Annotated in this window: 188 protein-coding genes, 5 tRNA genes, 5 pseudogenes and 1 riboswitch (2 of these 199 running past the window's edge); of the genes and pseudogenes, 86 read left to right on the top strand and 112 right to left on the bottom strand. The window is 72.3% G+C overall.

Annotated features, from left to right (window positions below; genetic code table 11):
• The 5 genes from ACN9M0_RS31270 to ACN9M0_RS31250 form a co-directional block, all read left to right on the top strand.
• Positions 1-1,327, top strand: partial view of an MFS transporter gene (locus ACN9M0_RS31270; RefSeq protein WP_426404588.1) — the 3' portion only. 17 nt of this gene lie to the left of the window's left edge; 1,327 of the gene's 1,344 nt are visible here — the last part of the coding sequence; its start codon lies off the left edge, out of view; it ends in the stop codon at positions 1,325-1,327.
• Between the two features lie 26 nt (positions 1,328-1,353).
• On the top strand, positions 1,354-3,060 hold the full coding sequence (locus ACN9M0_RS31265; RefSeq protein ID WP_426404587.1) for an aldehyde dehydrogenase family protein: 1,707 nt from the start codon (positions 1,354-1,356) through the stop codon (positions 3,058-3,060).
• 55 nt (positions 3,061-3,115) lie between these two features.
• Positions 3,116-4,729 carry a long-chain-fatty-acid--CoA ligase gene (locus ACN9M0_RS31260; RefSeq protein WP_426404586.1) on the top strand — a complete coding sequence of 538 codons (1,614 nt, stop codon included), beginning with the start codon at positions 3,116-3,118 and terminating at the stop codon, positions 4,727-4,729.
• Positions 4,730-4,794: 65 nt separating this feature from the next.
• Positions 4,795-5,574 carry a site-specific integrase gene (locus tag ACN9M0_RS31255; protein ID WP_426404585.1) on the top strand — a complete coding sequence of 260 codons (780 nt, stop codon included), beginning with the start codon at positions 4,795-4,797 and terminating at the stop codon, positions 5,572-5,574.
• 1,201 nt (positions 5,575-6,775) lie between these two features.
• Positions 6,776-6,849, top strand: a tRNA-Met gene (locus ACN9M0_RS31250).
• A gap of 447 nt (positions 6,850-7,296) precedes the next feature.
• Here the strand turns inward: ACN9M0_RS31250 and ACN9M0_RS31245 are convergent.
• Both ACN9M0_RS31245 and ACN9M0_RS31240 read right to left on the bottom strand, forming a co-directional pair.
• Positions 7,297-8,214, bottom strand: coding sequence for an SCO0930 family lipoprotein (locus tag ACN9M0_RS31245; RefSeq protein WP_426404584.1), 918 nt, complete (start codon positions 8,212-8,214; stop codon positions 7,297-7,299).
• 247 nt (positions 8,215-8,461) lie between these two features.
• On the bottom strand, positions 8,462-10,048 hold the full coding sequence (locus tag ACN9M0_RS31240) for a hypothetical protein (protein ID WP_426404583.1): 1,587 nt from the start codon (positions 10,046-10,048) through the stop codon (positions 8,462-8,464).
• Between the two features lie 160 nt (positions 10,049-10,208).
• Here ACN9M0_RS31240 and ACN9M0_RS31235 point away from each other — a divergent pair, with 160 nt between their 5' ends.
• From ACN9M0_RS31235 to ACN9M0_RS31225, 3 genes are all read left to right on the top strand, one after another.
• Positions 10,209-16,295 (top strand): beta strand repeat-containing protein, encoded by a 6,087-nt coding sequence (locus tag ACN9M0_RS31235; RefSeq protein ID WP_426404582.1) that lies wholly within the window; start codon positions 10,209-10,211, stop codon positions 16,293-16,295.
• An 85-nt stretch (positions 16,296-16,380) separates the two neighbouring features.
• Entirely contained in the window at positions 16,381-16,677 is a 297-nt protein-coding gene (locus ACN9M0_RS31230) for a WXG100 family type VII secretion target (RefSeq protein WP_266898938.1), read from the top strand.
• A gap of 107 nt (positions 16,678-16,784) precedes the next feature.
• A complete protein-coding gene (locus ACN9M0_RS31225; protein WP_426404581.1) occupies positions 16,785-21,161 on the top strand; it encodes an FtsK/SpoIIIE domain-containing protein in 4,377 nt (1,458 codons plus the stop codon).
• A 77-nt stretch (positions 21,162-21,238) separates the two neighbouring features.
• Here the strand turns inward: ACN9M0_RS31225 and ACN9M0_RS31220 are convergent, their stop codons facing one another.
• The 3 genes from ACN9M0_RS31220 to ACN9M0_RS31210 all read right to left on the bottom strand — a co-directional run bounded on the left by ACN9M0_RS31220 (position 21,239) and on the right by ACN9M0_RS31210 (position 22,771).
• Positions 21,239-21,862 carry a hypothetical protein gene (locus ACN9M0_RS31220; protein WP_266898934.1) on the bottom strand — a complete coding sequence of 208 codons (624 nt, stop codon included), beginning with the start codon at positions 21,860-21,862 and terminating at the stop codon, positions 21,239-21,241.
• 45 nt (positions 21,863-21,907) lie between these two features.
• Entirely contained in the window at positions 21,908-22,216 is a 309-nt protein-coding gene (locus tag ACN9M0_RS31215) for a hypothetical protein (protein WP_366037647.1), read from the bottom strand.
• 75 nt (positions 22,217-22,291) lie between these two features.
• Positions 22,292-22,771 carry a COG4315 family predicted lipoprotein gene (locus tag ACN9M0_RS31210; RefSeq protein WP_190104878.1) on the bottom strand — a complete coding sequence of 160 codons (480 nt, stop codon included), beginning with the start codon at positions 22,769-22,771 and terminating at the stop codon, positions 22,292-22,294.
• 194 nt (positions 22,772-22,965) lie between these two features.
• Between ACN9M0_RS31210 and ACN9M0_RS31205 the strand changes: the two genes are divergently transcribed.
• From ACN9M0_RS31205 to ACN9M0_RS31175, 7 genes and pseudogenes are all read left to right on the top strand, one after another.
• Positions 22,966-23,871: a CHRD domain-containing protein gene (locus tag ACN9M0_RS31205; protein WP_361835703.1), complete on the top strand. Its 906-nt coding sequence runs from the start codon at positions 22,966-22,968 to the stop codon at positions 23,869-23,871.
• Between the two features lie 85 nt (positions 23,872-23,956).
• A complete protein-coding gene (locus tag ACN9M0_RS31200) occupies positions 23,957-24,958 on the top strand; it encodes a DUF1996 domain-containing protein (protein ID WP_426404580.1) in 1,002 nt (333 codons plus the stop codon).
• Between the two features lie 91 nt (positions 24,959-25,049).
• Positions 25,050-25,622: a sigma-70 family RNA polymerase sigma factor gene (locus ACN9M0_RS31195; RefSeq protein ID WP_190104880.1), complete on the top strand. Its 573-nt coding sequence runs from the start codon at positions 25,050-25,052 to the stop codon at positions 25,620-25,622.
• Positions 25,619-26,335, top strand: coding sequence for an anti-sigma factor family protein (locus tag ACN9M0_RS31190; protein ID WP_366037644.1), 717 nt, complete (start codon positions 25,619-25,621; stop codon positions 26,333-26,335). The genes ACN9M0_RS31195 and ACN9M0_RS31190 overlap by 4 nt, the downstream gene beginning before the upstream one ends.
• Positions 26,336-26,899: 564 nt before the next feature.
• Positions 26,900-27,037 (top strand): annotated as a pseudogene (locus ACN9M0_RS31185) (hypothetical protein); the annotation flags it as partial.
• Entirely contained in the window at positions 27,035-28,081 is a 1,047-nt protein-coding gene (locus tag ACN9M0_RS31180) for a tyrosine-type recombinase/integrase (protein WP_426405354.1), read from the top strand. The pseudogene ACN9M0_RS31185 and the gene ACN9M0_RS31180, both read left to right, overlap by 3 nt.
• 193 nt (positions 28,082-28,274) lie before the next feature.
• Entirely contained in the window at positions 28,275-29,519 is a 1,245-nt protein-coding gene (locus ACN9M0_RS31175; protein ID WP_366037642.1) for a serine/threonine-protein kinase, read from the top strand.
• Between the two features lie 107 nt (positions 29,520-29,626).
• Here ACN9M0_RS31175 and ACN9M0_RS31170 read toward each other — a convergent pair whose 3' ends face one another.
• The 5 genes from ACN9M0_RS31170 to ACN9M0_RS31150 form a co-directional block, all read right to left on the bottom strand.
• A complete protein-coding gene (locus tag ACN9M0_RS31170) occupies positions 29,627-31,447 on the bottom strand; it encodes a DUF1998 domain-containing protein (RefSeq protein WP_366037641.1) in 1,821 nt (606 codons plus the stop codon).
• A complete protein-coding gene (locus tag ACN9M0_RS31165) occupies positions 31,428-34,388 on the bottom strand; it encodes a helicase-related protein (RefSeq protein WP_366037640.1) in 2,961 nt (986 codons plus the stop codon). The genes ACN9M0_RS31170 and ACN9M0_RS31165 overlap by 20 nt, the downstream gene beginning before the upstream one ends.
• Before the next feature lie 224 nt (positions 34,389-34,612).
• Positions 34,613-36,136, bottom strand: coding sequence for an NERD domain-containing protein (locus tag ACN9M0_RS31160; RefSeq protein WP_366037639.1), 1,524 nt, complete (start codon positions 36,134-36,136; stop codon positions 34,613-34,615).
• The gene (locus tag ACN9M0_RS31155; protein WP_426405353.1) at positions 36,133-40,845 is read right to left on the bottom strand and encodes a sacsin N-terminal ATP-binding-like domain-containing protein; all 4,713 of its coding nucleotides are present in this window, start codon (positions 40,843-40,845) and stop codon (positions 36,133-36,135) included. Before ACN9M0_RS31155 ends, ACN9M0_RS31160 begins: the two co-directional genes overlap by 4 nt.
• Before the next feature lie 989 nt (positions 40,846-41,834).
• A complete protein-coding gene (locus ACN9M0_RS31150; protein WP_426404579.1) occupies positions 41,835-42,005 on the bottom strand; it encodes a hypothetical protein in 171 nt (56 codons plus the stop codon).
• 738 nt (positions 42,006-42,743) lie between these two features.
• Between ACN9M0_RS31150 and ACN9M0_RS31145 the strand changes: the two genes are divergently transcribed.
• Entirely contained in the window at positions 42,744-42,893 is a 150-nt protein-coding gene (locus ACN9M0_RS31145; RefSeq protein ID WP_366037638.1) for a hypothetical protein, read from the top strand.
• A 118-nt stretch (positions 42,894-43,011) separates the two neighbouring features.
• On the opposite strand, the gene ACN9M0_RS31140 is transcribed toward ACN9M0_RS31145, so the two are convergent.
• Positions 43,012-43,085: transfer RNA gene (locus ACN9M0_RS31140), tRNA-Pro, on the bottom strand.
• Positions 43,086-43,138: 53 nt separating this feature from the next.
• A complete protein-coding gene (locus tag ACN9M0_RS31135; RefSeq protein ID WP_399697104.1) occupies positions 43,139-45,826 on the bottom strand; it encodes an ATP-binding protein in 2,688 nt (895 codons plus the stop codon).
• Positions 45,827-46,023: 197 nt separating this feature from the next.
• On the opposite strand from ACN9M0_RS31135, the gene ACN9M0_RS31130 reads away from it, so the two are divergent.
• A complete protein-coding gene (locus tag ACN9M0_RS31130) occupies positions 46,024-46,593 on the top strand; it encodes a DUF309 domain-containing protein (RefSeq protein ID WP_426404578.1) in 570 nt (189 codons plus the stop codon).
• On the opposite strand, the gene ACN9M0_RS31125 is transcribed toward ACN9M0_RS31130, so the two are convergent.
• Positions 46,573-46,947: a DUF488 domain-containing protein gene (locus tag ACN9M0_RS31125; RefSeq protein ID WP_366037636.1), complete on the bottom strand. Its 375-nt coding sequence runs from the start codon at positions 46,945-46,947 to the stop codon at positions 46,573-46,575. The genes ACN9M0_RS31130 and ACN9M0_RS31125 overlap by 21 nt on opposite strands.
• 29 nt (positions 46,948-46,976) lie before the next feature.
• The gene (locus ACN9M0_RS31120; RefSeq protein WP_399696849.1) at positions 46,977-47,579 is read right to left on the bottom strand and encodes a TetR/AcrR family transcriptional regulator; all 603 of its coding nucleotides are present in this window, start codon (positions 47,577-47,579) and stop codon (positions 46,977-46,979) included.
• 465 nt (positions 47,580-48,044) lie between these two features.
• On the opposite strand from ACN9M0_RS31120, the pseudogene ACN9M0_RS31115 reads away from it, so the two are divergent.
• The 7 genes and pseudogenes from ACN9M0_RS31115 to ACN9M0_RS31085 form a co-directional block, all read left to right on the top strand.
• Positions 48,045-48,803: pseudogene (locus tag ACN9M0_RS31115) on the top strand (phosphatase PAP2 family protein); the annotation flags it as partial.
• A pseudogene (locus ACN9M0_RS31110) lies at positions 48,800-49,834 on the top strand (DMT family transporter); the annotation flags it as partial. The pseudogenes ACN9M0_RS31115 and ACN9M0_RS31110, both read left to right, overlap by 4 nt.
• Positions 49,835-50,247: 413 nt before the next feature.
• A complete protein-coding gene (locus ACN9M0_RS31105; RefSeq protein WP_366037633.1) occupies positions 50,248-51,261 on the top strand; it encodes an SPFH domain-containing protein in 1,014 nt (337 codons plus the stop codon).
• On the top strand, positions 51,258-52,157 hold the full coding sequence (locus ACN9M0_RS31100; RefSeq protein ID WP_426404577.1) for a hypothetical protein: 900 nt from the start codon (positions 51,258-51,260) through the stop codon (positions 52,155-52,157). Before ACN9M0_RS31105 ends, ACN9M0_RS31100 begins: the two co-directional genes overlap by 4 nt.
• Before the next feature lie 587 nt (positions 52,158-52,744).
• On the top strand, positions 52,745-53,611 hold the full coding sequence (locus ACN9M0_RS31095; protein WP_366037631.1) for a GNAT family N-acetyltransferase: 867 nt from the start codon (positions 52,745-52,747) through the stop codon (positions 53,609-53,611).
• A 676-nt stretch (positions 53,612-54,287) separates the two neighbouring features.
• A complete protein-coding gene (locus tag ACN9M0_RS31090) occupies positions 54,288-55,985 on the top strand; it encodes a S8 family peptidase (protein WP_366037686.1) in 1,698 nt (565 codons plus the stop codon).
• A gap of 226 nt (positions 55,986-56,211) precedes the next feature.
• Positions 56,212-59,145, top strand: coding sequence for a helix-turn-helix transcriptional regulator (locus ACN9M0_RS31085; RefSeq protein ID WP_366037630.1), 2,934 nt, complete (start codon positions 56,212-56,214; stop codon positions 59,143-59,145).
• 232 nt (positions 59,146-59,377) lie between these two features.
• Here the strand turns inward: ACN9M0_RS31085 and rox are convergent, their stop codons facing one another.
• Positions 59,378-60,805, bottom strand: coding sequence for a rifampin monooxygenase (gene rox, locus ACN9M0_RS31080; RefSeq protein WP_399696840.1), 1,428 nt, complete (start codon positions 60,803-60,805; stop codon positions 59,378-59,380).
• A 168-nt stretch (positions 60,806-60,973) separates the two neighbouring features.
• Positions 60,974-61,783 carry a caspase family protein gene (locus ACN9M0_RS31075; protein ID WP_366037628.1) on the bottom strand — a complete coding sequence of 270 codons (810 nt, stop codon included), beginning with the start codon at positions 61,781-61,783 and terminating at the stop codon, positions 60,974-60,976.
• A gap of 151 nt (positions 61,784-61,934) precedes the next feature.
• On the opposite strand from ACN9M0_RS31075, the gene ACN9M0_RS31070 reads away from it, so the two are divergent.
• From ACN9M0_RS31070 to ACN9M0_RS31060, 3 genes are all read left to right on the top strand, one after another.
• Entirely contained in the window at positions 61,935-62,903 is a 969-nt protein-coding gene (locus ACN9M0_RS31070; RefSeq protein ID WP_366037627.1) for a DNA/RNA non-specific endonuclease, read from the top strand.
• A gap of 170 nt (positions 62,904-63,073) precedes the next feature.
• Positions 63,074-68,566 (top strand): trypsin-like peptidase domain-containing protein, encoded by a 5,493-nt coding sequence (locus ACN9M0_RS31065; RefSeq protein WP_426404576.1) that lies wholly within the window; start codon positions 63,074-63,076, stop codon positions 68,564-68,566.
• 6 nt (positions 68,567-68,572) lie between these two features.
• Positions 68,573-69,646 (top strand): trypsin-like serine peptidase, encoded by a 1,074-nt coding sequence (locus ACN9M0_RS31060; RefSeq protein WP_366037625.1) that lies wholly within the window; start codon positions 68,573-68,575, stop codon positions 69,644-69,646.
• Between the two features lie 7 nt (positions 69,647-69,653).
• Here the strand turns inward: ACN9M0_RS31060 and ACN9M0_RS31055 are convergent, their stop codons facing one another.
• A complete protein-coding gene (locus ACN9M0_RS31055) occupies positions 69,654-70,304 on the bottom strand; it encodes a maltokinase N-terminal cap-like domain-containing protein (protein ID WP_399696835.1) in 651 nt (216 codons plus the stop codon).
• 179 nt (positions 70,305-70,483) lie between these two features.
• On the opposite strand from ACN9M0_RS31055, the gene ACN9M0_RS31050 reads away from it, so the two are divergent.
• The 3 genes from ACN9M0_RS31050 to ACN9M0_RS31040 all read left to right on the top strand — a co-directional run bounded on the left by ACN9M0_RS31050 (position 70,484) and on the right by ACN9M0_RS31040 (position 73,154).
• Positions 70,484-71,728, top strand: coding sequence for a serine hydrolase domain-containing protein (locus tag ACN9M0_RS31050; protein ID WP_426404575.1), 1,245 nt, complete (start codon positions 70,484-70,486; stop codon positions 71,726-71,728).
• Positions 71,729-71,836: 108 nt separating this feature from the next.
• The gene (locus tag ACN9M0_RS31045) at positions 71,837-72,301 is read left to right on the top strand and encodes a GreA/GreB family elongation factor (RefSeq protein ID WP_366037622.1); all 465 of its coding nucleotides are present in this window, start codon (positions 71,837-71,839) and stop codon (positions 72,299-72,301) included.
• A 7-nt stretch (positions 72,302-72,308) separates the two neighbouring features.
• The gene (locus ACN9M0_RS31040) at positions 72,309-73,154 is read left to right on the top strand and encodes a hypothetical protein (protein ID WP_426404574.1); all 846 of its coding nucleotides are present in this window, start codon (positions 72,309-72,311) and stop codon (positions 73,152-73,154) included.
• 12 nt (positions 73,155-73,166) lie between these two features.
• Here the strand turns inward: ACN9M0_RS31040 and ACN9M0_RS31035 are convergent, their stop codons facing one another.
• From ACN9M0_RS31035 to ACN9M0_RS31025, 3 genes are read right to left on the bottom strand one after another with little or no spacing between them, the layout of a single operon-like run.
• Entirely contained in the window at positions 73,167-73,802 is a 636-nt protein-coding gene (locus tag ACN9M0_RS31035) for a DUF1345 domain-containing protein (protein ID WP_426404573.1), read from the bottom strand.
• A 3-nt stretch (positions 73,803-73,805) separates the two neighbouring features.
• Complete coding sequence (locus tag ACN9M0_RS31030; RefSeq protein ID WP_399696827.1) at positions 73,806-74,621, bottom strand: family 1 encapsulin nanocompartment shell protein; 816 nt, start codon at positions 74,619-74,621, stop codon at positions 73,806-73,808.
• A 5-nt stretch (positions 74,622-74,626) separates the two neighbouring features.
• Positions 74,627-75,607: a Dyp-type peroxidase gene (locus ACN9M0_RS31025; RefSeq protein ID WP_366037618.1), complete on the bottom strand. Its 981-nt coding sequence runs from the start codon at positions 75,605-75,607 to the stop codon at positions 74,627-74,629.
• A 236-nt stretch (positions 75,608-75,843) separates the two neighbouring features.
• Here ACN9M0_RS31025 and ACN9M0_RS31020 point away from each other — a divergent pair, with 236 nt between their 5' ends.
• Entirely contained in the window at positions 75,844-78,174 is a 2,331-nt protein-coding gene (locus ACN9M0_RS31020; RefSeq protein WP_366037617.1) for an FdhF/YdeP family oxidoreductase, read from the top strand.
• 5 nt (positions 78,175-78,179) lie between these two features.
• On the opposite strand, the gene ACN9M0_RS31015 is transcribed toward ACN9M0_RS31020, so the two are convergent.
• A complete protein-coding gene (locus ACN9M0_RS31015; RefSeq protein WP_426404572.1) occupies positions 78,180-79,949 on the bottom strand; it encodes an FUSC family protein in 1,770 nt (589 codons plus the stop codon).
• Positions 79,950-80,036: 87 nt separating this feature from the next.
• Positions 80,037-82,547 carry an ATP-dependent Clp protease ATP-binding subunit gene (locus ACN9M0_RS31010; RefSeq protein ID WP_366037615.1) on the bottom strand — a complete coding sequence of 837 codons (2,511 nt, stop codon included), beginning with the start codon at positions 82,545-82,547 and terminating at the stop codon, positions 80,037-80,039.
• A gap of 209 nt (positions 82,548-82,756) precedes the next feature.
• On the opposite strand from ACN9M0_RS31010, the gene ACN9M0_RS31005 reads away from it, so the two are divergent.
• Positions 82,757-84,040: a YhgE/Pip domain-containing protein gene (locus ACN9M0_RS31005; protein WP_366037614.1), complete on the top strand. Its 1,284-nt coding sequence runs from the start codon at positions 82,757-82,759 to the stop codon at positions 84,038-84,040.
• 4 nt (positions 84,041-84,044) lie between these two features.
• Here ACN9M0_RS31005 and ACN9M0_RS31000 read toward each other — a convergent pair whose 3' ends face one another.
• The 8 genes from ACN9M0_RS31000 to ACN9M0_RS30965 all read right to left on the bottom strand — a co-directional run bounded on the left by ACN9M0_RS31000 (position 84,045) and on the right by ACN9M0_RS30965 (position 92,934).
• Entirely contained in the window at positions 84,045-84,554 is a 510-nt protein-coding gene (locus ACN9M0_RS31000) for a hypothetical protein (RefSeq protein ID WP_366037613.1), read from the bottom strand.
• 59 nt (positions 84,555-84,613) lie between these two features.
• Positions 84,614-85,576 (bottom strand): hypothetical protein, encoded by a 963-nt coding sequence (locus ACN9M0_RS30995; protein ID WP_399696820.1) that lies wholly within the window; start codon positions 85,574-85,576, stop codon positions 84,614-84,616.
• A 363-nt stretch (positions 85,577-85,939) separates the two neighbouring features.
• Positions 85,940-88,003 (bottom strand): DNA helicase RecQ, encoded by a 2,064-nt coding sequence (recQ, locus tag ACN9M0_RS30990; protein WP_426404571.1) that lies wholly within the window; start codon positions 88,001-88,003, stop codon positions 85,940-85,942.
• Between the two features lie 160 nt (positions 88,004-88,163).
• The gene (locus tag ACN9M0_RS30985; RefSeq protein ID WP_399696816.1) at positions 88,164-90,029 is read right to left on the bottom strand and encodes an ABC transporter ATP-binding protein; all 1,866 of its coding nucleotides are present in this window, start codon (positions 90,027-90,029) and stop codon (positions 88,164-88,166) included.
• Between the two features lie 199 nt (positions 90,030-90,228).
• Positions 90,229-90,313, bottom strand: a tRNA-Leu gene (locus ACN9M0_RS30980).
• Positions 90,314-90,425: 112 nt separating this feature from the next.
• Positions 90,426-91,589, bottom strand: a complete 1,164-nt coding sequence (locus ACN9M0_RS30975) for an oxygenase MpaB family protein (protein WP_366037609.1) — start codon at positions 91,587-91,589, stop codon at positions 90,426-90,428.
• Between the two features lie 21 nt (positions 91,590-91,610).
• Positions 91,611-92,666 (bottom strand): polyprenyl synthetase family protein, encoded by a 1,056-nt coding sequence (locus tag ACN9M0_RS30970; RefSeq protein WP_366037608.1) that lies wholly within the window; start codon positions 92,664-92,666, stop codon positions 91,611-91,613.
• The gene (locus tag ACN9M0_RS30965; RefSeq protein WP_366037607.1) at positions 92,656-92,934 is read right to left on the bottom strand and encodes a polyprenyl synthetase; all 279 of its coding nucleotides are present in this window, start codon (positions 92,932-92,934) and stop codon (positions 92,656-92,658) included. Before ACN9M0_RS30965 ends, ACN9M0_RS30970 begins: the two co-directional genes overlap by 11 nt.
• 244 nt (positions 92,935-93,178) lie before the next feature.
• Between ACN9M0_RS30965 and ACN9M0_RS30960 the strand changes: the two genes are divergently transcribed.
• Both ACN9M0_RS30960 and ACN9M0_RS30955 read left to right on the top strand, forming a co-directional pair.
• Positions 93,179-94,039 (top strand): serine protease, encoded by an 861-nt coding sequence (locus tag ACN9M0_RS30960; RefSeq protein WP_399696811.1) that lies wholly within the window; start codon positions 93,179-93,181, stop codon positions 94,037-94,039.
• 138 nt (positions 94,040-94,177) lie between these two features.
• Positions 94,178-94,522: an SCO0607 family lipoprotein gene (locus ACN9M0_RS30955; protein ID WP_366037605.1), complete on the top strand. Its 345-nt coding sequence runs from the start codon at positions 94,178-94,180 to the stop codon at positions 94,520-94,522.
• A gap of 16 nt (positions 94,523-94,538) precedes the next feature.
• Here the strand turns inward: ACN9M0_RS30955 and ACN9M0_RS30950 are convergent, their stop codons facing one another.
• Positions 94,539-96,263: an acyl-CoA dehydrogenase family protein gene (locus ACN9M0_RS30950; protein ID WP_399696807.1), complete on the bottom strand. Its 1,725-nt coding sequence runs from the start codon at positions 96,261-96,263 to the stop codon at positions 94,539-94,541.
• A 75-nt stretch (positions 96,264-96,338) separates the two neighbouring features.
• Positions 96,339-96,896: a PadR family transcriptional regulator gene (locus ACN9M0_RS30945; RefSeq protein ID WP_366037603.1), complete on the bottom strand. Its 558-nt coding sequence runs from the start codon at positions 96,894-96,896 to the stop codon at positions 96,339-96,341.
• 113 nt (positions 96,897-97,009) lie between these two features.
• Between ACN9M0_RS30945 and ACN9M0_RS30940 the strand changes: the two genes are divergently transcribed.
• The gene (locus ACN9M0_RS30940) at positions 97,010-99,334 is read left to right on the top strand and encodes a macro domain-containing protein (protein WP_426405352.1); all 2,325 of its coding nucleotides are present in this window, start codon (positions 97,010-97,012) and stop codon (positions 99,332-99,334) included.
• Between the two features lie 110 nt (positions 99,335-99,444).
• Here the strand turns inward: ACN9M0_RS30940 and ACN9M0_RS30935 are convergent, their stop codons facing one another.
• A complete protein-coding gene (locus ACN9M0_RS30935; RefSeq protein WP_426404570.1) occupies positions 99,445-100,179 on the bottom strand; it encodes an agmatine deiminase family protein in 735 nt (244 codons plus the stop codon).
• Positions 100,180-100,460: 281 nt separating this feature from the next.
• On the opposite strand from ACN9M0_RS30935, the gene ACN9M0_RS30930 reads away from it, so the two are divergent.
• A complete protein-coding gene (locus ACN9M0_RS30930) occupies positions 100,461-101,618 on the top strand; it encodes an agmatine deiminase family protein (RefSeq protein WP_426404569.1) in 1,158 nt (385 codons plus the stop codon).
• Between the two features lie 200 nt (positions 101,619-101,818).
• Here ACN9M0_RS30930 and ACN9M0_RS30925 read toward each other — a convergent pair whose 3' ends face one another.
• Together ACN9M0_RS30925 and ACN9M0_RS30920 are read right to left on the bottom strand one after the other, a co-directional pair.
• Positions 101,819-103,114, bottom strand: coding sequence for an MFS transporter (locus tag ACN9M0_RS30925; RefSeq protein ID WP_426404568.1), 1,296 nt, complete (start codon positions 103,112-103,114; stop codon positions 101,819-101,821).
• Positions 103,111-103,650 (bottom strand): ArsR/SmtB family transcription factor, encoded by a 540-nt coding sequence (locus ACN9M0_RS30920; protein ID WP_366037598.1) that lies wholly within the window; start codon positions 103,648-103,650, stop codon positions 103,111-103,113. The genes ACN9M0_RS30925 and ACN9M0_RS30920 overlap by 4 nt, the downstream gene beginning before the upstream one ends.
• A 153-nt stretch (positions 103,651-103,803) precedes the next feature.
• On the opposite strand from ACN9M0_RS30920, the pseudogene ACN9M0_RS30915 reads away from it, so the two are divergent.
• Positions 103,804-104,453: pseudogene (locus tag ACN9M0_RS30915) on the top strand (TetR/AcrR family transcriptional regulator).
• 72 nt (positions 104,454-104,525) lie between these two features.
• On the opposite strand, the gene ACN9M0_RS30910 reads toward ACN9M0_RS30915, so the two are convergent.
• The gene (locus ACN9M0_RS30910; RefSeq protein WP_426404567.1) at positions 104,526-107,078 is read right to left on the bottom strand and encodes a discoidin domain-containing protein; all 2,553 of its coding nucleotides are present in this window, start codon (positions 107,076-107,078) and stop codon (positions 104,526-104,528) included.
• 741 nt (positions 107,079-107,819) lie between these two features.
• Between ACN9M0_RS30910 and ACN9M0_RS30905 the strand changes: the two genes are divergently transcribed.
• Positions 107,820-110,408, top strand: coding sequence for a SpoIIE family protein phosphatase (locus ACN9M0_RS30905; RefSeq protein WP_426404566.1), 2,589 nt, complete (start codon positions 107,820-107,822; stop codon positions 110,406-110,408).
• A 203-nt stretch (positions 110,409-110,611) separates the two neighbouring features.
• On the opposite strand, the gene ACN9M0_RS30900 is transcribed toward ACN9M0_RS30905, so the two are convergent.
• Positions 110,612-110,688: transfer RNA gene (locus ACN9M0_RS30900), tRNA-Pro, on the bottom strand.
• A gap of 582 nt (positions 110,689-111,270) precedes the next feature.
• Between ACN9M0_RS30900 and ACN9M0_RS30895 the strand changes: the two genes are divergently transcribed.
• Positions 111,271-112,479 (top strand): acyl-CoA dehydrogenase family protein, encoded by a 1,209-nt coding sequence (locus ACN9M0_RS30895; protein ID WP_366037595.1) that lies wholly within the window; start codon positions 111,271-111,273, stop codon positions 112,477-112,479.
• Positions 112,480-112,579: 100 nt separating this feature from the next.
• Here the strand turns inward: ACN9M0_RS30895 and ACN9M0_RS30890 are convergent, their stop codons facing one another.
• The 7 genes from ACN9M0_RS30890 to ACN9M0_RS30860 all read right to left on the bottom strand — a co-directional run bounded on the left by ACN9M0_RS30890 (position 112,580) and on the right by ACN9M0_RS30860 (position 119,848).
• A complete protein-coding gene (locus ACN9M0_RS30890; protein WP_366037594.1) occupies positions 112,580-113,152 on the bottom strand; it encodes a GAF domain-containing protein in 573 nt (190 codons plus the stop codon).
• Entirely contained in the window at positions 113,149-113,772 is a 624-nt protein-coding gene (locus ACN9M0_RS30885) for a GTP-binding protein (RefSeq protein ID WP_366037593.1), read from the bottom strand. Before ACN9M0_RS30885 ends, ACN9M0_RS30890 begins: the two co-directional genes overlap by 4 nt.
• Positions 113,750-114,121, bottom strand: coding sequence for a DUF742 domain-containing protein (locus ACN9M0_RS30880; RefSeq protein WP_366037592.1), 372 nt, complete (start codon positions 114,119-114,121; stop codon positions 113,750-113,752). Before ACN9M0_RS30880 ends, ACN9M0_RS30885 begins: the two co-directional genes overlap by 23 nt.
• A gap of 2 nt (positions 114,122-114,123) precedes the next feature.
• Entirely contained in the window at positions 114,124-114,558 is a 435-nt protein-coding gene (locus tag ACN9M0_RS30875) for a roadblock/LC7 domain-containing protein (protein WP_041132185.1), read from the bottom strand.
• 6 nt (positions 114,559-114,564) lie between these two features.
• A complete protein-coding gene (locus ACN9M0_RS30870; RefSeq protein WP_426404565.1) occupies positions 114,565-116,502 on the bottom strand; it encodes an ATP-binding protein in 1,938 nt (645 codons plus the stop codon).
• Positions 116,503-117,265: 763 nt separating this feature from the next.
• The gene (locus ACN9M0_RS30865) at positions 117,266-118,375 is read right to left on the bottom strand and encodes a calcium-binding protein (protein WP_366037590.1); all 1,110 of its coding nucleotides are present in this window, start codon (positions 118,373-118,375) and stop codon (positions 117,266-117,268) included.
• 270 nt (positions 118,376-118,645) lie between these two features.
• Entirely contained in the window at positions 118,646-119,848 is a 1,203-nt protein-coding gene (locus ACN9M0_RS30860) for an MBL fold metallo-hydrolase (protein WP_366037589.1), read from the bottom strand.
• 120 nt (positions 119,849-119,968) lie between these two features.
• On the opposite strand from ACN9M0_RS30860, the gene ACN9M0_RS30855 reads away from it, so the two are divergent.
• The 3 genes from ACN9M0_RS30855 to ACN9M0_RS30845 all read left to right on the top strand — a co-directional run bounded on the left by ACN9M0_RS30855 (position 119,969) and on the right by ACN9M0_RS30845 (position 122,339).
• On the top strand, positions 119,969-121,147 hold the full coding sequence (locus ACN9M0_RS30855) for a Glu/Leu/Phe/Val dehydrogenase dimerization domain-containing protein (protein WP_426404564.1): 1,179 nt from the start codon (positions 119,969-119,971) through the stop codon (positions 121,145-121,147).
• A gap of 64 nt (positions 121,148-121,211) precedes the next feature.
• Complete coding sequence (locus ACN9M0_RS30850; RefSeq protein ID WP_426404563.1) at positions 121,212-121,946, top strand: TetR/AcrR family transcriptional regulator; 735 nt, start codon at positions 121,212-121,214, stop codon at positions 121,944-121,946.
• Between the two features lie 69 nt (positions 121,947-122,015).
• On the top strand, positions 122,016-122,339 hold the full coding sequence (locus ACN9M0_RS30845) for a hypothetical protein (protein WP_426404562.1): 324 nt from the start codon (positions 122,016-122,018) through the stop codon (positions 122,337-122,339).
• On the opposite strand, the gene ACN9M0_RS30840 is transcribed toward ACN9M0_RS30845, so the two are convergent.
• The 3 genes from ACN9M0_RS30840 to ACN9M0_RS30830 form a co-directional block, all read right to left on the bottom strand.
• Positions 122,324-123,100 (bottom strand): SIMPL domain-containing protein, encoded by a 777-nt coding sequence (locus ACN9M0_RS30840; RefSeq protein WP_399696786.1) that lies wholly within the window; start codon positions 123,098-123,100, stop codon positions 122,324-122,326. The genes ACN9M0_RS30845 and ACN9M0_RS30840 overlap by 16 nt on opposite strands.
• A 141-nt stretch (positions 123,101-123,241) precedes the next feature.
• Positions 123,242-124,258 carry a DUF6745 domain-containing protein gene (locus tag ACN9M0_RS30835; protein ID WP_399696784.1) on the bottom strand — a complete coding sequence of 339 codons (1,017 nt, stop codon included), beginning with the start codon at positions 124,256-124,258 and terminating at the stop codon, positions 123,242-123,244.
• A gap of 26 nt (positions 124,259-124,284) precedes the next feature.
• Positions 124,285-124,611 (bottom strand): hypothetical protein, encoded by a 327-nt coding sequence (locus ACN9M0_RS30830; RefSeq protein ID WP_366042513.1) that lies wholly within the window; start codon positions 124,609-124,611, stop codon positions 124,285-124,287.
• 165 nt (positions 124,612-124,776) lie between these two features.
• On the opposite strand from ACN9M0_RS30830, the gene ACN9M0_RS30825 reads away from it, so the two are divergent.
• Genes ACN9M0_RS30825 through ACN9M0_RS30805 form a run of 5 tightly spaced genes read left to right on the top strand, consistent with a single transcriptional unit; the run spans position 124,777 to position 129,927 of the window.
• Positions 124,777-125,736 carry an STM4015 family protein gene (locus ACN9M0_RS30825; protein ID WP_366042514.1) on the top strand — a complete coding sequence of 320 codons (960 nt, stop codon included), beginning with the start codon at positions 124,777-124,779 and terminating at the stop codon, positions 125,734-125,736.
• A complete protein-coding gene (locus ACN9M0_RS30820; protein ID WP_426404561.1) occupies positions 125,733-126,893 on the top strand; it encodes an STM4014 family protein in 1,161 nt (386 codons plus the stop codon). Before ACN9M0_RS30825 ends, ACN9M0_RS30820 begins: the two co-directional genes overlap by 4 nt.
• Before the next feature lie 11 nt (positions 126,894-126,904).
• Positions 126,905-127,726, top strand: coding sequence for an STM4013/SEN3800 family hydrolase (locus ACN9M0_RS30815; protein WP_426405351.1), 822 nt, complete (start codon positions 126,905-126,907; stop codon positions 127,724-127,726).
• The gene (locus tag ACN9M0_RS30810; protein ID WP_426405350.1) at positions 127,726-129,057 is read left to right on the top strand and encodes an STM4012 family radical SAM protein; all 1,332 of its coding nucleotides are present in this window, start codon (positions 127,726-127,728) and stop codon (positions 129,055-129,057) included. The genes ACN9M0_RS30815 and ACN9M0_RS30810 overlap by 1 nt, the downstream gene beginning before the upstream one ends.
• A gap of 9 nt (positions 129,058-129,066) precedes the next feature.
• Positions 129,067-129,927, top strand: a complete 861-nt coding sequence (locus ACN9M0_RS30805) for an STM4011 family radical SAM protein (protein WP_366042516.1) — start codon at positions 129,067-129,069, stop codon at positions 129,925-129,927.
• Here the strand turns inward: ACN9M0_RS30805 and ACN9M0_RS30800 are convergent.
• Together ACN9M0_RS30800 and ACN9M0_RS30795 are read right to left on the bottom strand one after the other, a co-directional pair.
• Positions 129,914-130,708 carry an SGNH/GDSL hydrolase family protein gene (locus tag ACN9M0_RS30800; RefSeq protein WP_366042517.1) on the bottom strand — a complete coding sequence of 265 codons (795 nt, stop codon included), beginning with the start codon at positions 130,706-130,708 and terminating at the stop codon, positions 129,914-129,916. The two genes, ACN9M0_RS30805 and ACN9M0_RS30800, sit on opposite strands and share 14 nt — an antisense overlap.
• A 162-nt stretch (positions 130,709-130,870) precedes the next feature.
• Positions 130,871-131,827, bottom strand: coding sequence for a M23 family metallopeptidase (locus ACN9M0_RS30795; protein ID WP_366042518.1), 957 nt, complete (start codon positions 131,825-131,827; stop codon positions 130,871-130,873).
• A gap of 2 nt (positions 131,828-131,829) precedes the next feature.
• Positions 131,830-131,986: riboswitch (cyclic di-AMP (ydaO/yuaA leader) on the bottom strand.
• Between the two features lie 373 nt (positions 131,987-132,359).
• Here ACN9M0_RS30795 and ACN9M0_RS30790 point away from each other — a divergent pair.
• Positions 132,360-133,181, top strand: coding sequence for a tyrosine-protein phosphatase (locus ACN9M0_RS30790; protein WP_426404560.1), 822 nt, complete (start codon positions 132,360-132,362; stop codon positions 133,179-133,181).
• A gap of 18 nt (positions 133,182-133,199) precedes the next feature.
• Here the strand turns inward: ACN9M0_RS30790 and ACN9M0_RS30785 are convergent, their stop codons facing one another.
• The 18 genes from ACN9M0_RS30785 to ACN9M0_RS30700 all read right to left on the bottom strand — a co-directional run bounded on the left by ACN9M0_RS30785 (position 133,200) and on the right by ACN9M0_RS30700 (position 152,023).
• The gene (locus tag ACN9M0_RS30785) at positions 133,200-133,355 is read right to left on the bottom strand and encodes a DUF6126 family protein (protein WP_366042521.1); all 156 of its coding nucleotides are present in this window, start codon (positions 133,353-133,355) and stop codon (positions 133,200-133,202) included.
• Between the two features lie 72 nt (positions 133,356-133,427).
• A complete protein-coding gene (locus ACN9M0_RS30780; RefSeq protein ID WP_426404559.1) occupies positions 133,428-134,057 on the bottom strand; it encodes a helix-turn-helix domain-containing protein in 630 nt (209 codons plus the stop codon).
• A 74-nt stretch (positions 134,058-134,131) separates the two neighbouring features.
• Positions 134,132-135,517, bottom strand: coding sequence for an aspartate aminotransferase family protein (locus ACN9M0_RS30775; RefSeq protein ID WP_366042523.1), 1,386 nt, complete (start codon positions 135,515-135,517; stop codon positions 134,132-134,134).
• Positions 135,514-136,539 (bottom strand): adenosyl-hopene transferase HpnH, encoded by a 1,026-nt coding sequence (gene hpnH, locus ACN9M0_RS30770; protein ID WP_366042524.1) that lies wholly within the window; start codon positions 136,537-136,539, stop codon positions 135,514-135,516. The genes ACN9M0_RS30775 and hpnH overlap by 4 nt, the downstream gene beginning before the upstream one ends.
• A gap of 7 nt (positions 136,540-136,546) precedes the next feature.
• Positions 136,547-137,218: a 1-hydroxy-2-methyl-2-butenyl 4-diphosphate reductase gene (locus ACN9M0_RS30765; protein ID WP_366042525.1), complete on the bottom strand. Its 672-nt coding sequence runs from the start codon at positions 137,216-137,218 to the stop codon at positions 136,547-136,549.
• Positions 137,218-139,203, bottom strand: coding sequence for a squalene--hopene cyclase (gene shc, locus ACN9M0_RS30760; protein ID WP_426404558.1), 1,986 nt, complete (start codon positions 139,201-139,203; stop codon positions 137,218-137,220). The genes ACN9M0_RS30765 and shc overlap by 1 nt, the downstream gene beginning before the upstream one ends.
• Before the next feature lie 107 nt (positions 139,204-139,310).
• The gene (locus ACN9M0_RS30755) at positions 139,311-140,411 is read right to left on the bottom strand and encodes a polyprenyl synthetase family protein (RefSeq protein WP_426404557.1); all 1,101 of its coding nucleotides are present in this window, start codon (positions 140,409-140,411) and stop codon (positions 139,311-139,313) included.
• Positions 140,408-141,952 carry a hydroxysqualene dehydroxylase HpnE gene (hpnE, locus tag ACN9M0_RS30750; protein WP_426404556.1) on the bottom strand — a complete coding sequence of 515 codons (1,545 nt, stop codon included), beginning with the start codon at positions 141,950-141,952 and terminating at the stop codon, positions 140,408-140,410. Before hpnE ends, ACN9M0_RS30755 begins: the two co-directional genes overlap by 4 nt.
• Before the next feature lie 103 nt (positions 141,953-142,055).
• Complete coding sequence (gene hpnD / locus ACN9M0_RS30745; RefSeq protein WP_366042328.1) at positions 142,056-143,006, bottom strand: presqualene diphosphate synthase HpnD; 951 nt, start codon at positions 143,004-143,006, stop codon at positions 142,056-142,058.
• Positions 143,003-143,914 carry a squalene synthase HpnC gene (gene hpnC, locus ACN9M0_RS30740; RefSeq protein ID WP_399696772.1) on the bottom strand — a complete coding sequence of 304 codons (912 nt, stop codon included), beginning with the start codon at positions 143,912-143,914 and terminating at the stop codon, positions 143,003-143,005. Before hpnC ends, hpnD begins: the two co-directional genes overlap by 4 nt.
• Before the next feature lie 301 nt (positions 143,915-144,215).
• Positions 144,216-144,863 carry a TetR/AcrR family transcriptional regulator gene (locus ACN9M0_RS30735; protein WP_366042326.1) on the bottom strand — a complete coding sequence of 216 codons (648 nt, stop codon included), beginning with the start codon at positions 144,861-144,863 and terminating at the stop codon, positions 144,216-144,218.
• Between the two features lie 123 nt (positions 144,864-144,986).
• Positions 144,987-145,772, bottom strand: coding sequence for an ABC transporter ATP-binding protein (locus ACN9M0_RS30730; protein ID WP_366042325.1), 786 nt, complete (start codon positions 145,770-145,772; stop codon positions 144,987-144,989).
• On the bottom strand, positions 145,765-146,694 hold the full coding sequence (locus ACN9M0_RS30725) for an ABC transporter permease (protein ID WP_366042324.1): 930 nt from the start codon (positions 146,692-146,694) through the stop codon (positions 145,765-145,767). The genes ACN9M0_RS30730 and ACN9M0_RS30725 overlap by 8 nt, the downstream gene beginning before the upstream one ends.
• Before the next feature lie 48 nt (positions 146,695-146,742).
• Positions 146,743-147,588: a glycosyltransferase family 2 protein gene (locus tag ACN9M0_RS30720; protein WP_399697096.1), complete on the bottom strand. Its 846-nt coding sequence runs from the start codon at positions 147,586-147,588 to the stop codon at positions 146,743-146,745.
• Positions 147,589-147,635: 47 nt separating this feature from the next.
• Entirely contained in the window at positions 147,636-148,415 is a 780-nt protein-coding gene (locus ACN9M0_RS30715; protein WP_366042323.1) for a CDP-alcohol phosphatidyltransferase family protein, read from the bottom strand.
• A gap of 10 nt (positions 148,416-148,425) precedes the next feature.
• A complete protein-coding gene (locus tag ACN9M0_RS30710) occupies positions 148,426-149,487 on the bottom strand; it encodes an iron-containing alcohol dehydrogenase family protein (protein ID WP_366042322.1) in 1,062 nt (353 codons plus the stop codon).
• Positions 149,475-150,212, bottom strand: coding sequence for a phosphocholine cytidylyltransferase family protein (locus ACN9M0_RS30705; protein ID WP_366042321.1), 738 nt, complete (start codon positions 150,210-150,212; stop codon positions 149,475-149,477). Before ACN9M0_RS30705 ends, ACN9M0_RS30710 begins: the two co-directional genes overlap by 13 nt.
• Positions 150,209-152,023 carry a DUF5941 domain-containing protein gene (locus ACN9M0_RS30700; RefSeq protein WP_426405349.1) on the bottom strand — a complete coding sequence of 605 codons (1,815 nt, stop codon included), beginning with the start codon at positions 152,021-152,023 and terminating at the stop codon, positions 150,209-150,211. The genes ACN9M0_RS30705 and ACN9M0_RS30700 overlap by 4 nt, the downstream gene beginning before the upstream one ends.
• Before the next feature lie 389 nt (positions 152,024-152,412).
• Between ACN9M0_RS30700 and ACN9M0_RS30695 the strand changes: the two genes are divergently transcribed.
• From ACN9M0_RS30695 to idi, 3 genes are all read left to right on the top strand, one after another.
• Entirely contained in the window at positions 152,413-153,354 is a 942-nt protein-coding gene (locus tag ACN9M0_RS30695; protein WP_366042320.1) for a cation diffusion facilitator family transporter, read from the top strand.
• Positions 153,355-153,553: 199 nt separating this feature from the next.
• Positions 153,554-154,801 (top strand): GNAT family N-acetyltransferase, encoded by a 1,248-nt coding sequence (locus tag ACN9M0_RS30690; protein WP_426404555.1) that lies wholly within the window; start codon positions 153,554-153,556, stop codon positions 154,799-154,801.
• Between the two features lie 152 nt (positions 154,802-154,953).
• On the top strand, positions 154,954-155,574 hold the full coding sequence (gene idi, locus ACN9M0_RS30685) for an isopentenyl-diphosphate Delta-isomerase (RefSeq protein WP_366042318.1): 621 nt from the start codon (positions 154,954-154,956) through the stop codon (positions 155,572-155,574).
• An 87-nt stretch (positions 155,575-155,661) separates the two neighbouring features.
• Here idi and ACN9M0_RS30680 read toward each other — a convergent pair whose 3' ends face one another.
• The gene (locus ACN9M0_RS30680) at positions 155,662-156,114 is read right to left on the bottom strand and encodes an ATP-binding protein (protein WP_366042330.1); all 453 of its coding nucleotides are present in this window, start codon (positions 156,112-156,114) and stop codon (positions 155,662-155,664) included.
• A gap of 130 nt (positions 156,115-156,244) precedes the next feature.
• A pseudogene (locus tag ACN9M0_RS30675) lies at positions 156,245-156,553 on the bottom strand (HdeD family acid-resistance protein); the annotation flags it as partial.
• Between the two features lie 69 nt (positions 156,554-156,622).
• Between ACN9M0_RS30675 and ACN9M0_RS30670 the strand changes: the two are divergent.
• Positions 156,623-157,366, top strand: a complete 744-nt coding sequence (locus tag ACN9M0_RS30670) for an enoyl-CoA hydratase/isomerase family protein (RefSeq protein WP_426404554.1) — start codon at positions 156,623-156,625, stop codon at positions 157,364-157,366.
• Positions 157,367-157,369: 3 nt separating this feature from the next.
• Here ACN9M0_RS30670 and ACN9M0_RS30665 read toward each other — a convergent pair whose 3' ends face one another.
• Both ACN9M0_RS30665 and ACN9M0_RS30660 read right to left on the bottom strand, forming a co-directional pair.
• On the bottom strand, positions 157,370-158,008 hold the full coding sequence (locus ACN9M0_RS30665; RefSeq protein WP_366042316.1) for a DJ-1/PfpI family protein: 639 nt from the start codon (positions 158,006-158,008) through the stop codon (positions 157,370-157,372).
• Between the two features lie 146 nt (positions 158,009-158,154).
• Complete coding sequence (locus tag ACN9M0_RS30660; RefSeq protein WP_426404553.1) at positions 158,155-159,126, bottom strand: GlxA family transcriptional regulator; 972 nt, start codon at positions 159,124-159,126, stop codon at positions 158,155-158,157.
• Positions 159,127-159,253: 127 nt separating this feature from the next.
• On the opposite strand from ACN9M0_RS30660, the gene ACN9M0_RS30655 reads away from it, so the two are divergent.
• The 4 genes from ACN9M0_RS30655 (at position 159,254) to ACN9M0_RS30640 (ending at position 164,031) form a co-directional block, all read left to right on the top strand.
• Positions 159,254-160,120, top strand: coding sequence for an SCO6745 family protein (locus ACN9M0_RS30655; RefSeq protein ID WP_366042314.1), 867 nt, complete (start codon positions 159,254-159,256; stop codon positions 160,118-160,120).
• A gap of 110 nt (positions 160,121-160,230) precedes the next feature.
• Complete coding sequence (locus ACN9M0_RS30650) at positions 160,231-162,729, top strand: Tex family protein (RefSeq protein WP_426404552.1); 2,499 nt, start codon at positions 160,231-160,233, stop codon at positions 162,727-162,729.
• A gap of 210 nt (positions 162,730-162,939) precedes the next feature.
• The gene (locus ACN9M0_RS30645; RefSeq protein WP_366042637.1) at positions 162,940-163,389 is read left to right on the top strand and encodes a DUF2690 domain-containing protein; all 450 of its coding nucleotides are present in this window, start codon (positions 162,940-162,942) and stop codon (positions 163,387-163,389) included.
• Positions 163,390-163,593: 204 nt separating this feature from the next.
• A complete protein-coding gene (locus ACN9M0_RS30640; RefSeq protein ID WP_366042636.1) occupies positions 163,594-164,031 on the top strand; it encodes a DUF2690 domain-containing protein in 438 nt (145 codons plus the stop codon).
• Between the two features lie 72 nt (positions 164,032-164,103).
• Here ACN9M0_RS30640 and ACN9M0_RS30635 read toward each other — a convergent pair whose 3' ends face one another.
• From ACN9M0_RS30635 to ACN9M0_RS30620, 4 genes are all read right to left on the bottom strand, one after another.
• Entirely contained in the window at positions 164,104-164,505 is a 402-nt protein-coding gene (locus ACN9M0_RS30635) for a hypothetical protein (RefSeq protein WP_366042635.1), read from the bottom strand.
• Positions 164,502-165,230, bottom strand: a complete 729-nt coding sequence (locus ACN9M0_RS30630) for a 2-phosphosulfolactate phosphatase (RefSeq protein ID WP_366042634.1) — start codon at positions 165,228-165,230, stop codon at positions 164,502-164,504. Before ACN9M0_RS30630 ends, ACN9M0_RS30635 begins: the two co-directional genes overlap by 4 nt.
• A gap of 142 nt (positions 165,231-165,372) precedes the next feature.
• Positions 165,373-167,010 carry an ABC-F family ATP-binding cassette domain-containing protein gene (locus ACN9M0_RS30625; protein ID WP_366042633.1) on the bottom strand — a complete coding sequence of 546 codons (1,638 nt, stop codon included), beginning with the start codon at positions 167,008-167,010 and terminating at the stop codon, positions 165,373-165,375.
• A gap of 13 nt (positions 167,011-167,023) precedes the next feature.
• On the bottom strand, positions 167,024-167,476 hold the full coding sequence (locus ACN9M0_RS30620; RefSeq protein WP_366042632.1) for a hypothetical protein: 453 nt from the start codon (positions 167,474-167,476) through the stop codon (positions 167,024-167,026).
• Positions 167,477-167,566: 90 nt separating this feature from the next.
• Between ACN9M0_RS30620 and ACN9M0_RS30615 the strand changes: the two genes are divergently transcribed.
• Positions 167,567-168,523 (top strand): FAD-dependent oxidoreductase, encoded by a 957-nt coding sequence (locus tag ACN9M0_RS30615; RefSeq protein WP_426404551.1) that lies wholly within the window; start codon positions 167,567-167,569, stop codon positions 168,521-168,523.
• 90 nt (positions 168,524-168,613) lie between these two features.
• On the opposite strand, the gene ACN9M0_RS30610 is transcribed toward ACN9M0_RS30615, so the two are convergent.
• From ACN9M0_RS30610 to ACN9M0_RS30600, 3 genes are all read right to left on the bottom strand, one after another.
• Positions 168,614-168,916, bottom strand: a complete 303-nt coding sequence (locus tag ACN9M0_RS30610; protein ID WP_366042630.1) for a hypothetical protein — start codon at positions 168,914-168,916, stop codon at positions 168,614-168,616.
• Positions 168,917-169,034: 118 nt separating this feature from the next.
• Complete coding sequence (locus ACN9M0_RS30605) at positions 169,035-170,348, bottom strand: M14 family metallopeptidase (protein ID WP_426404550.1); 1,314 nt, start codon at positions 170,346-170,348, stop codon at positions 169,035-169,037.
• Positions 170,349-170,385: 37 nt separating this feature from the next.
• Positions 170,386-172,419 (bottom strand): Xaa-Pro dipeptidyl-peptidase, encoded by a 2,034-nt coding sequence (locus ACN9M0_RS30600; protein WP_426404549.1) that lies wholly within the window; start codon positions 172,417-172,419, stop codon positions 170,386-170,388.
• Between the two features lie 225 nt (positions 172,420-172,644).
• Between ACN9M0_RS30600 and ACN9M0_RS30595 the strand changes: the two genes are divergently transcribed.
• The gene (locus ACN9M0_RS30595; RefSeq protein WP_399696752.1) at positions 172,645-174,189 is read left to right on the top strand and encodes a M1 family metallopeptidase; all 1,545 of its coding nucleotides are present in this window, start codon (positions 172,645-172,647) and stop codon (positions 174,187-174,189) included.
• 24 nt (positions 174,190-174,213) lie between these two features.
• Here the strand turns inward: ACN9M0_RS30595 and ACN9M0_RS30590 are convergent, their stop codons facing one another.
• Both ACN9M0_RS30590 and ACN9M0_RS30585 read right to left on the bottom strand, forming a co-directional pair.
• A complete protein-coding gene (locus ACN9M0_RS30590) occupies positions 174,214-175,098 on the bottom strand; it encodes an oxygenase MpaB family protein (protein ID WP_426404548.1) in 885 nt (294 codons plus the stop codon).
• 96 nt (positions 175,099-175,194) lie between these two features.
• Positions 175,195-175,680 carry a hypothetical protein gene (locus ACN9M0_RS30585; RefSeq protein WP_366042624.1) on the bottom strand — a complete coding sequence of 162 codons (486 nt, stop codon included), beginning with the start codon at positions 175,678-175,680 and terminating at the stop codon, positions 175,195-175,197.
• 125 nt (positions 175,681-175,805) lie between these two features.
• Between ACN9M0_RS30585 and sph the strand changes: the two genes are divergently transcribed.
• The gene (gene sph / locus ACN9M0_RS30580) at positions 175,806-176,840 is read left to right on the top strand and encodes a sphingomyelin phosphodiesterase (protein ID WP_426404547.1); all 1,035 of its coding nucleotides are present in this window, start codon (positions 175,806-175,808) and stop codon (positions 176,838-176,840) included.
• Between the two features lie 13 nt (positions 176,841-176,853).
• Here sph and ACN9M0_RS30575 read toward each other — a convergent pair whose 3' ends face one another.
• Together ACN9M0_RS30575 and ACN9M0_RS30570 are read right to left on the bottom strand one after the other, a co-directional pair.
• A complete protein-coding gene (locus ACN9M0_RS30575; RefSeq protein ID WP_426404546.1) occupies positions 176,854-177,354 on the bottom strand; it encodes a hypothetical protein in 501 nt (166 codons plus the stop codon).
• 94 nt (positions 177,355-177,448) lie between these two features.
• A complete protein-coding gene (locus ACN9M0_RS30570) occupies positions 177,449-177,931 on the bottom strand; it encodes a macro domain-containing protein (RefSeq protein ID WP_366040848.1) in 483 nt (160 codons plus the stop codon).
• A gap of 104 nt (positions 177,932-178,035) precedes the next feature.
• Here ACN9M0_RS30570 and ACN9M0_RS30565 point away from each other — a divergent pair, with 104 nt between their 5' ends.
• From ACN9M0_RS30565 to ACN9M0_RS30555, 3 genes are all read left to right on the top strand, one after another.
• Entirely contained in the window at positions 178,036-178,245 is a 210-nt protein-coding gene (locus ACN9M0_RS30565; RefSeq protein ID WP_366040847.1) for a helix-turn-helix domain-containing protein, read from the top strand.
• Positions 178,245-178,799, top strand: coding sequence for a Clp protease N-terminal domain-containing protein (locus ACN9M0_RS30560; RefSeq protein WP_399696741.1), 555 nt, complete (start codon positions 178,245-178,247; stop codon positions 178,797-178,799). Before ACN9M0_RS30565 ends, ACN9M0_RS30560 begins: the two co-directional genes overlap by 1 nt.
• Before the next feature lie 73 nt (positions 178,800-178,872).
• Positions 178,873-179,607 carry a MerR family transcriptional regulator gene (locus tag ACN9M0_RS30555; protein WP_366040845.1) on the top strand — a complete coding sequence of 245 codons (735 nt, stop codon included), beginning with the start codon at positions 178,873-178,875 and terminating at the stop codon, positions 179,605-179,607.
• Between the two features lie 45 nt (positions 179,608-179,652).
• Here ACN9M0_RS30555 and ACN9M0_RS30550 read toward each other — a convergent pair whose 3' ends face one another.
• Genes ACN9M0_RS30550 through ACN9M0_RS30535 form a run of 4 tightly spaced genes read right to left on the bottom strand, consistent with a single transcriptional unit; the run spans position 179,653 to position 185,442 of the window.
• Complete coding sequence (locus tag ACN9M0_RS30550; RefSeq protein ID WP_426404545.1) at positions 179,653-181,824, bottom strand: 3-hydroxyacyl-CoA dehydrogenase NAD-binding domain-containing protein; 2,172 nt, start codon at positions 181,822-181,824, stop codon at positions 179,653-179,655.
• 41 nt (positions 181,825-181,865) lie between these two features.
• Positions 181,866-183,080 (bottom strand): acetyl-CoA C-acetyltransferase, encoded by a 1,215-nt coding sequence (locus ACN9M0_RS30545; protein ID WP_366040843.1) that lies wholly within the window; start codon positions 183,078-183,080, stop codon positions 181,866-181,868.
• A gap of 47 nt (positions 183,081-183,127) precedes the next feature.
• The gene (locus ACN9M0_RS30540) at positions 183,128-184,288 is read right to left on the bottom strand and encodes an acyl-CoA dehydrogenase family protein (protein WP_366040842.1); all 1,161 of its coding nucleotides are present in this window, start codon (positions 184,286-184,288) and stop codon (positions 183,128-183,130) included.
• Positions 184,285-185,442, bottom strand: coding sequence for a CaiB/BaiF CoA transferase family protein (locus tag ACN9M0_RS30535; protein WP_426404544.1), 1,158 nt, complete (start codon positions 185,440-185,442; stop codon positions 184,285-184,287). Before ACN9M0_RS30535 ends, ACN9M0_RS30540 begins: the two co-directional genes overlap by 4 nt.
• Positions 185,443-185,645: 203 nt before the next feature.
• Here ACN9M0_RS30535 and ACN9M0_RS30530 point away from each other — a divergent pair, with 203 nt between their 5' ends.
• On the top strand, positions 185,646-186,851 hold the full coding sequence (locus ACN9M0_RS30530; protein ID WP_426404543.1) for a saccharopine dehydrogenase family protein: 1,206 nt from the start codon (positions 185,646-185,648) through the stop codon (positions 186,849-186,851).
• Here ACN9M0_RS30530 and ACN9M0_RS30525 read toward each other — a convergent pair.
• Genes ACN9M0_RS30525 through ACN9M0_RS30510 form a run of 4 tightly spaced genes read right to left on the bottom strand, consistent with a single transcriptional unit; the run spans position 186,839 to position 188,493 of the window.
• A complete protein-coding gene (locus ACN9M0_RS30525) occupies positions 186,839-187,180 on the bottom strand; it encodes a DUF6191 domain-containing protein (protein WP_426404542.1) in 342 nt (113 codons plus the stop codon). The genes ACN9M0_RS30530 and ACN9M0_RS30525 overlap by 13 nt on opposite strands.
• A gap of 54 nt (positions 187,181-187,234) precedes the next feature.
• Entirely contained in the window at positions 187,235-187,606 is a 372-nt protein-coding gene (locus ACN9M0_RS30520; RefSeq protein WP_366040838.1) for a VOC family protein, read from the bottom strand.
• Positions 187,603-187,737, bottom strand: coding sequence for a morphogenic membrane protein MmpA (gene mmpA / locus ACN9M0_RS30515; protein WP_366040837.1), 135 nt, complete (start codon positions 187,735-187,737; stop codon positions 187,603-187,605). Before mmpA ends, ACN9M0_RS30520 begins: the two co-directional genes overlap by 4 nt.
• Before the next feature lie 60 nt (positions 187,738-187,797).
• Positions 187,798-188,493 carry an endonuclease V gene (locus ACN9M0_RS30510; protein WP_366040836.1) on the bottom strand — a complete coding sequence of 232 codons (696 nt, stop codon included), beginning with the start codon at positions 188,491-188,493 and terminating at the stop codon, positions 187,798-187,800.
• Between the two features lie 293 nt (positions 188,494-188,786).
• Between ACN9M0_RS30510 and ACN9M0_RS30505 the strand changes: the two genes are divergently transcribed.
• Positions 188,787-189,086 carry a YciI family protein gene (locus tag ACN9M0_RS30505; RefSeq protein WP_366040834.1) on the top strand — a complete coding sequence of 100 codons (300 nt, stop codon included), beginning with the start codon at positions 188,787-188,789 and terminating at the stop codon, positions 189,084-189,086.
• A 103-nt stretch (positions 189,087-189,189) separates the two neighbouring features.
• On the opposite strand, the gene ACN9M0_RS30500 is transcribed toward ACN9M0_RS30505, so the two are convergent.
• Positions 189,190-190,266, bottom strand: a complete 1,077-nt coding sequence (locus ACN9M0_RS30500; protein WP_426405348.1) for a WD40/YVTN/BNR-like repeat-containing protein — start codon at positions 190,264-190,266, stop codon at positions 189,190-189,192.
• An 84-nt stretch (positions 190,267-190,350) separates the two neighbouring features.
• On the opposite strand from ACN9M0_RS30500, the gene ACN9M0_RS30495 reads away from it, so the two are divergent.
• The 3 genes from ACN9M0_RS30495 to ACN9M0_RS30485 all read left to right on the top strand — a co-directional run bounded on the left by ACN9M0_RS30495 (position 190,351) and on the right by ACN9M0_RS30485 (position 193,313).
• On the top strand, positions 190,351-190,833 hold the full coding sequence (locus ACN9M0_RS30495; protein WP_399696730.1) for a (4Fe-4S)-binding protein: 483 nt from the start codon (positions 190,351-190,353) through the stop codon (positions 190,831-190,833).
• 130 nt (positions 190,834-190,963) lie between these two features.
• Positions 190,964-191,380 carry an SsgA family sporulation/cell division regulator gene (locus ACN9M0_RS30490; protein WP_366040832.1) on the top strand — a complete coding sequence of 139 codons (417 nt, stop codon included), beginning with the start codon at positions 190,964-190,966 and terminating at the stop codon, positions 191,378-191,380.
• Between the two features lie 259 nt (positions 191,381-191,639).
• On the top strand, positions 191,640-193,313 hold the full coding sequence (locus ACN9M0_RS30485) for an ABC-F family ATP-binding cassette domain-containing protein (RefSeq protein WP_426404541.1): 1,674 nt from the start codon (positions 191,640-191,642) through the stop codon (positions 193,311-193,313).
• Between the two features lie 63 nt (positions 193,314-193,376).
• On the opposite strand, the gene ACN9M0_RS30480 is transcribed toward ACN9M0_RS30485, so the two are convergent.
• Positions 193,377-193,850: an ATP-binding protein gene (locus ACN9M0_RS30480; protein ID WP_366040830.1), complete on the bottom strand. Its 474-nt coding sequence runs from the start codon at positions 193,848-193,850 to the stop codon at positions 193,377-193,379.
• Between the two features lie 181 nt (positions 193,851-194,031).
• On the opposite strand from ACN9M0_RS30480, the gene ACN9M0_RS30475 reads away from it, so the two are divergent.
• The 3 genes from ACN9M0_RS30475 to ACN9M0_RS30465 all read left to right on the top strand — a co-directional run bounded on the left by ACN9M0_RS30475 (position 194,032) and on the right by ACN9M0_RS30465 (position 196,337).
• The gene (locus tag ACN9M0_RS30475; protein ID WP_426404540.1) at positions 194,032-194,883 is read left to right on the top strand and encodes a helix-turn-helix domain-containing protein; all 852 of its coding nucleotides are present in this window, start codon (positions 194,032-194,034) and stop codon (positions 194,881-194,883) included.
• A gap of 13 nt (positions 194,884-194,896) precedes the next feature.
• The gene (locus tag ACN9M0_RS30470; protein WP_366040827.1) at positions 194,897-195,133 is read left to right on the top strand and encodes a hypothetical protein; all 237 of its coding nucleotides are present in this window, start codon (positions 194,897-194,899) and stop codon (positions 195,131-195,133) included.
• 229 nt (positions 195,134-195,362) lie between these two features.
• Entirely contained in the window at positions 195,363-196,337 is a 975-nt protein-coding gene (locus ACN9M0_RS30465; protein ID WP_366040826.1) for an acyl-ACP desaturase, read from the top strand.
• A gap of 119 nt (positions 196,338-196,456) precedes the next feature.
• Here the strand turns inward: ACN9M0_RS30465 and ACN9M0_RS30460 are convergent, their stop codons facing one another.
• Positions 196,457-196,708 (bottom strand): WhiB family transcriptional regulator, encoded by a 252-nt coding sequence (locus tag ACN9M0_RS30460; RefSeq protein ID WP_189803449.1) that lies wholly within the window; start codon positions 196,706-196,708, stop codon positions 196,457-196,459.
• A gap of 215 nt (positions 196,709-196,923) precedes the next feature.
• Here ACN9M0_RS30460 and ACN9M0_RS30455 point away from each other — a divergent pair, with 215 nt between their 5' ends.
• The 3 genes from ACN9M0_RS30455 (at position 196,924) to ACN9M0_RS30445 (ending at position 198,962) form a co-directional block, all read left to right on the top strand.
• Positions 196,924-197,718, top strand: a complete 795-nt coding sequence (locus ACN9M0_RS30455; RefSeq protein ID WP_426404539.1) for an IclR family transcriptional regulator — start codon at positions 196,924-196,926, stop codon at positions 197,716-197,718.
• 55 nt (positions 197,719-197,773) lie between these two features.
• Positions 197,774-198,445, top strand: a complete 672-nt coding sequence (locus ACN9M0_RS30450) for a TetR/AcrR family transcriptional regulator (RefSeq protein WP_366040824.1) — start codon at positions 197,774-197,776, stop codon at positions 198,443-198,445.
• A gap of 226 nt (positions 198,446-198,671) precedes the next feature.
• Positions 198,672-198,962, top strand: a complete 291-nt coding sequence (locus tag ACN9M0_RS30445; RefSeq protein WP_426404538.1) for a hypothetical protein — start codon at positions 198,672-198,674, stop codon at positions 198,960-198,962.
• Here the strand turns inward: ACN9M0_RS30445 and ACN9M0_RS30440 are convergent.
• Both ACN9M0_RS30440 and ligD read right to left on the bottom strand, forming a co-directional pair.
• Positions 198,925-199,827 (bottom strand): alpha/beta fold hydrolase, encoded by a 903-nt coding sequence (locus ACN9M0_RS30440; protein ID WP_426404537.1) that lies wholly within the window; start codon positions 199,825-199,827, stop codon positions 198,925-198,927. The two genes, ACN9M0_RS30445 and ACN9M0_RS30440, sit on opposite strands and share 38 nt — an antisense overlap.
• Positions 199,828-199,945: 118 nt before the next feature.
• On the bottom strand, positions 199,946-200,965 hold the full coding sequence (gene ligD / locus ACN9M0_RS30435; protein ID WP_366040822.1) for a non-homologous end-joining DNA ligase: 1,020 nt from the start codon (positions 200,963-200,965) through the stop codon (positions 199,946-199,948).
• A 52-nt stretch (positions 200,966-201,017) separates the two neighbouring features.
• Here ligD and ACN9M0_RS30430 point away from each other — a divergent pair, with 52 nt between their 5' ends.
• The 3 genes from ACN9M0_RS30430 (at position 201,018) to ACN9M0_RS30420 (ending at position 204,845) form a co-directional block, all read left to right on the top strand.
• Entirely contained in the window at positions 201,018-202,076 is a 1,059-nt protein-coding gene (locus tag ACN9M0_RS30430; RefSeq protein ID WP_426404536.1) for an ATP-dependent DNA ligase, read from the top strand.
• 359 nt (positions 202,077-202,435) lie between these two features.
• The gene (locus ACN9M0_RS30425; RefSeq protein ID WP_376509471.1) at positions 202,436-202,687 is read left to right on the top strand and encodes a hypothetical protein; all 252 of its coding nucleotides are present in this window, start codon (positions 202,436-202,438) and stop codon (positions 202,685-202,687) included.
• Positions 202,688-202,751: 64 nt separating this feature from the next.
• Positions 202,752-204,845: an MDR family MFS transporter gene (locus tag ACN9M0_RS30420; protein WP_366040820.1), complete on the top strand. Its 2,094-nt coding sequence runs from the start codon at positions 202,752-202,754 to the stop codon at positions 204,843-204,845.
• A gap of 24 nt (positions 204,846-204,869) precedes the next feature.
• Here the strand turns inward: ACN9M0_RS30420 and ACN9M0_RS30415 are convergent, their stop codons facing one another.
• On the bottom strand, positions 204,870-205,316 hold the full coding sequence (locus ACN9M0_RS30415; RefSeq protein ID WP_399696712.1) for a YchJ family protein: 447 nt from the start codon (positions 205,314-205,316) through the stop codon (positions 204,870-204,872).
• A gap of 147 nt (positions 205,317-205,463) precedes the next feature.
• On the opposite strand from ACN9M0_RS30415, the gene ACN9M0_RS30410 reads away from it, so the two are divergent.
• Together ACN9M0_RS30410 and ACN9M0_RS30405 are read left to right on the top strand one after the other, a co-directional pair.
• Positions 205,464-206,807, top strand: a complete 1,344-nt coding sequence (locus ACN9M0_RS30410; protein ID WP_399696710.1) for a 6-phospho-beta-glucosidase — start codon at positions 205,464-205,466, stop codon at positions 206,805-206,807.
• 73 nt (positions 206,808-206,880) lie between these two features.
• On the top strand, positions 206,881-208,770 hold the full coding sequence (locus ACN9M0_RS30405; RefSeq protein ID WP_426404535.1) for a M64 family metallopeptidase: 1,890 nt from the start codon (positions 206,881-206,883) through the stop codon (positions 208,768-208,770).
• A 58-nt stretch (positions 208,771-208,828) separates the two neighbouring features.
• On the opposite strand, the gene ACN9M0_RS30400 is transcribed toward ACN9M0_RS30405, so the two are convergent.
• From ACN9M0_RS30400 to ACN9M0_RS30390, 3 genes are all read right to left on the bottom strand, one after another.
• The gene (locus ACN9M0_RS30400; RefSeq protein WP_366040816.1) at positions 208,829-209,647 is read right to left on the bottom strand and encodes an SAM-dependent methyltransferase; all 819 of its coding nucleotides are present in this window, start codon (positions 209,645-209,647) and stop codon (positions 208,829-208,831) included.
• Positions 209,648-209,720: 73 nt separating this feature from the next.
• Entirely contained in the window at positions 209,721-209,957 is a 237-nt protein-coding gene (locus ACN9M0_RS30395) for a DUF397 domain-containing protein (RefSeq protein ID WP_015037566.1), read from the bottom strand.
• Positions 209,958-210,833, bottom strand: a complete 876-nt coding sequence (locus ACN9M0_RS30390) for a helix-turn-helix domain-containing protein (RefSeq protein ID WP_366040815.1) — start codon at positions 210,831-210,833, stop codon at positions 209,958-209,960. It lies immediately after the preceding gene.
• A gap of 271 nt (positions 210,834-211,104) precedes the next feature.
• On the opposite strand from ACN9M0_RS30390, the gene ACN9M0_RS30385 reads away from it, so the two are divergent.
• Complete coding sequence (locus tag ACN9M0_RS30385) at positions 211,105-211,536, top strand: ATP-binding protein (RefSeq protein WP_366040814.1); 432 nt, start codon at positions 211,105-211,107, stop codon at positions 211,534-211,536.
• Between the two features lie 5 nt (positions 211,537-211,541).
• The gene (locus tag ACN9M0_RS30380) at positions 211,542-212,024 is read left to right on the top strand and encodes a hypothetical protein (protein ID WP_366040813.1); all 483 of its coding nucleotides are present in this window, start codon (positions 211,542-211,544) and stop codon (positions 212,022-212,024) included.
• 470 nt (positions 212,025-212,494) lie between these two features.
• Here the strand turns inward: ACN9M0_RS30380 and ACN9M0_RS30375 are convergent, their stop codons facing one another.
• On the bottom strand, positions 212,495-213,295 hold the full coding sequence (locus ACN9M0_RS30375) for an SDR family oxidoreductase (RefSeq protein WP_399697090.1): 801 nt from the start codon (positions 213,293-213,295) through the stop codon (positions 212,495-212,497).
• A gap of 125 nt (positions 213,296-213,420) precedes the next feature.
• On the opposite strand from ACN9M0_RS30375, the gene ACN9M0_RS30370 reads away from it, so the two are divergent.
• Positions 213,421-214,131: a class I SAM-dependent methyltransferase gene (locus ACN9M0_RS30370; RefSeq protein WP_426404534.1), complete on the top strand. Its 711-nt coding sequence runs from the start codon at positions 213,421-213,423 to the stop codon at positions 214,129-214,131.
• Positions 214,132-214,135: 4 nt separating this feature from the next.
• Here ACN9M0_RS30370 and ACN9M0_RS30365 read toward each other — a convergent pair whose 3' ends face one another.
• The 7 genes from ACN9M0_RS30365 to ACN9M0_RS30335 all read right to left on the bottom strand — a co-directional run bounded on the left by ACN9M0_RS30365 (position 214,136) and on the right by ACN9M0_RS30335 (position 219,694).
• The gene (locus ACN9M0_RS30365) at positions 214,136-214,843 is read right to left on the bottom strand and encodes a hypothetical protein (protein ID WP_426404533.1); all 708 of its coding nucleotides are present in this window, start codon (positions 214,841-214,843) and stop codon (positions 214,136-214,138) included.
• 82 nt (positions 214,844-214,925) lie between these two features.
• A complete protein-coding gene (locus ACN9M0_RS30360; RefSeq protein ID WP_366040809.1) occupies positions 214,926-215,288 on the bottom strand; it encodes a zinc ribbon domain-containing protein YjdM in 363 nt (120 codons plus the stop codon).
• A gap of 101 nt (positions 215,289-215,389) precedes the next feature.
• A tRNA-Leu gene (locus ACN9M0_RS30355) sits at positions 215,390-215,477 on the bottom strand.
• Positions 215,478-215,757: 280 nt separating this feature from the next.
• Complete coding sequence (locus tag ACN9M0_RS30350; protein ID WP_426404532.1) at positions 215,758-216,891, bottom strand: pentapeptide repeat-containing protein; 1,134 nt, start codon at positions 216,889-216,891, stop codon at positions 215,758-215,760.
• Positions 216,892-216,943: 52 nt separating this feature from the next.
• A complete protein-coding gene (locus tag ACN9M0_RS30345) occupies positions 216,944-217,558 on the bottom strand; it encodes a class F sortase (protein WP_426405347.1) in 615 nt (204 codons plus the stop codon).
• 425 nt (positions 217,559-217,983) lie between these two features.
• Complete coding sequence (locus ACN9M0_RS30340; protein ID WP_366040807.1) at positions 217,984-218,529, bottom strand: hypothetical protein; 546 nt, start codon at positions 218,527-218,529, stop codon at positions 217,984-217,986.
• A 214-nt stretch (positions 218,530-218,743) separates the two neighbouring features.
• Positions 218,744-219,694 (bottom strand): beta-ketoacyl-ACP synthase III, encoded by a 951-nt coding sequence (locus ACN9M0_RS30335; protein WP_399696698.1) that lies wholly within the window; start codon positions 219,692-219,694, stop codon positions 218,744-218,746.
• Between the two features lie 248 nt (positions 219,695-219,942).
• Between ACN9M0_RS30335 and fdhD the strand changes: the two genes are divergently transcribed.
• On the top strand, positions 219,943-220,770 hold the full coding sequence (gene fdhD, locus ACN9M0_RS30330; protein ID WP_366040805.1) for a formate dehydrogenase accessory sulfurtransferase FdhD: 828 nt from the start codon (positions 219,943-219,945) through the stop codon (positions 220,768-220,770).
• An 8-nt stretch (positions 220,771-220,778) separates the two neighbouring features.
• Here fdhD and ACN9M0_RS30325 read toward each other — a convergent pair whose 3' ends face one another.
• The 3 genes from ACN9M0_RS30325 to ACN9M0_RS30315 are packed head-to-tail and all read right to left on the bottom strand — an operon-like array spanning position 220,779 to position 222,767.
• Complete coding sequence (locus ACN9M0_RS30325) at positions 220,779-221,162, bottom strand: (2Fe-2S) ferredoxin domain-containing protein (protein WP_399696696.1); 384 nt, start codon at positions 221,160-221,162, stop codon at positions 220,779-220,781.
• Entirely contained in the window at positions 221,159-221,680 is a 522-nt protein-coding gene (locus ACN9M0_RS30320) for an isochorismatase family protein (RefSeq protein WP_426404531.1), read from the bottom strand. The genes ACN9M0_RS30325 and ACN9M0_RS30320 overlap by 4 nt, the downstream gene beginning before the upstream one ends.
• 25 nt (positions 221,681-221,705) lie before the next feature.
• A complete protein-coding gene (locus ACN9M0_RS30315; RefSeq protein ID WP_426404530.1) occupies positions 221,706-222,767 on the bottom strand; it encodes a bile acid:sodium symporter family protein in 1,062 nt (353 codons plus the stop codon).
• A gap of 123 nt (positions 222,768-222,890) precedes the next feature.
• Between ACN9M0_RS30315 and ACN9M0_RS30310 the strand changes: the two genes are divergently transcribed.
• From ACN9M0_RS30310 to ACN9M0_RS30300, 3 genes are all read left to right on the top strand, one after another.
• The gene (locus tag ACN9M0_RS30310; RefSeq protein WP_366040801.1) at positions 222,891-223,757 is read left to right on the top strand and encodes a LysR substrate-binding domain-containing protein; all 867 of its coding nucleotides are present in this window, start codon (positions 222,891-222,893) and stop codon (positions 223,755-223,757) included.
• A 422-nt stretch (positions 223,758-224,179) separates the two neighbouring features.
• Positions 224,180-226,003 carry an AMP-dependent synthetase/ligase gene (locus ACN9M0_RS30305; protein ID WP_366040800.1) on the top strand — a complete coding sequence of 608 codons (1,824 nt, stop codon included), beginning with the start codon at positions 224,180-224,182 and terminating at the stop codon, positions 226,001-226,003.
• 138 nt (positions 226,004-226,141) lie between these two features.
• Complete coding sequence (locus ACN9M0_RS30300) at positions 226,142-226,936, top strand: aldo/keto reductase (RefSeq protein WP_366040850.1); 795 nt, start codon at positions 226,142-226,144, stop codon at positions 226,934-226,936.
• A gap of 222 nt (positions 226,937-227,158) precedes the next feature.
• On the opposite strand, the gene ACN9M0_RS30295 is transcribed toward ACN9M0_RS30300, so the two are convergent.
• Positions 227,159-228,433, bottom strand: a complete 1,275-nt coding sequence (locus tag ACN9M0_RS30295; protein ID WP_426404529.1) for an SUKH-4 family immunity protein — start codon at positions 228,431-228,433, stop codon at positions 227,159-227,161.
• A 125-nt stretch (positions 228,434-228,558) separates the two neighbouring features.
• Between ACN9M0_RS30295 and ACN9M0_RS30290 the strand changes: the two genes are divergently transcribed.
• On the top strand, positions 228,559-229,023 hold the full coding sequence (locus tag ACN9M0_RS30290) for an RICIN domain-containing protein (RefSeq protein WP_366040798.1): 465 nt from the start codon (positions 228,559-228,561) through the stop codon (positions 229,021-229,023).
• 21 nt (positions 229,024-229,044) lie between these two features.
• Here ACN9M0_RS30290 and ACN9M0_RS30285 read toward each other — a convergent pair whose 3' ends face one another.
• Positions 229,045-229,153 carry the final stretch of a class I SAM-dependent methyltransferase gene (locus ACN9M0_RS30285; protein WP_426404528.1) on the bottom strand. The gene runs 818 nt beyond the window's last position, so 109 of the gene's 927 nt are visible here — the last part of the coding sequence; its start codon lies beyond the right edge, outside the window; its stop codon occupies positions 229,045-229,047.

The following is a 229,153-nucleotide window of genomic DNA, read 5'->3' as shown; positions in this document are numbered from 1 at the left end:
CGCACCCGCCGTGCCCGCCGGCACCTCGAAGACACCGAGCAGCACCCGACGCGCCTGGACCGTCACCGCGCTCCTCATCGTCTTCATGATGATCAATTTCGCCGACAAGTCGGTGCTCGGTCTGGCCGCGGAGGAGATCCGCGAGGACCTCGGCCTCACAGCGTCGGCCTTCGGACTCGCCAGCAGCGCCTTCTTCCTGCTCTTCTCCGTCTCCGGTGCCGCGGTGGGGCTGCTCGCGGACCGCATACGGCCCAAGTGGCTGATTCTGGCCATGGCCGTCCTGTGGTCCGCCTCCCAGGCACCGCTGGCGGTGGGCGGAGGGCTCGCGGTGCTCATCACCTCACGCGTCCTCCTCGGCGCCGCCGAGGGGCCTGCCTTCCCCGTCGCCCAGCAGGCCACCCTGTCCTGGTTCCCCGATCACCGACGCAACCTGCCCGGGGCCCTGATCGTTCTCGGCATCACCCTCGGCATCCTCGTCGCCGCTCCCGTCCTGACGTGGGTGATCCAGAACCACGGCTGGCGCTCGGCGGTCGCTGCGGTGGCACTCGTCGGGGTGGTCTGGGCGCTGCTGTGGGTCCGCCTCGGCGGCGAGGGACCATACGCCACCGCGTCGGCCCCCACCGGGCCGGCCGCCTCCGGAGGCGCACGGAGCGAAGGCGCGCCGGCCGGCGCCCCGACCGCGCCGCCCCCGTCGAGCGCCCCCTACCGGCGGATCGTCGCGACCCGCACCTGGATCGGCGCCACGACCGCCTACTTCGGCACCTACTGGGTCATCGCCTTCGCCCTGGTCTGGCTCCCCTCGTACCTCCACAAGGCGCTGGGCTACTCCTCGGCCGGCTCCACCCGGATGGTGATGCTGGTCTGGGGGCTGGGCGGCGTCGCGGTGCTCGGCCAGGCGGGCCTGACCGGACGGCTCCTGCGCCGCGGGGCCGCGAGCCGATGGGCACGCGGCGGGATCGGTGGCGTACTGCTGCTCGTCGGCGCCGCGGCGTGCCTCGCCCTGCCCTTCGCTCCGGCCGGTGTCCTGACCGCCGTGCTCCTGGTCGTGGGATTCGGGCTGCCGGGAGCGATGAGCAGCGTCGCCGTCACCACGGTCACGGAACTGGCGCCGGCCGACCGCCGCGGCGGCGCCCTGGGCATCATGAACGCCGTGGTGACCACCGCCGGTCTGCTCGCCCCGACGCTGATCGGGCGCCTCGTGGACACCCACGGCGCGGACGGCTACCGGTACGCGGTCCTCATCACCGGTGCCGTGCTGCTGCTGAGCGGAGCCGCCGCCCTCACGCTGATCGACCCCGACCGCGACGCCCGCCGGCTGTCCCTGTGACGCCCCATTTCCCGCAAGGACCGACGTTGAACACCAGCTCCCTTGACACCTCCCTCCTCGACCGGACCGTGGCCGACGTACGGGCCGGAGCCGCGTCCTGGACCGCCACCCCGCTCTGCGAACGCATCGCCCTCCTTGAGCGGCTGCGGTCCCGCGTCGTCGCGCGAGCGGCCCTCATGGCCGACGCGGGCAGCCGGGCCAAGGGGTACGGACCGCAGTCCCCGTGGGCGGCGGAGGACTGGATGGGCGGCCCCTGGGCCCTGGTCCAGAACGCCGCGGCGCTGCTGTACGTCCTTCGACGGATCGCCGCGGGCAAGGACCCGCTGGACCGGAGGACGGTCCGCGAGGAGAACGGCCGCACCCTGGTGGACGTCTTCCCCGCCACCGGCTGGGACACCCTGCTGCTCAACGGGTTCTCGGCCCGGGTGTGGATGCGCCCCGGCGTCACCGCGGAGCAGGCGCTGGCGTGCGCCGCGGGCGAGTACCGGGGCAGGCAGGCGGAGCCCGCCGTGACCCTGGTGCTCGGCGCCGGCAACGTCGCCGCCATCACCGCGCTCGACATCCTGCACAAGCTCTACGCCGAGGGCCAGGTCGTCATCGCGAAGATGAACCCGGTCAACGCCTATCTGCGCCCCCACTTCGAGGACGTCTTCGCCGAGTTCGTCGAACGGGGCTGGCTGCGCTTCGTCGACGGCGGCGCGGCCGAAGGCGGCTATCTCTCCCGCCACCGGGGCGTCGACACCCTGCACATCACCGGAAGCGACCGCACCCACGACGCCATCGTCTGGGGCACCGACGAGGACGCCGAGCGCCGCCGCCAGGCCGACCTGCCACTGATCTCCAAGCCCTTCAGCAGCGAACTGGGCGGCGTCAGCCCCTGCATCGTGACGCCGGGGCCGTGGAGTGCCGCCGACTTCCGCTTCCAGGCCGAGCACATCGTCACCAGCAAGATGAACAACTCGGGCCACAACTGCATCGCCAGCCAGATCCTCGTCCTGCCACGGGACTGGCACGGGACCGAGCGGCTGCTCGACGAGATCCGCACGGTGCTGCGCGAGCTGCCCCCGCGTACCGACTACTACCCCGGCGCCGCCGACCGCCTCGCCTCCGTACGAGCGGCCCACCCGACGGCGGAGGAACTCGGAGACGGCTGCCGGCTGCTCGTACCCGACATCGCCGACCATGACGACCCGCTCATCAGCGACGAGGTCTTCGGCAGCGCCCTGGGCGTCGTCCGCCTGCCCGGCGCGACTCCGGACGCGTTCCTGCGCCGTGCCGTCGGCTTCGCCAACGACACCCTTCCCGGCACCCTCGGCGCGACCCTGATCGTCCATCCGCGGACCGAGAAGGCGCACCAGGACGCCGTCCGCTCCGCGATCACCGATCTGCGGTACGGCACGCTGGGCGTCAACTGCTGGTCGGGCGTGGGCTTCCTGCTCGGATACACCCCTTGGGGGGCCTTCCCCGGCCACACCCGCCAGGACATCGGCAGCGGCATCGGCTTCGTGCACAACGCGTTCATGCTCGAAGGCATCGAGAAGACCGTACTGCGCGCTCCGTTCGCCCCGGCCCCGCGCGGCCTGCTCATCGGTGATCCTTCCCTGTCCCCGCGCCCTCCTTACTTCGTCACCCACCGCAGGGCCGGGACCACGGTGGAGCGCCTCACCCGCTTCACCGCGGCGCCGAGCCCCGCGAAGCTGCCCGCCCTGTTCGCCGCCGCGCTGCGGGGCTGACAGCCGCTCCGACCACCGGAACCCACGCATCCGCCGCACCCTCAACGGAGACCCCATGCTCAACCTCGCCGCCCTGCTGGAGAACAGTGCCCGTGCCGTGCCCGACCGTACGGCGGTCGTGCTGGGCGTCCAGCGCCTGACGTACGCGGAGTTGGACACGGCTGCCCGCCGCGTCGCGAACCTGCTGCGCTCACGGGGCATCAACCCGGGCGACAAGGTCGCGCTGTCGTGCCCGAACGTCCCGTGGTTCCCGATCGTCTACTACGGCATCCTCAAGGCGGGCGCGGTGGCCGTACCGCTCAACATCCTGCTCAAGAGCCATGAGATCGCCTACCACCTGGCCGACTCCCAGGCCAGGGCGTACTTCTGCTTCGAGGGAGGCGCCGAGCTCCCGCTCGGGCAGGAGGGCTGGCAAGGATTCGGCGGGACGCCGGGGTGCGAGCAGTTCTTCCTGCTGCCGTCCACCCCGTCCGGGGGCTCTCCCATCGAGGGTGCGGAGACGCTTACGGAGGCGCTGGCCGGTCGGAGCGCGGACTTCGAGACCGTGGCCACGGAGCCGGGCGACACTGCGGTCATCCTGTACACGTCCGGCACCACGGGTCGGCCGAAGGGGGCTGAGCTCACCCATTCCAACGTGATGATGAACGTGCTGAGCTGCCACAAGCTGTTCGGTGAGGTCGAGCACGACGTCCACCTGATCGCGCTGCCGCTGTTCCACTCCTTCGGCCAGGTCGTGCAGATGAACACGGGTATCGCGTCGGGGGCCACGCTGGTGCTGCTCCCGCGCTTCGACGCCGGCGCGGCCCTCGCCCTCATGCAACGCCATGCCGTCACGTTCTTCGCGGGCGTGCCCACCATGTTCTGGTCCCTGCTAGAGGCGGACTGCGCCGACGTGGACCTGCCCCGGATCGCCGAGAACCTGCGCATGGCGGGGTCGGGAGGTTCCGCCCTCCCGGTGGAGATCCACCGCCGCTTCACCGAGCGGTTCGGTGTCACGATCCTGGAGGGGTACGGCCTCTCCGAGACCAGTCCGGCCGCCACCTTCTCGCCGCGGGGAGAGCCGGTGCGGCCCGGGTCCATCGGCCGCCCGGTCTGGGGAGTGGAGGTGGACCTGGTCGACGAGGACTGGACGCCGGTCCGGGGCGCCGACGCGATGGGTGAGATCGTCGTCCGCGGACACAACGTCATGAAGGGCTATTTCAACCGGCCCGACGCGACGGCCGAGGTGATGCGCGACGGCTGGTTCCGCACCGGTGACCTGGCACGTCGTGATGCCGACGGCTGGTTCTACATCGTCGACCGCGCCAAGGACATGATCATCCGCGGCGGCTTCAACGTGTACCCGCGCGAGATCGAGGAGGTCCTGCTCACGCATCCCGCCGTGAGCATGGCGGACGTGATCGGCGTTCCGCACGAGCGCCACGGTGAGGAGATCAAGGCCTGCGTGGTGCTCGCCCCGGGAGCGACGCTCTCCGAGGACGAGCTGACCGGCTGGTGCAAGGAGCGGATGGCGGGCTACAAGTACCCCCGTCTGGCGCAATTCCTCGATGTCCTGCCCACCAACGCCACGGGCAAGATCCTCAAGCGCGAACTCCAGGACGCGGCCTCCGCGACCGCCGCCGCGGGCGTCGCAGAGACACGGCCCGCGGACCTGCGGGAGGCCCGCTGAGGTAGGCGGTGCGGTTCGTCCGGCCGGCCGTACGCGGAGGACCGTCTTCGGGCGCAAGTCCTTAGGTGGAACGACGACGCATCGGCCACCGGACGAGGACTTGCGGCCTCATTGGTACCGGCATGCGTAAGGGCGAAGCCCTGGGCCTGCACCGGAACGACGTCCACCTCACCGAAAGCGCCCTCTCCGTGCGCTTCACCCTTTCCGCGATCGACGACAACCACCTCGTCATCACGACGCCGAAGACCCGCTCCAGCCGCGCCTGGGTCGCCATCTCACCCCGCGTCGCCACCGCGCTCCGGCACCGAGCAACGCCAACAGCCCGCATGAAGGGAGATCCTGACGATCCCTCCACCGGACTCGTCTTCTGTAGACCCGACGGCCGACCGCTCGGCCCCCACCACGTCCTCGACCGGCTCCACCAGCTGTCCGAGGAGGCCGGCGTCCCGCGGATCACGGTCCATGACCTGCGGCACCTTGCGGCCACCATCACGATCACGGCCGGCGTGCCCCTGACCGTGGTCTCCAAGACGCTGCGGCACTCCGCCCCGTCCACGACCGCGAACATCTACAGCCACCCCACCCGGCAAGCCGCCCGCGAAGCCGTCGACACCATCGACCGCACCCTCACCGAAGCCGAGAAAGCCAGCCACGAGACCGGCCCCCCGGCATGGCTGCGACCACCACGCGACCACATCCAGCGGCTCGGCGCAGTCGTCCGACGGCTCCGCTCCCCCGCGCCGCCGGCCTTCAGCGCCACGGCCGCCCGGCCGCAGACTGGACGTGCGACCACATTGCGACCACCACGTCCCTGGACGCGCGAAAGGCCGTCCTCCCATGGATGAGAGAACGGCCTCCGACCTGCGTTTCCGCATGGTCGGGACGACAGGATTTGAACCTGCGACCCCTTGACCCCCAGATGTGCGGGTCGGGGGTATTTTCTGAACATAGCGGACTTAATCCGGGCGCATATCGTGCACGTGACGGCCAGTCGTGCACCATCGCGCATGCTGTGTGGTCCCCAACTGGTCCCCAACTCCCGTCCGGGCTCAGCCTCATACGACTCCGCGATCCTTCCAACCGACAACGAAGCAGCGAACCGCCCCGCCTGCCAAGGCGGTCTGCCGATACCATCCCGATTCTGGGCTGGAGACACCCTTCATGGGTGTATGTCAGCCTCATGGCGTGGCCCAAGCCCGGCAATCTTCTCAGAAGGTCGTCCACGCCCTTCTGTGCAGCAGCGTATGCAGCCAAGCTCCGCAGCACTTCCAAACCATGCGAGGGGCCGGATGCGGTCACACCTAGCCGGTGCCGGTCCGCATCTATCTCCCTGCCAAACGACTCCAGACTCTGCACGCACTGCCGGATCGTCCTGCGCCACGGATCGCTACTGGGAGCGATCTCCAACGTTCGTTTGACTTGCCGTTCCACGACCAACTCATAAGGACCCTCGCGGTGGAGAGCAACCACGTCGTCCAGAGGAAACTCCCTCTAAGGGGAGCTTGTTGTGACCACGCCCCCGCGCCATGTCTACGGTCTGACTCGGGCCGACGTCGCCGGACAGCCCGCTTGGGCATGGGTCGGTGAAGGCTCGCTCGCGACTCTGGCATCCGACCGGATCACCGCGCGAGTGGGAGACGCTGCCCTTGGACCGGCAGGAGCACGAAGCGCTCGTCGAGCACGTCATGGACGCACTCCAGCGGTACGGGACCTGTCTCAGGACGACGCCGGACGGGGCCGGATGGCTGTACGTACAGCACGTACCGGTCCGCCGTTCGGTGGCTGACGTCGTACGGAAGCTGGTGGTCCTCAGCGCCTGGGAGCCGTTCAGAGAGGCGCCCGGCCCACGGAAAATCGCTCCGCACGAGGGACTCGTCGGGCTGCGTGAGAGCAGTTCTCGGGAGTACCGCGCCTACACCGTCACATGGTCCGGCATCGCGTGTCTGCTCGGGGCACCCGCGTTGTACAACCCCTTCCGTACGGCGCAGCTGAGCAACCCGATTGGTCTTGGTGGTGCCGTGGCTAGCGTAGTGTTGCACCTACCGACGCGGGGTGGAGCAGCTCGGTAGCTCGCTGGGCTCATAACCCAGAGGTCGCAGGTTCAAATCCTGTCCCCGCTACTGAAGTCAGATGAGGCTCGGATCCTGTGGATCCGGGCCTCATCTGTGCTGCTCTGGCGAGCACCTTCACCCGTGCTGCGACTGACGTCGCTGTCGGTTTTGGTGCACGGCGCGGGAAGCGACCGGCACGAAGGCCGCGGTCGGCAGGACAACTTCGTGCCTTCAGAGCACCGTTGGCCCGAAGCCCACGTCCGCAACGTCCTCATGCCCGAGGCCCCGTCGAAGCCGAGTCCCTGGCGAATCGCAGCATTCGCCCCCCCGCTGCGACGGATCGGACGCCTGCTGCCGCGTTGCAGGAGCCGACTCCCGAGTCGGTACATGGACGACAACAGAGTCCCACCCACGAGCCCATCCATCGCGCCCACAGGAATGACGAAAACCTCAGGAGGGGACGTTTCGGATGTTCTCCGAAACGCCCCCTGACCGGTCTTCCGGGAGCCGGCGCGGCTACTTGGCCAGCTTGCCGTCGGGGCGGACCGTGAACCACGTGCCGTTCACCCCGTGGCCGCTGGTGTCGCCCGGCTCCTTGTCGCCCGTGTACCAGTACAGCGGCCAGCAGTCGAGAGTGAGCTGCTGGGTGCCGTCCGGGCGCTTGTACGGGATGACGAGCTTCGGGTCGATGCCCTTGAGGTCCTTCTTGTCGACGAGCTTGGCCGGCTTCCAGAGCTTGAGGCAGTCGCCCTGGCAGTTGGACTTCATCGGCCAGGCGGTGTCCTTGGTGAAGCGGTAGAGCGTACGTCCCTTGCCGTCGCGGACGATCGTGCCGAGCTTCTCGTCCTTCACCGTGGACAGGGCCGGGAGGTTCTTCTGCGCCGGGGGCCCGCTCGGCGGCGTCGTCTCCTCGGTCCCGCCCCCCGCCCCTGCCTTGGCCTTCGTGCCGTCGGGCGCGGCCGCGAACCAGGTGCCGCCGACGCCCTGTCCACGGGTCTGCCGGGGCGCGGTGTCCTGCGCGTAGCGGTAGAGCGGCCAACCGGCGAGCGTGACTTGCAGGGAGCCGTCGGCGCGCTTCACCGAACCGAGCAGCGCCGCGTCCAGGCCGCGGCCCGCCGTGACGTCGTCGACGAGCACCGGAGGCCAGGTCGCGGCGCAGCCCTCTGCACAGTTCGAGGTGGGCGGGTTCGCCGTGTCCTGGTCGAAGCGGTAGAGGGTGAACCCCGCGCCGTCCGTGACGACCGGGCCCAGCTCCTTGCTCTGCCAGACGCTCAGGCGCCCCGCCTTCGAGGGCTGCCCCCCGGTGTCCGAGGCGGCCGGGCGCTCGGGGGAGCCGGCGCCGGTCACAGCCGTGTCCGGGGAGGCCCCGCAAGCCGCCGTCAGCATGACCGCCGCGACCGTCAGTACCGCCGGAACCACAGTGAATTTACGCATGAGGATCCCTCTTTCCGAATTTCTGAGTTTCCGTATTTCCGCGTTCTTGGAGGACGGTGTCGCCGCCGTGTTTCGAAGGGGCCCGCCCCGGCAGCGGGGAGGAGGCCGGCCGACTGCCGGGGCGGAGTCTTTGATGCGGATACCGTTTCGGTCCGCCGCCCAGAAGCGCGTCACTTCGCAAACGGCCCGTGCGGGCCGGGGGTTCAGACTCCGGGAGTATTTCTTTTCCGAATGCGTGCCGGGGAGGTCACACCCGTCCGGTGCCCGCGCCCGCCAGCGTCTGTGTGGGGACGGTCACGCGGAGGCCGAGCACGCCCAGGTCCACGGTGCCGTCGGAATCCGCGTACCACCGCCAGTGCGCGCCGGGCACGTCACCGACGGCCAGTACGATCCAGCCGCCGCCCGCGGGCGCGGACAGGTCCGCGAGAGCCCGTGCCTCCTCCGCGGTCGGCGCGTCCTGGAGCACGATGAATCCGGTGACCTCGCCGCTTCGGGCGACCCCGCGCACCAGACCGACGCCCAGCTCCTCGGCGGCGTTGAGGACCTCCTCGGGCGCCTTGTCCCGCACCTCCGCCACCCCGCGGACCCGCACCACACCGTTGAGGCCGGGCAGTGCGCTCGCGCTCGGGTCCACCGACACGACCACCGTGCTCTGCCGGGGGAGTTCGAGGAGCCCGCGCACCAGCGCCGCCACGGTGTCCTGGGCTACGGTGAGGTCGCCGCGGATGCTGAGCGCGCCGTTGATCTGCCCGAGGTCCACCATGGCCTGCGCCCCCCGGTCGCTCACTCCGAGCCTGGCGAGGTGGGGCAGCGCCAGAGTCGGGTCGGCCGTCGGATCGCTCTCGACGACGACAGGCAGCCCGGTGCGCTCCCAGCGGTTCATGTCCAGCGCGGTCCACGGCGCGGGGGCCGTGTGGCCGCCCGACACCGAGGCGAGCAGCTTCGTGGGTTCGGCGAGCACGCTGTAGACGCGTACCGGCCGCTCCGTCTTCGGCTCCGCGCCGGCAGCGGGGATCAGCTCGCGCAGTGCCTGCCGCACCACCACCGGCGTGCGGGTGTCCGCCGCGAGCCGCCGAGCCAGCACGGTGCGCCGGCGACGGCGGAGCGCGAGCGCCAGGCCGCGTGGGAGTCGAGGCCGCAGCACACGGGCGCCCCGGGCGATCGTGGAGCCCGACGCGCGGGCGGCTCGGGCGATGCGACGGCGCGCGACGATCGCCACGGTCAGGGCGGCGACGCCGCCGACGCCACCGATCAGCCAGGGCAGCTGGATCCGGTTGCCGAACACGCCGAAGGATCCCGCCGTCCGGCTGGTGGTGGTGGTACGGACAGCGGGGGCCGCGCTCTGCCCGGTGCTCGCCGACGCGTCGACGGCCGCCTCGGGCAGCACGCCGAACTCCACGCCCGGCCCCTTCGCGTCCTCCGGCAGGATCAGCGCGAAGTCCGGGACGAGCTGCTCGGGACTCACGAACACCGAGCCGTCCGGAAGCGGGCGCCCGCTGTTGAGGACCAGCACCTCCTCGAACCGGTTGCCGTCGCCGAGCGTGCGCCGCGCGATCTCGAACAGGGTCTCCTGCTGACCGCCTCTGTTCTGCGGGGCCTTGATCACGTAGTACTTCGTCAATTCCTCGGCACGCACGGCCTGAGGGAGCCGGTTCTGTACGGAGGCGAAGGCCGCGGCGGACGCCTGAGCCCGTACGGAGTCCCGTGCGTGGGCCGGTCCGGGCAACGCCAGCGCGGCCACGGCCACGAAGCCGCACACCGCCGTCACTCGTGCCGCGGTGCGCCGCGGCGCCGTCCACCGCGCGTCGTTCGTCTTCCTCGGGGCGTCACGCATCTTTCTCGTCCTCCTCCGGCAGGGGCCTGGTGACGCGCACCGCTGGTCGCGTCGGCCGTCAAACGCACCTGACCGCGGGTCGGTTCAAACGAGCTGAACCGGATCGCGGCACGTCTCGTGAGGAGGTGCCGAATGGCTCGTATCCGGGAGGAGCTGGAAGATGGCGCGTCGGCACACCACGGGCTGGGAGGTTCTGGGGTTCGGGGAGGATCCCACCCCGGGAGACCCCGAGGCGATCAGGACCCTGGCCGGGACGTATCGGGAACTGGGCGACGGAGCGGGCGAGGCCGTCGACCTGCTGCGCGACGACGGGGCGATCCGCCGGGGCAAGGGCCAGGCGATGGACGCCCTGAAGACGCGTGTGGGCAAGGACCTGCCGGGGCTCCTGGAGAAGACCAGGGACTCCTTCCGTACGGCCGCGAGCGCGTACGACGAGTACGCCACCACCCTGACCGACGCCCAGTCGATGCTGGACCGGGCGATCGACCAGGGGCAGGAGGTGGCCGGGACCGCCGGTACGGAGGTGCCGGCGGTCGCTCCCGACGCGACACCGGAGCAGGCCGAGGCTCAGCGGGAGCGGCAGGGCGAGGTGGACGCGGCGAAGGAGCAGCTGTCGGCGGCCGTGGCGCTCGGCCGCGACGCCCAGCGCCTGCGGGAGGACGGGTCCCGGAAGGCCTCCGTCATCCTCGATGAGGCTGCCGAGCAGGCCATTCCGGCACGGGACTTCGTGAAGGCGTTCGGCGACTTCCTCGCGGACAACCCGCTGGTGGAGATCATCGCGGGCATCCTCGTCGCGATCGTCGCGGTGTTCCTGCCGGTCGTGGGGCTCATCCTGGGCGCGGTGCTGTTCGCGGTGTCGGTGATCCGCATGGTGTCACAAGGGAAGATCGACGCCGGCGACATCATCATCGGCCTGCTCACGCTCGTGCCCGGCGGGGTGCTGCTCGGCGGGCTCGGCAAGGTCGTCGCGGCGGCCGGGAAGCTGGCCAAGTTCGCGCCGTTCCTGGCCAAGGTGGGCAAGGGGATCGGGACGACTTCCGCGGCGGTCACGGGCGCCCTGAAGAGCTCGACGTTCGTCCGTAAGATCATCGATCCGCTGGGCAAGGGGCTTATCGGACTCAAGGCATCGCCCGCGCTGGCCCTCGGTGCCAAGTTCACGATCGACGCGGGCACCGAGTTCGCCCTGGGCTTCGTCGCGAGCGGCCTGACGGCTGTGTTCGACGGCAAGAAGTTCGACGCCGCGTCGGCGGCCAAGGGCGCTGCGCTCGGCGCGGCCACGGCCGGGGCGCTCACCGTCTTCGGCGGCACGAAGTTCGCCAACAGCATCAAGGACGCCTTCGTCACCAAAGGAAAATTCAAGAGCAACATCGGCAAGGCGTTCTCCCTGGAGAGCCTGGGTGTCGCCAACGGACAGTTCAAGCCGTCCAACGTCCTGTTCGTCGACGCCAAGGGGATGGGACAGAAGACCGGCTTCCACGGCATCAACGGCACCACCAAGTCCGACCCGTCCACGGGCGAGATCAAGACGAAGGTCACGACACCGGACGGCGCCAAGACCGAGACGAAGACCACCCCGCCCGCCCCGAAGGCCGCCGAGGCCCCTCCCGCCGACGACCTCCCCTTCGCGCCCACGGCCCCCGACGCGACGTCGACCAAGACGACGACGCCGGACGGCTTCACCTCGACGACCGTGGACGGCACGAACACCATCGAGAGCCCGGCCGGGGACACCATCACCTCGAACGGCACCACGACCACGGTGTCCACCCCGGTCGAGGGCCCGACCTTCAAGGAGAAGGCCGCAGGCGTCTTCGGCGGCGAGTTCGCGCCGTCCCCGTCGACGAAGCCCGCGCTCTCCACGGAGCTGGGTCCCGGCGGCACCTTCTCGACCTCGGGCCCCTTCGGCGGCGTCTCGAAGGACGCCGCGGGCACGACGACGTTCACCTCGCCCGGCGACGGCGCCCCCACGCCGGAGTTCACCGTGAACAACAACACGATCACCACGCCGACCGGCGTCACCGTGACGGAGAACGGCGGCTCCACGTCGGTCGGGGGCGGCGGCGTGAACGTCGACAACCAGAACGGCGTCACCTCGGTCTTCAACAACCCGGCGGGCGGCGGCCAGCCGGTGGCGGTCCACCACCCGGCCGACGGGTCCGTCGACGTGAACTTCGGCAACACCACGATCCACGCGCCCACGGGCCCACCCGGCGGTGGCGTCACCCTCCCGGACGGGACGCAGATCTCCGTGGCCGCCGACGGCGGAGTGAACGTCGCCAACGGCGACGGTGGCGGCCAGACCGTCACCCTGCCCCCGCAGGGCGCGGGCGGGCCGCTCACCGTCACGGACGGCAACGTCACCACCAGCATCCCCCCGGCGGGCGGCGCGACCATCACCACCCCCGGAGGCCCCGTCACCACCCTCGACCACACCGGCTTCACCGTGGACACCGGAGGTCCCCGCCCCGACATCGTCCAGTTCAACGGCCCCGGCGGCACCCTGGACGTGACCCCGCCGGGCGGTCAGCCGCAGGTGACGGTCGGTCCCGGCGGCGGTCTCGCCACGGGCGGCATCACGACCGACGGCGCCGGTGGCGGCACGGCCGCCGGCGGGGGCGGGACGATCGCCTTCTCCCCGGCCGACATCACGCTCGGGACACCGGACGGGACGTCGTTGTCGGTCACCCCGCAGGGCACCTTCGACCTGAACCCGTCCGGCGGCCAGCCGCCGCTCACGGTCGGCCCGAACGGCGACATCGCGGTGGGCGCCCCGGGTCCCGCCGGAGTCGCCTTCACCACTCCGGACGGCGGTTCGGTCGTCACCGAGCCGGGCGGCGGTCTCGACGTGACCCCGCCGGGCGGTCAGCCGCAGGTGACGGTCGGTCCCGGCGGCGGTCTCGCCACGGGCGGCATCACGACCGACGGCGCCGGTGGCGGCACGGCCGCGGGCGGCGGCGGGACGATCGCGTTCTCGCCGCTGGAGATCACGTTCAGCACACCGGACGGGACGTCGCTCTCCCTCAACCCGAACGGGAAGTTCAGCCTCGACGGCATCAGCCACGGCGCCGACGGCGTCACCATCGCCGGCTCCACCACGGTCGACCCGGACGGATCGGCGAGCATCGCGCACGGAGGCCAGGAGATCCACGTCGCCCCCGACGGCACCTTCACCGCCACCGACGCCCAGGGCAACCCGGTGGCACCGGCGGTCCCGCAGCCGGCCCCCGGCAGCGCCGTGGACGTCGGCAACACCACGATCTCCGTCGACGGGACGGGCGGCCACAGCGTCACCGTCCACGGAAGCAACGGCACCACCGTCACCATCGCCAACGGCACCACGACCGTCAGCTCCGGCCCCGTCCAGGCCAGTCACGGCCCGGCCGGCGTCACCGGCACGATCGGCGGCGGTCCGAACCCGGTGCAGCTGCACCAGGGCCCGGGCGGCGTCACGACCGTCAGCCAGGGCGGCACCACCGTCACCACGAGCGCCGGCGGACCCACCACGGCAGGCCCCCAGGGACAGCCCGCGGCGGTCACCGTCGACGGACCCACCGGCACCACCCCCGCGCAGGTCACCACCGCCGACGGCAGCACCACCAGCGTCCACGCCGACGGCACCGTCACCAAGTCGGCGCCCGCCGGGCCCGGCAGCCAGACCGTCACGGTCGGCGGCGCGGGCAGCGGCACCACGGTCACGGTCGGCACCGACGGCACGGCCGTCTCCTCAGGTCCCCTCCAGGCGGGACACGGCCCGAACGGCACCACCGGATCCGTGGGCACCCTCAACCCCGTCCACGTCGACCAGACTCCGGGCGGCGCCACCACGATCAGCCAGGGCGGCACCTCCGTCACCACGAGCGCCGACGGGCCCACCACGGTCGGGCAGCAGGGACAGCCCCCGTCCGTCACCGTCGCCCCGGCCACCGCGAACGGTCCGACCCAGGTCACCACCTCCGGCGGCAGCACCTCCACCCTCACCGGAGACGGCGCCCAGACGTCCGTCGGCGGCACCGGCACCGCGGGCGCCACCGTCCACCAGGACGGCAGCGTCACCACCCAGGCTCCGGCGGGCCCCCACACCACCGTCACCCACGGGCCGAACGGCACGACCGCGACCGACAACGGCGGCGCGTTCGGAGTGGACCACACCGGCACCGCCACCAGCGGCCCCGTCACCGTCACCGCCGGCACCGGAGCGGGCAACACCCCCGTGGCCACGCTCACCGACACCACCGCGGGCGGGGCTCAGGCCGACGTCGGGGCGAACGGCATCGACAGCCAGGGCGTCACCACCACCACGGGCCCGAACGGTGAGGCCACCTTCACCCACCAGCCGGCGGGCGGTGGCATCACCACCGTCTCCTCCGGCCCCGACGGGACGATCACCACACAGAACCCCGACGGCTCCGGCGTCCAGGTCCCGCCGCGCCCCGCACCCGCGCCCGGCGGCACGGGCCCGGTGGCGGCACCGGCACCCACCACGGTCACCAACGGCAACGGCGCCACGCTGAGTACGGACGGCCAGACCGTCACGTACGAGTCGAACGGCGTCACGACCACCCTCGGCAACGACGGGAACGGCCCGACCACCACCACGATCCACCACGAGTCCGGCGTCGGCCACACCATCGACGGCACCGGGCAGTTGACCGTCCACAACTCGCCGAGCGACGCCGCCATCACCGCGACCCACACCCAGGTGACGGTGAACACCCCGCAGCAGGAGGGCTGGGGCCTGTTCGGCTCCCCGGAGATGACGGGCGGCCAGAACACCCTGTCCAACGGCCCGAACGGTCCCACCATCACCACGCTTGGCGCCGATCCGGTGTCCGAGCCCGGCAGCACCGTCGTCCACGGACCGAACCAGGGCGGCCCCGAGGGCGAGTTCTCCGTCACGTACGGACCCGCCTCCGGCACCTTCGCCCCCGGCGGCGTCACCGGCCTCGGCCCCTCCGGCACCCACCTCGACCCCACCACCCACACGCCGATCGACACCGCGGGCAACCCCCTCGGCACCGGCCCCGGGCAGACCTCCATCAGCACCGTGGGCGGCGACGGCAACAGCGGCATCACCGTGCCCACACCGGGCGGCGGACCCACCCTGCACCACGACGGCTTCTACGGCGGCGGCACCACCGTCGGCACCGGCACCACCGCCGTCTCCAAGAGCCCGGGAGACGTGGAGAACGCCGGCACCGCGGGCCAGAAGGCGGGCGTCATCGACGGCCCCCACAACCCGCTCGACCCGGCCCCCGCACCAGGCCCCGAGACCTTCACGGTCGCAGGCAACGGAAACGGCGGCCCGAGCCTGGACGTCCCGGTCGGCGGCACGGGCGGCAGCACCGTCCACGGCGGCCCCTTCGACGTGAAGGCCACCGGCGGCGGCGCCTTCGAGGTCTCCGTCGCGGGCGGCGGCAACGGCCCGAACGACAAGGTCGCCATCGGCCCGGACGGCACCCTCGGAGGGCCGGGCGTGGCCGCACCGGCCCAGCCCGGCGGACCCCAGCAGGTCACCCTCAGCGACGGCACCACCGTCACCGGCGGGCCGGGAACCCAGCCCGTCGTCACCCCGCCCGGCGGCGCCGGCCCGACCACCACCGTCAACAACGGCACCGCCACCACGACCGACCCGGCCGGGGGAGCGACCATCACCCAGAACCCCGACGGAACCGCGACCTTCACCGGCACCGCCGCGGGCGAGACCACCACGTTCACCGTCACCCCGGACGGCGTGACGGGCACCGTCACCACCACCGGCCAGAACGGCCAGCCGGCCACGTTCCACGTCGACCTCAAGAACAACGGTGCCGTCGAGGTCACCGACGCCGGCGGCGCGACCCTCACCAAGCTGGACGCGGCGGGCTCGTACAACGAACAGCACACACCGATCCACGACTACCACGCCAACACCGGTGGCCCCACCTCGGTCACCAGCCTCCACGAGTACGGCTACGAGGCCCTCACCAGCATCATCAAGGGCGCCGTGGGCCAGGCGGTGAGCGTCGGGTACGAGGTCGGCGCCAAGGGTACCGACCCCCAGACCGCGCTGGAGAACGCGGGCATCAAACTCGGTTACGGCGTCGGCAATTCCCTGGCCGGAAAGAAGATCGAGAACGACTACGGATTCAAGACCAAGGGCCCCGAGGTCCCTCTCGCCTCCCTTCCCCAGAAAACCCTGGGAGGTCTCAACGCCACGCAGGACACCGAGCTGGCCAATCCGCCCGAAGAAGCCCCCATCAAGGTCTGAACCGAATTCCCGAACCCTCCGTTTAGAGGGCGCGGGACCACGCGACCCAGCTCCACACCATCCGACGGGAAACGGGAGAACACCCATGGCCGACTACATCGTCAACGACGAGAAGACCGCGTCCGCCGCACAGCAGACCATGAACGAGTACGACATCGCGGTCGCCCAGCTCAACAAGATCAAGACGGACCTGGACGCCCTCACGGCCGACGGCTACAACACGCCCTCCGCCCAGCGCGACTTCAGGCCGTTCGTCGAGGAGTACACGAGCAACTACGGCAAGGTCACCGAGGGCCTCACGGGCATCTCCGAGTACATCAAGAAGTACGGCGAGGGCATGACCCAGTTCGACAGCGACATGGGTGCCAGCCTCCGGGGCTGACCCCGCACCGGCACCGGCCGGGCCGGACCGGGCCCCCTCCCGGACCGGCCCGGCCGGCTCACCCCACCCCCACCCCTGGTGACCACCGCGCCCAAGGAGCACCGACGATGCGCCTGACCGTCACCGCCGTCGACCCGGAACAGGGCCAGACCGCGGACATCATGATCGAGGCCGACCCCGAGTCCCCGGCGGGCGAACTCGCCGAACACCTCCACCGGCGCCTGCGCGGTGGCACGTCGGGGGAGCGGCCCGTCCTCTACCGGGGAGCCACCCGGCTCCCCGCCGACCAGCCCATGGCCGCGACCGACCTGCGCGCCGGCACCCTGCTGTCCCTCGGAGCACCCGCACCCGAGCCGGGTCCCGAACCCGACGGGGTGGTGGAACTGCGGGGCGTCGGAGGGGCCGACGCGGGAACGGTGTTCCGGCTCCCGCCCGGCGACTACGAGATCGGCTCGGCCACGACCTGCCGCATCCGGCTGAGGGCCGAAGGGCTCGCCGGGACCGCGGCCCGCCTGAAGGTCCTCGCCGACGGCACCGCGACCGTGCGGGCCGCGGAACAGGACCGCGTCACCCGCGACGGGACCGAAGTGCGCGACTGGACCGCGTGGCCCACCGGAGACGTCCTCACCGTCGGCCCCGTCCTGCTCGAACTCACCGAACCCTCCCGTCCCGACGCCGCGCTCCAACCCTCCGACGACGGCGTCGGCCTCGACTACAACCGGCCGCCCCGGCTCCTTCCCCCGCCGGTCGCCAACCGCTTCCAGCTCCCCGTCCCACCCGGGAAGCCCGCCCGCAACAAGCTCCAACTCACCCTGATCTTCGCCCCCCTGCTGATGGCCGCCGTCTCGGTCGCCATCTTCAACAACCCCAGGTTCCTGGTCTTCGGCCTGCTCTCCCCGGTGATCGCCATCATCTCCCAGCTCTCCAACAAGCGCCGCGGCAAGGAGAGCCACGAGGAACAGCTCAAGGAGTACGAGGAGCGGAAGGCCGCCCTGGAGGACGACGTCACCGCGGCGGTCCTCGCCGAACAGCGGGCCCGCCGACTCGCCGCCCCCGACCCGGCCGCCGCCCTGCTGATCGCCACCGGACCGCGCCAGCGCCTGTGGGAGCGCCGCTGGCGCGACGACGACTTCCTGCTGATGCGCCTGGGCGCCGCGGACCGGCCCGCCCTCGTGGAGCTCCAGGATCCCTCCGAGCCGGAACACCGCCGCAGGATCGACCGCACCACCTACGCCGTGCCCGTCACCGTCCCGCTGCGCGAGTACGGCGTCCTGGGCATCGCCGGCGGCACCGCCGCGGAGCCGCTCGCACGCTGGCTGATCGCCCAGGTCGCCGTCCTGCACAGCCCCTCCGACCTGCGGATCTGCGTACTGTCCGGCAGCACGGGCGCCGACCGCTGGTCCTGGGTGCACTGGCTGCCGCACTGCGCGCCCCTCGGCGAGGACACCGTCGCCCTCGTCGGGGCGAACGCCGAGTCCGTGGGCCGGCGCATCGCCGAACTCACCGCCGTGGTCGCCGCCCGCCGGCAGGCCGGGGAACGGGCACCCCGCGGGGGCGCCGCGGGCGAACCCGACATCCTTGTCGTCCTCGACGGCGCCCGCAGACTGCGCTCTCTGCCCGGCGTCGTCCAGCTCCTGCGCGAAGGACCGGCCGTCGGCGTGTACGCGCTCTGCGTCGACGACGAGGCCCGGCTGCTGCCCGAGGAGTGCCGCGCCGTGGCCGTGGCCGGACCCGAGTGGCTGAGGGTCGAGCAGGACACCGCCGACCCCGTCGACGAGGTCCGCATGGACGCGCCGAGCCGTGCCTGGTGCGTGGGCGTGGCCCGGGCGCTCGCGCCGATCCGGGACGTCGGCGACGAGACCCAGGAGAACCTGCTGCCCGCCTCCGCCCGCCTCCTCGACGTACTCGGCCTGGAACCGCCCACCCCCGACGCCCTCGCCGCACGCTGGGTGATCTCGGGACGGGGCACGCGCGCCGTCCTCGGGGAGGGCGTCGACGGCCCCTTCGCCGTCGACCTGTCCGCCGACGGCCCGCACGCGCTCATCGCCGGCACCACCGGTTCGGGCAAGTCCGAACTGCTCCAGTCCCTCGTGGCGAGCCTCGCCGTCGCCAACCGGCCGGACGAACTGAACTTCGTCCTCATCGACTACAAGGGCGGCAGCGCCTTCGCCGAATGCGAGGACCTGCCGCACACCGTCGGCATGGTCACCGACCTCGACACCCACCTCGTCGAGCGCGCCCTCGTCTCCCTCGGCGCCGAACTGAAGCGACGCGAACACATCCTCGCCGAGGCCGGCGCCAAGGACATCGAGGACTACACGGACAAGCGCACCCGCCGCCCCGAACTCGCCCCCATGGCCCGGCTCGTCCTCGTCATCGACGAATTCGCGTCGATGGTCCGGGAGCTCCCGGACTTCGTCTCCGGCCTCGTCAACATCGCCCAGCGGGGCCGCTCGCTCGGCATCCACCTGGTCCTCGCCACCCAGCGCCCGTCCGGGGCGGTCACCGCCGACATCCGCGCCAACACCAACCTGCGGATCGCGCTGCGCACCACCGACACCAGCGAGAGCCGCGACATCATCGACGCCCCCGACTCCGGACAGCTCTCGCCCCGCACCCCCGGCCGCGCCCACGCCCGGCTCGGCCACGCGGCGCTGCTGCCCTTCCAGACCGGCAGGATCGGCGGTCGCCGCCTCGACGAGGCGACGACGGGCGAGGACCGCCCCGCCCCGGTGCTCACCGAACTCCACTGGGAGGGCCTCGGCGACCCGATGCCCCGCCCGCCGGCCCGGGAAGACGCCTTCCAGCCGGTCACCGACCTCTCGGTCCTCGTCGAGGCGGTACGGGGGGCGGCCGAGCAGCTCGCCGTCCCGCCCGCCCGCCGCCCCTGGCTCCCCCCGCTCCCCGCCGCTCTCACCCTCGCCGACCTGCCCCCGCTTCCCGAGGCGGAGCACGGGCGGCTCGCCCCCGTGGCGTACGGGATCGTGGACGTGCCCACCGAGCAGGCGCGCCGCCCCCTCACCCTCGACCTCGACCGGGCGGGACACCTGTACGTCATCGGCTCACCCCGCAGCGGCCGCTCCCAGACCCTGCGCACCCTGGCCGCCGCCCTCGCCGAGACGCACGGCAGCGCCGACGTCCACCTGTACGGCCTCGACTGCGGCAACGGCGCCCTCCAGGCCCTCACCCCGCTGCCGCACTGCGGCGCCGTGGTGGACCGGACCCAGGTCGAGCGGGTGGTGCGCCTTCTGAACCGCCTGGGCGCGGAGATCGGCCGGCGCCGTGACCTCCTCGGCCGGCAGGGCGTCGCCGACCTCACCGAACTGCGCCGCATCCTGCCCGAGGAGGAACGGCCCCCGCACATCGTGCTGTTCGTGGACCGCTTCGAGGCGTTCGAGCGCGATTTCTCCGGCTACGACCAGGGTTCCGTGATGGACGCGATGACGCTCCTGCTGCGCGAGGGAGCCGGCGCGGGCATCCACGTGGTGGCGACCGGAGACCGGATCCTCGGCCAGAACCGCTTCTCCTCCCATACCGAGGACAAGCTCGTCCTGCGGCTGAACGAGCGCTCCGACTACTCCATGGTCGGCCTCAACTCCCGCAGCGTGCCCGAGGACCTGCCCGCCGGACGCGGCGTCCTGGCCAAGGACGGCAACAGCGTCCAGACCGCGCTGATCCCCGGCTCCGACAACGGCGGCGCGGGACAGGCCCGGGCGCTCGGCACGCTCGCGGACCGGCTCCGGGAGCGGGACGGCGACGTGACCGCGGCGCGCAGGCCGTTCCGCGTGGACGTGCTCCCCGACGAGCTGGACTTCGTGGAAGCCCTCGCGCGCCGGCCGAGGGACGTCTCCCCGCTGTGGGCGATGGTCGGCGTCGGCGGCGACGAACTGAGCGCGCTCGGCACGGACCTGTCTCAGGTGCCGTCCTTCGTCGTCGCCGGTCCGCCCCGGTCCGGCCGGAGCACGCTCCTGCTCACCATGGCGAAGTCGCTGACCTCGCTCGGTACGAAGATCGTGGTGATCGCTCCGCGCACCTCCCCGCTGCGCCGGCTGGCCGGACGGCCCGGCGTCGTCGAGGTCTTCACGGACGTGGACCTCGCGGTCGCCGACTTCCGCACCGCGCTCGGCAAGGTGGACACCCCCGCAGGGGCCATCCTCGTCGACGACGCCGAGATGATGATCAACTCCGAGCTGGACCACGACTTCGTCGCGCTCGCCCGCGGCAGCGCGGGGGACGGCTGGGGCCTGATCGTGGCCGGCAACAACGAGGCGCTGCTCGGCGGCATCGGCGGCTGGCAGGCCGTCGTGCGCCGCAACCGGTGTGGCGCACTCCTCGCGCCGCGCGCGATCGGCGACGGCGAGCTGGTGGGCGCCCGTCTGCCGCGCGGTCTGCTCGGCCAGGACAGCGAGCCGGGGCGGGCCCATCTCCAGCTCGGTGACGGCCGGTTCACCACCGTCCGCGTTCCCGCGACGACGGTCGACTGACCGACTGGCGCCGCACACCGAAGGGCCCGGCCGTTCCGATCAGGAACGGCCGGGCCCTTCCGCGACGGCGGCGTCGGTCAGGTCGCCGTGCCCACGGTCTCCGGCTCCCCGTCGCCGAAGCAGAACGTCGACGTGATGGCGTCGAAGAGGTCGTACAGCGGCTCGGCGAGCGGGATGTTCGGACTGAAGCAGGTGATGACCAGCACGCGTCCTCCCCCGGGAACCGGCACGAAGGTGTGCGTCACCACCAGCTTGGACGAGACGCCCTCGGCGATCTCGGTCTCCTCGATGCCGCTCATCCGGCCGACCGGCCCCACCCAGGGAAGCGCATGCGTGGTGAGGGTCCGTGAGGTGCCCTCGCGGCGGCGGCCCCCGGCGGCCGAGAACTCCCTGGCGAGGCCCTTCGCGGAGAAGTCCGCGCCGGCCGGCGGGGTCAGGCTGAAGACCATCAGCCCGGCCATCAGCAGGCCGTCCTCGTACATGGTCGTGGTGCCCGCCGCGTAGACGGCCCCGCGCCTGCGGGCGCCGTCCATGATCCGCCGCGCGCTCCGGAACGCCCCGTTGATGGCGTCCCTGGTCTCCTTCTGCGGGGCGTGCCGCAGCATTTCGGCGCGGCGCTCGGCGAGCGTGTCGCCGTGGAGGTCGTACTCCGTCCAGTTCTCCGGGATGCCGATCCCGAAGCTGTGCGAACCAGTGGTCATGGGACCGTGCTCCTCAAGCTCGTCGTGTCTGGTTACGCCGGCGGGTCACCGGCGGGGGCGGCCGCCGCCGTCGCCGTCGCCGTCGCCCTTCAGGGAGTCGCCCATCTGGCGGTCGAAGTCGTCGAAGGCCTTCACGATGGCCTCGCAGGCGTTCGTCAGGTCCTTGGTGTTCCGCTTGACCTGCGTGCGCCCGTCGTTCCACTCGTCGTCGAAGTTGCCGCCGGAGCGCGCCAGCGGCGGTCCGACGTCCTCGGCGGTGAACCCGGACGGCTTGGTGTCGATGAGTTCCACCACCCGCCGCAGGAGGGCGCCGAGGCGTTCGACCTCGTCTCCCGGCATGTCGATCTCGGCCAAGGCTCCCCCTGGAGGTGTGTCGTGGTGGGCGTCGTCCGGGTCGAAGGCCCGGGGCCGACGCGGGGCAGTGCCCGCTCACGGGGCGGTGCGGACGAGCCTGCCGTCGGGCGAGACGGCGAACCACTCTCCGTCCAGGCCCTGGCCGTTGACGTCCCCGGCGGCTGCGTCGCCGACGTAGTAGTAGAGCGGCCAGTCCCCGTACGCGACGTGCACGGCGCCGCCCGGCTGCCTCTCCCCGCGCAGCAGGTCCGCCTCGACGCCCCGTCCCGCAGTGGCGGGGGAGGAGCCGGTCAGCGCGGGCCACACGGCGATGCACTCCGTGCCGCAGCTGCCGGAGGTGTCCTTGTCCTTGGTGAAGGCGTACAGGGTGCGGCCCTGGCCGTCGACCAGGATGGAGCCGAGGCCGGAGTCCGCCACCGTGACGGTCGCCCCGCGGACGGGCTTCCCCGCTGCCTTCCGTCCCCCGTCGCCGTTCGGGCCGCCGTCGCTCCCGCCGCCGCAGGCGGCGAGCGCCAGCGCCAGCGGTACGGCGAGCAGAGCCTTGGATGCGCGCATGGTGATGTCCTCTCTCGTACGTGCGGAAAGCGAGGAGTGGTGTTCCCCGCGGCCCACACGTCCCGGGAGCCGTCGGGGTTCAGTGCGCTCGCGAGCCGTGCCCGTGCCGGGCGGAGGGGGGACGGGATTGAACCCGCGGGGCGGCGCGTGCGTGCTCGACGCGAAGGGATCCCACTTCTGGAAGGACGACAGACATGCGCAGGCTCACCGCGGTGGTCGTGGCCGTGATCGTATGTGCCGGCCTCGCCGGTACGACCCCGGCGACGGCCGACGACGGTCCTGGGGGCTCCCCGGGCGGCGGGACGGCCGTGTCGCTGGTGGCCCGTCTCACCGGCGACCAGCAGGTGCCGGGGAAGGACGGGAGGGCCGCGGGCGACCGGGACGGCAAGGCCATCGCGCTCGTCAAGGTCAAGGGCGACCGTGTCACCTTCGCCCTCTCCTGGAACGGCGTCGACAGGCCGGCCCGGGCCCACCTCCACCAGGGCGCCGTCGGGTCGGACGGCGCCGTCGTGGCCGACCTGTTCGCCACCCCGATGCCGACTTCGGTGTATTCCGCCGCCGGACAGACCTCGCTGTCCTCCGCGGCACTCGCCGAACGCCTCCGCCGCGACCCGGACGGCTTCTACGTCGACCTGCACACCGACGCCTTCCCCGGCGGAGCCGTACGCGGCCAGCTCCGGCCGTTCGCGAAGCCGGTGAACCCGCTCGGCATCATTCACGGCGGCAGGATGCGCGCCCTCGCGGACGGCGGACAGGAGATCCCGGCCGGTGACCCGAAGAAGGCCGGCGACCCCGACGGGCACGGAACCACGTTTCTGCACCCGCGGACGGACCGCGTCGACTACTCCCTGGCCTGGGTGAACACCGGACCGCCGCTGTCCGGGCGGATCCACGAAGGAGGCCTGGGCGAGAACGGGGACGTTCGGCTGCCGCTGTTCCTCTCTCCCGTGCCGAAGAACGTCTTCGCGATCTCCGGCGCTGTCAGCACCCCGGACGCCCCGATGATCACCCGCCTCAAGGAGGATCCGACCGGCTTCTACGTCAACCTGACCACCCGGGAGTTCCCGGACGGAGCCGTCCGGGGGCAGTTGTTCCGCTGATGCTCGCCGGAGGGTCTGAAGATGGTTCCGGCCAGCTGAGACGGGCGATCTTGCCCACCCACGCCACTGGTGGAACTCTGCTTCCGTGCCGATCATTCTTCCCTCCCCCGGTTCCCGCTTGTTCTGGATCGCTCTGCCCGTGACGCTCGGGCTGACCCTGCTCCTTGGCATCGCGACGTTCGGCGCCGACGGCGCCGCCCGGGCGGCCGGTGTACCCGCCGACGACCAGTACGTGGACATCGCGACGGTGGCGACGACGCGCGCGCCCGCCCGGGGACCCGACGCCAGCACCGGCACCTTCACCGTCGACTGCGGCCGCAACGAACAGGGCCACCGCAACGCGGACAACTTCGTCATCTCCCCGGGCATCGTGAACGGCGCGCACCACACGCACGACTACGTCGGCAACCTCTCCACCGAGGCCCTCTCCACCGACCGGAGCCTGGACGCCGCCGGCACCACCTGCGCGGGCGGCGACCGGTCCACGTACTACTGGCCCGTGCTGCGCCGCCTCGACCGCACGGGCGCCGACGCCCACACGGCCGGTGGCGGCGCGCACGGCAACAGCGGCGAGATCCTCATGGCGTCCTCGGTGCGGGTGGAGTTCCGGGGCAACGCGACCGGCGCGGTCGTCGGCATGCCCCGCTTCCTGCGGCTGGTGACGGGCGACCCGGTCGCGGCCACCACCCCGAGCGCCGACATCCGCGCCCAATGGGGCTGCTCCGGCTACCCGGACCGCTTCACCACCAAGTACGCGCGCTGCCCTCGAGGCAGCCGACCCACCCGCACCCTGGACTTCCCCAGCTGCTGGAACGGCCTCGCCACCGACAGCCCCGGCCACCGCACCCACGTGCAGTTCCCCTCAGCCGACGGCACCTGCCCCCGGGCCACGTTCCCCGTACCGCAACTGCGGATCACCCTCGCGTACGACCTCCCCGACGGCACGCCGTTCGCCGTGGACTCCTTCCCGGAGCAGCTCCGGAACCCCGTCACCGATCACGCCATGTTCGTGAACCTGATGACCCGGGACCGTATGGCGGAGCTCGTGCGCTGCGTCAACGAGGGCCGCGAGTGCCGGGCCCGGTGACGGGATCCGGCCGACTTCGCCCACCGGTTGAACCGACGCGCCCTCCCGTTCGTGTCCATCGCGTTGGCCCAGGAGAGGACGGAGAGAAGGGATGGCGGCATTGCGGCTGCGCAGTCGGCAGAAACAGGACACCGGTGACGAGGCACTGATCCGGTCCCTCTATGAGGAACACGGCAGGGCCCTCCTCGCGTACGCGCAGCGCCTGACCGGCGACCGCAGCGCCGCGGAGGACGTGGTCCAGGAGACCCTGATCCGGGCCTGGAAGCATCCGGAAGCCCTCGTCAACGGCAAGGGTTCGGTGCGCGGCTGGCTGCTCACCGTGACCCGCAACATCGTCACGGACCGGTACCGGGCCAAGGCCGCCCGTCCCACGGAGGTCGCCGAATCGGTGACCACCCAGCCCGTCGAGCAGGACCACGCCGAGGCCGTGGTGAACTCGATGGTCGTCGTGGAGGCGCTCGACCGGCTCTCCCCGGATCACCGGGACGTGCTGCTGGAGATCTACTTCCGGGGCAGGAGCGTCGCGGAGGCGGCGCAGGCACTCGGGATCCCGCCCGGGACGGTCAAGTCCCGGTCGCACTACGCGCTGAGAGCACTGAGAGACATGTACGTGGACCGACCGAAGGCAGTGAGGGCCGTGGAACTGAAGGGAGTGGCGGTATGAGCATCAAGGAACACGACAGCGCGCTGCTCGGCGCCTACGTCCTCGGCGCTCTCGACGAGCAGGAGGTGCGGACCGTCGACGAACACATCGCGTCGTGCCGGAAGTGCCGCGAAGAACTGGACGAACTGCGGGACATGGAGTCCGCGCTCGGCGAGGTCCCCCCGGAGGCGTTCCTCGACGGTCCCCCGGAGGGCGGTGACCTGCTGCTGCAGCGCACGCTGCGCCAGGTGCGCGGCGAACGCGCCGCCCAGGCGCTGAGGCGGCGGGCGTTCCTGGCCGTGGCCGCGACCGTCACCTCCGCGGCCCTCCTCGGCGGCGGAGTCCTGATCGGCCAGCACACCGGCGACCGGACCGCTCAGGCCGTCCCTCCGGCACCCTCCGTCACGGCGACCTCGCCGACGGCCCCTCCGGTGAGCGTCAAGTTCTTCGAGGGCCGCAGCGCGGAGACCGGCGGCGAGATGCGCCTCCGGGTGACGCCCGCCGCCGACTGGATCCGCCTCAACGCCTCGGTCACGGGCGTCCCGGCGGGCGAACGCTGCCGCCTGGTGGTGGTCGCGAAGAACGGCGACCGCGAGATCGCCGGCAGCTGGCTCGTCGCCGACGAGGAGAAGGGCTCGAACCTCGACGGTTCGGCGGCGGTCCCGATGGACGACGTCGCCGAGGTCGTCATCGAGAACGACCGGGGCAAGAAGTACGTGACCGTCAAGGTCTGACCCGCTTCGCCCCCGGACGGCGGCGGACAGGGCATGGAGGCGTGGCACGGAGCGATGCCACGCCTCCTTCTGCCGGCCGGTCCACCGGGTGGTCCCGCATCCGGGCGGCCGACCGCGAGGCTTTCGCCGAGCTCTACGAGACGTACGCGCGTGCCGTCTACAACCATGCTCTGCGCATGACGGGCAACTGGTCCACAGTGGTCACGACCTCGACGACAGGCGTGGTGGTCGCGTGTGGTCGCAGGCTGAGGATGTCAGGCCCATCTCCGCCTCGTGGAGGCGATCGCCATGCGAACCAGCGTCGGCCGCGGCCGCATCTACCGTCGCTGTGGTTGCAGGGGCCCCCAGCGTCACCGGGTCGGTGCCCGCTGTCCTCATCTGCTCACCGACAGTACCCACGGGACTTGGGGTTTCGCCGTCGACGTCTCTGCCCCGGGTCACCGCAGGTCGACGGTGCGCCGGGGCGGCTTCGCCAGCCAGGATGCGGCCGAAGAGGCACTGCAACGGTTCCTCTAGGGTGAGGCCGGCGGGTTCGATGCGGACCCGAACCAGACTGTCGCCGCCTACCTGGACGCGTGGCTGGCGGCGAAGGCGCTGGTACTGAAGCCGACGACGATGGCCCGGTACCGCGACTACGTGCGCAACGACCTCGTCCCCGCCTTCGGCACCCTCAAGCTCGACCAGCTCGCCCACCGCCACATCTCGGCCTTCGTCACCGGCCAGCTCGCCGCCGGCCGCGGCCGCACCACCCTCTACCGGTGTCTGGCCACCCTCTCCAGCGCACTCGGCGACGCCGTCCGCCAGCACCGCCTCCCGCACAACCCCGCCTGTCCCCCGGTCCTGCGTCGGCCGCCGTCGCCGGAGCGGCGGATCTGGACGGCGCAGGAGACGGCGCGCTTCCTCGCCTACTGCCACCAGGCCGACCCGGAGATGGCCGACCTGTTCGAGGTCCTCATCGGCACCGGCATGCGCAAGGGCGAAGCCCTCGGCCTGCACTGGGACGACGTCCACCTCAACGAGGGCGTGCTCTACATCCGCTGCACGCTCTCCGCCGTCGACAACAACCGCCTCGTCATCACACCGCCGAAGACCCGGTCGAGCAGAGGATGGGTCGCCATCTCACCCCGCGTCGCCACCGCCCTCCGACGTCGGGCACGCTCGGCACCCCGAACCCGCGGCGACCACAGCGACCCGTTCGCAGGGCTGGCCTTCCGCCGACCCGACGGCCGCCCGCTCGGGCCGCATCTGGTGCTCGACCAACTCCACCGGCTGTCCTTGGAAGCGGGCGTCCCCCGGGTCACGGTCCACGACCTGCGCCATCTCGCCGCCACCATCACCATCTCCGCCGGCGTCCCGCTCACCGTGGTCTCCAAGACGCTGCGGCACTCCACCCTGTCGACGACCGCGAACATCTACAGCCACCTCACCCAACAGGCCGCGCACCAGGCCGTCGACACCAACCACCACGTCCTCAGCGGAGCCCAGCAGACGGCTGTCCGTACGGACCGGCCCGCGTGGCTGCGACCACCGCGCGACCACCTCCACCGTCTCCGCGAAGCCCTCGGCCGGCTCCGCTCCCCCGCACCGCCCGCCACCAGCAGCAGCAGCACGGCGAACCAGCCCCGGACGGGGCATGCGACCACACTGCGACCACCAAGGCCCGGAACGCACGAAAGGCCGCCCTCTCGATCACGAGAGAACGGCCTCCGACCTGCGTTTCCGCATGGTCGGGACGACAGGATTTGAACCTGCGACCCCTTGACCCCCAGGAGTGAGGGGCAAGGGTATTTTCTGGATATAGCAGACTTAATCCGGGTGCATTTCGTGCGGGCGAGGGTCCGCCGTGCACCGTCGCGCACACCGTTGGGTCCCCAAGTGGTCCCCAGCTCACTTCCGGGCTCGTCCTCATGCCCCTCCGTGATCCTCCCGAGCAACAACGATGCAGCAAACTGCCCCGCCCATCGAGGCAGTCTGCCGATACCATCCCGTTCCTGGGCTGGGGACTCCGTTCATGGGTGCGTGTCAGCCTCACGGCACTCTCACCGGCGCCACCCCGTATGCCTTCGTCACCGGCACTGCCCAGGCCCTCGCCGTGATCCACGCCGCCGGCGTTGTACACCGGGATGTGAAGCCGCAGAACGTCATCCTCACCACTGCTGGCCCCCAGGTCCTGAACTTCGGTATCACACACGCCGCCGACGGCACCCCTGTAACCCGGACCGGCGCCATGACCGGTACCCCCGGTTGGATCAGCCCCGAGCGCTACCGCACCGGCACCACCGGCCCCGAGGGCGACATGTTCGCCTGGGGCACGCTCGTCGCCTACGCCGCCACAGCACGCCTGCCCTTCGGGACCGGAGCACCCGACGTGGTCGCCTACCGCGTCATGTCCGAAGAACCCGATCTCGACAGCCTCCCCGACGAACTACGCGAGCCGCCGACGCAGGCCCTCGCGAAGAACCCCACCGAGCGAATCAGCGCGCCGAAGCGGCAGCAGAAGAATGCACGCGGCTCCTGGCCCGCCAGGCAACCTAGGTCTTCGGCGCAGCCGCCGAACCCGAGCCAACGCGGATCAGCCACTGCCTCACCATCGCGTGGAACCTCCCCGGCATGGAGGACCCCGCCTGGAGCCTTCCCACGCCCCGAGGCGCAAGCGCACGCTCATCACCGCCGCCGTCACCGCAATCGCCGTCGCCGCCGTCTAACGCTTTTCGGCTGGAACCCCGCCCGGCGCCGCGTGGGAACTGCCCACAGGCCAAGGTGGAGGCATTCGACGCCACTGCGGTACGCGAGCTCGCGGAGGAGGCGCGCTGCGCGCCCGACCGGAGTGCATACTCCTGCTGGGCGCGCCGCGCGACTCCACACACGGAATCACGCGGATCACCGAGATCGCCCGCATCACCGACTACACCGGCGAGCCAACCGTCCAGGAGCCGGAGTTGATCACTCGATGGGAGTGGCACATCCCATTCGTCGTACGGAACCTGCCCCAGCCGCTGTTCACGGCTTCCGCCCAAGCCCTGAACGCGGTCTGACCGGGCCTCCTGATTACCTCCACCCGGCCGCGGGAGGAATCCGGGGCCGGCAGAACTTGCGGAGCAAGCGCGAGCCCGGCCTGCGAGTCATTACGGCGGCGCGATCCCGCCCTCCGTGCTGCGACACCTCACCCACAAGGGGCATGTGAGGACGATCGGCACCGCCTATACCCGGTGCCAATCCACCCCCGCCCCGAGGGGACGCCGTCCTGTCGTTCCTGCCGTGCAGAAAAGACGGCAGACCACAACCAGCTGTTCAGGTAGTCGAGCCCGTCCACGACCGGATCTGTCCCAGCACGTTGTCCAGGAAGCCAGGTACGTTCCTCCCTCCGAGGACGAGCTGCCGGTCCAGCAGACGGTTTCCCGTCTCGCAGGAGGTCTCGCTGACGAGCGCGCATCCGTGACATGCGGACAGGTTGAGCTGCGATGAGCCCTGACGATCGCTCTCGATGCAGACCGGGTCGTTGGAGCAGACATCGCCATCACTCAACGCGGCCAGCATCAGCGGCAAGACCTTGTCCGGCGCGCCCAACCGGACGAGTCCACCGAGCGTCCCCTGAGCGTCCCCTGCCGCCGTGTAGATGAGGATGCCGGCCGTGCGGTCCGGTCTCCCCGAATGGGCGTAGATGCGCTCCTGGAGGGCTGCCGACGAGTAGCCGCTCGCGAAGGCGAGCCTGCGGATCAGCAGGTGGGAGAGCGTGTGGAGCGCGACGAAACGCGGCTCGGGGACGTCCAGGCGCTGGGCCCACGGCATGGCGTCACGACGCCCTGCCAGGATCGCGGCCCGCTCGCGGACCTCGGGCAGCGCCTCCCACTCGGAGATGCGTTCCTCGTCGAACCGGAAGAAGATCCCCTCGCCGAACAGCTCGACAGCCGGATAGACGGGCTTGCGTTTCCTGTCACGACCGAGGTCGGCGCTCACCAGGTCGGCGTCGGCGTCGTGACGCCGGAAACCGCGAAGTGCCCTGACCTCGCGGACGCGACGCACCTGACCCACGGCGACGAGGCGGCTCGTGAGGGCCGAAGGTCGATCCGACGCTTCGGACACCCGCCAGCCGTCGACGACGAAGTCACCGCCGCCGTGGTCCCTGCCGTTGTCGAGCTTCGTGAGGAAGGCCGCCCATTCTCCGTCCTTGAGGTCGAGGAGCACAGCCTCCTCCTCGGGCTCGTCGCCGCGGGCCGCAAGAGCCAGGACGTCGTCCGCCGAGACACCCTCGATCTCGTCCGCGATCCATCCGGCGACCATCTCCGCCTGCGGACCACCATTGTCGGCCACGACCTTCTCGAAGTAGACGTGGCCACGGATTAGGCCCGTCGCCCGATCGGACCTCGGGCTCTCCTCCGGGATGTCGAGGGCCGACTTGTGATCGGCCATGTAGTTGCCCGTCGCGCCCCGCTGAACGGCGACCAGGCGATGCTCGCAGACCTGCCCGGGCTTCGGCTCCTCCCACGGCTGCGTGCTCGCGCACCGGATGCCGTCCCGGTGCAGCGACTCCTTCCCGACCAGCTCGGAGAGCGGGCGGGAGCGGTTGCACCCGGTGCAGTGAACGCTGAGGGCCCCCAACCCCTCTCCACGACGGGACGAACGCTCGAAGTGCAGCTCCTTGTACGCACGACACAACCGCACGGCCTCGGTGACGCCCGCATCGTTGCCGCGGTGCGCCCATTTGAACCAGGGGACGTCCTGGATGTGGCTGCCCTTCTGGCACACGGCTACGTAACGCATCGGCACGAGGGCCCCACCGCAACCGCAACTGTTCTTCCAGCGCCCCTTGTCCCTGCCGGTCAGCTGCGAGAGCTTCGTGCACCGCTCGCAGAACCGCCAGGCTGGGAACCGCCAGTACAGCAGGTGCGGGGTCTCCTTGGCGGCGTGCCCCGAGTGGGCCGGTGCCTGCCGCAGGACGCCTCCGCCGATTCGCGACAGGAGTCGCTCGCAACTGATCTCGGGCGAGTACTTGCGGTCCCACCACGAGGTGTCAGGCGCGATCAGGGACTCCCCGAGCACATCGACGATCGCCCCCACCCCGAAGGGTGACAGGGTCTCCGACAGCCGCAGATCATGCAGAATCCGCTCCACGGTTGCCTCCTTCCATCGGCTCACGCACCTGTACGGCGACATTCGGCTCGACGGACCGCATAGAGTCGCCGACGAGCCATCCCTCCCCCGGCTGACCGAACCGCTTCAGCAGCGCCGCATCGTCGGACTTCCTGCGGTCGTAGGAGAGGGCGGTCCCGGCCTCGCGTGCGAGACGGGCACGACGGTCCCAGTCGTGCAGGAGCCGCCACACCTCCCTCTCGGTCTCCTCGACCTCCATCTCCTCGGAGCGACCCACCAGGCCGACGAAGCCGGCGACGAGGTCGCCGACGGCCCCGCGCATCAGATCGTCGGAGAGGTCCAGACGCGACGCGCTTTCGTTGTCCGCGAGGGAGGAGAACGAGTGTCTCACCAGCGCCACCAGGGCGCCGGCCAACGATCGCTCTCGGGAAGCCACCGACCAGGGAGTGACGCTCGTCGGCTCGACGTTGCGGTAGAGCGTCTGGTGGTAGCCGCGGAAGGTCTCGAAGTGCGACCGGTCGCGAGCCCGGTTCGAACGGAACAACGTCGTGACGATGCCCTTGATCTGCCCGCGACCGACGCGGCTGGTGGCCTGGATGTACTCGGAGGTCGTCTTCGGCTGCCCGACCATGAGCATCACCGCCAGTCGCGGGACGTCGATGCCGACGGACAGCATGTTGGAGGACAGGACGACATCGACGGCCCTGTCGCCGTCGTCCACGCTGCGACCCAGTTCACGCAGGTCGTTGGGCAGTTCCCCAGGACCCCGGCGACTGGTCAGCTCCAGCACGCGATCGGCCCTCACTCGACGCAGCGGCAGGCCCAGGCGCTCCGACCGCGGCTCCAGACGCCCGTTGACGTCGTCGACCACGAGGGTTCCGGAGCGGCCGAGCTCCCGCAGGCTGTTGTGGTACATCACGATCGTCCAATACGGGTCGCGCTTCGCCTCCGTCTCGGGCTCGGGTTCGGGTTCGGCGACGAGCACCTCGGGAACCTCGACGAGAGGGGCGACCGCGGCGATCACTGCGGAGACCTGCGAAACGGACTGCGGCATCAGACCGACGTACAGGCGACCCTCACCGCTGTCCACGGGACGGGAGAAGAACGTCCGGTCGCCCTCGAGCCCGGTCGGCGGGTACAGGGCGACCTTGCGCCCGTACAACCCCCTTACCTGCTCATCCGACGCACGGATGGTGGCCGTCGAGGCGACGATCTTGGGTTGCGAGCCGTGCTTGCCGAGCAGCATCTTGATCACAGCGTCGAACACGGCGACAGTGGTCCCTAGCGGTCCCGACAACAGGTGCAGCTCGTCCTGGATGATCAACGAGGGCTGCCGGAACATGGTGTCCAGACCGAGCAGACTTCCCGCCTCCGGCTTGAACTGCAGACGGGCGAACTTGTCCACCGTGGCCAGCAGGATGGTCGGTGGTTCCTCGTAGAGCACGTCGTCGACCACGCCCACGGGGAGTTCATCGGCGAACGGGCAGTCTCCGTTCGTGCAGTGGATGACGACGTCACGGCCGACCAGTCGGAAGCCGTACCGGGCCCGATCGTGGTCCTTGGTCTCGGGCAGGAGCGCAGTGCCGCACCACGGACAGCTCTCGACCTGGAACTCGTTCGCCTCCTTCGGGCGGGAGGCTTTGTGCAGGCGGTCGAGTGCGTGCTTGGCATCGCTCCTCGTCGCAGGAGTGACCTCGTTACCGACCCACAGGCCGATAGAGAACCTGGCCATCCTCACGGCCCTGGGATCAGTGCGCCGCAAGACCTCCATCGCACACACGAGCGAGGCGGCGCGCTGGAACTGCTGGGACGTCAGGAGCCGGAGCGTGTACCGGGTGATCACGGCGGTGCCGGCACCTGCGGTGCCATGCACGATCCGCCGATGGAAGATCTCGATCGCCGCCAACCCCAGGTACGCCTCCGTCTTCCCGCCTCCGGTCGGGAACCAGATCAGATCGACGAGCTCCCGGTCGTCGTGCGCGTCCTCGACGGTCGATGCGAGTGCCACCAGCAGGAAGCCGAGTTGGAAGGGGCGCCAGCTGGGCTCCGTCACACCGGCCGGGTCCTGACCGTGCTTCATCTCGGTCCGACGCATCTGCAGTCGCATCGCGGCCATGGCAAGCGCGAAGGCCTTCCGCAAGGAGTCCTGCTCCGGATCGTTCAGAAGGGCGACGCCCGCTTCCATTCGCCGCACGGCAGAACGCGCCCGGCCGGTGATCGCCCTGGCGACCACAGCATCGTCGCCGTGGCCCTCGGCACAGGCCTCCTGCTCGGCGACCCAGTCCGCGAAGGCCCCGACGAACACGTCCAAGGTGGCCACGACCTCGTCCGGTTCTCTGTCGATCCGCTCGAGAAGGTCGAGGCGAAGCGCCTTGGTCGCCCTGGATTCGGGTGGGAAGCCGGTCGTCTCGACCGCCGGTACGACGAACGCCGGCACGGGGTCGAGGAAGACACGCGTGCATACGCCGTCCGACAGGTCCCACTCCGCCGCCATGCCGTGACCGACCGCGTACACCTTCTTGTCGCGATAGCGCAGCCGTAGCTCGGCGGACTCGGCGTCCGAATCGAACGACCGCGTCACGTCGTACTCGCGGATCCTCCCCCCGGGCGCGGGCCTCACTCCGAGCGCCGTCTGGAAGAGCATCAAGGCAATGTCGGAGCGGTCGTCGCCGGTGGAGGGGGACAGGACGCGTACGTGCACCGTCACGAGGTGGGCGTCACCGTACCGCCGCCACCTCGATCCGAGCTCCAGCGACACCTCACCCGCGCGGAACTCGTGCGGAGGCCGATCCGCCGACAGCTCGACCCCGGCACGCGCGAAGGGCATGCGTTGCCAACGCGGGGGGCCGTCCTCGGTGACCGGCTGATAGACGCCGGCCGAGAAGTCGCACAGGACGGTGTCCCGGTCCGTGACGAACGAGATCGCCACCGAGGAGGGTCGCCAGTCCTCCGCGAGCGGCACCCCCGCGCCGGCCTCCTCGGCCTCTCCCTCGGCGACGTCCGCCGACACCTCCTCGTCAGCGGCTGCGTCCTTGGTGGAAGGCAGCGAGGACCCGGCGGGGAACAGCATCCCGACGCAGTACTGGCGGTCCGGCAGGTTGGTGACGATCTCGTCCTCGCCTCCCTCCGGCCCGACGTAGGCCGCACGGAGGTGCTTCAGCGCTAGATCCTGTGCCCTGGTCCTGTTCACGCGGTCACCGACCTCTGGGGCAGGAGTTGCTGGAGGCGTCGCCGGTCCTCCTTGGAGGCAACGATCTGCAGGGAGACGCGGGCACGCGTCACCGCCACGTAGAACGCCGCAGTGCCGGCGTCGTCGAAGGAACGGGGAAGGTCGCATACGACGACATGTTCCGCCTCGAGTCCCTTGGCGTACCTGGGACTCGTCACCACGTACCCGCCCGGCAACTCGCGGGGTGCCTCGTCCGACGCCGTACTGATGATCCATATGTCCTGGCCACGGACCCCGTCGGCCACCAACCGTCGCGCCACCGCATCGGCTGCGGCGAGGTCGGCGGTCCTGGCGGGCGTGTGCCACTGGACCCGTTCCCCGTGGACGATGCCCGGATCTCCGACGTCCGCCCCAAGGTACTCCTGCACCATGTGCACGATCGCCCGCGTGTTGCGGACGTTGAGGTCCAGATCGACCGTCAGGGCCTCGGGAGTAATCAGTTCCAGGACTTCCTCGTCGAAGCCGCCGTCCACGTGTGCCTGGTTGTTCGTGTCGAGGAACATCCGCCAGCGGCCGCCGGCCCGCCCACCCACGACAACCTCGTCGAGGGTGTCCATTGCCTGTGCCGTCATCAGGTCCTGGGCCTCGTCGAGGAACACCACGTCGTAGACCCGGGTCGGCTGCAGCTTCCCGAAGGGAACCACGTCGATGTTCTCGCGACCGGCCAGGTGAGGGGTGAAGAACCGGACGAGTTCCGGTGAGCCGAAGGTGACCAGGACCGACCTGCCCTGAGCGGCCTCCTGCTTAGCCGCCTCGACGAGGACGAGCGACTTGCCCGTGCCCGCTCCTCCGAACACCATCACCCGCGGGTTGCGTGCCAGCGAGGCGAGGACCCTGGCCTGCCCGGCCGTCGCACGGTTCTGCTCCTCGATAACCGCACCACGCTGGGCGTCGATCACGGGCATCCGGGTGAACTCGCCGAACAGGCGAGCCCGCAGGTCCTCCATTCTGGCCAGCCTCCGGTCGTGGGGGGCGGTCCGTGAGGCGGAAGCGACGGCGTCGAGCGCACCGGTCAGGCCTTCGACGCTCATGGAATCCTTGGCCAGCCAGTGGGTCGGCTGCCACTCGACCGAGTGCGGGAGCGGGTCGATGTCGGGCGTGACGACGACGGCCTCGTGGGCGAACCAGCCGATGCCCTCCTCCTGGAGGATGTCCCGCAGGGCGTGCATGGCGGTCCGGGCCTGCTCCATGGGCGAGCCCGTCAGCTTGTGCCAGTCGTTGCGACGGTCGACGCTGTACCAGGCCCCGTCGTACTTCCTGACACCGCCGCCCTTCACCTCGACGACGATGACGACCTTCTTCCACAGGATTACGAAGTCCGCCTCCGCCTGCTGCTTGTAGGCGTGGGAGCGCAGCTTCACCGAATGGAAGGCGACCGCGTCGGGGTCGCCCTCGATTCCTCGGAGCAGACGGGCGACCCGGCGCTCGGCGTCACTGCTCGCGGACTTCTCGATGTCCGCAAGATCGGGAACCAGGATCACGCGTGCTGTTCCTTCCAGAGGTTTTCGTACTCGCGGTAGCCGAGCAACTCGTTGACATCGCCGAAGTTGTCCGCCATGTCCACGATGAGGCACTCCGGCTTACCGCCGTTGGCCGGGCCACGCAGCCCACGCCCAGCCATCTGGATGTAGGCGTTGGGGCTGAAGGTCGGTCGGGCGATGTAGAGGGCACGGACGCCCGGGGCGTCAAACCCTTGGATCAGCAGGTCGCAGTTGGCGAGCACACGGATCTCGTTGTTCTTGAACTTCTTGATGATGTCGCGGCGTTCCTGCCTGCCGGTCTGTCCGCTCACCGATGCCGCCTCAACCCCGCGGTAGCGCAGCGTGGCGGCGAGCACCTGCGCCGAGAGGACGTTCGGGGTGAACACGAGCACGGGCCAGTCCTCGTCCAGACCCATGATGTGATCGACGAGGGTCGCCATTCGCGCCTGGTCCCGACCGATGCGCTCCAGAACGGTGGGGCTGATCCTGCGCTGCCTGGTGGCTTCAGCGATCTCCTGCGGCCCCAGCTTGACGTCGATGCCGTGCAGCACCTGGTGCTCGACCCGTGCGAGCACACCGAGTTCCGCAAGTTTCCTGTACGCGTCGACGTCGGCGTCGAAGGCGTCCAACTTGCGGTTGCCGAACCGGTTGGCCAAGGCCTTGGTCGCTTCTTCGGAGGTGCCCTTGAAAGGCGTCGCGGACAGCCCGACCAGGGGGCGGTCCCACCCGCGCCCGGCCACACCGAGCCATTCCAGAATGCGTGTGTACCGCTCGGAACCGCCGGCACGGTGCCCCTCGTCGACAATGACCACTGATGCCTCGGCTAGCCACTCGTACTCCGCACTGCCGAGGACGGCGTCGAGCTTGGCGTCCGTGGCGACGACGAGACTGAACTCCGTGTCCGGTTCGTGGACGGTGTTGCCTTCCCAGAGCCGCCCCACGGTCATGGGGCGCTCGTCCGCGAGCCCCCTCCAGACCGTGGTCCAGGTCTGAACCGCCTGCTCGCACAGCTCGAGGGACTGTGCGATCCACAGGACCGGTCCCCGCAGCTCATCCTCGGTGAAGAGCCTAAGGACGGTCTCCGCGGCGACACGCGTCTTGCCCGCGCCCGTCGGAAGCTCCACCATCGCCTTGAGGTGCCGGCCCCTCGCATCCCGCAACACGAGGACGTCCTTGAGCTGACGGCTGACGCGCTGCTGGAACGGGTGAAGGGGGTTGAGCTTCACGGCGCCGGGGACGATGAACTCCTGCTCCTGGTGCTCCTTGCGGCGGCCCGCGTACTGGGATCCGAAGCCCATCTTCCGCAACCAGGAGATGGTGGTGGCGCTGCCGGCCCATTGGGTCGGCACGTCGTTGAAGCCCTCCTGCCGGAACTGCTCCGCGAGGGTGCTGATCGCATCCGAGCCGTACACAGTGAGGAAGAGATCCGCGACGGATGCCTGGTCGTCGACCAGTCCCTGCGCCTCCAGTGCCTGCCACAAGCCGTTGGGCAGAGCATCGCGCAGGTCGTCCGGCCCAAAGTAGACCTCGAGCCGATCGGCATCGGTGGCGGCGGCCTTGGCCTCCTGCCGGCGTTCCTGGAGATGGTGGTCGAGACCGGTCTTGAGTACGCCGTCGAGGTCGGCGTTGTTCAGACGCAGCTCGAAGGCCTCGTTGACGAAGCCGAGCAGCCGACGTTCGTCGGCATCGGTCCCCGCCACCACCAGAGCCGTCCCGTCGAGGTGCCAGGGCAGCGGCTGGTCCTCGACTCCATCCTCCGTGGTCACCCGCTTGACCACCTGGATCGCCCGGGCCAGGGTGGCGTTGGCCAACCTGCCCGCGGCGTGCGTATTGCGCAGCCCAGTGAAGAGGTCGACGATCCGCTCGCCCTGCTGCTCGCCGTCGATCACCATCGAGAAAGCGAAGCTGTCCTCGAACCGGCGGCATCCCACCGTCGCGACGATTTCAGCCGCCTGAGCCTCCGTCACGCGCAGGTACGGCCGCTCCCGCGAGGAGAGGAATTGCTGCTGCTCGTCCGAGGTGGCGAGGTACACCGAAGCAGGGGCACGCGACTCGACGGCGCGCTTCACCCGAGCTGGGATGCTCGGCGGCCGGTCGGCCGGGTAGGCGATCCGGCACGTCACGGTGATGAACTCGACCAGAAGGGCGTCATCGAGGCTCGGCGGGAACAGCTCGGCCGCGAGCGCCTCCTTGAGCACCGAGGCGGGCACCGCTTCGATGTCGTCCGGAAGCTGCAGCACCTCAGCCACCCGACGCGGTCCTTTGAACAGCGGCAGCAGCTTCTCGTACTTGACGAGCGACGGAGCGACCACCTCGGACGGTCGACGGTACCCCCGTGTCGTTTGGAGCAGACCTGCGCGGTCCACCGCCCAGCGGACCGGCGAGGGCACCGCATGCGTACGACCAGTGTCGAGGTCCTCACAGGTCCACTCGCTGTCGCCTGCCTGGAGCAGGCCGACGGTCCAGGTCTCGCGCAACTTCTGCGACGCACCCGACTCGAGCAGGATAGGCAACACGGAGAAGGGGCCCGGCCCCTCACCGGGGTAGAGATCGATGTTCCCGATCGGTCGCTCGCCCGGACCCTGCGCGGCGTTGAGCGTCGTGAGGACCCAATCCCGGTACTGCTCGATCGCCGGCTCGTCCTCTGCGGAATAGCGGCTTCGGGGCACTCGTACCACGCCGAGCGCGTGAGCCACCTCGGGCATGCAACGCCCGTGGTCCAGGACCCTCGGCGCGTACTCCTCACCCATGGGTTCGGGGAGGTCGAACACCGCGCGAGGCCAGGCCCACTCACCGTCACCGGTCGGGACCTTGACGGTGGTCGGGTGGTCGGCCAGTGCCTTGATGGCCTCACCGGTGGACAGTCCGAGAACGGCGTCCCACAACTTGGAGAGCGCGTCGTCGCCCGAGGTGGGCGAGAGGGCCGCGAGCCGCGCGTTGAGGATGGCCCGCGGGTCCAGATCCCGGAACCCGGCTTTGCGGAGGCCTTCCTCGACGCCCGGCTGGTTCAGGAAGGCTGGGGAGACGAAGATCGCGCCCTCGATCTCGACGCCCTCCTCCTGGTGCAGGAAGACGATGTTCCTGTCGGCCAGTGCCCGCATGTCGCCGAGGGTGGGAATGACCTTAGCAAGGTCACTGTCGGGCAGGGACGACCTTTTGCCGACCACGAACCTGAACGCGTTGGCGGCGGACACCGGATCCGGCCCCTCGGCCCATTCGCGCAGCCAGGAGAGGAGCCCTCGCTTGGGGATCCCTTCGAGGGCGCGCTTCATGTCCCTGTCGGTGGCATCGATACCGCCGTGCGGGCTCGAGGTGATGAACAGCTGCCGCAGACGGGTGAAGCGCTGCTGCGAGGTGTAACACCGCCAATGCGGTACGTCGGTGGCGGTGTGCGGGGAGACGCTCCACGCCTGGTGGATGTCCGGGGAGATATCGACTGCGAAGTCCAGGGGGCGCAGATCGGCGGCGCTCACGAGGGTGCCCGTGGTGTCGGGTACCAGGTCGCGACCGCCCGCGATCCCCGGAACATGGGCGCAGAGCAGCTTGTCGCCGAACGACAACGGCTCCCGTCCTCGCGCGGGCATGTAGTCGAGGTGCGCGGCCGGGTCGTCAGGCTGGGTCACCCGCGGCAGCAGGTCGACGAACATGCCCGAGAGCGTCTTGAGGATCTCCCGGTTGTAGTCGTTCTCGAGCAAAGTGGTCCGGTCGTCGTTCACGCTCCACGGAGCGTTGAACAGCGCGGACGCAGACGTCTGGTCCTGGAGCGGGAAGTAGGACCAGAACCGCCCGACGCGCTGCTGAGCCTGCCGCCTCGGGACGGCGACGGTGACCTTGACCTCGTTACGTGAAACGGCCTCCCCGACCTCCTTGCGTGCTGCCGCGGACGGCATGTGCATGCGGTCCTCGACGATCCACTCCGCCCCGGACCCGTCCGGGGCCTCGATCTTGAAGACACCCCCACCGAAGTCACGGGACGTGTGGCTCGTCTCGAATGCCCCCGCCCCGAGCACCCTCAGCCTGACCTGCCGGACGGCGCCGACGAAGAGCAGGAACTCCGACGCGAACGACTCGATCTCCTGGCGAAGATGGCTGAGGTTCGCCGCGTGCGGGAGCTTCACCACGGTGGAGGCCCAGCCAGCGAGCTCGTCGAGGATCGGATCCGCGGCGAATGCGGCGAACGGATCGATGACGGTGGGTGTGCGCAGCACCGGATGCCGCCTCGCGGAGGGCGCGATCCGACCGATCTCCTCCCGAGCCGTACGCGAGTTGAACTCGAACGACACCGACCGACTGAAGACCTGCGGAGCCGGCGAGACGGCGAGGACGGACTTGAAACCCAGTCCGAAGCGTCCGATCTCATCGCCCCGCTTGCCGCTGAGGTGCGCGTGCGTGATCGTGGTCAGCCCATCCTTGGAGAAAGGACGACCTGCATTCGCGCAGTACAGGGTCTCGTTGTCCGTGTCGAGGACGATCTCGACACGACCGGCGAAGTCCCCCGCGCTCTCACCACTTCCCGACATCGCGTCGGCGGCGTTCTGGACCAGCTCCAGGAGGGTCCGATGGGCATATCCGCCGACCCGGATGGACTCCTCGTGATTGGCGTGCTCGGAGACGAGGTAGACGTTGGCATGGTACGAGTCGAGAGCCCTGTCGAACTGCTCCCGGACTTGCCGCACCAGATCCGCGTCCGGGGTCCAGGCCTGATGCATGATGGTCACGGGCGATCACCCCCAGGGAAGCCGTCCCGGCGACCGACGGACGTGCGCCCACTCGTGGCGGCCCGGAATCCACTCAGGCCGAGCGCGGCTGGGCGAGGTGTCACCTCACGTGCAACGCGAACCACCCCACCCCCCAGGTGGAGGCATGGACGAGTGTCGATCTGCTCGGCAGCGCCACGGGCCTCGCGCGGCCCGGCCCCATCCCCATGTCGCAACCTTGACCCCTACTTTGTGATCGATCGATGGTCGGACGTGCGCAACCTGGCATATCCCGACCGCACACGAATCTAGACGATCTGATCGACAACAGACGCATGAATCCGGATGCAGAGACAGGTTGCATCCCTGGGAACGGGTGTGGGTCCCGCCATAGGGTCGGCAGCTCCTCAGCCCTGGCGGTCTTGCCCCGTCGGGACGGCTGGTCGAAGCCGGCGACCGACCGGCCTCACCGGCGTGTCCAACAATGCGGTGGCCGAGGCCGCATCCCGCTGGGGCAGCCCCTGCCGGCGGTTGTCCGGTGAACCCGCCGCTTGGGCCGGGTTCGGTAGTACAGATCCGAACAGCAACCAGGTGCCGACGTCAGCCTCTTCGACACCGGTTACTGCGCCCACCGACTCATCCTGCAGCTCCGCCCTTTCGTCGCCCGCCTCGCGCCAGCGGGCGGGCAATGGATACCAGGGCCGCGTACGCCCCCACCACGTTGGCGCGATGGGCGGAGGTGGGGCGGGTGACAACCTTCGACAGAACCCGGCCGTTCAGCGCCCCCTCCTCAACCCGGGCCAGGTGACCATGCAAGCCGTCGACTGCAGCGACCGCGGTCCGGGAGATGCCGACTGGGCGCCCTGGGCGCTCGCTCCCTTGGTGGAGGTGATGCCCAGCTGTTCGGGAGGGAAAGCGACGCGCGTCACCAGTCTGCCCAGGCGTGATGGCGCATGCCAGCGGCCGGCAGCAGCCGTCGGCCGCGAGATGGATTTTTGTCGTCAGCCCGCCGCGAGGGCGTCCGAAGGCATGGTCGGCCAGCTCGCTGGCCACAGCCCCCTTTGACGGGCCCCGGCGGCGTGCTGATGAGCCCGCACGATCGTGGAGTCGACCGCGACGATCCAGTCCAGGTCGCCCTCGGCGCCGGCCTGCGCAAGCAGAGTCGTGAACACATTCGCCCAGGTGCCGTCGGGCGCCCAGAACCGCAGCCGATTGTGGACGCCCTTCCACGACCTGCACTGCTTGGGCAGGCCATCCCCGGCGTCCCGACGCGGCACTTCAACGCGATCGCATCGATCACCTGCCGGTGATCACGCCACCGCCCACCCGCTTCGACATCCGGTCCGGCAGCAACGGCTCGATGCGAGCCCACTGGACATTAGCCAACGAAACACATCAACCAACGATCCGATGCCCCTTTGGGAACAGCCTCGACGCCTGGCCCGGATCCGCAAAAAAGAGCAGGTAACGCTCGCTCCCCAGTGGGAGAAGTACCGGCCCTTCGACAAGACGACCGTCGCGACGCACGAATCGCTCGCCATGCGGGCCGAGTTCGACCACGAAGCCAGGCGCCGCACCGACGTCGCCTGGACGATCGCCGAGTACAACGGCCCGGTCGGCGAGCATCTCTGGCACGCCACGATCACCGCCGGGACCCTGTCACCCTTATCCACTCGATCCTGCAGCACGTCGACGCCCCACCCCTGGTGGCCGCCGACGAACCGCATGAGGTGCTGCCGACGTCCAGCCAGAGGACGAAGGTGCCGTCCTTGGTCGTGCGCACCGTGAAGTTCGCTGTCGAGCCGTCGATCACGACGGGCTGACCGTCGTGGTCCCATGCGAGCAGCTCAGCCGGCCCGTCTCATCCCCGGCTGTGCAGCAGCTCAACGGCACCGCGCGTCCCGAGCACCGTGCTCACCATCGGGCTCAACGGTTTCACCAAACCCGCAGGCGACTTCGCCGAGAGGCACGACCTCATCGCCCTCGGCCGCGAGGACCTGAAGAGATGGGCCCTCGGCACCCACCTCTACGACGTCATCCGGGCAGGCGGCGCACCCTGACCGAGTCAAGGTGCGCTTCGATCAGTCAAGTGCGCTGGTCCCCAACTGGTCCCCAAAAACGATCAAGGGGCCGTTTCAGATTCCTCTGAAACGGCCCCTGACCTGCGACTCTTTCGAGTCGGGACGACAGGATTTGAACCTGCGACCCCTTGACCCCCAGTCAAGTGCGCTACCAAGCTGCGCCACGTCCCGATGCGCGTCTTCGCGGTGTTTCTCCCGCGTCGCCGTGCAGGGAAAACACTACCTCACTCCGGAGGGTGGGTTGACGCACGGGCTGTCACCGCGTCCCAGGTGAGGAGGTCCGCGCCGCAGGTGGTGGCCAGGGCATGGGCTTCGGCGAGGGCGGTGGCGGAGCCGGTGGCGTGTGCGAGGTCGAGGCGGGCTCGGGCCTCCTCGTAGCGCGACGGCGACGCGGCGAGGTGGTCGACGGCCCGGGTGAGGAGACGGCGGGACTCCGACGGGTCGGCGAAGAGGGCCAGGCAGCGGAGGGCCTCGCCGAGGGCGGTGTGCGTGCCGAGGCGTTCCGCGTGGGTGTACGCCTCGCGGGCGATCCGGGCCCCGCGGTCCGGGTCGGTGGGTGCGAGGGCGCGGGCCAGGTCGAGGGGCCAGGGGGCCCAGACGATGTGGTGGCGGCCTCGGACGGTCAGGGCCTCGGCGGCTCCCTCCAGGGTGGACACGGCCTCCTCGACGCGGCCTTCGGCGAGCAGCAGCCGGCCGAGGACGCTGGGGCCGTCGGGCAGCACGATCGCGCCGGGCCACGGCGGGCCGAAGGCGTACCGGTCGGCGACGGCGCGCGCCTCGGCGGTGCGGCCCCGGGCGACGAGGGTGTCGACGAGGAGGCAGGCGGTGTCCCAGTGCACGGGGAGGCCGTCGCCGACCCGGTCGGCCAGGCGGAGCCCCTCCTCCAGGTGGTGCTGGGCGCGGGGCAGGTTGCCGCGGCGCCGGTGGACCAGGCCCAGGAGGGTGTGGGCGAAGGCGAGGTGGGCGCCGCTCCAGCCGGAGATCTCGAAGGCGCGGACCGCCTCGCTGAAGAGGGCCTCGGCCCGGTCGGGACGGTCGGCGAAGGCGTACGCGATGCCGGTGAGGGCCGGGATCTCGAAGCCCCAGGCGAGGTCGGTCCAGCTGAGGCCGCGGGCCGGTGTGCCGTCGACGAGGGCGAGGTCGCAGAGGCGTACGACCTCGGTGGCGGGCTCGCCGCGCATCATCGCGTCGAAGCCGCGGACGGTGATGAGGGCCCGCTCGGAGTTGTCGGCTCCGGTGAAGCCGGCGGTGAGTTCGGCGAGGCGGCGGGAGCGGTCGGGGCCGTCCGCCTCGGACGCCTGAAACCCCTCGTAGATGAAGTGCGCGGCCTGGAGCCGTCGTCGGCCGGTGCCCGGCGGCGTCCGGCCGTATTCGACCGCGGCGGCGCGCGCGGCCTCCTGGAGCTGGTTGTTGTGGGCGAGGGCCTGGACGAGCCGGAAGGTGGCGTCGATGCGCAGGTCGTCGTCGAGGCCGGGCAGGTCGAGCGCGGAGCGCAGGTGCCGGACGGTGGCGGCGGGTGCGGTGAGCAGGGAGGCGCAGCCGAGTTCGTACAGGACCCTGGCGTACGAGTCGGGGCCGGGCGGTTCGGCGAGGGCGCGCTCCAGGCAGCGGCGGGCCGCGTCGGGGGCTCCGACGGCGAGGTGTTCGACGGCGGCGGCCCGCAGGCGGCTCACGACGTCCTGGTCGTCGTCGGGGTGCACTTCCAGCAGGTGGCGGGAGACGGCGGCGGGTCCGCGGCCCGCCTCGGTGAGCGCCCAGGCCGCGCGTCCGTGCAGGGCGGTCCGTACGCCCGGGGGCACCGAGCCGTACACGGCGGTCGCGATGAGCGGATGCGTGAACTCCAGCGGCGGGACGGGCACGAGGGCGAGTCCGTTGCGGCCGGTCGTGGGCGGGGAGGTCACGATTCTGGCGGCCCGGAGGCGTTCGGTGTCCTCGGCGACCTGCTTCGCGCCGAGGCCGGTGAGGGCCGCGAGGAGCTCGGGCGTGCTGTCCGTGCCGAGGACCGCCGTCGCCCAGGCGAGGCGGGTCGGGCCGCTGCCGAGCTCCTCCAGGCGGGCGACGAGTCCGCCGCCCCGGGCCCCGGCGCCGAGGTCGCGGAGGAGGCCCGCGGAGCCGGCGACGGGTTCGAGCATCCGGTCGCGTGCCTTGGCGAGCAGTTCGACCGTCTCGTACGGGTTGCCGGAGGTCACCGTCCACAGCTCGCGGCAGAACGGCTCGTCCGCGTGCCCGCCGAGCGTGTCGCGGGCGAGTGCGGCGGTGGCCCCGGAGGTGAGGGCGTGCAGGCCCAGGGTGAGGACGGCGCGGTCCGCGAGCGCGGCGAGCGTGGCGGACGGGCCCGGGCCCTGCGGCTCCCGTACGAACGGGCGGTGGGCGAGGACGACGAGGACGGGCAGCCTGCGGTCGCGCCGGATCCGGGTGAAGGCGTCGAGCCAGGCCAGGGACTCGGCGTCGGCCCAGTGGACGTCGTCCACGAGCAGCACCGGGGGCCGGTCCCGCAGTCGGTCCGCGAGCCGGTCGAGGAGCCGGGCGAGCCCGAGCAGCACGCCCTGCGGGTCGGCGGGCTCGTCCGAGGACGGCGGGGCGATCCCGAGCGCGGGGGCCAGGAGGTCGAAGTGGTCGCCGAAGAGGTGCCGCACCTCGTCGGCGTCGAAGCCGTCCAGGGCGGGCTGGAGCAGCTGCCGGGTGATGTGGAAGGGGACGGAGGTGAGGGTCTCGCCGCCCCGGGCGGTGAGGACGGTGCACCGGTCCCGGGCGGTGCGGTGTATCTCGGCGAGGAGTGCGGTCTTCCCTATGCCCGCGTCGCCCCGGTAGACGAGTATGCCGCCGCGCGCGGGACCGCCCGCCAAGGCGCCGGCGACGAGTTCGTCGACGGCGTGGGCGGCCGCGGCGAGCTCGGGGCCGCGTTCGAGCAGACCGCCCCGCCCCGCGTCACGGACGCCTGGCGCGAACGGCGTTGCGGACGGCGACTGTTCGGGATCCGTCGGCACCGGTGACTCACTCCCCACACGAACTGTTGGCATGACGCGTCCGGCACGACCCGCGCGGACCGTAACAGTGCCGGACCGACGAGCCTAGCGGTCGTGATCGTCCGAAGGGCGACAATGGACGGGTGAACCGGACAACGGGTGACTACGGCGGCGGTCTCGGCGGGGCCGACGGCGGTGTCGGCAGCGGTGGCGGTAGTGGCAGCGGCAGCGGTAGCAGGGATCGCGATGAGGAGGGGCGCGCCCGGAGCGCCCGGCCGCGCGACGGGCTCGGGCGTCCGCTGCCGTACGGGGCGGAGGGGGTGCCCCGGCAGCCCGAGGGGGTCGTCCGCGGGCCCGAGGACACCGTGCGCGAGGCGCAGCGGCTGCTCGACGCCGGGATGCCCTTCCACGCGCACGAGGTCTTCGAGGACGCCTGGAAGTCCGGCCCCGAGGTGGAGCGGGACCTGTGGCAGGGGCTCGCCCAGCTCGCCGTCGGTCTGACGCACGCGGCCCGCGGCAACGCGGCGGGCGGGGCGAGGCTGCTGCGCCGGGGCGCCGACCGCCTCGCCGGCGGGAGCGACGTCCCCGACACGTACGGGATCGATGTCGGCGGACTCGTGGCGTGGGCACGGGAGTTGGCAGGGCGTACGGAGGGCGGGGCCGGGGTGGACGCCGCCGCCGAGGCGCCTCGGCTACGTGCGGGTCGCCTCTAGCTCGCGCCGCAGCACGGACGTGTGGCTCTCGGACGGGTCCTTGGTTGCCGTCAGGAGGGTGACGGTCTGCCGGCTCGCGAGTTCCCGGAGCCGGTCGAGCGCCGCGGCGGCCTCCGGGGCGTCGAGTTCGGCCTCGTAGCGGCGGCAGAACTCCTCGTACTCGCCCTCGGGGCCGTGGTACCAGCGGCGGAGTTCGGCGGACGGGGTGAGCGCCTTGGGCCACTCGTCGATGTGGGCGTCGGTCTTCTTGAGGCCGCGCGGCCAGAGCCGGTCGACGAGGACGCGTACCCCGTCGTCGGGTGACGGGTCCTCGTAGACGCGGCGGACGCGGACGGCGGGGGTGCTTGCGGCCATGGCTCCAGGGTGCAGGACGGAGCCGGGCCTCACCCCGCGACGCGCAGCGCCGGGAGGAGGACGGCGTCGACGAAGGTGCGCATGGTCGAGGCGTCCGCGAACCGCTCCTCGAAGAGCCGCTCGATGCGCAGCATGCCCATGAAGCAGGGGGCGACGAATCCGATCGCCGGGTTGTCCGCGTCGATCTCGCCCCGCTCGACCGAGCGGGCCAGGACGGCGTCGATGGCCGCGATCTCGGGGGCGATGACGGTCTCGCGGAGGGCGGCGCGCAGGTCGGGGTGCTGGATGTAGGCCTGGGCGACGGCCTCCATGAGCTCGGCGTCCCGCTCCCGCCGCGAGCCGGCGATCCGGGCGGCCTCCCGCAGGTCACCGGCGAGGGTGCCGGTGTCGATGCCGCTGAAGACGGTGCAGCGGCGCCGGGCGAGGGCGGCGGTCACGAGCTGGGGTTTCGTGCCCCACTGCCGGTAGAGCGTGGCCTTGCCGCACTTGGTGCGGGCGGCGACGCCCTCCATGGTCACCGAGTCGTAGCCGCCCTCGCGGAGGAGGCAGAGCACGGCGTCGTAGAGCTCCGTCTCGCGCTCCGGCGTGATCTTGCTGCGACGGGCTGCTGCGGTCGCGGCCTGAGTGGACATCGATCCCTCCCGGACACCTCTGTCTCTGCACATACGAGAGTAGGGGGTGCACAATCGAGACGCAAACGTATCGAGACGCTTGCGTCTCGATGAATTCGGATCTAGGCTCACTCCGTTTGTTGGCGATTTGACGGATTAGAGGGCCGCACGATGGCTGTCGGGATACGCGGGATACGAGGACCACGTCCTGCAGGACCGGGGACGCCTCCTACCCCCGGCCCCGCCGGGCAGGCCGGGACATCCGGGCAGGCGGGGAGCGCCGCGCACACCGGGACCGCCGGGCAGGCGGGGGCCGAGGAGCCCGAACCAGAGCCGTCGTCAGGGGCCGCATACGGGTCCGCGTCCGCGTCCGCGTCCGCGTCCGATTCCGCGTCCGATTCCGCGTCCGGTTCCGGGTCCAGGTCCGGTTCCGGGTCCAGGTCCGGTTCCGGGTCCAGGTCCGGTTCCGGGTCCAGGTCCAGGTCCGGGTCCGGGTCCGCCAGGCCGCCGCTCCTCCGGGAGCTCCTGCTCGTCACCGCGCTCTTCCTCGTCTACAAGTTCGGCCGGCTCTTCGCCAACGGCCACGAGACCCGCGCCTTCCGGAACGCCGACCGCGTCTGGGACGCCGAGCGCGCACTCCACCTGCCGGGCGAGGGAACGATCCAGCAGCTGCTCCTGCACGGCGAACCGCTGATCCGGGCGGCGAACACGTACTACGCGGCCGTGCACTTCCCGGCCACCATCGCCTTCCTCGCCTGGCTCTACTGGCGGCGCCCCGCCCACTACCTGTGGTCGCGCCGGGTCCTGGCCCTCGTCACCGGCGCGGCGCTCGCGCTGCACCTGCTGCTGCCGCTCGCCCCGCCCCGGATGCTCGCCGCCTCCGGACTCGTCGACACAGCCCGGGTCTACGGACCCTCCGTCTACGGGGCGACCCCGGAGACGGACTCCATGGCCAACCAGTTCGCGGCCATGCCGTCGCTGCACTTCGGCTGGGCCCTGATGGTCGCGATCGGCCTGATCGCCGCCACCCGGTCCCGCTGGCGCGTGCTCTGGCTGCTGCACCCGCTGCTCACCCTGCTCGTCATCGTCGGCACCGCCAACCACTACTGGTTCGACGCGCTCGCCGCCGCCGTACTCCTCGGCCTCGCGCTGCTCGCCGTCCGCGCCCCCGGCCGCTCGACGGCGCCCCCACCCGTTCCCCGCCCGCTCGGTGCGGCACCCCTCCCGGTCGGAGCCCTGCGATGAACCCCGCCGCCGGCACCTTGCTCGCGGTGCTCCTCTCCCTCGTCTCCGCCGCCGGGTACGCGCTCGCCGCCGTCGCCCAGTCCCGGCTCGCCGCCGCTTCCCCCGCCGCTCCCGACGGGCGCGGGGCGCTGCGCGCGCTCCTCGCCCGCGGCCAGTGGTGGTGGGCGGTCGGCCTGAACGCCGCCGGAGCCCTCGCGCACGTGGCCGCCCTGCACTACGGGCCGCTGACGCTGGTCCAGCCGCTCGGTGCGCTCACTCTCGTCGCGGCACTGCCCCTGGGCGCGTACTGCGCGCGGCGCCGGGTGACCCGCACCGAATGGCGCGGAGCCCTGTGGACCCTGGGCGGGCTCGTCGGGCTCGTCGCCGTGACCGGACCCGCGGCCCCCGGCGAGGCGCTCAGCCTGCGCGAATCCCTGGTCGTCGCCGCGGCGACCGCGCTCCTGATCGCCGCCCTCGCCTCCGGGCGGCTGCACGGGCGCGAGCAGCGCGGGACCGGCGCACCCACCGGGCGCGGGCTCGGGCACGCGACGGCCTCCGGGATCGCCTCGGGCGTCGCCTCCGCCCTCACCCAGACGCTGACCGCCGCACTCGCCCTCGACCTGCCCGGCGCCGAGCCGAGCTGGTGGCAGACCGCGCTGCTCGCGGTGCTGATATCCGGCTTCGCCAGCGGTGGGCTGCTGCTGTCCCAGGCCGCCTACCGGGGCGGGCTCGCGGCGCCGCTGGCCGTCGTCAACCTCTCGAACCCGGCGGCCGCCGCGGTGATCGGCGTGGCCCTGCTCGGCGAGACCTTCCGGGCGGGCGCCTGGGGCTGGCTGGTCGCGGCCGGCGCCTCGCTGGTCGCGGCGCGGGGCGTGATCCTGCTGACGAAGGGCGGGGCGCCGACGGAGCCCGTACCGGCGTCGGAGGCCGTACCGACGGCGGGGGCCGTACCGACGGCGGGGGCCGTACTGGCGACGGAGCCTGTACCGACGGCGGGGGCCGTTCCGGCGGCGGGGCCTCTTCCTGCGGCTGGGCCCGCACCGGCTCCCGTAACCGTTCTCCCGGCGGCCGGGCCGCCCGTATCGACTCCCGTCACCGTTCTCCCGGCGGCCGGGCCGCCCCTATCGACTCCCGTCACCGTTCTCCCGGCGGCCGGGCCGCCCCTATCGACTCCCGTCACCGTCCTTTCGGCGGCCGGGGCAGCGGACTCTTCGACCTCGCCGATCACGGACGTGCTCCTCGCGGCCGTACCGGCGCCGTCCGCCTCCCCGGAGGCGCGGCCGGGGCGCGGGGTCCCGGAGGGCGGGCCGGTGCCGGCGCCGGTCGCGGGGTGAGGGCGGCGGCCACGCCGGTCGGGGACGCGAAGCCGGTCGCACGGCCGCCGCGCAGCACCTTCCCCTAAATTCGTCACCTTGACGACAACCACCGCACCCCCTATCGTCAACATGACGACAAGGGGGTTTCCATGGCTGACATCACCCGGCGGGCCGGCTGGCGCCATCTGCGCTCCGCGCCCACCGCCCACATCCGCCACCAGCGCCGCGGCCGGCTCGTCCACGACGGCGAAGGACTGAGCTTCTGGTTCCGGCCGCTCACCGCCGCCCTCTCCGAGGTGCCGGTCAACGACCGCGAGCTCGCGATGGCCTTCCACGCCCGCACGGCGGACTTCCAGGACGTGAGCGTGCAGTCCACCGTCACGTACCGGATCGGCGACCCGGCCGCGGCGGCCACCCGGCTCGACTTCTCCATCGACCCCGACACGGGCGCCTGGCGCGGCGCCCCGCTGGAGCAGATCGCCACCCTCCTCACCGAGACCGCCCAGCAGCACGCCCTCGACGTCCTCGCCCGCACCACGCTCGCCGCCGCGCTCGTCGACGGCGTGGCGGCGGTACGGGACCGCATCGCGGCCGGACTCGCCGCCGAGCCGCGCCTGCCGGACACCGGCATCGAGGTCGTCGCGGTCCGGGTGGTCGCGATCCGCCCCGAGCCCGAGGTCGAGCGCGCCCTGCGCACCCCCGCCCGCGAGCAGATCCAGCAGGAGGCCGACCGAGCCACCTACGAGCGGCGCGCGGTCGCCGTCGAGCGGGAGCGCGCCATCGCCGAGAACGAACTCGCCAGCAAGATCGAGCTCGCCCGGCAGGAGGAGCGGCTCGTCGAGCAGCGCGGCACCAACGCGCGCCGCGAGGCCGAGGAGAACGCGGCCGCCGACGCGGTACGCGCCGAGGCCGAGGCCGTACGGAAGGTCCGGCTGGCCCGGGCCGAGGCGGAGGCGGCACGGGAGGTCGGCGAGGCGCGCGCCGGAGCGCAGTCCGCGTGGCTGCGGGCGCACACGGAGGCCGATCCGGCGGTCCTGCACGCCCTGGCCGTGACCCGGGCGGCGGAGAACCTGCCGCGCATCGAGCACCTCACGCTCTCCCCGGACGTCCTGACCGGGCTGCTCGCCAAGCTGGGCGGCGGCGAGGGCGGGGCGCGGTCGTGAGCCTCGCGCCGCGCGCGGTGCTCGTGCACCGGACCACGGAGTACGAGGAGCTGCTCGCCCGGCACGGCACGCACGGGCAGGCCGCGTTCTTCCTCTCCGCGCGCGGGCGCTCGGTCGACGCCGTGCGCGAACGGCACGAGCGCACCCGGGCGGCGCTCGCCGAGGTGGCGGGCGCGGTTCCGCTGACGTGGCGCCAGACCCGGGTCGAGCGCGCCGACCTGGACCGGTTCCTGTTCGGGCCCGAGGACGTCGTCGTCGTGGTCGGGCAGGACGGTCTTGTCGCCAACGCGGCGAAGTACCTGACGGGGCAGCCCGTCATCGGCATCGACGCCGACCCCGGGCGCAACCCCGGCGTCCTGGTCCGACACCGACCGGACCGGGCACGGCGACTGCTGCCGTACGCGGCGGGGGCCGGGGCGGCGGTCGACGAGCTGACGATGGTCGAGGCCGTCACCGACGACGCGCAGCGGCTCCTCGCGCTGAACGAGATCTACGTCGGTCCGCCCGGCCACCAGACCGCCCGCTACACGCTCGGCCTCGACGGCACGGACGTCCCGCCCGAGCCCCAGGCCTCGTCGGGCGTCCTGGTCGGCACGGGCACGGGCGCCACGGGCTGGCTCCGCTCCCTGTGGGAACAGCGCTCCAGCACGCTCGCGCTGCCCGCGCCGGCGGACGCGCGGCTGGCCTGGTTCGTCCGCGAGGCCTGGCCGTCGCCGACGACGGGCACGACCCGCGTCGAGGGCCTCCTCGACGCGGGCCGGGGCCTGCGGCTCACCGCCGAGTCGGACCGCCTGGTCGCCTTCGGCGACGGCGTGGAGTCGGACGCCCTGGAACTGACCTGGGGCCAGACGATCCACCTGGCGGTGGCGACGTCGCGGCTGCGACTGGTGCACTGAGCGGCGGCCGCGCGCCCGTTGTTGAGCGGATGCTCCGCCGGGACGGTGCCCCCGCCGCCCCCGTTGTGGGCATACGTTCCGCAGGGGCGATCGGGGTCCCCCTGCTCGAGCGAAGCCGAGAGCTTGGGGGAGGGTGGGCACAACGGACGGCGCCCCTTGCCGGGCCTGGGCTCCCGCCCCCTGACCCGCACCACGTCGTGCGGCCCCCGGGGGTGCGGGCAGGTGCAGGGGCGGAGGCGCCGCTGAAGGCGCCGTCCCGTGTGCCCACCCGCCCCGCCCCAGCGGGACGACTGCCCACACGGCGGTGGGCGAGGCAACGGCCCTGCAGGCGCCGTTTCGCGCGGGGGCGCAGGCACCTCCCCGCAGGGCGCCGTTTCGCACGGCGCATGAGCACCGCGGCTCGGCGGGGGGCGGGCCCACACGGCGGGTGGGCACGCGCCGGCGGGGGCGGGCCCGCAGTGCGGCCGGCAGCGCGCGGCCGGAAACGATCGGCCCTGGCGTGGCGCGGCGTTATGCTCGGCGCGCTTTGCCCGGGTTCCTACCTCCGGGCGTCCGCCCGCCTCCCCCCGGCCGTCGAAGGACAGACCATGACCTCCGTCTCCTCCGGTTCGCTCTCCGTCTCGTCCGCCACCCCGCAGGAGTGGGCGCTCGTGCGGTCCTGGGCCGCCGAGGAGGGGTGGAATCCCGGGCTCTCCGACGTTCCGGCGTTCTTCGCCCAGGACCCCGCCGGCTTCTTCCTCGGCCGGGTCGACGGGGAGCCGGTCTCCGCCATCTCGGTCGTCAACTACGACGACTCCTACGCGTTCCTCGGCTTCTACCTCGTCCGCCCCGGACTCCGCGGCCTCGGGCACGGTCTGGCCACCTGGCGGGCCGCGCTCGCCCACGCGGGCGGCCGGGCCGTCGGGCTCGACGGGGTGCCCGCGCAGCAGGACAACTACCGGCGCTCCGGCTTCAGCACGGCGTACCGCACCGCGCGGTTCGTCGGCGAGGTCCCGGCCCCCGACCGCCCGGTGGCCGGCGTGGTGGCCGCCGAGCGGGTCGATCCGGCCGCCCTCGCCGCGTACGACAGCGTCTGCCATCACGCCGACCGGCCCCGGTTCCTGGACGCCTGGGTGACCACTCCCGGCCATCGGGCGCTGGCCCGCGTGGTCGACGGCCGTCTGACCGGGTACGGGCTGGTTCGTCCCGCACAGGACGAGGCACGTGTGGGGCCGCTGTTCGCGGACACCCCGGCGGACGCGGCGGCCCTGCTCGACGGGCTCGCCGCCGAGGCGCGGGAGTTCGGCGCGGCCCGGATCGCGGTCGACATGCCGGAGGCGAATCCGGCGGCGGCCCGGCTGGCCCAGGAGCGCGGTCTGGAGCCGACGTTCGAGACGGCGCGGATGTACACGGGACCGGTCCGTCCGGTGGCGCGGGAGCGCGTCTTCGGCGTCACCACGCTCGAACTGGGCTGACCTCCACACCACCGGTGGCACGGGAACGCGTCTTCGGCGTCACCACCCTGGAACTCGGCTGACCTCCACACCACCGGTGACACGGCAGCGCCTCTTCGGCGTCACCACCCTCGAACTCGGCCGACCTCCGCCCCCGGAGGCCCCCCGCAAGCGACGTCCGCTCCACCCCGGCGGGCCCGAACTCGCGCCCGCGTGCCCAGAAACGGCCCCGTACCGCACCCCTCCCGCCCCTCGCCGCCCTCCCCTCCCCGCACCCCCGCCACCCCTTGAGGGGTGACAAGGGTTTTCCCCGTATCGGGTTCACCCCCCCGTTCCCTACTGTCCTCCGCACCGGCAGATATCATCCCCCGAGCGCACCGTGTCAGGTGCATGCGGAGGGTGCTGTCCGCCGGTGGCGGCCTTGACCCGGGCCGTCGCGCCGGTGGCGGCGCACGGGCCCCCCAAGCCCAGGGACGGACGGACGGCGACCCCACTTCGCCCCCGTGTGTCCCGCGCCGTCGCCACTGCTCCGCAGTTACGTCGTACTCGAAAGGGCCACACCTTGAACGGTTCCAGGCGGAGAGTCATATCCGTGGTCGCGAGCGCCGCGATCCTCGGTGCCGCTGCCATGACTTCCGGGGCGTTCGCCGCCACCCCGGTCGCTGCCAGCCCGAAGCCGGTTCCGGCTTCGCAGACGATGCGGGCGCTTCCGAACGCCCCCGTCGAGAAGGTGATCGTCACCTACAAGAGCCGGACCGCCGAGGCCGGTTCCAACACCGCCGTGAAGAGCGACACGGCCGAGAAGGCCGCGAAGACGGGCGAGAAGCTCTCCTTCGAGCGCCGCCTCGCCGGCGGTGCCGCCCTGGTGAACCTGGGCGGCAAGGCGACCAAGCAGGACGTGACCGAGGTCATGGACGCGTTCCGCGCCGACCCGGCCGTCGCCTCGGTCGAGCCCGACATCCGCGCCTACGCGATGGCGGTCACCCCGGACGACACCGACTACGCCAAGCAGTGGGACCTCTTCGAGCCCACCGGTGGCATGAACGTTCCTGCAGCCTGGGACAAGACGACCGGCTCCGGCGTCACCGTCGCCGTCATCGACACCGGCTACGCCGCCCACTCGGACCTGGCGACCAACATCGTCTCCGGCTACGACTTCATCTCGACCTCCGCCGACGCCCGCGACGGCAACGGCCGCGACGCGGACTCGAAGGACGAGGGCGACTGGAACGCCACCGACGGCGAGTGCGGCACCGGCTCCACGGCCTCCAACTCCTCCTGGCACGGCACCCACGTGGCCGGCACCATCGCCGCGGTCACCAACAACACCAAGGGCATCGCGGGCATCGCGTACAACGCGAAGATCCAGCCCGTGCGTGTGCTCGGCAAGTGCGGCGGTTCGTCCTCCGACATCGCCGACGCCATCACCTGGGCCTCCGGCGGCACCGTGGCGGGCGTCCCGGCCAACCCGACCCCCGCCAAGGTCATCAACATGAGCCTGGGCGGCGCGAGCTCCACCTGCCCGAGCGTCTACCAGACCGCGATCAACGGTGCCATCTCGCGCGGTACCACCGTCGTCGTCGCGGCGGGCAACAGCAACGCCAACGCCTCCGGCTTCACCCCCGCGAACTGCACCGGCGTCATCACCGTGGCGTCGACCAACCGCGCCGGCAGCCGCTCGTACTACTCCAACTACGGCACCATCGTGGACGTGGCCGCGCCCGGCGGCGAGACCCGCAACGCCACCGACACGCCCGGCACCGTCACCACGCCCGAGAACGCGATCTACTCCACGCTGAACTCGGGCCTGACGACCCAGTCGACGGAGACGTACAAGCCCTACCAGGGCACCTCGATGGCGGCCCCGCACATCGCCGGCCTGGCCGCCCTCCTGAAGTCGGCCAAGAGCACGCTCACCCCGGCCGAGATCGAGTCCGCGATCAAGAACACCGCCCGCCCGCTGCCCGGCACCTGCACCGGCGGCTGCGGAACCGGCATCGCCGACTCCGCGAAGGCTGTGGACTCGGTCCTCAACACCACCCCGCCGTCGGGCACCGTCTTCACCAACGCGACGAACGTGACGATCGCCGACAACACCACCGTGTCGTCCTCGATCCCCGTCACCGGCCTCGCCGGCAACGCCCCCGCCACCCTCAAGGTCGGCGTGGACATCAAGCACACCTGGCGCGGAGACCTGGTCATCGACCTGGTCGCCCCCGACGGCACGGTGCGCAACCTGAAGACCTCGTCCTCCTCGGACAGCGCCGACAACGTCCTGACCACCTACACGGTCGACGCGTCGAGCGAGGTCGCCAACGGCACCTGGAAGCTCCAGGTCCGCGATGTGGCCTCGGGTGACACCGGCTACATCGACTCGTGGAGCCTCACCTTCTGACGCACCACCGCACCACCTCTGAACCACCCCCCACATCAGCATCCTTGCTGGTCAGCGACGCGCCCGTGGTCTACACCACTGGCGCGTCCTGGCGTTGTGGGAGCGCGCACGCCCACGGCCCCGTGTCCGTATGCCGGACACGGGGCCTGGACTGTGCCGGTGGGCTCCGTATCCTCTGCGCACGGGGTTCATGGGCCGGGCCCCGAGGGGCCGGAGGTGGTGGACAGTGACGACAGCTCCACAGAGTCCTGCCCCGGTGGGCCGGGAGGAACTCCTCACCCGGCTCGAACGCGCCCTCCACACCCGCGGCCGCGCCCTGCTCACCGGAGCCGCCGGCGTCGGCAAGACCGAGGTCGCGCTCGCCGAGGCGGCCCGCGCCGAGGCGCGCGGCGAGACCGTGCTGTGGCTCGCGACCCTGCCGTCCGACCGCGAGATACCCGGGGCGGCCGCCGCCGCGCTCGTGGCCTCCGTGGCGGCCACCGTGACCTGGCCGGGCCTCGGTACCGGCCGGCCCGTCCCCGAGCAGCCCGCGGGCGGGCTGCTCCCCTCCCCGTCGTCCGACGACGCCGGCGTGCTCGCCTCGGGGGTGCTCGCCTCCGGGGTCTTCGACCAGCTGCCGGGCCCCCAGCGCACCGCCGTCGCCATGCTCTGCCGCGAGGCCCCGATCGACGCGGGCGGCTGGGACCCGATCGCGCTGCGCCTCGGCATCGCCCGCATCCTGCGCGCCCTGACCTGCCGCGGCCCCGTCCTGCTCGTCGTCGACGGGGTGCAGCACGTCGACGCGGACAGCGCGGACCTGCTCCGCTTCGCCCTCCACCTGGCCCCGCCCGCGCTGCGGGTGGTGGCGGTGGAGACCCCCGAGCCGTACGCCGAGGCCCACGAGCCGTACCGCGAGAGCCACCGCGCCGAGGACCCGCACGCCGCGCACCTCTGGGTGCCGTCGGAGGCGGACGTGCTGCGCGTCCCGCCGCTGCACGCCGACGAGATAGCCGAACTCCTCATCCACCACCGTCTGCCCTCCCGGATGGCCGGCCGCATCCACCGCGCCAGCGGCGGCAACCCGCGGCTCGCGCTCGCCGTGGGCCGTTCGCTCGCCGACGCGCGGACCCCGGTGCACCACGCGGAGGCGCTGACGCTCTCCGGGCGCGCCCGCGACCTCGCCCGCCAACTCCTGGGCGCCGCGCCCCCCGCCGTACGCGAGACGCTGCTGCTCGCCGCCCTCGCGCTGCGCCCCTCGGCCACGCTCGTGCGCCGCGCCGGGCGGCCCACCGCGGAGGCGGACCTCGCGGCGGCCGAGCGGGCCGACCTGGTCTCGCTCGCCGAGGACGGCTCGGTGACCTTCACCGCGGGACTGCTGCCCTCCACGCTGGTGCACGACGCCTGCTGGGCCGAGCGGAGCGCCGGGCACGCGGCCCTCGCGGAGGTCGTGGACGACCCCGTGGAGGCGGTACGGCACCGGGCGCTCGCCACCGAGCGACCGGACGAGGAGCTCGCCGCCGAGGTCGCGGCCGCCGCCGACCTGGCCCGGCGGCGCGGGAACAGCGCGCTCGCCGCCGAACTGGCCCTGCTCGCCGCCGAGTCGACACCGGGCCGGCACGGGACGCGGCGGATCGCGCGGCTCGTCGACGCCGCCGAGGAGGCCGCCCGCGCCGCCCGCGCCGACCTCGCGATGCGGGCCGCCACCGATCTGCTCGCCCGGGACGCGGGGCCGTCCGACCGGGTCAGGGCGCGGCTGGCCGTGCTCGACACGGCGGGGCAGGGGCTCACCGGGCTCGACGAGATGTACGTCCACGCCATGGAGGACTCCGAGGGGGACACCGCCCTGCGGGCCGCCGTGCAGCTGCGCCTCGCCGTCAAGTACGTCCTCGCGGACGGCGATCCGGAGCGCTCGCGGACGGCGGCGGTCGAATCGGCCGCGCTCGCGGCCTCGATGGGCGATCCGCGGCTCGCGGTGCAGGCCCTGACCGTGCAGGCGCGGATGGAGCGGGCGCTCGGCGCCCCGGACGCCGAGGCGGTGCTCGCCCAGGCGCGCGCCCTGGAGCTCGCCGAGCGTCCGCTCGGGATCCGTAACGCCGCACAGATCCTGACGATCCGTCACGCCCTCTTCGACGACCGGCTCACCGACGCGCGGGACGAGCTGAACGCGCTGCTGCCGCTGGTCCAGCGGCGCGGCTCGGTCGAGGACACCATCGAGCTGTTCTCCACGCTGGCGGCGATCGAGTCCCGGAGGGGCGCCTGCGCGGCCGCCCTCGCGCACGCGGGCCAGTCCCTCGCGCTCACCCTGGAGGCGGGCCTCTCCCCCGGCCCCGCCTGGTACACGCTCGCGCTCGCCGAGACGGCCGGCGGCAGTTTCGCGCGGGCGGCCAGCTACGCGCGGCGCAGCGTGCAGGCCTCGGAGGAGGAGGGCGACCGGGTCTTCCTCTCCCGGAGCCGGTACGCGCTCGGACGCGTCCAGCTGATCAACGGCGACGTCGCCGCCGCCCTGGAGACCCTGCGGCGGGTCCAGGCCGACGAGCGCGCGCAGTCCACGGTGGACCCCTCGATGCTGCGCTGGCACGAGGAGCTGGCCGAGGCGCTGCTCGCCCAGGACGCGGGCGACGAGGCCCTGGCGCTCCTCGCGGACGTGCGGCCGGTGGCGGAGCGGCTCGGCCGGTCCACGGTCCTGCTCGGCTGCGACAGGGCGTACGCCCTGTGCCTGGCGGCGGAAGGGCGGACGGACGAGGCGGCCGAGCTGCTGACCCGTACGGCCGAGAGCTTCGGCCGGGCCGGACTGCCGCTGGAGCGGGGCCGGGCGCTGATCGCCCTCGCCCGGGTGGAGCGGCGGCGCCGGCGCCGGTCGGCGGCGCAGAGCGCCCTCCACGAGGCGGCCTCGGTGTTCGAGCGGGCCGGGGCGGCGCCGTGGCTGGCCCTGGCGAGCGAGACGCCGGCGGGCGAGGGCGCGGGTCCCGGTGCCGGCGGCGAGGAGTCGGTGTCCGCGCTGTCCTCGCTCACGGAGGCGGAACTGCGCCTGGCCCGTCTGGTGGGCCAGGGCGCGAGCAACCAGGAGGCGGCGGCGAAGCTGTACCTGAGCGTGAAGACGGTGGAGGCGCGCCTGACCCGCATCTACCAGAAGCTCGACGTCCGCTCCCGCGCACAGCTGGCGACGGCCCTGCGCCCGTGAGCGACGCGGGCGAGCGGAGCACGTCACGCCGGCCCCGCCACCCGACGAGCGACCGGATCACATACGCCGCCCCCGGCACCCGCCCGCCCCGCAGCCCGCACGACGGGCCCCGAGGGCGGGCCCGAACCACCCCGCACCCACCCCAAGTCCGGCCCACGGCAGGCCCGTCCCGAAGCACCCGACGGGCGGGTCCGGGAGACCGGATCCGCCCGTCGGGGCGCCGCCGCCCGGATCAGGTCGTCGACGCGCCGAACCACTCGCGCAGGGCGCCGAGGAGCTCCTCCTGGTCCTCGCCGGCCCACACGACGTGCCCGTCCGGCCGCAACAGCACGGCGGGCACGTCCAGTTCCTCACTGACGTCGACGACGTGGTCGACGCGGTCCGCCCAGCCCTCCGCGGAGAGCCGGCCGCTCTGGTCGAGCAGGAGTCCGCGGCCGCCGTGCGTCAGCTCGTAGAGCCGCCCCCGCTTCAGCGTCACGTCCCGCAGCCGCAGGCCGAGGAGTTCGTGGCCCTCGCCGAGGTCGTAGCGGACGTCGACGGCGGTGATCAGACCGGTCACGTACCGGTTCACCTCCTCGAAGTCCATCAGCTTCGAGAACAGTTCCCGCAGGGCGGTCGCTCCGGGGTCGGTGCCGAGGAGGGTCATCTGCGCGCGGGTGTTCTCGACCACACGGGCACCGACCGGGTGCCGTTCGGCCTCGTACGTGTCGAGCAGCCCTTCCGGCGCCCAGCCTGCGACGGCGGCGGCCAGCTTCCAGCCGAGGTTGAACGCGTCCTGGATGCCGAGGTTGAGGCCCTGGCCGCCGGTCGGCGGGTGGATGTGCGCCGCGTCGCCGGCCAGGAACACCCGGCCGACCCGGTAGCGCTCGGCCTGCCGGGTCGCGTCGCCGAAGCGGGACAGCCAACGCGGCGAGTGCACGCCGAAGTCGGTGCCGGCGACGGCCCGCAGCCGGCTCTTGAAGTCGTCGAGGGTCGGCGCGGTCGCGCGGTCCTCGGCCACGCCGTCGGCGGGCACGACGATGCGGAATGCGCCGTCTTCGAGGGGCTTGACGCCGAACCGCAGCTGGGTCTTCTGGACCTCGGCGACGACGGCGGCGACGGTCTCCGGGTCCGCGGTCGCCTCCATGTCGCCGAGGAGCGTCTCGACGGTGGGGGGCTCGCCGGGGAAGCCGACGCCGAGCAGCTTGCGCACGGTGCTGCGGCCTCCGTCGCACGCGGCGAGGTAGCGCGAGCGCAGCTCCGTGCCGTCCGCGAGCGCGACGGTCACCCCGTCCTCGTCCTGGCTCAGCCCGACCACCTCGGTGCCGCGCCGGATCTCCGTGCCGAGTTCGAGCGCGCGCTCCTGGAGCAGCCGCTCGGTGACCGGCTGCGGCGTGGCGAGGCCGTACGGGTGTGCCGTGTCGAGCCGTTCCGGCCACGGCTTCATCACACCGCCGAAGAGGCCGCCGACGGAGAACTTCTCGCTGACCTCGGTGAACCGCTCCAGGAGGCCCCGCTGGGCCATCATCTCGACGCTGCGCGCGTGCAGGCCCTGTCCCCGGGACTCCCGGGTCGGCTCGGCGAGCTTCTCCAGAACGACCACCCGCACGTCGTGCAGCCGGAGTTCGCTCGCGAGCATCAGGCCGGTCGGTCCGCCGCCGACCACGATCAGATCAAACATTCAGTACGCCCCGTTTTCCACAGTTCCTTGGTTCGAACGGAGATTCTGCTGCACGAAGGGGGCCTTGCCGCAAGGCCCCCTGTGCGCTATATCTTGAGAGTGGCAAGGAGAGGTCGACCCTCCTTGCCCTTGTTGTTTTCCGGCTCTTTTCCGTCCCGGCCGTCGCCCTCAGATCGTGAAGGGGCGCTGGTTCAGGAAGTCCGGTGACGGAGTGCCGGTCAGGTAGAGGTTCGGGCTCTGGGTCGGCGGCAGCAGGCGCTGGATGTCCCGGTGGAAGGTGCGGTAGCCGCCGCGGAAGGCGCCCTCGTCCCACACCCGGAGCAGGGCCTCGGTGAAGGCGCCGTTGACGGCGCCGTCGGCGGCGACCTGGTTGTCCTGGCAGGCCGACACGAGGAGCGCGTCGGGGCCCGCCCCGTCGGCCGGCGCGTCCTTGGCCAGGGTCCGCTGGAGCTCCTCGAACCAGGCCCGGTCGCGGTCGTAGAGCTGACGCTGCCACGGCTCCGGCATGTAGCGGCCCGGGGTCTCGTCGGCCGCGCCGCCGGGGAGTTCGATGCTGCTGCCGCTGTGGCAGCAGTCGAACAGGGCGACGATCCGTACGTCGTCGGCGAAGGCGCGGAAGGCCTGGTGCACCTCGTCGTCGAGGAACTGGCGGTCGTAGAACACGAGGGTCTCGTCGAGCGCGTCGGGCTCGTCGTCGGCGCCCGTGGCGTCGGGGACCTGGCCGCCGTGGCCCGAGTAGCTGAAGAGCAGGATGTCGCCGGGGACCAGCCGGGCCGCGGCCTCGTGGAGCACGGAGGTGACGTTGGCGACCGTGCCGTCGGCGGTGAGCAGGGTGGTGGCCTCGAATCCGGCGGTCCGGGCGAGCCGCGCCATGTCGTGGGCGTCGTTCTCGCAGGCGATCAGGGTGCCGTCCCAGCCCTCGTAGCGGGCGGGGTCGACCCGGTTGAGTCCGACGTGCAGGGAGAGTCCGGTGGCCATGGGGTGCCTCCTCGTGCGGAGCGGAGGGATGCCGGGAGGGACAGGGATGCGGGGGCGGGGGACGCCGGAGGACGGGGTGCCGGGGGCGTCTGATCGAGTGGCCTGCGGTCCTGCGCCGAGCGCGACCCTCGCCACGCGGTACTTACATCGTATGAACCCTTCCGATGCGCCGCCCCCCGCCGGCTCGTCCGCTCCCGCCTCGTCCGCTCCCGGCTCGTCCTCCGCCGCGGTCTCGTCCTCCGCCGGCGCGTCCTCCGCCGCCGGGAAGGACGCCCGCCGTGCCGCCCTCGCCGACCGCACCGGCTACGACGAGGCCTTCCTCGGCCCCGTCGTCCCGCTCGCGCTCCCGGTCCGGGAAACGATCGAGACGGTGATCCTGCCGTACACCCACTTCACCGTCGTCTTCCGGCCCGACCGGCGGCTCGCGGCCTCGACCGCGGTCTGCATCGAGGGACGGGACCTCCTGGAGGACATCCCCCGGGACGACGTCTGGGAGTTCGATCCCCGGCTGCCGGAGGAGCAGCAGGCCGGTGACGACATCTACCGGAACAACAGCCTCGACCGGGGTCACCTGGTCCGCCGGCTCGACCCGGTCTGGGGTGCCCCGGCCCTGGCGTCCCGGGCCAATACGGACACCTTCCACTTCACCAACGCCGCTCCCCAGGCGGACGTCTTCAACCAGGGCAAACAACTCTGGCAGGGCCTGGAGAACTACCTGCTCGACCACGCCGCCGAGTACGACCGGAAGCTGACGGTCCTCACGGGCCCGGTGCTCCACGACTCCGACCCGCCGTACCGGGGGGTGCAGGTGCCGCTGCGGTTCTGGAAGGTGGCGGCGTTCATGCAGGACGGGGCGCTCGCCGCCGCCGCGTACGTCCTCGACCAGAGCCCCGACCTGAGCCGGGACGCGGAGCGCGCCCTGGCGGGGGCGAAGGCCGGTGCGCCGCCGCCGCTGGGCCCGTTCCGCACGTACCAGGTGCCCGTCTCGGACGTCGCGGAGATCACCGAGCTGGAGTTCGGGCCGCTGCCGGACGTGGACGTGATGCCGCCGACCCGCGGCGCCCCTGAGGAGCGCTGGCGGCGCCTCGAGTCGTACGCGGACATCGTGCTGCACCCCTGACCCCGGCGGGTCCGCGAGCAGCGATTGCGACCGTCCCCGCCCGGTGGAACCATGAAGGGGGATCAGCCAGTTCGTCTGGCCTGGACCGGTCACGGCCGGTCACGACTGATCTCGTCAGGTCCGGCGCCGGAGCGACCGGCGCTGCGCGAAGAGCGCCGGGCAGGTGCGGTATGCCGCTCACCGAGACGGAGTGGGGGCTCGTCGCCAGCTGGGCGCGGGACCATCTCCTCGACACCCCCGAGCCACGCGGCCGGCTGCTGCGCGCGGGCCTGCCGGCCGACTTCGTCGAGGACCTGCCGCTCACCGCGGACGCCGACCGGAACGCCCTGCTCGTGGTCGCCGCGGCCCGCCGGGACATCGCCCACCAGCGCCGGCTGCTCTCCGTGCTCGCCGGTCTCGACGCGCTGGCCGCGATCCGTGATCCGCGCGGCTTCGAGCAGGGCGCCGAGGCCCGGAACCTGCTGACCCGGCTGCGGGAGGACGAACAGCTGCGCCGTTCCCCCCGGGACCCCTTCGACAGCATGCTCCTCAAGCACGGCACGGAGGTGTTCCTGGACCGGAGCGAGCTGCGCGAGAAGCTCCGGGGTTTCCTGGCCGACCCGGAGCAGACGGTGTTCGTCGTCGACGGGCCCCCGGACAGCGGCCGGTCCTACACGTACGAGCTGATCCGCCATCTCGGTCAGCACTGCGACTTCCGTCCGGTCCGGGTCACCCTCTCCCGTACGTCCACGGCGGCGCGCCTGATGGAGCGGCTCTCGGCCTTCGTGGCCGGGCCGGAGTCCGACCGGATCCCGTTGAATCCCACACGGTTGAACGATCCACTGCCCAGCTTCGAGGACGCCGCCCACCGGATCGTCTCCCGGGCGACCGCCGCCGAGGAGCGCTTCTGGCTGGTCCTCGACGACTGCGACCGGCTCGACCCGCACTCGGACGTGTGGGACTGCATCGGCGTCCTCGCCCGCGCGATCTACGAGCACACCCCCGTACGGGCGGACACCGTCCCCCGCCTGGTGCTGCTCGGCTACGCGACGACGATGCGGCAACTCCCGTACGAGATCCGGAAGAACGAGTGCCGCGACACGACCCGCCTCGCCGACGAGGGTGATCTCCGGGCCTTCTTCCGGGAGTTCTTCACCGACTCCGCGCCCGTCGATGACGAGTCGACCGTCCACGAGCTCACCGAGACGGCCGTGGCCGAGGTGCTGCGGGCCGTCGACTCCCCGGCGAACGGCGACAGTTACATGCGTCGGCTGTGTACGGCCGTGGAGGACGTCGTACGGCTCCACCGGACGCTCCCCCCGACGTCACCCCCGCCGGGCGAGGCCGGTCCCCTGCTCCGCGACGCCCTGCGCACCAGCCTCGCCTCCCCCGCCGCCGCGCTGCCCGATCTGCGCAGGTCCTACCGCGAGGCCGCCTGCCTGCTCCGGGAGTTCGACCCCGCGCTGCTGCGGCTCCCGGGCGAGGAGCAGGCCACCGGTCGGGCGGTCCTGGAGCTCGTCGACGACTGCACGGCCCTCCCGGTGCCCGGGGCCACCGTGTGGACGCTCAAGCCCGAGACCCGCGACACGGCCCTGACGGGCCTCGCGGGCCCCGGCGCCGCCCTGCGCGCCCTCCGGGCCAACATCGACCTGCGCCCCGAGGGCCCCGGTCCGGAACGCACGGCACTCTCCCTCCTGACGGGCGCGGGCCTGCCCACGGCGGTGGTGGCACCGGCGGAAGCAGGCGGTGGTCCGCTTCCGGCCGGAGGGGTACTGACAGAGCCGGGCGCGGGTTCCGCAGGGCTCCCCCCGACCGGGTCGGTCGCAGGCTCCGCAGGGCTCCCCCCGACCGGGCCGGTCGCAGGCTCCGCAGGGCTCCCCCCGGCCGGGTCGGGCGCGGGTACCCCGGGCCTTCCGGCGGCCGGCGCGGGCCCGGCCGCGGGCCCCGTCGCCCGGGACGAGGTCGAGGTGCTCTCGGACGCGCTGCAGGCCACGCTCTGGCTCAGCCGGGTCCCGGGCGTGACCGGGCTGCCCGCCGTCGACGAGGTGCAGCACCGTCTGGAGCAGGCCCGGCTGCTCCAGCCGATGCGCCGGCTCGTCCGCGGGACCTTCCACGGCCGCACCGCCGAACTCGACGCCCTGCACGCCTATCTCGCGCTGCCCGAGGAGCCCGCGGAGCCGCCCGTCCTGCTGCACGGCGTCGGCGGCATCGGCAAGAGCACCCTGCTCGCCAAGTTCCTCGTCGACGCGCTCGCCGCGGCGGGCCCCGCCGGGTTCCCCTTCGCCTACATCGACTTCGCGCGCCCGACGCTCTCCATCCACGAACCGGCCACCGTGATCGCGGAGATGGCCCGGCAGCTGGGCGTCCACCATCCGGCCCACCGCGCCGCCTTCGAGGAGCTCGCGGACGAGTGCGAGCGGACGGCGGCGCGCCAGCGCGGCGAGCGCAACGAGCTCGACGAGCTCTACCAGCTGGCCGGCACGCGGGCGACGCTCGGCCGCGACTACTCGTCCGACTTCCACGCCCGGGCCAGCGCCCGCGAGCAGGAGCTGGCCCACCGGGCCGCGTCCCTGGTCGCCGAGGCCGTCCGCCCGGCACCGGGCGAGGCGCCTCCGCCGCTGGTCGTGGTCGTCGACTCCTTCGAGGAGGCCCAGTACCGCGGTTCCCCCGTCCTCGCCCGTATGTGGGCCGTCTGGACGGCCCTGCGGGCGGCCTATTCACGGCTTCGGTTCGTCGTCTCCGGGCGCGCGCCGATCGACCATCCGGCCCGGGTCCTGACCCCGCGCACGATGGAGCTCACCGAACTGGACCACGAGGCCTCCGTGGACCTGCTGATGTCCTCCGGGGTGGACGACGAGCCGCTCGCCGAGGACCTCGCCGACCGGATCGGCGGCCATCCCCTGAGCCTGAAGCTCGCGGCCCGGACGGCGGTCGCTCTCGGCGCCGACTCCCCCTCGCTCGGCGAGCTGCTGCGCGGACTGCCCTCCCGGCGCCGGTACTTCGACCGGCAGGTCGACCAGATGCTCATCCAGGGCACGCTGTACGACAGGCTCCTCAAGCACATCGCGGAGGACGACGTCCGGGCCCTCGTGCAGGCGGGTCTCGCCCTCCGCTTCATCACCCCCGACCTGATCCGGGAGGTCCTCGCGGAGCCGGCGGGGCTGCGCGTCGAGAGCCCCGGGGAGGCCCGCCGGCTCTACGGGCTGCTCACCTCGCGGGTCGACCTGATGGAGTCGGCCGGGCCGGAGGCCATCCGGCACCGGACCGATCTGCGGGCCATCATGCTGCGCCTCTCGGACAGCGCGCGGACGGATCTGATGCGGGCGGTGGACCGGCGGGCCGTCGCCTACTACGCGGTCCGCGAGGGGCCACGGGACCGCGCCGAGGAGATCTACCACCGGCTCCGGCTCGGCGAGAACCCCCGTACGGTGGAGGCCCGTTGGGAGCCCGGCGTCGCGCCCTACCTGGGCGGGTCGACGCACCGGGAGATGGCGCACCGCTCGGCCGCGTTCCTCCTCGGCAGGATCGGCGGCCACGTGCCCGACCAGATCATGACCGAGGCGGACCAGGAGGACTGGGAGCGGATCGCCGCGCGCGAGGTCGAGGACCTGCTCACCCAGGGGTACGTGGAGGCCGCGGGCCAGCGGCTCGCCGAGCGGCGGCCGTGGACACCGTGCAGCAGGCTGCACGCGCTCCTCGCCGAGACCCTCGCCCGGTCCGGGCGGACGGAGGAGGCGCGCGCGGGCGCCGAGCGGGCCGTGGACGGGGCGGAGGAGGCCGGCTGCGCGGAGACCCAGCTCGGACTGCTGCAGCTGTCGGCCCGGCTCGCCCAGGACACGGGCGACTTCGCGGCGGCGGACCGCGATCTCCAGGAGGCGGAGGAGATCGCCTCGGGCCTCGGGCTGCGCTTCGAGTCGCTGGGCGTGCTGGTCGCCCGGTCGCGGCTCGCGGCGCTCTCGGACGCCGACGCGGCCCCGGCGGAGGAGCGCCTGGCCCGGACGCTGCGCGGGATGCCGGACGCGGATCTGGCCCGGCAGCCCTCCCTGGCCCGTACGGCGGCGGCCACGGCGTGCCGGGCGGACCCGCGCCTCCTGGAGCACACGCTGCGGCTGGTGGGGCTCCCGGCGGACGAGGAGGCGGTGGTCACCGAGCTGGCCCGCTGGATCGACACCACCCTCACCGACGAGCCCGGCCTGCGCGCGCCGCTGAGCCGCATCCTGGAGTCCGCCGCCGGGTCCGAGGCGTCCCCCGGCGGCGGCCGTCCGGACCTGGAGCGGATCGAGCGGGACCTTCGGGAGGCGCGGCGGCGCGGCACCCTGGACAGCGTCGCCCGGCAGGCGCTCACGCTCCGGGACGGCAGCGGGGACCTGCTGCTCGGGGTGGCCTCCGCCATGGACGCGGGGCCCACCCCGCGTGGCACCGCACTGCGCGGAACCGGCGCCGCCGGGCGCGGCGCGGAGCCGGGGCCCCGGCCCGGCCTGTGGACGCGTCCGCCGCCGAACGCCGCCGGGGCCGCGCTCCGGAAGGTGCCGTTCCTGCCGCAGGAGGAGCTGGTCCGGGTCCGCAACGCCGCCATGGAGGCGGGGCTCGCCGACCGGGCGCTGCGTCCGGCGCTCCTGAAGGGCATCCCCGGCTACTTCACGGCCACGCTGGAACCGCTGGACGACCCCCTGGAGCAGGCGCACGCCGACCTGAACGCGATGAACCAGGTCGAGCGGCTCCTCGACGGCCTGGTGCCGCTGGAGATCTGGCTGCACAACGCGATCGAGCAGACTCACGAGCCGGGTCCGCGTGCCGTGCTCCAGGGCGCCCTGGACGCGGTGGCCCGCGCGATCACCGGCGAGGCGGAGCTTCCGGCGGAGATGATGCCCGGGGAGATGAAGGAGGAGATCGTCCTCCAGGACGACACCGTGCCGTACGAGTTCCTGCACGGCGGCATCAGGGCCGGCGCCTCCGTCGCGCTGCTGCGGATCCCGCCGTACGAGTCGGGCGCCCCGCTCCTGCCCTCGTACCCGCACGGCGGCACCGGCTGGATGATCGCCCCCGATCTGCTGATCACCAACCACCATGTGGTGCTGGCCCGTTCGTGGGAGTCGGGCGTCCGGCCGTACGTGAGCGACGAGGACCTGCAGCTCCAGGCGCTCATGTCGCGCTCCCGCTTCGACTTCGTCGAGAACGCGGCGACCGCGCCGGAGGCGACGGCGGGCGAGCTCGCGGCCTGGGACGCCGCGCTGGACTACGCGATCGTGCGGCTCTCCGCCGACCAGCAGGAGCGGCCGACGCTCCGGATCGCCACCCGGCCGCTGCTCGTCCGGGAGCGGCAGCGCGTCCCGGTGAACATCATCCAGCACCCGGGCGGACTGCCGAAGCGGGTCGCGCTCCGCAACAACCTGGTCTACCGGGCGGACGAGCACGACATCCTGTACTTCACCGACACCCGGGGCGGTTCCTCCGGTTCCCCGGTCTGCCTCGACGACTGGACGGTCGTGGGGCTGCACCGGGGGACGCGGAAGGTGGACGAGGTCGAGTTCCAGGGCGCCCGGACGCGGTTCGTGAACGTGGGCACCCAGATGAGCGGCATCCTGGCCCATCTCCGGGAGTTCCGCCCGGATTTGTACGAGGAGATCATGGCGGCCCAGTCGGGGCGGCCGGCCCGGGGGGAAGCGAACGCGAAGCCGAGGTGAGCGACCATGCCGAACGGACCACGGAGTGTGTCGCCGGTGGCGACCGGCGCCGAACGGATCTTCGACGATCTGGGGGAGGTCGCCGCACGGGTGCGTGCGCAACTGGAGGCGGAGATCGCCGAGTCCGCGCTCGAACTCCCCGCCGATGTGGCCCCCGCGGCCGAGATCTCCCGCTTCGCCCGCGAGGAGCGGGCCCGCGTCCTGGAGGCCGGGGTCAGCGGTCTGGAGAAACTGGCCGGGCACCGCGAGGACGAGCTCGACGGGGACGAGACCTTCGGCGTGGAGGCGATCGTCCTCCTGGAAGGCCGTCCCGCGATCCTGGTCCAGCGCCAGGACTTCGCCGAGCAGCGCGACGAGTGGTCGGTCCTGGAGCCGCAGCGGCCCGCGATCCGGGAGTCGCTCGTGCGGGTCGGCCGGGTCGAGGTCACCGGGCACCCCAGCCTGGACTGGATCGGCACGGCCTTCCTGGTCGGCCCGCGGACCGTGATGACGAACCGTCATGTGGCGGCGGAGTTCAGCCGCTTGGAGGGTGAGCGGTGGACGCTGGAGTTCGGCATGTCGGCGCGGGTCGACCCTGGTGAGGAGCTCCCCGTCGAGGGGGAGCCGCCCGGGTCCTCGGTGCCGTACGAGATCACGGACGTCATCGGCATCCACCCCGACGTCGACATGGCCCTGCTCCGTGTCGAACCGGCGGCGGAGGACGGCCTGCCGACGCCGCTCGCGGTCGCGGCGGACGCGCCCGCCAGCCTGCCGGGCCGCCCGGTGTACCTGATCGGCTACCCGGCGTGGGACGGCCGGCGCAACGAGCCCGAGTCGATGCGCCGGATCTTCATGGACGTCTACAACGTGAAGCGGCTCCAGCCGGGCACGGCCACCGAGTTCACCCCCGGCGGCCTGGTGATGAAGCACGACTGCTCGACGCTCGGCGGCAACAGCGGCTCCCCGGTGTTCGACCTCACCGACCACCGGGTCCTCGGCCTGCATTTCGGCGGCCGCTACCGCACGGGGAACTTCGCCGTCCCGCTCTGGGAGCTGGTGGAGGACCCGCTGCTGGCCAAGGCGGAGGTCAACTGGGTCTGAGGGACCGCTACTCGGCGAGGGCCACGGCGTACGCGCCGCGGGCGGTCGTCCCGTCGGCGAGACGCCATTCCGCCACGACCCGGCCGCGGCCCGGTCCGCCGTCCGACCCGGGGCGCAGGACGCGTCGCAGCCGGAGCGTCAGCGGTGCGGCCGCGCCGGTCTCCCGTACCACCACGTCGGTGTGGTCCGGGCCCTCCGCGACCCGTACGAGCTCCGCGCCGGTCGCGGCGGGGGCGAGCGAGGCGGAGACGGTGGGGTCGGTCGTGGCGTCGACGGACTGGTGCTGGGCCTCGGCCCGGCCGGCGAGCAGGGCGTACAACTGGGCGACGAGCACCGGGTCGTGGGCGCCGTCGTAGATCCAGCGCGTGCCGAGCACGCCGTGCTCGGAGGTGCCGATGAGGGCGTGCTCGGCGCCTTCCAGAGGCGCGCCCCGGTAGGTCATGGGGACCAGATAGGCGACCTCGTCCGGTCCGGCGCCGTCGGTGACCGCCATGAGCTCGATGCCCACCTCTCCGGCGGGGTCGTCGAGCCGGAAGCCGCCCGCCTTCGCCGGGCGCGGCTCGTCGGCTCCGCCGGCGTACCAGGCGCGGGTGGGCAGCCACGCGGCGAGCAGCTCCAGCTTGGTGGGCTCCATCGTGGTGTGGTGGATGACGGCCATCGTGTGCTCGTTCCTCTCGAACCTGGGCCCGGGGACCGCACCCCCTGGGCCCGAAGAACCGCAACCTAGCAGGTGGAAGGGATCCCGATGCGAGGGTGTCCACGCCGACCTAGCCTGGAGGCGGAGTGTTGTCCCCGGCCGGCAGGAGGCCCGCCGTGAGGTACTCGCACACACGGGACGTGAGGTACTCGCGCACACGGAACCGGCGCGTCTGCGCGGCCTTCGCGGCCCTGGGGATTCTCGCCGCCCCCGTCGGCGCCGGTACGGCCTTCGCCGCCGAACAGCCCGGCCCCGCCGCCCTCGTGGCGACCGCCCCCTCCCCCTCGTCGGATGCGGACTTCCCGGAACTCACCCCGGCCGTCGCCTCCCGACTGGACCGGGCGGTCCAGGACGTGATGAAGGAGACGGGTGTCCCGGGTGTCACGGTCGGCCTCTCGGCGCCCGGCAAGGGCACGTACATCCGCTCCTTCGGCGTCGCCGACAAGGCCACCGGGCAGCCCATGAACCCCGGGCTCTACATGCGGATCGGCAGCGAGACCAAGACGTTCACGGTGACCGCCCTGCTCGAACTGGTCGACCGGGGCGAGGTGAGCGTGGACGACCCGATCTCGAAGTACGTCGACGGTGTGCCGAACGGCGACCACATCACCCTGCGCAACCTCGCGTCCATGCGCAGCGGTCTCTTCAACTACTCGGCGGACGAGGGCTTCTACAAGGCGTTCACGTCCGATCCCGACCGGCCCTTCACCCCGCAGGAGCTGCTCGCCTACTCCTTCAAGCATCCGGTCCAGTTCGCGCCGGGGGCCGAGTTCGACTACTGCAACACGAACCTCATCCTGCTCGGGCTGGTCGTGGAGAAGGTCAGCGGGACGCCGCTGAACCTGTTCATCCAGAAGAACGTCATCGCGCCGGCGGGCCTGCGGCACACGTACTTCCCGAACGACGCCGCGTTCCCGAGCCCGCACGCCCACGGCTACACCGTGCAGACCGCCTCGGGCCGGCTCGAGGACTCCACCGACTGGAACCCGTCCTGGGGCTGGGCGGCCGGCGCGATGATCTCCGACCTCCAGGACCTGCGCACCTGGGCCCGTGTGGTCGCGACCGGCACCCTGCTGACGCCGAGGACACAGGCCGAGCGGCTGAAGACGTACCCCACGGGCCTCGCCGGCGCCGGGTACGGGATGGGCATCTTCGACGTCCAGGGCTGGATCGGCCACAACGGCTCGCTGCCGGGATACGAGTCGCTCACGATCTATCTGCCGGAGGCGAAGGCCACCCTGGTCGTCCTCCTCAACACGGACGTCCTGCACGACGGCAACGAGCCCAGCACGCTCTTCGGGCAGGCCATCACCCGCGTCGTGACGCCGGGCCATGTCTTCGACATCCCGGTGACGCAGCCCAAGCCGAGTCCGAGCGGGAGCTGACGCGAGTCCGCCACCCCTTCGAGCGCCTGCCTGATAATCTCCGAATTGTCCTGAATCATCCTCTGATCCTCGGCACGCGTCCGTGCCGCCGCAGAATCGGGAGCAGCAATGACCGGTGGACCCGAGCCCCTCAGCGCCGTCGCCCGCGAGGCGCTCGAGCGCGAGCTCGCCGATCTGCGCACCGAACGCGAGGCCGTCGCCGTCACCCTGCGGGGCGGCGGTGGCGACGAGGTCGGCGACCGGGCCGACCAGGCCGACGAGTTGCAGCGCGCCGACGAGCTCGACCGCCTCGGCACCCGCATCACCGAGATCGAGGGGCGGCTCCAGGAGGGTGCCGTGGCGGGGGCGCCGTCCACCGACGCGGTCGGCGTGGGCAGCAGCGTGACCGTGCGGTTCGCGGACGGCACCGAGTCGACCGTCCAGATCGGCGAACTCGCGAACGCCCTCGACACGACCCTGGTCACCGCCGACAGCCCGCTCGGCCGGGCCCTGCTCGGCCACCGCGCCGGCGACACCGTCACGTACGACACACCCGAGGGCCGGACGACCGCGGTCGTGCTCTCGCTCGGCTGACGGCGCCGTGCGGGAGGCACGCGCCGAGGAGGCCGGTCCTCCGGACTCCGGTTCGGGTGAGCGGGAGATCAGGGAGGCCGACCGCAAGGGCGGCCCCGGGCACACCGTCCTGGTGGCGCTGGCGCTCGCGGTGCCCGTCACGAAGCTCGCGTACACGGTCGGCGGCGGCGACGCCGTCCGTGACGTGCTGGTCGGCATGGAGCCGGCGAACTGGCCGGACATCCTGGTCGGCATGCTGATCACGGACCCGCTCCTCGGGTCCGTCCTCGCCGTCGTCGTCTCCCGCGTGATCTTCGCCCTGTTCGCCGCGCGCGGCGCCGTCCCCCTCGGCGGCGGTACGGCAGGGGCGTTCCGGCGGGCCGCACTCACCCTCGTCAATCCGATCGCGGTGGGCGTCATCGACGCCTGCTTCTTCGGGCCGTGGTGGGGCCTCGCCACCGGTCTCGCCGCCTTCGCGCTGCGGCAGGGCGTGGTCGTGGAGTACCGCACGGGACGGCGCCGGCCGCACCACCGGCACCCGCAGGACCGGGCCGGGCACGACGACCCCGGCTACCGGCCGCCGTCCTGGCTGCGCCGCGCCGCCGGGGTGGAGCAGTGGGTGGCCCTGGCCCTGACGGTGGTGGTGCTGCCGTTCCTGGCGTTCGTCTCGGCGCTGGACGGGCAGGCGTGGACGTCGATCGTCGAGTGCCAGGTCACGGACGGTACGCGGACCGGGAGCGACCGCCTGATCGAGCTGAGCCGCAAGGGCAACGGCGTGGTCGGCTGGAACCTCGACTCCGAGCAGATCTCCAACGGCCTCGCCTGTACGAGCGACGAGAGCCGTTACGTACGCGAACCGTGGTGGCGGCGCTGACGCCCGCCCCGGTCAGCGGGTGACGATGCCGGCGACGAGGTTGATGGTGGTCGCCAGGATGCTGGCCCCGAAGACGTACGACAGCAGGCAGTGCCGGAGGACGATCGACCGGACCGTGGGGCTGGAGACGTTCGTGTCGGAGACCTGGTAGGTCATGCCGAGGTTGAAGCTGAAGTAGAGGAAGTCGCTGTACTTCGGCGGGGCCGGGGAGTTGAAGTCGATCCCGCCGCCCGGCTTCAGGGCGTAGTAGAGGTACGCGTACCGGGTGGCGTACATGAGGTGGAGCGCCGCCCAGGCCATGAAGACGCCGCAGAGTGCCGTCGCCGCCGCCGCGTGGCTCAGGTCGGTGCGGCCGACGAGGAGCAGCACGACGATGCCGACGAGCCCGCAGAGGGAGGTCGCGACGACGACGAGTTCCTCGATGACGGGCCGGAACTCCTCCCGCCGGACGTTCCGGTGGGTCGTGGCGGCGTCCATGGGCCACAGGACGCTCCAGCCGGTGACGACGAAGAGGGTCTCGGCCGTGGCGATGCCGGCGAGGATCCCCATCGGCGCGTGGGCCAGGGCCGTGACGAGCGCGCCGGCCGCCGCGCCGGCGAGCGCCGACACGGCGAGCCGGGGAACGGCGCCGAACAGCCGTCGCGCCACGGGTCAGGGCTCCAGGACGACGACGGCCTCGTCCGTGTAGGCCAGGAAGGTCAGGGTCTCCTGGAGGTACAGCTCGATGCCGGTCGCGTCGTGCGAGGTGTAGCCGATCGCCACGTCCTGGCCGATGCGCAGTTCGAAGTCGCCGCCCCGGGTGGAGAGGACGAAGCCGCCGTCGAGGGCGGGCGCCCAGATCGGGGAGCCGTCCAGCATCCGGGCGAGGTGGGCCGCGATCGGGTAGCCGTGGTCGGAGGTCTCACTGACCGCCCGGTACTGGTCGGCGCCGAGCAGCAGCGCGTACGGACCGTCGACGCCGGCCAGCCGCAGGGAGGTCAGGGCCCTGCTGACCGCGTCGGGGTAGTCGCGGGGTTCGGCGGGCAGCCGCAGCACCGGGTTGGAGCTGCGGGAGCGCAAGCCCTCGACCCCGGCGGCCTCGTACCCCTCGAAGACCATGCGGTCCTCGATGAGTGCCAGGGCACGGGCCGCGTCCTTGACGGGCTGCCAGTCGGAGTCCTTCGAGCCGCGCTCGACGTCGTCGACGGCTGCCCGGTCGACGGTGAAGGGCACGCGGAGCTCGACGAGGGGCCGTGCCTCGCGCAGCCGTGCCGTCACGCCGGGCGCGGGCGACGCCAGGTCGGAGAGGTGGCCGGTGCCGACCGCGGAGAGCTCGGATCCGGCCGCGTCGGGGACGTCGACGACGCGGCGGCCCGCGACGTTGCGGCGGAAGGTGCGGCGGGCCTCCTCCTCGATCTCGGCCCACGCGGCCGCGGTGATCGGGGCGAGTGCGCGATGGAGGTTGCCGGTGGACTCGGGGGGCGTCATGGGGCTCAGGCTCCTTTCAGGCTGCCGATGCCCAGGGACTCCCCGGGGGTCGCGGCGGCCGAGGGGGCGGGGAGGTCGTCGAGGAGGCCGGCGCTCGGCACGAAGAAGAGGCCGCCGGTCACGGCCCGGGAGAAGTCGAGGATGCGGTCGGTGGTGCCGGGCGGGTCGCCGAGGAACATGTTGCGGAGCATCCGCTCGGTCACGGCGGGCGTGCGCGCGTAGCCGATGAAGTAGGTGCCGAACTCGCCGGTGCCGATCTGGCCGAACGGCATGTTGGCGCGCACGATCTGCTGCTGGACGCCGTTCTCGTCGGTGATCGTGTTCAGCGCCACGTGCGAGTCCGCGGGCTTGACGTCGTCGGACAGTTCGATGTTGGACCCCTTGCCGCGGCCGATGACCCTCTCCTGCTGCTCGACGGTGAGCGCGTCCCAGGCCGCCATGTCGTGCACGTACTTCTGGACGACGACATAACTGCCGCCCCGGAAGCCGGGGTCCTCGTCGCCGATGTGGACCGCCTCGGCAGCCGTCGTACCGGAGGGGTTCTCGCTGCCGTCGACGAAGCCGAGCAGGTCGCGCTCGTCGAAGTACGTGAAGCCGTGCACCTCGTCGACGACGGTGACCGCGCCGCCCAGGGCGGCCACGATGTGCCTGGCCAGTTCGAAGCAGAGGTCCATGCGCCGGGCGCGCAGATGGAAGAGCAGGTCGCCGGGGGTGGCCGGGGCGCGGTGGCGGGGTCCGCGCAGGGGCGGGAAGGGGTGCAGGTCGCGCGGGCGGGGGCCGCCGACGAGCCGGTCCCATCCCTCGGAGCCGATGCCGACGACGCAGCTGAGGCCGGAGCCGGGGGCACGGAAGGCGACCGACCGGGTCAGCCCCGTCAGGTCCTGGAGCGCCTCCCGCACCGCGGTCTCGCCGCCCGGGTTGACGGTGGCCACCAGAAAGAGGGCCGCCTGCGCGGGCGGGGTGACGACGGGCTGGGGTACGACCATGGCGCTCCCACGGCAGATGACCGGAATGCGGAGGAAAGGGACAGCGTCAGCGTAGGTGCGCGTGATCCGGTACGCAGCCCGGCGGACGGCCCTCCGGCATCCGGACGGCTTGCTTCCCCCGACCGGACGGCCCCAGGGCGTGGGGTGGCAGGCGCCGGGCGGCGGGCTTAGCCTGCGCGAAGGGGTCCTTTTGTCCCGCCATGCCCTGCGTCCGCAGGTGGAGAGGGTGAAGCTCCTTGAGCACCGACCAGGACGAGACCGCCGGCCAGGACGAGCGGGAACCCCTCGAACCCCGGGTGGGCCCGGCCCCCGAGGGCGACCCGGAGTTCCGTCCGTACCACCATCCGGCAGCCGGCTGGGGCGCCGCGAAGAGCGTGACGCGCTTCCTGGTGCGCGAGGGCGCACTGGTCGACGGCCCGCGCGCCATCATGCGGATGAACCACGAGAACACCGGCTTCGACTGTCCCGGCTGCGCCTGGCCCGACGACACCAAGGGCCTCCACCTGGACATCTGCGAGAACGGCATCAAACACGTCACCTGGGAGATGACCCGCAAGCGGGTCGGACGCGAGTTCTTCGCCGCCCACTCGGTGACCGAGCTCGACGGGTGGAGCGACTACGACCTGGAGAACGAGGGCCGGCTCACCGAGCCGATGGTCTACGACCCCGCGTCGGACCACTACGTCCCGATCAGCTGGAAGGACGCCTTCGCACTCGTCGGCCGCACCCTGCGCGGCCTCGACGACCCGAACCGGGCCGCGTACTACACCTCCGGCAGGCTCGGCAACGAGGCCACCTTCCTCTACCAGCTGATGGCCCGCGAACTGGGCACCAACAACCTGCCCGACTGCTCCAACATGTGCCACGAGGCCAGCGGCCGCGCCCTCCAGGCCTCCCTCGGCACCGGCAAGGGCACCGTCGACCTCCAGGACTGGGAGACCGCCGACGCGCTGTTCATCTTCGGCGTCAACGCCGCCTCGAACGCGCCCCGGATGCTCACCGCCCTCGCCGAGGCCCACCACCGCGGCGCCCAGATCGTGCACGTCAACCCGCTCGTGGAGGCCGCCGCCACCCGCACCATCGTCCCGCACGACTTCACCGACATGGCCCTCTTCAGGACGACCAGGACCAGCACGCTCAACCTCCAGCCGCGCATCGGCGGCGACATGGCGCTCGTACGGGGCATGGCCAAGGCGATCCTGGAGCAGTCGGCCACCGACCCGAAGGCCCTGGACCGGGAGTTCATCGAGCGCCACACCTCCGGCTTCGAGGAGTACCGCGCCCGGTGCGAGGCCACGCCGTGGGAGGAGCTCGAGCGGCAGTCCGGGCTGAGTCGCGCCGACATCCTGAAGGCGGCGCGCGTGTACGGCGAGGCCGACCGCTCCATCGTCAGCTGGTGTCTCGGCGTCACCCAGCACGAGCACGGCGTCGACACCGTACGGGAGATCGTCAACCTGCTGCTGCTCCGCGGCAACCTCGGCCGCGAGGGCGCCGGCCCCTCCCCCGTGCGCGGCCACAGCAACGTCCAGGGCAACCGCACCTGCGGCATCGACCACCGCCCGAGCGAGGCGTTCCTGGACCGGCTCGCCGAGGTCTGCGAGATCGAACCGCCCCGCGCCCACGGCAAGGACACCGTCGCGGCCGTCAAGGCGATGCACGAGGGCGAGATCGAGGTCTTCGTCGGCATGGGCGGCAACTTCGCGCTCGCGGCCCCCGACACCCCGTACACCCAGGCGGCGCTGCGCAACTGCGAGCTCACCGTCCAGGTCAGCACCAAGCTGAACCGCAGTCACCTCGTGCACGGCCGGCAGGCGCTGATCCTCCCCTGCCTCGGCCGGACCGAGAAGGACCACCAGCGCAAGGGCGTCCAGAGCACCTCGGTCGAGGACTCGATGAGCATGGTGCACCTGTCCGTGGGCATGAAGAAGCCCGCCTCGCCGCACCTGCTCTCCGAGCCGGCCATCGTCGCCGGCATGGCGCGCGCCGCGCTGCCCGACAGCGCCACGCCCTGGGAGTGGTACGTCGAGGACTACGACCGCATCCGGGACACCATGGCCCGCGCGCTCGACGGCTTCGAGGACTTCAACCGGCGCGTGCGCCTGCCGCTCGGTTTCCGCATCAAGCAGCCCGCCCGCGAACTGGTCTTCCTCACGCCGTCGGGACGCGCCGAGTTCTCCAGCGCCGAGCTGCCCGACGTGGTGCCCGCCCCCGGCACCCTGGCGCTCGGCACCATGCGCTCCCACGACCAGTGGAACACCACCATCTACTCCGACAACGACCGCTACCGGGGCATCAAGAACCTCCGCACGCTCGTCTTCATGAACCGGGCGGACATGCGCGAGCGCGGGATCGCCGACATGGGCCCCGTCGACATCACGAGCACCGCGAAGGACGGCAGCCGGCGGCATCTGAACGGCTACCTCGCCGTCCCGTACGACATCCCGCGCGGCTGCGCGGCCGGCTACATGCCGGAGATGAACGTGCTGTGCGCCCTGGGCGACTACAGCACCCAGAGCGACCAGCCGATCATGAAGCACGTCAAGGTGACGATCGAGCCCGCGGCCTGACCGGTTCACCCGCTCCGGACCAGCCGGTCCAGGAGGAGGTACGCGCGCCGTTCGGCGGCGGCGAGTTCGGTGGGGTCGATCTCCGCGGGCCAGAGCTCGCCCGCCGCCGCGTCGTCGGCCTCGCGCAGCTCCACGGCGGCCGCCGCGAGGCGGGTCTGGACGAGCGGGAAGGCCCGCGCGTCCCCCTCGTCCAGGGCGCGTTCGGCCCGCTCCGAGGCCGCCGTGCAGGCCGCCAGCGCGCGCTCCGCCCGTACGGCCGCCCGGTCGTGGACCACCATCAGCGCGCAGCCGAGCGCGACGGCGACGCCGAGCGCACTGCTCAGCGCCCGGTCCAGCACGAGGGAACCGGCCGGGGCGGGCGCGGCCAGGTCGGTCATGAGCAGCGCCATCGGGGTGAGGAAGACGACGCCGAGACCGTAGTTGCGGGCGACGACGTACTCCAGGAGGAACTCGAAGAGGACGATCACCAGGACGAGCGCCACGGGCTCGGGGCCCAGGGCGAGGACGCCGAGGGCGAGCAGGAGGCCCGCGACCGTGCCGAGGGTGCGCTGGACGGCCCGCTGGGCCGCCGTCCGCACGTTGATCGAGTGGAGGACGGCGGCGGCGGAGATCGCCGCCCAGTAGCCGTGCCCGAGGCCCAGGAGCAGCGCCGCGCCGCCCGCGATGCCGGTGCCGAGGACCATCCGCAGGGCCGGCACGAGGAGGACCGCCGCCCGGCCGTGGGCCGGTCCCGTCAGCAGCGCGGCGGCCCGGAGTTCGGCGGCGCGCAGGGTGGTCGGATCGACCGGGACCGGGCCGGGGCGCGGCGTACCGGCGCCTGAGGCCCCGGCGGGTCCGGGGCGGGCGAGCATGCCGGCCTGGGCGATCAGGACGGGGAGCGCCAGCTCGGGCAGGAGACGCGGCGCCTGCCGGCGGCGGCCGGCGAGCAGGCGGGCCTGACGGCGCAGGGCACCGGCCAGGCCGGCGGGGTCGTCCGGCGGGCGGCGGGCGGATCCGACGAGCAGCGACCAGGAGAGGTCGGTGAGGCGTACGCAGGTGTCGCCCCGGCCGCGCCACTCGGCGCCCGACGGGGGCAGGACGCCGAGCGTGCGGTACGCCTGGAGCACGGCGGCGGTCGCCCGGTGCCGTACGGGCCCGGCGTCGTCCTGCGCGCCGCTCGCCTCCCACAGGTCCGCGAGCTCGCGCAGGGCCGAGGCGACGGCGAGCCGCTGCGGACGGTCCGGGTGCGCGAGCCGGCCGGCCACGGCGAGGACCCAGGCGACGGCCGCACCGCACGCCGCCAGGCCGGCCCGGGGCAGGACGTCGGCAGGGGTCGAGGCGCCGTTGGCGGCCACGGCGAAGGAGAACAGCAGCAGCACCGCGCCGAGTCCGCTCAGCCGGGCCGCGTCGCAGGCGAACTTCGCGAGACCGGCCACCAGGGCCGTGGCCGCGACCGTCCAGGCGGCGCCCGCTCCCCCGTCCAGGGGGTGTGCCCAGGCGGCGAGCGCCGCACCGCAGCCCACGCACGCGGTCATGGCGACCGCGACGACGGCGAGCACGCGGGCGCGTCGCGCGTAGGGCAGGTTGCGGCCGAAGGTGGTGGTGAAGGAACCCAGCATGGCGTAGACGGCCTGATCGGCCCGCCCGGCGAGCGCCATCGGCAGCGCGGGCAGCGCCATCGCGAGCGCGGCGCGCAGGGCGAAGGACAGGGCGCCGTCCACGCTCTGCAGGGCGAGCGCACCCCTCGGGGAGAGCGCGCGCCCCAGGCGGACGACGGCCTCCGGCAGGTGCGTCATGGTTCGGGTCCTGACTCCGTACCGCCGTGAAAGAAGGGCATGGGGCCGCTCGGGACGACCCCATGCCCTGCTCGGGTGCCGCGGCCGTCAGGCCACGGTGGTGCCGCTCGCCACGTCCTCGTGCTTGCGGACCGTGCAGTGCAGCGAGTCGTCCACGACGTCCGCGACGATCGTGTCGCCGGGGTCGACCTCACCGCCGAGCAGCAGGGAGGCGACGCGGTTGTCGAGCTCCGTCTGGATGGTGCGGCGCAGCGGCCGGGCGCCGAACGCCGGCTGGTGGCCGTGGGCGACGAGCAGCTTCTTCGCCGCCTCGGTGACCTCCAGGGTCATGCCCTGCGCGTGGACGCGGTGCTTGCTGCGGTCGAGGAGGTGGTCGAGGATCTCCGACAGGTCCTTCTCGGTGAGGCTGTGGAAGACGATGATGTCGTCGATGCGGTTGAGGAACTCGGGCAGGAAGCGTCCCCGCAGGTCCTCCATCAGCTCGCCCTTGAGCTCGGCCGCGTCGCCCTCGTGGGCGAGGATGCGGTGGGCGCCGATGTTGGACGTCATGATGACGACGCAGTGGCGGAAGTCGACCGTGCGGCCCTGCCCGTCCGTGAGGCGGCCGTCGTCGAGGATCTGCAGCAGCGTGTTGAAGACGTCGGGGTGCCCCTTCTCGATCTCGTCGAAGAGCACGACGCTGTACGGCTGGCGCCGGACCTTCTCGGTGAGCTGCCCGGCCTCCTCGTAGCCGACGTATCCGGGGGGCGCGCCGACGAGCCGGGCGACGGTGTGCTTCTCCTGGAACTCGCTCATGTCGAACCGGATCATGCGGTCCTCGGCCCCGAAGAGCAGCTCGGCGAGGGTCTTGGCGAGTTCGGTCTTGCCGACGCCCGTGGGCCCGAGGAAGAGGAACGATCCGACGGGCCGGTTCGGGTCGCCCATGCCCGCCCGGTTGCGGCGCACGGCCTCGGAGACCGCCGTGACCGCCTCGTCCTGGCCGACGATCCGGGCGTGCATCTCCTCCTCCAGCCTGAGGAGCTTCTCCTTCTCGCCGGCGGTGAGCTGCGAGACGGGGATGCCGGTACGGCGGGACACGATGTCGGCGATGTCGGCCGCCGTGACCGAGACGACGCCCTCGCGGCGCTCTTCGATGCCCGCGAGCTCGCCCTCCACCTCGGCGATCTGCCGCTTCAGCTCCGAGGCCTTCTCGAACTCCTCGCCGTCGACGGCCTGGTCCTTCTCTCGCCGCAGCTTCGCGAGCCTGTCCTCGCGGCTCACGACCTCGGTGGAGCGGCCGCCGCTGCGGAGCCGTACCCTCGCGCCGGCCTGGTCCATGAGGTCGATGGCCTTGTCGGGCAGGAACCGGTCGCTGATGTAGCGGTCGGAAAGTTCCGCCGCCGCCGCGAGGGCGCCGTCGGCGAAGCGGACCTGGTGGTGGGCCTCGTACGCGTCCCGCAGGCCTTCGAGGATCTGCACGGTCTCCTCGACGGTCGGTTCCGGGATGAGGACGGGCTGGAAGCGCCGTTCGAGGGCGGCGTCCTTCTCGATGTGCTTGCGGTACTCGTCGATGGTGGTGGCGCCCACCACGTGCAGCTCGCCGCGGGCGAGGGCGGGCTTGAGCATGTTGCCCGCGTCCATCGAGCCCTCGCCGGTGGCGCCCGCGCCGACGACCGTGTGCAGCTCGTCGATGAAGAGGATGATGTCGCCGCCGGCCTCCTGGACGTCCTCGATGACCTTCTTGACGCGTTCCTCGAACTGGCCCCGGTACTGCGCTCCGGCCACCATGCCGGACAGGTCCAGGGAGACGACCCGCTTGCCCTTCAGGGTGTCGGGCACCTCGTCCGCGACGATGCGCTGGGCGAGGCCCTCCACGATGGCGGTCTTGCCGACGCCGGGCTCGCCGATGAGCACCGGGTTGTTCTTGGAGCGCCGGGAGAGGATCTCGATGGTCTGCTCGATCTCCTCGGCCCGGCCGACGACCGGGTCGAGCCTGCCGGCCCTGGCCTCTTCCGTCAGGTCCCGGCCGTACTCGTCGAGGGTGGTGGCGGGCTGCTTCGGGGCGGCCGGGGCGCTGTCCGCGAAGCCCGACCGGTCGGGCTTCGCGGACAGCTTCTTCACGTCCAGGTCCTCGGCCCGCAGGAAGCGGGAGGCGCCGGAGTCGGCGTCGCCGAGGAGGGCGCCGAGGATGTGCTCGGGGCCGATGTAGGAGACCCCGGCCGCCTGCGAGTAGGCGTGGGCGGTGGCGAGGGTCCGCTTGGCGGCCGGGGTGAGTCCGGGCTGGGCGGACGGCTCGGCGGACTCGCGGGGAAGGACCTCGGCGAGCTGCTCGGCGAGCTTGTCGGGGTTCACCCCGCCCTCGGCGAGGAACCGACGGGTGGGCTCCACCTGGGTCGCCGCCCACAGGAGGTGTTCCGTGTCGAGGTCGGAGCTGCCGTCCGCGTCGGCCTTGCGCGCGGCCGTCTTCAGCAGTTCGTGGGAGGACTCGGTCAGCAGCCGTCCGATGGGCACGCGCTGCACCGCCGGGGGCGACGAGGCCGGCGACATGCCGAAGAACCGGTCGAACAGGTCGCTGAAGGGATCCGACGAACCGAAGGGTGAACCGAACGCCATCGACATGGCAGCTCCTGAAAGCGCGAAAGGGGGGCCTGCCCACTCAAACCCGACACCCACCGCTCCGCAATCGGAGCGGGACCGGCGGAGCGCCGACCCGCGCGCCCCCTGATCCGGCCTGATCGACAGGACACCCCCTACGGAAGCCGACACGCCGACCCCGTACGGACGACCGAAATGCCCGGATCGCGGCCCGGCCCGCCGACGATGGCCCCATGACCTCCGCGATCCCGCCGAACGCCCCGGCCCCCGGCCCCCAGGTCCCTGCCACCACGCTCGTACGGCACGCCAAGCTGTGGCTCGTACCGACCGTCCTGTGCGCCTTGGTGTCGCTGCTGCTGTCGCTCCTCTACATGGGGGGCATCCTCAGCCCGAGCGACCATCTGGACCGGCTGCCGATCGCCCTGGTCGACGAGGACGAGGGCCGCCCGCTGCCGGGGCAGCAGGAGAACCTGGGGAAGCAGATCACCGACTCGATCGTCTCGGCGGGCTTGCCGAGGACCACCATCGACTGGCGCCGCCTCGATCGCGCGGCGGCTCAGGACGCGCTGGCCTCGGGCAAGGTGTTCGGCGCGCTGGTCGTCCCGGCGGACTTCACCGCGTCCGTCGCGGCGCTCACCACGAACCGGGCGACGGTCCGCCCGACGCTCACCGTGCTCACCAACCCCGGCCTCGGCAGCCTGGGCTCGTCGCTGGCCTCCCAGATCAACCAGAGCGCGGCGCACCAGGCCTCACTGACCATCGGCAAGCAGCTCTCGGCCTCCGCCACCGTGCCGACCACGCGCCTGCTCCTGACCGATCCCGTGGCGGTCACCACCCGCGTCGGCCATCCCATCGGACGGCACAGCGGCCTGGGTCTGACCGCCTTCTACTACACGCTGCTCCTGGTCCTGGGCGGCTTCATCGGCGGGAACATCGTCAACAGCGGTGTCGACACCGCGCTCGGCTACGCCGACAGCGAGATCGGGCCCTGGCACACCCGCCGGCCGACCGTCCCCGTCAGCCGCACCCAGACCCTCGTCCTGAAGATGCTGATGACGGCGGGGATCTCGCTCCTGACCACCACGCTCGTCATGGTCGCGACGATCGCGATCCTGGGCATGGACGCCGACCACCTGCCGATGCTGTGGATCTTCTCCTACTGCGCGACGGTCGCCGTCGGCCTGGGAGTCCAGGCCATCAACGCCGCCTTCGGCGGCATCGGCCAGCTCGTGTCCATGTTCGTCTTCATCGCCCTGGCCCTCCCCTCCTCCGGGGCGACCGTCCCCCTGGAGGCCACCCCCGCGTTCTACCGCTTCCTGGGCGTCTTCGAGCCGATGCACCAGCTCAGCTCGGGCGTCCGGTCCATCCTGTACTTCGACGCCCGAGCCGAAGCGGGCCTCGCCCGGGGCTGGATCATGATCGCGGTCGGCACGGTGCTGGCCCTGGCGTTCGGCTTCGCCATGACCCACTACTACGACCGCAGGGGGCTGCGCCGCCTCACGCCGCAGCCCGAGTGAGCGACTACCAGGGGCGGCTGAACTGGATGGAACGGTTGTCGTTCCGGGTGTTCCACAGGGTGGACATGCCGGACCGGGTGCCGACCATGTCGAAGGCGCCCTTGTAGCCGGCGCTGTAGTAGACGGTGCCGATGTAGCCCTCGTACCAGTTGTAGGCGGAGGCGGCGTTGTTGGCGGCGGACTGGCCGCTGCCCGAGCCGGTGTTGGCGCAGAAGTAGAGCGGCCTGGCCGGGGAGTAGGGCATCTTGAGGTACATCATGTCGTAGATGTTGTGGCCGATGTTGACCCAGGCGCCCGAGTAGTTGGGGCTGTAGTAGAGGCGGAACCGGTACTCCTCCGACTGGGGAGCGCACGTCTCCATCGACATGATGGTCATCTCGTCGCTGCTCTGCCACGCGGTGGGGTCGCCCTCCGCGTGGGCCATGCCGGTGCCGGCCAGGGCGGAGGCGCCCATCACAGCGGCGACGAGGGCGGTACGCAGGCGGGCGCGCCGCGAGGTGGTCGAGGTCTGCATCGGAATCTCCAGAGTGCTGATCGTCGGAACGGAATCGGTCGAGAAGGAATGGTCTGGGGTCAGGGGCGGGCGAGGACGTCCGCCGCCTTGCGCAGGGAGGCGTCGAGGGCACGGCGGTCCGCCGCGAGCGCCGTGGCGTTGCTCGCGATCGACGCGCGCTGGATACGGGTCTCCGCCGCGTGCCAGATCTCCGCGACCCGGTGCGTGGCTCGGCAGCCGATGTCGGCGAGCGCCGTGTCGATCTCCGCCCGGGACGGACCCTCGGGCCGGGGCCGGAACCGCGGGTCGTCGTTGGCCGCCATGGGAGCCGGGTACGTGAAGCCCTTGGTCCTCATGCAGGCGGACCAGCGCGCGAACACCGCCTTCACCAGCGGGTCTTCCATGGACGTGGGGTACGAGTCGTTCGTGAGCCGCTGGACGAGGGGGGAGGCGCCCTGCGACGAACCCCCCAGGGTGCGGCGGGCCTCGCCGAAGCAGCCGTCCTCGGGGATCTTCCGCCCGTGGTGGTAGCCGCGCCGGGCCTCCGGGCCTGCCTTCTGCAGGAGTTCGGCGGGCACGTCCGTGCCGCCCAGGACGAGCTGCTCGTCGTCGGAGAGCTGCGGCTGCGCGTCGGCGTCGCGCAACGCCGCGTCGTAGCGGGCCTGTTGCGCCGGGTCCACCTGGTAGCCGAACTTCGCGGACATCCGGGCGTCGTGGATGCCGTACCGCCAGTCGAGCATGTTCTTCGGGCCGATCGCCGGAAGCTCCGGAGCGGGCTTCCAGGCGATCCCGAACTCCTTGAGACACCGGCCGACCAGCTTCTGCTCCGCGCGGGCGAGGGTGCGGGTCTGCTCGGTGGTGGGGTGGTAGGCCTGCATGGGCAGGGTCCAGACCGACGGGTCGGCGGCGGAACCCTCCGCGACGGTGGCGGCGGCCGGCGCCGCGAGCCCTGCCCGCTGCCCGGTGGAACACCCGGTCAGGGCGAGGGCGGTCACGGCAAGTGCCGCACCCGTCCGCAGGATTCTGTGCCGGCTGCTCGTCATCGGCGGAAGGTTCCTCACATGAGTGGTCCCGGGGGTCTGGTCGCCGCTGCGGGGCGGGTCGGTACCGTCCCGGAGCGGCGACCGGAAAACTAACAGCGCGCTCGGCCCCCGCGCGGCCGTCCTCGTCCGCGTCCCGAGGTGTCCCAGCGCCTCCCTCTCACGTCTCCGAGCGACCCCGGAGAGCCGGAGATCCGCCCGTCCTCGCAGGTCACAGCCCTACTCGGGCCACCGGTCCCACGCCGCGCCCCGGACCGCCACCGAGGTGTCCCACGGCCGTCCCGGACCGCGTCCCATCTCGCGGAAACGGGCGGAGGCCGCGTCGGATGTCTCCGACACGGCCTCCGGTGTCCGGGGTGACCCGGGCTACTCGTCCTCGCCCCACGGCGGTTCGAGCTCGTCCTCGTCCCACGGCGGTTCCTCGTCGTACGGCGCCGGGGCGTCCGGAGCCTGCGCCTGGGGCGCCATCGCTCGCGCCGAACGAGCGGGGGCGGGGACGGGAGCGGGAACGGAACCGGCGGGTGCGGCACCCACGCCCGCAGGCGCGGCACCGACGGCTTCGGCACCGGCGCCGCCGGACTCGGCCAGGGTGGCGAGGACGCCCTCGGCGTACTTGGTGAGCTTGGCCTCGCCGACGCCGCCGACGGTGCCGAGCTCCTCGACGGTCGTGGGCAGGTGGGTCGCGATCTCGCGCAGCGTCGCGTCGTGGAAGACGACGTACGCCGGCACGCCCTGCTCGCGCGCCGTCGCGGCCCGCCAGGCGCGGAGGGCCTCGAAGACCGGGACGGCGGCCGCGGGCAGATCGACGGGCACGCGCGCGCCCTTGCCGGAGCGGGCCCCGGACTCCTTGCGGGAGGGCGCGGCGGCCTTCTCCTTGCGCATCGGGACCTTGCGGCGGCCGCCGAGGACCTCGCCGCTGTCCTCGGTGAGCACGAGCGTCCCGTAGTCGCCCTCCACCGCGAGCAGCCGCTTCGCGAGGAGCTGGCGGACGACCCCGCGCCACTCGGCGGTGCCGAGGTCCGACCCGACGCCGAACACGGAGAGCGCGTCGTGGTCGAACTGGATGACCTTGGCCGTCTTCTTGCCCTGGAGGATGTCGATGATCTGGCCGGCACCGAACTTCTGGCGCCGTTCCTTGGCCAGCCGCCACACCGTGGACAGCAGCTTCTGCGCGGCCACGGTCCCGTCCCAGGACTCGCCGGGCGTCAGACAGGCGTCGCAGTTGCCGCAGGGCTCGCCCGACTGCCCGAAGTACTCGAGGAGCCGCACGCGGCGGCAGTCGACCGTCTCGCAGAGGGCGAGCATCGCGTCCAGGTGCATGGCCAGGGAGCGGCGGTGCGTCTCGTCGCCCTCGGAACCGTCGATGAGCTTGCGCTGCTGGACGACGTCCTGGAGGCCGTACGCCAGCCAGGCCGTGGCCGGCTCCCCGTCGCGGCCGGCGCGGCCGGTCTCCTGGTAGTAGCCCTCGACCGACTTGGGCAGGTCGAGGTGGGCCACGAAGCGCACGTCCGGCTTGTCGATGCCCATGCCGAAGGCGATGGTCGCCACCACGACGACCCCGTCCTCCCGCAGGAAGCGGGCCTGGTTCGCCGCGCGCGTCCGGGCGTCCATGCCCGCGTGGTACGGGACGGCGTCGATGCCGTGCTCCACGAGCGCGGCCGCCGTCTTCTCCACCGAGGCCCGCGAGAGGCAGTAGACGACGCCCGCGTCCCCGTCGTGCTCGGTCCTGATCAGTTCCAGGAGCTGCTTGACCGGGTTGTTCTTGGGGACGATGCGGTACTGGATGTTCGGCCGGTCGAAGCCGGCGACGAAGTGACGGGCCTCCTCCAGACCCAGCCTCTTCGCGATCTCGGCGTGGGTGGCCTCGGTGGCCGTCGCCGTCAGCGCGATCCGCGGCACCTTCGGCCATCGCTCGTGGAGCATGGAGAGAGCGAGGTAGTCGGGCCGGAAGTCGTGACCCCACTGGGCGACGCAGTGCGCCTCGTCGATCGCGAAGAGCGACACCGTGCCCCGGTCGAGCAGCCGCTGGGTGCCCTCGGTCCGGAGCCGCTCGGGGGCCAGGTAGAGCAGGTCCAGCTCGTCCGCGAGGAACGCCGACTCGACGGCCTGCCGCTCGTACGGGTCCTGCGTCGAGTTCAGGAAGCCGGCCCGCACCCCGAGCGCCCTGAGCGCGTCCACCTGGTCCTGCATCAGCGCGATGAGGGGCGAGATCACGACGCCCGTGCCCGCTCTGACGAGGGCCGGGATCTGGTAGCAGAGCGACTTGCCGCCGCCCGTCGGCATCAGGACGAGCGCGTCGCCGCCACCGACGACCTGCTCGATGATCTCCTGCTGCTCCCCGCGGAAGGAGCTGTAGCCGAAGACACGGTGGAGCACCCGAGCGGCGTCGGAGATCTCGGCGGAGGCGTCAGGAGCGTCGGAAAGGACCATTCATGAAGCCTAGCCGTCCGCGCCGACACCCCGGCCCGGCCCGGACCGACCTGTGGACAACCTTCGCGGCCAGGCCCGGACCAACCCGTGGACAACCCTCCTGGCCCGGCCCGGGGCGACCGGTGGACGACCCGGGCCGGACTCCCGTACAGGGCCCCGGTCAGCGCATGCCGGCCCCCGCGGGGGTGTCGTCGAGGAAGCCGCCCGACTGGTGCTGCCACAGCTTCGCGTAGGCGCCCTCGGCGACGAGCAGCTCCTGGTGCGTGCCCTGCTCCACGATCCGTCCCCGGTCGAGGACGACGAGCCGGTCCATCGTGGCCACCGTGCTCAGCCGGTGGGCCACCACGAGCGCCGTCCGCCCCTCCATGAGCCGCCACAGCGCGTCCTGCACGAGCATCTCGCTCTCGGAGTCCAGGGCGCTGGTCGCCTCGTCGAGCAGGAGGATCGGCGCGTCCCGCAGGATCGCCCGGGCGAGGGCGACCCGCTGGCGCTGGCCGCCGGACAGCTTCACGCCCCGCTCGCCGACCATGGTGTCGAAGCCCTCGGGGAGCGCGTCCGCGAACTCCGTGACGTGCGCGGCCTCGGCCGCGCGCCGGATCTCGGCGTCGGTGGCGTCCGGCCGTGCGAAGGCGATGTTCTCCCGGAGGGTGCGGTGGAACATCGCCGGATCCTGCGGCACGTACGCGATCATGCCGCGCAGGTCGGTCTGCCGGAGCCGGCTGATGTCCTGGCCGCCGATCGTGATGCGGCCGCCGTCGATGTCCGTCATCCGGAGCAGCAGCCGGGTGAGCGTGGTCTTGCCTCCACCGGACCGGCCCACGAATCCGATCTTCGCTCCGCCGGGCACGTCCAGGTCGAGGCCTTCGAAGAGGGGCTTCGCGCCCGCGTGGGCGAAGGTCACCTTCTCGAAGCGCACCTCGGCACCCGCCGCACCCCTGGAACCCTCGGAGACCTCCGAGCCCCCGTGCCGGAGGAGGGGTTCCGGGGATTCCGGGTCGAGGACGGTCGGCTGTTCGAGGAGGAGTTCGGTGAACTGCGCGGCCTCCGTCATCGAGCTCTCCAGACGCCGGTAGATCTGGTTGAACTCGAACATGATCCGGGTCGCGTTGGCGTAGTACGTGAAGGCGACGATGACGGCCTCGACGCCGTGCTCTCCCCCGCCGAGGGCGACGGCGAGGACGAGTCCGAGCACGTTGGTCAGGACGGACATCGGCGCGACGAGGGTGTCGATGCGCAGGTTGCCGTAGTCCCAGGAGCGCAGTGTGAGCCGCCGCGACTCCGCGACCCGGGACCGGTGCTCGGCGGCCTCGCGCTTCTCGGCGCCGAAGGACCGGACCGTGTCCATGTTCGTCAGGGCGTCGGCGACGTGGCCCGACACCCGGGCGATGGCCTGTTCGCGCTGGGCGACGAGCGCCTGCCGGCGCCGGATCAGCGGTGTCACGCACAAGCCGGTGAACGCGATGAGGACCAGGAGTCCGACCACGAGCAGCGGGTCGTACTGCCAGAGCACCACCGAGGCGAAGATCAGCGGCACGAAGCTTCCCATGACCGAGAAGGTCAGTGTGTCGACGCACTCCTCGAAGCGGGAGGCGAAGCTGAGCACCCGTTTGGTCAGCGAGCCGGCGAAGTTGTCGTGGAAGAACGCGGCGTCCTTGGCGAACAGTTCGTCCATGCCGATGACGTACAGGTTCTCGATGCCCCGGGCGTCGAGACGGTTCAGGCAGTGCAGGCCGACGCGCCACAGGGCCTCCCCGAGCAGCAGGACGCCGGCGAAGACGAGGACGTACGGAAGCAGCGGGCCGAGACCTCCGCCGGTGCCGTCACCGGCGATGCGGCCCACGAGCTTGGCGACGACCAGGGGGGCGATGTAGTTGATGCCGATGTTGCCGAGAGCCGGCAGCAGCAGGGCGGGAGCGGTCAGCCACCGGAGGCGGAGCAGCTCCCGAGCGTAGAAGCGGACGGCGAGGAGTACCGAGCCCTTGTTCGGTAAACCTTCGTGCGATTCAGGTGTTTCAGGTGATCCCATACCCAACCCTGTGTTCTTGGACCGAAGGTGAGCAAAAGGGAGTCTCCCGCGTGGGGAGTCTCGCGGTCCAAGGGTTTTTCCGTCCGCCCGGCCGGTCGCGAACGCCGGTCTCAGGAGCCTTCGGCGACCGTCGGGACGACGCACGAAACACCACGTGGTGGCCGGGATGAATCCCGACCACCACGTGGTGTGTTTCCTGTGTCCGAGGGGGGACTTGAACCCCCACGCCCGATAAAGGGCACTAGCACCTCAAGCTAGCGCGTCTGCCATTCCGCCACCCGGACCGGTAGCCCGCGTGCGCATTTCTGCTGCCCGCGGCGACAGAGAACAATCTACCAGGCCCCCGGGGTGCTCCTCACCCGCGTTTCCGGTGGTCAGCGCGGTGGGGAGCGGAGGTCACGGGGAGACCGTGGCGGCCGGCGGGGTCCAGCGGCGGGTGCGCGACGGCGTGGACGGGACGCCGTAGTCCTTCTTGAGGTGTTCGGGGATGGCGTAGTGCATGACGCGTCCCCGGGTGAGGGAGGACAGCTCCAGGACGGTGGCGAGGTGACCGAGGCGGTCGAGGGCCCAGGCGCCGAGCGGGGAGCGGTCCTCGATGGACTCCAGGACGCCGAGGAGGTGGGGGACGGATTTGACGACGGTGTCCCAGGGGGTGCGCGGGACGTCCAGCCAGTCGCCGCACGTGTCGCCGATGAGGTGGCGGATGAGTGCGGACACGATCGGGTCGAAGAAGGTGCCGGGCACGACCTCCTCGTAGAGGTCGATCAGCTGCCGGGTCAGATGGACGCCCTCCGGGGACGGCCCCATGTGGCGGATCATGTACAGGTCGAGGAAACGGCGCGCCTCGTCGAGGGACTTGGGGACGGCCTCCTGGTCGACGCCCAGCATGGCGCCGACCACGCGCCACGCGTAGTAGTAGGCCTCGGCGCCCTCGGAGGACATGTGGATGCCGAGGCGGTGCAGGCTGTCCAGGACGAGCATCGAGAAGAACATCTGCCCTCCGATCATGTCCTCCTGGCAGATCGGCACCCCCGATGACTCGACGTCCCAGCGGTTCTCACGCCTGAGGTGGTGCCGGATGGAGGCGTGCAGCAGCCGGACCTTCTGCGCGGCGGGGATGAAGCGGCTGCCCGCCTCGAAGGCGTCGGGCTGCATCAGGTGGACGGTGAACTGCCCGGTCTCCGCCATCCGTTTGGAGGGGTACTTCAGACCGTGCGTCGCCGACAGCAGCTTCGCCACGTGCGGGACGAGGTAACAGGCCGGCATGGAGGCGAAGGACAGCGCGGTGGAGATGTGCACGTTGTTGTCGATGAAGAACAGCCGGGCCTTCTCCATCTCGGCCCAGTCCACCCAGGCCGGCGGGGCGCTCGTGGCGTGGAGGTACTCCCGGGCGACGTCGGGCAGCCCGTCCGGCAGCGGCGACCCGGCGGTGGAGACGTACCGCATCAGGGTGTTGAACGTGCCCACCTCCCCGCGTTCGAAGAGTGTGGCGACCGTGGCGTCGGCGAGTGCGTCGCCGGTCTGCCGCAGGGCGTCCATCGACGCGTCGGTGCTGGTCATGGCAGGACTCCTGGTTCTCCGTCAGGAACGGCGGACGGCCGCCGAGTGCGCGAGGGCGGTCAGTGCGGCGGCGGGTCGTGCGGGCAGGTTCAGCTCGTCGAGCGCGCCGAGGGCCTCCTCGACCCGCGTGGTGATCATGGTCTCGATACGGTCGGGGGCCTTCAGCCGCCGCATCAGCTCGCGTACGGCTTCCAGGGCGTCCCCGTCGAGGTCGCGCCGGCCGAGCAGCTCGCGCAGCCGCCCGCGCTCCTCGTCGTCGGCGAGCCGCCAGGTCTCGGCGAGCAGAGCCGTGGGCCGATGCCCCTGGACGTCGTCGGCGGCGGCCTTCCCGGTGGTCTCCGGGTCGCCGAACAGGCCGAGGAGGTCGTCCCTCAGCTGGAACGCCTCGCCCAGCGGCAGGCCGTACGCGGAGTAGCCAGCTCGCAGCCGCTCTCCCGCCCCGGCCAGCGCCCCGCCGATCAGCAGCGGCTGCTCGACGGTGTACTTGGCGGTCTTGTAGCGGATCACCTTCAGCGAGGCCGTCGTGTCCGGGGCGGCGCCCGTGTGCAGGATCTCCAGGCACTCCCCCGCGACGAGGTCCCGGGCGAGGGCAGCCCAGAACGGACGGGCCCGGCCGAGGTAGGCGGCGGGCAGGCCGCTGGTGACGAACAGCTGCCCGGCGAGCGACATGAGCAGGTCGCCGACGAGCATCGCCAGCGACCGGGCGGCCCCGCCGGCCCGCGGGTGCTGCTCCACCGCGCCGCGCAACGCCCGGTGCGCGGTGGGCCGGCCGTGCCGCAGCGGGCTGTCGTCGATGAGGTCGTCGTGCACGATCGCGGCCGCGTGCACCAGCTCCATGGAGGCCGCCGCCCGCACCAGCGCGTCGCTGTCGGGCTGTCCCACCGCCCGCCAGCCCCAGTAGCAGAACGCCGCCCGGAGCCGTTTGCCGTCCGCGACCGCCGCCTCCAGCTGCTCGGCCACCGGGCCCAGCGCCGGGTCGAGCGCCGAGAGCTGGTCGGCCTCGTCGGCGACGTGATTCCGCAGCACCTCGTCGACGCGCGCCTTGAACGCCGCCGACTCCCACCCCTCAGCCGTCATCGCCGGCCCGCCGGGCCAGCACGTGCCGGGCGAGGACCTCCAGGTGGGCGGGGGGCGGGGACATGTAGCGGTCGAGTACGAGGCGCCCCCGCGCCTCCAGGTCCCGCTCGGCCTCGGCGGCCACCTCGGCGGCGTCCGAACGCCTCAGCAGCCCGCGTACGAGTCCGATGCCGGACCCCACCGTGCTCACCGCCAGATCCGCGAGCCCCGCCGCGAGTAACACCGCCCGCTCGTCCAGGCCCCCACGGGATCCCGTCTCTCGCGTCACACCCACTCCCCCGTCCCACCCTGTCGATCGCCCACCGTGTCGATCTCCTTCCTCCCACCGTCGCACCGGACGGGTGGCGGCGGCAGCGGAACTCACGAACGGGTGATCAAGACGTCGGCCCGAGGGGCGCGTACCTCCCTCTCAACCCCTCACGCCCTCTTGCCACTTGGGCCACTCCCTTCAAAGAATGAGCATGACAACCGAAGGATCTTCGGTCCCGTATTCCTCAGAGGGGAACCCCCACATGAAGAAGCCTCTCGCCGGCGCCCTGCTCGCCCTGCTCCTGACAGGAGCCGCAGCAGTCCCGGCCGCGGCCTCCGCACCCGCGGAGACGACCACGCGGGTCCAGGCGCCGCAGCCCCAGGCCGTGACCGCCGTCGACTTCGCGGGCACGGTCGCGCTCAGCAACTGTTCCGGCTCCGTCGTCCGCACCCCGAGCTCCCTGCCGAGCGACCCCGCGCTCGTCCTGTCCAACGGGCACTGCCTGGAGACCGGATTCCCGGCGCCCGGCCAGGTCGTCCTGAACAAGCGCTCCAGCCGCTCGTTCACGCTGCTCAACTCGGCCGGCACCGGTGTCGGCACGCTGCGCGCCAGCAAGATCGCGTACGGCACGATGACCGACACCGACATCTCGATCTACCAGCTGACCAAGACGTACGCGCAGATACAGAGCACGTACGGGATCAGCGCCCTGACCCTCAACGACACCCACCCGGTGGCGGGTTCGCCGATCACGGTGGTCTCCGGGTACTGGAAGCGGACCTACAGCTGCGACATCGACGGCTTCGTCTACCGCCTCAAGGAGGGGGACTGGACCTGGAAGGACTCGGTCCGTTACACCTCCACCTGCAACACCATCGGCGGCACCTCCGGCTCGCCGGTCATCGACCGGAACACCGGCAAGGTCGTCGCCGTCAACAACACGGGCAACGAGGACGGCCAGAGCTGCACCGTGAACAACCCGTGCGAGGTCGACGAGAACGGCGCCGTGACCGTCCGCCAGGGCATCAACTACGCCCAGGAGACGTACACGATCGTTCCCTGCATCGGCCCGGGGAACGTGATCGACCTGAACCGCGCCGGCTGCGCCCTGCCCAAGCCGTAACGCACCCGCCGTCCCCGCCGGCCGCCCGACTCATGGCGGCCGGCGGGGCGCCGCCCGACTCACGAACGAGTGAGTACGGGCACTCATCACACCGGACCTCACACTCGCCGACACTGTGTGCACCAGCGAGAGAGGCCAGTGACAGTGACCCCGCAGCAGACCCGACGGACCCGGTCGACCTTCCCCACGAGGGGCGGGGCGTTCGACCGCCGCCCCCTCCCCGCCCTCGTCGTCGCGGGCATGACCGCGGCCCTCCTCCTGACGGGCTGCGCGAGCCAGGAGCGCGTCTGCGGCTCCGGCCGCTACCCGGTCAAGGCCGTCGGCAACACCGACGGCCAGGACTGCGTGGCCGACGGCCAGGAGCCGCCGGAGGGTTACGTCCGCTACCCGGCCGGCATGGTCCCCGAGTACGTCGGCGACAAGTGGGACCGCCACTGGGGCACGGTCGTCATGGACGACGAGGGCCGGACCGTGAAGAACTGACGGTCCGTCAATATCCTCAGGGCGCCATCTCGTACGTGCCCGACAGCGCCTCGACGCGCTGCCAGACGCGCTCCGAGCGCGCCTCGTCGACGACGGGGCGCCGTACGGCGCCGAGCGCCCAGAGCTGCTGCTGCTCGGTCGCGGAGTCCTTGCCGTGCAGCTCGACCGCGTGCGCGGAGAAGTCGCGTACGAGGACGGCGAACAGCTCGTCGAGGACGTCCTCGTCGAGTCCGGTCAGGGCGGCCTGCTCCAGGACCAGCTGTCCGTGGACGACGAGCGCGAAGAGCTGGCCGACGGCGAGGAGCAGGTCGAGGTCGCGGCTCTGCTTCTCGTCGGGGGCGGCCTTGAGCACGAACTCGCAGAGCGCGTCGGCCTGTTCGCGGAAGCGGGCGACGTTGGGCACGTGGGCGTACGCCTCGTAGGCCGGGCGCCAGTCGTGGAAGCGGACCGAGCCGAGACCGCGGGCCGGGCCCTGGCGGAAGAGGAAGGTGTCGTCGGCCGCGTCGAGACGGGTCGGGACGGGCTCGTACGCCACCGGGTCGAGCAGGTGGTTGCGCATGAACTTGAGGATCAGGGCCAGGTTGACGTGGACCGTGCCCTCCAGCTTCGGCAGTCCGCGGATCTCCACGGCGGCCTCGGCGAAGTAGTTGTCCTTCTCGAACCCCTTGGCGGCGATCACGTCCCACATCAGGTCGATGACCTTCTCGCCCTCCGTGGTCACCTTCATCTTCGTCATCGGGTTGAAGAGGAGGTAGCGGCGGTCGTCGGGGCCCGCGGTGCGGAAGTAGTCGACGGCGCGGTCGCTGAACAGCTTCATGCCGACGAGCCGGACGTACGCGTCGGTCAACTCGCGCCGCACGTGCGGGAAGACGGTGACCGGACGGCCGTACAGGATGCGGTTCTGCGCGTGGGTGACGGCCTCGTACATCGCGTGCTCGCAGATGCCGATCGAGGCGGTGCACAGGTTGAACTTGCCGACGTTGACGGTGTTGAGGGCGGCGTCGAAGGCGGCGCGGCCGGTGTGCAGGACGTCCTCGGCGGCGACCGGGTAGTCCTCCAGACGGAACTCGCTGACGTACTTCGACGAGTCGACGACGTTCTTGACGAGGTGGTACGCCGGGTGGCGGCTGTCGGCGGCGAAGAAGACGTAGCCGTCGGGGCCCTCGACGTCGGTCCGGCGGCCGAAGACGGAGACGAGCCCGGCGGCGTTGCCGTTGCCGATGTAGTACTTGGAGCCGGTGGCACGGAAGCCGCCGTCGGCGTCGGGCTCCAGGAGCATGTCGGTGGAGTAGATGTCGGCGCCGTGGGACTTCTCGGAGAGACCGAAGGCGAACACCTCGCCCTGCGCGAGGAGTTCGGCGGCGCGGGCGCGGGCGGCGGCGTTGTCGCTCTGCCAGACCGGGCCGAGTCCGAGGATGGTCACCTGCCAGGCGTACCAGTAGTCGAGACCGTAGAAGCCGAGGATCTCGTTGAGGGCGGCGATGCGGGCGGTGTCCCAGCGCTTGTCGCCCTCGTCCTCACCGGCGGCGGAGGACGGCGTCAGGAAGGTCGCGAAGAGCCCTTCCTCCGCCGCGAAGGCGAGGAAGTCGCCGAGCCAGGCCCGGGTCCGGTAGTCCTCGATGATCCGGCGCTTGCCGCGCGCCTCGAACCAGTCCACGGTGGCGCGCAGCAGCCGGCGGGTCTCCGGGTCGAAGTGCGCGGGGTCGTAGGTGTGCGGGTTGAACAGCAGCGGGTCGGCCATGGCGTCGCCTTTCCGGCTCGGGATGAAGGTTCGGGATGAGGGTGGGGGTGCGGTGGTACGTGGTTCGGGAGGGCCTCAGCGTTCTGCTGCGAACCGGGCGAGCGTGGCGAGGACGTCGTCGAGCCAGGCGATCATCATCCGCTCGTACGCGATGCCGCCGCGCAGCACGGCGTGCTGGAGCTCCCGTTCGGCGTCGAGCGGACCCTGGGCCCCGGTTTCCGGGAAGTCGCGAGCCTCGCCCGCGAGGTAGTGCTCCAGGCGGTCGGTGTGCGCCCGCCGGTGCCGCTCGACCTCGCCGATCAGCGCGGCCGGATCGTCGAAGGCGGCTCCGCGGATCTTCACCGCGAGGTCGTGCCGCACGCTCTCGGGCTCGATCGGTTCGTGCAGCCACGCGGAGAGGGCGTCCCGTCCGGGCCCGGCGACGGAGTACTCCTTCTTGTCCGGGCGTCCCTGCTGCGGCACGTCCCGGACGTCCACCCAGCCGTCGCTCTCCATGCGCTTGAGCACGCGGTAGATCTGCTGGTGGGTGGCGGTCCAGAAGTATCCGATGGACCGCTCGAAGCGCCGGGCCAGCTCGTAGCCGGATCCGGGCTTCTCGAGCAGGGACACGAGGATCGCGTGGTCGAGCGCCATGCGCCCGATCCTGCTATGCAACGAGTTGCATAGCAAGGCCGACCGGGCCGGTGAGACGCGGCTCACCCCCGGCCCGGAGGTGGGGCCGTCCGGTCGGGGACCCGGCGTTGTCAGTGGGGGGCGATAGCTTCGATCACGTTCGAAAGGTTGCGCGTGAGGGGGAATTCGTGGGTGTCGAGCGTGCGTTGAAGGTCGTTCTCGTCGATGTCAACGACGAGGTGGTGGCGGCCTGGCGGTCCGCGTTCGCGGACACGCCCGGGGTCGAGATCCGGAAGGGTTCCGTCCTCGACGTGGATGTCGACGCGTGGGTGTCTCCCACCAATGCGCGGGGCCGGATGGACGGAGGGGTCGACGCCGTCGTCAAGCGGCACCTCGGTGCCGGTATCCAGGTGAAGGTGCAGCGGGCGATACGCGAGCGGTTCGGCGGGAGCCTGCCCGTGGGCAGCGCGGTCTGCGTCCCGTCCGGGGCGGCCGTGCCGCGGTATCTGATCTCGACGCCGACCATGCGGCAGTCCTCGCAGAACGTCAGTGAGACCATGAACGTGGCGCTGGCGTGCGCGGCGGCGTTCCAGGCGGTGCACCTGCAGAACCGGGCGAAGCCCGGGAGCATCCGGTCGGTGGCCCTCGTCGGTCTCGGCGCGCGGACGGGTCAGGTGCCGGCGCAGGTGTGCGCCAATCTGATGTGGACGGGCTACACCCTGTTCCACGACCACGGGTTCGAGGACTACGACGGGTTGCGGGCCGCGGTACTGGGGCAGCTCGACGACATCGAGGGCGCGGGGCCGGCGCAGCGGGTGCGGATCAAGGTGCCGGAGCAGGCTTCTCCCGTCGCCGCCGCGGACCCGCTGGGGCTGGCCGAGCTCTTCACCGGTGGCGGTGAGCCGTGGCTGCCGCTCCTCGGTCCGGTGATCGAGGCGCAACCGGGGGCGGGTGCCTTCATCGGCCCGAAGCGGAGCCCGGAGGTAGTTCCCGTGCGCGAGCTGACGTTCCAGGCGCTGAAGCCGCATCCGCCGCACAAGTGGAAGGTGGTCGCCTTCGGGCAGAACCCGTATCCGCGGGCGGAGAGCGCGACGGGCATCGCGATGTTCGACAACACCTTCCATGACTGGAAGGACAGTCAGTTCGGCCGCGTGGTCAGCATTCGCTGCCTCATCAAGGCGGCGGCGATGTGGAAGTACGGCATAGCCAAGAAGACGCCGATCGCCGACGTCCGGGCCCTGCTGAAGAAGGAGGACACGGTTCAGCCGCCGGAGTGGTTCCAGGCGATGCTGACCCAGGGCGTGCTCCTGCTGAACGCTTCCCTCACGGCGAGTGCGGACGGGGCGGTGCCGACGGATCAGCACACGTCCTTCTGGCGGCCCGTGGCCGAGCAGATCATCGAGGAGATCCTCCGGGCGAAGCAGGATGCCGAGGAGGAGGATCGCGGGGTGGTGTTCGCCTGGTGGGGCGCGCACGCGCGGAACCTGAAGCGGGTCGTCCAGCGGCTGGAGAAGAAGTACCCGGGGGTCGAGGTCCGACACCTGGACCACGCGAACCCGGCGGCGCAGGGCGACATCTTCTGCGAGGGGGACCACTTCGCCCGGGTGAACGACGCCCTGGCGGCGGTGGGGGCCGAGCCGGTCGACTGGCTGCCGCGCAAGGGCTGGGACCAGGACTCGGCGGGGGCCGGCGGGTCCGGTGGTGGTGTCGCGGAGCGCATGGGCGCGTTCATCGCGTCGACGATGGAGCTGCACCAGCTGTATCTGGAGCGGCTCACGAGCGTCAAGGACGAGGGGCTCGTCCTGCCGCCGATCACCGGGGTGTTCGACACCCCGGTGATGGACTTCCGGAAGGCCGTCGAGCCGGTGACGCGCGAGCTCGCGAATCTGGACCGGTACGTGGAGCGGTCGAGCCGGTTCGCGGAGACCAAGGTGGCGGAGGCGGAGGCCGCGGGAGGACCGTCCGGGTCCGGCCTGTCCGCCGACGCGATCTCGGCGCTGTACCTGTACACGTGCGAGTCGGCGTTCTACCGCGAGATCAACGCCGTTCTGCGGTCCCCGGACCGGGAGCGCCTCGTCCCGTACCTGCCGTACCTGCGCCTGCTGTTCTCGGCCGTCGCCGACCTGCCGGCGCAGACGCGTCCGTTGTGGCGCGGCGTGGCCCTGGACCTGCGGTCCCAGTACCCGCTGGGGCGCACGGTGACCTGGTGGGGTGTCTCCTCGTGCACGTCCGAGCCGAGCGTGGCCAGGGCGTTCCTCGGGAGCCGCGGCCGGCGGACCCTGTTCGAGGTGACGCCGGCGCGCGCGGTGGGGATCCGGCGGTTCTCCGCGTTCACGGGCGAGGAGGAGTACATCCTCACCCCGGGCACCCAGCTGAAGGTGACGGAGGTGACGACCGAGCGAGGCGGGCTGTGCACCGTACGCCTGACCGAGCTGGAGGGTCAGGGCCTGGTGTCCTAGGGGATGGGCCGCCCGCCGCCACGAGAGCGGGGTTCGACGCGACGACGGGGGACAGCGGCGGACGACGGTGGTGGTGGTGGGTGGTGGTGGTGGTGTCGGTGGCCGGCCGGTCAGGAAGCCGCGGATTCGTCCGCTCGCTGCCGCCCGGTCGGCCACCTCCTCGGCCCGCGCCGCGGCTCTCGGCCGTCGCCGCGGCTTCGGCCGCCGTGCGCCGGGCGGCTAGCTGACGGGCTGTTGCTGGGTGACGCAGTGGATGCCGCCGCCACCCGTGCCGAGGCGGTCGATGTTCGGCTGCTCGATGACGCCGTCCGGGTAGAGCCGGGCCAGGTGGCCCGGGCTGCCGCGTCGGCCTGGGTGTCACCGAACTGGCCGGAGATGACCGCCCCGTTGCACAGGTAGTAGTGGGCGTAGGAGGCGAGGAAGTCCCGGTTGGTGGAGCGGATCTTGTAGTAGTCGGGGCCCTGGAGCTTGCTCACCGCCATCGGGGCGCCGGTGGACGTCGTGGACGCGGACAGGACGCTGTACTGCTGGCGGGCGTCGCGGGCGAAGGCGTCGGTGTCGGTGGACAGCGGCATCTGTACGGGCGCCTCGCCGGGGGCGAGGAAGCGGGACGTGGCGTCGACGTGGTCGTCGGTGATGTCCTGGCCGCGGACGCCGTCGAACCAGATGACCTTCGTCGCGCCGTAGGCGGCGCACATCGCCGTCTCCAGCTGCCGCTCCGTCATGCCGGGGTTGCGGTTGCTGTTCACCAGGCTGCTGCGGGTGGCCATGAGGGTGCCGGCGCCTTCCTGTTCGATGGCGCCGCCCTCGCCGACGAGGTCGGCGTACGTGAACGGGACACCCACGTACGAGGCGATACGCCCTCGCTCCGCCCGCGCTGACGCACACCTCCCGAAGGATCCGGACGACCTGGGCTCCGAAACGACCTCCCGAGGGGATTTGACTGAAATTTCAGTCAGTGTCACAGTGCCTGACATGGAGGCCATGCCGCCAGGTGCGGTCCGCGGCGTTCGCGGCGCGGACCAGGTACCCCTTTTCGCGGGACGCGCATCGCGCACCTGTGTGTGCACCCTCCCCGACCGCGGCCCCACACCTCCGTCCTGTCAGTCCACGATCGGAGTCCCACGTGACCTTCGTTCCCTCCCGACGCTCCGCCCTGCGTTCCTTCGCCGGAATCGGCGCGATCGTCCTCGGTGCTTCCGCCTGCGGTCCCACGGATCCCGGCCCGGCCGGCGCTGCGAACAGCTCGGGTCCCGACGTCGGCAAGGACGGGGAGCGCCGGCTGGGCGCCGAGTGGGAGAGCCACACCCGCACCTTCATGTCCTGGCCCGCCCTGGATTCGGTCTGGGCCGAGGACCTGCCGTACGTACGGGAGGACATCGCGCGGATCGCGCGTGCGGTCGCGGAGTACGAGGAGGTCGTCCTGATGGCCGGGCCCTTGCAGCTCAAGGCGGCGCAGCGGGCGTGCGGCTCCCAGGTGGAGGTCATCCCGCTGGAGGTCGACGACCTCTGGGCCCGCGACACGGTGCCCCTCTTCGTCGAGGAGGACGGCGCGGTCGTCGGCGTCGACCTCAACTTCAACGGCTGGGGCAACAAGCAGACCCACGAGAACGACGCCCTGGTCGGCGAGACCCTCCTGGCGAAGTACGGGATCCCCCGTGTCGAGGCACCCCTCGTCGCGGAGGGCGGCTCGTTCGAGACCGACGGCGAGGGCACCCTCCTCATCACCGAGAGCTCGATCGTCAACGACAACCGCAACCGCGGGAAGAGCCGGGACCAGATCGAGGACGAGCTCATCGAGACCCTCGCTGTGGAGAAGGTGATCTGGCTGGCGGGCGTCCGCGGCGAGGACATCACCGACGCGCACGTCGACAGCCTCGTACGCTTCACCGCTCCGGGTGTCGTCCTGCTCGACCAGGCCTTCCCCGGCACTCCCCCGGACTCCTGGTCCCGCTCCGCCGACCAGGCCCGCTCAGTGCTCAGCAAGGCCACCGACGCCCGCGGCCGACGCTTCGAGATCATCGACCTGCCCCAGCCCGACCTGGACAGGATCACCGGCGAGGGCGACGACTTCGTCTCCACCTACGCCAACTTCTACATCGCCAACGACGCCGTCTTCATGCCCAGGTTCGGCGACACCAAGGCCGACAAGCGCGCCAAGAGCATCCTCCAGGAGCACTTCCCCAAGCGGGATGTCGTCCCGGTGCAGATCGACACCATCGCCTCCGGCGGCGGAGGCATCCACTGCTCCACCCACGACCAGCCCGGCAAGCCCGCCGCCTGACAGCACGACGCGGGACGTACCTGTCACCCTCACGGGTGCTCGATCACGGACTACCCGTTCGACGCCTGTGAAGCGGTCATCGAGTCAGCGGTTCGTCCGGACGACGAGGGATTGACGGCCGGCGCGCCCGACCGCCCGGCCCGTCGATGCGCCCCGCGGGGCCCGGTGCCCGATCTTTCGTGACGCCTTCGCGGCAGGCGTCACAGCGAGTCGGCTGCACTCTCCCGGGCGGGTTCCTCGGATGCCGGGTGATCCGGACCGCCGGCCGGGGCGGCCGCACGCAGCGCCGCTTCGACCCGGCGGTTGTTGGTCATGGATGCCGTGACGGCCGTCATCGTCAGGAGGAGGGCGCCGGCGGCGTAGAGCGGGGTGCGGACGTCGTAGGTGGTGGCCAGCCAGCCGCCGAGGAAGGCACCGAACGGGGCGGCGCACATGGCGAGCATGCGGGAGGTGGAGGCGACCCGGCCCATGAGGTGCGCCGGGACTATCGCCTGCCGGAGGGAGGGCGCGAGCACCATCGTGGCGCCCATGCCGGCCCCGCAGACGGCGAGCGCGAGCCCGGCCACGTACGGGTTCGGGGCGGCGGCCAGGCCCAGGACGGCAAGCCCTTCGACGGCGGCCGTGCAGGTCAGTGCGGTCCCGGTGCCGAGTCGTCGGCCGAGGAAGGAGGCGATGGCCGCGCCGAGCAGACCACCGGTGGCCTCCGCCGTGAGGAGCAGGCCGAAGCCGTAGGTGTCGATGCCGAGGCGGTCGTGCGCGAAGAGGGCGAGGACGGTCTCCACGGCGAGGAAGGCGATGTTCCCGACCGCCGGGCGGAGCGCGAGCCCGAGCAGCAACCGGTCCCGGAAGACGTACGAGGCCCCGGCCCGCGCCTGCCGCAGCAGCGACTCACGGGCCTGCGGTACGGGCCGGGGTGTGGCGGGCAGCGACCGTACGAGCAGTGCGGAGAGCGCGAACGACACCGCGTCGGCGAGCAGCGGAACCGCCCGCCCGAGGGCGAGCAGGGCACTGCCCGCGGGCGGCCCCGCGAAGCCGGACATGGCGGTCTGGGCTCCGCGCATGCGGGAGTTGGCGCGCTCCAGGAGCTCGGGGTCGCGGCCGAGCAGATCCGGCAGGTAGGCCGTGGCGGCCGTGTCGAAGAAGAGTCCCCCGAGGCCGAGCAGGAAGGCGACGGCCGCGAGCAGCGGAATGCTCAGCACGTCGAGCGCGGCCGCTGCCGCCGGTATCGCGAGCAACAACGCCCGCGCGGCGTCCACGACCCACATCGTGCGCCGGCGGTCCCAGCGGTCCACCAGCGCACCGCCGAGCACCCCGAAGAGCAGCCACGGCAGCGTTCCGGCGGCCGCGACGACGGCGAGCGCCATCGGATCCCGCGTCAAGGTCAACGCGAGCAGCGGCATCGCGGCATGCGACACCCCGTCACCGAGCGAGGACACCGTCTGCGCGGTCCACAGCCGCCCGAACCCGGTCGGCAACTTGCGTATGTCTGAGGTCACTTGGCGCCCCCTTCGGGCTGCTGACGCGGTGCCGGGTGGAACAGTGCGAAGACGAGTGACGCGTCCGGGAGCGATGGATCGGACAACTCCCGGTACTCGTCCGCCAGTGCCCGCAGCCGCGCCCCCAGCTCAGCGAACTGCTCGTCGGTGAGCCGCAGATGTGCCATCCCCACGTGTCGCTCGCCATCCGCCGGCGATGCCTCCAGGTCCGCCACCGCATGCCGCATCAACACATCCGGCCCTCCCTCGCCCGGATCCGGCAGCACGATCGACCGCGCGGCCATCGCGTAGTACCGCTCGGTGACCCCGCGGACCTTCCGCGTCCGCACCACCTTCACCAGGCCGGCCCGCTCCAACAGTCGTACGTGATAGCTGGAACTCCCCTTGGCGAGACCGACCCGCTCGGCGATCTGCGTGATCGTCGCCGGCTCGAAGCGGAGCACGGCCATGATCCGGTGACGGGTGAGGTTGGAGACGGCGCGCAGCTGCTCGTCCGTGGTGACGTGAAACGTCTCGGGAGGTTCATCGGTAGGCATGTGAGCAATGGTCAACGTTTCTTGACCATTACGCAAGGGGATTTCCGCGCGGAACGTAAACGTGTGGCAGCAGCGGGTGCGTCATCCTCCTGAACTGAAAATTCAGTCAAATACGAGGGACTGCCTGGGTTGCAGACGACCACGAGGGGCGGCATGACCACCGACCGCCGTACGGCAATCCTGGAAGGGGCCGCCCGCGTCATAGCCCGGCGGGGCGTCCGGGGACTGAGGGTGGAGGAGCTGGCGGCAGACGCGGGGGTCTCGACCGCCCTGATCTACTACCACTTCAAGGACCGAGCGGGCATCCTGCGCCACACGCTGGAGTTCATCAGCGACCGGGCCGATCGCTACACCGCCGACAAGGAGGAAGGGCCCACCGGGCCGCTCGATCCGCACGAGGAGCTGGAGCGGTCACTGCTGCTCGAGTTCCAGGACCGCCCGAAGTCCGCGAGAACAGCACGGCCTGGGGCGAACTGCGGCCCAGCGCGGTCTTCGAGCCGGAACTCCGCACGGACTTGGCCCGCGCCGGCCTGACCAGGGTTCACGACATCGCGACCCTCCTGGGTCAGGCGTGCCCCCGAGTCCCCGCCCCGGTCCTCACGGCATCCGCGGAACGCCTGACGGCCCTCGCGGAAGGACTCAGCACCCGCTGGCCGAGCGGCACCCTGACCGCGACCCACGCCCGCGAGCTCGCGCGAGAAGCACCCTCCGCGGAGACCGGGCATCTGGATCGCCGATGGAACGCCGACAACGACACCTCCATGGACGGGCATGCCGCCGCCGCCGCGAGCACCTGCCCATAGGACCGAGCCCGACCGCGGCGCCCGGCCCCCGGCAGGTGCTCCGGGCCGGTGGCGGACGCCGCTGTCGCGCCGTCAGGAGACGGTGATGAAGCGGGCGATGCTCGGGACCCCTTGGGCGTCCAGGGCGAAGAGCATGTAGGTGCCCGGCAGGACCACGCCCTTGTCGGCCGGGATGGACACCGTGTACGTGTCGGTCCCCACGGCCGTGGATGCCAGCGGGACCCGCCGCTGGTCGTTGTCCGTGGAGTGGGTCGCGGCCGCGGCGCGCATCAGGACGAAGGAGGCCACCGGCCCCTGGGTGCCGACGGTGAGCGAGGTGCCGGCGGCGGCCTGGGGCGGTACGCCGCCGGTGATGACGGGACGCGGCTTGGGCGAGCCGTCCGCGTTGAGCAGGTACGGCGGTGTGAACACGGCCCCGTCGGCGTGGTTGGTGGCGCAGTCACCGCACAGGCCGCCGCCGCCGGAGAAGACCCGCCCGTCGGGCAGCAGGTTCGCCACGCTGTGGTAGTTGCGCGGGATGGCCATGGTGGCGAGCGGGGTGAAGCGCCCGGTCGCGGGGTCCCACAGCTCGGGGGTCAGCACGGACGTGGCGTCGCTGAACGGCACGGGGTACGACTGCCCGCCGAACACGGCGACCTTGCCGTCGGGCAGGACGACGCTGTTGCCGAAGGCGCGGGCGTAGCTCATGTCGCCCGTGCGCGCGGACTGGACCTGACTGCCGTCGATGCCCACGGTGTACGCGCGCCGGGTGGCGGGCGTGTTCTCGTACGCGGGCGAGCCGCCCAGGGTGAGCAGCTTGCCGATGTCGTACGCGACGGCGTTGCCCGTCATGGCGTCCTGACTGTCGCCCCGGGTGCCGGCGGAGGCGATGCTCCCGTCCCCGCCGGTCGTGATCCAGTTCATCTGCTTGCTCGGGCCCAGCTGGAGCACCTTGCCGCCCGAGGTGGCGTACAGCCACATGTGGTTGTCGGCGCGGTACGGGCCGCGGGGGTCGGCCGTCATCGCCTGGGCGGCGGGGACGCCGGGGAGCTTGCGCCAGGTGCCGGTGTCCGGGGACCAGACCTCGCCGGACTTGTCGCCCGTGGCTCCGCTCCAGGATCCGCCGAGGACGAAGGCCTCGCCGGTGGAGAGCAGGGTCATGGCCTGGTAGCCGCGGGCGATGTTCATGTCGGTGGTCGCGGACCAGGCATCGGTGGCCGGGTCGTAGATGCTCGCCTTCTCCGCGTTGCTGCCCCCGGTGACCAGGACCCGGCCGTCGGCGAGCATCGCTATGCCCGGGCAGAACATGTCGTGGCCGGTGTTGTCGATGCGGCGCTGGGTGACCTTGCCCGTCTTCAGGTCCAGGATCGCGGTCTGGGTGTAGCCGTTGCTGCCGCCGAAGCGGTCGACCGCGTACGCCGACCAGGCCAGGAGTTTGTCGCCCGGCAGGACGGCGGTGGCCACCGGCACCAGGGGGAAGCCGGTGATCCGGCTCCAGGAGCCGTGGGCGGCCGGGTTGGCCGGTCCGCTCAGGCGTATCTCGCCGGCGGAGGTCCAGGGCCCGCGGTTCCCGGCCTCGCTGGTCACGGTCAGGCGTATGTAGCGGGCGTTGCCGCTGCGGATGAAGGTGGCGGTCTTGACGGTGTCGTCGTCGCGCCAGGTGCCCGAGGCGACAGGTGCGCCGAAGGTGGTGCCGTCGGTGCTGGTGGTGATGGTGTACGCGCCTACGCGTCCGTTGATGCCGTCCTTGCGGGGCTGGTAGACCAGGGCGGAGACGGCCGCCGTGCGGTGCATGTCGATGGTGATGCTGTGCGGCAGCGGGGCGGGGGTGCCGGACCACCTGCTGTGCCAGATGGTGGCGGCGTCGCCGTCGAGGACGTTGGCCGCGCGGCCGTTCTCCTTGACGGTCTCCTCGTCGCTCGCCGCGGCCGTCCATCCGGTCCGGGGCAGGTCGACGGTGGCCGCCGGGGTTCCTGGGTCGCCGAGGAGGTTGAGCTCCGCGGCGGAGCTCCACGGGCCGCGGTTGCCGGCCTCGGTGACGGCGGTGAGCCGGACGAACCGCGCGCCCTGCGGGGCGAATCCGAGGGTCTTGGCGCCGGCGTCGTCCGCGAGAGTGCCGGTGGCGACCGGACTGCCCCAGTTCAGACCGTCGGTGCTCACGCTGATGCGGTACTCACCGACGCGCCCGTTGATCCCGACGGTGCGGGGCTGGTAGATGAGCGCCGAGACCACCGCCGTGCGGTGCATGTCGATGGTGATGCTGTGCGGCAGCGGGGCGGGGGTGCCGGACCACCTGCTGTGCCAGATGGTGGCGACGTCGCCGTCGAGGACGTTGGCCGCGCGACCGTTCTCCTTGACGGTCTCCTCGTCGCTCGCCGCGGCCGTCCATCCGGTCCGATCGAGCAGGGGAGCCGTCGGCTCCATGGCGTTCGCCGGGGCCACGCCATGGTGCGGCGACACCTTCGCCGTCTGCTGGTCGAAGGCCTCCGGCGTCGGCCGGGGTGTCGGGCCGTGGGCGCCCAGCCCCGTGCTCGCCACGCCCAGCCAGGGAGTGAGCCCGACGAGCATCGAACCGAGGGCGCCGGCGATGAGCAGAGGGGAGCGGCGGAACGCTCCGGAAAGGGCGCGGATGCGTCTGGGCTGCAATCGGACCTCCTGGGCGAACCGTGAACCGCTGCGGACCCCTAGAAGATAGGTCAGAACGGTTCAACTCGACCGTAGAACAGAGGAGTTGGCACGAAGCTGTGCCGATCGCACGCGGAACCGCCTCCTCCGCCGGGCAGGAGCCACCAAAGGCGAGCGGACCCGCACAGTGCCCTTCATCGAGGAGGCGGCCGATGGCCACCCGGCCATGACCGGCCGTCGGCAACGACCCCGCTTCGCGGGCCGCCCACCGACGGACCAAGCCGGCTGCCCCCAGCAATCCCCGGAAACGAGTGAGGGGCCGTCGTCGTCGCGCAGCACGACAGGGCCTCGACCGTCGCGATCGGCCCGGAGCGACTGCCGTACAGGAAGAGGTGGTGACCGGTCCCGGGCCGGGCCGCGGTGTCCCGCGTCGCCCGTCTCTCTCGCCGGCCGCGGGAAGACGGAGGCACCGCCCTGCCCCGCCCGGAAGCCGGTCTCCGCCTTCCCGCGCTGGACCGGACGCAACGTTCCCGCCGGGGACAGGGAGCGCCCCTGCCTGGTCGCCCGTCCCCGCAGCCCCTCGGAAGCGGAGACCCTGTGAGGCGGCCCCGACGCGTACGGTGAGCACCGGAAGACCTGGCCGCGGGGAAGTGTTACAACTGGTGTTGTGAGCCCGTCTTGTCTCTCGTGTCCGGCGTACCGGTGCGGTCGAGCCTAGGCAGAAGATTCGGAAGCGTCGCCGGGCAGGTCTTCGTCCTTCAGGTGGCGATCGTGGTGCTGCTCGCCGCCGGGGCGCTGCTGGCCCTGGTGTTGCAGTCGCGGCACGACATCGACCGAGAGGCGCGCAACCGGTCGGTCTCCGTGGCGCAGACCTTCGCGAAGTCCCTGGGCCTACGGGAAGCGCTGAAGGCGCCGGACCCGTCCGCGGTTCTGCAGCCTCTCGCCGAGGAGACGCGCAAGGCCGCAGGGGTGGACTTCATCGTGGTGATGGACACCCACGGCATCCGCTACAGCCACCCTCAGCCCGATCGCATCGGCGAGCGGTTCGTCGGCACGATCGAGCCCTCGCTCGCCGGCCAGGTGCACACCGAGAGCGTGCAGGGCCCGCTCGGCAAGGAGATCCAGGCGATCGTGCCGGTCGACTCGCCCGAAGGCGATGTCGTCGCCCTCGTCTCGGCGGGTCTGACGGTGAAGAGCGTGACCGGCATCGCCAACCGACAGCTTCCGGTCTTCCTCCTGTCCATCGCCGGCGGCCTGGCGCTGGCCACCATCGGCACGGCGCTGATCAGCCGAAGACTCCGCCGTCAGACCCACGGGCTCGGCACGCAGGAGATGACCCGCATGTACGAGCACCACGACGCGGTGCTCCACGCCGTCCGCGAAGGGGTGCTGATCACCGACGGCGAAGGACGACTGCTCCTGGCGAACGACGAGGCCGGAAGGCTGCTCGACCTGCCGGACGACGCCGAAGGACGCCCCGTCGACGAGGTCGGCATGGACCGCCGGATGGCGGACCTGCTGCTGTCCGGCCGGACCGCCACCGACGAGGTGCTTGAGGCCGGGGACCGGCTGCTCGTCGTCAATCAGCGGCCCACCCGACCCGGGGGCCGCCCGCAGGGCTCGGCGGTCACCATCCGCGACTCCACCGAGATGCAGCTCCTGAGCAGCCGGGCGGAAACGGCCCGCAGACGGCTCAAGCTGCTCTACGACGCCGGGGGTGACATCGGCACCACGCTCGACGTGGTGCGGACCGCGGAGGAGCTGGCCGACGTCGCCGTCCCCCGGTTCGCGGACTTCGTGACGGTCGACCTGGCCGACCCGGTGCTGAACGGCGACGAGCCCGGCCCGGGCTCCGACATGCGGCGCACGGCGGTCAACGGCATCCGCTCCGATCACCCGCTGTACCCGCTCGGCAGTCTGATCGGCTTCCTGCCGTCCACGCCGCAAGCCCGCGGTTACGGCACGGGCGCAGTCGAACTCGTACCCGATCTGCGTGACGCGCCGGGCTGGCACGCCCAGGACCCGCGCCGGACATCGGCGATCGTCGACTACGGGATCCACTCGCTCATCGCCGCTCCGCTGAAGGCCAGGGGTGTCGTGCTCGGGGTGGTCAACTTCTGGCGGTCGCAGAAGCCGGAACCGTTCGACGAGGACGATCTGTCCCTGGCGGAGGAGCTCGTCGGCCGCGCCGCGGTCACCATGGACAACGCCCGCCGCTACACGCGCGAACACCATCTCGCCGTGACGCTCCAGCGCAGCCTGCTGCCACGGGATCTGCCCGAGCAGAGTGCCGTGGATGTCGCGCATTTCTACCAGCCCGCCCAATCCGGAGTGGGCGGGGACTGGTTCGACGTGATCCCGCTGCCGGGAAGCCGCGTCGGGCTCGTCGTAGGAGATGTCGTCGGGCACGGCCTGCACGCCGCCGCCACCATGGGGCGGCTGCGCACGGCCGTGCACAACTTCTCCTCCCTGGACCTGCCGCCCGACGAACTCCTCGCCCGTCTCGACAACCTCGTCCAGCGCATGGACCAGGAAGGCGACAGCACCGCCCCCGAGGGCGGTGTTCTGGGCGCGACCTGCCTGTACGCCGTCTACGACCCGGTCTCCCAGAACTGCACCATGGCGCGGGCCGGACACATGCCACCGCTCGTGGTCGCCCCGGACGGCACGACGACGATCTCGGAACTGCCGGCCGGCCCCCCGCTGGGGCTGGGAGGCATGCCGTTCGAGAGCATGGAACTGCGCCTGGCGGAGGGCAGTCAGCTCGTCCTGTACACCGACGGGCTGGTCGAGGAGCGGAGCCGGGACATCTCAGAGGGCCTGGAAAGGCTGCGTACGGCACTGAGCCACCCCGACCGGGACCCGAAAGCCAGCCGCCGCGCCGTACTCGACGCCCTGCTCCCCGGTCAGCCGTCCGACGACATCGCGCTGCTCATCGCCCGGACACGCACCCTGGGGCCCGGCCGGGTCGCCCAGTGGGACGTTCCGTTCGACCCGAGCGAGGTCGGCGCCATGCGCAGCCGCGCGGCTGAGCAGCTCGAAGAGTGGGGCCTGGAGGAACTCGCCTTCAGCACGGAACTGATCCTCAGCGAGCTCATCACCAACGCCATAAGGTACGGCGCAGCGCCGGTTCACGTGCGTCTTCTACGCGATCGCACCTTGACCTGCGAGGTATGGGACAGCAGCAGTACGGCCCCGCACCTGCGGTACGCGGCCGGCATGGACGAGGGAGGCCGCGGACTGTTCCTGGTGGCACAGATCAGCGAGCACTGGGGCACTCGGTACACACCGGAAGGCAAGGTGATCTGGGCCGAACAGGTCCTGCCCACTGCCGGCCGGCCCCTCTCCTAGAGTGCGTGGCCTCGGGAGGGCGACGCGGAGGGCGACCGCTCGAGCTTCAGCGTGGTCCGGGGCTGCGGTCCCTACGGAGCCCGATACCGCAGAGGAGGCCGCCCAACTCTCCGCGGCGACCTCAGCGATCCATTACCGGGCCGAACGCACGAAAGGCCGTCCTCTCATGGATGAGAGAACGGCCTCCGACCTGCGTTTCCGCATGGTCGGGACGACAGGATTTGAACCTGCGACCCCTTGACCCCCAGTCAAGTGCGCTACCAAGCTGCGCCACGTCCCGATACCCGTCTGACCTGGGGTTTCCCTCTGGCCGAACGCGCATGAGAACAATACCGCACTTTCTCCGGTGGTCACGCACGCGTTTCCCGGCGCCCCTTGAGGGGGGCGCGCCGGTTGCGCCGTGTTCACTCTCCGTGAGACTCCCTCGCGCCCCGGAGTGCGCCCGCGCGCCCGCGCCGGCGGGCGGGAAGGGCGGTCCGGCGGGCCGGAGGGTGGTGTCACCTGGGCAGGAAGGGGGACGGAAGGCTTCGGGAATGCCGCTCTTCTGGGGAGAGAGGAGCTCATGTGACGATACGGCGGGGGTCATCGCCATATGCCCGTGACGTTGTTGCCGTTGGCATGTGGCAGAAAGTTGACCATGCGGAAGAGGCTCCCGACCGGGCCGAGCAAGGCAAGACCACACGAAACACAGTCAGAACCAATCGTCAACCACTCCTGTTTCGGTCAAACTTCGTGGCGATATTGATCCGTTCCGGAAAGATCAACACCATGAAGAGGTCGGCCTGTTCGGGACGGGACCACTGCCGATGCACCACCTGCTCGGACAACTCACCAGGCAGGCGTTTCGCAGAGGAGGACTCGGATGGACAGCTACTTCAGCAGCCGACTGCATCATGAGCTCAGGGAGACGGTCCGCGACTTCGCAGAGCGTTACGTCCGGCCGCGGATAGCCGAGATGGAGGCGTCCCGGACGGTCCACCACGAGCTGTCCCGCAAGATCGCCGAGCAGGGCTGGCTGGGCGCGACAATCAGCCAGGAATACGGCGGTATGGGCGCCGGCCATCTGGCCAAGACGATCATCATCGAGGAGCTGTCCCGGGTCAGCGGCGCCATGGGCGCCATGGTCCAGGCCTCCCAGCTGGGCACCGCCAAGATCGTCCACTTCGGCAGCGACGAACAGCGCAAGACCTGGCTCCCGGAGATCGCCGCCGGCGCGTGCCTGCCGACCATCGCGGTCACCGAGCCCGAGTCCGGCGGTCACGTCCTCGGCATGAGCGCCAGCGCCGTCCGGGACGGCGACGACTACATCCTCAACGGCAGCAAGGTCTACGTCGGCAACAGCCACGTCGGCGACCTGCACGGTGTCGTGGTCAGGACCGGCCCGGGTTCGAAGGGGCTCACCGCCTTTCTCGTCGAAGCCGATCGCCCGGGGTTCAGGACCGGTCCGCAGCAGCAGGCCATGGGCCTGCACGGCTTCAGCTTCGGCGAGCTGATCTTCGAGAACTGCCGGGTGCCGGCCACCAACCGGCTCGGCGACGAGGGCGACGGTCTCGCCGTCGCGTACTCCTCCAGCGTGCTGTACGGACGGGCCAACCTCACCGCCGTCTCTCTCGGCATCCACCGGGCGATCCTGGAGGAGACCACGCGGTTCGCCTCCGAGCGCATCCGCTACGGCAAGCCGCTCCACGACCTGCCCACGGTGAAGCTGAAGCTGGGGCAGATGCAGTCCCGGCTGATGACCGCCCGGCTGGCCGCGTACCACGCCGTGCACCTGCTCGACCAGGGCCTCTCCTGCGACACCGAGCTGATGAACGCCAAGCTCGTCAACGTCGAGTCGGCGATCGACTCCGGCCGCAACGCCATGGAGATCCACGCCGCCGCCGGCCTCTTCACGGACCGGGCCATCGAGCGGTACCTCCGGGACGCCCAGCACATCTTCGCCCCGGCCGGCACCTCCGACATCCAGCTCCTGCGGCTTGCCGAGGTCGCTCTCGGCCAGGACAAGGGCAGCTGGTCGGAGCGGCTGTCCGAGCTGGTCCGCACGCGTGCGCCGGAGCCGGCGCACGTCTGAACCACGCCCACCCCACGGGCCGGGACGCCCCCCACGGGCCGGGAGCCCCGGTACGGCCGCTGCCGTACCGGGGCTCCCGGGCGTTCGTCGGAGGCGACGGTCAGAACATGCCGTCCTCACGACGGTTGATCTGCTCCATGAGCTCCGCCGCCATCGCCTTGATCGTCTCCAGGCCGGCACGCCCCCACGGCCGGACGTCGGTGTCGACCACGCAGATGGTGCCGAGCGCGACACCGGTACGGTCGATCAGCGGCGCCCCCATGTAGGAACGGATGCCGATCTCGTCCACGACCGGGTTCCCCGCGAAACGCGGGTAGTCGCAGACGTCCTCGAGGACGAGCGCCTTGCGCCGCACCACGACGTGCGGGCAGTAGCCGTGGTCACGGGCCATGAAGCGGCCGACGCCGCCCCCGCCCGCGGCGGCCGCGCCCAGGTCGCTGCCCGAGTGGGTGCCCTCGGGGGTGTGCAGTCCGGCGAAGAACTGCCGGTTCTCGTCGATGAAGTTGACCATCGAGAACGGTGCCCCGGTCACGTCGGCGAGACGGTGGGCGAACTCGTCGAACGCCGGCTCCGGCCGCTCCCCGAGACCGAGTTCGCGCAGCCGCTGCACGCGGGCGGGCGCGTCCTTGTCGATGGGGGTCAGCAGAAGGTGACCGGTCGGGTCGTACGTCATGGCGTGGCTCCGTAGCTCGGCACGGTGTCCGGGATGGTGGTGAGCAGATGCTGGACGAGGGTCAGCAGGGTGCGGATGCCGGAGCTGGAGATCCGGGCGTCGCAGAGGACGACCGGCACCTCCGGCTTGAGGTCGAGCGCGGCCCGTACCTCGTCCGGTTCGTAACGGTAGGCGCCGTCGAACTCGTTGACCGCCACGACGAATTGGATCCCCCGCCGCTCGAAGAAGTCCACGGCGGCGAAGCATTCCTCGAGCCTGCGGGTGTCGGCGAGGACGACCGCTCCGAGCGCTCCCTCGGAGAGCTCGTCCCACATGAACCAGAAGCGTTCCTGGCCCGGGGTGCCGAAGAGGTACAGGACGTGGCGGTCGTCGAGCGTGATGCGGCCGAAGTCCATGGCGACGGTGGTCGTGGTCTTGGACTCCACGCCCTCCAGGCTGTCGGTGGCCGCGCTGACCGAGGTGAGCAGCTCCTCGGTGCTCAGCGGTTCGATCTCGCTGACCGCGCCCACGAGGGTCGTCTTGCCCACGCCGAATCCGCCCGCCACCAGGATCTTGAGCGCGGTGGGGAAGGGGTCGGCCGCGAAACTGTCGTGGCGCTCAGAGCCGTTGTCGTAGGCCATCGAGCACTGCCTCCAGCAAGGAACGGTCGGTTGGGTTGGCGTGGAAGCGGGGCGCCCGGGCGGTCAGCGCCCCGCAGTCCACGAGGTCGGAGAGCAGGACCTTGGTGACCACGGCGGGGAGCCGTAAGTGCGCCGCGATCTCGGCCACCGAGGTGGGCCCGTCGCACAGCCCGAGGGCCAGGCTGTGCTCGGGACCCATGTGCGTCTGGGGTGACGATCCGGTCGCCATCACCATGGACAGCAGGTCCAGCGCGGTGGTGGGTTTGGTCCGGCCGCCGCTCACGGTGTACGGGCGGATCAGTCGCCCGGCCGCGTCGTCGAGCCAGGGCCCTTCCTGATGAGACGTCACGTCTACTGCCCGAGACCGCCCACCGCGCCGGCGGCCTGCCGGGCGGGGGTGACCAGGTACGGGCGGACGCTCTTGACGAGCATCGCCATCTCGTAGCCGAGGACGGCGGCGTCCGCCTCGCGCCCGGCGAGGACGGCCAGGCAGGTGCCGGAGCCCGCGGTGGAGACGAACAGGAGGGTGGAGTCGAGCTCCACGACCACCTGGCGGACCTCGCCGCCGTCGCCGAACCGGGCACCCGCGCTGCGGCCGAGCGAGTAGAGCCCGGAAGCGAGGGCCGCCATGTGGTCGGCGGCGTCGGGGTCGAGGCCGTGCACGGATTTCACGAGACCGTCGGAGGAGAGCAGGACGGCGTTGCGGGTGTACGGGACCCGCTGGACCAGTCCGCTGAGGAGCCAGTCGAGGTCCGAGGAATGGCCGGTCGGCACATTGCTCGCCATGGTGATCTACTCCTTGTGCGCGTCGCCGGGACGCAGCGATTCGTGGGGGGCGGACTGGGATTCGGCGAGGCCGATACCGCGCTGGAACGCGGCCATCAGACCCGGGTCGTGCAGGGCGTGCTCCTCGGTCTTGCGGGTCACGGGCTCGTCCCGCAGCTGCGGGACGATGTGCTCCTGTGCGCGCCTCTTGGGGAGCAGGGGCCGGCCGTCGGCCTCGGCACGGGGGGCCGGGGGGAGCGGCGAGAGCAGGTGGTCCGGCGGGCCCAGGGGCACGGCGCCGGCCGGCTGGGCCGGTATCGCGGGGGCGGGGCCGGGGTCTCCGTACCCGCTGGGCTGCGTGCTCGTACGGAGGTACGGGTGCGAGCCCGGCGCGGAGGTCTCCTCGTGACGGGCGGCGGCCCGCTCCGGGGAGGGCGAGGGTACGGACTGCGGTGCGGGGGCGGGGGCCGCCGTACCGCTCATGACGGCCGGCGCGGTCGTCCGCGGGTGGCCGGGGGTCTGGCCCGGTGCCTGCGCGGCGACCGGGGCCGGGACGTGGCTCGGCACGGGGGCCGCCACCGGGGCCTGGCCGGGCGCCTGGGCCGGGGTCGTCATGGGCGCCGGCTGGGCCTGCGGCTGCATCTGCACCTGGCCGGGCGGGATCGCCGAGGAGCCGGCGGTCGCGGCGGTCTGGCGCTCGTGCTGGGCGAGGCCCTCGGGGTCGGCGCCGAGGAGACCCTGCGGGAGCACGAGGACGGCCTGCACGCCGCCGTAGATGTTGGACTGGAGGCGCACGGCGATGCCGTGCCTGCGGGCGAGCGCCGAGACGACGAAGAGTCCGATGCGGCCGTCCTGGAGCAGATGCGCGACGTTGACCTGGTCGGGGTCGGCGAGCAGGGCGTTCATCTTGTTCTGCTCGGTGACGGGCATGCCGAGCCCGCGGTCCTCGACCTCGATCGCGAGGCCCGCCGTGACGTACTGGGCGCGCAGCAGCACCGTGGTGTGCGGCGCGGAGAACAGCGTCGCGTTCTCGACGAGTTCGGCGAGGAGGTGGATGACGTCGGCCACGGCATGGCCCCGGAGCGTACCGTCGATCGGGGGGACGAGCTTGACGCGCGGGTACTGCTCGACCTCGGCGATGGAGGAGCGCAGCACCTCGGTCATGGTGACCGGGTTCGACCACTGGCGGCGGGAGATGGCGCCGCCGAGCACGGCGAGGTTCTCGGCGTGGCGGCGGATGCGGGTGGCCAGGTGGTCGACGTGGAACAGGCCCTTGAGCAGCTCCGGGTCCTCGACCTCGTTCTCCAGCTCGTCCAGGAGCTGGATCTCACGGTGGACCAGGGACTGGAGGCGCCGGGCGAGGTTGACGAAGACCTCGACCTTCTGTTCGTTTCCGACGCTGCTGGAGAGCCGGGACGCCTGCACGACGGCCGCCACGGCGGCCTCGTGGGAGCGCGTCAACTCCTGGGACAGCAGGTCGAATTCGTCGCCCGAGACGGGGGCGGTGGGCTGCGCGGGGCGGGGCGGGGGGCCCTCTCCCCTGCGCAACTGTTCGACGACCGTCCGGAGTTCGCTCTGACCGCGGGCGCTGGTGCGGCGCAGGGAGTTGCAGCGGTCGAGGACGGCCTTGGCGGCCCGGTCCGCACCGAGTGCTGCGGCCGTCACGGAGGCGACGGTGAGGGCGGCGGCGCCGGTGAGCGCGGCCCAGAGGCCGGGGGTGGGACTGGCTCCCGTGGAGCGGATGGTGAAGAGGACGGCCGCCGCCCCGCCGAGTGCCACCGCGACGGCGGGGAGCACGGAGGTGCGCAGGAGTTGGGGGCGTATGCGGGCTTCCGCGGGAAGCGGTGCGGTGGTCTGCGCCGGGGGGTTGCTGTGGGTACCGGTGGCGGAGCGGGCGCCTGGCCGGCCGTGCCGCCCGCCCTCGCGTCGGTCGGGCCGCGAGGCGGGTGCGCGAAGTTGAGACATGAGTGTCCTTGGTACGTGCCCAGGAATCGGCGTACTGCGGGGGTGTTCTGCAGGGGGTGTACGGGGGAGGTGTTCTACAGACGTTCGATGAGCCTACCGATGATCATCAGCCACACACTGTAGTCGTCAACCGTTCATGTGCGGTGCGCAGTTGACAAACTTACCCGTAGAGCGGGCTGCTCTGGTATCGGCCCTCGTACGACAGGCCGAGAATGATCGGCCGAAAGTCGCCGTCACGGCTGGAAGCCGACTCTTCCAGGCGGGAACGGAAGAGGGCGGAGACGCCCTCACGCCTCCGCCCTCTGCGGAAATCGCCCCCGACCGGAATCCCCCGGAGGAGGCGCGGACCGACCGGTCAGCCGGCCCCGAGGGGGTGTGCGCGGCCTCCGGTGCACAGCGTCCGGCATCCGTGCCGGGCTCCCCTCACGCCGCTCCGGCCCGCGGATCCGCGGCGGCTCCGCTGTCCGGGTCCGCGAGCGGCCGGTGACGGTCGGTGAGAGCGGAGGCTCCCCAGCCACCTGCGGCTTCACGGGCGATCGCACGCCACCAGGGGGTGCCGGGCAGCCCCAGCGGCCGGTCCACCCGACAGCCACCGTTGACGGTCGGAAGGCCGCACGAGACCGGTGCGATCTCCCCGTTTCGGTATGCAGGGCGCGGATCCGGTGTTTCGGCCGAACGGGCATGGCCCCCGGGGTGAGTCGGCGAGCACCCCGGGGGCCACCGGGTTACGGGTCTGGGGCCCAGGGGCCCTATGGCGAGGGGACTACGGGACGTTCGGGGTGGCCTCGCAGCTCGTCGTGGCGGTGTCCGTGCCGGACTCGCCGTCGCAGATGTCGGGGCCGCCGTCGCCGCCGTCGAGGTCGTCGTCGCCGGGGCCCGCCCGGAGGGTGTCGGCGCCCGCGCCGCCGGCGAGGTCGTCGCGACCGCCGGCCGTGCCGACCGAGCCGGTGATGTCGAAGTCGGTGTTGTCGCCGAAGATCCTGTCGTCTCCGCCGCCGCCCTCGATCCGGTCGTCGCTCGCGGAGCTGAGGTTGGCGTCGACGACCGAGCTCTCGCCGACGAGGATCTCCGCGCCGGAGCCGCCGATGATGTGGTCGCGACCGGAGCCGGTGGCGTAACCGCCGGTCGCGGCACGGATGTTGTGGTCGCCGATCTGGAGGCCGCCGTCGGCGCCTCCGTTCAGCGTGTCGTCGCCGCCGTTGCCGCTCGCGTTGCCGGTGGCGTCACTGTCGCCGATCATGAAGTCGGCCAACCCGCCGCCGCCGAGCAGGGTGTCGTCGCCCGCGCCGTCGGCGTTGCCGGACCCGGCGCGCGAGTCGCCGACCATGTCGTCGTCGGCGTCGCCCCCGTCCAGGAGGTCACGGCCGCCGCCGGTGGCGTTGCTGCCGAGACTGTCGCCGACCATGACGTCGTTGTCGGCTCCCCCGTACAGCGTGTCGTTGCCGCCTCCGGTGGCGCTGCCACCGGAGGCCCAGCTGTCGCCGACGAGGACGTCGAAGCCGTCGCCGCCGGTGAGGGTGTCGTTGCCGCTGCCCTCCGCGTTGCCGGAGGTGTTGCGGGTGTCGCCGGTAAGCCCGTCGTTGCCGGTGCCGCCGTCGATCTGGTCGTTGCCGAGGCCTCCACTGACCTGATCGTCGCCGCCGAGGCTGCAGATGCGGTCGTTGCCGCCGAGGCCGTGGATGGTGTCCACGCCGGAGGTGCCGATGATCACGTCGGCGCCACCGGTGCCGTTCGTGGTCACTCCGGGGGTGGTGATCACGATGGTCGCGGGCTTGCCGAGACAGGTCGGCACCTGGGCCTGGGTCGGTCCGGCCAGGCCGACCACGCCGCCCAGGACCAGCAGGCCGGCCGCCGCCACTCTCGATCCGGCCACACGTCTGCCGTTCCGTCGGCTCTGACGAGCACTCATCGTCGGTGTTCCTTTCGGTTTGTGGACATACATCCGCACACGGATGCGTAACCGAAAGTAATGACAGGTCCCGGAATGGGCGCTCTGTGTAGTCGGATGGAGGAAGAACTCGGCCCGCACGGCGGACATGCCGTGCGGGCCGGGTTCACGGGTGCGACCTCTTGTTCTTCGACACTTCAGCCGGGAGACGCTTCAACGGCCGCATCGCCTAGGCGAGCTCGTCCCCGACCGACGTCACAGCTCGCCCGCCAGGTCGAGGTCGTCGCTGCGCGTCTCCTCGGCCGCAACCTCGACACTCCGGGGGCGGCGCCACGGACGCGCGATCGGACGGGAAACCGCCTGCCACCACGACTCCCCCGGCAGCTTCCCCGCAGGCTCGAAGGGCTCACCGGGCCGCGGGAACGCCACCGCCTGACCCGCCTCCTCGGCCGCGTCCTTCGTCCATTCGCCGGGTTCGGCCCACGGGTGCGGGGCGAGGTTGAAGGTGCCCCAGTGGATCGGCAGGAACACACCGGAAGGAGCGCCGCCCTGGAGGTCCAGGTGGGCCCGCATCCCCTCGGCGGGGGTCATGTGGATGTCGGTCCAGAACTCCGAGTACGCGCCGATCTGGATCATGGTGGCATCGAAGGGGCCGTGGGTGGCGCCGATGTCCTTGAAGCCGGAGAAGTAGCCGGTGTCGCCGCTGTGGAAGATCCGGTGGGACGGACCCCGCACGACCCAGGACGCCCACAGCGTGTGCTGCGTGTTGCGCAGTCCGCGGCCGCAGAAGTGCCGGGCCGGGGTCGCCGTGAGCCGCAGCTCGCCGACCTCGGTGGACTCGTTCCAGTCCAGTTCCCGCAGGCGCGAGGCGGCCACGCCCCAGCGCTCCAGGTGCGCGCCGACGCCGAGCGGCACCGCGAAGATCGTGTCGGTGGTGGCCAGCGCCTTGATCGTCGGCAGGTCGAGGTGGTCGTAGTGGTCGTGCGAGATCACGACCACGTCGACCGGGCCGAGCGCGGCGAGCGGCACGGGCACCGGGTGGAGCCGCTTGGGGCCGGCGAAGGGGAACGGGGAGCAGCGGTCGCCCCAGACCGGGTCGAAGAGGACCCGGTGGCCGTCGATCTCGGCGAGGACGCCGGAGTGCCCCATCCAGGTCAGCCGCAGCCCGGTGGCCGGGGGCCTGGCCAGGTCGGCGAGGGTCGTGGGGTGGACGGGGATCGCGCCGGTGGGGGCTCGGCGCGCGCGTCCCTCCTTCTCGAAGTAGATCTTGGCCAACTCGATGCTGGACCCGGAGGGACCGCGTCTCGCCGGTTCGGGGTTCTGGAAGATCCCGTCCGCGAAGTTCGGCGAGCGGCGGATCCGGGCGAGGCGCTCGCCCGTGGGATCCGCGCCGAAGGACTCGGGGCGCAGCGCGCGCAGCCGGGCCCGTGGCGAACGGTCGGAGCCGGTACCGGTCACAGGACCTCCTGATCTCTGGGGGTCGTTCCATTATGGGCGGCCCGCGCCGAAGACGGCCGGGGCGGTCGGTCATACTGAACCGTCATTCAGTATGATCCCCTTCCCTCCGGAGGCGCCCCCATGAACGCCACTCCCCTGCTGTCCGTCGGCTGGACCGACCACGTGACCGGGCGCCGGGGCCATCTCGTGGTCGACCGGCTGGTGCGCGGGGTGGCCAGCGGCGGCCTGCGGATGCGGGAGGGGTGCACGGCGGAGGAGGTCGCCGGGCTCGCCCGGGGCATGACCATGAAGGAGGCCCTGCACTACGACCCGACCGCCCGGTACGTGCCGCTGGGCGGCGCCAAGGGCGGCATCGACTGCGACCCCCGCTCCCCCGAGGCGTACGGCGTGCTCGTGCGCTACCTGAGGGCGATGCGGCCGTACGTCGAACGGTTCTGGACCACCGGGGAGGACCTGGGGCTCACCCAGGACCTGGTGGACCGCGCCGTGGCCGAGGCCGGGCTCGTCTCCTCGGTGCAGGCCGTGTACCCGCTCCTGGAGGACGAGGCGGCGGCCCGGAAGCGGCTCGCCGACGCCTTCGCGATCGAGGTGGACGGCATCGGGCTCGACGAGCTGGTCGGCGGCCTCGGGGTCGCCGAGTCCGTGCTCGTCGCCCTCGACCGGGCCGGCCGGGCGTACGCGGGGACCCGGGTGTCCGTGCAGGGTCTCGGCACGATGGGCGGGGCGACCGCCCGCTTCCTGTCCAGGGCCGGACTGCGGGTGGTGGCCGTCGCCGACGTCCGGGGAACGATCGTGAACCCCGGCGGCCTGGACGTCGAGGCGCTGCTCGCCGCCCGGGACGCCCACGGGGCCGTCGACCGCTCCGCGCTGCGGCCCGGCGACCGCGAGGAGCCCGGGGACGCCTGGCTCTCGGCCGACGCCGAGGTCCTCGTCCCGGCGGCCGTCTCGTACGCGATCGACACCGCGAACCAGGACCGGATCACCGCCCGCTGGATCGCCGAGGCGGCCAACATGCCGGTCCTTCCGGAGGCCGAGGAGGCGCTCGCCGCGCGCGGGGTGACCGTGCTGCCCGACGTGGTCGTGAACTCGTGCACCAACGCCTGGTGGTGGTGGACCCTCTTCGGTGACATCGAGGCCGACGCCGGTCAGGCCTTCGACCGGGTACGGCGAGCGATGCGGACGCTCGTCGGCGGGATGCTCGACCGGGCGGAGGCGGACGGCGTCAGCCCGCGCGCCGCGGCGCACGCGCTGGTGGACGAGCGGCTGCCGGTGATCGCCGAACGCTACGGCTGGTACTGAACCGGTCCCGAGCCGAGCCTCTTGACGATCTTGCCCTTGTCATGTGCTGTGTAGGCTGCTCGACGTGGCGAGAGTGCGGTTGAGCGTGGCCGAGCGGCGGGAGGAACTGCTGCGGGCCGCCGTCGAGCAGATCGAGGCGCGCGGTGTGGCGGCCGTCCGTATCTCCGACGTGGCCAGCGCGCTCGGAGTGAGCAACGCGCTCGTGCTCTACCACTTCTCGTCGAAGGAAAAACTGGTCGCCGCGGCCTTCGCACACGCGGCCGAAGCCGACCTCGCCCAGCTGCGCCGGCTGCTCGGCCGGCGCTCCACGGCGGTGCGGCGGCTGCGGGCGGCGGTGCGCTGGTACGCCCCGACCGGCCAGGCCAAGGGCTGGCGGCTCTGGATCGAGAGCTGGGCGGCCTCGCTGCGCGACCCGGAGCTGCGCCGGGTCGCCGCCTCCCTGGACCAGGAGTGGAAAGCGGCGCTGACCCGGGTGATCGAGGAGGGCGCCGCCACCGGGGAGTTCCGCTGCCCGGATCCGGCCTCGGCGGCCTGGCGGCTCACCGCCTTCCTCGACGGCCTCGCCGTCCAGACGACGGCCTACGCCGGCAGCCTTTCGCGCACCGCGATGCTCCGCTGGGCGGACGAGGCCCTCGACCGGGAGCTGGACCTCCCGGACGAGCACCCGGTGACCGGGGACAAGACCCCGGCAGCCGAAGGCGAAGCGGCGGCGAGCGGAGTCGGGGGCGGGGTCGGCGGCTGGGACCCGGTGGCCGAAGCGGAAGAGGCGGGGACCGAAGGCGCGGAGGCGGCGCCCTAAGACGGGGAGGCACCGGCCGGACGCGGGTTGGCGCCAGCCGAACGCGGGGTGGCACCAGCGGAACGCGGGTTGGCCCCGACCGAGCGCGGGTTCGCGGCGACCCACCACAGGGTGCCGCCGACCGAGCGCGGGTTCGCGGCGACCCACCACAGGGTGCCGCCGACCGAGCGCGGGTTCGCGGCGACCCACCACAGGGTGCCGCCGACCGAGCGCGGGTTCGCGGCGACCCACCACAGGGTGCCGCCGACCGAGCGCGGGTTCGCGGCGACCCACCACGGGGTGCCGCCGACCGAGCGCGGGTTCGCGGCGACCGAACGCGAGGGGCGCGGGTTGGCACCGACCGTGCACGGAGTGGCGGCGACCGGCGAGGGTCCTCGTCAGATCAGTTCGTAGACCGCCGATACGGTGACCTGCTCCTCGATCTCGCCCGGCGCCAGCGGAACGCTCGGTTCGTCCGCGGGGACGCCGGGGGCGGCACCGGGGCCGGGGCGCACGGACTCGCCCTCGCTGAGCGAGACGAGCCGGCCGAGCCGGTGACCGCTGAGCCGGGCGTGCTGCGAGGCCTTGTCGTACGCGTCCCGGTAGGCGGCCTCGCGGGCCTTCGCCCGCAGCCCGGACGGGTCCGCGACGTCGAAGACGACACCGTTGATCCGGCCCGCGTTCCCGGTGGCGTCGTTGACGGCGCCGATGACCTGGCCGGTCCTGTCGATGTCGCGGACCTTCACGGAGAAGGACTGCCCCGCCTGATAGCCGGTCACCTTGCTGTCCCCGTTGGTGCTCTGGGTGTAGACCGGGGCCAGCGACAGGTTGTCGGTGCGGATGTCCCGGTCCTCGATCCCCTGCTTGTGCAGCACGTCGAGCAGCGCCTCGGCCGCGGTCGTCTGCCCCGCCATCGCCTGCTTCGCCGTCGGGCGGGTGGCCTCGACCCCGATGGACAGGATCGCCAGGTCGGGCGCGGCGGACGCGCGGCCGTTGCCGGTGACGGTGACCGTGGCCGTGGCCGGGGCGTCCTTCCGGGCGGCGGCGCGGTGGGCGGTCCGCTCGGGCGCGGCGGCCAGGGCGGGGGCCGCGGTGCCGGCGAGGAGGCCGCCGAGCACGGCGGTGGCGGCGAGCAGTCGGGCGGTGCGGGCGGCGCTGGGCCGGCGGATCGTCACAGGCGGTCCCTTCGGGGGTGGGTGCCGGGGCTCCGGCGGGCACATCCCAGCACCCGCTGACGTCGCCTCCCGCGCGCCACTCCTGACCGGCGGCCGCCTTCACCTCTCCGCACCAACCGTGCCCGCTTCCGGGGCGTGCGCTCAGGTCTGGACGAGCGGCTCGTACGCCTCGGGCCGGAGTCCGAAGGTCCAGGCGACGCCCTCGCGCGCTGTCCGGGTCGTGGGTGGCACCCGGAGCCAGTACGTGCGGTGGGTGCCGTCCGGCTCGGGCGTGGAGTTGACGACCTCGACCATCACCACGTCCTCGTCGTCGTCGAGTCCGATCCGCCAGAGGACGCCCGTCTCGTCGCGGTGCTCGTGCCGGGCCCCGGAGGCTTCGAGGTAGCGGTCGTAGCCGTAGTACTCCAGCATCACGCGCCGCAGTTCGGCGTTCTCCTCCGCGCGTATCCGCTCGGGGGTCAGATCGGCGAGTCCGGCGAGGAACTCGGCGGGCACCGGCATGCCCCGCCAGGCGTGCAGGGCGAACCCGTCGGGGAAGGCGAGCGCGGGGCCGTCGCCCCGGTCGAGCCGGCCGGCCTCGTCCCGGTGGAGTTCGACGGGCCGCTCGCAGACCACGACGACGTTCTCGTACGGCCACCACCAGCCGGCGTGCCCGGCGACGGCGGCGAGTCCCGCGAGCCGCTCGCCGTGCCCGTCGAAGGCGGCGAGCCAGGCCGCGTCGTGCTGGCCGAGCACGGCGTCGAGGAGCAGCATGCGTACGTCGCTCGCGTCGGCGCCCGCCGCTTCCGTCACCCCCGCCCGTATCCGGTCCGCGAGGGCGCGCGTGAGGTCCCAGAGGGGCGCCCCGGTCGCCTGCCAGTGGTCCGCCCAGCCGGCCGGGCCGAGCGCGTCGTGGAGGCGGCGGCGCTCCTCGGCCCACGGCCGGGTGCGCACGTCGTCCCGTACCGAACGGCCGCGGTCCGCCAGGCCCCGTACGAGCGCGACGGCCGCGAGCGGCGAGTCCGACCAGAGGACGCGCTCCGGCTCGGCGAGGCCCGCCGTGCGGTAGGCGAGCCGGACGCCGGCCTCGGCGGCGGCGCGGTCGGCGGGTCCGGTGGCGGCGGCGACGGCCCGCCATTTGTCTGCCGCGGTGGTGCGGTTCATCTCGTTCTCCCCCATGTCCTTCACTCCTTCTCCGGCGGACGTCAGTCCGCGACGATCCGGTACGCGCCGGGCACGTACTCCCGCTGGCGGACCACCCGGTACCAGCCCTTGGGGAGCGGTATCGCCGCGTGCTCCTCGTGCACCACCCGCCCGCCCTCGGGCAGTTCGAGCAGAAGCGGTCCCAGTGGCCCGGGCTCCCGCACGAGCCGGCCGGGGCCGGGGATCGCGTGGGCGTGCCCGGTGACCTCGCCGAGAGCGAGGACGAGGCGGCCCCGGGCGTCCCTCGGCTCCCCCGCCGCCCCCTTCACGCGCTCCGGAACGGCCGTCTCCGCGACGGGCGCGATCAGCACGTCTCCCTGCCGGTACATGGCTCTCCCCTCCCCGTCCGGCACGTGCGGCCGGACATGAGAACGACGCTAGGACGCGGCACTGACAATCGGTCGGAAGCGACCCGGCGAGGGGCGTTGTCGGTGCGGCTTGGTAGAACTCTCTCCATCAGCCGACCCGCCTCGACCGTTGTCTGGAGCACCGTCATGACCGTTGGCACGTACCTGCAGGAATTCCACGGCCTGCCCGTGTTCGACTTCCCGGGCGCGGACGCACAGGTCGAGCTGCCCGCGACGGACACGGTCGCGTGGCGCATCTCCGCCCCGACGTACTCCGATCCCGGGGACGAGCTGTGGGGGGCGCAGTTCGAGCGGTTCCTCAAGACGGTGGACACGCGGCGGGTCCGCGCGCTGGTCGTCGGCGGCTGGGACGAGGCCTACGAGAACTCCTCCGCCGACATCGTCACCGCCCTGATCGGCGCCAACGACCGGCTGACGGGCCTGGAGGCGGTGTTCCTCGGCGACATGACGAGCGAGGACTGCGAGATCTCGTGGATCATCCAGTCGGATGTGACCCCGCTCCTCGCCGCCTACCCGGCCCTCGCGGAGTTCGGGGTGCGCGGTGGCTCGCAACTGGCCTTCCCGTCCCTCCGGCACACCGGCCTGCGGACCCTGGTCGTGGAGACCGGCGGCCTGCGCGCCGAGGTGGTGCGCGGCATCGTGGGCAGTGAGCTGCCCGCCCTGGAGGAGCTGGAACTCTGGCTCGGCACCGACGAGTACGGCGGCGACAGCTCCCCCGAGGACCTGGCGCCGCTGCTCGCCGGCACGGCCTTCCCCGCCCTGCGCCGTCTGGGCCTGTGCAACAGCGTGATCCAGGACGCCGTGGCCGCCGCCGTCGCGGGCGCGCCCGTCGTCGCCCGGATCGAGCGGCTCGACCTGTCCATGGGCGTCCTCACCGACGAGGGCGCGGCGGCCCTCCTCGACGGGCAGCCGCTGACCCATCTCACCCACCTCGACCTCTCCCACCACTACCTGTCGGCGGCGATGAGCGACCGGGTCCGTGCCGCGCTCGTCCCGCACGGGGTGACGGTCGACCTCGGCGACGCCCAGGTGGCGGAGGACGACGGCGACGGAGACGTCTGGCGCTACGTCGCGGTCGCCGAATGACCTACGGCCCGCGCCTCGTGGTCGTCGGCGATCCGGCGGGCCGTCGTGTCGCGTTCTTCCAGGACGCGCTGCGGACCGCCGGGCTGCCCGGGGCGCGGGTGGTGTCCTGGCCCGACGTGCTCGGCGGCCGGGCCCGGTTCGCCGGGGGCGAGACCGTGCGTCTCGACTCGCCCGGTGAGGATCCTGAGACCGACCGGCTGCTGCGCGGGGTCGACGACCCGGCCCGGGTCGAGGGCACCGGCCGCTGGTACCGACGGTTCACCAGCGCCGTGGCGGGCCTCGCCGGCTCCGTCGCGGCGGCGGGCGCCGTCCTCGTCGACGACCCCGCCGAGCTCGGGGTCCTGTTCGACAAGCGGCTGGGCCACGGCCGGCTGCGGGCCGCCGGAGTCCCGGTGCCCGAGTCGCCGACCTCGGGCCCGGACGCCCCGGCGGTGCGCGGCTGGGCGGACGTCAGGGCGCTGAGCGCCGAGGCAGGGCTGAGCCGGGTGTTCGTGAAGCTCGCGCACGGCTCCTCCGCCTCCGGGGTGCTGGCGGTGGAGTCGAACGGCGCGGGCCGGGTCCAGGCCACCACGTCGGTGGAGCGCGGAGCCGACGGGCGGCTCTTCAACTCCCTGCGGGTACGGCGCTACACGAGCGAGCGCGAGGTCGGCGCGATCGTGGACGCCCTCGCCCCCGACGGCCTGCACGTCGAGCGCTGGCTGCCGAAGGCCGGCCAGGGCGGTCGGGCCGCCGATCTGCGGGTGGTGGTGATCGACGGGCGGGCCACCCACGCCGTGCTCCGCACCAGCCGTTCCCCCATGACCAATCTGCACCTGGGCGGCGCCCGGGGCGATCTGGACGCCGCCCGGGCGGCGATCGCCGCGGCCGGGGGTCGCTGGGCGGACGCGCTCGGGGTGTGCGAGCGGGCCGCGACCGTCTTCCCCGGTACCCGGTGCGTGGGCGTCGACCTGCTGCCCACGAGCGGCTGGCGCCGGTTCGCCGTGGGCGAGGTGAACGCCTTCGGCGATCTGCTGCCGGGTCTGACGGGCCTGCCCGGCAGCGGCGCCGAGGGGCTCGACACGTACGGGGCGCAGGTGGCGGCGCAGTTCCGGAGCGCACCCGGCATCCCCCGTACTCCCATGAACATCCCCCGCACCACAGGAACGAGCACCACGTGAACCAGCCCGACATGAACGCGATCGTCGGCAGCCACGACCTGCTCCTGGTCACCCTCGACACCCTCCGGTACGACGTGGCGGCCGAGCTCGCGGCCGAGGGCCGCATCCCGCACATGGCCCGTCACCTCCCCGGCGGCGTCTGGGAGCGCCGGCACGCGCCCGGGAGTTTCACGTACGCCTCCCACCAGGCGATCTTCGCCGGTTTCCTGCCGACGCCAGCGGCGCAGGGACCCCATCCCCGGTTGTTCGCGGCCCGTTTCGCGGGCAGCGAGTCGACGGCCGACGGCACCTGGGTCCACGACACCCCGGACTTCGTCTCCGCGCTCGCGGGCGAGGGCTACCGGACGGTGTGCGTCGGCGGGGTGGGCTTCTTCAACAGGCAGCCTCCCCTCGGCACCGTGCTCCCCGGCCTGTTCCAGGAGAGTCACTGGGAGCCCTCCTTCGGCGTCGCGTCCCCGAGCTCCTTCGAGTCCCAGGTCGCGCGCGCCGAGGAGGTCGTCGCCGGGCTGCCCCGCGAGGAGCGCCTCTTCCTCTTCGTGAACGTGTCCGCGCTGCACCAGCCCAACTGGTTCCACCTGCCGGGAGCGACCCGCGAGGCCGGTGACTCGCGGGAGACCCACGCGGCCGCCCTGGAGTACGTCGACCGGTACATCGGGCGGCTCTTCGCCGCGATGAGCAGCCGCCGCCCCTGTTTCGCGATCGTCTGTTCCGACCACGGCACGGCGTACGGGGAGGACGGCTTCACCGGGCACCGGCTGGGCCATGAGGTCGTGTGGACCGTGCCGTACGCGCAGTTCGTCCTGCCGGGGCCCGAAGGCGAGGTGGCGGCGTGATCGACACCCCCCGCCCGTACCGGAGTTACGTCTACGCCTACCCGCACAAGACGGCGTACCGCGTGCTGCCCGAACGCCCGGAGCTGGCCGCGCTCTGGGCCGGGGAGCCGAAGGACGCGCTCTCCCTCTACGCGCACATACCGTTCTGCGAGGTCCGCTGCGGCTTCTGCAACCTCTTCACCCGGATCGGCGCCCCGGACGAGCTGACCACCCGCTATCTCGACGCCCTCGACCGCCAGGCCGCCGCCGTCCGCGAGGCCCTCGGGGACGCGTCACCGGTGCGGTTCGCCACGGCCGCGTTCGGCGGCGGCACGCCCACCTTCCTCACCGCCTCGGAGCTTGAGCGGCTGTGCGACATCGCCGAGAAGCGCACGGGCGTGGACCTGCGGGCGGTGCCGCTCTCCGTGGAGACCTCGCCGGCGACCGCGACCGCCGACCGGCTCGCGCTGCTCGCGGACCGGGGCGCGACCCGGCTCAGCATCGGCGTGCAGAGTTTCGTGGAGGCCGAGGCGCGGGCGGCCGTCCGGCCGCAGCACCGCGCGGACGTCGAGGCGGCGCTCGGCCGGATCCGGGACACGGGCGTCCCGGTCCTCAACATCGACCTGATCTACGGCATCGACGGGCAGACGGAGCGGTCCTGGCGGGAGTCGCTGGACGCCGCGCTCGCCTGGCGGCCCGAGGAGCTGTACCTGTATCCGCTGTACGTGCGCCCGCTCACCGGTCTCGGCAGGCTCCAGGACCCGGCGGCCGCCGACCGGGAGTGGGACGAGCGGCGGCTCCGTCTCTACCGGTACGGCCGGGACCATCTCCTCGCGCACGGCTACGAGCAGGTGTCGATGCGCATGTTCCGCCGTGCGGACGCCGGTCCCGCCGGCCCGGACGACTACGCCTGCCAGACGGACGGCATGATCGGCCTGGGCTGCGGGGCCCGCTCGTACACCTCGGCCCTGCACTACTCCTTCGACTACGCCGTCGACATGCGGGAGATCCGCTCGATCATCGACACGTACACGGAGACGGAGGACTTCTCCCGCGCCGAGGTGGGCCGGGCGGTGGACGCGGACGAGGCCCGTCGCCGTCACCTCCTCCAGTCGCTGCTCCAGGCCGGGGGCATGCCGGTCGCCGGATACGAGGAGCGGTTCGGTTCCTCGCCGTTCACGGACTTCGCCGGGGAGCTGGGCCGCTTCGAGGCGCTCGGTTGGCTGGACGCGGACGCCCCGGAGGGGCTGCTGCGGCTGTCGCCGGAGGGGCTCGCGTACTCCGACGGGCTCGGCCCCGAGCTCTTCTCCCCCGCCGTGCGGGCCGCGATGTCCGCGTACGAGACGAAGTAGGCGGCGCCCGTGGATCTCACCGTGCTCTACCGGGGCCCGCTCTCCTCCTGCGACTTCGACTGCCCGTACTGTCCCTTCGCCAAGCGCCGGGACAGCCGGGAGCAGCTGCGCGCGGACCGGGCGGCGCTCGAACGGTTCACCGGCTGGGCCGCGGCGCAGACCGGTGACCGGCTGCGCGTCCTCTTCACTCCGTGGGGCGAGGGCCTGGTGCGCTCCTGGTACCGGCGGGCCCTGGTCGAGCTGTCCCGGCTGCCGCACGTGGAGCGGGTGGCGATCCAGACCAATCTGAGCTGCCGGACGGAGTGGCTGGCGGAGGCGGACCCGGAGAGCGTGGCGCTCTGGTGCACGTACCACCCGGGGCAGACGCCGCCCGAGCGGTTCCTCGCGAAGTGCCACGAGCTGGCGGAGCGGGGCATCCGGTACAGCGTCGGGGTGGTCGGTCTGCCCGAGCACCGGGAGGACGCCCGCCGGCTGCGGGCCGCGCTGCCGCCGCACGTCTACCTCTGGGTGAACGCGGCCGAGGGGCACACGTACACCGACGCGGAGGCCGGGAGCTGGACGGAGCTCGACCCGCTCTTCCCGTACAGCCGGCATCCGCACCGCTCGGCGGGGCTGCCCTGCCGCACCGGCGAGTCGGTGATCTCGGTGGACGGCGAGGGGACGGTGCGGCGCTGCCACTTCGTCAGGGCCGAGCTGGGGAACCTGTACGACGGTTCGTACCGCGCCGCCCTGCGTCCCCGCGCCTGTCCCCTCGCCGTCTGCGACTGCCACATCGGCTACGTCCACCTGGAGACGCTGCCGCTGTACGACGTGTTCGCCGGCGGGGTCCTGGAGCGGATCCCCGCCGTGCCCCCGACTACAGGGGCATGAGGTCCGGGCGCTTCGCCTCGACGTGGTCGCCGGAGCTCTCGCCGCGCAGCCGGCGCCCGATCCAGGGCACCAGGTACTCCCTGGCCCAGTGGATGTCGTCGCGGCGCACCTCGAGCGTGCCGCGCGGCGGGACCGGCGGCCAGGGCTGGTCGGGGTCGGCGGGCACCGGCAGGGCGAGGACCTGGGCGGCGCGCAGGGCGACGCGGGTGTGTCCCTCGGGCGAGAGGTGCAGCCGGTCGTCGTCCCAGGCGCGCCGGTCCTGGACGGACTTCAGCGACCACAGGTCGAGGACCGGGCAGCCGTAGCGGTCCGCGATGGCCCGGACGTGACCGTTGTAGGTGGCGATCTTGCCGCGCAGGTGCTTGAGCAGGGTCACGCCGCGGGTGTCGAAGCCGGTGGTCACCATGACGGTGCCGACGGCGGAGGTGAGGTCGGCGACGGCGCGCTCGAAGCGCTCGGCCACCTCGTCGGGGTCCGTTCCGGGACGGATGATGTCGTTGCCGCCCGCGCAGAAGGTCACCAGGTCGGGGGCGAGTTCCTTCGCCCGGGGGACCTGTTCCGCCACGATCTGGTCGAGAAGGCGCCCGCGTACGGCCAGGTTGGCGTAGCGAAAGGCGTCGTGCTCCGGCAGCTGGTCGGCGAGCAGGACCGCGAAGCGGTCCGCCCAGCCGACGTACGTCCCGTCGGGCCCGGGGTCTCCGACGCCCTCGGTGAAGCTGTCACCGATCGCCGCGTACGACCCGAATGCGTTCTTGTCTGTTGATCTCGAATCGTCTGCCACGGGAGCACATCCTTCCCTTTGGGATGTGACCTACGCGACCGTAAGGAGGGGTTGACGCTGGGTGACATATGCCACCGATAAAGAATTTGCCAAGCCGGAATACGCCGGAGGCCCGGCACGTACGTGCCGGGCTTCCGGGGACAAGGCGTTGACGACGGTTCGTCAGATGCTCACGCCGTGCTGGCGCAGGGCGGCCAGCGGGTCGATGTCGGAGCCGTACTCCGGGCCGGTACGCATCTCGAAGTGCAGGTGCGGTCCGGTGACGTTGCCGGTCGCGCCCGAGAGACCGATCTGCTGGCCGCCGGTGACGGTCTGGCCGGCGGAGACGGAGATCGAGGACAGGTGGGCGTACTGCGAGAAGGTGCCGTCGGCGTGCTGGATGACGACCTGGTTGCCGTACGCGCCGCCGTCGCCGGCGGAGTAGACGGTGCCGGGGCCGACCGCGACGACGGTGGTGCCGGTGGAGGCGATGAAGTCGACACCGGTGTGGTAGCCGGAGGACCACATGGAGCCGGCCTGGTGGTACGGGGTCGACATGCCGGCGCCGGCGATCGGAGCGACCCAGCCGGAAGAGGTCGTCGCGGCCGACGAGGACGTCGCGGAGGACGACGAGGTGGTCGCGGCGGCGGCCGGGGCCGAGGTCCGCTCGCTGCTGCGCGAGGCGCGCGGGGTGTCGCCGTTCTTGCCGGAGCTCTGCGTGCTCTTGTGCGTGACCTTCGGCGCGGCCTTGGCGGTGCTCTTCCCGCCGAGGGTGAGCTTCATGCCGGGCAGGATCAGGGAGGGGTTCTCGCCGACGACCCGTCGGTTGTCCTCGTACAGCTTGTGCCAGCCACCCGCGAGGTGGTGCTCGGCGGCGATCTTCGACAGGTAGTCGCCCCGGACGACGGAGTACGTCTTCGGCGCGGCCTTCGCGGTGGTGGGCGCGGCCTGGACGGCGGCGGCCTTCACCTGGGCGACGGCCTGGGCGGGAGCGGCGGCGGGGGCGGCCTGCTCGGCGGCGTGGGCGCCGGTGGCTCCGAGGAGCGGGAGGGCGACGACGGCGCCACCGGTACCGGCGGCGGCGAGGCCACGGGTGAGGCGGCTGGACTTGGTGCGGCGGTGCTTACCCTTAGCGGGCATGGCGAATTCCTCTCCGGCGCCTGCGAGGTGAGCTGTCGGGTTCGGACTGGAGATGTCCGGCCGCGTGTCCACGCGACTTCACCCCGAGCCGTCCTTCTCGGAAGGATCGGCGACTTACCTGGGTCCCCCGCTCCTGCCTTGTTCGGGTGAGTGCGGATTCCGGTCGGTGGCAGGATTCGGCGGTCCGTCCGGATTGAGCGCGACGCTAGACGAGTGGGGTCGGCGCGAACAAGCCACGATTTTCGAGGACTCCGGAGCTCCTTGATATACGGCCGGAATTCCGGTCACCCTCCGTGGATGACGGTCCCTCGATCTCCTTTTCCCGGGGGGTATTTGGAAAAGACGATCAGGCACGGTCCGTCACGGTTATGACGCTGCTCACGCGCCGATCCCCATCTCCCCTGCAACCGGGGCGGGTTATGCCGAACACCCCAATACGGACAGATCGCCCATTCCTGTGCGAGGGCGTGCGTGCACGGGTTCGCACCCGAGATGATTGCCCCAGGAACCGATCTACAGAACAGGAGCAGCCGTGACGCAGCAGCTGCCGCAGATCCCGCCCGCCGATGCCGCCGAGCCCGAGCTGACGGAGGTCCGCAACTTCCGGGACGTGGGCGGTCTGCCGACGTCGGACGGGCGCGCCGTCCGCCCCGGCCGCCTCTTCCGCAGCGGCCATCTCGCCCACGCGACGGAGGACGACGCCGCCTTCCTCTCCTCGCTCGGCCTGCACACCGTCTTCGACTTCCGCAACGAGGCGGACCGGAAGGTCGAGGGCGCGGACGTCGACCTGCCCGGCGTGCGGAACGTGCACATACCCCTCAACGACCCGGCCGACGGCAAGGAGTTCTGGAAGCTGGTGCGCGACGGCGAGATCGCGCAGCTGCGGGAGATCCTCGGCGACGGCAAGGCGGCCGCCCGGATGTCCGAGTCGTACCGGAAGATGATCGTCGAGCGGGCCTCGGAGCACAGCCGGATCCTGCACTCCATGGCGGAGGAGAGCATCCCGGCCCTCATGCACTGCGCGGCCGGGAAGGACCGGGCCGGGCTCGCCATCGCGATCACCCTGCTCGCGGTCGGGGTCGAGCGGGAGGCCATCGAGGCCGACTACGTGAAGTCGAACGATCCGCACCGCCGCTACAAGGTGCGCCGCAGCTCCACCGCCCCGGACGCGATGTCGCCGGAGGTGATGGAGCTGCTGAGCCCGCTCTTCGACGCGCGGGTGGAGTACCTGCGGGCCGCCTTCGAGACGATCGAGGCGACCTGGGGCTCGGTGGACGTCTACCTCGCCGAGGGCCTGAAGCTGGCCCCGGAGACCCGTGAGCGACTGCGGGAGCGCCTGCTCACGGACGTGTGAGCCCCGGCCGGGCAGGGCCTACTGGTTCTGCCCGCCCAGCATGAAGAGCAGGTAGAGAAAGCCGGCGAAGAGGTGGCCTGCGACCAGGTAGGCGAAGAGGCGGAGCACGAGCCCCTTGGGGAACTTGCCTTCACCGCGCTCCTCACCGGTGACCGGTGCGGACTTCTCGGACATGTCGGTCCTTTCCTCAGGACTCGGGACGGGTGGCTCGGGACGGTCACCCGGTACGAAGCGGTTCGCTCGGGATCAGCGCCGGTGCGGGGTCCCGTCGCCGAGGCACAGCTCGGCGACAGGGCTCTGCATCAGGGTGTGGACGAAGAGCAGCTCGGCCCCGCCGGGGGTGGCGGCGCCGATCCGGTGCGGGGTCAGCGAGTCGAAGTGCGCGCTGTCCCCGGGATCGAGGACGTGCACGGCCTCGCCGAGCGCGAGCCGCACCCGCCCCTCCAGGACGTGGATCCACTCCTCCCCGGGGTGGACGCGCACGATGTCGGCCCGGGTGGCGTACGGCACGTGGACCCGCAGGCACTGGAGGGCGCGCCCGGCACCGCCGGCCTGGCGGTAGATCCAGCCGTCGGCCTCGACGGGTTCGGAGCGGCCGGCCCGGACGACGGGGTCGCGCTCGGGGGGCGTCTCGCCCAGGAGCTCGGAGACCGTCGTACCGTAGATGCGGGACAGGGCGAGCAGCATGGGCAGCGAGGGCTGCCTGTTCCCCGTCTCCAGGCGCGAGAGGTGGGCCGGCGAGAGGCCGGCCCGCTGGGCGGCGGCCTCCAGGGTGAGTCCCCGGCGGCGGCGCAGGGCCCGCAGCTGCGGGGCGACGTGGGGCAGGACGCCGGGGAGGGCGGGGTCCGGGGAAGGGTCCCCGGGGACGTGGTCCATGCGTCCATTCCGCCAGGATCGTGCCTCTGAGGCAAGTTTCTTGCCTCAGAGGCAAAACCGTGGTCGAGAATCGGTCAGCGCTGCGCCACCGCCTGCTTGACCAGCGTCTTCCCGAAGTCCCACATCAGCCCGCCGCCGCCGTGGGCGTCGTCCATGACCGCGGTGAAGGCCGTGACGAACCGGTCCACGTCCGCCTCGTCGATGACCAGCGGCGGGATCAGTTTGATCACCTCCAGGTGGTCCCCGGAGACCTGGGTGAGGATCCGGTGCCGCTGGAGCAGCGGGACGACGACCATCTGGGCGAAGAGGCCCTTGCGGGCCGCCTGGAGCATCGTCCAGCGCCCGCGCAGTCCGAGGGAGGACGGCCGGCCGAACTCGATCCCGATCATCAGGCCGCGCCCGCGGATCTCGTGCAGCAGCTCGTACCGCGGCACGAGCTCCTTCAGCCGGCCCGAGAGCAGGTCGCCGATCCGACGGGCGTGCGCGACGGTGCCCTCGTCCTCCATGACCGAGAGGACGGCGAGCCCGGCCGCCATGGCCTGCGCGTTCGATCCGAAGCTCGCCGAGTGGACCAGGACCCGGTCCATCGACGAGTAGACCTTCTTGAAGATCCAGTCCTTGCCCAGGGTGGCCCCGACCGGCACGTAGCCCCCGGAGAGCGCCTTGGCGACGCAGACCAGGTCCGGCTCGACGCCCTCCTCGTGCTGGTAGGCGTAGAAGTCGCCGGTCCTGCCGAGGCCCGTCTGCACCTCGTCGGCGATGAGCAGCGCGCCGTGCCGGTGCAGCAGCTCCTGCGCACCCCGGAGGAAGCCCGGTGGCGCCTCGTGGACGCCCTTGCCCTGGATGGGCTCGACGACGAAGGCGGCCACATCGCCCCTGCGCAGTTCCCGCTCCAGGGCGTCGAGGTCGCCGAGGGCGATCGCGGTGTCCGGCAGGAGCGGGTCGAAGCCCTCCCGGAAGCCCTGCTCGCCGTTGACGGAGAGGGAGCCGGTGGTGAGCCCGTGGAAGGCGTGGGTGCAGTAGAGGACCCTCGGCCGCCCGGTGGCGTACCGGGCGAACTTGAGGGCGGTCTCCACGGCCTCGGTGCCGCTGTTGCCGAAGAAGACCCGGTCGAGGTGCGGGCTGTGGGTGAGCAGCTTCTCGGCGAGGAGTCCCGGCAGCGGCTGGCAGTCGAAGCGGGTGAGGTCGGCGAGCTGGGCGTCCAGGACGTCGTGGAGGGCCTTGCGGACGACGGGGTGGTGTCGTCCGAGGCCCATCACGCCGAAGCCGGCGAGCATGTCGAGGTGGTCGACGCCGTCGGCGTCCCAGAAGTGGGCGCCCTCGGCCCGCTCGTACACCTTGTCGAAGCCGATGGTGTGGAGCATGCGCGGCAGCTGGTGGTTGAGGTACTTGGCGTGCAGCTCGTACCGCTCCGCGCCGCGCTCGGAGAGCAGCGCCCGCAGGTCGAACCCGCCGGTCATGACTTGTTGTTCCCGGAAACCGTCTCCCGGATCGCGCGCAGGGACTCCTTGAGGGAGCCCATGGTGGCGAGGACGGCGGTGGGCTCGTAGCCGCAGTGCGCCATGCAGTTGGCGCAGCGCGGGTCCTTGCCGCGGCCGTACTTGTCCCAGTCGGTGTCCTCGACGAGTTCGCGGTACGTGGGGACGTATCCGTCGCTCATCAGATAGCAGGGCCGCTGCCAGCCGAAGAGCGAGTAGTTGGGAATGGCCCAGGCGGTGCAGGGGAAGTCCGCCTTTCCTTCCAGGAAGTCCAGGAAGAGCGGCGAGTGGTTGAGCCGCCAGCGGCGCCGGTTGCCTCCTGCGAAGGCCTTCTTGAAGAGTTCGCGGGTCTGTTCGACGCCGAGGAAGTGCTCCTGGTCGGGGGCCTTCTCGTACGCATAGGCGGGCGAGATCATCATTTCGTCGACCTGGAGGTCGTCGTTGAGGAAATTGAGCACCTCGATGATGGTCTGCGGGGTGTCGGTGTTGAAGAAGGTCGAATTGGTGGTGACGCGGAAGCCGCGCCGCTTGGCCTCCTTGATGGCCGCCACCGCCTCGTCGAACACACCCTCCTTGGCGACGGACTCGTCGTGCCGCTCGCGCAGCCCGTCGATGTGGACGGCGAAGGCGAAGTACGGGGACGGGGTGAACTTCTCCAGCTTCTTGCGCAGCAGCATCGCGTTGGTGCAGAGGAAGACGTACTTCCGCCGGGCCACCAACTGGCGCACGATCTCGTCGATCTGAGGGTGCATCAGGGGCTCGCCGCCCGCGATGGAGACCATGGGGGCGCCGGACTCCAGGACGGCGCCGACCGCCTGGGCCACCGGCATGCGCTGCTTGAGGACACCCGCCGGGTGCTGGATCTTCCCGCAGCCCTCGCACTTGAGGTTGCAGGCGTAGAGCGGCTCCAGCTCGACGATCAGCGGGAACTTGTCCCGCTTGCGGAGCTTCTGTTCGAAGAGGTAGGTCCCGACCCGGATGGACTGACGGAGCGGCATGGCCATAACTCGTTCACCTCCTGGGGAGCAGCAAAGAACGGTGCCATTCGAAGAATGCGGGAAGGACGGCACGAAGAACACGGAAGGCTGATATTCCCCCGCGTACCGTGCCGATCCTGACCAGTTCATGTTCTGGAGCGTCCACGACCACCCGGACGGCCGCAACCGGGCGGGCGTCCGGCCCGTCCCCGAACGCTCCGGCGGCCCGGGCGGTACGGAGCGTGGCGGCGGACTCCATGTCGACGGCGATCGCGCCGCGGGCGCGCAGGGCGGCCCGCTCGGGGCCGCGCACGACATGGTCGGAGCCGATCAGCGGCCCGGTGTGGACGGCACGCCCGGGCACGGCCCTGACCAGGGCCTTCACCAGGAGGTCCGTCCCGGCGCAGAGGGTCGTGCCGTCGGGGCCACGGGTCTCGTCGGCGACGATCAGGTCCCCGGGGTGCATGCCCGGGGCGAGGCCCGCGCAGAAGCCGGAGGCGATCACGGCGGCGTCCCGCCACCGCTCCTCGCCGAGCGTCCGGGACACGGCCCGGCGGGCCCGGTCCGGCCCCATGCCGGTGCGCAGCACGGTCACCGGGCCCGGTGCGCCGCCCCGGTCCCCGCTGCGCAGGGCGAACTGCTCGATGCCGAGCGCGCAGGCGATCAGCAGCGGCGGGGTGTCGCCCGGGCCGGGCTCGCGGCCCATCAGCCCTCCTTGCGCGGTGAGGGTTCCCCGTACACGTAACGCCCGAGCGCCGTGAGCGGGAACACCTGCCGGTAGAGGTGGTAGTTGATGGAGAAGTCCCAGGGGAAGCCGGTGCCGGTGAAGTACGGCTCGTCCCAGGAGCCGTCCTCCCGCTGGGTCTCGGCCAGCCAGGCGACGCCCCGGCGGACGGGCTCGGAGTCGCGCTCGCCGGCGGCGAGGAGCGCGATCAGCGCCCAGGCGGTCTGGGAGGCGGTGGAGGGGCCGCGCCCGACCCATTCCTCCTCCTTGTACGAGCGGAGGTCCTCGCCCCAGCCGCCGTCGTCGTTCTGCGCGGATCCGAGCCAGTCGACGGCCCGGCGGATCGCCGGGTGGGAGGCGGGCAGTCCGGCGGCGGCGAGCGCGGGGAGCACCGAGCCCGTGCCGTAGACGTGGTTGACGCCCCAGCGGCCGAACCAGGCACCGTTGGGCTCCTGTGCGGCGAGCAGCCATTCGATGCCCCGACGCGCGCGCGGGTGCTCGGTCATCCCCTCGTACGCGAGCATCTCCACCACGTGGGCGGTGACGTCGGCGGAGGGCGGGTCGATGACCTCGCCGAAGTCGCAGAACGGCAGCTTGTTGGGGAGGGCGCTGGTGTTGTCGGCGTCGAACGCTCCCCAGCCTCCGTCGCGCGACTGCATGCCGAGTGTCCAGCGGGCACCGCGGGCGACGGCCGCGTCCACCCGGGCCCGGTCGGGGTGCTCGACCCGGCGCAGGGCGAGCAGGACCTCGGCGGTGTCGTCGATGTCGGGGTAGTTGTCGTTGTGGAACTCGAACGCCCAGCCGCCCGGCGGGAGTCCGGGCCTCCGTACCGCCCAGTCCCCGGTCCGGGTGATCTCCTCGTCGAGCATCCAGTCCACGGCCTTCACGAGCGCCGGATGGTCGGGATCGAGGCCGGCGTCGGCGAGCGCGATCGTGGCGAGGCAGGTGTCCCAGACGGGCGACTGGCAGGCCTCGATCATCCGCGAGCCGTCCTCGCGCCAGACGGCGAACCGGTCGAGGGATTCCAGGCCGGCCCGCATGACCGGGTGCTGGAGGTCGTAGCCGAGGAGGTGGAGGGCGATGACCGAGTAGACGGCCGGTGGCTGGATGCCGCCCCAGCAGCCGTCGTTCTCCTGGCGCTCGACGATCCACCGGGCGGCGACGTTCATGGCCGTCCCGCGCACCCCGCGCGGGGCGAGGCGGTGGTAGACGTGCAGCGCCTTGTCGAGCCGCTGGAAGACGCCGTCCCAGCCGGTGGCCGGGGCGAGCGGCCGGGGCGGGTTCGGCCGCGCCGGGTCGGTGTGCAGCTCGTCCAGGGGGAAGGGCGCGGGCCGGACCGGGCGCTTCGCGGAGACCACCGTGAGCGGCACGATCGTCTGCCGGGCCCAGCATCCGAAGTCGTAGATGTTGAGCGGGAACCACTTCGGCAGGAAGAGCAGCTCCGGCGGCAGTTCGGGCAGGTCCTCCCAGCGCCACCAGCCGAAGAGGGCCAGCCAGATCCGGGTGAAGACCCGGGCGGCGGCGATCCCGCCCCGGTCACGGACCCAGGCGGAGGCGCGGGCCATGTGCGGGGCCTCGGGCGGGTCTCCGGCGAGCCGCAGGGCCACATAGGCCTCGACGGTGGCGGAGAGCTCGCCGGGTCCGCCGTAGAAGGTGGCCCAGGCGCCGTCCTCGCGCTGCTCGCGGCGGATGTGGAGGGCGGCGGCGCGGATGGTGTCGGCGTCGAGGATGCCCAGGAACTGGCGGAGGAGCAGGTCCTCGGCGTCCATGGTGACGTTGGTCTCCAGGTCGCCCTTCCACCAGCCGGCCGGGTCCTGCCGGGCGAGCAGGTGCTCGACGGCCCGTTCGGCGGCCCGAGCGGCGGTGCCGTCGAGGCCGGACGCGGAGGCGTCGGTGTCGTTCGTCTTGCTGGCCGCGGCTGCCCGGGGGCCCACGGCCCCGGCGCTTCCGTCGGTCGTCGCTGTCATGGCTTCCCCTTTGTGCAGTCGGTTCCTTCTGCTCCTGCGGGTCTGCCGTCGGCCGGCGCCGGGTGGCGCCGGCCGGCGACCGCGAACTCATATCAGGGTGATGGTGATCATCTCTTCCGTACGACCACGAAGTCGGCCAGTGCGGTGAGCTGCGTCCGCACGCGGGCGGGCATGTCCACCTCGTTCAGGGCCCCGATCGCGACGGCATGCTGCCGGCGGGCCTCCTGGGAGGTCCACTCGCGTCCTCCGGCCTCCTCGATGAGGGCCGCGCGGGTGGCGAACTCCTCCTCGGAGAAGCTGTCGAAGTCGTTGGACTTGGCGTCCGCGGCGAGCAGCTCGCCGAGCCGCTCGGAGGCCGGGCCGCCCGCGGCGAGGGCGGCGACGACCGGGAGGGACTTCTTGCGCTGGCGCAGGTCGCTCCAGGTCTGCTTGCCGGTGGCCTCCGGGTCGCCCCAGATGCCGAGGAGGTCGTCCACGGCCTGGAAGGCGAGGCCGAGGTGGTAGCCGTACTCCTCCAGCTTGTCGGCGGTGCGGTCGTCGGCCCCGCCGAGGACGGCGCCGATGGAGACGGCGCAGGCGAGGAGGGCGCCCGTCTTGTTGCCCTCCATCTCCAGGCACTCCTCGACGGTGACCCGCTCGCGGTGCTCGTAGGAGATGTCCTGGGCCTGCCCGTCGATGAGCTTGCGGCTGGCCGTGGTCAGCCGGCGGGTGGCGCGGCCGGCCTCGACGGTGCCGAGCTCCAGGAGGATCTCGTTGGCGAGGGCGAAGAGGGCGTCGCCGACGAGGATCGCCTGCGCGGGGCCGTGCACCTTCCACACCGTGTCGCGGTGGCGGCGCTGCTCGTCGCCGTCCATCAGGTCGTCGTGGAGCAGCGAGAAGTTGTGCACGAGCTCCACGGCGACGGCGCCGGGGATCCCGACCTCGGGCGCGGCGCCCGCGGCCTCGGCCGACAGCAGGGCGAGCGCCGGGCGGACGGCCTTGCCGCCGTCGCCGTCGGCGGGGTTGCCCTGCGCGTCGATCCAGCCGAAGTGGTAGGCGGCCACGGTGTCCATGGGCGGCGCGAGGCGGTCGACGGCCGCCCGCAGTACGGGGGTGGACAGGGTCCGCCCCCGCTCCAGCAGTGCGGATACGTCCGCGGTGTCGACGGCCGGATTTCCCGGCGGCACTGTCGGCACGGTCTCTCCTCTTGTTCCGGTACTCACACTCATACCGCCTCCTGCAGCGGATGGTCATGGCGGCGGCCGAGGGCGGAGAGCGCGGCGCCCGCGGCGCTGAAACCGCTGCGGACGGCGCCCTCCATGGTCGCGGGCCAGCCGGTGGCGGTCCAGGCCCCGGCCAGGTACAGCCCCGGAGCCCTGGTGCGGGCGCCGGGGCGGAGCCGGCCGACGCCCGGGGTGGGGGCGAACGTGGCCGTCCGCTCCCTGGTGACGAAGAAGTCGCGGATCCCGGCGCCGCGCGCGGCGGGCAGGAGTCGCTCCAGCTCGGGCAGGTACTTCGCGCGCAGGGCGGCGACGGGTTCGTCGATCTCGTCCTGGGCGGCGGACTGGGAGACGGCGAGGTACTGTCCCACCCGTCGCCCACCACCGCCGTCCGAGGGCCCTTCGGGCCCGCCCCTCAGCAATCCGGAGGAGTCGGTGCGGTCGAAGACCCACTGCACGGGGGAGCCGAGCGCGGTGAAGAAGGGCCGTTTCAGGACCTTGCGGTCGTAGACGACGTGCAGGTTGAGGATGGGCGCGGTGTCGATGTCGAGGAGCCGGTCGGGGTCGTCGAGGGCTCCCTCCGGCAGCAGGCCGTGGGTCTCGTGCTGCGGGACGGCGAGGACGACGGTGTCGGCCTCGATCCGCTCCCCCGGTACGTCGACGGCCCAACGTCCGTCGTCGGTACGGGAGATGCGCTCGGCCTTGGTGCGGAGCAGGGTGCGGACGCCGAGGGCGTCGAGCTCCTTCGTGGGCCGGGTGTCGTGGAGTTCGCCGAGCGGGACGTGGGCCCAGCCGATGTCGGCGGCGCCGGGCTCGGAGAGGAGCCCGGTCTTGAAGACCATCGCGGCGAGCCCCATGGAGGCCTGCGGGGCGGGGGCGTTGAGGGTGGGGATGCCGACGAGGTCCCAGAGGGCCTCGACGGTCCGGGGGGACTGTCCGTGCCGGCCGAGCCAGGTGGCGAAGTCGATGCCGTCGAGCGCAGGGTCGGCGGGGTCGAGCTTCTTCAGGGCGAGCGCGGCCCGGCCGACGGAGGCTCGCTCGGCGAGGGAGAGGTGCGGGTAGGTGGCGAGGCTGCGCGCGAGGTGCAGCGGTACGGGCAGGCTGTCGCGGCGGATCCGGCCGAGCCGGGGGCCACGGGGGTGCGCGACGTCGAGGACGGGGACGTCGAGGCGGTCCTGGAGGGGGGCGAGCCCGGCTCCGTCGACCCGGTCGAGGAACCAGCGGTAGGCGGTGCAGCAGCGCAGGTAGACGTGCTGGCCGTTGTCGACGGTCAGGTCGCCGCGGCGGAAGGAGAAGGCGAGGCCACCGAGCCGGGGCCGGCCTTCGAGCAGGGTGACGTGGACGCCGCTCTCGGCGAGCTGGAGCGCGGCGGTGATCCCGGCGAGCCCGCCGCCGACGACGACGGCACGGGGCTGCCGGTCCCCGCCGGTGCCGGCTCCGGCGCTCGCACCCGGACCGGTGCGGGAGACGGACCCGGTGCCGGAGACCGGCCCGGTGCCCTCGGCGGGCGCGCCAGGCGGGGTGCTCCGCTCGGTTCCTTCGTGGTTCACGCGGCCTCCGTCCGGGTCGTCGCGGTGGGATCGAGGGGTGCCTCCGGCAGGGACGCCGGGGCGGCGCCCGGGGTTGCCCGGAGGGCGGGGGCGCACGGGCGCATCAGGCACGCCTCCTGACGGCGCGCCGGGCGATGTGGCGGGTGTCGAGGCCGGAGAGCCCGCGCACCGCGACGTACGCCTTCTCGTGGCCCGGCAGCGAGACGCGGCCGCGCAGGACGGCCTCGGGGTCGCGCTCGATCCGGTCGAGGAGGCGCCGGTAGATGCCGGCCATGGCGGCGACGCAGGCGCCGCTGCGGCGGTCGAGCATGGGCAGGAGCCGGTAGCCCTCGGCGAACAGGGCGCGGGCGCGGCGCACTTCGAAGTGCACGAGCCCGGCGAAGTCGGCGCCGACGGGCGGGGTGTCGCTGCCGAAGCCGTCGCCGCAGCCGAACTTGGCGAGGTCGTCGGCGGGCAGGTAGGTGCGTCCGTTCCCGGCGTCCTCGCGTACGTCCCTGAGAATGTTGGTGAGTTGGAGCGCGAGGCCCAGGGTGTCGGCGTACTCGGCTGCGCGGTCGGCGCCCTGGGCGCCGGGCTGGGTGCCGAAGACGCCGAGGGAGAGACGGCCGATCGCGCCGGCGACGCAGCGGCAGTAGACCTTGAGGTCGTCCCAGGTCTCGTAGGTCGCGCCGCGCACGTCCATGAGGACGCCGTCGATGAGCTCGTCGAGGCCGTCGAGGGGGATCGGGAAGCGGCGGGACGAGTCGGCGAGGGCGACGGCGACGGGGTCGGTGTCGTCCTCGTCGATCCCGCCGGCGCGGATCCGGTCGAGCAGCGCCCGGGTGGCTTCGAGCCGCTCCCGCTTCGCCTCGGGCGCGAGCGTGCCGTCGCCGATGTCGTCGACGCGCCGCGAGAAGGCGTACAGCGCGGACATCGCCTGTCGCTTCTCGGCCGGGAGCAGCCGGATCCCGTAGGCGAAGTTGCGGGCCTGCTGTCCGGTGACCGCCTCGCAGTAGCTGTAGGCGGCCTGAACCGGTGCGGACGGCTGGTGCTGTGCCTCCACGGTCGCGCTCACCCCTCTCTCCGCGCCTGGAGCAGAACCGCTCCCGCCTGGCGCATCAGGCTCGGCTTGGTGGACTTCGGTGGGCCGGCCAGCACGTCGAATCCGGCGTCGGTGACGGCGTCGAGCGCGGCGAGTCCCCCGGCGGTGAATCCGGCGAGGAGGAGGCGGAGCCGTCCGTGGACACTGCCGACGAGCGGGAGGCCCGCGTGCAGGAGGGCGCGGGCCCGCTCGGCCTCGAAGGCGATCAGGGCCCGCACGGAGGCGCCGGCGGTGGGCTCGGCGAGGTCGCGCTCGGTGACGTGGAAGCGCTTGAGGTCCTCGGCGGGCAGGTAGATCCGGTCGCGGGCGAGGTCCTCGGCGACGTCCTGGAGGTGCTCGACGATCTGGAGGGCGGTGCAGATCTCGTCGGAGCGCCGGATCCGCTCGGGGGTGTCGGTGCCGGTGATCGCGAGGACGAGCCGGCCGACGGTGTTGGCGGAGAGCTCGCAGTACGCGAGGAGGTCGTCGTACGTCTCGTAGCGGCGGACCAGCTGGTCCTGCCGGTTGGCGGCGATCAGGCCGAGGAAGGGCCCGGGGGTGAGCCCGCGCCGGCGGACGGTCGGCTGGAGGGCGCGCAGCAGCGGGTGGTGCGGGGTGGAGTCGAAGACCCGGCGGAGGTCGGCCTCGAAGGCGTCGAGGAGGACGAGCCGGTCCTCGGCGGCCTCGGGGCCGACGCCGAGGTGGCGGGCGTCGGCGCCGCCGGGGGCGAGGTCGCCGTCTCCGATGTCGTCGACGAGCCGGGCGAAGCCGTAGACGGCCATGAGGTCGTCGCGCCAGGCGCGGGGCAGGAAGAAGGGGGCCACGGGGAAGTTCTCGTCCGCGGCCTTGCCGAGTGTGGCGCGCGAGGAGGCGTCGGTGCGCGCCTGCCGGGTCTCCGTCACTGGGCCCTTCCCGACGGAGGGACGGCGACACCCTCGTGGAGCTGGAGATTCTGCGTCATGGCCGTCACGACTCCCGTTCTACACTGCCGATCCAATCCATCCTATTTCGGACACGCCGCCGACCCCTGCCCGTGGGGCCGCCACCCTGGGGGCCCGATGGCCGCGGGTATCGCCCTACTTGCCGCGAAACAGACCGGTCCAGCTTACGTTGTACGACGACCTTCGCCATTCCGGGGTGGCGGGCGGCGCTCACCTCACTCGTACGGGCCGTCAACCCGCCTGCGCCGCAAGGGAGTTCGACTCAGACGGCACCCGTGCCGGAGACCACCATGGCGAGGGTCGCCTCGACGACGACGCTCCTGCCCTGCGCGGAGAGCCGGCGGAGCGGCCCGTCGACCAGGAGGAGCGACAGTCCGTGCACGGCCGACCACGCGGCGGCGCCGGTGGCGGGCCGGACGCCCGGCCGCGCGGTGCCGGGCCGGGCGAGCGCTTCGAGCGCCTCCCTGAGCAGGGTGAACGCACGGATCTCGGGCTCGGCGGGCGGCCGCTCCGGCGCGGGCCCGCCCGCCTCGGCGGGGCGGGCGACGCAGAACGCGGACCGGTAGAGGCCGGGCTGCTCCAGGGCGAAGCCGACGTATCCGCGGCAGAGGGCGGCGACCCGGCGCTCGGCCGCGATCACGGGGTCGTCGGCGCCGGGCTCGCGGGCGGCGGCACGCTCCATGGCGGCGGCGAGCTCCTGCCGGGCATGGGCCCGGACGGTGCGGAGGAGTTCACCGCGCCCGTCGAAGTGCCGGTAGGCGGCGGTGGGCGAGACGCCGACCCGGCGGGCGGCCTCGCGCAGGACGACCCGCTCGGGGCCGCCTTCGGTGGCGAGGTCGACGGCCGCGCAGATCAGCGCGTTGCGCAGATCGCCGTGGTGGTACGTCTTTCCCGTCGAGATCGCAGCCATGGGCTCATCCTGCCCGAAGTTAACCGCATGAACATTCCAGGTGGGGGCGCGACGCGCGGAAACCGGAAGAGCCCCTACCGGATGAATCCGGCAGGGGCTCCGCACAGGTCTCGGCGCGCGGTCTCAGCGCGCGGTCTCGCGCTCGTACGCCTTGAGGACCTCGTCGGTGGGGCCGTCCATCAGGAGCTGCCCCTTCTCCAGCCAGAGCACCCGGTCGCAGGTGTCCCGGATCGACTTGTTGCTGTGGCTCACCAGGAAGACCGTGCCGGCCTCCTTGCGGAGCTCGCGGATGCGCTCCTCGGAGCGGATCTGGAACTTGCGGTCACCGGTCGCCAGCGCCTCGTCGATGAGGAGGACGTCGTGGTTCTTGGCCGCCGCGATGGCGAAACGGAGCCGGGCGCCCATGCCGGAGGAGTACGTGCGCATGGGCAGGCTGATGAAGTCGCCCTTCTCGTTGATCCCGGAGAAGTCGACGATCCCGTCGTAGCGGGAGCGCACCTCCTCGCGGCTCATGCCCATGGCGAGGCCGCCCAGGATGACGTTGCGCTCGCCGGTGAGGTCGTTCATCAGGGCCGCGTTGACGCCCAGGAGCGAGGGCTGCCCGTCGGTGAAGACGCTGCCGCTCTCGGTGGGGAGCAGACCGGCGATGGCGCGCAGCAGCGTGGACTTGCCGGAGCCGTTGGAGCCGATGAGGCCGATGGCCTCGCCGCGGTAGGCGGTGAAGGTGACGCCGCGGACCGCGTGGACCTTGCGGATTCCCCGGGAGACCTCCGCCTTGCCCTTGCCGACGATGCGGCTGAGGGCCGCGGTGGCGCTGCCCTTGCCTCCGCCGCCGGCGTTGACGCGGTAGACGATGTGGACGTCGTCGCAGATGACGGTGGGAACGTCGGACCGGTTCGGGTCAGCCACGGCCGTACCTCTCCTCTGCCTTCCAGAAGTACACGAAACCGCCGATGCCGAAGAGCACCGCCCAGCCGAGGGCGGTCAGCCAGACGTGCGACGGCAGGTTCTCGGCGCCGTAACCCTCGATGAGGGAGTAGCGGATGAGGTCCATGTAGACCGCCGCCGGGTTGTACATGAGGACGTCGGCGATCCACGCGGGCTTGTCGGCGAGCATCGCGGAGATCGAGAACATGACGCCGGACGCGTACATCCAGGTGCGCATGATGAACGGCATGAGCTGGGCGAGGTCGGGCGTCTTGGCGCCCATCCTGGCCACGATCATGGCGATGCCGATGTTGAACACGAACTGCAGGAGCAGCGCCGGGACCAGCAGCAGCCAGCGGAGCGAGGGGTAGCTGCCGAAGGAGATCGCGACGGCCACGAGCACGACCATCGAGAACAGCAGCTGCTGGAGCTGCTGGAGGGAGAACGAGATCGGCAGGGTGGCCCGGGGGAAGTGCAGGGCCCGGACCAGGCCCAGGTTCCCCGAGATCGCCCGGACGCCGGCCATGACCGAGTTCTGGGTGAAGGTGAACACGAAGATGCCGGTGACCAGGAAGGGGATGTAGACCCCCTTCGACATGCCGCGGCCGGCATCCAGGATGAGCCCGAAGATCAGGTAGTAGACCAGGGCGTTCAGCAGCGGGGTCGCCACCTGCCACACCTGGCCCAGCTTCGCCTGGCTGTACTGGGCGGTCAGCTTGGCCGAGGAGAACGCCAGGATGAAGTGGCGGCGGCCCCACAGCTGGCGGACGTACTCGCCGAGACCGGGCCGGGCACCGCTGACCGAGAGGCCGTACTTCGCGGCCAGCGCGGCCGACGACAGGCCCTCGTCGACGGACGGAGGCGCGCTCGTCGCGACCGCCCCGCCCTGGTGTGTGTCACTCACAGTCGAAACTTTCGTGTTCAAGATGCGCGGCACGTCGGTACCACGATGTCAGACGACCGGGGGGCGACCCAGCCGGGTCAGCCGCCACACCGTACGCCACCTCATGGGGCGGCGCGGCCCGCAGGGGGTCGTCCAGCCCGCGCGGAATCCGCCGAGCCACGCCTTGAGCGCGGAGAGCGAGGGCCGCCGGGCCAGGGTGAGCAGGAGCCAGACGCCGAGATAGACCGGCACCAGGGGCGCTGGCAGATTGCGACGTGCCAGCCACACTCGGTTGCGGGCCACGTTGAAGTGGTACGAGGCGTGCCGGGACGGGGCTGTGGTGGGGTGCAACAGCACCATGTCGGAACGGTAGTCGATCATCCAGTCGGCGTCGAGCGCGCGCCAGGCGAGGTCGGTCTCCTCGTGCGCGTAGAAGAACTCGCCCGGCAGACCGCCGACTTCGGCGAAGACCTTGGTGCGGACGGCGTTGGCGCCACCGAGGAAGGTGGTCACCCGCGAGGAGCGCATCGGGTCGGCCGAGCGGAGCCGCGGCACGTGCCGGCGCTGGGTGATCCCGGTCTCGGGATCGGCGATCCGGAAGCTGATGATGCCGAGGTGCGGGTCGGCGGTGAAGGCCTGCCGGACCAGCTCGGCGGTGTCCGTGTGGGCCAGCAGCCCGTCGTCGTCGAGGAAGAGGAGTACGTCGACGTCGGTGCCGCCCGGGCCGAAGGCCTCGATGCCGACGTTCCGGCCGCCGGGGATGCCGAGGTTCTCGGGCAGGTCGACGGTCCTGACCCAGTCGGGCACCCCGGCGACCGGGGTGCCCTGACCGACGACGACGACCTCGACCGGGTCGCCCTCCTGCCGGGCGACCGAGTCGATGAGCGCACGCAGGTCGTCGGGGCGGTTGCCCATCGTGATGATGACGGCACCCACCCTGAGCGGCGTACTCACGGCCGGCCTCACTTCAGCCTGCTGGAGACCATGATCGACACCAGGTGCAGCACGGTCTGGAGCAGCGCGATGCCGGCGAGGACGGCGACACCGAGCCGGGTGAAGAAGAGGTCTCCCCTGACCTGGTCCGCGATCGCCAGGACCACGATGAGGAGGGAGGCCTCGATGCCGAGGACGAGCCGGTGGAACTTGAGCGCGCCGGCGGCCCGGCGGGCCAGCGCCATCCCGGAGGAGCGCGGCTCGGACGCCGCCTCCTTGACCGGCGGCAGGCCGCCCTGGTGGCGGGCGACGCCGACGAGGTCGGTCTCGGCCTTGATCAGGATGGCGCCGAGGGCGGCGAGGGTGCCCAGGAAGGCCCACAGCCAGTCGATCCGGCCCGAGCCCCACAGGTCGGCGGCGCGCAGGCCGAAGCCGACGAGGACGGCCGCGTCGCACAGGTAGGCGCCGACCCTGTCCAGGTAGACACCGGCCAGCGAGAACTGCTTCTTCCAGCGGGCCACCTCGCCGTCGACGCAGTCGAGCAGCAGGTAGAGCTGGACCATGAGCGCGCCGAGCAGCGCCCCCGGGATCCCGGGCACCAGCAGGGCCGGTGCGGCGAGGACACCCGCGAGCGTCATGACGTACGTGAGCTGGTTCGGCGTGACCTTGGTGCCGACGAGCTGCCGGGTGATCCTGAGCGAGATCTCCCGCATGTAGAGGCGGCCGCCCCAGTGCTCACCGCTCCGCCGGTCCTTCACACCCGGGGGGTGGACGACCGGACGGAGCTCAGCCACCGAGGGCTTCCGCATCGGACGGAGCTCAGCTACCGATGGATTTGGCATAGTCGGCGTACGCGTCCCTGATCTCGTCGTCGGACAGGTCGAGGTGTTCCAGGATGGTGAAGCGGCCCGGCCGGGTCTGCGGGGCGAAGGACACCGCCTGGACGAACTCGTCCACGGTGAAGCCCATCTCCTCCGACAGCACGGGCAGTCCGTGCCGGCGCAGGGTCTCGACCATCAGCGCGGACGCGTCGCGGTCGCCCCGCAGGTGCATGGCGAAGGCCGCGCCGAGACCGCACTGCTCGCCGTGGCTGGCGGCGCGGGTCGGGAAGAGCAGGTCGAAGGCGTGGCTGATCTCGTGGCAGGCGCCCGAGGAGGGGCGGCTGTCCCCGCTGATCGACATGGCGATGCCGGACATCACCAGGCCCTCGGAGAGGGTCACGAGGAAGTCGTCGTCGCCGACGCCGCCGGGGTGGCGGAGCACGGCCTCCCCGGCGCTGCGGGCCATGGCGGCCGCGAGGCCGTCGACCTTCTCGCCGGTCTCGCGGTGCGAGAGCTCCCAGTCCGCGATGGCGGAGAGGTTGGAGATCGCGTCGCCGATGCCGGACCGGACGTACCGCACCGGGGCGTCCCGGATCACGTCCAGGTCGATGACCAGCGCGATCGGGGTGGGCACACCGTAGGAGCCGCGCCCGTTGTCGTTGTCCAGGGTGGAGATCGGCGAGCAGATGCCGTCGTGCGAGAGGTTGGTGGCGATGGCCACCAGCGGCAGCCCGACCCGGGCCGCCGCGTACTTCGTCACGTCGATGATCTTGCCGCCGCCGAGGGCGACCACGGCGTCGTACCGCTTGCCGCGCATGGCGTCCGCGAGCTTCACGGCCTCGTCGATCGTGCCGCCCGAGACCGGGTACCAGTCGGCGCCGGGCAGCTCGGATGCGAAGTGGTCACGCAGCTTGAGGCCCGAGCCGCCGCTGATGGCGACGGCGATCTTGCCGTTGCTGGAGATCCGCTGGTCCGCGAGGAGCGCGGACAGGTCGTCCATCGCTCCCCTGCGGATGTCGACGACGACCGGCGAAGGGATCAGCCGAGTCAGTACTGGCACGCGATCTCACGGCCCTTCGCGAGGTCGTCGTGGTTGTCGATCTCGACCCACTTGACGTCGCCGATGGGGGCCACGTCGACGGTGAAGCCGCGGTGGACGAGCTCCTGGTAGCCGTCCTCGTAGTAGAGGTCGGGGTCGCGCTCGAAGGTGGCCTTGAGGGCGTCGGCGAGCTCTTCGGCGGCCTCGGCCTCGATGAGGGTGACGCCGATGTACTCGCCGGTGGCGGTGGCGGGGTCCATGAGCTTGGTGATGCGCTGGACGCCCTTGCCCTCGGCGGTGATGACCTTCATCTCCTCGTCGGCGAGGTGCTTCACCGTGTCGAGGGCGAGGATGATCTTCTGGCCGTCGCCGCGGGCGGCGAGGAGGGTCTTCTCGACGGAGACCGGGTGGACGGTGTCGCCGTTGGCGAGGATCACACCGCGCTTGAGGACGTCACGGGCGCACCACAGGGAGTAGGCGTTGTTCCACTCCTCGGCCTTGTCGTTGTCGACGAGGGTGATCTTGAGGCCGTACTTGGCCTCCAGGGCGTCCTTGCGGTCGTAGACGGCCTCCTTGCGGTAGCCGACGACGATCGCGACCTCGGTGAGGCCGATCTCGGCGAAGTTCTTCAGCGTGAGGTCGAGGATGGTGGTGTCACCGTCGACAGGCACGAGGGCCTTCGGAAGGGTGTCGGTGTAGGGGCGCAGACGCCGTCCGGCACCGGCTGCCAGTACGAGGCCGATCATGCTGTTTCTCCTTCGTCGTGAACGGCGGGTGCTCCGGAGGAGACCCAGAAGCGGATGGACTCCACGAGCACCACCAGCGCGACGGCGACCGCCATCGCGGTCAGTGCCAGGGTGAAGTCGTCGCCGCGGTCCGCCAGCAGGGCGGCGAGGACGGTCACCAGGAGCGTCCGCCCCTCGTGTCCGCCGGTGACGCGCACCAGCCAGGCGGGCGGCGCGCCGGTGCCGCCGCGAATGCGGTACACCGTGTCGTAGTGATGGTAGGCGACGGCCGCGACCAGGCCGAATGCGGCGGGGAGGGCCTGGGGGACGTCGGAGCGGGCGGCGAGCACGAGGACGGTGGTGTACTCGGCGGCGCGGAAGAGCGGGGGGACGAGCCAGTCGAGGGCCCCCTTGAGGGGGCGGGCGACGGCGGCGCCGGCGAAGATCACGTAGATGCCCGCGCCGACGACGGTCCCCGCGTCCCCGAAGGGGCGGCTGAGGACCGCGGCGAGCAGGGCGCCGGTGACGATGAACGCGGCGACGAACCCGGGGAGCAGCTGGAGTCCGGCGCGGCCGAAGATCCGGCCCGCGATCCCGGCCAGCGGGCCCGAGTCCGCGAGGTCGGCGAGGGCCTGGGCGGCCCGGTCCGTCCGCGTCGCCTTGCGGGTCAGCGAGCGCAGGACGCGGCCGGCCGTGGTGTAGCAGGCGCCGAAGGAGCAGCCGATGATCAGCGCCCAGAAGACGATCCGGGGGTTGGTGACGGCGGTGAGGACGGCGATCATCGCCCAGCGCTCGCCGATCGGCAGGATGATCATGCGGCGGGCCCAGACCGTCCAGCCGACGCTGTCCAGCCTGCTGGAGAGGGCGGCGGTCGGGCTGGTGTTGGCCGTGGCGTCGTGGTTGGCCTCGTTGAAGGAGAAGTCCACGACGTGCCGGCAGGTCATGAGGATCATGGCGCCGAGGGCGAGGGCCCACACGTCGTCGCCGTTGCGTGCGGCGCCGAGGGCGAGGCCCGCGTAGAAGGCGTACTCCTTGGCCCGGTCGAAGGTGGCGTCGAGCCAGGCGCCCATCGTCGAGTACTTGAGCGCGTAGCGGGCGAGCTGCCCGTCGGTGCAGTCGAGGACGAAGGAGACCAGGAGGAGGACGCCGGCGGCGATGTAGCCGCCGCGCTCGCCGGTCGCCGCGCAGCCGGCCGCGACGAGCGCGGTGAGCAGCGAGGCGGTGGTGACCTGGTTGGGGGTGAGTCCGCGGCGCGCGCACCAGCGGGCGATGTAGCGCGAGTACGGGCTGATGAAGAAGGTGGTGAAGAAGCCGTCGTGCGCCTTGACGGCCGAGCGGAGGCGTACGGCCTCGTCGTCGACGGCGTCGACGGCGGCGCGGGCCTCGAGGCGGGCCTCGGCGTCGGTGGGCACGGTGGCGACGAGGGTGCCGAGCTGGGGCCGGTGCACGGCGACGCCGTCGGCGTCGAGGGCCTCGGCGAGCGCGTCGGTGAGGCCGTCGGTCAGGGTGGCGGTGCTCGCGGCCCCGGAGGTGGCGGTGACCGCGCCCAGGGCGCGGGCGAGCGCGGGGCGGGCCTCGCGCTGCGCGGTGAGAGCGCCCGGCGCGGCGGCCGCGGGGAAGCGGGGGTCGGTCAGGGCGAGGCGCAGCGCGTGCAGGTGACCGACGAACCGGGGGTCGACGAGCGCGACGCGCTCGCCCGCGGGGACGGTTGCCAGCAGGGCGCCGGTCTCCTCGGCGCCGGAGGCGATCCGGACGTCGAAGCCGAGCGACCGCAGATCACCGTCGAGCGAGGATCCGGGTGCCGGCGGGCCGGTGAGGATGGCGGTCGACAGACGAACTCACTCCTTGGAGCTGACGGAGGGGCCGGCGGGGCCATGGCGGCCCCGGGCGCGGCGGTGTGGCCCGGCACCGGGCGGCGACACGTCGGCTGAGGCTATCGGATGAACGGAACGCGAGTTCACCGAGGCTTCGCCGACCGGACTCCCCCGGGACGGTCCGTGTCCGTACGGATGCGCCGCGTCCCGTGGAGATCATCATGGGCGATCCGCGGGCCGCCCCACAAACCCCGGTCGGGGAGGCAGGTGACGACACCCCCTCGCATTGACGTCGTCGCAGGTCAGAGCATATGACAACGGTGTTCAGTACCGTGTTGCATATACCCCCCACCCGTAGTTGACTTGCGATTCGGGGCACAGACACGACACGACCGGGAGGCCTTGTCATGGGGGCTGGACACGACCACGGGCACAGCCACGGCGGCCCGCCGCCGACGGGTACGGCGGCTGCCGCGTACAAGAACCGGCTGCGGATCGCGCTCGGCATCACGCTCTCCGTGATGGTGATCGAGATCATCGGTGGTCTCGTCGCCGACTCGCTCGCGCTGATCGCTGACGCGGCGCACATGGCGACCGACGCCGTCGGCCTCGCGATGGCGCTCCTCGCGATCCACTTCGCGAACCGGCCCCCCTCGGGGAACCGCACGTTCGGGTACGCCCGGGCCGAGATCCTGGCGGCGCTCGCGAACTGTCTGCTGCTCCTGGGCGTCGGCGGCTATGTGCTGTACGAGGCGATCCAGCGGTTCCTGGAGCCGGCCGACACCAAGGGCGGCCTGACGATCGCGTTCGCGGTGATCGGCCTGGTGGCCAACGTGATCTCGCTGTCGCTGCTCATGCGGGGCCAGAAGGAGAGCCTCAACGTGCGCGGGGCCTATCTGGAGGTCCTCGCGGACGCGCTGGGTTCGGTCACCGTGATCGTCGCGGCCGCGATCATCCTGGCGACGGGCTGGCAGTACGCCGACCCGATCGCGTCGATCGTGATCGGTCTGATGATCGTCCCGCGGACGGTCAAGCTGCTGCGCGAGACCCTGGACGTGCTCCTGGAGGCGGCCCCGAAGGGCGTCGACATGGCGGAGGTGCGGGCGCACATCCTGGCGCTGCCGGGCGTCGAGGACGTGCACGACCTGCACGCCTGGACGATCACCTCGGGGATGCCGGTGCTCTCCGCGCACGTGGTCGTCGACCAGGACGCGCTGGACTCGGTCGGGCACGAGAAGATGCTGCACGCCCTCCAGGGCTGCCTGGGCTCGCACTTCGACGTGGAGCACTGCACCTTCCAGCTGGAGCCGGTCGGCCATGCGGAGCACGAGGCGAAACTCTGCCTCTGAGCGGCCTCCTGCTGTTAGCCTCCTCGTACGAACGCGTGTGGAGAGGAGCTGAGGTTGATGACCGTCGCGATGGAGGCTGCCCGCTGCGGCAGCGCCCGGTCGTCCCTCAGCCTCCGGGTCTCCGGCTGACCTGATCCCGGTCTTCCCACCGGTACGTCACGTCGTCGGCCGGGGCCCTTTCACCCAAAGGGTTTCCACGTTGTCCGACAACGCCCTGCACGACTCCTTCTTCGCCCTGCACCACGGCCTTCCGCGCCAGGGTCCGGGCTCCGACACCACCACCCGTCGTCTCCTCGCGCTCGCGGGGAGGCTCCCCGAGCGTCCGCGCGTGCTCGACCTGGGCTGCGGCCCCGGCCGCTCCGCGCTGCTCCTGGCCGCCGAGGCGGGCGCCGAGGTGACCGCCGTCGACACCCACGAACCGTTCCTCGCGGAGCTGCGGGAGACCGCCGCCGCCCGCGGGCTCGGCGGTTCGGTCCGCACCCTGCGCGCCGACATGGGCGCGCTGCCGTTCCCGGACGGCTCCTTCGACCTGGTCTGGGCCGAGAGCTCGGTCTTCGTCCTCGGCTTCGACCGGGCCCTCGCCGAGTGGCGCAGGCTCCTCGCGCCCGGGGGCACGCTGGTGCTCACCGAGTGCGTCTGGACCACCACGGAGCCGGGCGCGGCGGCCCGCGCCTTCTGGGAGGACCACTACACCCTCCGTACCGTCGCCGGAAACGCGGCGGCGGCGGTCGGCGCCGGCTACCAGGTCCTGGGGACCGTCCCGCAGCCCGAGAGCGACTGGGACGAGTACTACGTCCCGCTCGCCGCGCACGCCGACGCGGCGGACACCACCGTGCCCGGCATGGCAGAGGCGGTGGCCGGGGCCCGCGCCGAGATCACGCTGCGGCGCGAGCACGGTGCCGACTACGGGTACGCCGGTTTCGTCCTGCGGCCCGCCGATCCGCGCTGGCGCACCCGCCCGGAGACCGACGGGGACGTCGCCGCCGTGCGGGCCGTCAACGCGGCGGCCTTCCCCACCCCGGAAGAGGCCGGTCTGGTCGACGCGCTCCGCGCGGACGCCGGGGCCTGGCTGCCGGGCCTGTCGTACGTGGCGGAGGCTCCGGACGGCACGGTCGCCGCGCACGCGCTGATCTCCCGCTGCCATGTGCGCGGGGTTCCCGCGGCGGCCCTCGGCCCGGTCGCGGTCGCTCCGGAGCACCAGAACGCCGGTGCCGGGCAGGCCGTCGTCCGAGCGGTCCTCGACGCGGCCCGGCTGCGGGGCGAGCGGCTCGTGCTCGTACTCGGCCATCCGGGGTACTACCCACGGTTCGGGTTCGTACGGGCGTCCGAGTACGGAATCAAGCCAGGTTTCGAGGTTCCGGACGAGGCGATGATGGCCCTCGTCCTGGACGGTTCGGACCCCGTTCCCTCGGGCACGATCGCCTATCCGGCGGCTTTCGGGGTGTAGAGGCCCCGTGAGGGGGCGCCGCTCCCGCCGCACCGGCTGCGCTCCGGTGCGGCGGGAGCGGCCACGCCCGGCCGACGAAGTACGGACAAGCCGCTTTTGTACGGCAGACTGTGGTGGCCCCACCGGGCTGAGGACCGAAGCGAAGGACGGGTATGCCGATCACACCAGCCACCGCGGCTCAGATCTCGCCGGAGACCGCGTCGAACGGCGTCCAGCCGTCCGGAGTCCCGGCGCCGATCATGCTCGAACTGGTCGACGAGGAGGGGAGGACCATCGGCACGGCGGAGAAGCTCGCCGCGCACCAGGCGCCGGGGCAGCTCCACCGCGCCTTCTCCGTCTTCCTCTTCGACGAGTCGGGCCGGCTGCTGCTCCAGCGGCGAGCGCTCGGCAAGTACCACTCCCCCGGCGTCTGGTCGAACACCTGCTGCGGCCACCCCTACCCGGGCGAGGCGCCGTTCGCCGCGGCGGCCCGGCGCACCTTCGAGGAGCTCGGCGTCTCGCCCACGCTGCTCGCGGAGGCCGGCACCGTCCGCTACAACCACCCGGACCCGGCCTCGGGCCTGGTGGAGCAGGAGTTCAACCACCTCTTCGTCGGCCTGGTGCAGGCCGCTCCGTCGCCGGACCCGGAGGAGATCGAGTCCACCGACTTCGTGACCGCCGACGAGCTGATCGAGCGGCACGCCGCCGTGCCCTTCTCCGCCTGGTTCATGACGGTCCTGGACGCGGCGCGTCCGGCGATCAGGGAGCTGACGGGGCCGGCCGGGGGCTGGTGACCGCGGGCGCGCCGAGCGCGCCTCCCGGCCCCGGTGCCATCGGGGCCGGGGCCGATGCGGCCGTGTGGCCGGACGCGGCACGAGATCTCAGACGGGCCCCAGGGGCAGCGCCGCCCAGATGATCTTCCCGCCGCTCGCGGTGTGCTCGACGTCGCAGGCGCCGCCGGCCTCCTGCGCGATCTCCCGGACCAGGAGGAGCCCGCGGCCGCCGGTCTGGCCCCAGTCCGCCTCCAGGGCCTTGGGGCGGTACGGGTGGTTGTCCTCGACGGACACCCTGACCCACTCGGGGCCGATCGCGACCTCCACCGCTATCTCCGGGGAGAGCAGCGCCGCGTGCCGCACGGCGTTGGTCACCAGCTCGGAGACGATCAGCAGCAGGCCGTCCATGATCTCCTCATGGACCGGGACACCCTGGCGGACCAGCAGGTCGCGTACGGCGTGCCGGGCCTGCGGGACGGAGACGTCGACCGCCGCAGCGGTGAAGCGCCAGACTCCTTCGTAGGACGGTTGCCGGGCAGGGACGCCTCCGTGGGTCTCCACGGTCCCGTTCCCACCCTCGTGCTCGATTCTCGCCACGGATCGAGTCTTGGCAATGCGCGCAGGCCGACCGGCCTACTGACCAGAAGTCGACACCTATCGGCCACATTTTGATCGGCTGAGTATGCCAACGTCAGTTGTTCGACTGGTCCTGCGCGCTTTCTGAGGATTCCGGAGGCGGGCCCGTGGCGGGCACCGACGGGGTCACGATACTGACGATCCGCCTGCCGCCCACTCCGATGGCGATCAGGCCGAGCCCGTCGAACAGCAGGGCGAGCGAGAAGAAGGTACCGATGACGTACCGGCTGCTCTCCGGCCGGTCGAAGAGGACCAGCAGGCCGAGGAGCAGTCCGAAGGCCCCCTGGAACAGCGTCCAGCCGAACTGCGGCCCCCGCACCACCACACTGCCGACCAGCCGGAACAGTCCGCCGGTGAGGAACAGCCATGTGGTGTCTCCTTGGAGCGACCCTTCCTGATCGTACGTTCGGGCCCGGCGGATAGCATCCGGCCCATGGAGCCGCAGCTTAAGGACAGCGTCACGGACGGGATCGCCACCGTCGTCATCGCCAACCCCGCCAAGCGCAACGCGATGAGCGCCGGAATGTGGCGCGCCCTGCCCGCACTCCTGGAGCGGCTCGCCGCCGACCCCGCCGTCCGGGTCCTCGTCCTCACCGGTGAGGGCGACACCTTCTGCGCCGGGGCGGACATCTCGGCGCTGCGGGAGCCCGGGGACGAGCAGCAGACGCTCGCGGTGCGGGCCGAGGAGGCGCTCGCGGCCTTCCCCAGGCCGACCCTCGCCGCCGTGCGGGGCTTCTGCGTCGGGGGCGGCAGCCAGCTCGCCGCCGCCTGCGACCTGCGCTTCGCCGAGGAGGGCGCCCGCTTCGGGATCACCCCCTCGAAGCTCGGCATCGTCTACCCGTCCTCCTCGACCCGCAGGCTCACCGCCCTCGTCGGACCCTCGACCGCCAAGTACCTGCTCTTCTCCGGTGAGTTGATGGAGGCGGAGCGGGCGCTGCGGACCGGGTTCGTGGACGAGCTGCACCCGGCGGGCGCGCTGGACAAGCGGGTGGCCGAGTTCGCCCGGCTGCTCGCCTCCCGCTCGCTGCTCACCCAGGTCGCGGCCAAGGAGTTCGCCGACGGGCGTCTGGACCGGGACGCCCACTGGGCGGAGCAGGCGCGCGGCAGCGGCGACACCGCGGAGGGTGTCGCCGCCTTCCTGGAGCGCCGCGCGCCCCGCTTCACGTACGGGCTCTGAGACTCACCCCTCCCGCGCGGGCACCCGCTCGCCGCGCCAGTGGGCGACGATCGCGGCCGGGGCCTTCTCCGGCGATCCCGCGTCGTACGGCGGCTGCGGGTCGTACTCGGTGAGCAGCTGGATCGTCTGGGCGGTCTCGTCCCCGGCGATCCGGCCGAGGAGGTGCAGCGCCATGTCGATGCCGGAGGAGACGCCGGCGGCCGTGACGTACTTGCCGTCGAAGACGACGCGCTCGCCGGTGGGCTCGACGCCCTGCGCCCGCAGTTCGTCGAAGGCGAGCCAGTGGGTGGTCGCGCGGCGGTCCTTGAGCAGGCCCGCCGCGGCGAGGATCAGGGAGCCGGTGCAGACGGAGGTGGTCCAGGTGCTGGTGGCGTCGGCGGTACGGAGCCAGTCGAGGATCTCCGGGTCGTGCATGGCGACCCGCGCGTCGGGGCCGCCGGGGACCAGGACGATGTCGGGGCGCGGGACCTCGGCGAGGGTGCGGTCGGCGACGAGGGCGAGGCTGCCCTGGTCGTTGCGGACGGGGCCGGTCTCCTTGGCCACGAAGACGGTCTCGGCGCCGGGGAGGCGGGCGAGCAGCTCGTACGGGCCGACGGCGTCGAGGGTGGTGAAGCGGTCGTAGAGCAGGACGGCGATCTGCATCCGTGGTTCCTCTCAGGTGGTGTGGCAGATTGATCAGGGATCCATTGGCAAAGGGTCGACACACGAAGGGATCCCTTGTGGACGGCGCGGACGACCACGGGGTCGGATGACGGTGGTGGAGGCCGACGACGGCGGAGGCTGACGGGTCAGGCACGCGCCACGTGGAAGCGGCGGCGGTACTCCGCGGGGCCGGTCCCCAGGGCTTTCAGGAAGGCGCGGCGCATCGCCTCGGGCGTGCCGTACCCCGAGGCGCGGGCGACCTCCTGGACGCCGTGCGAGGTCTCCTCCAGGAGGCGGCGGGCGTGTTCCAGCCGGACCCGGTCGACGTAGCGGCCGGGCGGGGTGCCGGTCTCCGCGTGGAAGGCGCGGGCGAAGTGGCGGGGCGAGAGCCGGGCGCGGGCGGCGAGCGCCTCGACGGAGAGGTCCCCGCCGGGGTGCTCGGTGATCCACTGCTGGAGGTCGCGCAGCGGTTCGCGGCGGGCGGTCTGGGCGGACAGCTGCGCGCTGAACTGGGCCTGGTTGCCGGGGCGGCGCAGGAAGACGACCAGGTGGCGGGCGACGGTGAGGGCGACGTCCCGGCCGAGGTCCTCCTCGACCAGGGCGAGGGCCAGGTCGATGCCGGCGGTGACCCCGGCGGAGGTGGCGAGCCGCCCGTCCCGGACGAAGATGGGGTCCGGGTCCACGTCGACCCCGGGGTACTGGCGGGCGAGGTGGTCGCAGGCGATCCAGTGGGTCGTGACCCGGTGTCCGTCGAGGAGCCCGGCCTCGGCGAGGAGCAGGGCCCCGGTGCAGACGGAGACCAGGCGTTCCGCCCGGGGGGCGTGGGTGCGCAGCCAGTCGACGAGGGCCGGGTCGGGTGCGCGGGTGCCCTCGCCGCCGGGGACGAGGAGGGTGTGCGGGGGCCCGTCGGCGACCGCCGCGTCGAGGTCGGTGTCGGGGAGCAGGCGCAGTCCGCTGTGCGTACGGACCGGTCCGCCGTCCAGGGAGGCGGTGCGGATCGGGTAGGCGGACGGGTCCCCGGCGGCGCGGGCGGCACCGGCGAACACCTCGACGGGGCCGGTGACGTCGAGGCTCTGGACGTCGTCGAAGAGGACGACGAGGACGGGTCGCTGCGTCATGCCTCCATCCTTGGCCGGGGCGGAGGCGTCCGCAACGACGTGGAACCCACCTTTTCTGCCATCACGGCGCCCTTCCGCCGCGGCCGACTGTTCCCGTCGTACCGACCAGTCGGTAACGTTCAGGTCCATGACGACTGTTCTTCCCCCGCGCGCGGGACGCCGCTGCCACAACGCCCTCAACCCGCTGCACTCCACGCTGTACTTCTCGCCCGACCTGGACCGCGAGTTCACCGCCCTCGGTTTCACGGAGCAGAGCCCGATGCGGCTCGCCGCGCGGAGCGCCGCCCTCGGCGCGGTGGGGGCGGGTACGGTCGCCGCGACGTTCTACAACTACAGCCACGAGTTCCTCGCCCGGCACCTCCCGGCCGTCTGGGAGACCGCCTCCCCCGCCGAGGTCCTGGACGCGCGGCTGCGGACCGTCGACGCGACCCTGCGCCGGCTGCTCGGCGAGGACGCCGTCGCCTCCCCGGAGATGGCCGAGGCGGCGGAGCTCGCCCTGCGCGCCACCGAGGCCTGCACCCGGCACGCCCGGCCGCTCTACTCGGCCCACGCCGACCTGCCCGTGCCCGAGCAGCCCCACCTCGCCTACTGGTTCGCCGCCACACTGCTGCGCGAGCACCGCGGCGACGGCCACGTCTCGGCCCTGCTCTCCGCCGGGCTCGACCCCGTCGAGGCCCTCGCCTCCCACACCGCCACCGGCAAGGGCATGTCCCCGCGCTGGGTCCTCGGCTCGCGCGGCTGGCGGCGCGACGACTGGGAGGCGGCGAGGGGGCGGCTGCGCGAGCGCGGGCTCCTCGACGCCGACGGCGAGCTGACGGATTCGGGCACGGCCCTGCGCGACGAGATCGAGGAGCACACCGACCGGCTGGACTCCGCCCCGTACGAGCACCTCGGAGCGGCCGGGGTCGAGCGGCTCACCGAGCTGGGGCGCGGCTTCCTGTTCGCGGCGGCGTCCGCCGGCGCCTTCCCGGCGGACCTGGTCGGCAAGGGCTGACCCGGCGGGCGGGGGACGCGCGCGGAAGCGGGTCGGTTACCGCGTCCGGGTGACCGACCCGGCACAATGCACTCGCAAGCTTGAGGCACGAGAAGGCGAGTCGGGACACCGTGACGACGTCCATCGAAGCAAGGATCGCCGAGGAGCTCGGCGTACGCGAGCGACACGTGAGGGCAGCCGTCGAGCTCCTCGACGGCGGTTCGACCGTGCCGTTCATCGCGCGCTACCGCAAGGAAGCGACCGAGATGCTCGACGACGCGCAGCTGCGCACCCTGGAGGAGCGGCTGCGCTATCTGCGCGAGCTGGAGGACCGCCGGTCGGCGATCCTCGACTCGGTCCGCGAGCAGGGCAAACTGACGGACGAGCTGGAGGCGAGCATCCGGGCCGCGGACACCAAGGCGCGCCTGGAGGACATCTACCTGCCGTTCAAGCCGAAGCGGCGGACGAAGGCCCAGATCGCCCGCGAGGCCGGTCTGGAGCCGCTCGCCGAGGGGCTGCTCGCCGATCCGTCCGTCGAGCCGGCGGCCGCCGCCGCGGCCTTCGTCGACGGGGACAAGGGCGTCGCGGACGCCGCCGCGGCCCTGGAGGGCGCGCGGGCGATCCTCGCCGAGAAGTTCTCCGAGGACGCCGACCTCATCGGCGAGCTGCGCGAACGCATGTGGGGCCGCGGACGGCTCGTGGCGAAGGTGCGCGAGGGGCAGGAGGAGGCGGGAGCGAAGTTCGCCGACTACTTCGACTTCGCCGAGCCCTTCACGGCGCTGCCCTCGCACCGGGTGCTCGCCATGCTGCGCGGCGAGAAGGAGGACGCCCTCAGCCTGGACCTGGAGCCGGAGGAGCCCACGGAGGGGCCTTCCTCGTACGAGGGGATCGTCGCGGGTCGCTTCGGCGTCGCCGACCGGGGCCGTCCCGGGGACAAGTGGCTCCAGGACACGGTCCGCTGGGCCTGGCGGACCCGCATCCTGGTGCACCTCGGGATCGACCTGCGGCTGCGGCTGCGGACGGCCGCCGAGGACGAGGCGGTCCGGGTCTTCGCGACGAACCTGCGGGACCTGCTGCTCGCCGCGCCGGCCGGCACCCGGGCGACGCTCGGACTCGACCCCGGTTTCCGTACGGGCGTGAAGGTCGCCGTCGTCGACGCGACCGGCAAGGTCGTCGCCACCGACACGATCTACCCGCACGTCCCCGCGAACAAGTGGGACCAGGCCCTGGAGAAGCTGGCGCGCCTCGCGAAGGAGCACGCGGTCGACCTGATCGCGATCGGCAACGGCACGGCCTCCCGCGAGACCGACAAGCTGGCGGCCGAACTGCTCGCCAAGCACCCCGAGTTGAACCTGACGAAGGTGATGGTCTCGGAGGCCGGTGCCTCGGTCTACTCGGCCTCCGCCTTCGCCTCGCAGGAACTCCCGGGCCTCGACGTGTCGTTGCGCGGCGCCGTCTCCATCGCCCGGCGGCTCCAGGACCCGCTCGCGGAGCTGGTGAAGATCGACCCGAAGTCCATCGGCGTCGGCCAGTACCAGCACGACCTGGCCGAGGTGAAGCTCTCGCGCTCCCTCGACGCGGTGGTCGAGGACTGTGTGAACGGCGTCGGCGTCGACGTCAACACCGCCTCGGCGCCCCTGCTTTCGCGGGTCTCGGGCATCAGCTCCGGTCTCGCGGAGAACATCGTCGCGCACCGGGACGCCAACGGCCCCTTCCGCTCCCGCCGGGCGCTCAAGGACGTGGCCAGGCTCGGCCCGAAGGCGTACGAGCAGTGCGCGGGCTTCCTGCGCATCCGGGGCGGCGACGACCCGCTGGACGCCTCCTCCGTGCACCCTGAGGCGTACCCGGTGGTGCGCCGGATGGTGAAGGCGACGGGCGGCGAGGTCGCGTCGCTGATCGGCGACACGGGCACGCTGCGCTCGCTGCGGGCGGACGACTTCGTCGACGAGACCTTCGGCCTGCCGACGGTGACGGACATCCTGCGCGAGCTGGAGAAGCCGGGCCGTGACCCGCGTCCGGCGTTCCGTACGGCCACCTTCAAGGAGGGCGTCGAGAAGATCGGCGACCTGGCGTCCGGGATGGTCCTGGAGGGCGTCGTCACCAACGTGGCCGCGTTCGGCGCGTTCGTGGACGTCGGTGTGCACCAGGACGGCCTGGTCCACGTGTCGGCGATGTCGAAGACCTTCGTCAAGGACCCGCGCGACGTGGTGAAGCCGGGCGACGTGGTCAAGGTGAAGGTCCTGGAGGTGGACATCCCGCGCAAGCGGATCTCGCTGACGCTGCGGCTCGACGACGAGGCGGCCGCCGACGGCCAGGGCGGCGCGCCCCGGCGCGAGCGGGGCGAGCGCGGGGAGCGGGGCGAGCGCTCCGGCCGGCCGCCGCAGCAGCGGCAGGGCGGTGGCGCCGGCGGCGGCGGCCGCCGGGCCGAGGGTGGAAACCGCAGCGACCGCAGGGCCGAGGGCGGAGGCCGGAACGAGCGCGGGGACCGCAACGACCGCGGGACCGGGGGCGGCCGCGGGGACCGGGGCGGCCGGGACCGTTCTACGGCGCCCGCACCCGCCAACAGCGCGATGGCGGACGCCCTCCGCAAGGCCGGCCTGCTCGGCGAGGGTGGTAACAAGCGCCGGTGAACGCGCAGGTCGGATGTGGTTTCCGACAGATCTGACGAGGTCGTCCTCGCGCGCCCCGACCGGGGACGCGGGGACGACCTCGGACCAACCGGGCATCGAGCCGAGGCGATCCGAATTGTCCATTGACGCGGACAGGACAGACGACCAAGATCAGCTTCGGCCTCCACGGGGGCCGTGAGACATTCCTGCTCCCGGAGGTAGCACCAACCCATGAAGCGCATGATCGCGAAGGTGGCGGGCGTTTCCGCCGCCGCGATGACCATGGCCCTCGTCCCGCTCGCGGGCACCTCGTACGCCGCCGGCTGCTACGGCTCCGGCTGCGACAACCTCGGCCCCGTCTCGCAGGCCTGCGACGGCGACGCCACCACCAAGACGACCGCCACCGCCGACGGCGGCCTCAAGGCCGAGCTGCGCTGGTCCCCCGCGTGTCAGGCCGCGTGGGTCCGCGTCACCGACTCCTCCGGTGGCCAGTGGTGGGACAAGTACGGCTACATCGAGAAGTGGTCGAGCTACGGCTCCGGCTTCCAGCGCAGCCTCTCGGTGAAGTTCCCCAACCCGGGCACGGACTGGTCCAACATGCTGGGCAGCCCCACCGCGTACTACCGCGTCTGCATCAAGGACACCGGCACGAACCACGTGGACTGCAGCACCTTCTGGTAGACCCTGACACCCGCTTCCGTGCGAACGGGGCCGACGCCCACCGGGCCGACCCCTTGCGCACGGAAGCGGAACGGAGCGGCCCCCCGCGCGAGGCGGCCCCCGCCCTTTGATGTGGACAGGCCAGATCTCATGATCGGCTCCTGCTTCCACGTGGGGCGCAACACTCCCCCCTCCTCCTGAAGGTAGCGACCAAGAATGAAGCGCATGATCGCGAAGGTGGCGGGCGTTTCCGCTGCCGCGATGACCATGGCCCTCGTCCCGCTCGCGGGCACCTCGTACGCCGCCGGCTGCTACGGCTCCGGCTGCGACAACCTCGGCCCCGTCTCGCAGGCCTGCGACGGCGACGCCACCACCAAGGCGACCGCCATCAACGGCAACGGCTTCAAGGCCGAGCTGCGCTGGTCCGGCGCATGCCAGGCCGGGTGGGTCCGCGTCACGTCCCCCTCCGGCAGCCAGTGGTGGCCCCGGTACGGCTCCATCGAGAAGTGGCTGGGCCCCGGCACCGACTTCCAGCGCAGCCTCACGGTGCAGTTCCCCTACGAGGCGGGCACCGACTGGTCCAACATGCTGGGCAGCCCCACCGCGTATTACCGCGTCTGCATCAGCGACAACGGCAACGTGACCTGCAGCAACTTCTGGTAAACCGCTGACCCCCGCGTCCGCGTGAACGAGGCCGCAGCCCGAGAGGCTGCGGCCTCTTCGCATCGCCCCCCGTTACGGCAGGAAGCGCAGCGCCCAGTCGGCGCGGTTGGCCACGGACAGGTCCTCGTCCTCCGTCATCGGCTGGAGGAGACGACGGGCCGCCTTCGGGTCCGCCTGGACCAGGTCGACGATCTCGGCGGCCAGGCCGTCCTGGTCGTCCCCGAGGTCGACGGCGGAGGCGCGTACCAGGGCCGGGAGGGCGTCCGGGCCGCCGATGGCCGCGAGGACGCCGCCGAGCAGTTCACGGGCGTAGGCGTTCCGCTCGGTGAGGGCCCGGTCCAGCTCCGCCTGGAGGCGCGGAAGGAGACCGGCGTCGCCCGAGGCCGCGACCTCGTCGGCGAGGTCGATCGTCTCGTCCACGTCCGCGTCCAGATCGTCCAGCATCTCGGTCAGCCGGGTCAGTAGGTCGGTCATGGTGCCTCCTGGAATGCGCCGTCCACGAGCACGGGGACGGTCGTCGAGGTGTCGGTCTCGGCGGCCACGGCCACGTCCTGCGGAAAGCCGTACGCGTACAGTTCACGGCCCGAGTCGCAGCCGTGCAAGGCGGCGACCGGGTCCTCGGTCGCGTTCCACAGCGTGGCCGCCGCGGTCGCCTCCGGGGTCAGGCTGTGCGGGCCCGTGAGGGCGGAGAGCACCGCTCCCGCACCCAGCAGGTCTTCGAGCGCGGGGCGCAGCGAGCCGTCGGGCCAGCGCTCGCCGGAGGCGATGACGGCGAGCGGGCGGTCCGCCGTGCCGTATCCCCCGTCGCTGAGCAGGCGGGCGACGGCCGAGTGGTTCCGCAGCGAGGCCGCGACCACGGTCGCGCCGTGCGCGGCGGCCTCCGCGGCGATCGTGGAGCCGTTCGGGGACGGCAGGACCAGTCGGGGCGGCCTCGGGGCGGCGCGCAGGGCGGCCGGGGAGAGCGTCCACGGGTGCGTCTCGGTGGCCTCGCTCCGGCCGACGGCGAGGACGGCGTCCTTCTCCCGCGCGTACGCCACGGCGGTGGCGTCCCGCCAGCGGTACGGGTGGACGGCGGTGCCGCCCTCGACGGCGATGCCCACGGAGGTGGTGAAGGACAGCACGTCGACGACGACCACGCAGGCGGCCGCCGGGGCGAGGACCCGCGCCTCGACGGGGCCCCAGCCGAAGGAGACGGTCATCGCGGGCCGCTCCCGATGGCGGCCGTCATCGCGGCCCCGTCACCGAAAGACCTCCGTCGCGGGCCGCTCCCGGTCACGGCCGTCATCGCGGCCCCGTCCCGAGGAGACCGCCCTCGCGGGGCCCGTCCGAAGGAGACCGGCATCAGAGTTCGGTGACCTTGCCGTCGGCGACCTCGATGCGGCGCGTGGTGCGGACCGCGTCGAGCATGCGGCGGTCGTGGGTGACGAGCAGGAGCGTGCCGGTGTACGAGTCGAGGGCGGACTCCAGCTGCTCGATGGCCGGCAGGTCCAGGTGGTTGGTCGGCTCGTCGAGGACCAGCAGGTTCACGCCCCGGCCCTGGAGCAGGGCCAGCGCGGCGCGCGTCCGCTCGCCCGGGGAGAGCGTGGTCGCGGGCCGCAGCACATGGACGGCCTTCAGGCCGAACTTGGCGAGCAGGGTGCGGACCTCGGCGGGCTCGGTGTCGGGCACGGCAGCGCAGAACGCCTCCAGGAGCGTCTCCGTACCGTGGAACAGCTTCCGGGCCTGGTCGACCTCGCCGACGACGACGCCCGAGCCGAGGACCGCGTCGCCGGAGTCGAGCGGGAGGCGGCCGAGGAGGGCGGCGAGCAGGGTCGACTTCCCGGCACCGTTGGCCCCGGTGACGGCGACCCGGTCGGCCCAGTCGATCTGGAGGGTGACGGGGCCGAAGGAGAAGTCGCCCCGGCGCACCTCGGCCTCGCGCAGGGTCGCGACGACCGAGCCGGAGCGCGGCGCGGCGGCGATCTCCATGCGCAGCTCCCACTCCTTGCGGGGCTCGTCGACGACGTCGAGGCGCTCGATCATGCGCTGGGTCTGGCGGGCCTTCGCGGCCTGCTTCTCGCTGGCCTCGCTGCGTGCGTTGCGGCCGAGCTTGTCGCCGTCGGTGGCCTTGCGGCGGGCGTTCTTGACGCCCTGCGTCATCCAGGAGCGCTGCATGTGGCCGCGCGCTTCGAGGGCGGCCTTCTTGCCGGCGTACTCATCGAAGTCCTCCCGCGCGTGGCGCCGGGCGGTGTCCCGCTCCTCCAGGTACGCCTCGTAACCGCCGCCGTACAGGGTGATCTGCTGCTGGGCGAGGTCGAGTTCGAGGACCTTGGTGACGGTGCGGGTGAGGAACTCGCGGTCGTGGCTGACGACGACCGTCCCGGCACGCAGCCCCTTCACGAAGGACTCCAGGCGCTCCAGGCCTTCGAGGTCGAGGTCGTTGGTGGGCTCGTCGAGCAGGAAGACGTCGTAGCGGGAGAGGAGGAGCGAGGCGAGGCCGGCGCGGGCGGCCTGCCCGCCGGAGAGGGAGGTCATCGGCTGGTCGAGACCGACGGTGAGGCCGAGGGAGTCGGCGACCTCCTCGGCCCGCTCGTCGAGGTCGGCGCCGCCGAGGTTCAGCCAGCGCTCCAGGGTGAGGGCGTACGCGTCGTCCGCGCCGGGCGTACCGTCGACGAGCCCCTGGGTGGCCTCGTCCATGGCGGTCTGGGCGGCGGCCACGCCGGTACGGCGGGCGAGGAACTCGCGCACGGTCTCCCCCGGGCGCCGCTCGGGCTCCTGCGGGAGGTGGCCGACGGCGGCGGTGGGCGGGGAGAGCCGGAGCTCGCCCTCCTCCGGGGTGTCGATCCCGGCGAGCAGCCGCAGCAGGGTCGACTTGCCGGCGCCGTTGACGCCGACCAGGCCGATGACGTCGCCGGGGGCGACGACGAGGTCGAGCGCGGCGAAGAGGGTGCGTTCGCCGTGGCCGGCGGCGAGGTCCTTGGCGACGAGGGTTGCAGTCATCAGGGAACGAATCCTAGGCGACGCTGCGACACGCCGGGGATTCGAGGAGCCGGAGCAGCACGGACCGGTAGGTCGGGCCGTGGAAGCGGTACGGGCCGACGCCGGGGTAGCCCTCGCGGACGAGGTCGGCGGTGGGGCCGGTCTGCCAGGCGAAGTCGCGCCAGACGACGTCCCCGCCCTCGCGTGCGACGACGGCGGTGACCGCGCCGCAGCCGGGGTCCTCGCAGTCGGGGCAGGAGTGGATCACCTGGCGGCTGCCGTCGGCGAGGAGCAGGTGGTGGGCGTGCTCGGGGCGGACGGTGGGCGGGATGTCCGCAGCGAGGGGCGAGACGGTGTCGAAGCCGTCGGTCTCGTCGAGCCGGTGGAGCAGCGGCCTGCCGTCCACGAGGAAGTCGAGGCGGGGGCTGTCGTCGCCGCCCGACGGGACGGCGGGGGCGAGATCGAAGGGCGTGTGCGGGACCGGCATGACTCCAGTCTTTCCCCCTTCCGTGGCCGCACCGTCCCGGAAATGTCCCGGTCCCGGTACGGTCCCGGGCCTTCCCGGTACGGTCCCGGCATGAGGAGCGATGTGATCGTGGTGGGCGGCGGGGTCGTCGGACTCGCGACGGCGACGACTCTGGCGGAGCGGGGACTCCGGGTGCGGATCTGGTCCCGGGACGCTGTGACGAGGACGACCTCGGCGGTGGCGGGCGCCCTGTGGTGGCCGTACCGGATCGAGCCGGCGGCGGAGGTCGGGGCCTGGGCGCTCGCTTCCCTGCGGGTGTACGGGGAGTTGGCCGTGGATCCGGAGCGGACCGGGGTCCGGTGGGTGGCCGGGGTCCACGCGGACACGGTCCTGGACGGTCTCGGTCCGTGGGCGAAGGAGGTCGAGGGGCTACGGCAGTTGGCGCCGGAGGAGGTGCCGGGGCCGTACCGGACGGGGCTCGCGGCGCGGCTTCCGCTGATCGACATGCCGGTCCATCTGACGTTCCTGCGGAGCCGGTTCGAGGCGAGGGGCGGGATCTTCGAGCAGCGCGAGGCCCGCGGTTTCGAGGAGGCGGCGGCGCTGGCCCCGGTGGTGGTCGACTGCACGGGGCTCGCGGCGCGGGAGCTCGTACCGGATCCCGGACTGCGGCCGGTGCGGGGCCAGTTGGTCCTGGTGGAGAACCCGGGGATCGAGGAGTGGTTCACGGCGGCGGACGAGTCGGCGGGCGAGACCACCTACTTCTTCCCGCAGCCCGGCCGGCTGGTGCTCGGCGGGACGGCCGAGGAGGGCGACGAGCGGCTCGCCCCGGATCCCGCGACGGCGGCGGCGATCGTGGCGCGGTGCGCGCGGGTGCGGCCGGAGATCGCGGGGGCCCGGATCCTCGGGCACCGGGTGGGGTTGCGGCCCGCGCGGGCGGGCGGGGTGCGGATCGAGGCGGTGCCGCTGCCGGGCGGGGGCCGGCTCGTCCATCACTACGGGCACGGTGGCGCGGGGGTGACGGTGGCCTGGGGCTGCGCGGAGCGGGCGGCGGAGCTGGCGGTCGGCTGAGGACGGCTGTTCCCGCCTGGCCGGAAGTCGGCGGGAACGACCGCGGGGCGGTCGCCGTCCTTTCGGATGGCAACCGCCCCGCGTGACGTACTACTTCCAGAGCGGCGGCTTGCTGTTGTTGTCCGCGTCGGCGCACTGCTTGGCCTTGCGCTCCAGGGCGTCGGCGCGGGCGAGGGCCTTGCGGGCCTCCGTCGTGGCGCCGAGGCGCTTGAGCTGGGCGGCGCGGTCGCGCTCCTTGCGGGCGTCCGCCCGGAGCTTGCTGATGTTGCAGGTGACGGTCTTGGCGGCGGCCGGCTCGGCGGTCACCGTCTGGCCGAGCAGCACGCCCCCGGCGAGCAGCGTCGTGGCGAGCAGGGCCGTCAGGGCACGGCGTGCGGGCTTGATGTGGCGCATGATGGTTCTCCAACTCCAGGGCCTTGACGGCCCGTTCGAGGCATGGTCAGTACCGACCGGTAACTTTACCTCGGCAAACATCGGAATCACGCCACGGCAGGCCGACGGCACCCGATCGTCAACACTCCTCCACAGGACTCCCACTGACGAGGTGATAGGCCGCTCGCGCGTCCAGGAGCAGCGGGACGAGCGCGCGTTGCGACTGGCGCAGCGGCACGAACGCCCCGGCGCCCTCGGCCCGTACGGTCACGCCGTGCAGGGCGAGTTCGTCGCCCGCCTCGGCGTACTGGGCGGCATCGAGCCGGTACCCGCAGGGCGGGTCGGCGAGGATCTCCCCCGGCTCGGCCGGATCGTTGTCGGCGCCGCCGAGGTAGACCGGGCCCCGGTCGGCGAAGCCGGTGTGCCGGGCGAGGGCGGTGGCCGCGGTGAGCGGCCCGCGCCGCTCGTCGAGGTAGGCGAAGGCCCCCTTCAGCGCGGCGTGCTGGGTGGCGACCCGGCGCCGGTGCTTGCGGGCCGGGTCGTCCTTCTCGGCCTGGTCGAGCGCGTCCACCCGGGTCTCGACGAGCAGCCCGGCGGAGTGCTTGACGCCGGCCGTGTTGCGCAGGATCCGCTCCTGGCCGTCACCGGCGACCTGCTTGACCGGCTCGCCGGTGAGCGGGTCGGTCCAGATGCCGTAGATGCCGCTGCTGTAGCCGGCGAGCCCGGCGGCGGGCCGCACGTAGGACTCCGAGAGCGTCCGGGACTCGTCGTGGACGTGCGGGTCGGCGTCGAGGCTGCGGGGCCAGAGGGCGAGCAGGTCCTTGTCGTAGTAGCGGGGGGTGGCGCCGTACTCGTGGAGGTCGTAGACGAGTTCGGGGTGCCGGTCGCGGATGACGGCGGCGATCGCGCGCGCTTCGGCGGTCCGCAGGGCGAGGTGGTCGCGGTTGACGTCGACGCCGTCGCCGTTGCCGCGGGTGTCGGCCTCCCGACCGTCGGGGTTGGCGGTGGGGACGACGAGGAGGGTGGTGCGGGCGAGGAAGCGCCGGGTCTCCCGGTCCTGGGCGTACGCGAGGTCGCGCACCGTGCTCAGACAGGCCTCCCGGCCCGCCGGCTCGTCGCCGTGCTGGCTGCAGACGAGCAGCACGGTCGTGCCGGCGCGGCCCGCGCCGAGGGTGGCGAGCCGCAGCGGGCGGCCCTGCCCGGTGGTGCCGATCTCGCGCAGCGACACCCGGTCGCTCCCCCGGTCGACCGCCGCGAGGAACTCCCCCTCCTCGGCCTCGGTGGTCCACCGGGCACCCCGGCTCTCCTCGAAGCCGGTGCGCGGGAGGGCCTGCGCGGGCGCGCTGTCCGCCGCCTTGGCGGGGACGGTGACGAGCGGCAGGGCGAGGGCGGCGGCACCCACCACGAGGGCGAGAGCACGACGGGAACTCCGACGCCTGGTGCGGGGGTTCATCGGCCACTCCCGGTGTCGGCCGGTGAGGTACGGGGGTTCATCGGGCGGCTCCCGACGGGAGGGCCGCTCCCCGGCCGGGCAGGCGCGGGCCGGTGACGGCGGCCGGCGGGACGGGGCCGCTCAGAGACGGGACGGCGGAGGGCGCCGGGACGGCCGGGGCCGGTCCCGTCGTGGCCCGGTCGAAGGCCTCCGCGCCGCCGACGAGGGGCAGCTTCGCCCAGGTGCGGGCGAGGTCGAAGGTGAGGGTCGGGGTGGTCGACGGAGGATCGAGGAGGTCCATGTCGGTGCCGCCGACGATCAGGGCGAGCCGGTGCCCTGCCGGGACGACGTGGTCGGTCGGGGCGAGGTCAAGGGTGAGGGTGTACGCCCTGCCGGGGGTCAGCGGGCGCTCCTCGCGCGGGTCCGCCCAGGTGCCGAGGTCGGCCCAGCCCCGGCTGACGACCGTGTACGCGACGTCCGCCGTGCGGGCCGCGGTCTCCTTGAAGCAGGCGCTGTCGCCCGGCGTGCTCGCACCCCAGCAGGTGCGGTCGGTGAGGGTGGTGATGCCCTCGCCGGCCGCCGCGTAGTCCCGGATGGTGTCGGGCCCGAGGTCGACGAGGACGGCGGAGAGGTGCGCGGTCGAGGTGGTGGGGGTCACGGTGACCGTCACCTTCGAGGAGCCGGAGATCCGCAGGTCCCGGGAGAACGGACGGGTGACGAACCCGGCCTTCTCGGGGGACGCGGCGTCGATCCGGGCGGCCCAGTCCAGCTCTCCGAGGCCCGGGTCGTCGGTGAGGGTCGCGGTGGAGCCGGGTGCTGCGGGTGCGCGGCCGAGGACGCCCGGACCGGAGACGGCGCCGGGGGCCGGGCGCAGGGTCGTGGTCGCGGTGGCGCGCGACGGCCACTGCCGGTCGGTGCTCCAGACGTCCGGGGCGCGCTCGATGTCGGCGACGGGCTCGCGGTCGATGCCGTTGTCGTAGCCGAGGAGGTAGTGGTCGAACCAGCGGTGCAGGGTGCGGACCCAGTCGGCGCGCCGGAAGTCGAAGGGGTCGACGTGACCGGTCTGGGAGAGCCAGATCTTCCGCTCGACGCCGTACGCGGCGAGCGCGTCCCACCAGCGGCCGAACTGGCCGGCGCGGACGTTGAGGTCCTGCTGTCCGTGGACGACGAAGACGCTGGCCCTGACCTTGCCGGCGTCCTTGACGTAGTCCCGTTCGGTCCAGGCCGGGGTCCAGTCGCCGCTGTAGGGGGTGGCCGCGGTGATCCGGTCCTGGACGGCGCCGCAGCGGGCCTGCGCCTCGGGGCTGTTCACGTACTCGGAGAGCCAGCTCGGGTTGGCGTTGTAGAGCGGGGCGCCCTGCGAGTGGAAGTAGTCGTACCAGGAGGAGATCGCACTGATCGGAACGATCGTTTTCAGCCCTTCGACGCCGGTGGCGGCGACGCCGTTGGCGATGGTGCCGTCCCAGCTCTTGCCGATCATGCCGACGTTCCCGGTGCTCCACGCGGTGGCGCGGGCCGGGGCCCCGCCGGTGCGGGAGGTGTAGCCGCGGGCGCGGCCGTTCAGCCAGTCGACGACGGCCTTGGCCGACTGGACGTCGGAGCGGCCGCCGACGTCGTCGCAGCCGTCGGAGCGGTTGGTGCCGGCGAGGTCGACGGCGACGAAGGCGTAGCCGCGCGGGACGAAGTAGTTGTCGTAGAAGAGTGGCAGCTGGACGGGGTTGCCGTCGGTGTCGTAGGTCTTCTTCTGGCCTTCGTTGCCGCGTCCGCAGCAGGCGTAGTAGGGGCTGGCGTCCATGATGACCGGGATCTTCCGGCCGGCTGCCGCGGGCTCGCGGGGGCGGACGATGTCGACGGCGACCCGGTCGGTGCGCCCGTCGCCGTCGCCGTCGAGACCGGTGTCGACCCAGACGGATTCGCGGACGGCGTCGGCGTACGAGTAAACCGGCCGGGACTCGCGCACGGACGGCCCGGCGGGCTCGGGCTGCGCGCCGGCCGGGGTGACCAGGGTCGCGAACAGGGCGGCCGTGGCCGCGGACACGAGGGTTCCGTACGTGAGTCGGGCTCCGCGGGTTCTCCGCATTCGCATCGGCATGCGCCGGAACGTACCCCGGTCAACTCCCGGGCAAAAGAGTGCCGGAGGGATTCAGGGGTGATTCAGGGTGATTCCGGAGACGGGCGGGTTCATGTCGGCCGAATGGCGATCGTGTGACAGGAGGTCCTCTGGACGTGACGGTGCGTCGGGGGGCTGAATAGGGTCCGAACTAAGGACCGACGACCACCCGCGCGTCTTACGTTTCTTATGACTTGGGGAGCACCTGTGCACCGCAGAATCATCGTTCCGAGCGCCCTCGCGGCCTCCCTGCTGCTGGCGATCCCGGCATCGGCGGCCGACTTCGCGCCTGGCGCGCCGGGCATCGGCGACTCCTACTACCCCACCAGCGGCAACGGCGGCTACGACGTCTCCCACTACGACCTGCGTCTGAAGTACCAGCCCGCCACGGACCTCCTGGAGGGCACGGCGACGATCCTCGCCACCACGCAGGAGAACCTCTCCCGCTTCAACCTGGACCTCGGACTGCAGGTCAGCGAGGTCCGGGTGAACGGCCGCCTGGCGAAGTTCGCCACCTCGGGCGACCACGAGCTGGAGGTCACCCCGGCGAGCCCGCTGGCGAAGAACACGCCCGTCACGGTCGTCGTCCGCTACGCGGGCAAGCCTTCCGAGTTCAAGATCGACGGCTGGTCCGCCTGGGCCCGTACTCCGGACGGCGGCGTCGCCGCGCAGGAGCCGGACTCGGCCGTCTGGTGGTTCCCGTCCAACGACCACCCGCTGGACAAGGCCACCTTCGACGTGTCGGTCTCGGTACCGGACGGCACCCAGGCCATCAGCAACGGCGTGCTGCAGTCCCAGTCCTCGCGGCTCGGCTGGACCCGCTTCAACTGGCGCTCCAACAAGCCGCAGGCGACGTACCTGACGACGCTCGCCGTCGGCAAGTTCGACATCACGACGGACAAGACGGCGAACGGGCTGCCCGTCCTCAACGCGTACAGCAAGAACCTCGGCGACAACGACGGCGCGGCGCGCGCCTCGATCGAGCGCACGACCGAGGTGGCGGAGTGGCTGGAGTCGGTCTTCGGGCCGTACCCCTTCAACTCCCTCGGCGGTTACGTGCCGAACGTGACCAGTGGTTTCGCCCTGGAGACGCAGACCCGCCCGTTCTACAGCCCGCGGCAGTTCGCCAACGGCGCGAACGTGTCGGTGGTCGTCCACGAGCTGGCGCACCAGTGGTACGGCGACAGCGTGTCGGTCCGCGACTGGAAGGACATCTGGGTCAACGAGGGCTTCGCCCGCTACAGCCAGTGGCTCTGGTCCGAGAAGGAGGGCGAGGGCACGGCCCAGGAGCTGGCGGACTACGTGTACTCGACGCGGGCGGCCGACGACCCGTTCTGGACGGTGAAGCCGGGTGACCCGGGCGCCGAGAACCAGTTCCACATCGCCGTCTACGACCGCGGCGCGCTCGCCCTGCAGGCGCTGCGCAACGAGATCGGCGACGAGGCCTTCTTCGCGGTCCTGAAGGGCTGGCCGCAGGAGAACGCCTACGGCAACGCGCACGTCTCGGACTTCGTCCGGTACGCGGAGCGGGTCTCCGGCAAGCCGCTGGCCGGGCTCTTCGACACGTGGCTGTACCAGCCGTCGAAGCCGGCCGCGCCTGCGGCGGCGTCGGCGGGCCTGTCCGCCCCGGCCACGGCGCCGGCGGCCCGCTCCGCCGCGCCTTCGACGACGGCGAAGCCCGCGCAGCCGAAGTCGTGGAAGAAGATCGCGGAGACGAACACGATCCACGAGAACGAGGCGCCCGGGCACTGAGCACGGACGCGGTGAGGCCGTCCGTCAGCGCGTCGCGCGGCGGGCGGCCTCGCGGGCCTTCCGGGCCAGGGGCAGATAGCGCAGCCGCTCGGGCAGGACGGGCACCACCGCCCGGACGATCCGGGCGAACCGGCGCAGCGCGCGCTCCTGGGCGTCCGTCCACTCCAGGCCGATGGCCTCCCGGGCGTCCGGCGGCATCAGGCCGACGGTGAGGAAGGCGCGCAGCCGCAGGAAGGGGCGGCGCAGCACGGGCCAGAGGAGGCGGAGGGCGAGCCGGAGCGGCAGCGGGCCCCGGTCCGGGGCGGGTACCGGCAGGTCGGTGTCGAGCAGCTCCCGTACGACCGCCGTGGCCTCGATCTCCTCGGCGAGGACCTTCCGGTAGTACGGCCAGAACGCCTCGATCGTCTGCGGCATGTCCCGGTCGTGGATGCCGAGGATCCGGCCGACCTGGAGCCACTCGGCGTACAGCTGCCGCTCCTGCGCCTCGGTGAGGGGGCGGGCGAGGAGCCGGAGCCCGTGCCGGTAGATGGGGAAGCCGGTCGCGTGCACCCAGGAGTAGTACGCGGGGGTGAGCGCGTGGTAACGGCGGCCGTGGGCGTCGGTGCCCCGGATGGTCCGGTGCAGCTCCCGGAGCCGGCGACCCTCCCGGGCGGCCTCCTCGCCGCCGTAGATCCACAGCTGGAGCGAGCGCAGCGAGCGTTCCCCGCGGCCCCAGGGGTCGGTACGGAAGACCGAGTGGTCGTCGACTCCGGCGCCGATCGCGGGGTGGGCGACCTGCAGGGTGAGGGCGGCGGGCAGCATCAGGAGCGCCCGGACGTCCCCCGCGACGCTCCACAGCACGCCGCCGACGGGCGGGGGTACGGGGTCGTGACCGGCCGGGGCCCGGTCGAGCGGCTTCACACGGTCCATGGCCTTCTCCTCACGTGTTCCAGCCTGCACCCATGACGAAGGGGCCGTCACCCGGGCACGCGGCCCTGGTGACGGCCCCTTCCGGGGAGTGCGGGGTCAGGCGCGGTCGGCGCCGACCGGCTCGCCGACGATACGGGCGGCGAGGGCGTGGGCCCAGGCGTCGACGTCGGCGTTGAGCTCGCGCTCGGCGGCGGCGCGCTCCTCGGCGATCTTGGCGGTGCCGGCGGCGAGGATCACGTCGCGCTCGGCCTGGCCCTCGGCGCGGGCGGCGGCGATGGCGGCCGAGCCCTCCTCGGTGGCCTGGGAGCGGATGCGCGCGGCCTCGTGGCGGGCCTCGGCGAGCTCGGCCTCGTACTGCTCACGGATCGCGGTGGCCTCGGCGCGCAGGTCGTCGGCGCGCTCGGTGCCGCCGTCGATGGCGTCCTCGCGCTGGTCGAGGGTGCGCTTGATCTTCGGAAGGATGCCCTTCGCCATGATGAGGAAGGTGATCCCGAACAACACCAGGCCGAGGATGAGCTCGGCCCAGACGGGGTTGAGCGGACCGAGGTCCATCTTGAAGACAGTGGAGTTCGCGAGGGTCATGCGCGCATTCTACCTGTTCCAAAAAGTGACAATTCAGGCACCTGCGCGAGAGTTGGCGTGATCTTGCGAGCTCGGCAAGATTCCCGGCATCCAGAGGCTACCGGAAGGTAACCCTGACTGATTGTATGTGCGTCGCCACTCCAACCCCCCACGTCTACCTGGGAGTTCACGTGTCGTTCGCCGCGCTCCGCCGCGCCCCCGGCGCCGCCCTTTCGCTCGCGCTCGCCGCCGCCACCCTGGCGACCGCCGCCCCGGCCGCGTCCGCCGCCTCCGCCACGGCCGCCGAGGCGCCGCGGCTGAAGGTGCTCACGTACAACACGTTCCTCTTCTCCAAGACCCTGTACCCGAACTGGGGCCAGGACCACCGGGCCCAGGCGATCCCCGCCGCCCCCTTCTTCCAGGGGCAGGACGTCGTCGTGCTCCAGGAGACCTTCGACAACTCCGCCTCGGACGCCCTCAAGTCGAACGCCGCCGCGCAGTACCCGTACCAGACCCCCGTCGTGGGCCGCAGCAAGACCGGCTGGGACGCCACCGGCGGGGCCTACTCCTCGACCACGCCCGAGGACGGCGGGGTGACGGTCCTCAGCAAGTGGCCGATCGTCCGCAAGGAGCAGTACGTCTACAAGGACGCCTGCGGCGCCGACTGGTACTCGAACAAGGGCTTCGCCTACACCGTCCTCAACGTGAACGGCAGCCTCGTCCACGTCGTGGGCACGCACGCGCAGTCGACCGACCCGGGCTGCTCGGCGGGCGAGGCCGCGCAGATGCGCAGCCGGCAGTTCAAGACGATCGACGCCTTCCTCGACGCCAAGAACATCCCGGCGAACGAGCAGGTCATCGTCGCCGGTGACATGAACGTCGACTCGCACACCCCCGAGTACGGCACGATGCTCGCAGACGCCGGGCTGGTGGCGGCCGACGCCCGCACCGGCCACCCGTACTCCTTCGACACCGAGCTGAACTCGATCGCCTCCGAGCGCTACCCGGACGACCCGCGCGAGGACCTCGACTACGTCCTCTACCGGTCCGGCAACGCCCGCCCCGCGGGCTGGACCAACAACGTGGTTCTGGAGCAGAGCGCGCCGTGGACGGTCTCCAGCTGGGGCAAGCAGTACACCTACACCAACCTCTCCGACCACTACCCCGTCACCGCGTACTGACCGGACCGCCCCCTCAGTAGGGGTACCTGCCGAAGAGGCTGTAGAGCCAGGCACCGAGTACCGCGGCGACACAGAGCAGGACGAACCAGGAACCGGGGCTGGTGTGCCGCTCCCTCCGGGGGCGGCGGCCGGGCCGGGCGGCACGAGCCGCCCGGCCCGGCTTCTCCTGCTTTCCCGGCTTCCCCGGTCTTCCGGCGCGGGACGGCCCCGGCGCGGGCTCGGCGGCCGCGGCGACGTCGGCGAGCAGCCGGCGGCAGACGGCCGCGAGCTCCGGCGTCCCGGCCGTCAGGTCGACGACCACCTCTGTACGGGCCGGGGCGGTCGTCCCCCCGTCCAGGATCCGCCCGGCCCGCAGCAGCGCCCGGTCCTTGCCCCCGGTCGGCGCGAGGCTGATCCAGCGGCGCACGTGCTCGCCCCGGATCACGACACCGCCGCCCCGCTCCCGGTAGACGGTGTGCTCCCGCCACAGGACCCCGGCCAACTCGTCAGCCGTCTCCCTCAGTTGCACGTACATCTGACTCCCCCTGTTCCTGTTCCCCCGAGTCGAACAGCCGCCGACTCTAACGGGCCCCGCCGCACACCCCCACGACGGCCCGCCCCCGCGCCCCTTACACGCCGAAGTCGTACACGGTGACCGGTATCCCCCGCTCCACGAGCCGCCGCAGCACCAGGGGCTCGACCTTCGCCCAGGACCCGCCGGCGAGCCCGCACCCGATCCGCGGCATGTGCACGGACGCCCCGAGCTCGACCGCCCGGTCCGCGAGCAGCCCGAGGGCGGCGTCGATGGCCTCGTACCGAACGGGCACACCGCTGCTTCGCCCCGTCCGCATCCCCCGCTGCCCCACCAGGTTGGCCACCCAGACGTACGGCTCGACCTGGACGAACTGGGCCGCACCGAGCCCGAAGTCGCTCCGCGCCCGCTCGCGGTGCCACCGGCGGTAGGCCGCCTCGGGCTCCGGCCAGCGCCGTGAGACCGCGAGCACGAAGCCCTTGCCCCAGCCGCCGAGGTCGTTGCACACGTGCGCGACGATCTTGACGCCCTTCCCGCGTGGCGCGGTGGCGTCGCCCTTCACGTACTCGATCGCGGTCATGGGAATCACCGTACGAGGCGGCACTGACAGTGAAGGGGTGGAGGACTCCGGACCGCTCGTCAACCAAGGTTGACATCACTCGCCTGTCAACCTAAATTGACACCATGACCGATGCGACCGATCTCGCCGCACGGGCCGGCGACCGCGATCCCCGGGTGGGGCTGCGGGCCGTCACCGCCCTTCGGCGGCTGCTCGAACAGTTGGAGGCCGTCCAGGTGCGCAGTGCGCGCAACCAGGGCTGGTCGTGGCAGGAGATCGCCACCGAGCTGGGTGTCAGCCGGCAGGCCGTCCACAAGAAGTACGGGAGGCAGTGATGTTCGAACGGTTCACGAAGGCCGCGCGCGCCGTGGTGAAGGGGGCGGCCGAGCACGCCGAACGCGGCGGCGCCGCGGTCGTCACCCCGGAGCACCTCCTGCTGGCCCTGCTCGACCGGGAGGACACCCGCGCGGCGGCGGCCCTCGGCCGGCTGTGCCCGCCGGAGCGCCGCCCGTCCCTGCTCGCCACCCTCTCCGACGCCCGCCGCCGGGCCGGGCTGTCCCGGGCGGACGCGGAGGCCCTGGCGGATCTCGGCATCGACGTCGGCGCGATCGTCGCGCGCGTCGAGGAGACCCACGGCTCGGGCGCCCTGGCCGGCGACCGGGAGGACGCCGGCTGGTGGTCGGGCCGCCGCACCTTCTCCCGTGAGGCGAAGACCGTCCTGGAGAAGTCGCTCCGGATGGCGCTGGCCCGTAAGGACCGGGAGATCGGCGACGAGCACCTTCTCCTCGCCCTCACCACCACCGGCGGCGTCGTCGCGGAGGCCCTGGCCGACTACGGCGTGACCTACACCGCCGTCGAGACCGCCCTCACCACGGCCGCGCCGCTCTGAGCCGGTGCTCACGAGGGAGCCGTCGCCCTCCGGGTCTTTTACAGTGCTGGTGCGACAGCAATACTGTTGAACCATGGAACAGGCGAACGGCACGCAGGGGCCCGTGTACACCGTGGACGAGCTGGCCGCGCGGGCCGGGGTCACGGTGCGGACGGTGCGGTTCTACGGGACCCGGGGGCTGCTGCCCCCGCCCGTCATCGGCGCGCGGCGCGTCGGGCACTACGGGCCGGAGCACCTGTCGCGGCTCGCGCTGATCGAGGAGCTCCAGCGGCAGGGGATGACGCTGGCGGCGATCGAGCGGTACCTGGAGCAGCTGCCGCCGGACCTCAGCGCGCAGGACCTCGCGATCCACCGGGCCCTGGTGGCCTCCTGGGCGCCCGAGTCCGCCGAGACGATCACCCGGCGCGAGCTGGAGCGGCGGGCCGGGCGGGCGCTGACCGAGCGGGACGTGGACCGGCTGGCCGCGATGGGGGTGCTCGACCGGACCGACGACGCCGAGACGTACCGGCTCGACGGAGCGCTCCTGCGGCTCGGTGTCGAGCTGCTCGACGTGCCCATCGAGCACGAGACGATCCTCGCCTCCCGGACCGTGCTCCTGGAGCACGCGCGCGCGGCGGCCCAGGAGCTCTCCCGGCTCTTCCGGGACGAGGTGTGGAGCCCGTACCGGGAGCACGGGGAGGACCCGGACCACCTGAGCGCGATGAAGTCGCTCTCGGCGCACATGCAGCCGATGGTGGTCCAGGCCCTCCTCACGGCCTTTCAGCGGTCCCTGAGCGAGGAGCTGAGGACCGCGTTCAGGAGTCGGTGAAGGCTGATCGGCGAACGCTGATCGGCGAACGCTAGTCGGTGAACGCTAGTCGGTGAAGACCTCGCCCCGGTCCGCCTTCTCCACCAGGAGGGCCGGCGGTGTGAACCGCTCGCCGTACGTCTCCGCCAGCTCGCGCGACCGCGCCACGAAGCCGGCGACACCGCCCTCGTAGCCGTTGATGTACTGGAGGATGCCGCCGGTCCAGGCCGGGAATCCGATGCCCATGATGGAACCGATGTTGGCGTCGGCCACCGAGGTCAGGACGCCCTCCTCCAGGAGCCGGACGGTGTCCAGGGCCTCGGAGAACAGCATCCGCTCCTGCATGTCGCGGAACGGGATCTCGTACCCGGGCTTCGCGAAGTGCTCGCGCAGGCCGGGCCAGAGCTTGCCGCGCTTGCCGTCCTCGCCGTACTCGTAGAAGCCCGCGCCGCCGCTGCGGCCGGGGCGGCCGAACTCGTCGACCATGCGGTCGATGACGGCCTCGCCCGGGTGCGTGACCCAGGTGCCGCCCTCCTCCTCGATCGCCTTCTTCGTCTCGTTGCGGATCTTGCGCGGGAGCGTGAGGGTCAGCTCGTCCATGAGGGAGAGGACCTTCGCCGGGTAGCCGGCCTGGGCGGCGGCCTGCTCGATCGAGGCGGGCTCGATGCCCTCGCCGACCATGGCGACGCCCTCGTTGATGAAGTGGCCGATCACGCGGGAGGTGAAGAAGCCCCGCGAGTCGTTGACGACGATCGGCGTCTTGTTGAACTGCCGGACCAGGTCGAAGGCGCGGGCCAGCGCCTCGTCGCCGGTCCGCTCGCCCTTGATGATCTCGACGAGCGGCATCTTGTCGACGGGCGAGAAGAAGTGCAGACCGATGAAGTCGGTCTGGCGCTCGACGCCCTCGGCGAGGACGGAGATCGGCAGGGTCGAGGTGTTGGAGCACAGCAGCGCGTCGGGCTCGACGACGTGCTGGATCTCCTGGAAGACCTTGTGCTTGAGGGAGGTGTCCTCGAAGACCGCCTCGATGACCGCGTCGCAGCCGGCCAGGTCCGCCACGTCGCCGGTGGGCGTGATGCGGGCGAGGAGGGCGTCGGCCTTCTCCTGCGTGGTGCGGCCCCGGGAGACGGCCTTGGCGCAGAGCTTCTCGGAGTACGCCTTGCCCTTCGCGGCGGACTCGGCGGAGACGTCCTTGAGGACGACCTCGATGCCGGCACGGGCGCAGGAGTACGCGATGCCGGCGCCCATCATGCCGGCGCCGAGGACGGCCACCTTGCGGACCTGGCGCTTCTCCACGTCCTTCGGGCGGCTCGCGCCCGAGTTCACCGCCTGGAGGTCGAAGAAGAACGCCTGGATCATGTTCTTCGCGGTCTGGCCGATGACCAGCTCGGTGAAGTAGCGGCTCTCGATGGTGAGCGCGGTCTCGAAGTCGACCTGGGAGCCCTCGACGGCGGCGGCCATGATGGCCTTCGGCGCCGGGTAGGGCGCGCCGTTCAGCTGCTTGCGCAGGTTGGCCGGGAAGGCGGGCAGGTTGGCGGCGAACTTCGGGTTCGACGGGGTGCCGCCGGGGATGCGGTGGCCGGGGACGTCCCAGGGCTGGTGGGACTCCGGGTGCGCGTCGATGAAGGCGATGGCCTTGGCCATCATCTCCTCGGCGGTGGCGGCCACCTCGTGCACCAGGCCGCTGTCCAGGGCGCGCTTGGGGGCGTACTGGGTGCCCTGGAGCAGCACCTTGAGGAGCGCGTCGGTGATGCCCATGAGGCGTACGGTGCGGGCGACGCCGCCACCGCCCGGCAGCAGGCCGAGGGTGACCTCGGGCAGGCCGATCTTGGAGCCGGGGGCGTCGAGGGCGACGCGGTGGTGGGAGGCGAGGGCGATCTCGTAACCGCCGCCGAGCGCGGCGCCGTTGATCGCGGCGACGACGGGCTTGCCGAGGGTCTCGATGCGGCGCAGCGCGTTCTTGATCTCGATGGCGGAGTCGAAGACGTCCTGGGCGTGCTCGGGGCCCGCCTGGATCATGTCCTTGAGGTCGCCGCCCGCGAAGAAGGTCTTCTTCGCGGAGGTGTAGATGATGCCGCGGATGGAGTCCTTCTCGGCCTCCACGCGGTCGGCGATCGCGATGATCGAGGCCCGGAAGGCCTGGTTCATGGTGTTGGCGGACTGGTTGGGGTCGTCGAGGACGAGGGTGACGATCCCGGTCTCGTCCTGCTCCCAGCGAATGGTGGTGCTCTCGCTCATGACTGCTGCTTCTCCGTGGGTGAGGGGTGCGGACGGGACGGTCAGATGCGCTCGACGACGGTGGCGATGCCCATGCCGCCGCCCACGCAGAGGGTGGCGAGGCCGTAGCGCTTGTCCTGGCGCTCCAGCTCGTCGACGAGGGTGCCGAGGATCATCGCGCCGGTGGCGCCGAGCGGGTGGCCGAGCGCGATGGCGCCGCCGTTGACGTTGACCTTGTCCAGGGAGATGCCCATGTCCTTGACGAAACGCAGGACGACGGCGGCGAAGGCCTCGTTGATCTCGACGAGGTCGATGTCGTCGATGGTGAGCCCGGCCTTGGCGAGGGCCTTGCGGGTGGCCGGGGCGGGGCCGGTGAGCATGATGGTCGGCTCGGAGCCGGACACGGCGGCCGAGACGATCCGGGCGCGCGGGGTCAGCCCGTACCGCTCGCCGACCTCCTTGGAGCCGATGGCCACGAGGGAGGCGCCGTCGACGATGCCGGAGGAGTTGCCGGCGTGGTGGACGTGGTTGATCTCCTCGACCCAGTGGTACTTCTGCAGCGCGACCGCGTCGAAGCCGCCGAGCTCGCCGATGTCGGCGAAGGAGGGCTTGAGGCGGGCGAGGGAGTCGGCGGTGGTGCCGGGGCGCAGGAACTCGTCGTGGTCGAGGACGGTGAGTCCGGCGCGGTCCTTGACGGGGACGATCGAGCGGGCGAAGCGGCCGTCCTTGACGGCGGCCGCGGCGCGCTCCTGGGAGAGGGCGGCGTACTCGTCGACGTCGCGGCGGCTGAAGCCCTCCAGGGTGGCGATGAGGTCGGCACCGATGCCCTGGGGGACGAAGTTGGTCTCCAGGTTGGTCATCGGGTCGGCGAACCAGGCGCCGCCGTCGGAAGCCATCGGCACGCGGGACATGGACTCGACGCCGCCGGCGAGGACGAGGTCCTCCCAGCCGGAGCGGACCTTCATGGCGGCCATGTTGACGGCTTCGAGGCCGGAGGCGCAGAAGCGGTTCTCCTGGACGCCGGCGACGGTGTCGGGGAGTCCGGCGGCGATGGCGGCGATCCGCGCGATGTCGGAGCCCTGGTCGCCGACCGGGCCGACGACGCCGAGGACGATGTCGTCGATGGCGGCCGGGTCGAGGTCGGGGTTGCGGGCCTGGATCTCCCGGATGAGGCCGACGACCAGGTCGATGGGCTTGGTGCCGTGCAGGGAGCCGTTGGCCTTGCCGCGTCCGCGCGGGGTGCGGATCGCGTCGTACACGTACGCTTCGGTGCTCACGGAAAGCCTTTCGCGAGGGTTGAGGGTGGTGGGGTTCCGCGGGGAGGTCAGCCGAGGAGGGACCGGCCGATGATCTCCTTCATGATCTCGGTGGTACCGCCGTAGATGGTCTGGATCCGGCCGTCGGTGAAGGCGCGGGCGACCGGGAATTCGCTCATGTAGCCGTATCCGCCGTGCAGTTGCAGGCAGCGGTCGGCGACCCGCTTCTGGAGTTCGGTCGCCCACCACTTGGCCATGGAGGCGTTGACGGGGTCGAGGCCGAGGCCGGTCGGGACAGCCTCCTCGACGTGCTGAGCGATGCAGCGGTCGACGAAGGCGCGCGTGACGGCGCACTCGGTGGCCATCTCCGCGATCTCGAAGCGCACGTGCTGGAGCTTGGCGAGCGGCCGGCCGAAGGCCTCGCGCTCCTTGACGTAGGTGGTGGTGAGCTCCAGGAGGTGCTCGGCGCCGGCGATGCCGGCGACGGCGATGGCGAGGCGTTCCTGGGCGAGGTTGGTCATCAGGTGGAGGAAGGCGCCGTTGAGCTCGCCGAGCAGGTTCTCCTTGGGGACGCGGACGTCGGTGAAGAAGAGCTCGGCGGTGTCCTGGGACTTCTGGCCGATCTTGTCGAGGTTGCGGCCGCGCTCGAAGCCCTCCATGCCGCGCTCGACGACGAGGAGCGAGAGCCCGCGCGCGCCCCCCTCGGGCGTGGTCCGGGCGACGACGATCACCAGGTCGGCGAGGATGCCGTTGGAGATGAAGGTCTTGGAGCCGTTGAGGATCCAGTGGTCGCCGTGGTCCTCGGCGGTGGTGCGGATGCCCTGGAGGTCGGAGCCGGCGCCGGGCTCGGTCATCGCGATGGCGCTGATGGTCTCGCCGGAGCAGAAGCCGGGCAGCCAGCGCCGCTTCTGCTCGTCGGTGGCGAGCTTGGTGAGGTACGGGCCGATGATGTCGTTGTGCAGGCCGATGGCCAGGCCGGGGGCCGCCGCCCTGGTGAACTCCTCGGCGAGCACGGAGGCGTACCGGAAGTCGGGGTTGCCGCCGCCCCCGTACTCCTCCTCGACGGCGAGACCGAGCAGCCCCTGCCGCCCCGCGGCGAGCCAGGCCTCGCGGGAGACGATGCCGTCCTTCTCCCACTGCGCGTAGTGGGGCAGCACCTCCTTCTCCAGGAAGGTGCGGACGACCGCCCGGAAGGCCTCGTGGTCGGCGGTGTACAGCTGGCGCTTCATGCTTCGGTCTCCTGGGTCTGTGTCGGGCTGTCGAGCGCCGGTACGGCCCAGTCGCGGGCGACCTCGGCGGTGTCGGCACCGGGCAGGGCGGGGCCCGTGCGGAGGGTGCCGGGGGTGACGGAGAAGCGGGGCGCGGGGGCGGGCTGGACCATGCCGTCCCGCTCGGTGAAGGTGGCGCGGGCGGCGAGGTGGGGATGGGCCGGGGCCTCGCGCAGCGAGAGGACGGGGGCGACGCAGGCGTCGCTGCCGTCGAAGACGGTGGTCCACTCCTCGCGGGTACGGCTCCGGAAGCGGTCGGCGACGGCCTTGCGCAGCTCGGGCCAGCGGGCGAGGTCGTGGCGCGCGGCGGCGATGTCCTCGATGCCGAGGAGTCGGACGAATTCGGCGTAGAACTGCTCCTCCAGGGCGCCGACCGCCATGTGGCCGCCGTCGGAGGTCTCGTACACGCCGTAGAACGGGCAGCCGCCGTCGAGCAGGTTGACGCCCCTGCGGTCCTGCCAGCCGCCGGCCGCGAGCATGCCGTGGATCATGGTGGTGAGGTGCGCGGTGCCGTCGACGATGGCGGCGTCGACGACCTGGCCCTCGCCGTGCGCCCGGGCGTGCTGGAGGGCGGCGAGGACGCCGATGACGAGGTAGAGGGAGCCGCCCGCGTAGTCGCCGACGAGGTTGGCGGGGATGGCGGGCGGGCCGTCCGGGTCGGGGCCGATCATGCCGAGGGCGCCGGTGATCGCGATGTACCCGATGTCGTGTCCGGCGGTGGGGGCGAGGGGCCCGTCCTGGCCCCAGCCGGTCATCCGGCCGTAGACGAGGCGCGGGTTGCGGGCGAGGCAGGCCTCGGGGCCGACGCCGAGGCGTTCGGCGACGCCGGGACGGTAGCCCTCGACCAGGATGTCGGCCCGTTCGACGAGGTCGAGCACGGTGGCCGGGCCGTCCTCGGCCTTGAGGTCGACGCGGACGGAGCGCTTGTTGCGGTTGGTGAGGTCACGGGCGGGGTCGATGCCGAGGCCGGCGCCGCCGGGGCGGTCGACGCGGACGACGTCGGCGCCGAGGTCGGCGAGGAGCATGGCGGCGAACGGGCCGGGGCCGATCCCGGCGAGTTCGACCACGCGCACGCCCGTGAGCGGGCCGTTGCGGGCGGTGTGCGTCGTGCTCATCGAGCCCCCAGAAGTATGTGACACCAATGATGTAACACCGGAGATGCTAGGAACGTGTTCCACTCGGCACAAGCCCCCCGGCCGAGCAAGCGCTTGGAAATTCCGGAGGGCCGGGGTCGGGACGGGAGCCCGCCCCGGTTCCGCTATCCTCCGCCGACGACAACCGCGCGCGGCGGCGCGGTACGGCCGAGACGAGGGTCTTGATGCAGACAGGGGCGGGCGTGGGACGCGACACCGGAACCGGACCGTACGACGTGGTCCTCTTCGGGGCGACCGGCTTCGTGGGCGAGCTCACCGCGGAGTACCTGGCCGAGCACGCCCCGGCGCGGTGCCGCTGGGCGCTCGCCGGGCGCAGCCTCGGCAGACTGGAGGCCCTGCGGGACCGGCTGGCCGCCGGACGCCCGCACCTCGCCGACCTGCCGCTGATCGTCGCGGACTCGGCCGACCCCGGCTCGCTGCGCGAACTCGCCGAGTCCGCTCGGGTGGTGGCGACCACGGTCGGCCCGTACGTCTGGTACGGCGAGGGCCTGGTCGCCGCCTGCGCGGAGGCGGGAACGGACTACCTGGACCTGACGGGCGAGGCCGAGTTCGTGGACCTGATGTTCGTACGGCACGACGCGCGCGCCCGGGAGACCGGCGCCCGGATCGTGCACGCCTGCGGCTTCGACTCCGTCCCGCACGACCTGGGCGTGTACTTCACCGTCCGGGAGCTGCCGGAGGACGTACCCCTGCGCGTCGACGGCTTCGTCCGGGCCGGGGCCGCCTTCTCCGGCGGCACCTTCGCCTCGGCGCTGACCGCGTTCGGCCGGGGCCGGCAGATCCTGCGGGCCGCGCACGAACGACGCCTGCACGAAGCGCGGTTGGTGGGACGCCGGGCCCGCGCACCGCTCGGCGGGCCGCGGTTCAGCCGGGAGACCGGCACCTGGGCGCTGCCACTGCCGACGCTCGACCCGCAGGTGGTGGCCCGCTCCGCGGCGGCCCTCGAACGCTACGGACCGGACTTCCGCTACCGGCACTACGCCTCCGTGAAGACCCTCCCGATGGCGCTCGGGGGCACCGCCGTCATCGGCGCGGGCGTCGCGGCGGCCCAACTCCCGCCGGTCCGCTCCTGGCTGATGGAGCGTTACTCGGCGGGCGAGGGTCCCTCGGCCGAGCGCCGCGCCCGCAGCTGGTTCTCGGTCCGGTTCGTCGGAGAGGGCGGTGGGCGACGGGTCTTCACCGAGGTGTCGGGCGGCGACCCGGGTTACGACGAGACGGCCAGGATGCTCGCCGAGTCGGCCCTCTGCCTCGCCTTCGACGACCTGCCGAAGACCGCCGGCCAGGTGACGACGGCGGTGGCGATGGGCGACGCCCTGATCGACCGGCTGCGCACGGCGGGCATCCGCTTCCGGGTGGCTCACCGGGGCTGACGGTGCCCGCCGCCGCGCGGGATCACGGCGGTGCCGCCGTCCAGGTCGACGCCCATGCGGGGCGGGGCGCCGTCCTGGACGTCGCGGCGGAGCAGTCTCTCCTCCTGGCGGCGCTCGATCTGGACGCGCTTGCCGGGGTTCAGGAACGCGAGCAGTTCGTCGGTGACGCCGGCACCCGCTCCGTCCGTGCTGTCCTTGGCACGGGCGGCCAGGATGCGGCGCAGCCACCTCGGCCGTCCCGTCCGCAGGACGACGTGCCGGGCCGCCGCGAGCAGGAACGGCACCAGGACGACGACCGCCATGACCATCAGGCTCACCATCATCACCATGCCGGCCCAACGGCCGGTGGAGCGTGGCCGTTCCCCCCTCGCGGATCCCGCGGGTCAGGGCCGTACGAGACGGAACGGGTGACCGGCCGGGTCCAGGTAGACGCGCCAGGGGGCGTCTCCGGTCTCCCCGTCGAGGGGTACGGCCCCGAAGCCGAGGACAGCCTCGTGGGCGGCGGCGAGGTCGTCGACCCGCACGTCCAGGAGGAACTGCTGCTCGGGCGCGCCCCAGACGGGCGCGCTGTGGTCGGCGACGCCCTGGAAGGCGAGGACCGGGCCGCCGTCGCCGCGCAGGACGGCGGAGCCCTCGCCGACGGCCCATCGGGGGTCGGGTCTCTCGACCTCGCCGCCGATCAACTGCCGGTAGAACTGGGCGAGTTCGAGGGCGTCGGGGCAGTCGAGGACGACGCACCGCAGCTGCCCGATCACCCGAGCGTCCAGCTGGTGAGGACGTACAGGATGGCGCAGGTCCACGCCAGGGCCAGCAGTCCGGCGGCGGCGAGGGCCAGAGTCAGGCCGCGCCCGGTCGAACGCGGCGGAACGGAAAGGGGAGTTGTCATGAACCCCACTCTGCCGGGCCGGGCCTCCGACCGGTATCCGTACGCGTACTCAGACCCGGCTCAGTACTCCCCGAGCGCTTCCTTCAGGGCCCGGCGGCAGAGGGAGTCGGCGCGTCGGGTGGTCTCGGGGATCCGGTAGCGCGGGGCGATGTGCAGGGTGTGGGCACAGGCGTTGGCGAGGGAGACCCGGTGGCCGACCGAGACGAACACGGGCTTCACGCCGGCCTGGGTGCGCAGGGCCCGGCCCACCTCCTCGCCCTCGGCCAGGAGCGGGGCGGACTCGCCGCGCGCGGGGCCGGGCTGCGCGTAGGTGAAGGTGAAGGGGTTCTTGGCGACGCCGATGGACGCCCGGCCGGTGAGCACCCCGAGGTGGCTGGCGAGCCCGAAGCGGCGTGGGTGGGCGAGGCCGTAGCCGTCGCAGACCAGGAGGCCCGGGTCGGCGGTCAGGGCGTCGAGCGCGGCGAGCACGGTCGGTATCTCGCGGAAGGCGAGGAGCCCGGGGACGTACGGGAAGGAGACCCGGCCGACGGCCGTGGCCTCCTCCACCACGTCCAGGGTCCGCGCGTCGAGCACGACCGCCGCGGCGGCGACGAGGTCCCGCTCGTCGTCGTAGGCCACGTCGAGGCCGGTGACATGACCCTCGCCGACCGCCGGCCCCTCCTCGTCGCGCACGAGCCGCCCGCGCAGCTCCTGCTGGACGGCCCGGGCGGAGGTCTCGTCGGCGGGCCAGCCCGCCGGAATCTCGATGATCGTCATGGTGGGCCCACCCTACGGCGGGCCCTTGCGCGCGGTCAGTGGCTGCTCGCCGCGACGCCCTCCGCCGCGTACGCCTCGTCCGAGAGTCCGCTCGGGCCTCCGGCGACGCCGAGCCGGCGATCGGGGCGCCGTGGTGGTGGATGGGGAGGACGACGCTCTTGTCCTTCACCTCGCCCGGTCCGGTCGTCGCGGGCGCGGGCGCGGCGGTGGCCGGTCAGCAGCGCGCCGGTGGGCCGGATGGGGGTCCGGCCCTACGCCGAACGGTCGCCGGGGGTACGGGTAGCCTGGCGATCATGTTCGTACTGGAATTGACCTACACCGCGCCCGTCGAGCGGGTGGACGCGCTGCTCGACGCGCACGTCGAGTGGCTGGACGCGCAGTACGCCGAGGGCGTGTTCCTGGCGTCGGGCCGGAAGAACCCGCGGGACGGCGGGGTCATCCTGGCCGCCGGGGTCGACCGCGCGGAGATCGAGAGGATCACGGCGGCCGACCCGTTCAGCGTCGAGGGCGTGTGCGAGTACCGGATCACGGAGTTCTACGCGACCAAGACGGCCGACGGGATCGCCGCGTACCGGGAGCAGCTGCCCGCCTAGCCCCTGGTGACCGCTAGCCCCCGGGTGACCAGCCGGGAGCAGCCGCCCTCCTAGTCCGTCGTGACCGGCCGGGAGCAGCTGCGCGCCCAGGGCCGGGCGGGCCCTAGTCGTTCGTGATCAGCCGGGCGATGCGGCCCTTCTCGCCCGAGGCCCAGCAGGAGCCGTCCGGGGTGCAGTCGACCGTGTCGTACGAGCCGGTGTCGACCGTGCGCCAGGTGCGGCCGCCGTCGGTGGTGAGGTCGGTGCCGGTCGGGCCGACGGCGAGCGCGGCCGTCCTGCTGTGCGGGAGCCAGGCGACGCCGGAGCGGTAGGCGGGCGGTGGCGTGGCCGCGGGGCGCCAGCTGCGGCCCCCGTCGGTGCTGACCGCGCCGGCCTGCGGGGACGGCTGGTCCTTGCGGTAGTCGCCGCCGACGGCGATTCCGTGGGAGCGGTCGCGGAAGGCGAGCCCGAAGACGCCGCGGGCCGGGTCTCCGGCCGGGATCGGCGTGTCCGTGGCGGTCCAGGTCAGTCCGCGGTCGGCGGAGTGGAGCACGCGCGCGGTGGCGCCGCCGCCCGTCGCGAGCCACACGTCGCGGGGGCCGGCCGACACGAGGCACTGGCCGCTCGCGGCGAAGCCCGCCTCGCCGGGGAGCGCGGCCGGCATCCCGTCGCTCGGCAGGACCTGCCAGGAGCGGCCTCCGTCGCGGGTGGAGAGGATCCGGTACTTCCCGTCGACCGGGTCGCTCATGGCGAGTCCGTGCCGGTGGTCGAAGAAGGTCATGCAGTCGTAGAAGGCCCGTGCGTCGGTGTTGCGGAAGGACTCGGTCCAGGTGGCGCCGCCGTCCTCGGTGCGCAGCACCCGGGAGGCCTCGCCCTCCCCGATGGCGAGGACGACGGCCCGGCGGGCGTCGAAGGCCTCGACATCGCGGAACTCCAGGTCGGCCGCGCCCGGCGGCGATACGTTTCGCCAGCTTCGGCCGCCGTCGGTGGTGCGCAGCACCGTGCCCTTCGAGCCCGCGGCCCACGCGGTGCGGTGGTCGACCGGCGCGAGCCCCCGGAAGCGGGCGTCGGTTCCGGTCGGAGTGAGCTGCCAGCCGGCCGCTGCCGCGGGGGTCTCCCCGGCACGCGCCGGGGCGGCCAGGGTCAGCGCGAGCGCCGCCCCGATCAGCCCCACCGACATCGTTCGTCTCGTCTTCCCCATGGACGTCATGGCGCCGGAAGCTAGTGCCCCGGGCCGCTCCGCGTCCAGGGTGCGTCCCCGGCCGGACGTTCTAGGCTGGGTCGCATGACCGACCGCGCGACCGACCGTACGAGCGAGCGGACGAGCGACGAGAAGCCGAGGCTCAAGGAGTACGAGGGCGAGGGCATCACCGTCACGTTCGAGCCGCGCCGCTGTCTGCACGCGGCCGAGTGCGTCCACGGCCTGCCGGAGGTCTTCGACCTGTCCCGGCGCCCGTGGGTCCTGCCCGACGCGGCCGAGCCCGCCCGGGTCGCGGAGGTCGTACGGCGCTGCCCGTCCGGGGCGCTCCAGTACCACCACCACCCCGAGGACGCCGTGGCGGAACCGCCGGACTCCCCCACCACCGTGCGGCGCACGCCCGCCGGGCAGCTGGTGGTGCGGGGCGATCTGGTCGTGACCGGCACGTACGGGGAGCGGCACGAGACACGGGCCATGCTCTGCGGCTGCGGAGCCTCCGGCAACCAGCCGTACTGCGACCACTCCGGCCCCTGCGCCGAGCCGGACGACGACGTCGCCGAGGAACGCTGACCCCTCGGTGACGCAGCTCACGTGGGGCCCCAGTGCACGTTCCGGCCGCCTCGCTCGTCTTGAGGAGTGTCAGGTGCCCTGGTGTCGGGGAGACGCACAGGATCCGAAGCCCGCGTGAGAGGAGCCGGTCTTGTCCGCCGTCATCGAGCAGGCCGTGCAGGCCCGTCTGGTCGCTTCCGCTCCCCGGATGGAGACCGTTCCCGCGACCCTGCGGTACGACCGGGAGGATCCGTACGCCGTGAGCATGGCGTTTCCGCCGCCGGCGACCCTGGAGGGCGTCGAGGTCTCCTGGGCCTTCGCGCGGGAGCTGCTCGTCCAGGGGGTGGAGCGGCCGGCCGGGGTCGGGGACGTGCGCCTGCGTCCGTACGGGTACGACCGCACGGTCGTCGAGTTCCACGCACCGGAGGGGGTGGCCATGGTCCACGTACGGACCTCCGAGCTGCGCCGCTTCCTGGAGCGCTCGCAGCACCTGGTTCCGGCGGGGAACGAGCACCGGTACCTGGACTGGGACCAGGACCTGGCGGAGCTGCTGCGCGACCGCCCGTAGCTCCTGCCCTTCGCATCAGGCCGTAAATCGATTGCGGGTCCCCCGGACCCGGTCGTACGGTCGGTACCGACCTTGTCGTCACCCGATCGGAGAAGGACGTTGCTCGTCTGAGGTTGCGAGACACCGAGCCGCGCGTGCCCCCTGTGCCGCGTGTGCCGTTCTCGACCTCGGCGTACGAGCCGTTCTCCGCACTGCCCGCGCCCCGGTGTCTCTCGCGTTGCTCCCTTTCCACGCTCGCGCGACGCCCCGGGAGGCCTCCATGTCATCTCACCCCACCTTCGTCACCTGCACCTCTCTCTCCTTCTCCTGGCCCGACGGCACCGAGGTCCTCGACGACTTCCGGCTCACGGTCGGCCCCGGCCGCACCGGGCTCGTCGGGCTCAACGGCTCCGGCAAGTCCACGCTCCTGCGGCTGATCGCGGGCGAACTGGCACCGGCGGCGGGCACCGTCCGCGTCACCTGCGAACTCGGGTACCTCCCGCAGAACCTGGTCCTGGACACCGCACGGCGGGTGGACGAGATCCTCGGCATCGCCGGCCGGCGGGCCGCCCTGCACGCCATCGAGGCGGGCGACGTGGCGGAGGAGCACTTCACCGCCGTCGGCGACGACTGGGACGTGGAAGAGCGGGCCCGGGCCGTCCTCGACCAGCTCGGGCTCGACCACGTCGGCCTCGACCGGACCGTGGGCGAGATCTCGGGCGGCGAGTCCGTGCTGCTGCGCCTCGCCGCGCTGCTGCTCGCCCGGCCCGACGTCCTGCTGCTCGACGAACCCACCAACAACCTGGACCTGCACGCCCGCGCCCGCCTGTACGAGGCGGTGGAGAGGTGGTCCGGGGTCCTGATCGTGGTCAGCCACGACCGTGAACTCCTGGACCGGGTCGACCAGATCGCCGATCTGCGCGACGGCACGGTCACCTGGTACGGCGGAAACTGGTCCGCGTACGAGACGGCGCTCGCCGCCGAACAGGAGGCGGCCGAGCGGATGGTACGGGTCGCCGAGGCCGACGTACAACGCCAGAAGCGCGAACTCTCCGACGCGCACATGAAGTTGGCACGCCGCAGGCGCTACGGCCAGAAGAGCTTCGAGAACAAGGTCGCGTCGAAGCTCGTGGCCAACAGCAACAAGAGGGACGCGCAGGTCACGGCCGGCAAGCAGAAGACGCTGCACAGGGAGCGCCTCTCGGAGGCCCGGGAGCGGCTCGACGCGGCGGTCGAGGCGGTACGGGACGACGACGAGATCCGCGTCGAGCTGCCCCGCACCTCGGTGCCGCCGGGCCGCGAGGTACTGCACCTGCGGGACCTGGAGCTGCGCTACGGAGCCAGGGCCGGCGGCGCGTTCGAGCTGCGCGGCCCGGAGCGGATCGCCCTGGTCGGCCGGAACGGCGCCGGCAAGACGACGCTGCTCCGGACGATCGCCGGCGAGCTGGAGCCGCTGTCGGGCGAGACGGAGGCGCGGGTGCCGCTCCGCTTCCTGCCGCAGCGGCTCGACGTGCTCGACGACGGGCTGAGCGTGGTGGAGAACGTGGCCCGCTTCGCGCCCACGGCGACGGGGAACGCGATCAGGGCCCGGCTCGCCCGGTTCCTGTTCCGGGGGGCGCGGGCGGATCAGCCCGTCGGCACCCTGTCGGGCGGGGAGCGGTTCCGGGCGACGCTCGCCGCGCTGCTCCTCGCGGAGCCGGCTCCGCAGCTGCTGATGCTGGACGAGCCGACGAACAACCTGGACATGGCGTCGGTGCGGAAGCTGACGGCGGCCCTCGACGCCTACGAGGGGGCGCTGATCGTGGCCAGCCACGACGTGGCGTTCCTGGAGTCGCTGGGGATCACCCGCTGGCTGCTGCTCGACGGTGAGCTGCGGCCGACGACGGCGGAGGAGGTCAGGGGGACGGCACCGAACCCTCGCCGGAGCGAGGTCCGGGAACCCGCGGCGGAGTGATGTCCGGGAACCGGCGGCGGAGTGACACCGGACCTGGCGAGGGAACGACGTCCGGTCCGGGGGCTAGCGGTGCAGTAACGCCCAGGACTTGGTGCCTCCGCCGGGGGTGAGGACGGGGGCGAGTCCCCAGTCCCCGCCGTGCGCGTCGACCGCCGCGGCCAGCAGCCACATGCTGCGGCTGCGGCGGTCGCGGCATTCCTCGGCCGCGGACGGCGAGGCGTGGGCCGGGTGCTGGTCGTAGACGACGATCCGCAGGGCCTCGAACTGCCAGCGGACGCGCAGGATCATCTCCCGGTCCGGGGTGAACCGGTAGGCGGCCGAGACGAGTTCGGAGGCGGCGAGGGCGGCGGTCTCGCAGAGGTCGGAGAGGCCGTGCCGGGTGAGGAGCGTGCGGACCGCCTGGCGCGCGAGTCCCGCGCAGTAGGCGCCGCCGGGGAGCAGCATCGAGTAGCTGAGGTTCTCCGTGGCGGGAGGTATGGGCCCGGCCGCGGCGGCGGCCGGGAGGCAACGCAGGGCGCCCTTCATCGATTTGCTCACATTTCCTGGTGCATGCGGGGGTACCTGCACACGGTCGCGGTAGCCCCGTGTGAGACTTGCGCTACCGACCGTAGCGCACGACCGGAGCACGGTGCTACTACTTGCGGGTACTCGTGCCATTTCGGCCAAAACGACGGCTCGCCCGGAGCCGCGGCGTCACGGAGCGAAGGGGAGAGAGAGCGTGCCACCCAGGAGCAGCCCGACCGCGCGACAGCAGCGCCTCGGGAGCGAACTACGCAAACTGCGCGAACAGTCCGGCATGTCGACCCAGCAGGCCGCCGCCCTCCTGGGAGTCGACCGCACCCGCATCCCGAACATCGAGTCGGGCCGATTCGGGATCAGCGCCGAACGCGTCCGCACCCTCGCCTTCAACTACGGCTGCCCGGACACCGGACTCGTCGACCTCCTCGCCGGCATGGCCCACGAGCGGGACCGCGGCTGGTGGGAGGAGCACCGCGGCCTGTTGCCGCCCGCGCTCCTCGACATCGCCGAACTGGAGTTCCACGCCTCGGAGTTGGAGACCTCCGTCACCACCCACATCCCGGGCCTCCTGCAGACCGAGGAGCACGCCAGGGCGGTCTTCGACACCGCCGTCCCCCCACTGCCCGGTCCCGACCTGGAGGCCCGGCTCGCCCTGCGACTGCGCCGCCAGCAGGTCCTGGACCGCGACCGACCGGTACGGTACGAGGCGGTGATCCACGAAGCGGCGCTGCGCATGCAGTTCGGCGGGCCGAAGGCCGCGCGGGCCCAGCTGGAACACATCCTGGCCCACACCGAGCGGGACACCGTCTCCGTACGCGTGATCCCTTTCTCCGCGGGGGGTTTCCCCGGGGCGGGCCAGTCGTTCACCTATGTGTCCGCGCCGGTGCCGCAGCTCGACACCGTGCAGCTCGACTCCTCCCACGGCTCGCTCCTGCTCGACACCGACATGCAACTGCGCCGGTACCGCGGCCTGCTGGACCGGCTGCGCGGGCTCGCGCTCTCCGCGACCGAATCTCGCGCGTTCGTCCGCGCCATATCCCAGGATCTGTGAAGGACCCCACGCCATGAACGTCACGACCGACGCCCCCCACGCCCCGACCGCCCCCACCGCCGCCGAGATCGACTGGAACGAGGCCTTCTGCAGCGAGGGCGCCAACTGCTTCCGGTTCGGTCTCGACGCCTCCGGCCGGGCCTACATCGGCTCGACGCTCTCCCCCACGGAGTACGTCAGCGACTCGGTGGAGGCGCTCCGGGCACTCATCTCGGCCGTGAAGGCCGGCGCGGCCGATCACCTGCTCTGAGCGGCCGCGCGTCTGCGCTGCGTAGTCGACCGCCTGGCCGGCAGCTGCCGACCAGGACGTGACCTGCGTCTCCAGCACCCCGCCGGAGCAGTGAACATAACGGAACGTAACCGGACATCGCCGGGACGGGCTTGGCCGACGCCTTACGGAGCCTTAACCTACGGTCTCGTAACCTACGAATCCGTAGGTATGCCCGTATGCCCTTCCTTCTCCGTCCCCAGGAGTTCCCGTGACGCTCACCTCTCCCCCCCTCGGCAGCTCGGCAGGGTGGACCGACGCACGGCTGCTCTACGCGCTCGAAGAGGTCGTGGAGAAGGAGCTCAACCGGCACCTCAAGGTCACCAAGGACTGGATGCCGCACGAGTACGTGCCGTGGTCCGACGGCCGAAACTTCCCCGGCTTCTTCGAGGACGGCGAGGCCTGGGAGCCTTCGCAGTCCAAGGTCACCGACATCGGCAAGATCGCCCTCGTCGTCAACCTGCTCACCGAGGACAACCTCCCGAGCTACCACCACGAGATCGCCAGCCTCTTCGGCCGCGACGGCGCCTGGGGCACCTGGGTGCACCGCTGGACCGCCGAGGAGGGCCGGCACGGCATCGTGATGCGCGACTACCTGCTCGCCTCGCGCGCCGTCGACCCGGACAAGCTGGAGCAGTTCCGGATGGCGCACATGAGCGAGGGCTTCGAGTCCGACAACCGGCACTCGATGCTGCACTCCGTCGCGTACGTGGCCTTCCAGGAGCTCGCCACCCGCATCTCGCACCGCAACACCGGCCACCAGTCCGGCGACCCGGTCTGCGACCGCATGCTCTCCCGCATCGCCACCGACGAGAACCTGCACATGGTCTTCTACCGCAACCTGCTGGGCGCGGCCTTCGAGCTCGCCCCCGACCTGACCATGCAGGCCGTGCGGGACGTCGTGGTCAACTTCCGGATGCCCGGACACGGCATGCCGGGCTTCGAGCGGGCGGCCGCGCAGATGGCGATCGGCGAGATCTACAACATGCGCATCCACCACGACGACGTGCTCCAGCCCGTCCTGCGCTTCCTCAAGGTCCTCCAGATCGAGGGCCTCGGCCCGGACGGCCTGCGCGCCCAGGAGGAGCTGGGGCTCTACATGAACGGCCTGGACAGCGAGGCCAGCAAGTTCGACGAGAAGCTCGCGGCCCGCAAGGCCCGGATGGCCGCGCGCGCGGCCGGCTGAGCCGTCCCTGGTCCGGGGCCTGACCGGCCCTGACCCGCCGGACAGGCCGTAGGGCGGTCCCGGACCACGGTCCCGGACCACGGTCCGGGACCGCCGACGCGGCTCGGCGACTCTCCGGCTCAGCGGCTCTGCCGCTTGAGCCGCCCGCGTTCCTTCTCGGAGAGCCCGCCCCACACCCCGAACCTCTCGTCGTGGGTCAGCGCGTACTCCAGGCACGCCACGCGCCCCTCGCACGCCCCGCACAGCTGCTTCGCCTCGCGCGTCGACGAGCCGGGGGCCGGGAAGAAGAACTCCGGGCCGGCCTGGGCGCACAGGGCGTTCTCGCGCCAGGAGAGGTCGGGGGCGGTCAGCACGTCGGTATCCGTCTGCATGACCGACAGCTTGCCGACGCGCCGTAAACACGCCATCAACGTTCGATCAATGGCGGATACCCAGCGCCGGTGGGACTGTTTCGGGGACCCCGCAACCCGCCTCCCACCATGTGGGATCGGGCATGAACGGAGTGTTTCCGACCTCGCCGGTGGCCTCGTTCGGCTCCCGCCCCATGGGAGCGTGGGAGCCCGATCACCCACGGGGAGCGAACCCTATGACGACCGAGGCCGGCATCGTCCGACCCCCGGCGGGCGCCCAGGCGGTCCGCCGCGCACTGGACGTGCTGCACTGTTTCCACGACAACGGGCCCGACCTGAGCGCCTCCGACCTCGCGCGCCGGCTCGGGCTCTCCACCTCGACGGCGCACCGACTGGCCCGCACCCTGCTCGGTGCGGGCTTCCTGGAGCAGGACGCCCGGACCGCGCGCTACCGGCTCGGCCCGGCGATGACGGAGCTGGGCCGCCTCTCGTACCACCAAAGGGGCCTCCACCTGGCCGCGCCCGAGCTGTCGGACCTGGCCGAACGGACGGGCGCGACGGCTGACTTGGCGCTCCGCAGCGGTCCGCACGCGGTGATCGTGGCAGGCGGTTCGGTGACCCCGAAGGTGGGGTTGCGCCGGCCGCTGCACTCGACGGCGACGGGGAAGGTGCTGCTCGCGTGGCCCCGGGCGGGCGAGGGCGGGCCGCGCTCGCTGCCGCCGCTGTACGTGTTCACGGAGCGGACCATCGCCGAACCGCCCGCCCTGGCCGCCGAGTTGGCACGCGTACGGGAGGCTGGGTACGCCCTCGACGACGGCGCGTCGGCGCACGGGGTACGGACGGTGGCCGTGCCGGTCCTGGAGCGCGCGGGGCACGCTCGGTTCGCGCTCGCGGTCCGGGCGACCCCCGAGCAGATCACCGACGCGCGGCTCGACTGGTACCTGGCACAGGCGCGGGCCTGCGCACGGGCCCTGGAGGTGCTGCTGCTCGCCCCGGCGGAGCGGCGGGACCCGGGAGAGCGGGCGGGCTAACCCCGGCGCCCCCGCCGAGATGTCCGCACGGTCGTGCGTTCAGTACGATGGGGGCATGAGCGGCAGCGCCGGAAGCGGCACCGGGACCAAGACCGACGGACGCGTCGAGCGGGGCAACCAGACCCGGCGCCTCGTCCTCGGCCGGACGATGGACATCGCCTCGGTCGAGGGGCTCGAAGGCCTGTCCCTGGGGCGGATCGCGACCGAGCTGGAGCTGAGCAAGAGCGGTGTCTTCGCCCTCTTCGGCTCCAAGGAGGAGCTCCAGCTCGCCACCGTCCGGGCGGCCGTCGCCGTCTTCGCCGACCGCGTCGTCACCCCCCTCCAGGACCTGCCGCCGGGCGCGCGACGGGTGCGCGAGCTGTGCCGTAACTGGCTCGCGTACTCCTCGGAGCGGGTCTTCGCGGGCGGCTGCTTCTTCTACGCGGTCTCGGCCGAGTTCGACGCCCGTACGGGCCCGGTGCACGACGCCGTCGCCCGGACCCGCAGCGACTGGACCGCCTACGTGGAAGGGGCCCTGACGGAGGCACGCGCCGCCGGGGAGTTCGCCGGGGACCTGGACGTGGAGCAGCTGGCCTTCGAGGTGATCGCCCTCATGGAGGCGGCCAACGCCCGGTCCGTGCTGTTCGCCGACCCCGGCGCGTACGCCCGCGCGGAGCGGGGCATCACGGCCCGCCTGCTCGCCTCGGCCACGGACAAGGGCCGGGCGGCGCTCACCGATCCGGCCTGACCGGCGGCCGACAGCGGTCGGGCCCGGGCCCTCACGGCTCCTTCCTCTCACGTCCCCGCGCCCGCCGCACCCCGGGCCGCCCGCCCGGCTACGGCGCCCTCGCTGATCGGGTGAGGGCGCGGTGTCGCGCGCGCCCGCCTCGGGGCACCCCCGCACGGTGAGCGGGTCGGCCGGAACCGTCGGCACTCCCGCCCGCGGTCCGGCCCGCCTCCAGAGAGGAGCGCGCATGTCCGTCCCGGACTCCCCGCCAGGCACCCGCCGCAGATCCGCCCTGCGAAGAACCCTCGCGACGCTCGCCGCCCTGGTGCTGCCCGGCCTCGGCCCGTCCGTCCCCTCCCCCGCGTACGCCGACGGCGCGGGGGCACGGGACATCCGTACGGCCCCGCCGGGCACCGCCCTGGCCTGGGGGAGCAACGACTCCGGCCGGCTCGGCGACGGCAGCACCTCCGACCCCCGGCCGGGCAACAACACGGCGACGATCACCACGCCGCTGAACCGACACCCTCGCGTGACGTGACCGCCGGTTCCGTGCCGGTGCCGGCGGTCGCGAACCCCACGGCCTCGGCCACGACGCCGGGATCCGTGAGGATACGGCGGTGGCCGAGGCCCCGGGTGACGACGAGCCGGGCCCGCTCGCCATGGGCCCGGGCGAGGAACCGCGCCTGGGCCAGGGGCACCATGTCGTCACCCTCGTCGTGGAACAGCAGGACGGGCGCGCCGAGTTCGCCCGGCGCGTGGTCGGCGCCGAAGCGGTCCCAGACGCCCGGCTCGCCGGGGGCGAGGCGCCGCTCGACGTACGCGCGCATGGACCGGACCACCCGCTCGTCCAGGCGGAGCCCGGCCCGGAAGCCCTCCATGAGCATGTCGAAGGAGCCGACGCCGCCGAGGCCCACGAAGCGGGCCGTGCGGACGCCGTCCCGGAGGGCGAAGAGGGCGGCGAGGACGCCGAAGGAGTGGGCGATGACGGCCTCGAAGTCGCCGTACCGGGCGTGCAACTCCCGGATGATCTCCCGGTATTCGACGATGTTGCTCGCCCGGCCGGAGGAGTCGCCGTGGCCGGGCGCGTCGAAGGCGACCGGGCTGTACCCGCGCGCGAGGAGCTCCTCGGCGAAGGCGCCGAGCCGCGAGGCGCGGGAGGACCAGCCGTGGACGAGCAGGACGGGCCGCCGCCCGTCGCCCCAGGCGTAGGTCACGACGTCCTCGCCCCGGACGCGGAGGCGGTCGGTGCGGGCGGCGGCGAGGAGTTCCTGTTCCGCCGGTTTCACCCGTGCCCGGCCGAGCGGGCGCACGAAGAGCCGGAAGGCCCAGTGGCCTGCAGTGCCGGGCGCGACGCGGGCGGTGGTGTTCAGGGCGGTGCGGATGAGCGGAGCCATGGGGTACATGCCGGTTCTCCTCGGGCGGCCTGGGTACACAAGAAATACTAGCACGACCGTTCGTGTTGTTTTAGAGTGGCGACGGAGGACGGGCCGGCACCCACCCGGAGGCCGCCGGCCCGTCCTCTCAGCTCTCCTTCTTCGCCCGGCTCGGCTGCACCCGCTTCGGCTCGCCCGGCATCTTCGGGTACTCCGGCGGGTACGGCAGGTCGCCCAGACCGTGGTCCGCCTCGTCCTTCCGGGCCAGGTCGAGCAGCGACTCCAGGCTGAACCGCTCGTCGTCCATGTCCGCGTGGACGTCGCCGACCTCCGCGTACCGGACCGGCATGCTCCTGATGTCGAAGTCCCGCGGTACGGCCTCGTCGATCTCCTCCCACCGCAGCGGCGCCGAGACCGGGGCGTGCGGGCGGGGGCGTACGGAGTAGGCGGAGGCGATCGTGCGGTCCCGGGCCGTCTGGTTGTAGTCGACGAAGATCCGCTCGCCGCGCTCCTCCTTCCACCACTTGATCGTGACCCGCTCCGGCATCCGCCGCTCCAGCTCCCGTCCGCAGGCGATGGCCGCCCGCCTGACCTGGGTGAACGTCCATTCGGGGGCGATCGGCACGAAGACGTGGAGGCCCCGGCCGCCCGAGGTCTTCGGCCAGCCCCGCAGTCCGTGCTCGTCGAGGACCGCGCGCAGTTCGTGGGCGGCGCGGACGGCGTCGGCGTAGTCCGTGCCGGGCTGCGGGTCGAGGTCGATGCGGAGCTCGTCGGGGTGGTCGGTGTCGTCCCGGCGGACCGGCCAGGGATGGAAGGTGACGGCACCGAGGTTGGCCGCCCAGAGCACGGCCGCCGGTTCGGTGGGGCACATCTCGTCGGCCGACCGGCCGCTGGGGAAGGTGATGTGGGCCGTCGGGATCCAGTCCGGCAGGTACTTGGGGGCGCGCTTCTGGAAGAAGGACTCGCCGGTCACCCCGTCGGGGTAGCGCTCCAGGGTGGTGGGGCGGTTCCGCAGGGCGCGCGTGACGCCGTCACCCACGGCCAGGTAGTACTGCACCAAGTCCATCTTGGTGTAGCCGGGTTCGGGGAAGTACACCTTGTCGGGGTTGGAGACCCGCACGGTCCGGTCGCCGACTTCCAGTTCCACCGCTGCCGTCTTGCCTGCCATGCGGGTCAGCCTAGGGCTCGCCGACAACTCCCGCATACCGGACAATCGCCCCATGGATCTCCCGGTGATGCCGCCCGTGAAACCGATGCTCGCCAAGTCCGTGAAGCGGATCCCGCCCGGCATGCAGTACGAGGCGAAGTGGGACGGCTTCCGCGCGATCGTGCACCGGGACGGGCCGGAGCTCGTCATCGGCAGCCGTACGGGCAAGCCGCTCACCCGCTACTTCCCCGAGCTGGTCGAGGCGCTCGCGGCCCGGCTGCCGGAGCGCTGCGTCGTCGACGGGGAGATCGTCATCGAGCACGACGGCCGGCTCGACTTCGACCAGCTCTCCGAGCGGATCCATCCGGCCGACTCCCGGGTCCGGCTGCTGGCCGGGACCACCCCGGCCCGGTTCATCGCCTTCGACCTGCTCGCCCTCGGGGACGACTCGCTGCTCGACACCCCGCTCAGCGAGCGCCGGGCAGCCCTGGAGCGGGCCCTCGACGGGGTCGACGCACCGGTCCACCTGGCGCCGGCGACCCGGGACGCCGAGCTCGCGGAGCGCTGGTTCGAGCAGTACGAGGGCGCCGGGCTCGACGGGGTGATCGCCAAGCCGCTCGACCTGCCGTACCGGCCGGACGCCCGCCTCATGTACAAGATCAAGCACGAGCGGACGGCCGACGTCGTCGTGGCCGGATACCGCTTCCACAAGAGCGGGCCGGTGGTCGGCTCGCTGCTGCTCGGCCTGTACGACGACCGGGGCTCCCTCCAGCACGTCGGCGTGTGCGCGGCCTTCACCGCCGTCCGCCGTGCCGAGCTGATCGAGGAGCTGGAGCCGCTCCGGATGGACCCCCCGGACGGGCACCCGTGGGCGGCGTGGACGGACGAGGCCGCGCACGAGGGGGCCCGGCTGCCGGGCGCCCCGAGCCGCTGGTCGGGCAAGAAGGACCTGTCGTGGGTGGCGCTGCGGCCGGAGAGGGTCTGCGAGGTCGGCTACGACCACATGGAGGGGGACCGCTTCCGCCACACCGCGCAGTTCAAGCGGTGGCGCCCGGACCGGACGCCGGACTCCTGCGGCTACGGACAGCTGGACGAGCCCGTCTCGTACGACCTGTCCGAGATCCTCACGTAGACACCGGGCCGGCCCGCGCGGAAGACGCCGGACCGCAACGTGAGATGCCACACATTCCACCGATGATCAGCATGCGCCCGGACCCCCGATCCGACAGCACGTTCGACGAACTTCCGAGCGATACGCAGGGACGGTGTGCAAAGCGGTCGCGTCCGCCCGCCCCCGTACCTGCGGGAACGCCTCCGCGCGCGCCCGGCGACGCCGCACGGTCCGCCCGCCCGGGGCCCGCGCACCCCGCCGCCGGCCCCCGCGGCCGTTGCCCGCCCGCGACATCGCCGTACCGGAACCCGTACCGCGATCCGGTACGTATTGGAGAGGAGACCCTTCCGTACCCTCCCCGGACCGACTAGGACTGACCCGTGATCACCTCGCCCTCGCGCCTCGTTCCCGTACCGATCCCCGACAGCGTGGCCGCCCTGATCGGCGCCTGCCTTCCGCTGCACGTCCTCCAGGCCGAGGTCGACGCGGACTGCGCGGCGCGCGAGGTGTACCGCTTCCGGGGACCGCTCTGCGCGGAGGACCGGGCGGACCGCGAACACGCGCTCGCCGCGCTCGCGCGGGCCAACAAGATCCTCGCCAAGCACCACCCCCGACTGCCCGTCACCCCCTGACCGGGTACACCTGTTCGGCCGTCCCCCGCATGCGTGAGGGCGGGCCCGGTGTGACGCTGCGAGAGTGACCACGACCAGCGACGCAGCGCCCGCGCCCTCGGCCGCCACCGAGCCACCCGTGCTCGACAGCCGCCGCCGCAACATCGTCTTCGGCACGATCATGCTGGGCGTCCTCCTCGCCGCCCTCGACCAGACGATCGTCGGCACCGCCCTGCCCACGATCGTCTCGGACCTCGGCGGCGCCGCCCACATGTCGTGGGTGGTCACCTCGTACCTGCTCGCCGAGACGGTCGCGACCGTCCTCGTCGGCAAGTTCGGCGATCTCTTCGGCCGCAAGGTGATCTTCCAGGTCTCCGCGGTCGTCTTCATCACCGGCTCCTTCCTCTGCGGACTCGCCACCAACATGACGCTGCTGATCGTCTGGCGCGGTCTCCAGGGCATCGGCGCCGGCGGCCTGATGGTCACCTCGATGGCGCTCATCGCCGATGTGATCCCGCTGCGCGAACGCGGCAAGTACCAGGGCGCGATCGGGGCCGTGTTCGGTGTCTCGACCGTCATCGGCCCGCTCCTCGGCGGCCTGTTCACCGACCACCTCAGCTGGCGCTGGGCGTTCTACGTCAACGTCCCCATCGCGATCCTGGTCGTCATCGCCGCCCACCGCACGATCCCCTCCGTACGCTCCGCGAGCCGGCCGGTCATCGACTACGCGGGCATCGCGCTCGTCGCCGCCGGATCCAGCGCCCTGATCCTGGCGACCAGTTGGGGCGGCAACGAGTACGCCTGGGGGTCCGGCGTCATCATCGGGCTCTTCGCGGGCGGCCTGACCGCCCTGGCCCTGTTCTGCTGGGTGGAGACCCGGGCGGCCGAACCCATGCTGCCCATGCGGCTGTTCGGGAACCCCGTCTTCACGGTCTGCTCCGTGCTCAGCTTCGTCGTCGGCTTCGCCATGCTCGGCGCGATGACCTTCCTGCCGACCTATCTGCAGTACGTCGACGGGGAGTCGGCGACCATGTCCGGCATCCGCACCCTCCCCATGGTCGTCGGCCTCCTCATCGCCTCCATCTTCAGCGGCAACGTGGTCAGCAAGACCGGCCACTACCGGATCTTCCCGATCGTCGGCTGTCTCGTGATGGGCGTCGGCCTCTTCCTGCTGTCCCTCATGGGCCCGGACACCGGCACCTGGCTGGAATCGCTGTACATGTTCGTCCTCGGCGTCGGCATCGGCCTGTGCATGCAGGTCCTGACCATCGCCGTGCAGAACACCGTCGAGTACGCCGACCTCGGCACCGCCACCTCCGGCGTCACCTTCTTCCGCACCCTCGGCAGCTCCTTCGGCACGGCCGTCTTCGGCACGATCTACGCCAACTCCCTCAAGCCCAACCTCGAGGAGGGCGTCGGCGAGGCCGCCGCCGTCGCCGGGAGCCTCGGCGTGAGCCCGGCCGGAATCGCGCAGGCCGCGCAGAGCCCGGCCGGCCTGCACGGCCTCCCGGACCGGGTCGCCGAGCCGATCGTCCAGGCGTACGCGGACACGCTGCACACCGTCTTCCTCTGGACGGTGCCGGTCGCGGCCGTCGGCTTCGTCGTCGCCCTCTTCCTCAAGCAGGTGGAGCTGCGCGACTCGGCCCGCTCCGCCGCCCCCGACATGGGCGAGGGCTTCGGCTCCCCCACCATGTCCGGCGACTCGGAGAAGCTCCTCGAACTGGCCGTCGGCCGGATCCTGCGCCGCACCGACTACGAGACGGCCCGGGCGATCGTCGCCGCGTCCGACACCCGGCTCGACACGGCGGGGGCGTGGGCGGTGATGCAGGTCGAACTCTTCACGCGGACGGTCGGGCACGCGAGCCTCGGCCTGATCTCGGCCGGACGGCGGGTGCCGCCCGAGGTGCTGCTGCCGGTCTTCGACCGGATGGTCGACGAGGGCTTCCTCACCCGCGACGGCAGCCTGCTCTCCCACACGGCTGCGGGCAAGCGCGAGGCCGACGTCATCACACACGCCTGGGGCGAGTGGCTCTCCGACGTCGTCGCGCAGGAGCGCGGCCGGCCCAGCGGGCCCGAGCTGCGGGTGGCGACGGACGCCATCGCCAAGAAGATCGTCGCCGAGGACCTCGCGAGCGGGCTCCCGAGAGAACGGGTGACGGCGGGCGTGGGCGCGCGCTGAGGTCGGTGCCCCGAAAGACAGGCCCTAGTCGATGAAGTCGCCGTCCACGTACACCCATGCGCCCTCGTGGCGGGCGAAACGGCTCCGCTCGTGCAGGGCGCCGGGTTCGCCGCCGTGGACGTAGCGGGCGGTGAAGGTGACGGTGCCGTGCTGGTGGAAGGCCGTGCCCTCGGTGGACCCCTCGATCTCCAGGCCGGCCCACCGCATCCCCGGGTCGAAGTCGACCTCGCCCGGCCGTGTCTCCGGCGCCCAGGTGCGCAGCAGGTACTGCTCGTCGCGGACGACGAAGGCGCAGTAGCGGGAGCGCATGAGCAGCTCGGCGGTGGGCGCCGTACCGCCGGTGCCCGAGTGGAACCGGCCGCAGCACGCGCCGTAGGCGGCGTCGAGACCGCAGGGGCAGGGCGAGGTCGCGGTCACGGAGGGTGCGGGGGCGGCCGGGGACGTGCGGGGGCGGGTCTTGCGTCGGGACATGGCGTCATTGTCCCCCACGGGGTACGCGCGGCGGAGCCGCGGCGTCTCCGGTCCCGCACGGGGAGCCGCGCCCGGCATGTGGACGCCCGCGCGGACGGCCGTCCGGAATCCCGCTGCTCACAGGGCCCCTCCGAGTAGCGTACGAGCATGAAACTGACGATTCTCGGAGGCGGCGGATTCCGGGTGCCGCTGGTGTACGGCGCTCTGCTCGGCGACCACGCCGATGGGCGGGTCACCCACGTCACCCTGTACGACCTCGACGAGGGGCGGCTCTCGGCCATCGCGCGGGTTCTCGCGGACCAGGCGGAGGGAGTGCCCGACGCGCCGGCGGTGACGGCGACGACGGATCTGGACGAGGCGCTGCGCGGGGCGGACTTCGTGTTCTCCGCGATCCGGGTCGGCGGTCTGGAGGGCCGGGCGGCCGACGAGCGGATCGCGCTCGCCGAGGGGGTGCTCGGCCAGGAGACCGTGGGCGCCGGCGGCATCGCGTACGGGCTGCGGACCGTGCCCGTCGCGGTGCGCATCGCCCGGAGGATCGCCGAACTCGCCCCCGACGCCTGGGTCATCAACTTCACCAATCCGGCCGGTCTGGTCACGGAGGCGATGTCCCGGGTGCTCGGCGACCGGGTCGTCGGCATCTGCGACTCGCCCGTGGGCCTCGGCCGCCGGGTCGCCCGCATCCTGGGCGCGAACCCGGACGAGGCCTGGATCGACTACGTGGGCCTCAACCACCTGGGCTGGCTGCGGGGGCTGCGGGTCGGCGGACAGGACGTTCTGCCGCGGCTGCTCGCCGACGAGGAGGCGCTCGGCTCCTTCGAGGAGGGCCGGCTCTTCGGCCCGGAGTGGCTGCGCTCGCTCGGCGCGATCCCCAACGAGTACCTGCACTACTACTACTTCAACCGGGAGGCGGTCCACGCCTACCGGACGGCCGAGCGGACCCGCGGCGCGTATCTGCGCGACCAACAGGGCGCGTTCTACCAGGAGATGAGCAAGCCCGACACCCCCGCCCTCGACGCCTGGCACCGTACGCTCGCCGACCGGGAGGCCACGTACATGGCCGCCAACCGGGAGGCCGCCGGGATCGGGGAGCGGGACGAGGAGGACCTGGAGTCGGGCGGCTACGAGAAGGTGGCGCTCGCGCTCATGCGGGCGATCGCCCGGGACGAGCGGACCACGCTCATCCTCAACGTGCGCAACGGTGCGACGCTCTCGGTGCTCGACGCGGACGCGGTGATCGAGGTGCCGTGCTTCGTGGACGCGAACGGCGCCCACCCGGTGTCGGTGGCCCCGCTGCCGTACCACGCCGTCGGTCTGGTCACCGCCGTGAAGGCGGTGGAGCGCGAGGTCCTCGCGGCGGTGGAGAGCGGCTCGCGGGCGACGGCCGTGAAGGCCTTCGCGCTGCATCCGCTGGTGGACTCGGTCGCGGTGGCCCGCCGCCTGGTGGAGGGCTACACGACGGAGCATCCCGGTCTGGCCTGGCTGCGAAGCTGACGTGACCGGGCGGCGAACGGACGGCTGACGAACACCTTTACGAGCTCGGGGGCGCGGCCTAGGCTCGCGCCCCATGACCTCACAGCGCAAGGGAGTTCGACGTGCGGCCGCCCGCCTCGCCGCGGTCTGTCTGCTGGCCGCCGGCCTGGTGGGAACCGCGCCGGCGGCCGCCGAGACACCCACGTCCGGCGAGGGGCCGGTCGTCGTGCCGGTGCAGACCACCGGGCCCGCCGACCGGCGGTTCAACCTCGTGTTCATGGGCGACGGCTACACAGCGGCGGAGATGCCGGCGTTCCGGGCGGACCTCGAACGGCACTTGAACACCCTGTGGAGCATCGAGCCCTTCGCCTCGTACCGCTCGTACGTCAACGTGTGGGCGGTGGAGGCCCCCTCGGCCGAGTCCGGAGTCGACTGCGACCCCGGCCTCACCGCCCCCGCCCGTGACACGGCCCTCGACATGGGCTTCTGGGGCGGCTGCAACCCGGACAGCGTGCAGCGGCTACTCACCGTCGACAGCCGCAAGGCCGCCGCGCTCGCCGACCTCGTCCCCGGCACGAGCCGCGCCAACCGCCAGATCGTCGCCCTCGCCCACAGCGACACCTACGGCGGGGCGGGCGGCAGTTACGCCACGGCCTCCGGCGGCAACGCGCTCTCCTCCCTCATCACCCCGCACGAGATAGGGCATTCGCTCGGCGGCCTCCAGGACGAGTACGACTACTACGCGCGCGGGGTCCCGGGCGAGGCCTACGAAGGACCCGAGCCCTCCTCCGTCCACCACACGCTCCTGACGGAACACCAGATGCGGGAGCAGCAGGCCAAGTGGTGGCGCTGGCTGGGCGAGGAGAGCGAGTCGGGCGGGGTCATCGGCCGCCACGAAGGCGGGATGTACAGCACGAAGGGCGTCTGGCGGCCGAGCCGCCACTCCCTCATGAAATCCCTCGGCTACGCCTTCGACCAGGTGGAGCGCGAGGTGATGGTGCGGGCGATCTCGGCGAAGGTGAACCTGGTCCAGGACCACACCCCGGACACGGCGCCGATCGGGGCGGACCGCACGGTGTGGGTGGACACCCTGCATCCCGTGGGCGGCGCGCTCGCCGTGACCTGGACGCTGGACGGCCGGAGCCTCGACACCGGTGGCGCCCGCACCGTCGACCTGCGGAAGGTGCAGGTCTCCCCCGGTACGCACACCCTGACGGCGACGGTCACCGACCCGACGCCCTTCGTCCGCGACCCTGCGGTCCGCGCCTCGGCGGCTCTGACCCGGACCGTCAGCTGGACGGTGGATCCCTCGCTGACCACCGTACGGAGTCCGGAGGTTCCCGCCTTCACCGGGCACACCCCGACCGGGTCCCCCCTCGGCGCCCGCAGCGTCGTCCACGCGGACACCACGCACGCGGTCGACGCCACCCCCGGCGTGCGCTGGCGTCTGGACGGGCGTGCTGTCGCGACGTACGGCCGCAACGACCGTGATCTGGACCTGCGTTCACTGCGACTCGCGCCGGGCACCCACACCCTCACGGCCCGACTCTCGGGCACGGACGAGGAGTTGAGCTGGACGGTGGACGCCCGGCCGGCCACGGCCGCGTACGAGCTGTCCGAGCCGCTGCGGACGGTACGGCGTCCCGGGCGCCCGGTGGAGTACGTCTACGACGACGCGTTCACGATGCGGCTGACCGCCCGTGACGACCAGGAGGGCGCCGTGGTCAGCCAGTTCAGGGTCGACGGCGACGGCTGGTACACGTACTACGGCTGGCCGACGGACGCCGACGCGCCGTTCCGCTTCTCGCCGGGCGGCACGGTGATCGACGACCTCGTGTACGGGAAGCTGGGCCGGAGCCGGGCGGTGCCGTGGGACGACGCGACCCCGGACTACGGCACGCACACCGTCGAGTACCGCACGATCGACGCGGCCGGCAATGTCGGCCCGGCGCGCAGCTTCCTGGTGACGCTGGTGGAGCCGTAGCAGGACGAAGGGGGCCCGCCGACGATGTCGGTGGGCCCCCTTCTGGTACTGCCCGGGGTCAGGGCTTGCGGGCCACGGCGGCCCACCCGGGGATGGGGTCGTCGCCCTGGACCGGGACGGGCTCGCCCAGCTCCGGGTGCCATTCGGCGGTGAGCGAGACCCCGGGCTCGACGAACTCGAGGCCGTCGAAGAACGCGGCCAGCTCGTCGCGCGAGCGGGGCCGCAGGGTCAGCCCGCGCGCCTTGTACATGGCGGCCGCCTTCGCCGCTCCCTCGGGGTCGAAGTCCCCGGTGACATGGGAGAGGACGAGGAAGCTGCCCGGCGCGAGCTTGTCGACGATCTTGGAGACCAGTTCGTACGCGCCGTCCTCGTCCCCCACGAAGTGCAGGAGCGCGAGCATCGACAGTGCGATGGGCTGGTCGAAATCAAGGACCTTTCCGGCCCTTTCGAGGATGACCTCGGGCTCACGGGCGTCCGCCTGGATGTACTCGGTGGCCCCTTCCGGGGTCGAGCGCAGCAGGGCGGCCGCGTGCGCGAGCACGATCGGGTCGTTGTCGCAGTAGACGATGCGGGACTCCGGCGCGGCCTCCTGCGCGATCTGGTGCAGGTTGGGCTCGGTCGGGATGCCCGTGCCGACGTCCAGGTACTGCCGGACGCCGTGGGCGCTGAGCCAGCGGATGGCGCGGTGCATGAAGGCCCGGTTGACGCGGGCCATGTCCCGGCCCCGGGCGTCGACGGTGAGGAGCTGGCGTGCCATCGCCTCGTCGACCGGGTAGTTGTCCTTGCCACCCAGGAACCAGTCGTACATGCGCGCGGGATGCGGCTTGCTGGTGTCGATGCTCTGTCCGCTCTGTGGGACGGCGGGGTCCTGGGTCATCGGCTCTCCTGGTCGGGGCGAACGAGTGGCACTGCAACAAGAGTTACGCGATGGTGGGGGTGGGGCGGAAGGTTCAGGTGAGCAGAAAATCAGCCTGACCGGATTTGGCGCCCTGGATGAAAGCGGCGATCTCCCCGTGGGTGTAGATGAGCGCTGGTCCTTCAGGGTCTGCGGACTGTCGCACGGCGACTCTGCCGTCGGCCAGCTTCATGGCCTCCACGCAGTTGCCCCCGTTCCCGCCGCTCCAGGGCTTGTGCCAACCCTCGGCACCGAGCTCAGCGGCGGGCATGCCGTTGTATATGCGATCCATTCACAGCTCCTTGCGGAGATTCCGGAGAATCTCCTTCGTGCGTTGTGCAGTCGCGGCCTGCGCCGCCATGCGGTCCATGACCTCCAGGTGGGACGCCACCTCGGGACGCGCGTCGAGATAGACGGCGCCGGTCAGGTACTCGCTGTAGACCATGTCCGGGAGTTCGGGCATGGCGAAGCGGAAGAGGACGAACGGCCCGTAGGTGCCGGGATGGTGGCCGGACGCGAACTCCGCGATCTGCAGGGTGACGTTCGGCAGCTCGGACGCTTCGAGCAGCCGGTCGAGCTGGTCGCGCATCACTTCGGGCCCGTCACCGACCGGTCGGCGGAACACCGTCTCATCCATGATCACCCAGAGCTTCGGGGCGTCGTCCCTGGTCAGCAGGGACTGGCGCTCCATCCGCAGGGCTACATGGCGTTCGGCGTCCTCGTCCCTGCCGGCATCGCTGCCGCCACCGACCGCCCCGCTGCGCAGAATGGCGCGGGCGTACTCCTCGGTCTGGAGCAGACCGGGGACGAACTGGGGTTCATAGGCGCGGATGAGGCTCGCGGCCCCCTCCAGGCTGACGTACATGGAGAACCAGCCGGGCAGCACGTCGTGGAACCGCTGCCACCAGCCGGGGAGGTTGGCCTCCTCCGTGAGGGCGATGAAGCCCTCCGCCTCGGAGTCCGTGATCCCGTACTCCTTCAACAGGAGCTGCACGTACGGAATCTTCAGCGCGACCTCGGCGGTCTCCATCCGCCGGACGGTGGCCGGGGCCACCCGGAGGATCTTCGCCGCCTCTTCCCGCTTCATGCCGGCCCGCTCTCGCAGGTCCTGCAGACGCTTTCCGAGGACGACCTGTCCCACCGTGGGGGCGGACCGCGGCTCGCTCACTCTCAGACCTCCCCGACGCGCTGTTTCGACGAGTGTGCCACGAAGCCGCTCCAGAGAGAACACAGCACTCTGCAATTTTCAGAGTGCCACTTGCCAAGTGTCCGACTCAGGAGGACAGTGTTCCGGTGAACCAGTACACGCTGCCGCCGTGCGCCACCGCGCCACGGCGACAGTCGCGTACGGCAGTCCTGCCCACTGTTGTGAGGAACCGGTCGTGGCTTCTGGTAACGCGCAGCCTTCAGGTCTCATGAGTCCCCGAGCTCCTCGGGTCATGGCCCAGCGCCCACAGCAGCACACCGATCCCGTCCGCCGCTTCGCCTTCGAGCTCCCGGCCCTCACCTCCTCGGTCGCCCGGGCCCGCAGACTCGCGGAGGAGCGGCTCATCCTCTGGGGCTGCGGCCCCGAGATACGCGACACGGTCGCCCTGGTCGTGTCCGAACTCGTCACCAACGCCGTCGTCCACACCGCGAGCGGACGCGTCGTCTGCGAACTGCGCGAGGGCGAGGAGACGCTGCGGATAGCCGTACGGGACGAGGGCGGTCCCGCCGGACCACGGATACGCGACTGCGGCGAGGAGGAACGCGGCCGCGGACTCCTCATCGTCGACGCGCTCTGCACCGCCTGGGGCGCCGACCGCACCGGCCACGGCACGGCACAGATCGTCTGGGCGGAACTGGCCCACGGCACGGCGGAACCGTGCTGAGGTCGATGGCGACCCGTATCATCCCGCGGGCCCGCCGATCCCCCGAGGCCGGCTCCGTACCGGCCCAGCGCCGCTCACCGGAATCCCTCCTCGGCGGCACGTCGGGCCTCGCCCGGCCGCGCGGACTCGACGCCACCCGGCTCGCCGTCCCCGTCGGACTCCACACCGGCCTCGGCTGCGACGCCGTCGGTGTCCCCGCCCGCTTCGGCTTCAAGATCCTCTCCCGCCTCCCCGCCAAGGGCTGCGTCTACGCCGACTCCGACTGGTGGTGGTGGCTCGTCCCCGCCGGCTCCGACCTCGACCTCGCCTGGCCGCTGCCCGCCTGCTACGCCCCCGGCGCCGAGATCCCGGACCGCCGCCCGCGCCTCATCCACCACCCCGACGGGACCTCCCCCTACACCCCGCCGATCCCCCTGTACCTGCTCGTCTGCCAGCTGACCGGCATCGCCCCGTCCTGGCCCGCACCCCCGGTGAGCACCGCGCTCTGACCCGCACGGACGGTGACGTCCCGTGGACGTCCTGCCGAGGAGTCCGGCCCGATCGGCGGGACACCCCCCTGGACCGGCGGCCACAGCTTTGCGGGCGGCAGCCAGGCGAGGGCGGGGCGGTTCGTCGGCGGGACGGCGAGGATGTCGCCGGGTGCCGGGGCCGGCACGGGACCGGCCTGCCCGGCGAGGGCCTCGTCGAGGCGGGTGCCGGGGCCGGCACGGGACCGGCCTGCCCGGCGAGGGCCTCGTCGAGCCGGTCGATGCCGGAGGCGCGGGTCCCAGACGACCTGGCCGTCCGCCTCGAAGAAACATCAGCCCGTGCCAGGGGATCTCCGCACCCGGTACGAAGTCGCCCAGCAGGACGCGCTTCGGCGGGCCGCCGCGCTCGGCGATCCCCATGACGAACCGCTCGGGGTCGAAGCGCGGGTCCCAGAGCACCCGGTGGTAGATCTCGTCGCCGGCAGCCTGGCTCATTCCGGTGGGTGAGTGCGGAGCCAGTCGGCCCAGGTGGTGGTACCCCGTTTGCCGTCGGGGCATGTGAGGTCGCGGGCCGCGCGTTCCACCGCGGACGGTACCGGGAGGCGCAGCAGTCGTCGCTGTCTGCCGCGAATCCGCTGCCACGACGCGATGACGTCGCCGAGCGTGAGTACCTGCGGCCCTCCGAAGTCCATGCACCGCCCGCCCGGGCCTTCGGCGACGCGTTCGGCAAGGTGGTCAGCGAAGTCTTGCGAGTCCACCGGCTGGGTCTGGAGATCGGTGGGCAACGCCAATACGGGCAGCCGGGCCGCCTTGCCCAGCATCCGGTCGGTCAGCCAGTGGAACTGGGTGGCCCGCAGGATCGACCACGGCACGGGTCCGGTGCGTACCAGCTCCTCGGCGGTGTGCTTGACGCGCATGTACGGGATGCGGGCCCGGTCGACGCCGACGATGGACACATAGGCGAAGTGGACCACCTCGGCCCGCGCGGCCGCGTCCAGCAGTCGGCGGGTGCCGTCGACGTCGACCTCCGGCGGGCTGCGCCAGAAGTCGGCCGGCAGGAGAAAGCCACGCCGGGCGGCCGGGGAGAGCGTTGCCGCGTGCACGACGACGTCCGCCCCGGACACCGCCGCCGCGATCCCCTCGCCGGTGGCGAGGTCTCCTCGGAACCACTCCACATCGGGATCCGGTCCCGGTGAACGGGCGAGCACGCGCACGCGGTGCGATGGCTTCAGCCTGGCGACCACGTCTCTTCCCAGGTGCCCGGTGCCTCCCGTGACCAGGACCGTGTCCATCGGCAGCTCCTCCGGATCGAGCAAGCAGACCTCCGCTCCACTGTCTCACCACGCCGGCTCACCGGCATGACGGCGCATGGACCCGGTGCCTCCCGCCCGGCTGACCCGGGCTTAGGCTCGGTGCCATGTTCACCCCGCAGGGTCCCAGCCTCCGCGAGCTGACCGTCCAGGCCCTCTCCTCGGTGGAGCACGGCTACGACCTGCTCGCGAGCAAGTTCGACGCGACGCCCTTCCGCACCTCCGACCGCCTCCTGACCGCGGTCGCCCGCACCCTGGAGCCGCTCGGCCCCTTCGGTACCGGCCTCGACGTCTGCTGCGGCACCGGCGCAGGACTCGGCGTCCTCCGCTCCGTCTGCGCGGGACAGATCGCCGGCGTCGACTTCAGTACGGGCATGCTGACCCGGGCCCGGGACGCCCACCCGACCGCCGACCTCGTCCGCGCCGACGCCCTGGCCCTCCCGTTCGCCCCGGTCTTCGACCTGGCGGTCAGCTTCGGCGCCTTCGGCCACTTCCTGCCGGCCGACCAGCGCACCCTCTTCGCCCAGGTCCACTCCGCCCTGCGCCCCGGCGGCACCTTCGCCTTCCCGCTCCCCGCGCCACCACCGGTCGGATCCCGCCTCTACTGGACCCTGTGGGGCTTCGACGCGGCGATGCGCCTCAGGAACGCCGTCTGGCGCCCGCCGTTCGTCATGTACTACCGCACGTTCCGCCTGGCGGACGTCCGCACCCGACTGGAACAGACGGGCTTCGAGGTCACCCTCGCCCCGCTCGACGCCCTGGGCCACCGGGAGGACGGCAGCCCCCAGTGCAGGCTGGTGGTGGCACGGAAGAGGTAGCGCGTCACGCTCCGGGGATCGGTCCGCTCCAGAAGGCCGAGGGCCGGCCGTCGAAGCCGATGCTCACCTCCATGTCGAGCTCGTTCGCCGAACCGGCCGGCAGGTCGAAGCCGTAGGCTGCGACGGCCTTCCGTCCGCTGAGCAGCGAGCCCTGCAGCCCGAGCACGGGCGGCGGCCCCGCGTCGAAGACGCTCGCGAGCTCCCTGCCCTCCGCGTCCCGCCCTCTCACCACGACGGTCCCGAGATCGAGCCTCTTGTCGGTACCGTTCCGTACCGCCACGTCCACGATCACGGCCCTGTTCCCGGCCTTGTGTCCCGATGCACCCTGCGAGGGCGAGAAGGTCTTCGGCGCCGACACCGTCACCTCGATGCCGTCCGCGTATTTCTGTGGCTCGCCGAAGGCGTGCGGGCCGTCGCCGGCGGATGGGGCGGTCGACGCGGGAGGTGTCGTCGGCCCGGCGCTCCTGGGTGCGGACGGCGGGAGCGTCGCCGCTCCCGCGCTCTCCCCCGTACCCCGCACGCCGCTGTCGAACGCGCCCGCGCCCATGAGGATCCCCACGACACCCACGACGAGGCCGATCCCGCCGAGCAGTACGGCGAGGAGGGTCCACTTCTTTACGGGTCTCCGCGGGGGCGGGTCGCTCAGGGGACCCGAGGGCGGACCGGAAGGGCCCGGTCCGGAGGGGGTGCTGCCGTCGGTGCCGTCGGCCATGGGTGCCTCCGCCGCTCGGAGGGCGACACGTGATCACCTCAGCGTAGGACGGCGGACCGCACCCCGCGCGGTGGCCGGCGCGTCAGGCCTTCTTGACCACGCTGGACTTGAGCTGCATCGCGCCGAAGCCGTCGATGCGGCAGTCGATGTCATGGCCGTCCACGCCGTCGACGAGGCGGATGTTGCGGACCTTGGTGCCGGCCTTGATGCCGGAGGGGTTGCCCTTGACCTTGAGGGCCTTGACCACGGTCACGGTGTCGCCGTCGCTCAGCACGTTGCCGACGGCGTCCTTGATCACACGCTCCCCGGCGGTGTCGGCGGAACCGGTGGCGCCCTCGGCGGCCGGGACCCACTCGTGGCCGCACTCCGGGCACACCACCAGATTGTTCATCTCGTAGGTGTACTCGCTGGAGCACTGGGGGCAGGGGGGAATGTTCTCGTTCACTCCCCCAGGATAAGGCTCGCCCACCGCCGTGACCTCGGCCGATGCCCTGCCGGGGAAACGAAAAAGTGCCGGTCGACATGAGATCGACCGGCACTTTCGTGTGGTGTCCGAGGGGGGACTTGAACCCCCACGCCCGATAAAGGGCACTAGCACCTCAAGCTAGCGCGTCTGCCATTCCGCCACCCGGACAAGGTGATTGTCGTTCGGGGTTTCCCCCGCGGCGACAGAGATAACTCTACCAGGGGTTTGAGGCGCCTTTCACCAGCGTTTTCCGTGGTCAGTGGGGTGCGGACGGCTCCGCAGGCCTCCGTCCGGACCGGGTCGGTCCGTCCCACGTACGGGGTGCTCACCGCCGCGCACAGAGGGTCACGCGTTCGGGGTGGGAGCCCGGCGCCCCCCGACGCCGGCTCCGTGGAGGTCACCTTGACGACCCCCACGCGGTCCAGGCCAACCCTTCGGCGGCAGTCCGTCAGGTCGGCGGTGCCACCTGGAACGACCCTTCGTCCTCCGACTGGACCCCCTGGAGGTTCGCTCCCGTCAGGTTCGCGCCCTCCCGTCTGACGCCCGCCAGACGCGAGCCGCTCAGATCCGCGTTCGACAGATCGGCCCCCCGCAGATCGGCGCCTCTCAGATCCGCCCGGTCGAGGTAGGCCCCGCGCAGGTCCGCGCCGCGGAGGTCCACCCCGCGCAGATCGGCCCTGCTGAAGGTGGCCTGCTGAGCCTTCACGCCGCCGAGGCGCACTCTGCGCAGGTCGTTGCCGAAGAAGCCGGCGTCGGAGAGGTTGGCTCCGCGCAGGTCGGCACCGCTCAGGACCGCGTTCGTGAAGTCCGCCTCCCGAAGGTCGGCCTTGCGCAGATCGGCACCGGTCAGGAGCGCATCCCCCAGCCCCGCGTCCACCAGAGAGGCTTCCCGCAGGTCGGAGCCGGTGAGGTCGGCCCGCAGGAGGTTGGCCCGGTAGACGGAGCTCCGCAGGACGAGGTCCTCGGAACGCACTTCGTGGAGGTCCTGCCGGGCGCGGTCCAGGTCTCCCATGTCGGCCAGTCCCCGCAGGCTGACGTAGCGCAGTTGCAGCCGTGTGGTGTCCGTGATGTCGACGGGCCGGTTGGCCAGTACGGTCACGGCCGCCTGGAGGTCCACGGGCAGAGGCTGGGGGACATCCGCGCCGGCGCCCTGGGCTCGGCCCGCGGGCAGGCGGGCGTGCGCCCGGACGTACGCGGCCAGCACCGACAGGCCCGTCGACTGATCGCGCGGCGAGTCGCGCATGATGCGCTCGAGAGCGTAGATACCTCCGACCCGGACGTCCGCGGAGTCGTCGCCCAGGTTGGCCACGGCAGCCGTGTACCGCCCGGTGATCTGCGCCTCGCGGCTGATCCGCAGCTCCTCCTTGGTCTGCCCCACGGAGACCCAGGTGAAGAGCACCGCGGCCACCGCGGCCAGCCCCGGCAGGGCGGTCACCAGTCCGGCCCAGACCCTGCGCCACTCCGTCCGGCCGCCGACGTCCCCGCGGCGCCCGCCGGAGAGGTGCAGGCGTCGCCGGCGGCGGCGCTGCGCGGCCCGCCGCCGGGCGGCGCGGTCCATCCGTCGCAGAGCAGCGGTTCTCATACCGGATGAAGTGCCCACGCACGCATTTCAACCCATGCCCAGCCGACGCGCATCACTGGCGCACCTCCACCAGGCGGGCCGAGACGACCACGTTGCCCGCGTAGCCGTGCTCCTCCGTGAACGTGCCGCCGCAGGTGATCAGGCGCAGTTCGGGGATGCCGGCGTCGCCGTAGACCCGCTCGGCCGGGAAGCCCTCCTTGGGGACGACCTCGACCCCGTACACGGCGAAGACCGCGGTCCTGCCGTCGCGGCGGACGATCTCGACGCGGTGTCCCTTGCCGAGCGCGCCGAGGTCGTAGAAGACCGCCCGGCCGTTCGGGGTGTCGACGTGGCCGACGACGACGGCCGTGCCGCGCTCGCCGGGGGTGACCGCGCCGGTGAACCAGCCCGCGAGCCCGTCGTCCTCGGGCGGCGGCGCCTCGATCCAGCCGTCGGCGTCGAGTCCGACCTCGGTGACGGGCGCGTCGACGTGGACGGCGGGGACGCGGACGCGGACCGGCGGCGAGGCGGGCAGCGGAGCGGGTACGGACACGGGGGCGAGGGCGGAGAGTGCGGCCCGCGTCCCGTCGGGCGCGGCCGCGGCGAGGGGCTGCGGCGGGCCCTCGGCCCCGGACTGCCCCGCTCCGCCGCGCAAGAGGTGCACCCCGACGAGGAGGACGACGGCGATGACGCCCCAGGCGCCGCGCCGTCCGGTGCCGTCCGTACGTCCGGTGCCGTCCGGGCGCCCCGCGCCCTCCGCCCGTCCGCTGTCCTCCGCCGGCCCCGTACCCTCCGAACGCCCCACGACCACCCTCCTCCTCACACCCCTGCGGTACGCGCGACCGCGCTGCCCGCCGTCGTACGCGAAGTCCGTACGCGAAATCCGCGTACGCGCCGAGCGGTTGCGCGACGCCCGCGACCGCGCCGTCCGTCGTACGCGATGCCCGCGACCGCGCCGTCCGTCGTACGCGACGCCCGCGACCGCGCCGTCCGTCGTACGCGACGCCCTCGACCGCTTCCGCGTTCCGCGTTCCGCGCGGGCTGGCGCCCCTCCGCCCCGGACCTCGTCACACCGGGGCGGAGGGGCCGTTTCAGGCCCCCGGGTCCCGGCCGTCAGGCGCGGCCGTCGGCGCGGCGGCGGGTCAGCACGACGGCGGCGCCGAGCGCTCCGGCGATGAGCAGGACGCCCGTGACGAGCTCCGTGGTGCCGAGCCCGTCGGTGTCCGCGCCGGAGGCGGCGGCGGTTCCGTAGCCGGCCTTCACGCCCTTGTGGGCTCCGGTGTCGTGCCCGGTGTTCCCGCCGGTGTCGGCGCCGCCCTGGGCGATGGTGAGGCGGGTGGTGCCCCGTTCGCCCTTGCAGTCGAAGGTGATCTCGTACTCGGCGCCGACCTTGGCGTCGACGTCCACGGTCGCGGTGCCCGGGCGGCCCTCGTTGAGGGTCACGGTCTCGAACACGCCGGAGGTGACGCTCACGGACGGCACTTCGCAGCCGTCGGACGTGAGGGTGACGGTGCCGCCCGGCGCGATCGTGGCGGGGGTGACGGAGAAGCCGAACGACGTGATGTTGTTGTTGCCTTCGTCGGCCAGGGCCAGGGGCGCGACCGTCACGACGGCGACGGCGCTGAGCAGGGCGGCGGAAGCGGCACGTATCGCGCGCATGGCGGTCCTCCAGATCACGCGAGGGCCCGGACTCGGAGCGATTCCGCGTCCGGAAAGGGACGACCCTCACCGCGATCGAAGCTAGGTCCGCCCCCGTCGTGCCGCCACCGGGCTCCGCCGAACGGGGCACGGCGGGGCCGGGGGCCTGGCGGACCCGGGGGCCGGAGCACCCCCGGCCGGAGCGCCCCGGGCAGCCCTGAGCCCCTGGCAGGACCTACGGGACCCGGATGACCTGTCCCGCGTACGAGAGGTTGCCGCCGAAGCCGAAGAGGAGGACCGGGGCTCCGGAGGGCAGTTCGCCGCGTTCGACCAGCTTGGCCAGGGCCAGTGGGATCGAGGCGGCCGAGGTGTTGCCGGAGTCGACGACGTCCCGGGCGACGACGGCGTTGACGGCGCCGATCTTCGCGGCGAGCGGCTCGATGATCCGCAGGTTGGCCTGGTGCAGGACGACGCCCGCGAGCTCCTCGGGGGTGACGCCGGAGCGCTCGCAGGCCTGCCGGGCGAGGGCGGGCAGTTGCTGGGTGGCCCAGCGGTAGACGGACTGGCCCTCCTGGGCGAAGCGGGGCGGGGTGCCCTCGATGCGGACGGCGTGGCCCATCTCCGGGACGGAGCCCCACAGGACCGGGCCGATGGCGCCGGTGGCCTCGTCGTCCTCGACCGCCTCGACGATCGCGGCGCCCGCGCCGTCGCCGACGAGGACGCAGGTGGTGCGGTCGGTCCAGTCGGTGACGTCGGTCATCTTGTCGGCGCCGATGACCAGGGCGCGGCGGGCCGCCCCGGCCCGGACGGCGTGGTCGGCGGTGGCGAGGGCGTGCGTGAAGCCGGCGCAGACCACGTTGAGGTCCATGGTGGCGGGCGAGGGCATGCCGAGGCGGGCGGCGACGCGGGCTGCCGTGTTGGGCGAGCGGTCGATCGCGGTGGAGGTGGCGACGAGGACGAGGTCGATGTCGGCCGCGGTGAGGCCGGCGGTGGCCAGGGCCTTGCCGGCCGCGTGGGCGGCGAGTTCGTCGACGGGTTCGTCGGGCCCGGCGACATGGCGGGTGCGGATGCCGACCCGGCTGGTGATCCACGCGTCGTCGGTGTCGACGAGTGCGGCCAGGTCGTGGTTGGTCAGCACCTTGGCGGGCTGGTAGTGCCCGAGCGCGGCAATGCGAGTGCCCGTCATACTCGGGACCCCCTAGGTGGTTCGTTCGTCCGGCAGGACCCCCCAGTCTTGCCAGCGACTGATCGGTAACAGGTGACGTAAACCACCAACATTCACCCGTACCGCTTGGCCGACCGTGACAAGGCCCCAGGCCCGGCACGACTCCCCCGCCCGGCCCCGGACGCGCGTTCGGGGGAGGAGCGTGGCGGAGAATGGGGCGGTCAGGGCCTCCTGGGCCTTCCCTGCGGAGAGAATCGAGTGCTGTCACGATGGGACGGGTCACCGAGCGACGGCGTGTCCTGCGGATCCGGGGCGGTGCGGTCAACGCACGGCCCGACACCCTGGTGGCCGAGGAGCCGCTGGAGATCCGGCTGAACGGACGCCCGATCGCGATCACCATGCGCACGCCGGGCGACGACTTCGCGCTCGCGGCCGGTTTCCTGGTGAGCGAAGGCGTGCTGGCGGCGGCGTCGGACGTGCGGAACATCGTGTACTGCGCGGGCGCCACGGACGACGGCCGGAACACGTACAACGTGGTGGACGTGCAGCTGGCCCCCGGGGTCACGGTCCCGGACATCTCCCTGGAGCGGAACGTCTACACGACGTCCTCGTGCGGGCTGTGCGGCAAGGCCAGCCTGGACGCGGTCCGCACCACGGCCCGCTTCCCGATCGCCGACACTCCCCCGCTGCGGATCGCCCCCGAGCTCCTCTCCGTGCTCCCGGAGCGGCTGCGGGCCGCGCAGAAGGTCTTCGACTCGACCGGCGGTCTGCACGCGGCGGCGCTGTTCACGGAGGACGGCGAGCTGCTCGACGTACGGGAGGACGTGGGCCGGCACAACGCCGTGGACAAGCTGGTCGGGCGGGCGCTGCGGGAGGGGCTGCTGCCGCTGGAGCGGGCGGTGCTGCTCGTGTCGGGGCGGGCTTCGTTCGAGCTGGCGCAGAAGGCGGTGATGGCGGGGATCCCGGTGCTCGCCGCGGTGTCCGCGCCGTCCTCGCTCGCGGTGGACCTGGCCGCCGAGACGGGCCTGACGCTGGTCGGCTTCCTGCGCGGGCCGGACATGAACGTGTACGCGGGCGAGCACCGGATCGTGCTCTGACGGGGCCGTCAGTTCTTCGGCGGGTCGATCATCTGGAGTGCGAGGGTGGCCGGCGGCGGGCTGATGCCGGGGCCGCCGGCCTCGGTCCAGGCGAGGACCTCGTCGAGGCAGTCGTCATCCGCGCTCCAGCCGATCCAGGCGGCCCGGCCGCCCCGGCGCCGTCCCTCGGTGGAGGGCTGGACGACGAGCACGTTCGCCTGGGCGCAGGGGCCGAGACAGTCACTGGTACGGACGAGCAGACGGCCCCCGGAGGCCGCGGCGGCCGCCCGGAGGCGGGCCAGCTGGCCCTCGTGGTCCATGCCGGGGTTCTTGCGGGCGTCGCCGCAGCAGCAGCCGCGGCAGACGACCAGGGAGCAGGGGCGGGCCCCGTACCGTATCGGGACCGGTGTCACTCGGGCCCGTCCAGGGTGATCGCGGAGACGGGGGCGACCGTGCCGAGGCGCGGGAAGTCGAGGTCGACGGAGGCGCGGTGCTCGTCGGCGGTGAGGGCGGACATGGCGTCCTCGGCGAAGACGAGGTCGTAGCCCAGGTCACAGGCGGCGCGGGCGGTGGACTCGACGCCGAGGTTGGTCGCGATGCCGCCGACGACGAGGGTGGTGGCGCCGAATCCGGCCAGCAGCTCGTGGAGTCCGGTGTCCTGGAAGCCGCCGATGGTGCGCTTGACGACGACGGCGTCGCCGTCCCGGACGAGGTCGGGGACGAGCTCGCTGCCGGGCGGCTGGGCGTCGACATGGGGCCGCTCGACGCGGATGTGGACGACGGGCGCGCCGGCGGCCCGGAAGGCGTCGGCGAGCCGGGCGGAGGCCGCGAGGACGTCGGTGCCGGGGCGGGGAGCGAGGGGCAGCGCGACGATGCGTTCCATCAGGTCGACGAGGACGAGCGCGGTGCTGGCGGGATCGAGTGCGGGCATGGGAGCACCGTAGCGGCCCGGATGATCATCGAGGGGCGGTGATGGATGTGATCCGGCCTACGGAGGAGGCGGGCGGGGTCTCCGCCGGCTCCGGGTCCCGCGCACGGCGCTTCGCGATGACCGCGCAGACCATCAGCTGCATCTGGTGGAAGAGCATCAGCGGGAGCACCGCGAGGGAGGCCTGCGGGCCGAAGAGGACGCTCGCCATCGGCAGCCCCGCCGCCAGGCTCTTCTTGGAGCCGGCGAACTGGATCGCGATCCGGTCGGCCCGGTCGAAGCCGAGGCGGCCGGCGCCGTACCAGGTCAGGGCCAGCATCACCGCGAGGAGTACGGCCTCGACCGCGAGCAGCAGGCCGAGCCGCGCCGGGGTCACCAGGTGCCAGATGCCGGCGACCATGCCCTGGCTGAAAGCGGTGTAGACGACGAGGAGGATCGATCCCCGGTCGACGTACCCGAGGACCTTCTTGTGGCGGACGAGGAATCCGGAGACCCAGCGGCGCAGGAACTGCCCGGCCAGGAAGGGCACGAGCAGCTGGAGCACGATCTTCAGGAGCGCGTCGGTGGAGAACCCGCCCGCGCTGTTGCGGAGGAGCAGCGCCGCGAGCAGCGGGGTGAGGACGATGCCGGCGAGCGAGGAGAACGAGCCGGCGCAGATCGCGGCGGGCACGTTGCCCCGGGCGATCGAGGTGAACGCGATGGAGGACTGGATGGTGGACGGCACCAGGCAGAGGAAGAGGAGACCGCTGTAGAGCTGCGGGGTGAGGACGCCGGGGACGAGGCCGCGCGCGGCGAGGCCGAGGAGCGGGAAGAGCAGGAAGGTGGCGCCGAGCACGGTGAGGTGGAGCCGCCAGTGCTTGAGGCCGTCGAGGGCCTCGCGGGTCGAGAGCCGGGCCCCGTAGAGGAAGAAGAGCAGGGCGACGGCCCCGGTCGACGCGCCTTCCGCGACGGTCGCGCCGGCTTCGGAGGCGGGGAGGAGCACGGCGAGCGCGACCGTGCCGAGCAGCGCGAGGACGTAGCCGTCGACGGGCAGCCAGGACGGCAGGCGAAGGGAACGGCGTGCGGTGCGGCCGGGCGTACGGGGGGTCATGGGCTCCACTGCTCTGTGCACTGCGGGGGCGGGTCGCGCGTGTCCATCCTGCTCCACGGCCCGGTGATCGGGAATCCCGCACAGCACTCTGACTGTCATCACGTTTCGCGATAACGTCGTGGTGTGTACGAGCCCACCCAGCTGCGCACCTTCCTCGCCGTCGCCCAGACGCTGAGCTTCACGCGGGCCGCGGACCGCCTCGGGCTGCGCCAGTCGACGGTCAGCCAGCACGTGCGGCGCCTGGAGGAGGCGGCGGGCCGTCCGCTGTTCGCCCGGGACACGCATCGTGTGGAGCTGACGGAGGACGGCGAGGCGATGCTCGGCTTCGCGCGCACGATCCTCCAGGCGCACGAGCGGGCGGCCGCCTACTTCGGCGGGACGCGGCTGCGGGGGCGGCTCCGGTTCGGCGCGTCGGAGGACTTCGTGACGACCCGGCTGCCGGAGATCCTGTCGTCCTTCCGGCGCGAGCACCCCGAGGTGGACCTGGAGCTGACGGTCGAGCTGTCCGGGACGCTCCAGGCCCGGCTGGCGGCCGGGCGTCTCGACCTGATCCTGGCCAAGCGGCGCGGGGCGGAGAGCGAGGGCCGGCTCGTCTGGGAGGACACCCTCATCTGGATCGGGGCGCCGGGGCTGCGGCTCGATCCGGACCGCCCGGTGCCGCTGATCCTGTACCCGCCGCCGGGGATCACCCGGGCGCGGGCCCTGGAGGCCCTGCAAGCGCAGGGCAGGGCGTGGCGGATCGCGTGCACGAGTTCCAGCCTGAGCGCGAACGTGGCGGCGGCCCGCGCGGGGCTCGGGGTGATGGCGCACACGCGGGGCCTGGTGCCGCCGGGGCTCGTCCCGGTCCCGGCCCGCGCGGGGCTTCCAGAGCTCGGGGAGGTGGGCTTCGTGCTGCGCCAGGGGGGCCGGGGCGGGCGGACCCAGGAGGCGGCGGACGCCCTCGCGGAGGCGATCCTGGCGGGCGGCGACCGTCTGCACCGACCGCACTGAACGGACCGCCGCTCCACTGAACGGACCGGGCCGGGCGGGCCGTCGTCTTGCTGCACCGACCGCGCCGGGCGGAGGGGCGACCGGGCCGCACCGACCGCGCCGGGCGGAGGGGCGACCGGGCCGCACCCGCCGCGCCGGGCGCCCGGCGAGAAGCCGCCATCACGGTGCTTCGGGGGCCGGGGCGTGAGCGGCCGGTACAGATTCCGTGGAGATTCGCCCCCGGAGGACGTACCGTCCGGTCAGTAACAGCCCCGAGACACCTTCGACTTGGCTGCCTCACCTGCCCTGACCTGTGCGAACGCGGAATGTCCCGGCTTGGTGAAGGCCCTCCCCCCGGCCGGTCGGGTGGGGTACCGTCACCCGCGCCGTACGGAGCGCGACAACGGGCTTTTCCAGCCACCGAGCCGTCGAGGAGCAGGTCAGTGCGCGAGTTCACCGTGCCGCCCGTCGAGGCGGCGCCTCAGGTCGGCGGTCTGGCGGACGCCGTGTTCGACCACGCCCTCGCCGAGCCGGGCCGGATCGCCTTCGGCCGGAAGGGCCCGGACGGAAAGTGGCACGACGTGACCGCCGCCGGCTTCCGGGACGAGGTCGTGGGCCTCGCGAAGGGGCTGATCGCGCAGGGCGTGCGGTTCGGCGACCGGGTCGCGATCATGGCCAGGACCCGGTACGAGTGGACGCTCTTCGACTTCGCGCTGTGGACGCTGGGCGCGCAGCCCGTACCGGTCTATCCGACCTCCTCCGCCGAGCAGGTCTTCTGGATGCTGCACGACGCCGAGGTCACGGCCTGCGTGGTGGAGCACGAGGACCACGCGATGACGATCGGCTCGGTGATCGACCGGCTGCCCCGGCTCCAGCGGCTGTGGCAGCTGGACGCGGACGCCGTGGGCGAGCTGACGGCGGCGGGCGCGGACATCGACGAGGAGGTCCTGCACCGGCACCGGCGCGCGGTGACCCCGGAGACCGTGGCGACGGTCATCTACACCTCGGGCACGACCGGCCGCCCCAAGGGCTGTGTGATCACCCACGCGAACCTCATGTTCGAGACGGACATGGTGATGGGCCGCTGGGAGCCGGTCTTCCGCTCCCGGCACGACGAGCAGGCCTCGACGCTGCTGTTCCTGCCGCTCGCGCACGTCTTCGGGCGGATGGTGGAGGTCGCGGCGGTCCGGGGCGGGGTGAAGCTGGGGCACCAGCCGGTGATGGCGGCGGCCGAGCTGCTCCCGGACCTGGTGGCGTTCCGGCCTAGTTTCGTGCTGGCCGTGCCGTACGTCTTCGAGAAGGTCTTCCACGCGGCCCGCCGCAAGGCGGAGAGCGAGGGGAAGGCGGGCCCCTTCGACAAGGCCGTGGAGGTGGCGGTCGCGTACGCGGAGGCGCTGGAGCACAAGGCCTTCGGGACGGGGCCGGGGCCGTCGGCGGCGCTGCGCGTGCAGCACCAGTTCTTCGAGAAGACCGTGTACGGGAAGGTGCGCGCGGCCCTGGGCGGGCGGGTGCGGCACGCGATGTCGGGCGGATCGGCCATGGACCGCAGGCAGGGGCTGTTCTTCGCCGGCGCGGGGATCACGGTCTTCGAGGGGTACGGGCTGACCGAGTCCTCGGCCGCCGCCACGGCGAACCCGCCCGGGCGGACCAAGTACGGCACCGTGGGCCAGCCGGTCCCGGGGACGACGGTGCACATCGCGGAGGACGGCGAGGTGTGGCTGCACGGCGGTCAGGTCTTCTCCGGCTATCTGAACGCCCCGGAGGCGACGGCCGCCGTCCTCAACGACGGCTGGCTGGCCACGGGGGACATCGGTGTCCTCGACGAGGACGGCTATCTGACGATCACCGGGCGGAAGAAGGAGATCCTGGTGACCTCGGGCGGCAAGAGCGTCTCCCCGGTGGCCCTGGAGGAACGGGTGCGGGCGCATCCGCTGATCGCCCAGTGCATCGTGGTCGGCAACGACCGGCCGTACATCGCCGCGCTCGTGACGGTCGACCAGGAGGCGGTCGAGCACTGGCTCGCGATGCAGGGGCGGGCGCCGCTCTCCCCCGCCGAGCTGGTCCGCGACCCGGCCCTGGAGACGGAGATCCGTCGGGGCGTCGTGGCGGCGAACACGCTGGTCTCCCAGGCGGAGTCGATCCGGACGTTCCGGATCCTGGCGCATCCGTTCAGCGAGGAGCACGGGCTGCTCACCCCCTCGCTGAAGCTGAAGCGCAAGGCGATCGAGCGGGCTTACGCGGCGGAGGTCTCGGCCCTGTACGGCTGACGGCCGATCGGAATGCGGAACGGCCCGTGATCGTTGACGCTGGGAGTACCTCCGTACAGCCCGCGACGACGTAAGGATCCACCCCACGTGAGCACGGACAGCAACGTTCCCTCGGTCACCCTGAACAACGACGTGAGCATGCCGCAGCTGGGCTTCGGCGTCTGGCAGGTGCCGGACGAGGAGGCGACGGCCGCCGTGACGACGGCCCTGGAGGCCGGATACCGCTCGATCGACACCGCCGCGATCTACCAGAACGAGCGGGGCACCGGCCGTGCCTTCGCCGACTCGGGGATCGCCCGCGAAGAGCTGTTCGTCACCACGAAGCTGTGGAACAGCGAGCAGGGCTACGACTCGACGATGAAGGCCTTCGACGCCTCCCTCGACAAGCTGGGGCTCGACTACGTCGACCTGTACCTGATCCACTGGCCGGTGCCGGCCAAGGACGCCTACGTCGACACGTACCGCGCCTTCGAGAAGATCCACGCCGACGGGCGCGCCAAGGCGATCGGCGTCTCGAACTTCCTCCCGGAGCACCTGGAGCGGCTGATCGGCGAGACCTCGGTCGTACCCGCCGTCAACCAGATCGAACTGCACCCGCAGCTGCCCCAGCAGGAGTCGCGCGAGACGCACGCCAAGTACGGCATCGCGACCGAGGCGTGGTCGCCGCTCGGCCAGGGCAAGGGGCTCCTGGACGTACCGGCGATCGTCGCGATCGGCCGCAAGCACGGGCGGACGCCGGCCCAGGTGGTGCTGCGCTGGCACCTCCAGCTGGGGAACGTGGTGATCCCGAAGTCCGTCACCCCCTCGCGCATCCGCGAGAACATCGACGTCTTCGGCTTCGAGCTGGACGCCGAGGACCTGGCGGCGATCGCCGCCCTCGACGAGAACCGCCGTCTGGGCCCGAACCCGGCGGAGTTCAACGTCGGCGCCTGAAGGAGACGGAGGGGGTGGGGGCGGCGAGGCGCGGCGGCGGTGCGCCGGTTCACCAGGCGGGCCCGGTGACCGGCACTCGGTGACCGGCACTCGGTGACCGGCTCGGTAGCCGTGCAACGCGTCGCGTCGGCGGCGCTCCGGCTCAATAGCCCTGCACCGCGCCGCGTCGGCGGCGCTCCGGCTCGGTAGCCGTGCACCGCGTCGCGTCGGCGGCGGCCCGGCTCAGTAGCCGTCCACGCCGAGCTCGGTGACCGAGGCGAACAGGTGCTCCCACACCCCGGCGCCGGGCGCGCCGTCGGCCAGCGCCCCGGCGTCCACCTCCGCCATCGCCCGGAGGAAGGTCTTCACGCCGTCCTCCCCGGGGTACGGGTCCCAGCAGGCGCCCATGTGACGGCGGACGCCCTCCAGGAACCGGACGAAGGACTCCAGGTCACGGACGAGCGGGAAGACGGCGTCGCCGCCGGGGCCGTGGCTGCCGTCCGGCTGGCGCAGGCCGACCGCGCCGGTCCCGGGGTGGACGAGGACCTCCCCGGGGTCGCAGTACCCGAGGTCGAACTCGCCCACGCGCAACAGGCCTTCGGGGCCCGGGGCCAGCGGCTCGTCGGCGACCGCGAAGGACGTGACGCCGGCCGCCCAGTGGCGGGGCAGTCCGGCCTCGGCGAGCAGCGTCCGGGTCGGTGCGTGCGTGAGGGCGGCGGGCAGCTCGGCCGGCGGGACGCGGACGACCCAGGAGGGGCCGAAGACCGCGTCGAGCCGGGCCGCGGTGAGCGGGCCGTCCGCGTTCCTCGTGCCGGGCCGGAACCACGGCCCGCCGTCCGCCGGAACCGGCCGGGAGGAATCGGCGCCGCCCGTCGGCCAGTCGGCGAGGGCCGCGTCGTTCTGCTGCACCACGACCACTCCGCGCGCGTCGTGGAAGACGTAGCGGCCGCCGTCCAGCGGGATCGGCTCCTCCCAGGAGTCGGGGTGACGCAGTACCCAGGACTCGTCGTCGCCGTCGAACAGCCAGGGCCCGTCCGGCTCGGTCTCCTCGTACGGTTCGGCCGTGCCCTCGGCGGGGGCGGGGCGGGGCCGGCCGGTGGCCAGGTCGAACCAGGTGTCCTCGCACCACAGGGCCCAGACCTTCACCAGCGGGGTGCCCTCGGCCTCGTACACCTCGGCGGAGCGGTCGCCGCTGAGGTTCGGCGCGGCCTCGTAGGCGCCGACCGGCCGCCACCAGGCCCACACCGTCCGCCAGGGCAGCCCCGGTTCGGCCGCCGCCACGCGCTCGGCGTACTCCCGGTGGCCGAGGACGGTCGCGGCGAAGTGCAGCCAGGAGGCGAACTCGGCGGGGGTCGCCGGGGCGCTCCCGAACACCGCCTCGGCCTGGGTGAACACCTCGCGGCCGACGCCGCCGTGCTCCTCCGGCAGGGCGTCGAGGCGGGCACGGAGCTCGGCGCGGTCGTGGCGCAGGACCTCGGCGGGGTCGTCGAGCAGGGTACGGAGATCGAGATCGGTCACCGGCCCATCGTGCCAGCCCCGGCCGCTGTCATACCCGGGACGTAGGGTCGGAGACACCCCCTGGGGTGCGCGTGGCGGTGTCGTTCGCGCTGTCCAACTGCTCGGCGAGGAGAAGGAGTCGGTACGTGAGCGGTGCCCCTGAGCCCGTGGCGGAGGGCCTCTACCGGGTACGGAACGTGGCCAGCGGGCTGCTCCTCGAGGTGTACGAGGGGTCGAACCGCAGCGGCGCGAACGTGCAGCAGGGCACCGGGAACGGAACTCCCGGGCAGCACTGGCACATCACGCCCGTGCCGAACGGCGGCGGGCTCCATCACCTGGTCAACGCGGCCAGCGGCAAACGGCTCGACGTCGCGAACGCGTCCACGGAGAACGGCGCCAACATCCAGCAGTGGAAGGCGAACAACTTCGGCGCGCAGGAGTGGGTCATCGAGCAGGACCTCCAGTCGCCGGGGACGGTGGCTCTGGTGAGCTTCGTCAGCGGGCTGTTCCTGGAGGTCGCGGACGAGTCGAAGGAGGACGGGGGCAACGTCCGGCAGTGGGAGGACACCGACTCGCCGTTCCAGTGGTGGCGGCTGGAGCCGGTGTCCTGACAGGAGCCGAACGGTCCGCGATCAGCCCTTGCGGGCGGTGTGGACGGTGCGGGCCGTGAGGTGGAACAGGTCCCTGCGGTGGTGCAGGGACAGCTCGTCGGCCGGGTCGAGGAGCCGGTCCAGGGTCTCC

It is taken from the genome of Streptomyces sp. R-07, from assembly GCF_049913175.1.
In the GTDB taxonomy this organism is placed as follows: Bacteria; Actinomycetota; Actinomycetes; order Streptomycetales; family Streptomycetaceae; genus Streptomyces.
Note: the sequence above shows the minus strand (reverse complement) of the source record. Positions and strands in the feature narration are given on the sequence as shown.

Excerpts from the sequence above, each read along its gene's own strand:
- ACN9M0_RS30945 (WP_366037603.1), bottom strand. The coding sequence starts at position 96,896 with ATGGCGCTCGACCACGCGATCCTCGTGTCCCTGCTCGAGAAGCCCGGA.
- ACN9M0_RS30375 (WP_399697090.1), bottom strand. The coding sequence starts at position 213,295 with ATGGACACGGTCCTGGTCACGGGAGGCACCGGGCACCTGGGAAGAGAC.
- ACN9M0_RS30560 (WP_399696741.1), top strand. The coding sequence starts at position 178,245 with ATGTTCGAACGGTTCACGAAGGCCGCGCGCGCCGTGGTGAAGGGGGCG.
- ACN9M0_RS30335 (WP_399696698.1), bottom strand. The coding sequence starts at position 219,694 with ATGACGGGCACTCGCATTGCCGCGCTCGGGCACTACCAGCCCGCCAAG.
- ACN9M0_RS30950 (WP_399696807.1), bottom strand. The coding sequence starts at position 96,263 with ATGGCCGACCCGCTGCTGTTCAACCCGCACACCTACGACCCCGCGCAC.
- hpnH (WP_366042524.1), bottom strand. The coding sequence starts at position 136,539 with ATGGCCATGCCGCTCCGTCAGTCCATCCGGGTCGGGACCTACCTCTTC.
- ACN9M0_RS30765 (WP_366042525.1), bottom strand. The coding sequence starts at position 137,218 with ATGGGCCGCGAGCCCGGCCCGGGCGACACCCCGCCGCTGCTGATCGCC.
- ACN9M0_RS30830 (WP_366042513.1), bottom strand. The coding sequence starts at position 124,611 with ATGTACCGGCAGGGAGACGTGCTGATCGCGCCCGTCGCGGAGACGGCC.
- ACN9M0_RS30640 (WP_366042636.1), top strand. The coding sequence starts at position 163,594 with ATGATCGCGAAGGTGGCGGGCGTTTCCGCTGCCGCGATGACCATGGCC.
- sph (WP_426404547.1), top strand. The coding sequence starts at position 175,806 with ATGTGCGTCGCCACTCCAACCCCCCACGTCTACCTGGGAGTTCACGTG.
- ACN9M0_RS30970 (WP_366037608.1), bottom strand. The coding sequence starts at position 92,666 with ATGACGGCTGAGGGGTGGGAGTCGGCGGCGTTCAAGGCGCGCGTCGAC.
- ACN9M0_RS31075 (WP_366037628.1), bottom strand. The coding sequence starts at position 61,783 with ATGGCCACCGGACTCTCCCTGCACGTCGGACTCAACCGGGTCGACCCC.
- ACN9M0_RS30535 (WP_426404544.1), bottom strand. The coding sequence starts at position 185,442 with ATGAGCACGACGCACACCGCCCGCAACGGCCCGCTCACGGGCGTGCGC.
- ACN9M0_RS31260 (WP_426404586.1), top strand. The coding sequence starts at position 3,116 with ATGCTCAACCTCGCCGCCCTGCTGGAGAACAGTGCCCGTGCCGTGCCC.
- ACN9M0_RS30430 (WP_426404536.1), top strand. The coding sequence starts at position 201,018 with ATGGATCTCCCGGTGATGCCGCCCGTGAAACCGATGCTCGCCAAGTCC.
- ACN9M0_RS30890 (WP_366037594.1), bottom strand. The coding sequence starts at position 113,152 with ATGACGTACGACCCGACCGGTCACCTTCTGCTGACCCCCATCGACAAG.
- ligD (WP_366040822.1), bottom strand. The coding sequence starts at position 200,965 with ATGGCAGGCAAGACGGCAGCGGTGGAACTGGAAGTCGGCGACCGGACC.
- ACN9M0_RS30705 (WP_366042321.1), bottom strand. The coding sequence starts at position 150,212 with ATGATCGGCCTCGTACTGGCAGCCGGTGCCGGACGGCGTCTGCGCCCC.
- ACN9M0_RS30645 (WP_366042637.1), top strand. The coding sequence starts at position 162,940 with ATGAAGCGCATGATCGCGAAGGTGGCGGGCGTTTCCGCCGCCGCGATG.
- ACN9M0_RS30525 (WP_426404542.1), bottom strand. The coding sequence starts at position 187,180 with ATGGTGATGATGGTGAGCCTGATGGTCATGGCGGTCGTCGTCCTGGTG.
- ACN9M0_RS30885 (WP_366037593.1), bottom strand. The coding sequence starts at position 113,772 with ATGGCCTACGACAACGGCTCTGAGCGCCACGACAGTTTCGCGGCCGAC.
- mmpA (WP_366040837.1), bottom strand. The coding sequence starts at position 187,737 with ATGACAACTCCCCTTTCCGTTCCGCCGCGTTCGACCGGGCGCGGCCTG.
- ACN9M0_RS30870 (WP_426404565.1), bottom strand. The coding sequence starts at position 116,502 with ATGTCTCAACTTCGCGCACCCGCCTCGCGGCCCGACCGACGCGAGGGC.
- ACN9M0_RS31155 (WP_426405353.1), bottom strand. The coding sequence starts at position 40,845 with ATGCATCAGGCCTGGACCCCGGACGCGGATCTGGTGCGGCAAGTCCGG.
- ACN9M0_RS30695 (WP_366042320.1), top strand. The coding sequence starts at position 152,413 with ATGGGGGCTGGACACGACCACGGGCACAGCCACGGCGGCCCGCCGCCG.
- ACN9M0_RS31065 (WP_426404576.1), top strand. The coding sequence starts at position 63,074 with ATGCCGCTCACCGAGACGGAGTGGGGGCTCGTCGCCAGCTGGGCGCGG.
- ACN9M0_RS30615 (WP_426404551.1), top strand. The coding sequence starts at position 167,567 with ATGAGGAGCGATGTGATCGTGGTGGGCGGCGGGGTCGTCGGACTCGCG.
- ACN9M0_RS30300 (WP_366040850.1), top strand. The coding sequence starts at position 226,142 with ATGCCGCAGCTGGGCTTCGGCGTCTGGCAGGTGCCGGACGAGGAGGCG.
- ACN9M0_RS30315 (WP_426404530.1), bottom strand. The coding sequence starts at position 222,767 with ATGACCCCCCGTACGCCCGGCCGCACCGCACGCCGTTCCCTTCGCCTG.
- ACN9M0_RS30670 (WP_426404554.1), top strand. The coding sequence starts at position 156,623 with ATGGAGCCGCAGCTTAAGGACAGCGTCACGGACGGGATCGCCACCGTC.
- ACN9M0_RS30455 (WP_426404539.1), top strand. The coding sequence starts at position 196,924 with ATGACGACCGAGGCCGGCATCGTCCGACCCCCGGCGGGCGCCCAGGCG.
- ACN9M0_RS30370 (WP_426404534.1), top strand. The coding sequence starts at position 213,421 with ATGTTCACCCCGCAGGGTCCCAGCCTCCGCGAGCTGACCGTCCAGGCC.
- ACN9M0_RS30585 (WP_366042624.1), bottom strand. The coding sequence starts at position 175,680 with ATGACCCTCGCGAACTCCACTGTCTTCAAGATGGACCTCGGTCCGCTC.
- ACN9M0_RS30320 (WP_426404531.1), bottom strand. The coding sequence starts at position 221,680 with ATGCCCGCACTCGATCCCGCCAGCACCGCGCTCGTCCTCGTCGACCTG.
- ACN9M0_RS30555 (WP_366040845.1), top strand. The coding sequence starts at position 178,873 with ATGGAACAGGCGAACGGCACGCAGGGGCCCGTGTACACCGTGGACGAG.
- recQ (WP_426404571.1), bottom strand. The coding sequence starts at position 88,003 with ATGGTCCTTTCCGACGCTCCTGACGCCTCCGCCGAGATCTCCGACGCC.
- ACN9M0_RS30920 (WP_366037598.1), bottom strand. The coding sequence starts at position 103,650 with ATGCCTACCGATGAACCTCCCGAGACGTTTCACGTCACCACGGACGAG.
- ACN9M0_RS30785 (WP_366042521.1), bottom strand. The coding sequence starts at position 133,355 with ATGTCCGAGAAGTCCGCACCGGTCACCGGTGAGGAGCGCGGTGAAGGC.
- ACN9M0_RS31230 (WP_266898938.1), top strand. The coding sequence starts at position 16,381 with ATGGCCGACTACATCGTCAACGACGAGAAGACCGCGTCCGCCGCACAG.
- ACN9M0_RS30775 (WP_366042523.1), bottom strand. The coding sequence starts at position 135,517 with ATGACCGGCGGGTTCGACCTGCGGGCGCTGCTCTCCGAGCGCGGCGCG.
- ACN9M0_RS30985 (WP_399696816.1), bottom strand. The coding sequence starts at position 90,029 with ATGGGATCACCTGAAACACCTGAATCGCACGAAGGTTTACCGAACAAG.
- ACN9M0_RS30415 (WP_399696712.1), bottom strand. The coding sequence starts at position 205,316 with ATGTCCCGACGCAAGACCCGCCCCCGCACGTCCCCGGCCGCCCCCGCA.
- ACN9M0_RS30540 (WP_366040842.1), bottom strand. The coding sequence starts at position 184,288 with ATGAAGCGCCAGCTGTACACCGCCGACCACGAGGCCTTCCGGGCGGTC.
- ACN9M0_RS30895 (WP_366037595.1), top strand. The coding sequence starts at position 111,271 with ATGGACAGCTACTTCAGCAGCCGACTGCATCATGAGCTCAGGGAGACG.
- ACN9M0_RS31205 (WP_361835703.1), top strand. The coding sequence starts at position 22,966 with ATGCGCAGGCTCACCGCGGTGGTCGTGGCCGTGATCGTATGTGCCGGC.
- ACN9M0_RS30445 (WP_426404538.1), top strand. The coding sequence starts at position 198,672 with ATGTCCGTCCCGGACTCCCCGCCAGGCACCCGCCGCAGATCCGCCCTG.
- ACN9M0_RS30550 (WP_426404545.1), bottom strand. The coding sequence starts at position 181,824 with ATGAGCGAGAGCACCACCATTCGCTGGGAGCAGGACGAGACCGGGATC.
- ACN9M0_RS30635 (WP_366042635.1), bottom strand. The coding sequence starts at position 164,505 with ATGACCGACCTACTGACCCGGCTGACCGAGATGCTGGACGATCTGGAC.
- ACN9M0_RS31235 (WP_426404582.1), top strand. The coding sequence starts at position 10,209 with ATGGCGCGTCGGCACACCACGGGCTGGGAGGTTCTGGGGTTCGGGGAG.
- ACN9M0_RS30495 (WP_399696730.1), top strand. The coding sequence starts at position 190,351 with ATGACCGACCGCGCGACCGACCGTACGAGCGAGCGGACGAGCGACGAG.
- ACN9M0_RS31190 (WP_366037644.1), top strand. The coding sequence starts at position 25,619 with ATGAGCATCAAGGAACACGACAGCGCGCTGCTCGGCGCCTACGTCCTC.
- ACN9M0_RS30660 (WP_426404553.1), bottom strand. The coding sequence starts at position 159,126 with ATGACGCAGCGACCCGTCCTCGTCGTCCTCTTCGACGACGTCCAGAGC.
- ACN9M0_RS31010 (WP_366037615.1), bottom strand. The coding sequence starts at position 82,547 with ATGTCGATGGCGTTCGGTTCACCCTTCGGTTCGTCGGATCCCTTCAGC.
- ACN9M0_RS31120 (WP_399696849.1), bottom strand. The coding sequence starts at position 47,579 with ATGTCCACTCAGGCCGCGACCGCAGCAGCCCGTCGCAGCAAGATCACG.
- ACN9M0_RS30380 (WP_366040813.1), top strand. The coding sequence starts at position 211,542 with ATGGCGACCCGTATCATCCCGCGGGCCCGCCGATCCCCCGAGGCCGGC.
- ACN9M0_RS31245 (WP_426404584.1), bottom strand. The coding sequence starts at position 8,214 with ATGCGTAAATTCACTGTGGTTCCGGCGGTACTGACGGTCGCGGCGGTC.
- ACN9M0_RS30815 (WP_426405351.1), top strand. The coding sequence starts at position 126,905 with ATGAACGCGATCGTCGGCAGCCACGACCTGCTCCTGGTCACCCTCGAC.
- ACN9M0_RS31195 (WP_190104880.1), top strand. The coding sequence starts at position 25,050 with ATGGCGGCATTGCGGCTGCGCAGTCGGCAGAAACAGGACACCGGTGAC.
- ACN9M0_RS31105 (WP_366037633.1), top strand. The coding sequence starts at position 50,248 with ATGGCTGACATCACCCGGCGGGCCGGCTGGCGCCATCTGCGCTCCGCG.
- ACN9M0_RS30780 (WP_426404559.1), bottom strand. The coding sequence starts at position 134,057 with ATGGACCACGTCCCCGGGGACCCTTCCCCGGACCCCGCCCTCCCCGGC.
- ACN9M0_RS30835 (WP_399696784.1), bottom strand. The coding sequence starts at position 124,258 with ATGGGGGAGAACGAGATGAACCGCACCACCGCGGCAGACAAATGGCGG.
- ACN9M0_RS30625 (WP_366042633.1), bottom strand. The coding sequence starts at position 167,010 with ATGACTGCAACCCTCGTCGCCAAGGACCTCGCCGCCGGCCACGGCGAA.
- ACN9M0_RS31070 (WP_366037627.1), top strand. The coding sequence starts at position 61,935 with ATGAACCCTTCCGATGCGCCGCCCCCCGCCGGCTCGTCCGCTCCCGCC.
- ACN9M0_RS31090 (WP_366037686.1), top strand. The coding sequence starts at position 54,288 with ATGCGGGCGCTTCCGAACGCCCCCGTCGAGAAGGTGATCGTCACCTAC.
- ACN9M0_RS30605 (WP_426404550.1), bottom strand. The coding sequence starts at position 170,348 with ATGAACCCCCGCACCAGGCGTCGGAGTTCCCGTCGTGCTCTCGCCCTC.
- ACN9M0_RS31015 (WP_426404572.1), bottom strand. The coding sequence starts at position 79,949 with ATGACGCACCTGCCGGAGGCCGTCGTCCGCCTGGGGCGCGCGCTCTCC.
- shc (WP_426404558.1), bottom strand. The coding sequence starts at position 139,203 with ATGACAGCGACGACCGACGGAAGCGCCGGGGCCGTGGGCCCCCGGGCA.
- ACN9M0_RS30995 (WP_399696820.1), bottom strand. The coding sequence starts at position 85,576 with ATGACGAGCAGCCGGCACAGAATCCTGCGGACGGGTGCGGCACTTGCC.
- ACN9M0_RS30505 (WP_366040834.1), top strand. The coding sequence starts at position 188,787 with ATGTTCGTACTGGAATTGACCTACACCGCGCCCGTCGAGCGGGTGGAC.
- ACN9M0_RS30405 (WP_426404535.1), top strand. The coding sequence starts at position 206,881 with ATGACCTCACAGCGCAAGGGAGTTCGACGTGCGGCCGCCCGCCTCGCC.
- ACN9M0_RS30350 (WP_426404532.1), bottom strand. The coding sequence starts at position 216,891 with ATGAGAACCGCTGCTCTGCGACGGATGGACCGCGCCGCCCGGCGGCGG.
- ACN9M0_RS30960 (WP_399696811.1), top strand. The coding sequence starts at position 93,179 with ATGAAGAAGCCTCTCGCCGGCGCCCTGCTCGCCCTGCTCCTGACAGGA.
- ACN9M0_RS31045 (WP_366037622.1), top strand. The coding sequence starts at position 71,837 with ATGACCGGTGGACCCGAGCCCCTCAGCGCCGTCGCCCGCGAGGCGCTC.
- ACN9M0_RS30365 (WP_426404533.1), bottom strand. The coding sequence starts at position 214,843 with ATGGCCGACGGCACCGACGGCAGCACCCCCTCCGGACCGGGCCCTTCC.
- rox (WP_399696840.1), bottom strand. The coding sequence starts at position 60,805 with ATGTTTGATCTGATCGTGGTCGGCGGCGGACCGACCGGCCTGATGCTC.
- ACN9M0_RS30820 (WP_426404561.1), top strand. The coding sequence starts at position 125,733 with ATGACCTACGGCCCGCGCCTCGTGGTCGTCGGCGATCCGGCGGGCCGT.
- ACN9M0_RS30440 (WP_426404537.1), bottom strand. The coding sequence starts at position 199,827 with ATGTACCCCATGGCTCCGCTCATCCGCACCGCCCTGAACACCACCGCC.
- ACN9M0_RS31210 (WP_190104878.1), bottom strand. The coding sequence starts at position 22,771 with ATGCGCGCATCCAAGGCTCTGCTCGCCGTACCGCTGGCGCTGGCGCTC.
- ACN9M0_RS31125 (WP_366037636.1), bottom strand. The coding sequence starts at position 46,947 with ATGGCCGCAAGCACCCCCGCCGTCCGCGTCCGCCGCGTCTACGAGGAC.
- ACN9M0_RS30600 (WP_426404549.1), bottom strand. The coding sequence starts at position 172,419 with ATGCCGATGCGAATGCGGAGAACCCGCGGAGCCCGACTCACGTACGGA.
- ACN9M0_RS30530 (WP_426404543.1), top strand. The coding sequence starts at position 185,646 with ATGCAGACAGGGGCGGGCGTGGGACGCGACACCGGAACCGGACCGTAC.
- ACN9M0_RS30630 (WP_366042634.1), bottom strand. The coding sequence starts at position 165,230 with ATGACCGTCTCCTTCGGCTGGGGCCCCGTCGAGGCGCGGGTCCTCGCC.
- ACN9M0_RS30590 (WP_426404548.1), bottom strand. The coding sequence starts at position 175,098 with ATGGACCGTGTGAAGCCGCTCGACCGGGCCCCGGCCGGTCACGACCCC.
- ACN9M0_RS30825 (WP_366042514.1), top strand. The coding sequence starts at position 124,777 with ATGACCGTTGGCACGTACCTGCAGGAATTCCACGGCCTGCCCGTGTTC.
- ACN9M0_RS30470 (WP_366040827.1), top strand. The coding sequence starts at position 194,897 with ATGAACGTCACGACCGACGCCCCCCACGCCCCGACCGCCCCCACCGCC.
- ACN9M0_RS30400 (WP_366040816.1), bottom strand. The coding sequence starts at position 209,647 with ATGACCCAGGACCCCGCCGTCCCACAGAGCGGACAGAGCATCGACACC.
- ACN9M0_RS30340 (WP_366040807.1), bottom strand. The coding sequence starts at position 218,529 with ATGCGCGCGATACGTGCCGCTTCCGCCGCCCTGCTCAGCGCCGTCGCC.
- ACN9M0_RS30500 (WP_426405348.1), bottom strand. The coding sequence starts at position 190,266 with ATGGGGAAGACGAGACGAACGATGTCGGTGGGGCTGATCGGGGCGGCG.
- ACN9M0_RS31095 (WP_366037631.1), top strand. The coding sequence starts at position 52,745 with ATGACCTCCGTCTCCTCCGGTTCGCTCTCCGTCTCGTCCGCCACCCCG.
- ACN9M0_RS31025 (WP_366037618.1), bottom strand. The coding sequence starts at position 75,607 with ATGGTCGTACCCCAGCCCGTCGTCACCCCGCCCGCGCAGGCGGCCCTC.
- ACN9M0_RS31175 (WP_366037642.1), top strand. The coding sequence starts at position 28,275 with ATGCAGCAAACTGCCCCGCCCATCGAGGCAGTCTGCCGATACCATCCC.
- ACN9M0_RS30875 (WP_041132185.1), bottom strand. The coding sequence starts at position 114,558 with ATGGCGAGCAATGTGCCGACCGGCCATTCCTCGGACCTCGACTGGCTC.
- ACN9M0_RS30715 (WP_366042323.1), bottom strand. The coding sequence starts at position 148,415 with ATGCGGAAGCCCTCGGTGGCTGAGCTCCGTCCGGTCGTCCACCCCCCG.
- ACN9M0_RS30620 (WP_366042632.1), bottom strand. The coding sequence starts at position 167,476 with ATGCCGGTCCCGCACACGCCCTTCGATCTCGCCCCCGCCGTCCCGTCG.
- ACN9M0_RS30665 (WP_366042316.1), bottom strand. The coding sequence starts at position 158,008 with ATGCAGATCGCCGTCCTGCTCTACGACCGCTTCACCACCCTCGACGCC.
- ACN9M0_RS30735 (WP_366042326.1), bottom strand. The coding sequence starts at position 144,863 with ATGGCTGCGATCTCGACGGGAAAGACGTACCACCACGGCGATCTGCGC.
- ACN9M0_RS30795 (WP_366042518.1), bottom strand. The coding sequence starts at position 131,827 with ATGCCCGCTAAGGGTAAGCACCGCCGCACCAAGTCCAGCCGCCTCACC.
- ACN9M0_RS31225 (WP_426404581.1), top strand. The coding sequence starts at position 16,785 with ATGCGCCTGACCGTCACCGCCGTCGACCCGGAACAGGGCCAGACCGCG.
- ACN9M0_RS30510 (WP_366040836.1), bottom strand. The coding sequence starts at position 188,493 with ATGACGATCATCGAGATTCCGGCGGGCTGGCCCGCCGACGAGACCTCC.
- idi (WP_366042318.1), top strand. The coding sequence starts at position 154,954 with ATGCCGATCACACCAGCCACCGCGGCTCAGATCTCGCCGGAGACCGCG.
- ACN9M0_RS30460 (WP_189803449.1), bottom strand. The coding sequence starts at position 196,708 with ATGCAGACGGATACCGACGTGCTGACCGCCCCCGACCTCTCCTGGCGC.
- ACN9M0_RS30610 (WP_366042630.1), bottom strand. The coding sequence starts at position 168,916 with ATGCGCCACATCAAGCCCGCACGCCGTGCCCTGACGGCCCTGCTCGCC.
- ACN9M0_RS30385 (WP_366040814.1), top strand. The coding sequence starts at position 211,105 with ATGGCCCAGCGCCCACAGCAGCACACCGATCCCGTCCGCCGCTTCGCC.
- ACN9M0_RS30655 (WP_366042314.1), top strand. The coding sequence starts at position 159,254 with ATGACGACTGTTCTTCCCCCGCGCGCGGGACGCCGCTGCCACAACGCC.
- ACN9M0_RS31220 (WP_266898934.1), bottom strand. The coding sequence starts at position 21,862 with ATGACCACTGGTTCGCACAGCTTCGGGATCGGCATCCCGGAGAACTGG.
- ACN9M0_RS30755 (WP_426404557.1), bottom strand. The coding sequence starts at position 140,411 with ATGAGTGTGAGTACCGGAACAAGAGGAGAGACCGTGCCGACAGTGCCG.
- ACN9M0_RS30485 (WP_426404541.1), top strand. The coding sequence starts at position 191,640 with ATGTCATCTCACCCCACCTTCGTCACCTGCACCTCTCTCTCCTTCTCC.
- ACN9M0_RS31005 (WP_366037614.1), top strand. The coding sequence starts at position 82,757 with ATGACCTCCGCGATCCCGCCGAACGCCCCGGCCCCCGGCCCCCAGGTC.
- ACN9M0_RS30395 (WP_015037566.1), bottom strand. The coding sequence starts at position 209,957 with ATGGATCGCATATACAACGGCATGCCCGCCGCTGAGCTCGGTGCCGAG.
- ACN9M0_RS30575 (WP_426404546.1), bottom strand. The coding sequence starts at position 177,354 with ATGTACGTGCAACTGAGGGAGACGGCTGACGAGTTGGCCGGGGTCCTG.
- ACN9M0_RS31240 (WP_426404583.1), bottom strand. The coding sequence starts at position 10,048 with ATGCGTGACGCCCCGAGGAAGACGAACGACGCGCGGTGGACGGCGCCG.
- ACN9M0_RS31030 (WP_399696827.1), bottom strand. The coding sequence starts at position 74,621 with ATGACGCCCCCCGAGTCCACCGGCAACCTCCATCGCGCACTCGCCCCG.
- ACN9M0_RS30570 (WP_366040848.1), bottom strand. The coding sequence starts at position 177,931 with ATGACCGCGATCGAGTACGTGAAGGGCGACGCCACCGCGCCACGCGGG.
- ACN9M0_RS31055 (WP_399696835.1), bottom strand. The coding sequence starts at position 70,304 with ATGGCCGTCATCCACCACACCACGATGGAGCCCACCAAGCTGGAGCTG.
- ACN9M0_RS31060 (WP_366037625.1), top strand. The coding sequence starts at position 68,573 with ATGCCGAACGGACCACGGAGTGTGTCGCCGGTGGCGACCGGCGCCGAA.
- ACN9M0_RS30565 (WP_366040847.1), top strand. The coding sequence starts at position 178,036 with ATGACCGATGCGACCGATCTCGCCGCACGGGCCGGCGACCGCGATCCC.
- ACN9M0_RS30450 (WP_366040824.1), top strand. The coding sequence starts at position 197,774 with ATGAGCGGCAGCGCCGGAAGCGGCACCGGGACCAAGACCGACGGACGC.
- ACN9M0_RS30720 (WP_399697096.1), bottom strand. The coding sequence starts at position 147,588 with ATGGGCAACCGCCCCGACGACCTGCGTGCGCTCATCGACTCGGTCGCC.
- ACN9M0_RS30855 (WP_426404564.1), top strand. The coding sequence starts at position 119,969 with ATGAACGCCACTCCCCTGCTGTCCGTCGGCTGGACCGACCACGTGACC.
- ACN9M0_RS30410 (WP_399696710.1), top strand. The coding sequence starts at position 205,464 with ATGAAACTGACGATTCTCGGAGGCGGCGGATTCCGGGTGCCGCTGGTG.
- ACN9M0_RS30975 (WP_366037609.1), bottom strand. The coding sequence starts at position 91,589 with ATGACCAGCACCGACGCGTCGATGGACGCCCTGCGGCAGACCGGCGAC.
- ACN9M0_RS31000 (WP_366037613.1), bottom strand. The coding sequence starts at position 84,554 with ATGCAGACCTCGACCACCTCGCGGCGCGCCCGCCTGCGTACCGCCCTC.
- fdhD (WP_366040805.1), top strand. The coding sequence starts at position 219,943 with ATGGGACGGGTCACCGAGCGACGGCGTGTCCTGCGGATCCGGGGCGGT.